The 230,686-nt window shown below is 45.1% G+C and carries 194 protein-coding genes, 5 tRNA genes, 2 other RNA genes, 3 pseudogenes and 2 riboswitches (1 of these 206 cut by a window edge); of the genes and pseudogenes, 142 read left to right on the top strand and 62 right to left on the bottom strand.

Features of this window, described 5'->3' with window-relative positions; genetic code table 11:
• Positions 1-546: the 5' portion of a penicillin-binding protein activator gene (locus tag MU515_RS07435; protein ID WP_260259793.1), read on the bottom strand. It extends 1,281 nt beyond the left edge of the window; the window shows 546 of its 1,827 coding nt (coding positions 1-546); the start codon lies at positions 544-546; its stop codon lies off the left edge, out of view.
• A 63-nt stretch (positions 547-609) separates the two neighbouring features.
• Here MU515_RS07435 and rsmI point away from each other — a divergent pair, with 63 nt between their 5' ends.
• The 16 genes from rsmI (at position 610) to lpxC (ending at position 18,691) form a co-directional block, all read left to right on the top strand.
• Entirely contained in the window at positions 610-1,473 is an 864-nt protein-coding gene (gene rsmI, locus MU515_RS07430) for a 16S rRNA (cytidine(1402)-2'-O)-methyltransferase (protein WP_260259792.1), read from the top strand.
• A 105-nt stretch (positions 1,474-1,578) separates the two neighbouring features.
• Positions 1,579-2,008: RNase P RNA component class A (gene rnpB / locus MU515_RS07425), an RNA gene on the top strand.
• Between the two features lie 186 nt (positions 2,009-2,194).
• Positions 2,195-3,145 carry a 16S rRNA (cytosine(1402)-N(4))-methyltransferase RsmH gene (rsmH, locus tag MU515_RS07420; protein WP_260259791.1) on the top strand — a complete coding sequence of 317 codons (951 nt, stop codon included), beginning with the start codon at positions 2,195-2,197 and terminating at the stop codon, positions 3,143-3,145.
• 6 nt (positions 3,146-3,151) lie between these two features.
• Positions 3,152-3,469: a cell division protein FtsL gene (ftsL, locus tag MU515_RS07415; protein ID WP_285892398.1), complete on the top strand. Its 318-nt coding sequence runs from the start codon at positions 3,152-3,154 to the stop codon at positions 3,467-3,469.
• A complete protein-coding gene (locus tag MU515_RS07410) occupies positions 3,466-5,193 on the top strand; it encodes a penicillin-binding transpeptidase domain-containing protein (protein ID WP_260259790.1) in 1,728 nt (575 codons plus the stop codon). The genes ftsL and MU515_RS07410 overlap by 4 nt, the downstream gene beginning before the upstream one ends.
• Before the next feature lie 12 nt (positions 5,194-5,205).
• Positions 5,206-6,693 (top strand): UDP-N-acetylmuramoyl-L-alanyl-D-glutamate--2,6-diaminopimelate ligase, encoded by a 1,488-nt coding sequence (gene murE / locus MU515_RS07405; RefSeq protein WP_260259789.1) that lies wholly within the window; start codon positions 5,206-5,208, stop codon positions 6,691-6,693.
• Complete coding sequence (locus MU515_RS07400) at positions 6,690-8,048, top strand: UDP-N-acetylmuramoyl-tripeptide--D-alanyl-D-alanine ligase (RefSeq protein ID WP_260259788.1); 1,359 nt, start codon at positions 6,690-6,692, stop codon at positions 8,046-8,048. Before murE ends, MU515_RS07400 begins: the two co-directional genes overlap by 4 nt.
• Entirely contained in the window at positions 8,045-9,127 is a 1,083-nt protein-coding gene (gene mraY / locus MU515_RS07395; RefSeq protein ID WP_260259787.1) for a phospho-N-acetylmuramoyl-pentapeptide-transferase, read from the top strand. The genes MU515_RS07400 and mraY overlap by 4 nt, the downstream gene beginning before the upstream one ends.
• 18 nt (positions 9,128-9,145) lie before the next feature.
• On the top strand, positions 9,146-10,468 hold the full coding sequence (murD, locus tag MU515_RS07390) for a UDP-N-acetylmuramoyl-L-alanine--D-glutamate ligase (RefSeq protein WP_260259933.1): 1,323 nt from the start codon (positions 9,146-9,148) through the stop codon (positions 10,466-10,468).
• Positions 10,469-10,481: 13 nt separating this feature from the next.
• Positions 10,482-11,684 carry a cell division protein FtsW gene (gene ftsW / locus MU515_RS07385; RefSeq protein WP_260259786.1) on the top strand — a complete coding sequence of 401 codons (1,203 nt, stop codon included), beginning with the start codon at positions 10,482-10,484 and terminating at the stop codon, positions 11,682-11,684.
• Positions 11,671-12,732 carry an undecaprenyldiphospho-muramoylpentapeptide beta-N-acetylglucosaminyltransferase gene (gene murG / locus MU515_RS07380; protein ID WP_260259785.1) on the top strand — a complete coding sequence of 354 codons (1,062 nt, stop codon included), beginning with the start codon at positions 11,671-11,673 and terminating at the stop codon, positions 12,730-12,732. Before ftsW ends, murG begins: the two co-directional genes overlap by 14 nt.
• Positions 12,733-12,743: 11 nt before the next feature.
• The gene (gene murC / locus MU515_RS07375) at positions 12,744-14,204 is read left to right on the top strand and encodes a UDP-N-acetylmuramate--L-alanine ligase (protein ID WP_260259784.1); all 1,461 of its coding nucleotides are present in this window, start codon (positions 12,744-12,746) and stop codon (positions 14,202-14,204) included.
• A gap of 172 nt (positions 14,205-14,376) precedes the next feature.
• On the top strand, positions 14,377-15,156 hold the full coding sequence (locus MU515_RS07370) for a cell division protein FtsQ/DivIB (protein WP_260259783.1): 780 nt from the start codon (positions 14,377-14,379) through the stop codon (positions 15,154-15,156).
• The gene (gene ftsA / locus MU515_RS07365; protein WP_260259782.1) at positions 15,149-16,411 is read left to right on the top strand and encodes a cell division protein FtsA; all 1,263 of its coding nucleotides are present in this window, start codon (positions 15,149-15,151) and stop codon (positions 16,409-16,411) included. The genes MU515_RS07370 and ftsA overlap by 8 nt, the downstream gene beginning before the upstream one ends.
• A 30-nt stretch (positions 16,412-16,441) precedes the next feature.
• Positions 16,442-17,677, top strand: coding sequence for a cell division protein FtsZ (gene ftsZ / locus MU515_RS07360; RefSeq protein WP_260259781.1), 1,236 nt, complete (start codon positions 16,442-16,444; stop codon positions 17,675-17,677).
• 96 nt (positions 17,678-17,773) lie between these two features.
• The gene (lpxC, locus tag MU515_RS07355) at positions 17,774-18,691 is read left to right on the top strand and encodes a UDP-3-O-acyl-N-acetylglucosamine deacetylase (protein ID WP_260259780.1); all 918 of its coding nucleotides are present in this window, start codon (positions 17,774-17,776) and stop codon (positions 18,689-18,691) included.
• A gap of 74 nt (positions 18,692-18,765) precedes the next feature.
• On the opposite strand, the gene MU515_RS07350 is transcribed toward lpxC, so the two are convergent.
• The gene (locus tag MU515_RS07350; RefSeq protein WP_260259779.1) at positions 18,766-19,221 is read right to left on the bottom strand and encodes a DUF721 domain-containing protein; all 456 of its coding nucleotides are present in this window, start codon (positions 19,219-19,221) and stop codon (positions 18,766-18,768) included.
• 322 nt (positions 19,222-19,543) lie between these two features.
• Here MU515_RS07350 and secA point away from each other — a divergent pair, with 322 nt between their 5' ends.
• From secA to carB, 5 genes are all read left to right on the top strand, one after another.
• A complete protein-coding gene (gene secA / locus MU515_RS07345) occupies positions 19,544-22,270 on the top strand; it encodes a preprotein translocase subunit SecA (RefSeq protein WP_260259778.1) in 2,727 nt (908 codons plus the stop codon).
• Positions 22,271-22,446: 176 nt separating this feature from the next.
• A complete protein-coding gene (mutT, locus tag MU515_RS07340) occupies positions 22,447-22,845 on the top strand; it encodes an 8-oxo-dGTP diphosphatase MutT (protein WP_260259777.1) in 399 nt (132 codons plus the stop codon).
• 127 nt (positions 22,846-22,972) lie between these two features.
• The gene (dapB, locus tag MU515_RS07335; protein ID WP_260259776.1) at positions 22,973-23,782 is read left to right on the top strand and encodes a 4-hydroxy-tetrahydrodipicolinate reductase; all 810 of its coding nucleotides are present in this window, start codon (positions 22,973-22,975) and stop codon (positions 23,780-23,782) included.
• Positions 23,783-24,262: 480 nt separating this feature from the next.
• A complete protein-coding gene (carA, locus tag MU515_RS07330) occupies positions 24,263-25,402 on the top strand; it encodes a glutamine-hydrolyzing carbamoyl-phosphate synthase small subunit (RefSeq protein ID WP_260259775.1) in 1,140 nt (379 codons plus the stop codon).
• A 16-nt stretch (positions 25,403-25,418) separates the two neighbouring features.
• Positions 25,419-28,649, top strand: coding sequence for a carbamoyl-phosphate synthase large subunit (carB, locus tag MU515_RS07325; protein ID WP_260259774.1), 3,231 nt, complete (start codon positions 25,419-25,421; stop codon positions 28,647-28,649).
• 68 nt (positions 28,650-28,717) lie between these two features.
• Here the strand turns inward: carB and gbpA are convergent, their stop codons facing one another.
• Positions 28,718-30,178: an N-acetylglucosamine-binding protein GbpA gene (gene gbpA / locus MU515_RS07320; protein ID WP_260259773.1), complete on the bottom strand. Its 1,461-nt coding sequence runs from the start codon at positions 30,176-30,178 to the stop codon at positions 28,718-28,720.
• Between the two features lie 91 nt (positions 30,179-30,269).
• Positions 30,270-30,359: riboswitch (cyclic di-GMP riboswitch) on the bottom strand.
• A 250-nt stretch (positions 30,360-30,609) separates the two neighbouring features.
• Complete coding sequence (gene grcA / locus MU515_RS07315; RefSeq protein WP_260259772.1) at positions 30,610-30,987, bottom strand: autonomous glycyl radical cofactor GrcA; 378 nt, start codon at positions 30,985-30,987, stop codon at positions 30,610-30,612.
• 336 nt (positions 30,988-31,323) lie between these two features.
• Here grcA and nfo point away from each other — a divergent pair, with 336 nt between their 5' ends.
• The 3 genes from nfo to MU515_RS07300 all read left to right on the top strand — a co-directional run bounded on the left by nfo (position 31,324) and on the right by MU515_RS07300 (position 33,700).
• Complete coding sequence (nfo, locus tag MU515_RS07310) at positions 31,324-32,199, top strand: deoxyribonuclease IV (protein ID WP_260259771.1); 876 nt, start codon at positions 31,324-31,326, stop codon at positions 32,197-32,199.
• Between the two features lie 80 nt (positions 32,200-32,279).
• Positions 32,280-32,963, top strand: a complete 684-nt coding sequence (gene ung, locus MU515_RS07305; RefSeq protein ID WP_260259770.1) for a uracil-DNA glycosylase — start codon at positions 32,280-32,282, stop codon at positions 32,961-32,963.
• Positions 32,964-33,145: 182 nt separating this feature from the next.
• Positions 33,146-33,700 (top strand): hemerythrin domain-containing protein, encoded by a 555-nt coding sequence (locus MU515_RS07300; protein ID WP_260259769.1) that lies wholly within the window; start codon positions 33,146-33,148, stop codon positions 33,698-33,700.
• A 49-nt stretch (positions 33,701-33,749) separates the two neighbouring features.
• On the opposite strand, the gene MU515_RS07295 is transcribed toward MU515_RS07300, so the two are convergent.
• Positions 33,750-33,932 (bottom strand): DUF3545 family protein, encoded by a 183-nt coding sequence (locus MU515_RS07295; RefSeq protein ID WP_260259768.1) that lies wholly within the window; start codon positions 33,930-33,932, stop codon positions 33,750-33,752.
• A gap of 692 nt (positions 33,933-34,624) precedes the next feature.
• Between MU515_RS07295 and MU515_RS07290 the strand changes: the two genes are divergently transcribed.
• From MU515_RS07290 to deoD, 9 genes are all read left to right on the top strand, one after another.
• Positions 34,625-36,139: an alanine/glycine:cation symporter family protein gene (locus tag MU515_RS07290; protein ID WP_260259932.1), complete on the top strand. Its 1,515-nt coding sequence runs from the start codon at positions 34,625-34,627 to the stop codon at positions 36,137-36,139.
• 106 nt (positions 36,140-36,245) lie between these two features.
• Positions 36,246-37,019 carry a peroxide stress protein YaaA gene (gene yaaA / locus MU515_RS07285; protein WP_260259767.1) on the top strand — a complete coding sequence of 258 codons (774 nt, stop codon included), beginning with the start codon at positions 36,246-36,248 and terminating at the stop codon, positions 37,017-37,019.
• A 10-nt stretch (positions 37,020-37,029) separates the two neighbouring features.
• Positions 37,030-37,167 carry a DUF5363 family protein gene (locus tag MU515_RS07280; RefSeq protein WP_260259766.1) on the top strand — a complete coding sequence of 46 codons (138 nt, stop codon included), beginning with the start codon at positions 37,030-37,032 and terminating at the stop codon, positions 37,165-37,167.
• A 14-nt stretch (positions 37,168-37,181) separates the two neighbouring features.
• Positions 37,182-37,955: a TatD family hydrolase gene (locus tag MU515_RS07275; protein WP_260259765.1), complete on the top strand. Its 774-nt coding sequence runs from the start codon at positions 37,182-37,184 to the stop codon at positions 37,953-37,955.
• A 205-nt stretch (positions 37,956-38,160) separates the two neighbouring features.
• Complete coding sequence (locus MU515_RS07270) at positions 38,161-39,444, top strand: NupC/NupG family nucleoside CNT transporter (protein ID WP_260259764.1); 1,284 nt, start codon at positions 38,161-38,163, stop codon at positions 39,442-39,444.
• A gap of 536 nt (positions 39,445-39,980) precedes the next feature.
• Positions 39,981-40,757, top strand: coding sequence for a deoxyribose-phosphate aldolase (deoC, locus tag MU515_RS07265; protein WP_260259763.1), 777 nt, complete (start codon positions 39,981-39,983; stop codon positions 40,755-40,757).
• Between the two features lie 151 nt (positions 40,758-40,908).
• Complete coding sequence (deoA, locus tag MU515_RS07260) at positions 40,909-42,237, top strand: thymidine phosphorylase (RefSeq protein WP_260259762.1); 1,329 nt, start codon at positions 40,909-40,911, stop codon at positions 42,235-42,237.
• A 64-nt stretch (positions 42,238-42,301) separates the two neighbouring features.
• Positions 42,302-43,522 carry a phosphopentomutase gene (locus tag MU515_RS07255; RefSeq protein ID WP_260259761.1) on the top strand — a complete coding sequence of 407 codons (1,221 nt, stop codon included), beginning with the start codon at positions 42,302-42,304 and terminating at the stop codon, positions 43,520-43,522.
• A 68-nt stretch (positions 43,523-43,590) separates the two neighbouring features.
• Entirely contained in the window at positions 43,591-44,310 is a 720-nt protein-coding gene (gene deoD, locus MU515_RS07250) for a purine-nucleoside phosphorylase (RefSeq protein ID WP_260259760.1), read from the top strand.
• 94 nt (positions 44,311-44,404) lie between these two features.
• Here deoD and MU515_RS07245 read toward each other — a convergent pair whose 3' ends face one another.
• A complete protein-coding gene (locus MU515_RS07245; protein WP_260259759.1) occupies positions 44,405-45,013 on the bottom strand; it encodes a YtjB family periplasmic protein in 609 nt (202 codons plus the stop codon).
• Between the two features lie 130 nt (positions 45,014-45,143).
• Between MU515_RS07245 and serB the strand changes: the two genes are divergently transcribed.
• On the top strand, positions 45,144-46,124 hold the full coding sequence (gene serB, locus MU515_RS07240; RefSeq protein ID WP_260259758.1) for a phosphoserine phosphatase: 981 nt from the start codon (positions 45,144-45,146) through the stop codon (positions 46,122-46,124).
• 65 nt (positions 46,125-46,189) lie between these two features.
• Here serB and MU515_RS07235 read toward each other — a convergent pair whose 3' ends face one another.
• Positions 46,190-48,535, bottom strand: coding sequence for a PilZ domain-containing protein (locus MU515_RS07235; RefSeq protein WP_260259757.1), 2,346 nt, complete (start codon positions 48,533-48,535; stop codon positions 46,190-46,192).
• Positions 48,536-48,669: 134 nt separating this feature from the next.
• Here MU515_RS07235 and radA point away from each other — a divergent pair, with 134 nt between their 5' ends.
• The 5 genes from radA to fusA all read left to right on the top strand — a co-directional run bounded on the left by radA (position 48,670) and on the right by fusA (position 56,185).
• Positions 48,670-50,049, top strand: coding sequence for a DNA repair protein RadA (radA, locus tag MU515_RS07230; RefSeq protein ID WP_260259756.1), 1,380 nt, complete (start codon positions 48,670-48,672; stop codon positions 50,047-50,049).
• 127 nt (positions 50,050-50,176) lie between these two features.
• Positions 50,177-51,778, top strand: a complete 1,602-nt coding sequence (locus MU515_RS07225) for a sensor domain-containing diguanylate cyclase (protein ID WP_260259755.1) — start codon at positions 50,177-50,179, stop codon at positions 51,776-51,778.
• A gap of 338 nt (positions 51,779-52,116) precedes the next feature.
• Positions 52,117-52,998, top strand: coding sequence for a hypothetical protein (locus tag MU515_RS07220; protein ID WP_260259754.1), 882 nt, complete (start codon positions 52,117-52,119; stop codon positions 52,996-52,998).
• Between the two features lie 2 nt (positions 52,999-53,000).
• Complete coding sequence (locus MU515_RS07215; protein WP_260259753.1) at positions 53,001-53,903, top strand: HAD family hydrolase; 903 nt, start codon at positions 53,001-53,003, stop codon at positions 53,901-53,903.
• A gap of 191 nt (positions 53,904-54,094) precedes the next feature.
• A complete protein-coding gene (gene fusA, locus MU515_RS07210) occupies positions 54,095-56,185 on the top strand; it encodes an elongation factor G (protein ID WP_260259752.1) in 2,091 nt (696 codons plus the stop codon).
• A gap of 103 nt (positions 56,186-56,288) precedes the next feature.
• Here the strand turns inward: fusA and MU515_RS07205 are convergent, their stop codons facing one another.
• Together MU515_RS07205 and MU515_RS07200 are read right to left on the bottom strand one after the other, a co-directional pair.
• Complete coding sequence (locus MU515_RS07205; protein WP_260259751.1) at positions 56,289-57,185, bottom strand: LysR substrate-binding domain-containing protein; 897 nt, start codon at positions 57,183-57,185, stop codon at positions 56,289-56,291.
• 336 nt (positions 57,186-57,521) lie between these two features.
• On the bottom strand, positions 57,522-59,207 hold the full coding sequence (locus tag MU515_RS07200; protein ID WP_260259750.1) for an AMP-binding protein: 1,686 nt from the start codon (positions 59,205-59,207) through the stop codon (positions 57,522-57,524).
• 765 nt (positions 59,208-59,972) lie between these two features.
• On the opposite strand from MU515_RS07200, the gene MU515_RS07195 reads away from it, so the two are divergent.
• From MU515_RS07195 to MU515_RS07130, 14 genes are read left to right on the top strand one after another with little or no spacing between them, the layout of a single operon-like run.
• Positions 59,973-60,179, top strand: a complete 207-nt coding sequence (locus MU515_RS07195) for a Flp family type IVb pilin (RefSeq protein ID WP_260259749.1) — start codon at positions 59,973-59,975, stop codon at positions 60,177-60,179.
• 13 nt (positions 60,180-60,192) lie between these two features.
• A complete protein-coding gene (locus MU515_RS07190; protein WP_260259748.1) occupies positions 60,193-60,615 on the top strand; it encodes an A24 family peptidase in 423 nt (140 codons plus the stop codon).
• An 8-nt stretch (positions 60,616-60,623) separates the two neighbouring features.
• A complete protein-coding gene (gene cpaB, locus MU515_RS07185; RefSeq protein WP_260259747.1) occupies positions 60,624-61,427 on the top strand; it encodes a Flp pilus assembly protein CpaB in 804 nt (267 codons plus the stop codon).
• A 19-nt stretch (positions 61,428-61,446) separates the two neighbouring features.
• Positions 61,447-62,766 (top strand): type II and III secretion system protein family protein, encoded by a 1,320-nt coding sequence (locus tag MU515_RS07180; RefSeq protein WP_260259746.1) that lies wholly within the window; start codon positions 61,447-61,449, stop codon positions 62,764-62,766.
• Positions 62,763-63,281, top strand: a complete 519-nt coding sequence (locus tag MU515_RS07175) for a hypothetical protein (protein WP_260259745.1) — start codon at positions 62,763-62,765, stop codon at positions 63,279-63,281. The genes MU515_RS07180 and MU515_RS07175 overlap by 4 nt, the downstream gene beginning before the upstream one ends.
• Positions 63,282-63,294: 13 nt before the next feature.
• Entirely contained in the window at positions 63,295-64,530 is a 1,236-nt protein-coding gene (locus MU515_RS07170; RefSeq protein ID WP_260259744.1) for a CpaE/TadZ family protein, read from the top strand.
• 3 nt (positions 64,531-64,533) lie between these two features.
• On the top strand, positions 64,534-65,817 hold the full coding sequence (locus tag MU515_RS07165; protein ID WP_260259743.1) for a TadA family conjugal transfer-associated ATPase: 1,284 nt from the start codon (positions 64,534-64,536) through the stop codon (positions 65,815-65,817).
• Positions 65,814-66,734: a type II secretion system F family protein gene (locus MU515_RS07160; protein ID WP_260259742.1), complete on the top strand. Its 921-nt coding sequence runs from the start codon at positions 65,814-65,816 to the stop codon at positions 66,732-66,734. Before MU515_RS07165 ends, MU515_RS07160 begins: the two co-directional genes overlap by 4 nt.
• Positions 66,734-67,639, top strand: a complete 906-nt coding sequence (locus MU515_RS07155) for a type II secretion system F family protein (RefSeq protein WP_260259741.1) — start codon at positions 66,734-66,736, stop codon at positions 67,637-67,639. The genes MU515_RS07160 and MU515_RS07155 overlap by 1 nt, the downstream gene beginning before the upstream one ends.
• Positions 67,640-67,651: 12 nt before the next feature.
• Positions 67,652-68,452 carry a secretion protein gene (locus tag MU515_RS07150; RefSeq protein ID WP_260259740.1) on the top strand — a complete coding sequence of 267 codons (801 nt, stop codon included), beginning with the start codon at positions 67,652-67,654 and terminating at the stop codon, positions 68,450-68,452.
• A gap of 10 nt (positions 68,453-68,462) precedes the next feature.
• Positions 68,463-68,948, top strand: a complete 486-nt coding sequence (locus tag MU515_RS07145; RefSeq protein WP_260259739.1) for a TadE/TadG family type IV pilus assembly protein — start codon at positions 68,463-68,465, stop codon at positions 68,946-68,948.
• Positions 68,938-69,474: a tight adherence pilus pseudopilin TadF gene (tadF, locus tag MU515_RS07140; protein ID WP_260259738.1), complete on the top strand. Its 537-nt coding sequence runs from the start codon at positions 68,938-68,940 to the stop codon at positions 69,472-69,474. Before MU515_RS07145 ends, tadF begins: the two co-directional genes overlap by 11 nt.
• Before the next feature lie 3 nt (positions 69,475-69,477).
• Complete coding sequence (locus tag MU515_RS07135; RefSeq protein ID WP_260259737.1) at positions 69,478-70,749, top strand: TadE/TadG family type IV pilus assembly protein; 1,272 nt, start codon at positions 69,478-69,480, stop codon at positions 70,747-70,749.
• 25 nt (positions 70,750-70,774) lie between these two features.
• Positions 70,775-71,419 (top strand): OmpA family protein, encoded by a 645-nt coding sequence (locus tag MU515_RS07130; RefSeq protein ID WP_260259736.1) that lies wholly within the window; start codon positions 70,775-70,777, stop codon positions 71,417-71,419.
• A gap of 69 nt (positions 71,420-71,488) precedes the next feature.
• Here the strand turns inward: MU515_RS07130 and chrA are convergent, their stop codons facing one another.
• Positions 71,489-72,631, bottom strand: coding sequence for a chromate efflux transporter (chrA, locus tag MU515_RS07125; protein WP_260259735.1), 1,143 nt, complete (start codon positions 72,629-72,631; stop codon positions 71,489-71,491).
• A gap of 103 nt (positions 72,632-72,734) precedes the next feature.
• On the opposite strand from chrA, the gene MU515_RS07120 reads away from it, so the two are divergent.
• Positions 72,735-73,658, top strand: a complete 924-nt coding sequence (locus MU515_RS07120; RefSeq protein WP_260259734.1) for a LysR family transcriptional regulator — start codon at positions 72,735-72,737, stop codon at positions 73,656-73,658.
• On the opposite strand, the gene MU515_RS07115 is transcribed toward MU515_RS07120, so the two are convergent.
• Complete coding sequence (locus MU515_RS07115; protein WP_260259733.1) at positions 73,647-74,207, bottom strand: gamma-glutamylcyclotransferase family protein; 561 nt, start codon at positions 74,205-74,207, stop codon at positions 73,647-73,649. The genes MU515_RS07120 and MU515_RS07115 overlap by 12 nt on opposite strands.
• Before the next feature lie 264 nt (positions 74,208-74,471).
• On the opposite strand from MU515_RS07115, the gene MU515_RS07110 reads away from it, so the two are divergent.
• On the top strand, positions 74,472-75,656 hold the full coding sequence (locus MU515_RS07110; protein ID WP_260259732.1) for an NnrS family protein: 1,185 nt from the start codon (positions 74,472-74,474) through the stop codon (positions 75,654-75,656).
• Positions 75,657-75,729: 73 nt separating this feature from the next.
• Here the strand turns inward: MU515_RS07110 and mltC are convergent, their stop codons facing one another.
• From mltC to MU515_RS07085, 5 genes are all read right to left on the bottom strand, one after another.
• Complete coding sequence (mltC, locus tag MU515_RS07105) at positions 75,730-76,833, bottom strand: membrane-bound lytic murein transglycosylase MltC (RefSeq protein ID WP_260259731.1); 1,104 nt, start codon at positions 76,831-76,833, stop codon at positions 75,730-75,732.
• A gap of 146 nt (positions 76,834-76,979) precedes the next feature.
• Complete coding sequence (gene dapD / locus MU515_RS07100) at positions 76,980-78,011, bottom strand: 2,3,4,5-tetrahydropyridine-2,6-dicarboxylate N-succinyltransferase (protein WP_260259730.1); 1,032 nt, start codon at positions 78,009-78,011, stop codon at positions 76,980-76,982.
• Positions 78,012-78,265: 254 nt separating this feature from the next.
• The gene (locus MU515_RS07095) at positions 78,266-79,258 is read right to left on the bottom strand and encodes a GGGtGRT protein (protein WP_260259729.1); all 993 of its coding nucleotides are present in this window, start codon (positions 79,256-79,258) and stop codon (positions 78,266-78,268) included.
• A gap of 14 nt (positions 79,259-79,272) precedes the next feature.
• Positions 79,273-79,965, bottom strand: coding sequence for an iron-sulfur cluster assembly scaffold protein (locus MU515_RS07090; protein WP_260259931.1), 693 nt, complete (start codon positions 79,963-79,965; stop codon positions 79,273-79,275).
• Positions 79,966-80,136: 171 nt separating this feature from the next.
• A riboswitch (Fluoride riboswitch) is annotated at positions 80,137-80,210 on the bottom strand.
• A 299-nt stretch (positions 80,211-80,509) separates the two neighbouring features.
• Positions 80,510-81,118 (bottom strand): peroxiredoxin C, encoded by a 609-nt coding sequence (locus MU515_RS07085; protein ID WP_260259728.1) that lies wholly within the window; start codon positions 81,116-81,118, stop codon positions 80,510-80,512.
• Positions 81,119-81,296: 178 nt separating this feature from the next.
• Between MU515_RS07085 and MU515_RS07080 the strand changes: the two genes are divergently transcribed.
• From MU515_RS07080 to aceA, 3 genes are all read left to right on the top strand, one after another.
• A complete protein-coding gene (locus MU515_RS07080; RefSeq protein ID WP_260259727.1) occupies positions 81,297-82,202 on the top strand; it encodes a hydrogen peroxide-inducible genes activator in 906 nt (301 codons plus the stop codon).
• A 582-nt stretch (positions 82,203-82,784) separates the two neighbouring features.
• Positions 82,785-84,419, top strand: coding sequence for a malate synthase A (gene aceB / locus MU515_RS07075; RefSeq protein ID WP_260259726.1), 1,635 nt, complete (start codon positions 82,785-82,787; stop codon positions 84,417-84,419).
• Between the two features lie 110 nt (positions 84,420-84,529).
• Positions 84,530-85,840: an isocitrate lyase gene (gene aceA, locus MU515_RS07070; protein ID WP_260259725.1), complete on the top strand. Its 1,311-nt coding sequence runs from the start codon at positions 84,530-84,532 to the stop codon at positions 85,838-85,840.
• Between the two features lie 135 nt (positions 85,841-85,975).
• On the opposite strand, the gene MU515_RS07065 is transcribed toward aceA, so the two are convergent.
• From MU515_RS07065 to MU515_RS07055, 3 genes are all read right to left on the bottom strand, one after another.
• A complete protein-coding gene (locus tag MU515_RS07065) occupies positions 85,976-87,919 on the bottom strand; it encodes a HAMP domain-containing methyl-accepting chemotaxis protein (RefSeq protein WP_260259724.1) in 1,944 nt (647 codons plus the stop codon).
• Positions 87,920-88,134: 215 nt separating this feature from the next.
• Positions 88,135-88,575: a CBS domain-containing protein gene (locus MU515_RS07060; protein ID WP_260259723.1), complete on the bottom strand. Its 441-nt coding sequence runs from the start codon at positions 88,573-88,575 to the stop codon at positions 88,135-88,137.
• Between the two features lie 247 nt (positions 88,576-88,822).
• A complete protein-coding gene (locus MU515_RS07055) occupies positions 88,823-90,763 on the bottom strand; it encodes a HAMP domain-containing methyl-accepting chemotaxis protein (protein ID WP_260259722.1) in 1,941 nt (646 codons plus the stop codon).
• Positions 90,764-91,038: 275 nt separating this feature from the next.
• Here MU515_RS07055 and queA point away from each other — a divergent pair, with 275 nt between their 5' ends.
• The 9 genes from queA (at position 91,039) to MU515_RS07010 (ending at position 99,287) form a co-directional block, all read left to right on the top strand.
• The gene (gene queA / locus MU515_RS07050) at positions 91,039-92,091 is read left to right on the top strand and encodes a tRNA preQ1(34) S-adenosylmethionine ribosyltransferase-isomerase QueA (protein WP_260259721.1); all 1,053 of its coding nucleotides are present in this window, start codon (positions 91,039-91,041) and stop codon (positions 92,089-92,091) included.
• Positions 92,092-92,299: 208 nt separating this feature from the next.
• Entirely contained in the window at positions 92,300-93,448 is a 1,149-nt protein-coding gene (tgt, locus tag MU515_RS07045) for a tRNA guanosine(34) transglycosylase Tgt (RefSeq protein ID WP_260259720.1), read from the top strand.
• A 176-nt stretch (positions 93,449-93,624) separates the two neighbouring features.
• Positions 93,625-93,954: a preprotein translocase subunit YajC gene (gene yajC / locus MU515_RS07040; protein ID WP_260259719.1), complete on the top strand. Its 330-nt coding sequence runs from the start codon at positions 93,625-93,627 to the stop codon at positions 93,952-93,954.
• Positions 93,955-93,975: 21 nt separating this feature from the next.
• Entirely contained in the window at positions 93,976-95,832 is a 1,857-nt protein-coding gene (secD, locus tag MU515_RS07035) for a protein translocase subunit SecD (RefSeq protein ID WP_260259718.1), read from the top strand.
• A gap of 14 nt (positions 95,833-95,846) precedes the next feature.
• A complete protein-coding gene (secF, locus tag MU515_RS07030) occupies positions 95,847-96,794 on the top strand; it encodes a protein translocase subunit SecF (protein WP_260259717.1) in 948 nt (315 codons plus the stop codon).
• Between the two features lie 79 nt (positions 96,795-96,873).
• Positions 96,874-97,404, top strand: a complete 531-nt coding sequence (locus MU515_RS07025; protein WP_260259716.1) for a hypothetical protein — start codon at positions 96,874-96,876, stop codon at positions 97,402-97,404.
• Positions 97,405-97,461: 57 nt separating this feature from the next.
• Positions 97,462-97,794, top strand: coding sequence for a DUF1904 domain-containing protein (locus MU515_RS07020; RefSeq protein ID WP_260259715.1), 333 nt, complete (start codon positions 97,462-97,464; stop codon positions 97,792-97,794).
• A gap of 28 nt (positions 97,795-97,822) precedes the next feature.
• Complete coding sequence (mepA, locus tag MU515_RS07015; RefSeq protein ID WP_260259714.1) at positions 97,823-98,677, top strand: penicillin-insensitive murein endopeptidase; 855 nt, start codon at positions 97,823-97,825, stop codon at positions 98,675-98,677.
• Between the two features lie 295 nt (positions 98,678-98,972).
• The gene (locus MU515_RS07010) at positions 98,973-99,287 is read left to right on the top strand and encodes a hypothetical protein (RefSeq protein ID WP_260259713.1); all 315 of its coding nucleotides are present in this window, start codon (positions 98,973-98,975) and stop codon (positions 99,285-99,287) included.
• Between the two features lie 59 nt (positions 99,288-99,346).
• Here MU515_RS07010 and MU515_RS07005 read toward each other — a convergent pair whose 3' ends face one another.
• The 4 genes from MU515_RS07005 to rdgC form a co-directional block, all read right to left on the bottom strand.
• Positions 99,347-99,601, bottom strand: a complete 255-nt coding sequence (locus MU515_RS07005; protein ID WP_260259712.1) for a YfhL family 4Fe-4S dicluster ferredoxin — start codon at positions 99,599-99,601, stop codon at positions 99,347-99,349.
• A 2-nt stretch (positions 99,602-99,603) separates the two neighbouring features.
• Positions 99,604-101,004 carry a prephenate-dependent tRNA uridine(34) hydroxylase TrhP gene (gene trhP / locus MU515_RS07000; protein ID WP_260259711.1) on the bottom strand — a complete coding sequence of 467 codons (1,401 nt, stop codon included), beginning with the start codon at positions 101,002-101,004 and terminating at the stop codon, positions 99,604-99,606.
• A gap of 234 nt (positions 101,005-101,238) precedes the next feature.
• Entirely contained in the window at positions 101,239-101,655 is a 417-nt protein-coding gene (locus MU515_RS06995; protein ID WP_260259710.1) for a DUF3010 family protein, read from the bottom strand.
• 80 nt (positions 101,656-101,735) lie between these two features.
• Complete coding sequence (rdgC, locus tag MU515_RS06990) at positions 101,736-102,650, bottom strand: recombination-associated protein RdgC (protein ID WP_260259709.1); 915 nt, start codon at positions 102,648-102,650, stop codon at positions 101,736-101,738.
• Between the two features lie 314 nt (positions 102,651-102,964).
• On the opposite strand from rdgC, the gene phoB reads away from it, so the two are divergent.
• From phoB to MU515_RS06975, 3 genes are read left to right on the top strand one after another with little or no spacing between them, the layout of a single operon-like run.
• Complete coding sequence (gene phoB / locus MU515_RS06985) at positions 102,965-103,654, top strand: phosphate regulon transcriptional regulator PhoB (protein WP_260259708.1); 690 nt, start codon at positions 102,965-102,967, stop codon at positions 103,652-103,654.
• Positions 103,655-103,684: 30 nt separating this feature from the next.
• Positions 103,685-104,980 carry a phosphate regulon sensor histidine kinase PhoR gene (gene phoR / locus MU515_RS06980; protein ID WP_260259707.1) on the top strand — a complete coding sequence of 432 codons (1,296 nt, stop codon included), beginning with the start codon at positions 103,685-103,687 and terminating at the stop codon, positions 104,978-104,980.
• 11 nt (positions 104,981-104,991) lie between these two features.
• Positions 104,992-105,951: a PstS family phosphate ABC transporter substrate-binding protein gene (locus tag MU515_RS06975; RefSeq protein ID WP_260259706.1), complete on the top strand. Its 960-nt coding sequence runs from the start codon at positions 104,992-104,994 to the stop codon at positions 105,949-105,951.
• Positions 105,952-106,006: 55 nt separating this feature from the next.
• Here MU515_RS06975 and ppx read toward each other — a convergent pair whose 3' ends face one another.
• Both ppx and ppk1 read right to left on the bottom strand, forming a co-directional pair.
• Positions 106,007-107,509 (bottom strand): exopolyphosphatase, encoded by a 1,503-nt coding sequence (gene ppx, locus MU515_RS06970; RefSeq protein WP_260259705.1) that lies wholly within the window; start codon positions 107,507-107,509, stop codon positions 106,007-106,009.
• Positions 107,484-109,577, bottom strand: a complete 2,094-nt coding sequence (gene ppk1, locus MU515_RS06965) for a polyphosphate kinase 1 (protein WP_260259704.1) — start codon at positions 109,575-109,577, stop codon at positions 107,484-107,486. Before ppk1 ends, ppx begins: the two co-directional genes overlap by 26 nt.
• A 251-nt stretch (positions 109,578-109,828) precedes the next feature.
• On the opposite strand from ppk1, the gene MU515_RS06960 reads away from it, so the two are divergent.
• The 4 genes from MU515_RS06960 to phoU all read left to right on the top strand — a co-directional run bounded on the left by MU515_RS06960 (position 109,829) and on the right by phoU (position 115,429).
• Positions 109,829-112,015: an ABC transporter permease subunit gene (locus MU515_RS06960; RefSeq protein ID WP_260259703.1), complete on the top strand. Its 2,187-nt coding sequence runs from the start codon at positions 109,829-109,831 to the stop codon at positions 112,013-112,015.
• Positions 112,016-112,046: 31 nt separating this feature from the next.
• Positions 112,047-113,693, top strand: a complete 1,647-nt coding sequence (pstA, locus tag MU515_RS06955; RefSeq protein WP_260259702.1) for a phosphate ABC transporter permease PstA — start codon at positions 112,047-112,049, stop codon at positions 113,691-113,693.
• Complete coding sequence (gene pstB, locus MU515_RS06950; RefSeq protein ID WP_260259701.1) at positions 113,693-114,511, top strand: phosphate ABC transporter ATP-binding protein PstB; 819 nt, start codon at positions 113,693-113,695, stop codon at positions 114,509-114,511. Before pstA ends, pstB begins: the two co-directional genes overlap by 1 nt.
• Before the next feature lie 219 nt (positions 114,512-114,730).
• Positions 114,731-115,429, top strand: a complete 699-nt coding sequence (gene phoU, locus MU515_RS06945) for a phosphate signaling complex protein PhoU (protein ID WP_260259700.1) — start codon at positions 114,731-114,733, stop codon at positions 115,427-115,429.
• 10 nt (positions 115,430-115,439) lie between these two features.
• Here phoU and MU515_RS06940 read toward each other — a convergent pair whose 3' ends face one another.
• The 5 genes from MU515_RS06940 to MU515_RS06920 form a co-directional block, all read right to left on the bottom strand.
• Complete coding sequence (locus tag MU515_RS06940; RefSeq protein ID WP_260259699.1) at positions 115,440-116,195, bottom strand: copper homeostasis protein CutC; 756 nt, start codon at positions 116,193-116,195, stop codon at positions 115,440-115,442.
• A 189-nt stretch (positions 116,196-116,384) separates the two neighbouring features.
• Positions 116,385-116,469 (bottom strand) — tRNA-Tyr (locus MU515_RS06935).
• Between the two features lie 100 nt (positions 116,470-116,569).
• Positions 116,570-116,654 (bottom strand) — tRNA-Tyr (locus MU515_RS06930).
• A gap of 99 nt (positions 116,655-116,753) precedes the next feature.
• Positions 116,754-116,838: transfer RNA gene (locus MU515_RS06925), tRNA-Tyr, on the bottom strand.
• Positions 116,839-116,939: 101 nt separating this feature from the next.
• Positions 116,940-117,024, bottom strand: a tRNA-Tyr gene (locus MU515_RS06920).
• Between the two features lie 270 nt (positions 117,025-117,294).
• Between MU515_RS06920 and MU515_RS06915 the strand changes: the two genes are divergently transcribed.
• Positions 117,295-118,356, top strand: coding sequence for an efflux RND transporter periplasmic adaptor subunit (locus MU515_RS06915; RefSeq protein WP_260259698.1), 1,062 nt, complete (start codon positions 117,295-117,297; stop codon positions 118,354-118,356).
• Positions 118,356-121,478 (top strand): vibriobactin export RND transporter permease subunit VexH, encoded by a 3,123-nt coding sequence (gene vexH / locus MU515_RS06910; RefSeq protein WP_260259697.1) that lies wholly within the window; start codon positions 118,356-118,358, stop codon positions 121,476-121,478. The genes MU515_RS06915 and vexH overlap by 1 nt, the downstream gene beginning before the upstream one ends.
• Positions 121,479-121,575: 97 nt before the next feature.
• On the opposite strand, the gene MU515_RS06905 is transcribed toward vexH, so the two are convergent.
• Entirely contained in the window at positions 121,576-121,872 is a 297-nt protein-coding gene (locus MU515_RS06905) for a YebG family protein (RefSeq protein ID WP_260259696.1), read from the bottom strand.
• A 121-nt stretch (positions 121,873-121,993) separates the two neighbouring features.
• The gene (locus tag MU515_RS06900; RefSeq protein ID WP_260259695.1) at positions 121,994-122,896 is read right to left on the bottom strand and encodes a LysR substrate-binding domain-containing protein; all 903 of its coding nucleotides are present in this window, start codon (positions 122,894-122,896) and stop codon (positions 121,994-121,996) included.
• A gap of 120 nt (positions 122,897-123,016) precedes the next feature.
• Between MU515_RS06900 and MU515_RS06895 the strand changes: the two genes are divergently transcribed.
• The 4 genes from MU515_RS06895 to recD all read left to right on the top strand — a co-directional run bounded on the left by MU515_RS06895 (position 123,017) and on the right by recD (position 133,536).
• On the top strand, positions 123,017-124,009 hold the full coding sequence (locus MU515_RS06895) for a TDT family transporter (RefSeq protein ID WP_260259694.1): 993 nt from the start codon (positions 123,017-123,019) through the stop codon (positions 124,007-124,009).
• 65 nt (positions 124,010-124,074) lie between these two features.
• Complete coding sequence (gene recC, locus MU515_RS06890) at positions 124,075-127,536, top strand: exodeoxyribonuclease V subunit gamma (RefSeq protein ID WP_260259693.1); 3,462 nt, start codon at positions 124,075-124,077, stop codon at positions 127,534-127,536.
• A gap of 247 nt (positions 127,537-127,783) precedes the next feature.
• Complete coding sequence (gene recB / locus MU515_RS06885) at positions 127,784-131,425, top strand: exodeoxyribonuclease V subunit beta (RefSeq protein ID WP_432816136.1); 3,642 nt, start codon at positions 127,784-127,786, stop codon at positions 131,423-131,425.
• Positions 131,422-133,536: an exodeoxyribonuclease V subunit alpha gene (gene recD, locus MU515_RS06880; protein ID WP_260259692.1), complete on the top strand. Its 2,115-nt coding sequence runs from the start codon at positions 131,422-131,424 to the stop codon at positions 133,534-133,536. Before recB ends, recD begins: the two co-directional genes overlap by 4 nt.
• A gap of 41 nt (positions 133,537-133,577) precedes the next feature.
• On the opposite strand, the gene MU515_RS06875 is transcribed toward recD, so the two are convergent.
• Both MU515_RS06875 and argA read right to left on the bottom strand, forming a co-directional pair.
• A complete protein-coding gene (locus MU515_RS06875) occupies positions 133,578-133,757 on the bottom strand; it encodes a hypothetical protein (RefSeq protein WP_260259691.1) in 180 nt (59 codons plus the stop codon).
• A 197-nt stretch (positions 133,758-133,954) separates the two neighbouring features.
• Positions 133,955-135,301 (bottom strand): amino-acid N-acetyltransferase, encoded by a 1,347-nt coding sequence (gene argA, locus MU515_RS06870; protein ID WP_260259690.1) that lies wholly within the window; start codon positions 135,299-135,301, stop codon positions 133,955-133,957.
• Positions 135,302-135,461: 160 nt separating this feature from the next.
• Here argA and MU515_RS06865 point away from each other — a divergent pair, with 160 nt between their 5' ends.
• The 11 genes from MU515_RS06865 (at position 135,462) to der (ending at position 147,178) form a co-directional block, all read left to right on the top strand.
• Entirely contained in the window at positions 135,462-135,890 is a 429-nt protein-coding gene (locus tag MU515_RS06865) for a DUF2850 domain-containing protein (protein ID WP_260259929.1), read from the top strand.
• A gap of 92 nt (positions 135,891-135,982) precedes the next feature.
• Entirely contained in the window at positions 135,983-137,083 is a 1,101-nt protein-coding gene (gene mltA / locus MU515_RS06860) for a murein transglycosylase A (protein WP_260259689.1), read from the top strand.
• A gap of 85 nt (positions 137,084-137,168) precedes the next feature.
• On the top strand, positions 137,169-137,978 hold the full coding sequence (gene tcdA, locus MU515_RS06855) for a tRNA cyclic N6-threonylcarbamoyladenosine(37) synthase TcdA (RefSeq protein ID WP_260259688.1): 810 nt from the start codon (positions 137,169-137,171) through the stop codon (positions 137,976-137,978).
• A gap of 18 nt (positions 137,979-137,996) precedes the next feature.
• The gene (gene csdE / locus MU515_RS06850) at positions 137,997-138,425 is read left to right on the top strand and encodes a cysteine desulfurase sulfur acceptor subunit CsdE (protein ID WP_260259687.1); all 429 of its coding nucleotides are present in this window, start codon (positions 137,997-137,999) and stop codon (positions 138,423-138,425) included.
• A gap of 259 nt (positions 138,426-138,684) precedes the next feature.
• A complete protein-coding gene (gene rlmN, locus MU515_RS06845) occupies positions 138,685-139,809 on the top strand; it encodes a dual-specificity RNA methyltransferase RlmN (RefSeq protein WP_260259686.1) in 1,125 nt (374 codons plus the stop codon).
• A 397-nt stretch (positions 139,810-140,206) separates the two neighbouring features.
• Positions 140,207-141,184 carry a cytoskeleton protein RodZ gene (gene rodZ / locus MU515_RS06840; protein WP_260259685.1) on the top strand — a complete coding sequence of 326 codons (978 nt, stop codon included), beginning with the start codon at positions 140,207-140,209 and terminating at the stop codon, positions 141,182-141,184.
• Positions 141,185-141,192: 8 nt separating this feature from the next.
• Positions 141,193-142,311: a flavodoxin-dependent (E)-4-hydroxy-3-methylbut-2-enyl-diphosphate synthase gene (gene ispG, locus MU515_RS06835; protein ID WP_260259684.1), complete on the top strand. Its 1,119-nt coding sequence runs from the start codon at positions 141,193-141,195 to the stop codon at positions 142,309-142,311.
• Between the two features lie 70 nt (positions 142,312-142,381).
• Positions 142,382-143,650: a histidine--tRNA ligase gene (gene hisS / locus MU515_RS06830; RefSeq protein WP_260259683.1), complete on the top strand. Its 1,269-nt coding sequence runs from the start codon at positions 142,382-142,384 to the stop codon at positions 143,648-143,650.
• Between the two features lie 64 nt (positions 143,651-143,714).
• Positions 143,715-144,329: a YfgM family protein gene (locus tag MU515_RS06825; protein ID WP_260259928.1), complete on the top strand. Its 615-nt coding sequence runs from the start codon at positions 143,715-143,717 to the stop codon at positions 144,327-144,329.
• A gap of 11 nt (positions 144,330-144,340) precedes the next feature.
• Positions 144,341-145,501 (top strand): outer membrane protein assembly factor BamB, encoded by a 1,161-nt coding sequence (gene bamB / locus MU515_RS06820; protein WP_260259682.1) that lies wholly within the window; start codon positions 144,341-144,343, stop codon positions 145,499-145,501.
• 192 nt (positions 145,502-145,693) lie between these two features.
• Complete coding sequence (gene der, locus MU515_RS06815; protein WP_260259681.1) at positions 145,694-147,178, top strand: ribosome biogenesis GTPase Der; 1,485 nt, start codon at positions 145,694-145,696, stop codon at positions 147,176-147,178.
• A 58-nt stretch (positions 147,179-147,236) separates the two neighbouring features.
• On the opposite strand, the gene fadE is transcribed toward der, so the two are convergent.
• On the bottom strand, positions 147,237-149,684 hold the full coding sequence (fadE, locus tag MU515_RS06810) for an acyl-CoA dehydrogenase FadE (protein WP_260259680.1): 2,448 nt from the start codon (positions 149,682-149,684) through the stop codon (positions 147,237-147,239).
• A 349-nt stretch (positions 149,685-150,033) separates the two neighbouring features.
• Here fadE and lpcA point away from each other — a divergent pair, with 349 nt between their 5' ends.
• From lpcA to MU515_RS06795, 3 genes are all read left to right on the top strand, one after another.
• Positions 150,034-150,612: a D-sedoheptulose 7-phosphate isomerase gene (lpcA, locus tag MU515_RS06805; RefSeq protein WP_260259679.1), complete on the top strand. Its 579-nt coding sequence runs from the start codon at positions 150,034-150,036 to the stop codon at positions 150,610-150,612.
• A 90-nt stretch (positions 150,613-150,702) separates the two neighbouring features.
• Positions 150,703-151,548, top strand: coding sequence for a class II glutamine amidotransferase (locus tag MU515_RS06800; protein WP_260259678.1), 846 nt, complete (start codon positions 150,703-150,705; stop codon positions 151,546-151,548).
• A gap of 118 nt (positions 151,549-151,666) precedes the next feature.
• Positions 151,667-153,064: a serine hydrolase domain-containing protein gene (locus MU515_RS06795; protein WP_260259677.1), complete on the top strand. Its 1,398-nt coding sequence runs from the start codon at positions 151,667-151,669 to the stop codon at positions 153,062-153,064.
• A 102-nt stretch (positions 153,065-153,166) separates the two neighbouring features.
• Here the strand turns inward: MU515_RS06795 and MU515_RS06790 are convergent, their stop codons facing one another.
• Positions 153,167-154,882, bottom strand: a complete 1,716-nt coding sequence (locus MU515_RS06790; protein WP_260259676.1) for a proline--tRNA ligase — start codon at positions 154,880-154,882, stop codon at positions 153,167-153,169.
• Positions 154,883-154,993: 111 nt separating this feature from the next.
• Complete coding sequence (gene tsaA, locus MU515_RS06785; protein ID WP_260259675.1) at positions 154,994-155,689, bottom strand: tRNA (N6-threonylcarbamoyladenosine(37)-N6)-methyltransferase TrmO; 696 nt, start codon at positions 155,687-155,689, stop codon at positions 154,994-154,996.
• A gap of 122 nt (positions 155,690-155,811) precedes the next feature.
• On the opposite strand from tsaA, the gene MU515_RS06780 reads away from it, so the two are divergent.
• The 4 genes from MU515_RS06780 to MU515_RS06765 all read left to right on the top strand — a co-directional run bounded on the left by MU515_RS06780 (position 155,812) and on the right by MU515_RS06765 (position 159,232).
• Complete coding sequence (locus MU515_RS06780; RefSeq protein WP_260259674.1) at positions 155,812-156,072, top strand: type B 50S ribosomal protein L31; 261 nt, start codon at positions 155,812-155,814, stop codon at positions 156,070-156,072.
• Positions 156,072-156,197, top strand: coding sequence for a type B 50S ribosomal protein L36 (gene ykgO, locus MU515_RS06775; RefSeq protein WP_070968538.1), 126 nt, complete (start codon positions 156,072-156,074; stop codon positions 156,195-156,197). The genes MU515_RS06780 and ykgO overlap by 1 nt, the downstream gene beginning before the upstream one ends.
• Positions 156,198-156,446: 249 nt before the next feature.
• Positions 156,447-158,033 carry an AbgT family transporter gene (locus tag MU515_RS06770; RefSeq protein ID WP_260259673.1) on the top strand — a complete coding sequence of 529 codons (1,587 nt, stop codon included), beginning with the start codon at positions 156,447-156,449 and terminating at the stop codon, positions 158,031-158,033.
• 140 nt (positions 158,034-158,173) lie between these two features.
• Entirely contained in the window at positions 158,174-159,232 is a 1,059-nt protein-coding gene (locus MU515_RS06765) for a S66 family peptidase (protein ID WP_260259672.1), read from the top strand.
• An 83-nt stretch (positions 159,233-159,315) separates the two neighbouring features.
• Here MU515_RS06765 and MU515_RS06760 read toward each other — a convergent pair whose 3' ends face one another.
• Positions 159,316-160,869, bottom strand: coding sequence for an alanine/glycine:cation symporter family protein (locus tag MU515_RS06760; protein WP_260259671.1), 1,554 nt, complete (start codon positions 160,867-160,869; stop codon positions 159,316-159,318).
• 444 nt (positions 160,870-161,313) lie between these two features.
• On the opposite strand from MU515_RS06760, the gene MU515_RS06755 reads away from it, so the two are divergent.
• From MU515_RS06755 to MU515_RS06685, 15 genes are all read left to right on the top strand, one after another.
• The gene (locus tag MU515_RS06755; RefSeq protein ID WP_260259670.1) at positions 161,314-162,582 is read left to right on the top strand and encodes an O-acetylhomoserine aminocarboxypropyltransferase/cysteine synthase family protein; all 1,269 of its coding nucleotides are present in this window, start codon (positions 161,314-161,316) and stop codon (positions 162,580-162,582) included.
• Positions 162,583-162,797: 215 nt separating this feature from the next.
• Positions 162,798-163,172, top strand: coding sequence for a Fe-S cluster assembly scaffold SufA (sufA, locus tag MU515_RS06750; protein WP_260259669.1), 375 nt, complete (start codon positions 162,798-162,800; stop codon positions 163,170-163,172).
• A 60-nt stretch (positions 163,173-163,232) separates the two neighbouring features.
• Positions 163,233-164,714: a Fe-S cluster assembly protein SufB gene (gene sufB / locus MU515_RS06745; protein WP_260259668.1), complete on the top strand. Its 1,482-nt coding sequence runs from the start codon at positions 163,233-163,235 to the stop codon at positions 164,712-164,714.
• 4 nt (positions 164,715-164,718) lie between these two features.
• Complete coding sequence (gene sufC, locus MU515_RS06740; protein WP_260259667.1) at positions 164,719-165,465, top strand: Fe-S cluster assembly ATPase SufC; 747 nt, start codon at positions 164,719-164,721, stop codon at positions 165,463-165,465.
• Positions 165,440-166,711: a Fe-S cluster assembly protein SufD gene (sufD, locus tag MU515_RS06735; protein WP_260259666.1), complete on the top strand. Its 1,272-nt coding sequence runs from the start codon at positions 165,440-165,442 to the stop codon at positions 166,709-166,711. Before sufC ends, sufD begins: the two co-directional genes overlap by 26 nt.
• Entirely contained in the window at positions 166,708-167,931 is a 1,224-nt protein-coding gene (sufS, locus tag MU515_RS06730; protein ID WP_260259665.1) for a cysteine desulfurase SufS, read from the top strand. The genes sufD and sufS overlap by 4 nt, the downstream gene beginning before the upstream one ends.
• 27 nt (positions 167,932-167,958) lie before the next feature.
• A complete protein-coding gene (gene sufE, locus MU515_RS06725; protein ID WP_260259664.1) occupies positions 167,959-168,366 on the top strand; it encodes a cysteine desulfuration protein SufE in 408 nt (135 codons plus the stop codon).
• Between the two features lie 220 nt (positions 168,367-168,586).
• On the top strand, positions 168,587-169,474 hold the full coding sequence (locus MU515_RS06720) for a metal ABC transporter substrate-binding protein (protein ID WP_279256978.1): 888 nt from the start codon (positions 168,587-168,589) through the stop codon (positions 169,472-169,474).
• Positions 169,471-170,358: a metal ABC transporter ATP-binding protein gene (locus MU515_RS06715; protein ID WP_260259663.1), complete on the top strand. Its 888-nt coding sequence runs from the start codon at positions 169,471-169,473 to the stop codon at positions 170,356-170,358. The genes MU515_RS06720 and MU515_RS06715 overlap by 4 nt, the downstream gene beginning before the upstream one ends.
• Positions 170,351-171,232, top strand: a complete 882-nt coding sequence (locus MU515_RS06710; RefSeq protein WP_260259662.1) for a metal ABC transporter permease — start codon at positions 170,351-170,353, stop codon at positions 171,230-171,232. The genes MU515_RS06715 and MU515_RS06710 overlap by 8 nt, the downstream gene beginning before the upstream one ends.
• Complete coding sequence (locus MU515_RS06705; protein WP_260259661.1) at positions 171,225-172,067, top strand: metal ABC transporter permease; 843 nt, start codon at positions 171,225-171,227, stop codon at positions 172,065-172,067. The genes MU515_RS06710 and MU515_RS06705 overlap by 8 nt, the downstream gene beginning before the upstream one ends.
• A gap of 201 nt (positions 172,068-172,268) precedes the next feature.
• On the top strand, positions 172,269-172,484 hold the full coding sequence (locus MU515_RS06700; protein WP_260259660.1) for a DUF4177 domain-containing protein: 216 nt from the start codon (positions 172,269-172,271) through the stop codon (positions 172,482-172,484).
• An 8-nt stretch (positions 172,485-172,492) separates the two neighbouring features.
• The gene (yidD, locus tag MU515_RS06695) at positions 172,493-172,708 is read left to right on the top strand and encodes a membrane protein insertion efficiency factor YidD (RefSeq protein WP_260259926.1); all 216 of its coding nucleotides are present in this window, start codon (positions 172,493-172,495) and stop codon (positions 172,706-172,708) included.
• Complete coding sequence (locus MU515_RS06690) at positions 172,708-173,124, top strand: hypothetical protein (protein ID WP_260259925.1); 417 nt, start codon at positions 172,708-172,710, stop codon at positions 173,122-173,124. The genes yidD and MU515_RS06690 overlap by 1 nt, the downstream gene beginning before the upstream one ends.
• 234 nt (positions 173,125-173,358) lie before the next feature.
• Positions 173,359-174,867, top strand: coding sequence for a PTS transporter subunit EIIC (locus MU515_RS06685; RefSeq protein ID WP_260259659.1), 1,509 nt, complete (start codon positions 173,359-173,361; stop codon positions 174,865-174,867).
• 54 nt (positions 174,868-174,921) lie between these two features.
• Here the strand turns inward: MU515_RS06685 and MU515_RS06680 are convergent, their stop codons facing one another.
• Positions 174,922-175,215, bottom strand: a complete 294-nt coding sequence (locus tag MU515_RS06680; protein WP_260259658.1) for a hypothetical protein — start codon at positions 175,213-175,215, stop codon at positions 174,922-174,924.
• Between the two features lie 506 nt (positions 175,216-175,721).
• On the opposite strand from MU515_RS06680, the gene MU515_RS06675 reads away from it, so the two are divergent.
• The 6 genes from MU515_RS06675 (at position 175,722) to MU515_RS06650 (ending at position 180,269) form a co-directional block, all read left to right on the top strand.
• Positions 175,722-176,588, top strand: coding sequence for a hypothetical protein (locus MU515_RS06675; RefSeq protein WP_260259657.1), 867 nt, complete (start codon positions 175,722-175,724; stop codon positions 176,586-176,588).
• Between the two features lie 101 nt (positions 176,589-176,689).
• Entirely contained in the window at positions 176,690-176,896 is a 207-nt protein-coding gene (locus MU515_RS06670) for a helix-turn-helix transcriptional regulator (protein ID WP_260259656.1), read from the top strand.
• A gap of 86 nt (positions 176,897-176,982) precedes the next feature.
• Entirely contained in the window at positions 176,983-177,465 is a 483-nt protein-coding gene (locus MU515_RS06665; RefSeq protein WP_260259655.1) for a helix-turn-helix domain-containing protein, read from the top strand.
• Positions 177,462-178,562: a tyrosine-type recombinase/integrase gene (locus MU515_RS06660; protein WP_260259654.1), complete on the top strand. Its 1,101-nt coding sequence runs from the start codon at positions 177,462-177,464 to the stop codon at positions 178,560-178,562. The genes MU515_RS06665 and MU515_RS06660 overlap by 4 nt, the downstream gene beginning before the upstream one ends.
• A gap of 165 nt (positions 178,563-178,727) precedes the next feature.
• Positions 178,728-179,300, top strand: a complete 573-nt coding sequence (locus tag MU515_RS06655; protein ID WP_140080344.1) for a recombinase family protein — start codon at positions 178,728-178,730, stop codon at positions 179,298-179,300.
• Between the two features lie 192 nt (positions 179,301-179,492).
• Positions 179,493-180,269, top strand: coding sequence for an 8-oxoguanine DNA glycosylase (locus tag MU515_RS06650; protein ID WP_260259653.1), 777 nt, complete (start codon positions 179,493-179,495; stop codon positions 180,267-180,269).
• Between the two features lies 1 nt (position 180,270).
• Here the strand turns inward: MU515_RS06650 and MU515_RS06645 are convergent, their stop codons facing one another.
• Together MU515_RS06645 and MU515_RS06640 are read right to left on the bottom strand one after the other, a co-directional pair.
• Positions 180,271-180,864 (bottom strand): 7-cyano-7-deazaguanine synthase, encoded by a 594-nt coding sequence (locus tag MU515_RS06645; protein ID WP_053321219.1) that lies wholly within the window; start codon positions 180,862-180,864, stop codon positions 180,271-180,273.
• A complete protein-coding gene (locus tag MU515_RS06640; RefSeq protein ID WP_260259652.1) occupies positions 180,857-182,098 on the bottom strand; it encodes a nucleoside 2-deoxyribosyltransferase in 1,242 nt (413 codons plus the stop codon). The genes MU515_RS06645 and MU515_RS06640 overlap by 8 nt, the downstream gene beginning before the upstream one ends.
• Before the next feature lie 519 nt (positions 182,099-182,617).
• Between MU515_RS06640 and MU515_RS06635 the strand changes: the two genes are divergently transcribed.
• Positions 182,618-183,007 carry a (deoxy)nucleoside triphosphate pyrophosphohydrolase gene (locus tag MU515_RS06635; RefSeq protein WP_260259651.1) on the top strand — a complete coding sequence of 130 codons (390 nt, stop codon included), beginning with the start codon at positions 182,618-182,620 and terminating at the stop codon, positions 183,005-183,007.
• 2 nt (positions 183,008-183,009) lie between these two features.
• Positions 183,010-185,904, top strand: a complete 2,895-nt coding sequence (locus tag MU515_RS06630; RefSeq protein WP_260259650.1) for a DEAD/DEAH box helicase — start codon at positions 183,010-183,012, stop codon at positions 185,902-185,904.
• Positions 185,905-185,987: 83 nt separating this feature from the next.
• Here the strand turns inward: MU515_RS06630 and MU515_RS06625 are convergent, their stop codons facing one another.
• The 3 genes from MU515_RS06625 to smpB form a co-directional block, all read right to left on the bottom strand.
• A complete protein-coding gene (locus MU515_RS06625) occupies positions 185,988-187,229 on the bottom strand; it encodes an integrase domain-containing protein (protein ID WP_260259649.1) in 1,242 nt (413 codons plus the stop codon).
• 165 nt (positions 187,230-187,394) lie between these two features.
• Positions 187,395-187,762, bottom strand: a transfer-messenger RNA (tmRNA) gene (ssrA, locus tag MU515_RS06620).
• Between the two features lie 66 nt (positions 187,763-187,828).
• Entirely contained in the window at positions 187,829-188,314 is a 486-nt protein-coding gene (gene smpB, locus MU515_RS06615; protein WP_260259648.1) for an SsrA-binding protein SmpB, read from the bottom strand.
• A 118-nt stretch (positions 188,315-188,432) separates the two neighbouring features.
• Between smpB and MU515_RS06610 the strand changes: the two genes are divergently transcribed.
• Together MU515_RS06610 and MU515_RS06605 are read left to right on the top strand one after the other, a co-directional pair.
• Positions 188,433-188,876: an SRPBCC family protein gene (locus MU515_RS06610; RefSeq protein ID WP_260259647.1), complete on the top strand. Its 444-nt coding sequence runs from the start codon at positions 188,433-188,435 to the stop codon at positions 188,874-188,876.
• Positions 188,866-189,174 carry an RnfH family protein gene (locus tag MU515_RS06605; protein WP_260259646.1) on the top strand — a complete coding sequence of 103 codons (309 nt, stop codon included), beginning with the start codon at positions 188,866-188,868 and terminating at the stop codon, positions 189,172-189,174. The genes MU515_RS06610 and MU515_RS06605 overlap by 11 nt, the downstream gene beginning before the upstream one ends.
• Positions 189,175-189,252: 78 nt before the next feature.
• Here MU515_RS06605 and bamE read toward each other — a convergent pair whose 3' ends face one another.
• From bamE to MU515_RS06590, 3 genes are all read right to left on the bottom strand, one after another.
• Entirely contained in the window at positions 189,253-189,612 is a 360-nt protein-coding gene (bamE, locus tag MU515_RS06600) for an outer membrane protein assembly factor BamE (protein ID WP_260259645.1), read from the bottom strand.
• A gap of 167 nt (positions 189,613-189,779) precedes the next feature.
• Positions 189,780-191,444 carry a DNA repair protein RecN gene (gene recN, locus MU515_RS06595; protein WP_260259644.1) on the bottom strand — a complete coding sequence of 555 codons (1,665 nt, stop codon included), beginning with the start codon at positions 191,442-191,444 and terminating at the stop codon, positions 189,780-189,782.
• Between the two features lie 197 nt (positions 191,445-191,641).
• Positions 191,642-192,505, bottom strand: a complete 864-nt coding sequence (locus tag MU515_RS06590) for a LysR family transcriptional regulator (RefSeq protein WP_260259643.1) — start codon at positions 192,503-192,505, stop codon at positions 191,642-191,644.
• Positions 192,506-192,621: 116 nt separating this feature from the next.
• Here MU515_RS06590 and MU515_RS06585 point away from each other — a divergent pair, with 116 nt between their 5' ends.
• Complete coding sequence (locus MU515_RS06585) at positions 192,622-193,008, top strand: YybH family protein (RefSeq protein ID WP_260259642.1); 387 nt, start codon at positions 192,622-192,624, stop codon at positions 193,006-193,008.
• A 69-nt stretch (positions 193,009-193,077) separates the two neighbouring features.
• Here the strand turns inward: MU515_RS06585 and nadK are convergent, their stop codons facing one another.
• On the bottom strand, positions 193,078-193,962 hold the full coding sequence (gene nadK / locus MU515_RS06580; protein ID WP_260259641.1) for an NAD(+) kinase: 885 nt from the start codon (positions 193,960-193,962) through the stop codon (positions 193,078-193,080).
• Between the two features lie 144 nt (positions 193,963-194,106).
• On the opposite strand from nadK, the gene grpE reads away from it, so the two are divergent.
• The 4 genes from grpE (at position 194,107) to dnaJ (ending at position 200,013) form a co-directional block, all read left to right on the top strand.
• Positions 194,107-194,712, top strand: a complete 606-nt coding sequence (gene grpE, locus MU515_RS06575) for a nucleotide exchange factor GrpE (protein WP_260259640.1) — start codon at positions 194,107-194,109, stop codon at positions 194,710-194,712.
• Positions 194,713-195,107: 395 nt separating this feature from the next.
• On the top strand, positions 195,108-196,385 hold the full coding sequence (locus MU515_RS06570) for a dicarboxylate/amino acid:cation symporter (RefSeq protein WP_260259639.1): 1,278 nt from the start codon (positions 195,108-195,110) through the stop codon (positions 196,383-196,385).
• A gap of 314 nt (positions 196,386-196,699) precedes the next feature.
• The gene (gene dnaK / locus MU515_RS06565; protein ID WP_260259638.1) at positions 196,700-198,616 is read left to right on the top strand and encodes a molecular chaperone DnaK; all 1,917 of its coding nucleotides are present in this window, start codon (positions 196,700-196,702) and stop codon (positions 198,614-198,616) included.
• Positions 198,617-198,861: 245 nt separating this feature from the next.
• A complete protein-coding gene (dnaJ, locus tag MU515_RS06560) occupies positions 198,862-200,013 on the top strand; it encodes a molecular chaperone DnaJ (RefSeq protein WP_260259637.1) in 1,152 nt (383 codons plus the stop codon).
• 56 nt (positions 200,014-200,069) lie between these two features.
• On the opposite strand, the gene MU515_RS06555 is transcribed toward dnaJ, so the two are convergent.
• Complete coding sequence (locus MU515_RS06555) at positions 200,070-200,501, bottom strand: type IV pilin protein (protein ID WP_260259636.1); 432 nt, start codon at positions 200,499-200,501, stop codon at positions 200,070-200,072.
• 102 nt (positions 200,502-200,603) lie between these two features.
• On the opposite strand from MU515_RS06555, the gene MU515_RS06550 reads away from it, so the two are divergent.
• The 7 genes from MU515_RS06550 to tadA all read left to right on the top strand — a co-directional run bounded on the left by MU515_RS06550 (position 200,604) and on the right by tadA (position 207,448).
• Positions 200,604-201,110: a pilus assembly FimT family protein gene (locus tag MU515_RS06550; protein WP_260259635.1), complete on the top strand. Its 507-nt coding sequence runs from the start codon at positions 200,604-200,606 to the stop codon at positions 201,108-201,110.
• The gene (locus MU515_RS06545) at positions 201,097-201,702 is read left to right on the top strand and encodes a PulJ/GspJ family protein (RefSeq protein WP_260259634.1); all 606 of its coding nucleotides are present in this window, start codon (positions 201,097-201,099) and stop codon (positions 201,700-201,702) included. The genes MU515_RS06550 and MU515_RS06545 overlap by 14 nt, the downstream gene beginning before the upstream one ends.
• Complete coding sequence (locus MU515_RS06540) at positions 201,699-202,937, top strand: hypothetical protein (protein WP_260259633.1); 1,239 nt, start codon at positions 201,699-201,701, stop codon at positions 202,935-202,937. The genes MU515_RS06545 and MU515_RS06540 overlap by 4 nt, the downstream gene beginning before the upstream one ends.
• A complete protein-coding gene (locus tag MU515_RS06535; RefSeq protein WP_260259632.1) occupies positions 202,927-203,379 on the top strand; it encodes a prepilin-type N-terminal cleavage/methylation domain-containing protein in 453 nt (150 codons plus the stop codon). The genes MU515_RS06540 and MU515_RS06535 overlap by 11 nt, the downstream gene beginning before the upstream one ends.
• 338 nt (positions 203,380-203,717) lie before the next feature.
• Positions 203,718-205,277 (top strand): AbgT family transporter, encoded by a 1,560-nt coding sequence (locus MU515_RS06530; RefSeq protein WP_260259631.1) that lies wholly within the window; start codon positions 203,718-203,720, stop codon positions 205,275-205,277.
• A gap of 284 nt (positions 205,278-205,561) precedes the next feature.
• The gene (locus MU515_RS06525; protein WP_260259630.1) at positions 205,562-206,851 is read left to right on the top strand and encodes a hemolysin family protein; all 1,290 of its coding nucleotides are present in this window, start codon (positions 205,562-205,564) and stop codon (positions 206,849-206,851) included.
• Positions 206,852-206,911: 60 nt separating this feature from the next.
• On the top strand, positions 206,912-207,448 hold the full coding sequence (gene tadA / locus MU515_RS06520; protein ID WP_432816135.1) for a tRNA adenosine(34) deaminase TadA: 537 nt from the start codon (positions 206,912-206,914) through the stop codon (positions 207,446-207,448).
• A gap of 50 nt (positions 207,449-207,498) precedes the next feature.
• On the opposite strand, the gene MU515_RS06515 is transcribed toward tadA, so the two are convergent.
• Together MU515_RS06515 and mltF are read right to left on the bottom strand one after the other, a co-directional pair.
• Positions 207,499-207,633, bottom strand: coding sequence for a hypothetical protein (locus MU515_RS06515; protein ID WP_260259629.1), 135 nt, complete (start codon positions 207,631-207,633; stop codon positions 207,499-207,501).
• Between the two features lie 173 nt (positions 207,634-207,806).
• Positions 207,807-209,345 (bottom strand): membrane-bound lytic murein transglycosylase MltF, encoded by a 1,539-nt coding sequence (gene mltF / locus MU515_RS06510; protein WP_260259628.1) that lies wholly within the window; start codon positions 209,343-209,345, stop codon positions 207,807-207,809.
• A gap of 328 nt (positions 209,346-209,673) precedes the next feature.
• Between mltF and purL the strand changes: the two genes are divergently transcribed.
• Positions 209,674-213,570 carry a phosphoribosylformylglycinamidine synthase gene (purL, locus tag MU515_RS06505; protein ID WP_260259627.1) on the top strand — a complete coding sequence of 1,299 codons (3,897 nt, stop codon included), beginning with the start codon at positions 209,674-209,676 and terminating at the stop codon, positions 213,568-213,570.
• 171 nt (positions 213,571-213,741) lie between these two features.
• On the opposite strand, the gene MU515_RS06500 is transcribed toward purL, so the two are convergent.
• A complete protein-coding gene (locus tag MU515_RS06500) occupies positions 213,742-214,983 on the bottom strand; it encodes a uracil-xanthine permease family protein (protein WP_260259626.1) in 1,242 nt (413 codons plus the stop codon).
• A gap of 335 nt (positions 214,984-215,318) precedes the next feature.
• Between MU515_RS06500 and MU515_RS06495 the strand changes: the two genes are divergently transcribed.
• The 3 genes from MU515_RS06495 to ybaK all read left to right on the top strand — a co-directional run bounded on the left by MU515_RS06495 (position 215,319) and on the right by ybaK (position 219,221).
• The gene (locus tag MU515_RS06495) at positions 215,319-216,554 is read left to right on the top strand and encodes a DUF2066 domain-containing protein (protein ID WP_260259625.1); all 1,236 of its coding nucleotides are present in this window, start codon (positions 215,319-215,321) and stop codon (positions 216,552-216,554) included.
• A 378-nt stretch (positions 216,555-216,932) separates the two neighbouring features.
• Positions 216,933-218,609, top strand: a complete 1,677-nt coding sequence (gene ushA, locus MU515_RS06490) for a bifunctional UDP-sugar hydrolase/5'-nucleotidase UshA (RefSeq protein WP_260259624.1) — start codon at positions 216,933-216,935, stop codon at positions 218,607-218,609.
• Positions 218,610-218,747: 138 nt separating this feature from the next.
• Positions 218,748-219,221 (top strand): Cys-tRNA(Pro) deacylase, encoded by a 474-nt coding sequence (ybaK, locus tag MU515_RS06485; protein WP_260259623.1) that lies wholly within the window; start codon positions 218,748-218,750, stop codon positions 219,219-219,221.
• Between the two features lie 84 nt (positions 219,222-219,305).
• On the opposite strand, the pseudogene MU515_RS06480 reads toward ybaK, so the two are convergent.
• Positions 219,306-221,951, bottom strand: a pseudogene (locus MU515_RS06480) (chitinase C-terminal domain-containing protein); the annotation flags it as partial.
• A gap of 374 nt (positions 221,952-222,325) precedes the next feature.
• On the opposite strand from MU515_RS06480, the pseudogene MU515_RS06475 reads away from it, so the two are divergent.
• Positions 222,326-222,550 (top strand): annotated as a pseudogene (locus MU515_RS06475) (DUF3622 domain-containing protein); the annotation flags it as partial.
• Between the two features lie 67 nt (positions 222,551-222,617).
• Here the strand turns inward: MU515_RS06475 and MU515_RS06470 are convergent.
• The 4 genes from MU515_RS06470 to purM form a co-directional block, all read right to left on the bottom strand.
• Positions 222,618-222,809: a DUF4250 domain-containing protein gene (locus MU515_RS06470; protein WP_260259621.1), complete on the bottom strand. Its 192-nt coding sequence runs from the start codon at positions 222,807-222,809 to the stop codon at positions 222,618-222,620.
• Positions 222,809-223,015 (bottom strand): YaeP family protein, encoded by a 207-nt coding sequence (locus tag MU515_RS06465; RefSeq protein ID WP_260259620.1) that lies wholly within the window; start codon positions 223,013-223,015, stop codon positions 222,809-222,811. The genes MU515_RS06470 and MU515_RS06465 overlap by 1 nt, the downstream gene beginning before the upstream one ends.
• A gap of 194 nt (positions 223,016-223,209) precedes the next feature.
• Positions 223,210-223,848 carry a phosphoribosylglycinamide formyltransferase gene (purN, locus tag MU515_RS06460; protein WP_260259619.1) on the bottom strand — a complete coding sequence of 213 codons (639 nt, stop codon included), beginning with the start codon at positions 223,846-223,848 and terminating at the stop codon, positions 223,210-223,212.
• A 2-nt stretch (positions 223,849-223,850) separates the two neighbouring features.
• Positions 223,851-224,891: a phosphoribosylformylglycinamidine cyclo-ligase gene (gene purM, locus MU515_RS06455; protein WP_260259618.1), complete on the bottom strand. Its 1,041-nt coding sequence runs from the start codon at positions 224,889-224,891 to the stop codon at positions 223,851-223,853.
• Between the two features lie 307 nt (positions 224,892-225,198).
• Here purM and upp point away from each other — a divergent pair, with 307 nt between their 5' ends.
• On the top strand, positions 225,199-225,825 hold the full coding sequence (gene upp, locus MU515_RS06450; protein ID WP_005599329.1) for a uracil phosphoribosyltransferase: 627 nt from the start codon (positions 225,199-225,201) through the stop codon (positions 225,823-225,825).
• Between the two features lie 64 nt (positions 225,826-225,889).
• Here upp and rluF read toward each other — a convergent pair whose 3' ends face one another.
• Positions 225,890-226,951 (bottom strand): 23S rRNA pseudouridine(2604) synthase RluF, encoded by a 1,062-nt coding sequence (gene rluF / locus MU515_RS06445; protein ID WP_260259617.1) that lies wholly within the window; start codon positions 226,949-226,951, stop codon positions 225,890-225,892.
• Positions 226,952-227,086: 135 nt separating this feature from the next.
• The gene (gene smrA, locus MU515_RS06440) at positions 227,087-227,668 is read right to left on the bottom strand and encodes a DNA endonuclease SmrA (protein ID WP_260259616.1); all 582 of its coding nucleotides are present in this window, start codon (positions 227,666-227,668) and stop codon (positions 227,087-227,089) included.
• Between the two features lie 514 nt (positions 227,669-228,182).
• On the opposite strand from smrA, the gene MU515_RS06435 reads away from it, so the two are divergent.
• Positions 228,183-228,259, top strand: a tRNA-Pro gene (locus MU515_RS06435).
• A gap of 232 nt (positions 228,260-228,491) precedes the next feature.
• On the opposite strand, the gene MU515_RS06430 is transcribed toward MU515_RS06435, so the two are convergent.
• The 3 genes and pseudogenes from MU515_RS06430 to MU515_RS06420 form a co-directional block, all read right to left on the bottom strand.
• The gene (locus tag MU515_RS06430) at positions 228,492-228,725 is read right to left on the bottom strand and encodes a hypothetical protein (protein ID WP_279256976.1); all 234 of its coding nucleotides are present in this window, start codon (positions 228,723-228,725) and stop codon (positions 228,492-228,494) included.
• Positions 228,726-228,822: 97 nt separating this feature from the next.
• On the bottom strand, positions 228,823-229,692 hold the full coding sequence (locus MU515_RS06425) for a TraB/GumN family protein (RefSeq protein WP_260259614.1): 870 nt from the start codon (positions 229,690-229,692) through the stop codon (positions 228,823-228,825).
• A 244-nt stretch (positions 229,693-229,936) separates the two neighbouring features.
• A pseudogene (locus tag MU515_RS06420) lies at positions 229,937-230,566 on the bottom strand (oligopeptide:H+ symporter); the annotation flags it as partial.
• Between the last annotated feature and the right edge of the window lie 120 nt (positions 230,567-230,686).

Genomic DNA, 230,686 nt, shown 5'->3' with positions numbered 1-230,686 from the left:
CCAAATCGCTTCTGCAATGAAAGCTTGTTGGGCGCGAGACTCATACTCTGCCAATTTAGATAGCTCACGTGCGGCTTCAAAGTAATTTTGCTGCTCACCAAATAAGTCAGCTTTTAGCTGATGGTATTCACGCCACTGCTCATCAACCAATCGCCAAGATGGGCGGAAGTTTAGCAGTTCCAGCGCTTGCTGGTATTGCTCTTGGTCTGTCAGCAGTGTTGCGCGCGCAAGTTGCCACTCCGCTTGCTGCTTATCGGTTAAAGATTGGCGAGACAGACGCTTGATAAGCAATTCAGCTTGCTGGGTGTCATTGGCTTTTACCGCTGCTTTAAGCGCCATGATCAACCAGTCGTTTTGAATACTGCCTTCGCTGCTGTCTGCACGCATCAGGTAGTTAGTCGCTGGTTGAACAGGATCGAGCGTGATATCGACATAATTGTTGTTTGACGTCGATGAAGTAGACGAACACGCCGCTAATGTCACTGCAAGGGCTACAGGAGTGAGTAAGCGTGATACACTTAATCGCTTTTGGTTATTCTTGGCCATGAGTTCTTCGTTAATTCCGTATAAAATTGTGTCTATATTAATCGTTGAAGTGATGCTAAACAAATGACAGATAACAAAACCTTACCTGCACAGATCCCAACTCTCTATATTGTACCGACTCCGATCGGTAATTTGGGTGATATTACCCAACGCGCGATTGAAGTGCTATCAAGTGTCGATCTGATTGCTGCAGAAGATACCCGTCATACGGGTAAATTGTTGTCTCATTTTGGCATTACCACCAAAACCTATCCGCTCCATGATCACAATGAGCAACAAAAAGCACAAGTATTAGTTGAGAAATTACTTTCAGGGCAGTCTATTGCACTTGTATCGGACGCTGGTACACCGCTAATTAGTGACCCAGGTTACCATCTTGTTTCTCAGTGTCGTCAAGCGGGCGTTAAAGTTGTTCCTCTTCCTGGTGCATGTGCGGTGATTACTGCGCTCAGTGCATCCGGTTTGCCATCTGATCGCTTCAGTTTTGAAGGTTTCTTACCACCTAAGAGCAAAGGCCGCAAAGATAAGTTCCTTGAAATCGCGAAAGTGGAACGCACTTGTATCTTTTATGAATCACCACACCGTATTTTAGATTCATTAGCCGATATGCTCGACATTTTAGGTCCGCAGCGTGAAGTAGTGCTTGCTCGCGAGATCACTAAGACATTTGAAACCATCCAAGGTTTGCCTTTGGGTGAGTTGGTGGAGTGGGTTAAGCAAGATGAAAACCAGCAACGCGGTGAAATGGTACTACTGATTCATGGTCATCGTGAAACCGTTGAAGAGAGCTTACCTGAAGAAGCGACCCGTACTCTTGGAATCTTGACCAAAGAGCTGCCATTGAAAAAAGCGGCGGCTTTGGCGGCAGAGATCTACAACTTGAAGAAAAACGCATTGTACAAATGGGGATTAGACAATCTAGATTAATCTCTATGGTCGATTTGTACAAAAACACGGCAGTTGAGCGGCGCATTACATCATATCTGTGATCTCGCTAGACACTGTGAGGCAATCCCTATACAATCCGCCCTCGGAGTTGACTGGGTAGTCGCTGCTTTGTTGATGTCCTTCGGGAGACTGACGCTGAAGTCCTTTGGGAGACTGGCGTTGACGTCCTTCGGGAGACTGACAAAGGGGAGGAAAGTCCGGGCTCCAAAGAGCAGGGTGCCAGGTAACGCCTGGGGGGCGCAAGCCTACGACAAGTGCAGCAGAGAGAAGACCGCCGATGGCCCGCAAGGGATCAGGTAAGGGTGAAAGGGTGCGGTAAGAGCGCACCGGACGACTAGCAATAGTTCGTTGCAGGGTAAACTCCACCCGGAGCAAGACCAAATAGGCCTCCACATTGCGTTGCTCGCGTAAGGAGGCGGGTAGGTTGCTTGAGCCAGTGAGCGATTGCTGGCCTAGACGAATGGCTACTGCCGCGCAAGCGGAACAGAACCCGGCTTATACGTCGACTCCACCTATTCGAGACCCACCATAATCCTACGGTTATGGTGGGTTTTTTGCTTTTTATTGACGAAAACAATAACTCAAGCGATAAACTTAGCGCAATGTCACGTGATGCATGCGTTCAAGGGTGGCGATAAGCGACTAAATCAGTACACTGAAGAGTTAAAGCGCGTCAATGCGACGGCGAGAAGAGATAACTATGACAGAAGCATTTAAACACGTATCGGTATTGTTGCATGAGTCCATTGATGGCCTAGCGATTAAACCTGACGGTATTTACATTGATGGTACTTTTGGCCGCGGCGGTCATAGCCGTACCATTTTATCTCAGCTAGGTGAAAATGGCCGCTTATACAGCATCGACCGTGACCCTCAAGCCATCGCAGAAGCAAATAAAATCGACGATCCTCGTTTTACTATTATTCATGGCCCTTTCTCTGGCATGGCTGAATACGCTAAGGACTATAACTTAGTGGGTAAGGTAGACGGCGTTCTACTTGATCTCGGTGTCTCTTCTCCGCAACTTGATGATGCTGAGCGTGGCTTTAGCTTTATGAAAGATGGCCCGTTAGATATGCGTATGGACCCAACGTCCGGGATTCCTGTGTCTCAGTGGCTGATGGAAGCTGACCTTGATGATATTACCTGGGTAATCCGCGAGTTTGGTGAAGACAAACATGCCCGTCGTATCGCGAAGGGGATCGTGGCTTATCGTGAAAACGAAGAGAACGAACCATTAACTCGTACTGGCCAGCTGGCAAAACTAATCTCAGATGTTGCGCCAAAAAGCTTTAAAGAGAAAAAGCACCCTGCGACTCGCGCTTTCCAAGCATTTCGAATTTACATTAATAGTGAGTTAGAAGAGATTGATACCGCTCTTAAAGGCGCGGCAAGTATTCTTGCGCCAGAAGGCCGTTTATCTGTTATCAGCTTCCACTCGCTAGAAGACCGTATGGTGAAACGCTTTATTCGCAAAGAGAGCAAAGGCCCAGAAGTGCCACATGGCATTCCATTGACTGAAGCTCAGATCAAAGAGCTTGGTAGCGCGAATATGAAGCCAATCGGCAAAGCGATTAAGCCAAGTAAGCAAGAAGTCGAGCACAACACTCGTTCACGCAGCTCTGTATTGCGTATTGCCGAAAAGCTGTAATTCATCATGTCAAAAGCCACTCCTAACCTAGCTAAAATCATCGCGGTCGACTTGCTCACTGTTGGCAAGTTACCGCTGTTCATGCTGATGGTTATTTTTGCTAGCGCTATGGGAGTGGTATTTACTACCCATCACACCAGACAAGCCATTTCAGATAAAGATCAAGCTCTCGTCGAGCGTGAGCGTCTCGACAACGAGTGGCGCAACTTGTTGTTAGAAGAAACAGCATTGGCTGAGCACAGCCGCGTACAAGAGTTTGCCAAGCAAGAACTGGAAATGAAGCGCCCTGATGCTGATAAAGAAGTGGTGATTGATTTACCATGAGTTCAACCAAAGCTAAGCCTGCTGCTAAACAGACCCAGCCTGAGCCGCCACAACTGATTCGTTGGCGCTTTTATCTTATTATTTTCTTTGTCTTTCTCATCTTTGCCGCGTTAGTTGCGCGTATTGGCTATATCCAAATTATCGAACCCGATAATTTAATCAAACAAGGCGATATGCGTTCGATTCGCGCCAAAACACTACACTCTGCTCGCGGTATTATCTCAGACCGTAATGGTGAAGCGTTGGCCGTGAGTGTGCCAGTTGAAGCGGTTTGGGCCGATCCTGCCACCATCTTCAAAAAAGGTGGCCTAGAGGATGTGGACCGTTGGCATGCGCTTGCTGATGTACTCGGTCTAGAACGCCAAGGGTTGATAGATAAGATCAACGCCAATAAAAAGCGTCGCTTTATCTATCTCCAGCGACAAGTTAGCCCAGCAATGGCCAATTACATTCGTGAGCTTAAGCTTGCTGGGGTTGGTCTAAAAGCGGAATCTCGTCGTTACTATCCAGCCGGTGAAGTTAGTGCCCACTTAGTTGGGGTGACAGGTATTGACGGCCACGGCTTAGAAGGGGTCGAGCGCAGTTACGACAAATGGTTAACTGGTGAAGCGGGCAAACGCATTATTCGTAAAGACCGCTATGGCCGCGTAGTAGAAAACATTTCCTTAGAAGAGCGTGAAGAGGGTAAGCCATTAGAGCTTACGGTCGATCAGCGCCTTCAAGCGATCGCGTATCGCGCGATTAAGCAGGCGGTGGCCGATTATCGTGCCACGTCAGGTTCTGCGGTTATTTTAGATGTAAAAACTGGCGCCGTGTTAGCCATGGTGAACGCACCTTCTTATAACCCGAATAACCGCTCCGATTTGCAATCAGCGAAAATGCGTAACCGCGTTATTACCGATGCGTTTGAGCCGGGCTCAACCATTAAGCCGTTTGTGGTACTTGCCGCACTAGAAAATGGCACTGCGGATGAAAACACCATCATCGATACAGGCCACGGCATTATGCAGGTTGGCGGCAGCCGCGTGCGCGATGTCTCTAAAGTTGGTAAAGCTGACCTAACCACCATTTTGAAAAAATCGAGTAACATTGGTGTGGCTAAGTTGGCACTTGATATGCCATTAGAAGCGCTGTTGGGTATGTATAGCTCGGTCGGTTTTGGTGAAGTGTCAGGCTTAAACTTAGTCGGTGAAACTCAAGGTATTTTCCCTAATCGCCGTCGCTGGTCGAAGTTTGAAATTGCGACACTCTCTTTTGGTTATGGCTTAACCATTACACCGCTGCAGTTAGCTCATGCTTACGCGACGTTAGGAAACTACGGTAAGTATCAGCCAGTTCATATCATTGAAAACAACCAGCAAGATTTTTCTCGCCAAGTGATTGATGAGCATAATGCTCGAGTGGTACTTGGTATGCTAGAAACGGTGACTCAGCCTGGAGGTACAGCCACTAAAGCTGCTGTGCCGGGTTATCGCGTGGCCGCTAAAACGGGTACATCACGTAAAGCCGTTGCGGGTGGCTATGGCGATCAATATTTTGCCTATACAGCCGGTGTTGCGCCAGCCAGTGACCCACGGGTTGCTTTAGTTGTCGTGGTGAATGAACCCCAAGGCGATAATTACTACGGCGGTTCTGTAGCAGGCCCTGTCTTCTCTGAAATTATGAAGAGTAGCTTGCAGATCCTTAATGTGGCACCGGACGAAAACAGATTTAATCAGGAATAGTGAGAGTTAGGAATGTCGAAAAGACTCACTCTATCAGAACTACTTGCGCCATGGCTTGAGCCTTCATTTGAGCTGCAAGGTTCGAAAATTCAAGTTCACTCGCTAGAGTTGGATAGCCGTAAAGTCGGCAATGGAACCACATTTGTGGCGATTAAAGGCCATGCGGTTGATGGCAGGAAATTTATTCCTTCCGCGGTTAAGCAAGGTGCGAATGCCGTCATTGCCGAAGCGTGTGACCAGAAACCCCATGGTTTAGTCGAGATTATTGATGGCGTAATGGTGGTTTACCTCGCTGATTTGAGTGCTATTTTGTCTCAGTTAGCTGGTCGCTTATACGCAGGACACAACAACCAACTGATTGGCGTCACTGGCACCAATGGTAAAACTACCATCACTCAATTGATTGCGCAGTGGTTAGATCTCGTAGGCCAACGTGCAGCCGTAATGGGCACAACTGGTAATGGTTTTCTTGATAATTTGCAGCCAGCGGCTAATACCACGGGTAATGCTGTTGAAGTGCAAAGTTCGATTGCACAATTAGCCGCGCAAGGGGCGGATTACACCGCTCTGGAAGTATCCTCTCATGGCCTTGTTCAAGGTCGTGTAAAAGCGCTGCCGTTTGTCGCAGGCGTATTTACCAACTTAAGTCGTGACCACTTAGATTACCATGGCACGATGGAAGAATATGGCGAAGCGAAATTCTCCCTATTTAGTCAACACCAATGCCAGCAAGCGATCATCAACGTGGATGACCAAGTGGGTCATGGTTGGATGGCTCGACTCGACAATGCGATAGCGGTTTCTCTAAAATCGACTGAGTTTGAGCGCGCGGTGTGGGCAAGCCAAGTGGAATACTCAGAGTCCGGCATTGATATCCAATTTGATGGCAGTTTTGGCTCGGGTGAGCTGCGCATTCCTTTGATTGGTGAATTTAATGCCAGCAACGCGTTACTTGCATTCGCGACTTTGCTGGCATTAGGCATTGATAAGCAACAGTTGATTGAAACGGCAACACAGCTTGTCCCGGTATTAGGTCGAATGGAGCTATTTGCTAACCAAGCTCAAGCGAAAGTGGTTGTGGATTACGCCCATACGCCAGATGCGCTAGAAAAAGCATTAATGGCACTGCGTGTTCACTGCCAAGGAAAGCTTTGGGCCATCTTTGGTTGCGGTGGCGATCGTGATGCGGGCAAACGTCCTATGATGGCTGAGATTGGCGAACGATTAGCTGATCATGTCATTCTCGCAGATGACAATCCTCGTAGTGAATCACCGCAAGAGATCATTCAAGATATGCTGGCGGGTATGCAATCGCCTCAGAATGCGATTGTTGAACATGAACGCTTCAAAGCACTTCAATACGCACTAGATAATGCATCACCGCAAGACATCATCTTACTGGCTGGCAAAGGCCATGAAGATTACCAAGTGTTAGCCACTGAGACGGTGCATTACTCGGATCGTGAATCAGCGCAGCAGTTACTAGGATTATCAGCATGATCTCATTTAGCTTGAAACTAATTTGCCCAGTGATTGATGCTGAGCTTGTTGGCAACGATTGCCAAATTGAGTTGGTATCGACCGATACACGTCAGATTGAATCCGGTTCGCTGTTTGTGGCGTTAATTGGTGAACGCTTTGACGCGCACGATTTTGTTCAACAAGCCGTTGATGCTGGTGCGTCAGCAGTATTAGTCAGCCGTCGTTTAGATATCGATATCCCTCAGCTGGTAGTTGCGGATACGCGTATTGCGCTTGGCCAAATTGGTGCGTATGTACACCAACAAGCGGCGACCCCAACGGTCGCGATTACCGGTAGCTGTGGTAAAACGACGGTTAAAGAGATGGTAGCCAGCATTATGGCTCAGCAAGGCCAAGTGTTGTTTACCGCAGGTAACTTCAATAACGATATTGGCGTACCTTTAACGTTACTTCGATCAACTGCGCAAGATGATTTCGCGGTGATTGAGCTTGGCGCAAACCATATTGGTGAAATCGCTTATACCTCAGAATTAGTTAAGCCAGATGTAGCAATGGTGAACAATGTTGCTGCAGCGCACTTAGAAGGTTTTGGTTCGATTGATGGCGTTAAACAAGCTAAAGGCGAAATCTACCAAGGTCTTAAATCGGGTGGCGTGGCAATTGTTAATTTAGATAGCCATGGCGGTGATTACTGGCAGCAAGCATTGGCAGATAAACAGGTAAAAACGTTCTCGATTACTGATCGCAGTGCTGATTACTACGCTGACAATATTAGCCTAAATGAGTTAGGTGAAGCGTCATTTAACCTGCATTCACCACTTGGTTCTAAATCAATTCACCTCGGCATTATTGGTCAGCATAACGTGGCGAATGCTTTAGCAGCGACGGCGCTTGCTGTTGAACTGGGTGCAAATTTAGACCTGATTGCATCAGGTCTCGCGAACCCAAGCCAAGCGAAAGGTCGCGTAGAGGCGATTGAACTTAGCGATAAAATAAAACTGATCGATGATAGCTATAATGCGAGTGTGCCTGCCATGAAGGCAGCGGCTGACCTATTAGCTGGATTTAGCGGCATTCATTGGCTCATTTTGGGTAACATGGCAGAGTTAGGCGAGGAAAGTCTTGCACTTCACCGCCAAGTCGGGGAACATGCAGCCCCATTTAATTTTGAGTATGTGTTGACCTACGGCGAAGATACCAAAGCGATTAGCGAGGTTTGCCAAGGCATTCACTTTGATACTCACGACACTATGATTGAGTTTATTAAGCAGCGTATTTCGCAACATTCTGAGCCTCAAACTCTATTGGTTAAAGGCGCAAATAGTGCGGGCATGAGCAAGATCGCCGCTGCTTTGAAGGAGATGTATTCATGATCATTTGGCTTGCAGAGCTGCTACAGCCATATTTCTCATTCTTCCGTTTGTTTGAATACCTATCGTTCCGCGCGATTGTTAGCGTATTGACCGCGCTAGGTATCTCACTATGGATGGGGCCACGTATGATTCGTCGTTTGCAGATGCTGCAAATCGGTCAGGTGGTACGTAATGAGGGGCCAGAGTCGCACTTTAGCAAACGTGGTACGCCGACGATGGGCGGTATCATGATCCTCTCTTCTATTATCATCACTGTACTACTGTGGTCAGATTTATCTAATCCATACGTGTGGGCGGTCATTTTTGTACTCGGTGGCTACGGCGCAGTGGGCTTTGTGGATGACTACCGTAAGGTAGTACGTAAAAATACCGATGGTTTGATTGCACGCTGGAAGTACTTCTGGCAATCAGCAATTGCGCTAGTTGTCGCGTTTGCACTTTACGCACACGGTAAAGACACCGCGGCTACGCAGCTAGTTGTGCCTTTCTTCAAAGAAGTGATGCCGCAATTGGGCTTGATGTACATTGTGCTGACTTACTTTGTTATCGTTGGTACCAGTAACGCCGTTAACTTAACGGATGGCCTAGACGGTCTAGCGATCATGCCGACAGTGCTGGTTGCAGCAGGTTTTGCTGCGATTGCTTGGGCTACGGGCAACGTAAACTTCGCGAATTACCTACATATTCCTCATATACCGTATGCGTCAGAGCTGGTGGTGGTGTGTACCGCAATTGTTGGTGCGGGCTTAGGTTTCTTATGGTTTAACACTTACCCTGCGCAAGTCTTTATGGGTGATGTGGGTTCACTAGCACTAGGCGGTGCATTAGGTACTATCGCGGTATTGGTTCGCCAAGAATTTGTATTGGTGATTATGGGCGGTGTGTTTGTAATGGAAACATTGTCGGTAATTCTTCAGGTTGGTTCATACAAATTGCGTGGTCAACGTATCTTCCGTATGGCACCAATTCACCATCACTACGAGTTAAAAGGTTGGCCAGAACCTCGCGTGATTGTTCGCTTCTGGATTATCTCAATTGTATTGGTACTGATTGGTCTAGCGACTTTGAAAGTACGTTAAGGAAAACACACCATGTCCATGCAGCATTGGCAGGGGATAAATAAGGTTGTTGTAGTAGGGCTCGGTATTACCGGGCTCTCTGTTGTTAAGCACCTATCACGTTTACCTCTAGAGCTTGAAGTTAAAGTTATTGATACCCGTGAAACTCCGCCGGGACGCGAACAGTTACCAGACGCTGTTGAACTGCATACTGGCAGTTGGCAAATGGATTGGTTGCTGAATGCCGATCTTGTCGTAGCGAATCCGGGTATTGCTTTAGCTACGCCTGAAATACAGCAAGTGCTTGCCGCTGATATTCCAGTCGTAGGTGATATTGAGCTGTTTGCATGGCATGTTGATAAACCCGTGATTGCGATTACCGGATCGAACGGTAAAAGCACCGTGACTGATTTAACGGGTGTGGTTGCCAAAGCGGCGGGTGTAAATGTTGGAGTCGGTGGCAATATTGGCGTGCCTGCGCTGGATTTATTTGAGCAGCCAGCCGATCTTTATGTTCTTGAGCTTTCGAGCTTCCAACTTGAAACAACCTCAAGCCTTGCCCCTGTTGCCGCAACGTTCCTCAACCTATCTGAAGACCACATGGATCGCTACCAAGGCATGGAAGATTACCGCCAAGCTAAGCTGCGCATCTTTGAACATGCAAAAGTGTGTGTGGTAAATGCGGACGACAAACCCACTTACCCAGATAATAATGATGCGAACATAGTGACGTTTGCGTTGGAAAACCAAGCCGACGCCTCAGTTGTAATTGAAGCTGGCTCTGAGTGGTTAAGCTACCAAGGCCAAGCCATTATGCCAGTGGCAGAGTTGAGCTTAGTCGGCCGCCACAACGTGGCTAATGCGCTTGTTGTGATTGCTTTGCTGACAGAGGCTGGGGTAGATGTAAAATCTGGCCTTGACGCGATGAAGTCTTACAGCGGGCTGACACACAGGTGCCAAGTGGTTGCCGATAATCAAGGTATTAAGTGGGTCAATGATTCTAAGGCAACTAATGTGGCGAGTACTCTTGCTGCACTGTCTGGTTTGTCGCTCGCGGGCAAGCTTTATTTGTTGGTTGGCGGTAACGGAAAAGGCGCTGATTTTTCAGAATTAGCCCCGGCACTTAACAGTTTAAATGTTCAGTTATGTTGTTTTGGTGCAGATGGCGATAAATTTGTTGCTTTGCATTCGTCAGCAAAACAGTTCGATACAATGGACGAAATTATGGCTTGGTTAGCGCCACAGCTTGAGCAAGGAGATATGGTAATGCTTTCTCCTGCCTGTGCGAGCTTTGACCAATACAGTAACTTTATGGCTAGAGGGGATGCATTTACCCAGCTAGCTCAGAAATACGCACAATAAAATACATTCAATAATGTCGCTGCAAGGTACAATTTCAAACGTCAAAACATGGTTTACCCAATCGGCTCCACAAGCTCTATTTGATAGGCAGTTGGTGTGGATTTCGCTCGGCCTAATGTTGACGGGATTAGTGATGGTAACCTCGGCGTCATTTCCAATCAGCTCGCGTTTGACGGGGCAGCCTTTCCACTTCATGTTCCGTCATGCTGTGTTCCTGTTTTTAGCCTTGTCTACCGCGGCTGTTATATTGCAAATTCCACTCAAGCGCTGGCTACAATACAGCTCTTGGTTACTCGGCTTGTCGATATTCCTTCTGGTTGTGGTATTAGTGGCCGGTAAATCGGTAAACGGCGCCTCACGTTGGATTCCTCTTGGCCTGTTTAACTTACAGCCAGCAGAGGTAGCCAAGCTCTCCTTGTTTATCTTTATGTCCGGCTATCTGGTCCGAAAACAAGATGAAGTAAGGGCGACTTTTTTTGGCGGTTTCTTTAAGCCCATCTTGGTGTTTGGCACATTGGCGGTATTACTGTTGTTCCAGCCTGACTTGGGTACTGTGATCGTCATGTTGGTCACCCTGTTTGGCATGTTGTTTATTGCCGGCGCTAAGCTGACCCAGTTTCTCGCCTTAGTAGTGGTCGGGATTGGTGCTGTCATTGGTTTGATTTTGGCAGAGCCTTATCGTATCAAGCGTGTTACTTCATTCTTAGACCCGTGGGAAAACCCGTTCGGCAGTGGCTATCAGTTAACTCAGTCATTAATGGCCTTTGGTCGAGGCGATTGGTTTGGTCAGGGCTTAGGCAATTCAATTCAGAAACTGGCCTATTTGCCAGAAGCACATACCGACTTTGTATTTGCGGTATTGGCCGAAGAGCTCGGTTTTGTTGGCGTGGTTTTAGTGTTAATGCTGATTTTCAGCTTGGTACTAAAAGCGGTATTTATTGGCCGACGTGCGTTTGAGAGTGACGAATTCTTTGGCGGTTATCTCGCTTTTGGTATTGGCATTTGGTTTGCCTTCCAAACATTGGTAAATGTGGGCGCTGCTGCGGGTATCGTGCCGACAAAAGGTTTAACACTGCCGCTGATCAGTTATGGTGGTTCGAGCTTAATTGTTATGTCAGTGGCGGTATCGATTCTGTTAAGGATTGATCACGAATGCCGCATTAAATCTACGCAACAACAAGCTGAAAAAGAAAAAGTAGTCGATGAAAAAGAATAAAAGATTGATGGTTATGGCGGGTGGCACTGGAGGACATGTATTCCCAGGTCTCGCCGTTGCAAAACAACTTCAGCAACAAGGTTGGGAGATTCGCTGGTTAGGTACTGCGGATCGTATGGAAGCGGATTTAGTGCCAAAACATGGTATTGAAATCGACTTCATCAAAGTAAAAGGCTTACGTGGACAAGGTATTGTTCGCCTTTTAAAAGCGCCTTTTCAGATTCTTAATGCGATTAAACAAGCTCGCGCTCACATGAAAGCATGGCAGCCTGATGCAGTGCTTGGTATGGGCGGTTATGTCAGTGGCCCTGGTGGTATTGCTGCTTGGTTGTTGGGCATCCCTGTTGTTTTGCATGAGCAAAACGCCGTTGCGGGTTTGACTAATCAATGGTTATCAAAAATCGCAAAGAAAGTCTTTCAAGCATTCCCGGGCGCTTTCCCGACAGCTCAAGTGGTCGGTAACCCTGTTCGAGAAGATGTAGTAGCTATCGATGCTCCAGATGCTCGTTTTGCTGAGCGTAATGGCCCGATACGCATTCTTGTGATGGGTGGTAGTCAAGGCGCACGTATCCTTAACCAAACCATGCCTCAAGTAATGGCTAAATTAGGTGAAGGCTATCAAATTCGCCATCAAGCGGGAAAAAATAGCCAACAAGAAGTCGAAAACGCCTATCAAGATCAACATGTTGCACAAGCAGAGACAGTAGAATTTATCGACGATGTAGCACAAGCCTACCAATGGGCAGATTTATTGGTCTGCCGCTCCGGTGCATTAACTGTATCGGAAGTCTCAGCCGCTGGGGTTGGGGCCATCTTTATTCCATTTATGCACAAAGACAGACAGCAAGCGCTGAATGCCGACCATTTGGTTGAATGCGGCGCTGCAAAAATGATAGAGCAGCCAGAGCTAACAGTTGAAAAGCTAGTAGAACAGATTCAAACATTGGATCGTTCACAATTACTAGCGATGGCTAATAACGCAAGAAGTGCTGCCAAGTTAGACGCAGATAAAGTCGTCGCTGAAGCGATCGTTGCGCTAACCAAATAACGAGATACACAATGACAATTCAACATACTCAAGACTTAGCGCAAATTCGCGCTATGGTGCCAGAAATGCGCCGTGTTAAATGCATCCACTTTATTGGTATTGGTGGCGCAGGCATGAGCGGGATTGCCGAGGTATTGCTTAATGAAGGCTACCAAATTACCGGTTCTGATATCGCTGAAAACCCAGTCACTGAACGCTTGACGCAAAAAGGCGCTCAAGTCTTTATTGGTCACCAAGCAAGTAATGTTGCTCAAGCGAGTGTCGTCGTGGTTTCGACGGCTATCAACGAAGAAAATCCAGAAATTATCGCCGCTCGTGAAGCTCGTATTCCTGTGGTTCGCCGCGCAGAAATGCTTGCTGAACTGATGCGTTTCCGTCATGGCATCGCTGTGGCTGGTACGCACGGTAAAACAACCACAACCGCTCTTGTAACTCAGATTTATTCTGAAGCTGGCCTAGATCCAACATTTGTAAATGGTGGTTTAGTAAAAAGCGCGGGTACAAACGCACGTTTAGGCTCAAGCCGAATTCTAATCGCTGAAGCCGATGAAAGTGATGCTTCATTCTTGCATCTACAGCCTATGGTTAGCATCGTGACCAACATCGAAGCGGATCATATGGATACGTACGGTGGTGATTTCGAAACCCTTAAACAAACCTTTATCGATTTTCTACATAACTTGCCATTCTACGGCCAAGCTATTGTGTGCATTGATGATCCTGTGGTTCGCGAGTTAATCCCTCGTATAAGCCGCCAAGTAATCACTTATGGTTTCGCGGAAGATGCAGACGTTCGTATTGAAAATTACCGCCAAGACGGCCAACAAGGTAAATTTACCGTGGTTCGCCAAGGTCGCGCTGATCTAGAAATTACCTTGAACATTCCTGGTCGTCATAATGCACTTAACGCATCAGCGGCAATTGCTGTGGCGACAGAAGATGATATTTCAGATGAAGCGATCCTAAGCGCGATGGCTGGTACACAAGGTACAGGCCGCCGCTTTGATCACTTAGGTGAATTTGAAACAGGTAATGGTATTGCAATGCTGGTGGATGATTATGGTCATCACCCAACAGAAGTTGATGTCACCATTCAAGCAGCGCGCAGTGGTTGGGAAGAAAAACGCTTAGTCATGATCTTCCAGCCGCATCGCTATAGCCGTACACGCGATTTGTATGATGATTTCGCTAATGTGCTTGAGCAAGTTGATGTACTGATCATGCTTGATGTTTATGCGGCAGGTGAGAAGCCAATTGCGGGTGCGGATGGACGTTCACTTTGTCGAACGATTCGTAGCCGTGGCAAAATCGATCCGATTTTCGTGCCTGATACGCAGAGCTTACCTTCTGTTTTAGCCAATGTATTGCAAGATGGCGATCTGGTTCTAACCCAAGGTGCGGGCGACGTAGGGAAAGTAGCGAAGCAGCTGGCGAGTTTCGAATTGAGCATTGAGAAGATGTCAGCGGAATAATCAGTTTTTGAAGATTTAGCGCATTTCTTACGTTTAAAGCATAGTTTTCTTACTTTCAAGGTTTGATACTTTGAATCACCCCAGTATAATCCGAGGGTTAAAGTAAGAGTTTTGGCCTCTATACCAAGAGATAGGGATAAACATTGCGAGCTAATGGCAAGGACAACGGACTTTGATAATAAGTAGCTTTAACGAAGGCCGTTCTTTTTTCGAAATCCCACAAATCAAGAAACATGCTGTCGGCGCTAGTTTTCTTATGGTGGTGATAGTCCTAATTGGTTATGTACTTTACTCCACCGTCTCTTGGATGTGGGATGACCAACGTCTTCCCCTGTCTAAACTGGTACTGCAAGGTGATCTGGAATATGTCTCGGCACTCGATGTGCAACGAGCTTTTTCCCAACTAGATTATGTTGGAACATTCATGTCACAGGATGTGGATGTTCTGCAAGATATGATTGAATCGATCCCTTGGGTTTCCAATGCTGCTATTCGTAAGCAGTGGCCAGATACCATAAAAGTCTTTATTACTGAGCATCACGCGATAGCTATTTGGAATGGTAATGCCATGCTAAATGAAAGCGGTCATGTATTTAATGGTGATATCGGTAAGCTAAAAGGCGACCACGTCAAATTGTACGGCCCGGAAGGGACGAGTGAAGAAGTACTTCAGGTTTGGCAAAAGGTGAGCAATCAATTTCAATCGTTAGGATTGACGATTACTTCACTGGTGTTGAATGAGCGCCGTGCATGGCAAATCATACTCGACAACGGTATCCGGCTAGAATTAGGCAAAGAGTCCTTAGAAGAACGCATTGAGCGATTCATCTATCTTTACAATAATTTGGGTAGCGAGGCACAAAAAGTCAGCTACATTGACCTCAGGTATGATACGGGAGCCGCAGTTGGTTGGTTCCCTGAAGAGTTAGAACAAGAGACTACAGATGACTAAGACCGCTGATGACAACATTATTGTTGGTCTTGATATAGGCACTGCAACCGTATCTGCTCTGGTAGGTGAGGTATTGCCTGATGGTCAAATCAATATTATCGGTGCAGGCACAAGCCCTTCACGAGGCATGGATAAAGGCGGCGTTAACGATCTTGAATCGGTAGTAAAGTCTGTCCAACGTGCGATTGACCAAGCGGAATTGATGGCGGAATGCCAAATTCGCAATGTATTTATTTCTCTATCGGGTCGTCATATTGCGAGCCGTATAGAAAAAGGGATGGGAACCATTTCGGATGAAGAGGTCTCTCAAGAAGATATGGATCGTGCGATTCATACTGCCAAGTCGATTAAAATTGGTGAAGAACAGCGTATTTTGCATGTGATTCCTCAAGAATTTACTATTGACTACCAAGAGGGTATTAAAAACCCACTCGGTTTATCAGGTGTGCGCATGGAAGTCAGCGTGCATCTTATTTCTTGTCATAGCGATATGGCACGAAACATTATTAAGGCGGTTGAGCGTTGTGGCTTAACGGTCGAACATTTGGTTTATTCTGGCTTAGCAGCAAGCAATGCCGTGATCACAGAAGATGAACGTGAGCTCGGTGTTTGTGTGGTCGATATTGGTGCCGGCACGATGGATGTTTCTATCTGGACTGGTGGCGCACTTCGTCACACTGAAGTATTTGCTTATGCGGGAAATGCAGTAACCAGTGATATTGCTTTTGCATTTGGTACTCCGGTAAACGATGCTGAAGAAATAAAAGTAAAATATGGCTGCGCTCTTAGTGAGCTAGTCAGCAAGGATGACACGGTTAATGTCCCAAGTGTAGGCGGGCGTCCATCAAGAAGTTTACAAAGACAAACTTTGTCTGAAGTGATTGAGCCGCGATATACTGAATTAATGGGTCTCGTTAACCAAACTATCGATACTGTTCAAGAAAAGCTGCGTGAAGAAGGCATTAAGCATCATCTTGCAGCCGGTGTGGTACTGACAGGTGGCGCATCGCAAATTGAAGGTTTGGTAGAATGTGCGGAGCGTGTATTCCGCAACCAAGTTAGAGTTGGCAAGCCTCTTGAGGTAAGCGGCTTAACAGATTACGTAAAAGAGCCGTATCATTCTACGGCAGTTGGTTTACTTCATTACGCAAGAGACAGTCAAATTAATGACGACACTGAGTACAGCGAGCCAAAGCGCCAACCAGTGACATCGCTATTTGGTCGCTTTCGTAATTGGATACAAAAAGAGTTTTAACCTGAGCAGCAGGAAAAACGGAGATAACACATGTTTGAACCGATGATGGAAATGTCTGACGACGCGGTAATTAAGGTCGTTGGTGTTGGTGGCGGCGGCGGTAATGCCGTTGAGCACATGGTACGCGAATCCATTGAAGGTGTGGAATTCATCAGTATCAATACTGATGCGCAAGCACTGCGTAAGACAAGCGTCAACAGCGTCATCCAAATTGGCGGTGATATGACAAAAGGTCTAGGTGCAGGTGCAAATCCTCAAGTAGGACGTGACGCTGCTCTCGAAGATCGAGATAGAATTAAAGAAGAACTCGCTGGTGCCGATATGGTATTTATCGCAGCGGGTATGGGTGGCGGTACTGGTACTGGTGCAGCCCCTGTTATTGCTGAAGTGGCAAAAGAGCTAGGTATTCTTACTGTAGCTGTTGTAACTAAGCCATTTAGCTTTGAAGGTAAAAAGCGTCTAGCGTTTGCGGAGCAAGGTATTGAAGAGTTATCAAAGCATGTTGACTCTCTAATCACTATCCCGAACGAGAAGCTACTAAAAGTACTAGGTCGCGGTATCACTTTGTTAGAAGCCTTTGCAAGTGCGAACGATGTACTTAAGAACGCAGTTCAAGGTATTGCAGAGCTAATCACGCGCCCAGGCATGATCAACGTCGACTTCGCGGACGTACGCACCGTAATGTCGGAGATGGGTCACGCAATGATGGGTAGCGGTGTTGCAAAAGGTGAAGACCGTGCAGAAGAAGCGGCAGAGATGGCTATCTCAAGCCCACTTCTAGAAGACATCGACCTAGCAGGTGCTCGTGGTGTGCTTGTAAACATCACTGCGGGTATGGACATGCGTCTAGATGAGTTCGAAACCGTAGGTAACACAGTGAAAGCCTTCGCTTCGGATAACGCAACAGTGGTTATCGGTACTTCTCTAGACCCAGACATGGCTGATGAAATCCGCGTAACAGTAGTTGCAACTGGCATCGGCAATGAGAAAAAACCTGACATTACTTTAGTAGCAGGCGGTAAAGCAAAAGTTGCACCTGTGGCTCAACCTCAGTCACAACCAGCAGCACAGCAACCAGCAGCGGTGAAAGTAGAAGAGAAACCGGCACAAACATTGCAAGAGAAACCTCAAGTGGCTTCTCAGCCGGCAACTTCTTCGTCAGCAAGCACAGCAAGCACAGCAGGCAATAGCCAAAGTGCGGCGCCAAAAGTAGAAAAAGACGGGTACTTAGATATCCCAGCGTTTCTACGTCGTCAAGCTGACTAATTGCGTCAAAATTTGACATGGTTCTAAAATGTGGTACGATTCGCGGCCGATGAAGTCATCGACCGTGATTTGTAGCACTAATACTGAGGCAAGTAGATGATCAGACAACGTACTCTGAAAGAAATAGTGAAAACGACGGGTGTAGGCCTACACTCTGGTCGTAAAGTAACTTTGACTCTTCGCCCAGCTGCCGCAAATACAGGTGTTATTTACCGTCGTACTGACCTAAATCCACCTGTCGACTTTCCGGCGGATCCTGAATCAGTGCGCGATACAATGCTTTGTACTGCGTTGGTTAACGACCAAGGTGTCAGAATTTCAACTGTAGAGCACTTAAATGCAGCTCTAGCAGGTATGGGTATCGACAACGTAATCGTTGAAGTTGATGCACCTGAAATTCCAATCATGGATGGCAGTGCAAGCCCATTCGTTTACTTGCTACAACAAGCAGGTATCGAAGAGCAAAACGCAGCGAAACGTTTTATCCGTATTAAGAAACCTGTTCGTTTTGAAGACGAAGATAAATGGGCAGAATTTGTACCATTTAACGGTTTCCGTATGGACTTTGAAATTGACTTCAGTCACCCAGCGATCGAATCAGATGAGCAACGCATGCTGTTTGATTTCTCTTCGCAAGGTTTTGTAAAAGAGATCTCTCGTGCTCGTACCTTTGGCTTCATGCGCGACATCGAGTATCTTCAGTCTCAAAACCTATGTTTAGGTGGTAGCTTTGACTGTGCAATCGTACTGGATGATTACCGAATCCTTAACGAAGAAGGCCTTCGTTTTGATAATGAATTCGTAACTCATAAAGTACTAGATGCAATTGGTGACTTGTACATGTGTGGTCACCCAATTATCGGTGAATTCCGAGCATACAAATCTGGCCATGGACTAAACAACCAGCTTCTTCGCGCAGTACTTGCTGACCAAGAAGCATGGGAATGGGTTACGTTCGAAGAAGAAGAAACGTCTCCGGTGGCGTTTGCCGATCCCAGTCTCGTGATGGCTTAAGTATCGAATAGAATCAAAAAAACCAGACTTAACGTCTGGTTTTTTTATGTCTGAATTTTGCTGATACTGAAAAACTATTCTTTATTCGCCAGTTTCGCTAGGCTTTCCAAACGCGCTTTCACTTTTGGTGATGCACCTGACGCAATCATCTTTAAATAATCCGCTGCCGTCTCTGAAATAGGGTCGCGCTTTTTAGCTTCGGCTTGTCGAGGGTTGGTTTTTACTTTGTACAACTCAGGATTGATCTGTACGTCGATAGCAATCAGCCCTGCAAATCCGTTGGATCTCAGTTGGTTGAGAATATTCAATCGATCATAATTGAGCGTCATTTTGATCGCTGCACTGGCGACTTCGAGTACTAATTGACCATCACGAACGTTTGCCGCACGGCAATGGTTGACCGCTGACTTAGGTAAGATCTCTTTTAAGATCTTATTGATCGTCATGATTTCTTGAGCGTGTTGCTGCAGCTTTGAAAAATGGGATTCGGCGATGATATCGTTGCCCAAAGTGGGGCGATGATCTCTCATAATTGTGCCTAGTATTGAATGCTTAGCCCTATTTTAGTCAATGCCGTTACTAAGTGATAGAGGCAAATACGGATAAACTTACGCCAATCAATGACGAAAAATCACAAGTGCTTCAAACAAATCACTTATAGATTGGTCGTTAGTGATAAAATTCCTTAAACTATTTGCCACTTAAACTAGCTACAGCCTTGAAAATCTAAGTTCTCACCACAATATCTTGGGATAAATGATTTATCTCAGTATTCTTAGTTCAAAACTGATAGAGACTGAAGGCATTAAGAATTGATCGTGCCCGATCGAATGATAGAGAGATTCATATAAAATGATAACTAAGCTACTGACAAAGGTAATTGGCAGTCGCAACGATCGTACTTTGCGTCGCCTTAGAAAAATTGTAAAAGAAATTAATAATTACGAACCAACGTTTGAAGCGCTTTCAGATGAAGAGTTGAAAGCAAAAACGGTGGAATTCCGTCAGCGCCTAGAGCAGGGTGAAACACTAGATAAACTCCTACCAGAAGCATTTGCAACTGTACGTGAAGCATCAAAACGTGTGTACGGTATGCGTCACTTTGACGTTCAGCTTATTGGTGGTATGGTTCTAAACGCAGGCCAAATTGCAGAGATGCGTACTGGTGAAGGTAAAACGCTAACAGCAACGTTGCCTGCATACCTGAACGCACTTCCAGGTAAAGGTGTTCACATCGTAACGGTGAACGACTACCTTGCTTCTCGTGACGCGGAAACAAACCGCCCACTATTCGAATTCCTAGGTATGACGGTTGGTGTTAACGTACCAAACATGCCTCCTCAAGCTAAGAAAGATGCTTACCAAGCAGATATTCTATACGGCACCAACAACGAATTTGGCTTCGATTATCTACGTGACAACATGGCTTTCCGTGAAGAAGACCGCGTTCAACGCGCTCGTTTCTTTGCTGTAGTCGATGAAGTTGACTCAATCTTAATCGATGAAGCGCGTACGCCACTTATCATCTCTGGTCCTGCAGAAGATAGTTCAGAGCTTTATGTTCGTATCAATACATTGATTCCTCATCTAGAGAAGCAAGAACAAGAAGACTCTGAAGAGTACCGCGGTGACGGTCACTACACAGTTGATGAGAAATCTAAGCAAGTTTACCTAACTGAAACAGGCCAAGAGTTTGTTGAAGAACTGATGGTTAAGAATGGCCTAATGGAAGAGGGTGACACACTTTACTCTCCAACGAACATTAGCCTACTGCACCATGTAAACGCAGCGCTTCGTGCTCACGTTCTGTTTGAAATTAACGTTGATTACATCGTTAATGAAGAAGGTGAAGTTGTCATCGTTGATGAGCATACTGGCCGTACAATGCCGGGTCGTCGTTGGTCTGAAGGTCTTCACCAAGCGGTTGAAGCGAAAGAAGGCGTTAAGATCCAAAACGAAAACCAAACACTGGCATCGATTACTTTCCAGAACTTCTTCCGTCTTTACGAAAAACTGTCTGGTATGACAGGTACTGCGGATACAGAAGCATTCGAATTCCAATCTATTTACGGTCTAGAAACGGTTGTTATCCCAACGAACAAACCGATGATTCGTGATGATATGGCGGATGTTGTCTACCGTACTGAAGCTGAAAAATTTGATGCAATCATTGAAGATATCAAAGAGCGCGTAGCAAAGGGTCAGCCTTCATTGGTTGGTACTGTATCGATTGAAAAATCAGAGCTACTATCAAACGCACTGAAGAAAGCTAAGATTAAGCACAACGTACTTAACGCCAAGTTCCACGAAAAAGAAGCGGAAATTGTTGCGGAAGCGGGTACACCAGGTGCAGTGACTATCGCAACTAACATGGCCGGTCGTGGTACCGATATCGTGTTAGGTGGTAGTTGGCAAGCTCAGGTTGAAAAACTGAATGACCCATCTCAAGCACAGATTGATCAGATCAAAGCAGAATGGAAAGTGGTTCATGACCAAGTTCTAGAAGCGGGTGGCCTACATATTATTGGTACTGAGCGTCACGAATCACGTCGTATCGATAACCAGCTACGTGGTCGTTCTGGTCGTCAAGGTGATGCAGGTTCTTCACGCTTCTACCTATCAATGGAAGATTCACTACTGCGTATTTTCACTTCTGACCGTATGGCAAGCATTATCCAAAGTGGTATGGATGAAGGTGAAGCGATTGAGTCGAAGATGTTGTCTCGTTCAATTGAAAAAGCACAGCGTAAAGTGGAAGGTCGTAACTTCGATATCCGTAAACAGCTGCTTGAGTACGATGACGTAGCTAACGATCAACGTAAAGTCGTTTACGAATTGCGTGATGAGTTAATGGTTGCTGAAGACATCAGTGAAATGATCGAGCAAAACCGTGCTGACGTAATCAACGCATTGGTAGATGAGTACATCCCACCACAATCTCTAGAAGAAATGTGGGACGTAGAAGGTCTACAAGATCGCCTGAAAAACGATTTCGATTTAGATGCACCAGTGAAGCAATGGCTTGAAGAAGATGACAAGCTATATGAAGAAGCACTGCGTGAGAAGATCCTTGAAACAGCCATCGCAGTTTACAAAGAGAAAGAAGATATCGTAGGTGAGCAAGTGCTACGTAACTTCGAGAAATCAGTAATGCTGCAAACGCTAGATACGCTTTGGAAAGAGCACCTAGCAGCGATGGATCATTTGCGTCAAGGTATCCACCTACGTGGCTACGCTCAGAAGAACCCGAAACAAGAGTACAAACGTGAGTCGTTTGAATTGTTTGAAGGTCTACTAGAAGCACTGAAATCTGACGTTATCATGCTACTTTCACGTGTTCGTGTTCAGCAGCAAGAAGAAGTTGAGCGTATGGAAGCACAGCGCCGTGCACAAGCAGAAGAAGCGGCTCGTCGTGCACAAGCACAACATGCATCTGCAGAAAATCAGCTAGCTGATGGCGAAGAGCAACCACAAGGTCCACAAACGGTAGTGCGTGAAGAGCGTAAAGTTGGCCGTAATGAGCCATGTCCATGTGGTAGTGGAAAAAAATATAAGCAGTGTCACGGCAAAATTGACTGATGCGTCGTTGTAAAGGCTGATAACTGTGTCGGCAATGCTCATTTACACTAGTAAATTCCGCGTCGCCTCCTTGTTCTCAACCATTACAACTTAGCCTCAAATTACAATTGAGAATATGAAGAGTCGCTTAGGCGGCTCTTTTTTTAACTATATAAAAGCGATAGGGAAAGAGAGTGATGAAACGTATTCATATCGTAGCTGCGATTATCTTTAACCAAGATAAGTCTGAGATTTTTATTACCAAGCGTCCGGATGATAAGCACAAAGGCGGCTTTTGGGAGTTTCCTGGCGGTAAAGTAGAAGCAGGTGAGAGTATTGAGCAGGCGATGATTCGTGAACTCAATGAAGAAATTGGTATTACGGTGACGGAACAATCACTGTTTGAACATCTCGAATATGATTACCCGGATAAATCGCTCAAATTCGATTTTATCTCGGTAACCGCATTTGATGGTAAGCCCTATGGGCGTGAAGGCCAGCAAGGAGAGTGGGTAAAGATCGAACAGCTTTCGGGTTATCAATTCCCAGAAGCGAACGTGCCAATTCTAGAGCGTGTGATCCAGCAGTTTGCGTAAATAATGTTGATCTATGTCTCAAAATGCTAGCCTCAACAACGGTTTATTGGTAACTTAGAGGCATAAGATCTTTTTGACTGAGTGAAGATCATTCACTTATGACAGTAAATAACGGAGAAATCGCGCAATGGTAAGAATTGCAATCGCAGGAGCGGCAGGCCGAATGGGCCGAAACCTAGTCAAAGCGACCTACCTAAATTCTGATTCACAAGTTGGCGCAGGATCTGAACGACCAGAATCTTCATTGATCGGTGTCGATGTTGGTGAACTGTGCGGCGAAGGCAAGTTTGATGTGTTCTTAAGTGACGACTTAGCCAAAGAAATTGACAACTTTGATGTCATTATCGACTTTACTGCCCCTGCAAGTACCTTAGCTAATCTTGAACTGTGTAAAGCTCACGGTAAAAGCATTGTGATAGGGACTACCGGATTTACTGATCAAGAACGCGCACAAATCGATGAGATTGCTCAGCAAGTTCCTGTTGTGATGGCGCCAAACTATTCTGTTGGCGTTAACCTAGTGTTCAAACTGCTAGAAAAAGCCGCCAAAGTGATGGGTGACTACTGTGATATCGAAATTGTAGAAGCGCACCATCGTCATAAAGTGGATGCACCATCAGGTACGGCGATTGGTATGGGTGAAGCGATTGCTGGCGCGATGGGTAATGAGCTTAACGACGTGGCGGTATACGCTCGTGAGGGTATTACTGGCGAGCGCACTAAAGATGAGATCGGCTTCGCGACGATTCGAGCGGGCGATATCGTAGGTGAGCATACCGCAATGTTTGCTGACATCGGCGAACGCGTTGAGATCACTCACAAAGCCACCGATAGAATGACCTTTGCTAACGGTGCCGTCAAAGCTGCGGTGTGGTTAAACAGTAAAGACCCAGGGTTTTATACCATGACCGATGTGCTCGGACTAAACGACCTTTAATACATATTTATGCGTCAGCCAAGGCTGGCGCTTTTTGTATCTGTCAAATATGGGTTAGATAATAATCCCGCACTTATGCGTGACTTTAGTTGTTTTTAATGGGTGTTTGTTTGGTGTTTTGCTTGTTTTTGTTTTTAAGTGGTCAAAAATAACAATCTTCTGCGCTTGCTGAACGTTTGCTTTTTGTTGTTCATAAAAATGGCATGTAATTGGTGTCGATATTGATTGGATTTAATTAAATTATCTTCAATTGGAGTTTTTGAACTGTGTAAAGTTGTGTTTTTGGCCTTTCTGATGTGCTTTTTTAATTTAATCTCTATAAATTCAGTTTATTTTCTAATGTTTGTTGACACATGTCACAAGCCTAATTAAAATACCGCCAATTTGTCTAAATATACCAAAAACGCTTTTTTATGGCGAAATGGAAGGCAAAGTTGCAAATTAAATTATTATTTATGCATTTTTATTCTGGAGGTTGTCTTGAGTAAATTAGCACTGTTAGTCCTAGAAGATGGGACAGTGTTCCGCGGTGTTTCCATTGGCGCAGATGGTTCATCCGTTGGTGAAGTCGTTTTCAATACCTCGATGACGGGGTACCAAGAAATCCTTACTGATCCTTCCTATTCACAGCAAATCGTTACTCTTACTTATCCTCACATTGGCAATACCGGAACCAATTCCGAAGACGAAGAATCTTCTTCAATTCATGCACAAGGCCTTGTGATTCGCGATCTCCCTCTTATCGCTTCTAACTTCCGTAATGAACAATCCCTTTCTGATTACCTCAAGTCGCAAAACATCGTCGGCATTGCAGACATCGATACTCGTAAACTAACTCGTATTTTGCGCGAAAAAGGCGCACAAAACGGTTGTATCGTTGCAGGCAACAACTTAGACGAAGCGTTAGCACTGGCTAAAGCGAAAGAATTCCCTGGCTTGAAAGGTATGGATCTTGCGAAAGAAGTTACAACAAAAGAGACGTATCAATGGAAACAAGGTTCGTGGACGCTTGAGGGTGGACTTCCTGAAGCGCAAGCAGACAGCGAATTGCCGTATCACGTCGTTGCCTACGACTTCGGTGCAAAACGCAACATCTTGCGTATGCTTGTTGACCGAGGCTGCCGCCTAACAGTTGTTCCTGCTGAAACTTCAGCAGAAGAAGTGCTAGCACTTAACCCAGATGGCGTGTTCTTATCAAACGGCCCTGGTGATCCAGAACCGTGTACTTACGCAATTGAAGCGACCAAAGTATTCCTTGAAAAAGGTCTACCAATCTTTGGTATCTGTCTAGGTCACCAAATTCTGGCTCTAGCATCTGGCGCGCAAACGGTGAAAATGAAGTTTGGTCACCACGGTGCAAACCACCCTGTAAAAGACCTAGACCGCAACGTAGTGATGATTACTTCACAAAACCACGGCTTTGCTGCGGATGAGAAGACACTACCAGAAAATCTACGTGCAACTCACGTATCACTGTTTGATGGCTCTCTACAAGGTATCCACCGTACAGATAAGCCAGCATTCAGCTTCCAAGGTCACCCAGAAGCAAGCCCAGGTCCACACGACGCGGCACCGCTATTTGACCACTTTATCGAACTAATTAAACAACACAGCGCTTAATTCGGAGTAGTAGATAATGCCAAAACGTACTGACATTCAAAGTATTCTAATTCTTGGTGCTGGTCCGATTGTTATCGGTCAGGCATGTGAGTTTGACTACTCTGGTGCACAAGCATGTAAAGCACTGCGTGAAGAGGGTTACCGAGTTATCCTTGTGAACTCAAACCCAGCGACAATCATGACTGACCCAGAGATGGCTGATGCAACTTACATCGAGCCAATCCAATGGGAAGTTGTGCGCAAGATTATTGAAAAAGAGCGCCCAGATGCGGTACTACCGACAATGGGTGGTCAAACCGCGCTTAACTGTGCTCTAGACCTTGAAAAGCACGGCGTGCTTGAAGAGTTCGGCGTTGAGATGATTGGTGCGACAGCAGACGCTATCGATAAAGCAGAAGACCGTTCTCGCTTCGATAAAGCGATGAAGTCTATCGGCCTTGAGTGTCCACGTGCAGATACTGCAAAAACCATGGAAGAGGCATACAAAGTTCTCGATATGGTTGGCTTCCCATGTATCATTCGTCCATCGTTCACTATGGGTGGTACTGGTGGTGGTATCGCTTATAACAAAGAAGAGTTCGAAGAGATTTGTCGTCGCGGTCTAGACCTTTCGCCAACTAACGAACTTCTAATCGATGAATCACTTATCGGTTGGAAAGAGTACGAGATGGAAGTGGTTCGCGACAAAGCGGACAATTGTATCATCGTATGTGCGATTGAAAACTTCGACCCAATGGGTATCCACACCGGTGACTCAATTACAGTTGCACCAGCTCAAACGCTAACAGACAAAGAATACCAGCTGATGCGTAATGCATCGCTAGCGGTACTGCGTGAAATCGGCGTAGAAACGGGCGGCTCAAACGTACAGTTTGGTATCAACCCGAAAGATGGCCGTATGGTTATCATCGAGATGAACCCACGTGTATCTCGTTCTTCTGCTCTAGCATCTAAAGCAACAGGTTTCCCAATCGCTAAGATTGCTGCGAAACTGGCAGTTGGCTTCACTCTAGATGAGCTACAAAACGACATCACAGGTGGTGCAACTCCAGCATCATTCGAACCAACAATCGACTACGTAGTGACTAAGATTCCTCGCTTTAACTTCGAGAAATTTGCTGGTGCAAACGACCGTCTAACCACGCAGATGAAATCTGTTGGTGAGGTAATGGCGATTGGTCGTAACCAACAAGAATCACTACAAAAAGCACTTCGCGGCCTAGAAGTTGGCGTGAACGGCTTTGATGAAATGGTTGACCTAGATGCGCCTGACGCACTAACTAAGATTCGTCACGAACTTAAAGAAGCTGGCGCAGAGCGTATTTGGTACATCGCAGATGCATTCCGTGCAGGTATGTCAGTTGATGGTGTATTTAACCTAACGCAAATCGACCGTTGGTTCCTAGTTCAAATTGAAGAACTGGTTAACCTAGAGAACGAAGTAAAAGCAGGCGGTTTCGCTGGTCTTACTCAAGATGTTCTTCGCAAGATGAAGCGTAAGGGCTTCTCTGACGCGCGTCTATCTACACTGCTAGGTGTGTCTGAAAGCGAAATTCGTCGTCTACGCGACCAATACGATATTCACCCAGTGTACAAGCGTGTTGATACGTGTGCGGCTGAGTTCTCTTCTGATACGGCTTACATGTACTCATCTTACGATGAAGAATGTGAAGCGCAGCCTACAGACAAAGACAAGATCATGGTTCTTGGCGGTGGTCCAAACCGTATCGGTCAAGGTATCGAGTTTGACTACTGTTGTGTACACGCATCACTAGCACTACGTGAAGATGGCTTTGAAACTATCATGGTTAACTGTAACCCTGAGACAGTTTCTACTGACTACGACACATCAGACCGTCTGTACTTTGAACCAGTAACTCTGGAAGACGTACTTTCAATCGTACGTGTTGAGAAGCCAAAAGGCGTTATCGTTCAGTACGGTGGTCAAACGCCACTGAAACTGGCTCGCGCACTTGAAGCGGCTGGCGTGCCAATCATTGGTACTAGCCCTGATGCAATCGACCGTGCAGAAGACCGTGAGCGTTTCCAAGTTGCTGTTGACCGCCTAGGTCTTCTACAACCAGAAAACGCGACAGTAACGACACTTGACCAAGCGGTAGAGAAATCTCGCGAAATCGGCTTCCCTCTAGTTGTTCGCCCATCATACGTACTGGGTGGTCGTGCGATGGAAATCGTATACGACGAGCAAGACCTACGTCGCTACTTCAACGAAGCAGTAAGCGTATCGAACGAATCTCCAGTGCTTCTAGATAGCTTCCTAGATGACGCAGTAGAAGTCGATATCGATGCAATCTGCGATGGTGAGCGCGTAGTGATTGGCGGTATCATGGAGCATATCGAGCAAGCGGGTGTTCACTCAGGTGACTCAGCATGTTCTCTGCCTGCTTACACGCTAAGCCAGGAAATCCAAGACGTAATGCGTGAGCAAGTTGAAAAGCTAGCATTCGAACTGGGTGTACGCGGTCTAATGAACACGCAGTTTGCGGTTAAAGACAACAAGGTTTACCTAATCGAAGTTAACCCACGTGCTGCGCGTACAGTTCCATTTGTATCGAAAGCGACAGGCGCACCACTAGCGAAAATCGCTGCGCGTGTAATGGCGGGTCAATCTCTAGAGTCACAAGGCTTTACCAAAGAGATTATTCCTCCTTACTACTCAGTGAAAGAAGTGGTTCTTCCGTTCAACAAGTTCCCTGGTGTTGACCCACTGTTAGGCCCAGAAATGCGTTCAACAGGTGAGGTGATGGGTGTTGGTGCAACATTCGCTGAAGCTTACGCAAAAGCAGAGCTAGGTTGTGGCAAGGTTTACCCAGAAGGTGGCCGCGCACTACTGTCTGTACGCGAAGGTGATAAGCAGCGTGTTGTTGACCTAGCGTCTAAGCTAACTAAGCTTGGTTACCAACTAGATGCAACGCACGGTACTGCGGTTATCCTAGGTGAAGCGGGTATTAACCCTCGTCTAGTGAACAAAGTACACGAAGGTCGTCCACACATTCTTGACCGCATCAAGAACAACGAATACACCTACATTGTGAACACGGCTGCTGGCCGCCAAGCGATTGAAGATTCGAAAGTTCTACGTCGCGGCGCACTAGCAGAGAAAGTGAACTACACCACAACGCTAAACGCAGCGTTCGCAACGTGTATGTCTCACACTGCAGACGCATGTGCATCAGTTACTTCAGTGCAAGAGCTGCACGCGAAAGTGAAGCAAAACGAAGCATAAGCTAAGCGCTCAATCAAAAACAAAGCCCGCTCAAATGAGCGGGCTTTTTAGTATCTAAAAGGTTGGCGTTAGTTTATTTTGTCCCAAGCCATTGACCAATGAGAGCCTACGCCGGGTTCAAATTGATTCGCACTGTCACTCCATTGCACGCAGTAACCAGAGTAAGGGAACGCCTTACATTGGTACACTGAGCCATCGGCGGCAAGTACCTTAGTACCTTCGCTGTAGTTATCTAAGCTAGCAGGGAATACAAAGTCGTAGTCATCCGCTGGTGGTGGGGTTTGCTGCTTAATCAAGTGGAAATCGTAATTCTGCTGATCAATCAAATTACCTGATTTGTCTTTGATTCGACTAACCAGAATGTGGTGGCCTTGCTCTGATTTACTTAGCGTCAAGCTCAACGGTAGGTATTGGCCATCGACAAGCTCTCCAGACCAACTTGCAAGCGGCTCACGGCCATGGTTATACACGGTCAATTCTGCTTGCTGATCGCCAACTACGGTCAATGTTAACGCCAGTTCAGTCGGTTGCTGGTCAATAACGTACTCTGCTTCTAGACCATCGATGGTTAACGAATAATCTGGGGCAGGAATATCAATATCGTAACCAATTTCAATGCTCTTTAAGCCGCTATTGGCTTTTACATGTAAGGGGTTATTGCCGTAAACAGGGGTGAACTTGCCATCGCTGTATTGACCCGCTTGCACCAGTGTTTGCTGCTGATTGATTTTGCTCGCTAGAGCGTGCGACCAGTTTTTAGCTTGGGTTAGCTGAGTCGAATCAATGGTTAGCTCGGTGCGATAATTAAGGTTTTCACCCGATTGATCAAATACGCGAGTATAAACAGTGTCACCAATGTTCAAACCCATGCTCGGTGAAATCTGACCGACTTGGTTCCAATCTGGTAATACAGGGCCTTGGCCATCAAACTGAACATCAATCACGTTATAGAAAGAAGCGGCAGTATCACCCACATCCCAAACGGCAAGGATCACTTGGTAACCTTCACGTTCTGGCACCTGACACTGGTGACTAACCTGTTTTGGCGGTTGAACCATGTTGCCATCAATTACGCAGAATGGGTTGAGATCAAATGAGTCGCGGGTCAGTAAAGCATTTGGATTCCAATCTGCTTTAGTGATGTAGTATTTCCAATCTTTGGTTACGTGGTTAGCGGTAAATGTCCACTCGAACGTTTGGCTGCCAGATTGTATCGGTCTTTTAACCCAGCGATCAGAGGTCTGTTCATCTAGTGCAGCTGCAAGTGCCGTTTGAGCACTGGCAATCTTGCCATCCACAGGGCCTGTTTCAGGGAAACCGTCAGGGCCTTCGACACTTTGTGGTTCATATTGAATCGCGCCACAGTGACTGTTTTTTTCATTAGTGTCTGAGGTCGGGAATTTACACAAAGCAGCGCGGCCTGCTGCGATACCATCCTGATATTCTGAAACGTAGCCATGGGCCATTACGCCACCACTGATGGTTGCTAAGGCAAGGGCAATTAGCGTTTTGTTTGGTTGAGTTCTCATCACATATTCCTTTTTATTTGCCGGCAGTGCCGGTACGAGACTGACAATTGAATGCCACACCTCGGCAGGTATAGGTCACTCGATGGAAAAGAGAGGCAGCTCCGCTATCATGGATGTTGAATACATCGTTAGATCGGTGGCTTTGCGTCCCATTTTTTCAAATGGTTTGCCGAAAGTGTGATTGAGCAGGCGGAATTTAGCTTAGTTTGGCGCTAGGCAGATATCAGTTTGATTGAGATGTGGAATAAAACTCTCAGTCTGACATTGGGCTAACAAATGATTGTTACTAATTATATTTTCAACAATATGTTAGCTAGGGATTTGATAGGGTTTTATGATGGTTTGCGATGGCGTTTAGGTCGCAGGCAAGAAAAAAGCAGGCACATGGCCTGCTTTTAAAATCAGTAATTTCTGCCCTAAGGGCGAGGAAATTATAGAGACTCTGTAAAAGTACGAGCGATAACGTCGCGTTGTTGCTCTGGAGTTAGAGAGTTGAAACGTACAGCGTAACCAGATACACGGATAGTTAGCTGAGGGTAGTTCTCTGGGTGTGCAACTGCGTCTTCAAGAGTTTCACGTTTTAGAACGTTTACGTTTAGGTGTTGGCCACCTTCAATGCGTGGTGCAGTTTCGATTGCTACTTCACGGCTCTCGTACTCACCTAGTTCGTTGATTGCAACAACTTGGTCTGCTTCATAGCCAGAAGTTGCCGCAACACAACGTGCTTCGTTCTTCTCGCTGTCTAGAAGCCAGATTGAGTTAAGTAGATCGTCGTTAGCTGCTTTAGTAATCTGAATACCTTGGATCATCACTATCTCCTAAGCCACATTTTCTGTGGTGTTATTGGTGTTAATTTTCAATATTTTGTTGAGCTGAGTATTATATAGCTAATATCCATGATTATAATATTGATTTAAGTCAAAAAACAACCAAAAACCTCATTTTTATGATGGTGATTTTGTTGAGTTAAATCAATAAAACCTTTTAAAACATGATGATTACAATATATTTTAATATATAAAAAATAGTTAAATGACCTGTTTTGTTGTAATTTTACTACAAGATGTCGAATTTATAGCCATCATAAAGAGCTAAATGCTTGTAATATGGTAGCAAGACTGAAAGAACAAAGTGATTAAAGAACAATGAAAAAAAATGTCGGAAATAAGTATATTGGTGCCCATGTTTCAGCCGCTGGTGGTGTCGATCAAGCGCCGATGAGAGCGAGAGATATTGGTGCAAATGCGTTTGCACTGTTCACTAAGAATCAGCGCCAATGGGTAGCAAAGCCATTAGAAGCAAAAACCATTAGTGCATTTAAAGCTAACTGTAAAATGCTTGGCTTTAGCGCTGAACACATTCTGCCGCACGATTCTTACTTAATTAACTTAGGTGCGCCTGAGCAAGAGAAGCTGGAAAAATCGCGCGCAGCCTTCATTGATGAGATGGAGCGTTGTAATCAATTAGGCTTAACATTGCTTAACTTTCATCCCGGTAGCCACCTTAAAAAGATCAGCGAGCAAGAATGTTTAGCGAAAATTGCTGAGTCGATTAACTTAGCGCATCAAGCGGTACCTAATGTGATTGCTGTGATTGAGAATACGGCAGGGCAAGGGACCAACCTTGGTTGGCGTTTTGAGCACATTGCAGAGATCATTGAGCAAGTAGAGGACAAATCGCGTGTTGGTGTTTGTATTGATACCTGCCATACGTTTGTTGCAGGGTACGATTTGCGCACATTCGAAGCGTGTGAGGCCACATTTGCTGAATTTGATCGCGTAGTCGGGATGGAGTATCTCAAAGCGATGCACATCAATGATTCTAAAATCGAACTTGGCGGCAAAGTAGATCGCCACCACGCTCTAGGTAAAGGTGAGATTGGTTGGAGCTGTTTTGAATATATCGCTCAAGATGCACGTTTCGATGGCATCCCTCTTATATTAGAGACAATTGAGCCAGAGTTATGGCCGCAAGAAATTGAGTTCATTCGAAGTGCTCATCTTCAGTCACTAGACAACTAACCTTCTCTCTATATATAGAGGGCAGTTTTTGCGACAATGTGCGACAGCGGAATATTGCCCTTAATATAGAGGAACTACTCATGGCCGAATCTTTGAGTTGGCAGACCATTATCGATCACGAGAAACAGCAAGAGTATATGCAGCAAACTCTCGCCTATGTTGCGCAGCAGCGAGAGCTAGGAAAAGTGGTTTACCCACCGGAGCAAGATGTATTCAGTGCTTTTGCGGCGACTGAATTTGAGCAAGTAAAAGTGGTGATTTTAGGTCAAGACCCTTATCACGGTCCGAATCAAGCTCATGGTCTGTGTTTCTCTGTTTTACCGGGAGTAAAAACGCCACCTTCTCTAGTTAATATGTATAAAGAGCTCGCTCAAGATATCGAGGGTTTTGATATCCCATCGCATGGCTACCTGCAATCTTGGGCTGAGCAGGGTGTCTTGCTATTAAATACAGTATTAACTGTGGAGCAAGGCCAAGCCCATTCTCATGCGAAAACAACCGGTTGGGAGAAGCTTACTGACAAAGTGATAGCTGAGATTAATCAGCATCGCTCTGGTGTGGTGTTTTTGCTTTGGGGCGCGCATGCACAGAAGAAAGGCCAGTTCATTGATCGTGAAAAACACTATGTCTTAGAGGCGCCACACCCTTCGCCACTGTCAGCACGCAGAGGTTTTTTCGGTTGCCAACACTTCTCGAAAACCAATCAAATCTTAGCTGAGCAAGATCTCACCGCTATTGATTGGCGATTGCCGTTTTTGGTTTAGCTATTGATGCAAAGCTAACGCATTCGCTATATAGAAGAGGCACATAGAGTGCCTCTTTTTGTTGAAAGTCGACTTAATGGCATTGATATAAATATCTTTGCAGTTTTTTTTGAACACTATTCAAACCTAGATTTCTGAATTGTTATACTCTTACAAAGATTGTGTGTTTAAGGAGAGACGCTATGATGCTTGAACAAATCAAGCGTGAACATGGTTATATTGTTCGTCTGCTATCTATATTGGCAAATAAAGTCGAGTTGCTTAAGCAAGAAAAGTCCGTTAACTATAGCTTAATCAAAGAGATAGTTGATTACCTGTCTGAGCATGCAGAGAAAGAGCATCATCCGAAAGAGGATATTCTTTATCACTATTACCTAGAGCATTACGGTAATAAGCAAGAGATGGAGAACCTTGAGTTTGAGCACAAATTACTGGAGTGCAAAACTCATGCTTTTCTGAATATCGTGGATATGATCTTGCAGGATGCGGTTGTACCACACCATATGTTTCTTGAGCAGCTAGAGCAGTTTATGAGCTCTCAGCGTCAACATTTGGATTTGGAAGAGAAGAGCATTTTACCGATGATCCATCAGCGCTTTTCGGTTCAAGATTGGCAAGCGGTTGAGCAGCTCTATACTGGGACGAACGAAGATGACCCAGTATTTGGAGAAACGATCGCTGAGCGGTACTCTCAATTGGCCGAGCGAGTTCGCCAAACCGAGCTAGAGTGCGTGTAGCTCAGAACGGAATGATAGAAAATAAAAAAGAGGCATTAAGCCTCTTTTTTTAGAAATCTAAATCATCAAAGTTGTCTAAGCCGATGTCCATGTCTCTTAGCTCTTTTTCGAGTCGGCGACGATCTTTTATCGCTTCAATTTCACGCCATTTACGTTTTACAGGCTTGGAGCGAGATGCGCGTCCGCGCGGTAAGTCCATATCCAAGAACTCTTCAAAGTTTAAGCCTTCCATAAGCAACCTCGTTTACTTTGTTGTTTGAAGATTAAATACCATTGAGCCGCAAGGCTATCTATGATTGATTTCTCATTTGTTGCGATTTGATGAATTTTTCATTGTGTTTTGTGCATAACAACACTGTTTATGAATGATGTGTTGTATAAAAAATGAGCGCTTGTCATCACTTAATCGATTAATTTTGACTATTTTTGATGTTAATTGGCTGTTCCAAATTGCATAAACAATGGTGTGTATCCTTTGCCTCAGGGATAGGCTGGATAATCGCATCAATAATGCGCATAAATGAGTGACCGGTTTTGGTGGTAAAACCAGTAGGCATAAGGAATCGCCCAGATTTTATGGGATGTTGTTTTTTAATTTGAACCAAGATCGCGCTTGTTGTTAATATTTGATGTTAATGTGCTTTATTTGTGTTTGATGTGTGATGGTTTGTGTTAATCGATAGTGATTTTATAGTGAAAAATAACAATCAATAGCAATTGAATGCATATTGATTTTTGCTATTCTTCACTGCATTATCCGCCCGTCAAAAAAACGCTGATACGTAAAATGGAAGCATGAAGCGAAATTTACATATCTGAGCTGCGAAAAATAAAACCTAAACACTAAGCAATCTTGACACTTAGTCGAGCAGCTAGATGGATGGCATGGATGCAGTGATTGGTGAAACTCACTACGAGGATGTTATGACAGACTTAATCAATTTAATGAACGGATTACTATGGGGTTCTGTTCTTGTTTATCTTTTGGTCGGTGTGGGCGTGTACTTTACAATCCGACTTGGTTTTATTCAGTTCCGCCACTTTGGCCACATGTTCTCAGTATTGAAGAACAGTCGTAAAGCTGACACTGCTGGTATCTCTTCTTTCCAAGCGCTTTGTACTAGTCTTGCAGCTCGTGTCGGTACGGGTAACATGGCCGGTGTTGCCGTTGCACTGACCGCTGGTGGCCCTGGTGCTATTTTCTGGATGTGGTTAATCGCCATGCTAGGTATGGCGACGTCGTTCGCAGAAAGTACGCTAGCGCAGTTATACAAAACCAAAGACGATGACGGTAACTACCGTGGTGGTCCAGCATACTACATGGAAAAAGGCCTAGGTATGCGCTGGATGGGTGTACTGTTCTCAGTATTCCTAATCATTGCTTTCGGTCTTGTCTTCAACGCGGTACAAGCGAACTCTATCGCTAATGCGGTTATTTCAGCATTCGAGCTACCAAAAACACAAATTCACATTGCCGTTCCTGCGTTCTTAAGGTCACTAATGGACAGCACGGATTCAGGTAACATTGTTATCATCAAAGAGTCATTGATGATTGGCTGTGGCGTGATGATGCTTGCAGCGGTTGTTATCTTCGGTGGTATCAAACGTATTGCTAAAGTTGCTGAGCTTATCGTTCCGCTAATGGCACTGGCTTACCTTGCGCTTGCTCTGTTTGTTATGTTTGCAAACATTGAGAAACTACCAGCGGTTATCTCGCTGATCGTTAAGAGTGCATTTGGTCTGCAAGAAGCAGCATCAGGTGGTCTAGGTTACGCTATTGCGCAAGCGATGATTAACGGTATTAAACGAGGTCTGTTCTCGAACGAGGCAGGTATGGGTTCTGCGCCAAACGCAGCAGCATCAGCGACACCGTATCCACCACACCCAGCATCACAAGGTTACGTGCAGATGCTAGGCGTATTTATGGATACTATCGTTATCTGTTCGGCGACGGTTGCTATCATCCTAATGTCTGGTGAATATGTACCACACGGTGAAGTAACGGGTATTGAACTGACTCAAGCAGCACTAAGCTCACAAGTTGGTGGCTGGGGTGGTATCTTTGTTGCGGTAGCGATTTTCTTCTTCGCCTTTACCTCAATCATTGCAAACTACTCTTACGCAGAAACAAACCTGATTTTCCTAGAGCATAACCATAAAGCAGGTCTTGGCCTATTCCGTATATTCGTACTAGGTATGGTTGTGTTTGGTGCGGTTGCTTCTCTACCGGTTGTTTGGGCACTAGCAGACGTATCTATGGGTCTAATGGCGATTGTGAACTTGATTGCGATTCTATTGCTATCTGGCATCGTGATTAAGCTAGCGAAAGATTACAACCAGCAGTTAGATGCAGGCAAAGTCCCTACGTTTGATTCAAATGATTACCCAGAGCTTAAGTCTCAGCTTGAAGAGGGTATCTGGGACCAAAACAAAAAATAGCTAATCGCTGACAGCTATTAATACGATTCGAAAAGCCATGCAGACAATGCATGGCTTTTTTTGTACCCTAAACTGAATAAAAACAGAAAACCTATAGAGTAAAGTCATGTTAATTGTCGTATCACCAGCCAAGACGCTCGATTATGAATCGCCCCTTGCGACAGAAAAGTTCACTCAGCCGGAGTTAGTTGAATACTCTAAACAGCTGATTGAAGTGTGCCGCAAACTCACTCCTGCCGATGTCGCAAGCCTAATGAAGGTGAGTGATAAAATCGCTGATCTGAATGTGGGCCGCTTTCAAGAGTGGAGCGAAACGTTTACTCCCGATAACGCGCGCCAAGCCATCTTGGCTTTTAAAGGCGATGTGTATACCGGCTTAGATGCCGCTACGTTATCGGATGATGATTTTGCCTATGCTCAGCAGCACTTACGTATGTTGTCAGGCTTATATGGCTTGCTAAAGCCATTAGACCTAATGCAGCCGTATCGATTGGAGATGGGCACTAAGCTTGCCAATGACAAAGGTACTAACCTTTACCAGTTCTGGGGTAATGTCATCACTGATAAGCTAAATCAAGCGATCATTGAGCAAGGTGATAATGTATTAATCAACTTAGCTTCAAACGAATACTTTAAAGCGGTGAAGCCAAAGAACCTTGATGCGCAAGTAATTACGCCGATCTTCAAAGATTGTAAGAATGGCACGTATAAGGTCATCAGCTTCTACGCCAAGAAAGCGCGTGGCATGATGGCACGCTATATTATTGAGAATCGCATTGAAAGCGTGGCGGATCTGACCAAGTTTGATGTGGCGGGTTATTACTTTGTAGAAGAAGAGTCGTCACCGACAGAGCTGGTATTTAAGCGCGAAGAACAGTAGAGGTTAAGGTATGTGGCAGGCAGTAAAGCGTTGGGTTGCAAAGTATGATGCTTGGTGTCGTTCGATGGGACTGACGCCGGAGCAAAAGCGCAGCTGCGTGCCTTACCGTAAAGACCCAAGCTACGACTCCAACTCCAATACGCATTAGCTAAGTTGGTGCTAATGCGTCTTTTCGATACTCATTGCCATTTCGACTTCAGCCCCTTTCGTGATGATTTCTCTAACCAACTGGCTGAGGCCAATCAAGCCGGGGTTGAACGTTTCCTTATTCCCGCGATTGGCTCAAGTAATTGGTCGCAACTGCAACAGCTAGCGCTTGATAACCCACAGATCTACATCGCTTTAGGTTTCCACCCCTATTTTTTAGACGCACAGGCACAATCTCAGTTAGAGCAGCTCGATGCTTTACTTGCGGCTAAGCCTTTTGGCTGTGTGGCTGTGGGGGAGTGCGGCTTAGATGGAATGGTTGATATCGGAACGGCATTACAAGAAAAGCTGTTTATAGAGCAGATAAAGCTCGCCAACCAGCATCGTTTACCTCTAGTGCTGCATACACGTAAAACGCACAATCGTTTGTTACAGTTGTTAAAGCAGCAAGGGCATCACACTGGGGGAATCTTACATGGATTTTCTGGCAGTTATCAGCAGGCGAAACAGTTTGTTGATTTGGGCTTTTATATAGGTGTAGGTGGGGTGATTACTTACCCAAGAGCCAATAAAACTCGCCAAGCGGTAGCCAAGCTTCCTTTAGACAGTTTAGTTCTCGAAACTGATGCTCCAGATATGCCTTTAATGGGATATCAAGGCCAAATTAACCACCCTAAACGTTTGCCTTTGATTTTGGATATTTTGGCGCAATTGCAGAATAATGATGCGCAAACGATTGCGGAGATCGTTTGGCGAAATGGCAATTTGGCGCTGAATATTTGTGAATGAAATCGAAGTATGTTGTATCGATTATGATTACGGTGATTAAAATTAGTGATAGTCATCACATTAATGGGTGAATGGTAACTGAATCTTATAAGAAAGTGTGAGGGGCGCATTACTTTAACATAGGTGGGATGAGTATAATTGCCCCCGCTTTTTGAGCTCCATTTTGTAACACGCCAACAAATAACTTATAAGGAAGTCATAAACTATGAGCCTGTTTATGAGCCTAGTCGGTATGGTAGTGCTTCTTGCTATTGCATTTGCATTTTCCAACAACCGCAAAGCTATCAACTTTAGAACTGTGGGTGGCGCATTCGCTATCCAATTCGTATTAGGTGCATTTGTACTTTACGTACCTTGGGGCCGTGATCTATTGAACGGTTTCTCACAAGGTGTATCTAACGTTATCAACTACGGTAACGATGGTTCATCTTTCCTATTCGGTGGTCTTGTTTCTGACAAGATGTTCGAAGTGTTCGGTGGCGGTGGTTTCATCTTCGCTTTCCGCGTTCTTCCTACACTGATCTTCTTCTCTGCACTTATCTCTGTACTTTACTACATTGGTGTAATGCAGTGGGTTATCAAGATCCTTGGTGGCGCGCTACAAAAAGCACTAGGTACTTCTCGTGCGGAATCAATGTCTGCAGCTGCGAACATTTTCGTAGGCCAAACAGAAGCGCCTCTAGTTGTTCGTCCGTTTGTTCCTAAAATGACTCAGTCTGAACTATTCGCAGTAATGTGTGGTGGTCTTGCGTCTGTAGCTGGTGGTGTACTAGCAGGTTACGCATCTATGGGTGTACCTCTAGAGTACCTTGTAGCAGCATCATTCATGGCAGCTCCGGGTGGTCTACTATTCGCTAAAATTCTTCACCCAGAGACAGATCAGCCTCACGAAGATTTCAGCGAAGCGATGGACGGTGGCGACGACAAACCTGCTAACGTTATCGACGCAGCAGCAGGCGGCGCAGCATCTGGTCTACAACTAGCACTAAACGTTGGTGCAATGCTAATCGCATTCGTAGGTCTAATCGCTCTTATCAACGGTATGCTAGGTGGCATCGGTGGTTGGTTCGGTATGCCTGAACTAACACTAGAGCTAATCCTAGGTTACGCGTTCTCTCCACTAGCATTCCTAATCGGTGTTCCATGGGACGAAGCAATCGTTGCGGGTTCATTCATCGGTCAGAAACTAGTAATCAATGAATTCGTTGCATACTTGAACTTCACACCTTACCTAGGTGAAACAGCTCAAGTCGTTGCTGAAACAGGCAAAGTAATGTCTGACAAGACAACAGCAATCATTTCGTTCGCTCTATGTGGTTTCGCAAACCTTTCTTCTATCGCGATTCTACTAGGTGGTCTAGGTAGCCTTGCTCCAAACCGCCGCAGCGACATTGCTCGCATGGGTATTAAAGCAGTACTTGCTGGTACATTGTCTAACCTAATGGCTGCGACAATTGCTGGTTTCTGCCTAAGCCTTGCAGCATTCTAAATTAAAGCTGGTATTTAATTTATAGACGCCGTATTACCTTATGCCCTGTAGCAAGAAATTGCTGCGGGGCATTTTTCGTTTTGGGCGGGCAAAAATGAATTTGATGTGATTGGATATCCGTGACCATTGAATAAAAGCCACCCAAAGTTTTTTGAGATACAAACCGTTTGCGCTTTACGTGGCACTACAGTTTTGCGGTGAATCTCTATAATGTAGTAATCATAGGATTGTGATTGAGGCGAGTTCTTAATCACTTAATGAATACTTCACTCCTAGTGAGCAAATGATTTGCCGCTAAGAGCACATCCCACAAGCCTTTTCGCTTGGGATATGATATTAAAGACACCGCAATCATAGATTGTTGTGCCATAGGCCAAACTGGTACTGTGCGGTGACAAGGATAGCAATTGGGGGCAAATTCGCTGTTTGCCACCGAGTCTTCAAGGAACCAAGTCCGTTCATTAATAGCTGGATTCTCAACCTATACTATTGGGAAGAGTGGCAGCCACATTTTTGAATATTGATCGGAGATAGAAATGAGCGATTTAAAAGCAGCAGCGCTACGTGCACTAAAACTAATGGATCTTACAACGCTAAATGACGACGACACGGATGCAAAAGTGATCTCACTATGTCATGACGCGAAATCAGCAGTAGGCAACACAGCTGCAATCTGTATTTACCCTCGCTTTATTCCTATTGCTAAGAAGACACTTCGTGAGCAAGGTACACCTGAAGTTCGTATCGCGACAGTAACAAACTTCCCACACGGTAACGACGACATCGAGATCGCTGTTGCTGAAACTAAAGCTGCAGTCGCGTACGGCGCAGACGAAGTAGACGTAGTTTTCCCATACCGCGCTCTAATGGCAGGTGATGAGAAAGTTGGCTTCGAGCTAGTGAAGCAGTGTAAAGAAGCGTGTGGCGATATCCTACTGAAAGTGATCATCGAAACAGGTGAACTAAAAGAAGAAGCGCTAATCAAGAAAGCATCTCAAATCTGTATTGAAGCAGGTGCGGACTTCATTAAAACTTCAACTGGTAAAGTGCCAGTAAACGCGACGCCAGAATACGCGCGAATGATGCTAGAAGTGATTCGTGATATGGGCGTAGCAGAAACTGTAGGTTTCAAACCAGCTGGTGGCGTGCGCACTGCAGAAGACGCAGCAGCATACCTAGCAATGGCTGATGAAATCTTAGGTGACAACTGGGTTGATGCTCGTCACTACCGCTTCGGTGCATCAAGCCTGCTGACGAACCTTCTTAATACATTAGAAGTGACAGACGAAACAGCTGATCCAACAGCTTACTAATTACTCGTTATATTTGGCTTGTGGCCTAGCCGCTACGCCAAATATTTAGAGTAAAACTAACAACAAAGTCTGTTTGGTGGAGCAGTTATTCGCTGCTCCACATTACCTCTTTACCTTACAACCATTGCTAGCTTTAGCATGGGAGGATCTAATGTACTTACCTCAAGAAATCATTCGTAAAAAACGCGACGGCGAAGTGCTGAGCGCAGAAGAAATCAACTTTTTCATCCAAGGTGTTGCAAACAACACTGTTTCTGAAGGCCAAATTGCCGCCTTCGCAATGACTATCTTTTTCAATGAAATGACGATGCCTGAGCGTATTGCACTAACATGTGCAATGCGTGACTCTGGCATGGTTATCGATTGGAGCCACATGAACTTCGGTGGCCCTATTGTCGACAAACACTCAACAGGCGGTGTGGGCGACGTTACCTCACTAATGCTTGGCCCTATGGTGGCAGCATGTGGTGGCTTCGTACCAATGATTTCTGGCCGTGGTCTTGGCCATACTGGTGGCACGCTAGACAAACTAGAAGCGATTCCAGGTTACAACATTACCCCTACTAACGAAGTGTTTGGCCAAGTAACGAAAGACGCAGGTGTTGCGATTATCGGTCAAACTGGCGACTTAGCGCCGGCAGATAAGCGTGTATACGCGACCCGTGATATCACCGCGACAGTCGACAACATCTCTTTGATCACTGCGTCTATTCTTTCGAAGAAACTCGCAGCGGGTCTTGAATCTCTAGTGATGGATGTGAAAGTAGGTTCCGGCGCATTTATGCCAACTTACGAAGCATCAGAAGAGCTAGCAAAATCTATCGTAGCAGTAGCGAATGGTGCTGGCACTAAGACGACAGCCATCCTTACTGATATGAACCAAGTATTGGCGTCATCAGCGGGTAACGCAGTTGAAGTACGAGAAGCGGTTCAGTTCCTTACTGGTGAATACCGCAATCCACGTCTACTGGAAGTGACGTTAGCGTCGTGTGCTGAAATGCTTGTACTCGCTAAGCTAGCGCAAGACACTGAAGAAGCGAACGCGAAGCTAATGGAAGTGCTAGACAACGGTAAAGCAGCAGAGTGCTTCGGTAAGATGGTTGCAGGTCTTGGTGGCCCAGCTGACTTCATGGAAAACTACGATAACTACCTAGAAAAAGCAGACATTATTAAGCCAGTGTACGCTGAGCAAGAAGGTGTGGTTTCTGCAATGGATACTCGCGCAATTGGTATGGCAGTCGTATCTATGGGTGGCGGTCGCCGCGTAGCAACCGACAGCATCGATTATGCGGTAGGTTTTGATCAGTTTATTCGCCTTGGTGAAACTGCGGACGCAAACAAGCCTCTAGCGATGATTCACGCACGCAGCGAAGAGCAATGGCAAGAAGCGGCGAAAGCACTGAAAGCGGCGATTGTTATCGGTGGTGAATACACGCCAACGCCAAACGTATACCGCCAGATTCGCGCTGAAGACGTATAACGCATTACATTAAAGGCCTACTCACCCATAACAACAGTACTAGAGTGGGCCTAAGGAAGAAGCAATGAAAAGAGCATTTATTTTAGTACTAGACTCATTTGGTATTGGCGCAACAGCGGATGCAGATAAGTTTGGTGATGTAGGTTCAGATACCCTAGGCCATATTGCCGAGCAGTGTGATCAAGGCCTTGCTGATAACGATCAACGTAGTGGTGCATTAAAGCTACCAAACCTAACTAAGCTGGGTTTGGCTATGGCGCACAAAGAGTCTACCGGTCAGTTCGCATTAGGTCTAAACCCGGATTCTGAAGTGATTGGCGCTTATGGCCACGCGGCTGAGCTATCTTCAGGTAAAGATACTCCGTCTGGTCACTGGGAAATCGCTGGTGTGCCAGTTCTGTTTGATTGGGGCTACTTTACTGATAAAGAAAACAGCTTCCCGAAAGAGCTGACCGATCGCATCCTAGAGCGCGCTGGTCTTGATGGTTTCCTTGGCAACTGCCACTCATCAGGTACTGAGATCCTAGATAATCTAGGTGAAGAACATATGAAAACTGGCTTGCCAATTTTCTACACGTCAGCAGACTCAGTATTCCAGATTGCCTGCCACGAAGAGACATTTGGTTTAGAGCGTCTACTAGAGCTATGCCAAATCGCACGTGAAGAGCTTGAAGATTACAACATTGGCCGTGTTATCGCGCGTCCATTTGTTGGTGCAGGTAAAGGTCAGTTTGAACGTACCGGCAACCGTCGTGACCTTTCTGTTGAGCCGCCAGCGGCAACTGTGTTGCAAAAACTGGTTGATGAAAAGCAGGGTGAAGTGGTTTCGATCGGTAAGATCTCTGACATCTACGCAGGTTGTGGTATCAGCAAAAAAGTGAAAGCGACAGGTATTCCTGCGCTGTTTGAAGCGACGCTTGAGCAAATCAAAGTAGCAGGCGACAACACCATCGTATTCACTAACTTTGTAGACTTCGACTCAGCTTACGGCCACCGCCGTGATGTAGCAGGTTATGCTGCCGCACTTGAGTATTTTGATGGCCGTATCAATGAAGTACTTGAGCTAATGGAAGAAGACGATGTGTTGATTCTAACTGCTGACCACGGCTGTGACCCAACATGGCAAGGTACAGACCATACTCGTGAGCATATTCCTGTGCTTGTTTACGGTCACAAAGTACCAGCAGGTTCGTTAGGTCGTCGTGATACGTTTGCCGATATCGGTCAATCGCTAGCAGGTTATTTTGATACATCAGCGATGGAATACGGCGAAAGCTTCCTGTAAATTAATACTCTAATTAGGCGTCTTATAAGACGCCTTTTTTCGGCCTAACTTTTAGAAAGGAAAATGGTATGGCAACTCCACATATTAATGCTGAAATGGGCGATTTCGCTGATGTAGTTCTAATGCCGGGTGACCCGCTACGCGCAAAATACATTGCAGAAACATTTCTAGATGACGTGGTTCAAGTGTGTGATGTTCGTAATATGTTCGGTTACACAGGTACTTACAAAGGTCGTAAGATTTCAGTGATGGGTCACGGTATGGGTATCCCATCGTGCTCTATCTACGTAACTGAACTTATTAAAGATTTTGGTGTTAAGAAAGTTATCCGTGTGGGTAGCTGTGGCGCAGTAAGCGAAGACATTAAAGTTCGTGATGTTGTGATTGGCATGGGCGCGTGTACGGATTCAAAAGTAAACCGCATTCGCTTTAAAGGCCATGACTTTGCAGCGATTGCTGACTACAAAATGGTTCGCGCAGCAGAACAAGCAGCAAAAGCACGCGGTATTGATGTGAAAGTAGGTAACTTATTCTCTGCTGAATTGTTCTACACGCCAGATCCTGAAATGTTCGATGTAATGGACAAATACGGCATCGTTGGTGTTGAGATGGAAGCTGCGGGTATCTATGGCGTGGCTGCTGAATACGGTGCAAAAGCTCTGAGTATCTGTACTGTGTCTGACCACATCAAAACAGGTGAACAAACCACATCAGATGAGCGCGCGACCACCTTCAATGAAATGATGCTTATCGCGCTAGATTCTGTACTACTGGGTGATGAAGAGTAATCTGTTCTCATCATAAGTAGATATTTTTATATAGTAAAAGCCCCGCACATTAAGTGCGGGGCTTTTTTGATCTGTTCGGTTTAATGGTGACAGCTTATTGCGCCATCTCTTTTAACAGCAGGTTTTCGCCTTTACTCTTAGGCTTGCGACGAATCACAAACGCCAGCAATAGCCCTGCGATAAAACTCATGCCAACCATGCCATACATGTAACGATCACTCTTACGATAGTAGTGATCAGAGAACGCAGTTAAACGCCCTGTCTCAAAGGTCAGGCGAATAAAGCCAACAATAGCGTTATCATGCATGACGGGCTCAACTAGCTGCTGACGGCCAATACGTGCGGTTTCAAGAGGGGTGTCTAAGCCTAGAATTTCACGTACAGATTTTGCTTTTTCGCTCGATGCTAAACGAATTCCTTCAGCGTCATAAATGGTGGCATCAAACACCAGTTCGTCGGTGGAAAGTTGGTTAGTCAGTTTGAGTAAGCGCTCTTGATCTTGGTTTGCAATCATATCACCAGCGGAAAGCGAGGCTTGAGAGATCAGCATCTTACTCAGCACTTCTAACTGATTAGCTTGGATTTGCTCATTACCTTTGGTGATCTTAACGCTGTTGACCGCAATGATGGCGCCGCCAGCGATGAGTAGTAAGATCGCCAGGATTCGCATCGCCATGCGGAATGAAAACAGTGAAGAGTCCATATATTACCTACCGTACTTTCTCTTAAATAGAGAATAAAAAGACATTTTAGACTACGGTAAGCATATTGAGACTTGCGCTACCAAATTGCAATAGGGTAACGTGATAGCAATAATCAAAGGAATTCTAGACATGGATATGTTTAATACACTTTCAATTCAACGTCATACCACGCTACTTAACCGCTTACCTGAAACTCGTCTCTCGACCAACTTGCATCGCAGTAAGGCTCAATGGATTGTATTTGGTGATTACCTAAGCCCACGTCATTTTGATGATATCGATTTTTTTGTTGGCGAGTTCACACCAATTTTAGATACCTGGAAAGTAGGCGGCTATGAAGTAGCTTTAATGGCAGGAGAGCTGACTCCGCAACATGAAGAGATTCTGCAAGCGTTGGAGCTAGATTACGCTCGTCTGCAAGATGTCCCTGATGTAACTAAGCCTGGTCTGATTGTTTTTGATATGGACTCTACTGCTATCCAGATTGAGTGTATCGATGAGATTGCCAAGCTAGCCGGTGTGGGTGAGGAAGTGTCTGAAGTGACTGAGCGTGCTATGCAAGGTGAGTTAGATTTTGAGCAAAGCCTTCGTCAACGAGTCGGCAAGTTAGAAGGGGCGGATGAGTCTATTTTGAGTGAAGTGCGCAGCCAATTGCCCTTGATGCCAGATCTGCCTCAGCTGATTGCAACACTGCAAAAATTTGGTTGGAAGACGGCGATTGCCTCTGGCGGCTTTACCTATTTCTCCGACCATTTAAAGGATATGCTGAACCTAGATTTTGCTCAATCCAACCAGCTCGAGATTATCGATGGCAAGCTAACGGGTAAAGTTCTGGGTGATGTTGTTTCAGCTGAAACGAAAGCTGAGATTTTGTTGCAACTCGCAGAGCAATATCAAATTGAAGCGCACAATACAGTTGCCGTAGGCGATGGTGCCAATGATTTGGTGATGATGAATGCCGCTGGTTTAGGCATTGCTTATCACGCAAAACCAAAAGTCGAACAACAAGCGCAAACTGCGGTGCGTTATTCGAGGCTAGGAGGGGTCATGTGTATCCTATCAGGCTATTTGGTTAAGCTGCAGAAGGTCAGCTTTAAGCCTCTACCTTAAGGTATTAAAGAGAAAGCGAGCTATTTAGCTCGCTTTTCTATTTCTCGACTATTTATGACGATGGCTTATTGGGTTAACTCGAGTCGAATGAGTACCTCTTCAGTAATGTCGATGATTTCACCGTAGCCGACGATATTACAAATCTCTTTTTCTAACGTTCTCGCCTGATGCAAGCTGATATGGCTTAGCTCTTCAATGTCTTTTCTTAGTAGCTCGGTTAATGGGTCAAATACGGGTGCGCCGCAAATACGCAGTGCGTAGAATTCACCCATGGTTAGAGTCTTCTTGATGAACTGAATTCGCTCTTGGGTCGATTCAAAGTCACAGGCAAGTTTGGTTTCGAGTGATTGAATTCGCGTGCCGAATTTCAGAGTAGAGACATATAACTCATGAAACTGCGGTTTAACGCCTTCAATTCGCTTCATCGGCTCAGCCAGCAGAGTTGAAGTTCTTCCTTTGTAGACTGGATCTAATGAAAACTTGTGGTTCTGGCCAAGCTTGGCAAAGATAGCTAAATGCGGAAGAAGAGGGTATTTAACACCAATGACTTTGGGTTTTAGGCTACCGCCTTTCTTCTCAATAAACAGCGGTGTGCTGACTATCTTATCCAGTAAGATATTGTGCAGCCCTTCGAGCATCTCTTGGCTTGGTAGCATTTCTGGCTTCGCGACTAACTTAGCTTGGTTGTGCTCAATGAGTCGGCCAAAAAAGGCCATGGTTTTACGGTTCTTATTGTTGTTCTCCATCACCATCTGTACCCGTTTGCCCCCAGGGCTAATTCGGATGACTCGGTATGGAACAGCATTAAGAGGTAAAGACTTATCGTAAAGTTGCAGTTCGCTGAAGTTCACTTCACACATATCATCGGCTTTAACATCCAGTGGCGAGGTCAGCGCTAAATAGAGGCCTTGCCTCGATATATCGAGTGTTACGCCGGATGCTTGTTGCCCCGGCACGGAAACAATCAGAGGTGAGCGGAACTGATATCTTGGCTCTTTACGACGGCTTTGCGCATCAAAGTACAAGCTTAAAGGTGTATGCGGAGCATTGCGTTTGTGGCGAAAACGGTTCAAAGAGCTGCTTGGTAAGCGAGGCTTTTCGCTGAGTAGATAATCTTTACCCGTACTAGAGTCTGAGATTTCCTGCAAAATGCCAAAATGCGTCAGGCCGGGAATCAGTTCACGAGATTCTGGTGGAAGGTCATCAAGCTGCTCGCGTTCGTCATCAGAGAGTTCAAACACTGAAAGGCGGAAGGCTCGCCAGCTGCTTTTTTTCGCTCCAACATGCCAGAATAAATGGCGCTGCTCTCGATTGGCTTCCGGCATCATCATGGAAAAGTAGATCTCTTTGCCCATGTGATCGTGTTTAAACGAGTAAAGAACATTACTACACCCTCGCATGCCGGGCTTAGTCAAATACTCCATTCGCTCTTTACTGAATAAATTACCGAGCGTTAACTGGTTGCGTTCATCATTCCAATATTGCCAGACGGGTTGATTGTTTTCTGTCATCAACACCAGTTTGAGCTCGTTACCACTAAAAAACAGCGGTAAGTTGCAAGAGTGCTTGAGGTAGTTATGTTCATAACCGCGGGTTCGGGTACGGATGACTCGGTCTTGATTATCGTGTCGTGCTTTTTGTGAGTCGTTTTCTAAGCGGTTGCTGATGATTTCTTCAAGAACAGAGCTGTCGCCAATATTGACCGTTCTTAAAAAACGCACCGCATCATTTTCATAAGACTCATCGATACCGACAATGCGAAATTGAATCGGCTTGTCGATATTAAGAATAGAGAGTGATTTAGCTAACTCAACAAAGGTAATGTCGATAGCCTCACCGAGTTTGTAATCAAATGCAGAGGGGACTTTAAACTTGGCGCCAGAAGGGGAGATATCTACCGTAACCCCATGTACCAATTGGTCATTGGATAATGATATTTCAATTTGTGTGGCAATTTTGAGGCGGTTTTCTTTGCGCTTTAGGTCATAGCCCATCACTAAAGGTTCAGCGCTAAAGGCGGTGCTGGTAGGGTTGGTTAGGTCACTTCCTTGAGGTTTGCCTAACTGATTCATCACCTTGAAGCTATTGCGAGTGTTGGATAACGCTTCATACACCCCTTCGGTATAGCCGCCAAATTTACGTACATTTTTGTGGTAGATATTAAATGCAACATCGTCGAGCCAGTGAGTAATACCGTCCAATTCATATTCACGACACTCTCCTTGGACACGGCCGCGTAAATCAATCGAGCGGAAACAAGGACTCATCACTCGTTTCAATTCAATCTTGACTAAAATTCGGGACGAAGGAGGCTGCCCATCTGTCATTTGAGATAGAAGGTATTCGAAATCATCCGTTCCATAGACTGGGATGAGTCGTTCTGCGATAGAGAGAATTTCCGACTGCTGCATGTTTTTTTGTAAGAGTGTCCTTGTGAATTAGATATCGGCCTTGATTAATAGATCTTTAGTGATATGTTACGGCGAATCAAGCCTATAAGGTGACTTAATAAGTTGCCGATATCACAAAAAAACACTGAGGTTATATGGCTAAAGCAAAACGCGCTTATGTTTGTAACGACTGCGGTGCTGACTTTCCTCGTTGGCAAGGGCAGTGTAACGCATGTGGTGCATGGAATACGATTTCAGAAGTTCGTCTTGCGGCATCGCCCACAGTAGCACGCAATGAGCGCTTGTCTGGTTACGCTGGTTCTGGTAGCGAAAGCGCAGTTCAGACGTTATCTGAAATTGATTTACAAGAAGTACCTAGGTTTACCAGCGGCTTTAAAGAGCTCGATCGTGTGCTTGGGGGCGGCATTGTACCCGGCGCGGCGATATTGATTGGTGGTAACCCTGGGGCGGGTAAATCAACCTTGCTGTTGCAGACCATGTGTTTGCTGTCATCGCAAATGCCAACCTTGTATGTCACGGGTGAAGAATCTTTGCAGCAAGTCGCGATGCGCGCCTCGCGTCTTGGCTTGCCAAAAGACCACCTTAAAATGCTTTCTGAAACGAATGTTGATCGAATCTGCCAAGTTGCAGAAAAAGAGCAGCCTAAAATCATGGTTATCGACTCGATTCAGGTGATGCACGTAGCAGATGTTCAATCTTCCCCAGGTAGCGTTGCTCAGGTTCGTGAATCAGCAACAGCATTAACCCGTTACGCGAAGCAAAATAATGTCGCGGTCTTTATTGTTGGCCACGTAACTAAAGATGGTACTTTGGCGGGGCCAAAAGTACTTGAACATATCATCGACTGTTCAGTGCTACTTGATGGCGGTACAGATAGCCGATTTAGAACCCTACGCAGCCACAAAAACCGCTTTGGCGCGGTAAATGAGCTCGGTGTTTTTGCTATGACGGGCCAGGGGTTAAAAGAGGTCAGTAACCCATCGGCGATCTTCTTATCGCGTGGAGAAGAAGAAACCTCTGGCAGTTCAGTAATGGTGGTGTGGGAAGGTACTCGTCCATTATTGGTCGAAATTCAAGCGTTGGTGGATTACTCGCAATTGGCGAATCCACGTCGCGTTGCGGTTGGCCTAGAGCAAAACCGTCTATCTCTACTTTTAGCGGTATTACATAAACACGGTGGTCTGCAAATGGCTGACCAAGATGTGTTTGTGAATGTGGTTGGTGGCGTGAAGGTAACTGAAACCAGTGCCGACTTAGCATTAGTGATGGCGCTACTATCAAGCTTTAGAGACCGCCCATTACCAAAAGATGTGGTCGTGTTTGGTGAAGTTGGCTTAGCAGGAGAGATTCGCCCCGTTCCGAGTGGCCAAGAGCGACTCAATGAAGCGTTCAAACATGGCTTCAAAAAGGCGATTGTTCCGGCAGCGAATATGCCGAAAGGTGGTATCCCTGGAATGCAGATTCATGGCGTGAAAAAGCTGTCGGAAGCGATTGAAGCGTTTGATGAGCTGTGAGTTAACGCTAATAAATTAGGATGTTACATAATTTAGTCAAATAATTTGAAGCAAAGTCAACATTTAAACGTAATGTGTAGCATAATTAGACGCTATTTCTAAATGACGTACCATAAATGGATTGATGATGTTTTTGAGAATGTGTGCCTTAATTGTCGGTTTGATATTGACGCCCGTTGCTTTGGCGCACACTGGCTCATCCACCCTAGCGCAGAATATCAATTGGTACAAAGGTAGTGCATGGCCTAATGACATTCCTTATAAGAAATATATCTCGGATTTAGAATCGGTCGAATCATTCGGTTTGACCGGAGGTGAGTACGTAAGTGTTGTTACCTTTTATGTTGATATATATGGAAAGTATGTTGTTGATTTCAGTAATTCTGCGCTAATTGGAGAGTTTAAACACCACCTATTCACTAGTGATTCTAGACTAGTAGCAATGATTCAAGGTGGTCTTTCCCACTCAGAACAGACGGAGTTTTTTCTTCGTAACGGACGAACACTCGAGCTATCCCCTGGTCATTATACATTAGTCAGTTATCAAAACTCTCAGTTTAATATAGCCCCTCCAACCCCTTTTATTATGAGTAAGCAGCAGTATGTACAAGAAATCCGAATGGGGAATACAGTCACATTGCTCGGTTTAGGTATCTTTTCCAGCCTGTTTATTTATTACATTGTGTTATCTATAGTCCGCTCAAGTTTAGTTGAGTTTACTTACGCTTTATTCATACTCGGTAACTTGCTGTTTAACGGAACATCATTACTGGTCATCAAACAGATTTTTGGTTTTGATTGGTTTTGGGGGGCAAGTTGGCCGATTTTCTTTTCAAACATAGCTTATGTTTTCTTTGTAACTAGCCTCCTCGGTATTTCAAAAAAGAGCAGCTTCCCGCTTTGGTTTATTCGAAATGGGATTTTTATAGTTTTCTTGGTTTTCTTGTTCTCCGCTCCATTTATTCCCCATTGGCAAAATGAAATGAATCGTGTTGCCGTAGGCATTTTTATGGCATTTGGTTTAGTCGCTGGAGTATGGATGAGCTTTAAAGGGAGTATGATTGCCCGTTTGTACCTACTAGCTAATATTGGATTTGTCGTGTTAGGCGCTATTGCCATATCTCAGGAAGAAATATCAGGCTTACAAACTATTTATATGTCTCACATTGGGTTGATAGCTGTGGCAATAGAAGTCTTGTTGCTGTCAAGTGTAGTTGCTTATCAAATGGTATTACTCGAAGGGGAAAAAACTCAAGCTTTAAACCAAGCTAAGCGAATGCTAAAAATTGCCCAGACAGATTCTCTAACGGGCTTACCAAATCGTTATGCAATGGATAAACACCTTCTAGAAGTCAATGATGAAGAAGCATTTATCTTCATCGACCTCGATGGTCTAAAGTATTGCAATGACACATTTGGACATGACGTTGGGGACAAGTTTCTACTTATGTTTAGTCGTAGAACAATGGATTCTTTACCTACATCTGCTTGCCTCTATCGTATTTCTGGCGATGAATTTGGAATCATTATTTCGAACACAGAACTGCAAGTCCTTATGGATGAATTGAGCAAAATAGAAAATGAAATGAGGGGGCAATTTAGTCGTTCAGTTGGGGTTAGTTTTGGTGTGGCAAAGTTTAAACATCATACGAAGCATCAAGCTGCATTGAGAGCTGCAGACGAAGATATGTATGTCCACAAAAAAAGGAAGAAAGCGCTTTTAGCGTAAAATGGTTATGAGATTAAAATTACTATTACTAGTTATCGCGACGTTAATCGTCCCTCTTGTTGCGGCTTACTTTAAATACCCAGAGACCCATATACCGCCTCATTTTTTAGAGTTTCCCCCACAATTCGTTACTGACGAACCCCAATTTAATCTGATTTACTTTTTACTTATGTTGGTTGCGGTTGTTTGGGCATTATGTGTGCTGTTTGTGCCTACGCTTGTTGGCTTTAAACCTAGCGGGAAGAAACCTGTTAAACCACCGAAAGCGCATTTCCCTTGGTGGTTTTATGCAGGCGGTGCTGTGATGGGCTTCTTTTGGTGGTTGATGTGGAGCCGAGATGCTAGCTACATCCCCTTTATTTACTATGCGTTTACTCCGTTGTGGTTGGGGGTTTATCTTCTTTTTAGATGGCATTGTGTATCAGAGAAATGGTGGACGCTCTTTGTTTGCAACTAAGCCTTGGCTATTGTTGTTTAGTGGCATTGTTTCATTCTTCGGTTGGATGTATTTCGAATATTATGACTACTTTGTTTTGGAAAACTGGTACTACCCAAATGCTAATCAAACCAGTTTGTCACGCACGACCATCGTGGTTATTTTCTGCTTAACCTACACTACGGTGACACCTGCCATTATGCAGTGGTATACCTTGCTAAATACGTTGCCTATTTTGAAAGTAAAGTATCAACAAGGACCTCGCTGGAACCTTTCTGCAAATGCGCTGATATATGGAGGCTTAGGCTTAATCTTTGCGATGGTATTTTTCCCTAAATTGCTGTTTTGGGCTGTATGGGTTGGGCCAATGGCGGTTATGACCGGAGTGTTGCAAAAACAAGGTATCTGGAATCCGTTTGCTGGCATTATTAAAAATGGTAATTGGACCGCAGCTGCCGTGGTGGGGTTAGCTTCTTTGTGCAACGGTTTTTTCTGGGAAATGTGGAATTATGGCAGTGCTCACCCAGACCCTAGTTTAATTACCAATCCTAATTATTGGGTTTATGACATTCCTTACGTTAATCTAAACTTTATCCATTTACCGACAGAGATGCCGTTGTTGGGGTATATGGGGTATGTGCCTTTTGGTATTTTGGTTTGGCAAGTATTGATCTGGAGTGGTCGTCTATTTGGAGTAGAGACAGATCTTCGCGATATCACCGATTGGGACTATGGTGTTCATAACACTGAAGAGACTTATACGCCTCAACATGGTGAGGGTTAACTATGTCAGCACTTACTTTATGGAAAAACTCCCCGTTTGCAAAACAACTAGAGCTGAGTTTGTCTGAGTGGGTTAATCCTCACTCTGCCTCCTATTTACCCCCGGAAGAGCGAGTAGCGGTATTCGATTTGGATGGAACTCTGTGGTGCGAAAAACCTGAATTTGCTGAGTTCGCTTTTTGGCGCAGTGAGTTGCAACAAGCCTTAACTCAATCTCATCATAACCATCACGCGGCAATACTAAATGTGCTGCAAGATATAGAGGAAGATCTCTATGTACTCGCGGCAAAGTTCGCTCATCTGTATCGAAACGTGCATCAAGGAACTAGTTCTGAACAATATCAACAAAGGGTGCGCAATTGGTTATCCTCAATACTTCACCCAAGGTTTCATCAGCCATACGAAAAACTAACGTACACACCTATGAAGCAAGTCATTGAGCTGTTGCAACAACATGGATTCCGTTGCTTGATTGATTCGGGAAGTACGGATGATTTTGTTCGGGCGTTTGGTGAGGAGTTATTGGGTATAAAGCCTGAAGATGTGCTGGGTTCGCAGTTGAACTTACACGACGTAAGCCAATCAATGGTGTTGAATATTGGCCATCAAAAGGTAAAGCAGTTGCAGCAGTTGACCACAATAAAACCAATTTTGGCGGTGGGGAATACGTTTAGTGATGTTGAGTTGATTAAGTGGGCTAAACAGCGAGAAGGTTCATTGACTGCTTTTGTTTCTCATGACGATGATGCTCGTGAATACCGCTATCACTTTGGTCCGATACTTGATATTGAGTTGAAAACTGCACTTAGAAACACGCATCAGATCTCAATCAAACAGCATTGGGAGCAAGTTTTTTCTTTTCAAGAGATATTGGTGGGTAAACAAATCGAAACCTTTGCCGTATAATGTTGGCCAATTTGTTGGTGTTGGAATTTAACGGGACAATTTGCTTATATCGCTAGGTATTACCTATCCTATTACTGAAGAATATTCACCTCTAACATATTTTTTAAATACAACAGCACGCAAGGGTATCAGTCTTGACAGATTGTGATATACTCTGCGCGCACTTTATACCTTATTAACAGAGTAAGACAATGACTGATTTATCAAAATACAGAAACATTGGTATTTTTGCTCACGTAGACGCGGGTAAAACTACCTCTACAGAGCGTATCCTTAAGCTAACTGGTAAAATCCACAAGATGGGTGACACGCACGACGGCGAATCAACTACTGACTTCATGGAGCAGGAAGCTGAGCGTGGTATTACAATCCAGTCTGCTGCTACTACTTGTTTCTGGAACGATCACCGCCTAAACATCATCGATACTCCTGGACACGTTGACTTCACAATCGAAGTTTACCGTTCTCTAAAAGTACTTGATGGTGGTATCGGTGTATTCTGTGGTTCTGGTGGTGTTGAACCTCAGTCTGAAACTAACTGGCGTTACGCTGACGAATCAAAAGTATCTCGTCTAATCTTCGTTAACAAACTAGACCGTATGGGCGCTGACTTCTACAAAGTTTGTGACCAAGTACAAAACGTTCTAGGTGCGACTCCTCTAGTGATGACTCTACCTATCGGTATCGAAGATGACTTCACTGGTGTTGTAGACGTACTAAGCCAAAAAGCTTACGTTTGGGACGAAACTGGTCTTCCAGAAAACTACGAAATCCAAGATATTCCAGCTGATCTAGTAGAGAAAGCTGCTGAATACCGTGAGATGCTAATCGAAACTGCTCTAGAGCAAGACGAAGACCTAATGATGGCTTACCTAGAAGAAGGTGAAGAACCATCAATGGAAGAGATCAAGCGTTGTATCCGTAAAGGTACTCGTGATCTAGCATTCTTCCCAACTTACTGTGGTTCTGCATACAAGAACAAAGGTATCCAACTTGTTCTTGACGCAGTAGTAGACTACCTACCGTCTCCAACAGAAGTTGATCCACAGCCAATCACAGATAAAGATACAGGTGAAGCAACTGGTGAAGTTGCAACAGTATCTGCTGATGAATCACTAAAAGCGCTTGCGTTCAAGATCATGGACGACCGCTTCGGTGCACTAACGTTCATCCGTATCTACGCTGGTAAGATGAAGAAGGGTGACACTATCCTTAACTCAGCTACTGGTAAGACTGAGCGTATCGGCCGTATGGTTGAGATGCACGCAAACGACCGTAACGAGATCGATTCAGCACAAGCTGGTGACATCATCGCTGTTGTTGGTATGAAGAACGTTCAAACTGGTCACACTCTATGTGATCCTAAGAACGAAGTTACTCTTGAGCCAATGATCTTCCCAGAACCAGTAATCTCTATCGCTGTTAAGCCTAAAGATAAAGGCGGTTCTGAGAAAATGGGTATCGCGATCGGTAAAATGGTTGCAGAAGATCCATCTTTCCAAGTTGAGACTGATGAAGATTCAGGTGAAACTATCCTGAAAGGTATGGGTGAACTTCACCTAGACATCAAGGTAGACATCCTTAAGCGTACTTACGGCGTTGAGCTAGAAGTAGGTGCTCCACAGGTAGCTTACCGTGAAACTATCACTCAACCAGTTGAAGATAGCTACACGCACAAGAAACAGTCTGGTGGTTCTGGTCAGTTCGCGAAAATCGACTACCGTATCAAACCAGGTGAGCCAAACTCAGGCTTCACGTTCTCTTCAACAGTTGTTGGTGGTAACGTACCTAAAGAATTCTGGCCTGCAGTTGAGAAAGGCTTTGGCGGCATGATGGAAACTGGTGTTCTAGCTGGCTTCCCTACTCTAGACGTAGAAGTTGAACTATTCGACGGCGGTTTCCACGCAGTTGACTCTTCAGCTATCGCTTACGAAATCGCTGCTAAAGGCGCATTCCGTCAGTCTATGCCTAAAGCTGGCGCGCAACTTCTTGAGCCAATCATGAAAGTTGACGTGTTCACTCCAGACGATCACGTTGGTGACGTAATCGGTGACCTTAACCGTCGTCGTGGTATGATCAAAGACCAACAAGCTGGTACTACTGGCGTACGTATCAAGGGTGATGTACCTCTATCAGAAATGTTCGGTTACATCGGTTCTCTACGTACAATGACTTCTGGTCGTGGTCAGTTCTCTATGGAGTTCTCACACTACGCACCATGTCCTTCAAACGTAGCTGACCAAGTTATCGCTGAAGTTAAAGAGCGTAACGAGAAGAAGTAATTCTTTAAGTTAAATCTTTAAGATAAAAGCCTCGCTTATGCGGGGCTTTTTTGTATCTGCGTAACCTATTAGGTAGTGATGTAGGGAGACTTCGATAAGGAGGCTAAGAGTCTTTCATTTCTTGCTTTAACCAGTCTGTAAATGCCTGAATTCGCTCTCTTCTTGGTGATTCTGTTGCGGTAAATAGATTAAATTGCACTCCAGGCGTTAGGCCTAAATCGAATGGCTTAACCAACATTCCTCTTTCCACAAAATCACTGGCTAAACAGTCACTGGCTAAGCAGACGCCATGGCCGGCAATAACAGCACTCATGGCCAAATCAAAGGTACTGACTTCCATCCACTGCACTGCATTTTTGTTCATCGCTAGTTGTTGTGATTCAAACCATTGGCTCCACTGAAAGCTTGAAGAATCGTAATGAATTAGCCAGCAATCCAATAGCTGTTTAGGGTGTGCAAACTGCATCGATTTGGCTAACTCAGGCGAGCAAAAAGGGTAGATGGGCTCATGCATTAACAGCTCTTTGTGCAATACACTTTCATCGACCTCTTTCTCTCCTTGCCAGATAGCGACATCCACTTCGCCATGTTCCAAATCGAGCGAGTGGCAACTGGTAATGATACGAATAGGAATATCAGGGTAGGCAACTGAAAACTTCCATAACCTTGGCATTAACCAGCGAGAGGAAAACGAAGGCGGCGCATTGACTTTCAGTAGCCCTTCAATCGGTTCATTCTGAATGATATTGAGGCCACTCACTATTTGGTTAAAGCCTTTGGATACGTGGCAAAGCAGCGTTTCACCACGCTGGGTGAGTTCCATATTACGACCTTTACGGACGAACAATTTGCAGCTCAGTTCATCTTCGAGACGTCGAATGGTTTGGCTAACGGCTGCTTGGCTAACAAACAACTCGTCTGCTGCTTTGCTGTAGCTTTTGAGCCTAGCTGCAGCTTCAAAGTAGCGCAGCCCTGCAAGATGTCTTAATCGCTTATCCATAAGCTCAACTTATATTCCTTGTTAGAAATGGTTGTTCGGTTTTTGAACAGCATGTTTCCATAATACAGAGAAAGATGAGGAGGCGCACTATGGTGATCAGTTTCAAATGGAATATAGATTTAGAGTTTAACTTCAAGAAAATAAATAAGAAGTGGACGTTGACGAGCCTAAATACTAGTAGAAACAGCCTCTCAACGAAGGAGTTAAGTGCTCACCTTCAACAGGATATTGGCGTGTTGGATAGTGTCTCAAATCGTCGTGTACATATGGATTATCTATAATAAGGTGTTATTAAAAAGGAGCGCAATGCGCTCCTTTTAGATTGATGATGGGTGTTTATTCTTCCCAGACGACCAATTGATCTTTCGGCCAGTTGTGACCGATGTCGTGGTATTTCTGTTCAAGAATATGGCGTTTGATTTTTAACGTAGGAGTAAGAATACCGTTTTCGATACTCCATGGCTCTTTGATCATCAACACGCCTTTGATCTGCTCGTGAGACTCAAGCTGTGCGTTCATCTTCGCTACCACTTTTTTGGTGGTTCTTGCATAACGTTCCCGATCGAAGTTGGGGAAGTCGTGGGGAACAACCAATAGGATAGGTGCCGGTAGGCCTAAGCCAATCAAACACATCATCTCGACTCGGCTGTACTCAAACAGTTTTTTCTCGATTGGCACAGGCGCGACAAATTTCCCTTTGGCGGTTTTAAAGTTGTCTTTTTTACGCCCTTGAATAGTGAGGTAGCCATCCACATCTAACGAGCCAACATCGCCTGTATGCAGCCAACCGTCGGAATTAAATGACTCTTGCGTAGCGATATCATTTTTGTAGTAGCCAGAAAATAGACCTTGGCCACGTACTAAAATCTCATCATCTTCCGCTATCTTGAGTTCGATCCCGGGGCCTGCATTACCTACAGAGCCTATCTTGTCAGCGCGGAAAGGGTAGTTGAGTGTGCTATAGGCGAATGACTCTGTCATGCCCCAAGCTTCGGTGATATTTAGCCCTACACTGCGGTACCACTCTAGCAGCGCCGGTGATACCGGAGCGCTACCACAACCAAGCACTCTCGCTTGATCTAGGCCGAGGCCATCGGCTAATTTTTTCTTAATCAGAGAATTAACAAATGGGATTTTGAGCAGGAAGTTGAGTTTTTTCTGTGGCAACTTGTCTTGAATACGCTGCTGGAACAAAGTCCATAAACGAGGAACTGAGATGAACAGCGTTGGGCGCTGCATTTTTACGTCTTCAATAAAGGTATCTAATGACTCAGGGAAGGCTGTCTGAACGCCACCCATAATCGATGAGCCAAAGATATACACTCGCTCAGTGATATGCGCTAAAGGCAGGTAAGAGAACAATCGATCTTGTTTCTCGATGCCGATATGATTGATCAGCTGTTGTACTGACCAAGCAAATGCGCCATATGTCAGCATGGCGCCTTTTGGCAGACCAGAGGTGCCTGAGGTGTATACGATAGACATCAGCTTATCATCGTAGTGTTGTGGGCGCTCTTCACTTGGGTCTGAATGCTCAACTAATGGCGTGAATTGGTGCTGACAGTTTGGTGCCGTGTCATAAGGTAGCGAAATACTCACTAGACCATCGAGTTTGTCTATCACCTCTTGAGTGGCCTTTGGATCATCCAACTTGCCGCCGATGATCGCTTTACTCTCACTGTGGGTGACACAGTATTCTATTGTGTCTGCGCCAGCGGTAGGGAAAATAGGTACGCTAATATAATCCCCTAGCATCATGGCTAAATCGCAAATAAACCATTCTGCGCAGTTCTTTGATACCAACGCTATTCGGTCCCCTGGCTGTAAACCTAATCCACGTAGCGCAGTGACGAGGCTCAATGCTTTATCAGCAACTTCAGCGTAGCTGTATTCAATGAACTCACGATTAATGATCTGCTTTAGATAAATTTCGTCTGGGCGTTCCTCTGCCCATTTCAAAATCATTTCATTAGCGGGAGGAAGAGTGCACTTTGCGTTACTCAACTCGTTCGGCTGAATCATTGTCTAACTCCATGTTATTGGCAAAGATTCCCTTCTAGATACCCACGAGCATGCTTCAACAAGCAAATTGGTTGGTGGAGAGCTTTCGTTAACCAGTGCGCACGAGTAACAGTTTGAAGGTAATTATTATTGTTAATGTAATGTTAACTTTAGCATGAAAATCTCAAGTGTGGAAAGTCCTCGAAATCACGAACTTCACTTTCAAACGGAAGAGAAATTTGCATGTAAGGTCAGAGCGTTCCTGCGAGGTGTGCTTTAAACACACAATAACCACTGCATAGGTTGAGGCTGCACTGGTTGAGGTAGTAATGAACCATAATATTGAGCACAGATAGATGTTGAACAATAAGTCAGCAGGCATGCCAAGAGTTTTAAGTGAAAGCTGTTAGTGAAGTTAGCTATTAACGTATCCAGACCTAATTATTGTTAACAGAAACTCTAATCATAATAATACGGCCGACAATTGTCAGATATTTAGGGGTAGAGATTACAACTAAAGGGTTAATTTATCTGATAAATTCATCTATATCTCATTTTGTTATATCTATAGGCATAAAAAATATATACAACAAAATGACGGGAAAATCGTCGAAATATTGACGTAACTCGTTATTAATAAAAGTATTACTATTTGTTTCTTTCAATTTTCAATTAGGAATTCATTTTCATACTCATATTGCTAAAAAGGATCTTGCTGACTAGTTTTACTATGAATCTATTGAAATAGATCACATCGATATAAGGTTGTAGTAAAAGGAGAGAGTTATGATCTTACGTAAATATGTTGAGTTACAAAATCTTGCGCATAGTTTTATCAAAGAGAAAGAAGGTGTTACCGCGATTGAGTATGCATTAGTTGGTGTAGCGATCGCAGCTATTGTAGCTGCGGTATTTGGTAGTGACACTACAACGGGTCTAGGATTAGCACTATCGAATGCTATGGCCAATATTGTTTCGAATGTACAACCGTAGGTTTCTGTATTAAGTGACTGTATTTATTAGCACGGTTTTTATACTAACTCTTTTAGTTTGTTATTTTGACTGGCGCTATAGGATAATACCTAATTGGCTGTGTTTGTTAATATTAGTGCTTTCAATTTCTTCCCTTATGATAACAAAAAATCCATTTGAATGGTTGAGCTTTGTTATTTTGTTACCAGTCTCTTTATTGGTTTGGAAGGTTGGAATCTGGGGAGCAGGAGACAGTAAACTCCTGCTCGCATTTTTTCCTATGATTGATAGTCAATATTACCTTAGTACAATGATTTATATTGGTTTTGCTGGTTTTGTTACTGTAATTGTATTTTTAATATCAAAAAAAATTAGTGATAAAAATAAATTCAATTCAGTACCTTATGGAATACCGATTGCCTTGAGCTGCTTTATTACCTCAGTAGGCTCTATTTAGGAGGTCGTATGAAATTGAAAATTCTTGTTCCAATAGCATTGGTTTGTATTGGTGCGGGTTTATATGGATTGTCGAGCAACTATTTTGCCAAGAACAATCAAAATGTGGCAATACCGGATACACCAGAGCAAGATAGCGCACTTGCCTCTGTGTATGTGGTTAAGTCTCCCATTAAACGGGGAGAACTCATTTCCAAATCAAGTCTTGAAGTAAAGCGAGTACCAGAAGAACAAGCTTTGAAAATGGGGATTGATACCGCTCAACCGCTCACTCTTCCTGCTGGTGGTGTTGCGATTCAGGATATGGCTGAAGGGGAAACATTATCTCCAGCAACGATGCTCTCGCCTGATGAATTGGGTTATATCGACACGGTATTAGCGCCCAATCGAGTCCCTTATGCCATCAAGGTCAACGACACTGATATTGTCGGAGGACTTATCACTCATGGCACTATGGTTGATGTGGTTGCACTCTCTTCTGAGCAACAAAATTTAGCCAATGATGAAACTGTTTCAGGCTATCAATCCGTCTCTATTTCCCCGGTGCTCATCGCGGTCAAGGTACTTAAAGTGAGCAAAGAAACTAAAGAAGAAACTCGAGACCAAGACGCGGCAACGACCGTGACGCTCATCTTAGAGTTATCACAGCGCCAAGTTGCCAAATTGGCTATCGCTAAGAATATTACTCAGCTTGAAGTGCATAAGTCGCTTGGATTACAGGAAGCGTCAGAGCTACAAGCTAACTCAGGTGATGTACTGCCTGACTATCGAGCAATTGTCGAATTCCGTGCCAATGAGGTAACGGTTAAATAACAAGAACAATGGAGGAGACATGAGAAAAGGATATCTAATACTGCTATGCCTTCTACTAGTCCCCATTAGCATTTCAGTACACGCCGCCCGCATAGTTAACCTTTCCGAAGGTGATGCGCAAGCCATTGAAACTCAGTCAGAGATTGGTTCTGTTTTTATCTCCGACCCAGAGATTGCCGATTATCAAGTAATCGACAAAAACAAAGTGGTTTTCTTTGGACGTAAAATCGGTAATGCCTCATTTATGGTGTTTGATAAGGAAGGCAATACCTTGATCTCCCGTAAATTAGTGGTCAATAAAAGCTTGGTGCACATCCAACAGCAAATCCAGCTGAGATACCCCAAGAGTGACGTCAGCATATATAACTTAGGTGAGCAGGCGGTGCTTAGCGGTACGGTCTCGTCAGACGAAATTCGTGAGCAGATTTATCGTTTAGCGGGTGAGCTGCTAGGTAAAGACGTTGAAATTACCAATGTTAACTGGGATCTCGGTGATCAAATGTATGAGATGCAGTTCATGCGCCGTTACCGCTTCCAAGGTTTAGTGAATAACATTGATGTGGTAACCACTAAGCAAGTTAACGTCAAATTGACCATAGCGGAAGTCACTCATAGTTTCCTCGAAGAATTCGGTATTCAAATTGGTACGACTTCGCCCGGCGTTTTCGTTGACCAGATTACCAATTTTAGTGCCAGTGATATTGTCTCCGTGATTACCGCGATTGGCGATGATAACGTCGGCCAAGTGCTCGCCGAGCCCAATCTGTCGGTGATCTCTGGTGAGACAGCTAGCTTTCTGGCTGGTGGTGAGATTCCGGTTGTGACAGTGATTGATGGTTCAACAGACGTTGAATATCGCGAATATGGTGTCCGACTAGAGTTGATGGCCAAAGTGCTTAGCGATGAAAAAATCAAGCTGTCTATGATGCCTGAGGTCAGTGCATTAGATAACCAATATGAGAACGACAATTACGACTTGCCAGCATTAAGAACCCGTAGAGCCAGAACCACCGTTGAACTGGGAGATGGTCAAAGTTTCATTCTAGGTGGGTTACTGAGCACAGAAGACCGAGAGACACTGCGTCGTATTCCTTACATTGGCGATATTCCTGTACTGGGAGCTCTATTTAGAAATACCGCTACAGAGCGAACCAAAACAGAGCTTGTTATTGTGGCGACGGTCAATCTGGTTCAGCCGATTCACCCGTCTCAAGTGCAATTGCCAACCATGCAAAGAACCTCGAATTTAGAACGTTTCTTTAAGATTGGTGAGGGCTATCCAAAGGCAGCAGAAACCAAGGTTAATGAGGTGTTGTCGACAGGAGGGTTTAAGCAATGAAATCACTAATTAAACCATGTTTAACCTGTTTGGTGGTATTAGGTTCGCTGGTGGGTTGTGCTGAAACCATTCAAGAGCGAGACGGTGCACACCTGCATATTGTACCTATCACCAATACGTATCATTTAACCATTAAGCCCAAAAAGGAGCGCCATGCTTGGGAGCTGCTATATGAATATGTAGAGCAACAATGGAACGTGATTGCAAATGAGAAAATTGCCATTGAGTGGTCGAGTAAGGCAGGTAAACGTATGGCGGATAAGCTGAGCAAACAGCTGCAAAAGGATGGGATTAGTGCCGACATGATTGTTATCACTCAATCTGAAGCTAAGCAAGAGAGTCACTTTGATATCTCGGTCAGTACAGTGAAATACAAAGTGGTTACGGAGCTGTGCGACTACACCACAATTGGTCAGTTTGGCAGTTATCACGATGGATGTTTCGCAGAGAATGCTCGTTGGCAGAGTATGGTCCATCCAGAAAAAATGTTGCTTGGTCAAGAGCTAGAAAAATAAAGAGGGAGCGGCGATGTTTGATTTAGTCGATATCTTAAAAAGCCGTGAGGATGGTGCTGCGGGTGAGGCTCGTAACATTAACTCGATTGCTTTCGTGCAAACGGATGAATGCAAAAAATTGATCAGTGAGGCGTATCGATTTGAAGGCTTAGAGCAGCCGGAATTCAATACTCTTTCCGATGATAAAGTTTCAGAGAATACGCGCTCTGAGTCAATTGAAGTGATTATCCTAGAGCTAAACAAAAGTGAGGATATTGCTCAAGATGCCGAGCGTTTGAGCCACCTCATGCCCAACAGTGCTTCCGTAGTGGTGATTGGCAGCGAAGATTGTATTTCGACCATTCGAAAACTCAAAGCCTTGGGTATTTACTACTTGTTCTGGCCGATTAATAAGAATGAGTTAATCGACTTTGTTCTTAGCGTCAATGACAACCGATTAGGCAATCGAGGGTTAAGCAAAAAACGTCGAGCAAAACAGGTTAGCTTTGTTGGCTGTAAAGGTGGAGTGGGGACAACGCTACTGTGCGCTGAAATGAGTCGAGTGCTATCAGACAAGCGCAATGCCTCTTGTGTAGTGGTGGATAACTGCTATCAAGGCGGTAACCTCGACATCATGCTCGGGATTGAAAAATTTGAGAAGCGTGAAATTCGTTCCGGCTCTCTTGCCTCTAACTTGGATTTTTCATCGTCTCAAAGCTTGCTCAAAAAGCAGAATAAGAATTTGTCTGTACTCTCTTTAACCTCGCAAGATATTGAAAACGTAGACCTTAAAGATTACACCAAAAACGTCGCTGCGTTTGTCTCGGAAGAGGTGAACTTTGTGTTAGAAGATCTCTCTTCTACTGCTGAAATGGTTTTTTCGTCTAAAGAGCTAGTGGAGATTTCTGATTGCATCATTTTGGTTATTTCCCCCACTATTTCCTCTCTACGTGAAGCGGCTCGTCAGTACAAAGAGATCAAAGAGCTGTCCGAAACCAAGTCATCACCGGTGCGCATTATTGTCGTGCTGAATTACTCACTGCCGGATTCTTGCGCCACGGTGAGCCGCGATGAGGTTGAAGAATTTTTACGCCGACCCGTTGATATCATTGTGCCGTACATGAAAAAGCTTGATGCACACATTCTCGATAAAAAACGCATTACCGATTATCGAGGCCAACCAGCGAAGGCGATGGAAAATCTCGCGGCGCTTATCTTTGGTGAAGAGATGAAAAACAACTCACCATTCCCATTTGGTTGGGGAGGCTAACCTATGCAAGGTGCCAGAGAGATATACAAAGATCTACGCGGAAAAATATTTGATGCTCTCGATCCTGAGGTGATTAATCGCCTTAACGCTCAGCAGCTCTCTGAACAGTTGGCTCAAGCATTAACTATGCTGATTGATAAAGAGCAGTTGCCGGTACCTACCGTATTGCGCAATGACTTTGTTAAGAATTTAGTTGATGAACTACAAGGTTTAGGGCCGCTGCAACCCTTGATGGATGATGAATCCATCACCGATATCATGATCAATGGTCATGAGCATGTCTTTATTGAACGTAACGGTTTGGTTGAGCCGGCGGATGTAACATTTGTTGATGGCCAACAGTTACTTGAAATTGCTAAACGTATTGCCGGGCGCGTTGGTCGCCGCGTAGATGAATCTCAACCCATGTGTGATGCCCGCTTACCTGATGGTAGCCGGGTCAATATTGTTATTCCTCCTATTGCCATTGATGGCACTTCTATCTCGATTCGTAAATTTAAAAAACAAGCGATCGATTTAAATAAGTTGGTTGAGTTTGGCGCTATGAGCCCGGAAATGGCGCAGATGATGATGATCGCTTCCCGTTGTCGCCTCAACATTTTGATCTCTGGTGGTACTGGTTCAGGTAAAACCACCATGCTCAATGCACTCTCGCAATACATTTCGGAGAAAGAACGGATTGTCACTATTGAGGATGCGGCCGAGTTGCGTCTATTGCAGCCTCACGTTGTTCGTTTAGAAACTCGCACTGCTGGTATTGAAAATACGGGCGCAGTGCACCAGCGAGATTTGGTGATTAATGCCTTACGTATGCGTCCTGACCGCATCATTGTTGGTGAGTGTCGTGGTGGTGAAGCTTTTGAGATGCTGCAGGCAATGAATACGGGTCATGATGGCTCCATGTCAACGCTGCACGCCAACACGCCAAGAGATGCGCTCGCAAGGGTAGAAGCTATGGTGATGATGGCGACCAATAATTTACCGCTGGATGCAATTCGACGCACCATTGTGAGTGCTATCGATATCATTATCCAAATCAGCCGCTTACATGACGGTAGCCGTAAAGTGATGAGCATTACCGAGGTGATTGGTATTGAGGGCAACAGTGTTGTATTGGAAGAGATATTCCGCTTTCAACCGGAGTTAAGTGAAGCCAATACTGAGCAAGTGCGTGGTAACTATGTGACTGCGGGCTTGATGAAGCGCTCTGTTCTGGTCGAAAAAGCACGCTTCTTCGGTTTAGAAGCACAATTAGATTCTCTATTTCAAATAGGGAGGCAGCAATGATCTATTTTGTCCTGCTCGGGTTTGGAGTGCTAGTACTGTTGGTATGGGCATTCGAGCCTAAGAAAAAGCACACTTATCTGGAAGAGTTCAACCGCACTGTACTGGTGAGCAATATGTCCAGTGAGAGCGGCCAAGCGGTAGACTTGAAGTCGCTATCCGACAGAACCTATGGGCAAATGATCAGCGAGAAGTGGGTCAATGTTCAAAAGCAATTGGGTCGTTTCTCCTACTTTAAGATTCTCTTAGCGATAGCAGTATTCGGTTTTCTTGCACTTGAAATCAACGACAGGTTCATCCGTGGTAACGTTTTTATTGTTGTCGCGATTGTTGAAGTGATAGGAATGACTATTGGCTATTTATGGCTGCAAAAGCGTGAAGAGAAAATGTTTGAAGAGTCTTTTCCTGATGCGCTTAACATGCTTTCAAGCGCCGTGTCTTCGGGGGAAAGTATCATGCATGCCATCATGTATGTGGGTAAATCTCTCGATGGCGATGTCGGTGCCGAGTTTAAGCTCATGGGTGAGCGTTTACAGCTTGGTGAGAGTGCTGATGATGTGCTGCGTAAATCTTGCCGACGTTTTCCTTATCCATCATTTCAATTTTTCGTTATTACCTTGCGCGCTAATATGCACCGTGGTGGTCAGCTAAAAGATGTGATCACTCGCTTAAATCGATTGATGTTTGATGCGCGCTCAATTGAGAAGAAAAAATTCGCATTGACTGCAGAGGCTCGTATGTCGGCCAAAATAGTGGCGGCAATCCCGTTTATTTTCTTACTCATTATGCAAGCGATGAGCCCAGACAACTATGAGTTCGTGATGTTTCACGAAGAGGGGCGTCCGATTCTTTATTACATGTTGATCAGTGAAGCCATCGGGATAGCCATCGTTTGGGGCTTGATGAAAGGGGTGCGCTGATGGAAACGGTTATTGCTTTTTTCTCAACCACCACAGGGCAAGTGATTCTCGCTGCTTGGTTTGTGGTGCTCGGCGTTTGTGTGGTGTTTTACAGTTTGTATTTAAGGGCGATTCGTCAAAATCGCTTTGCAAAATATGGTTTGAATTACAGTAAAAAACAGCGTGCGCAGAGCTTCCTTGAATACGTCAATAAGATGATTGGTAGCTTCGTTTCCATGTCTGAAACGGACGTCCAACAAAAGCTGATAGCAGCGGGTTTTTATGACGCCAAATTCTCTAAATGGCTATTCCCAATCAAGTACGGCGCATTGGTTATTGGTGCTGGTTTGATTGTGTTCTATGGCATACAAATTGTTTTACCAATAACCCAAGTATTGCTCTACACCTCTCTTTGGGTAGTGCTGTGTTTGCTTGGGCCAGATTGGTACTTGGCGATGCGCAGAAAAGCGCTGCAGCGCAAACTCTCGGACCGTTTGCCGTATCTACTTGATTTAATGGGAGTGTGTGTACAAACCGGTATGACCATCGAATCCTCCATGGGTTATTTAACCAAAGAGATGAGCGGCTTTGATCGTGACATTGCTTATATGCTGAATAAAACCAATGAGCGAGCAAAGTTGGTTGGTTTAGATCAATCGTTAGAAGAGTTGTATGACCGCGTACCAACGCCTGAGATTCGTAGTTTTGTCATGACCTTGAGTCAGAGTTTGCAATACGGCTCATCGATTTACAGCGTTTTGACCACGTTAGCGATGGATATTCGTGAAATCCAAATGCTCGGTATAGAGGAAAAAATAGGTAAGTTGTCAGCCAAGATGTCTATTCCGCTGATACTACTCATCATGTTACCTATCGTTATTTTGATTACTGCACCAGGCATCATGAGAATGATGGCCGGTTCATAAGGAAGGTGAACAATGGTCCAAAAAATCGTACTGTTATCGTTATTGTTTAGTGCACTTGTTGGGTGTAGCTCTACGCCGTCGAGCGTGGCTAAACAAGCGCAATCTGCTAGCTTTTCTGCCAAGGAAACGGTTTTGGCTCAGGCGGGTGATCAGGCGAAGCTGATTAGCTACTACAAAGAGCATTTAAAGCAAAACGAAGATGAGCGTATACGAGTCAAATTGGTTGAAGCGTATTTAGACAGTGATGATTTGGACTCTGCGGATTTTTACTATCAGACCTTATCCAAAAATTCTCAGTTTTCACCCAACGGACTATACTTAAAAGCACAGATCGAATTTGCGAAAGGCAACATGGATAAAACTATTGTTGCTGGTTTGGAAGCGTTAGAGGCTAGAGAAAATTACCCAGAGGTAGAAAACCTGTTGGGGATGGCTTATGCGTCTCAGAGAGATATCAATAATGCCTGGCGATACTTCTATCTAGCGCGAAAACACCTTTTCGATGATGTCACCATCAAGAACAACCTCGCCGTTATTGACCTCCTGTTACAAGACTATGGCCTTGCGATATCGCGATTGGAGCCTATTTACCAATCGGGAAATCGTGACACCACCATAGTCTCTAATCTTGCCTTGGCTTATGCAAAGTCGGGTGACTTTGAGCGTTTCAAATCGCTGTTTGTTTCCCGCTATACCGCTCAAGAAATCGAAGAGCTCTATATTGGCTTAAGGTTAGTGTCCGTGACACCTGCAGATGAGTTGCTTGCATCCTCTCCGACACCATCTACCGAGGTTAAGGGTTTAACCCCTTAAGGAGACAAGGATGAAAAAAAAGGAAAAGGGTGTAGTAAGTGTTGAATTGGCGCTCGGCTTCTTTGCGTTTTGGTTGATGGTTGCGGCTTGGGCGGAATTAAGCTTTATGTCTTATGTTTCCGCGGTCAACGATCTTGCCGTTGCAGAAGCATCGCGAACGGCGAAAAAAGACACGCAAGATTACATTGATCATTTTTATGATCGACTGGACGAGAGCGACAGTTTGTGGAGTGGATTAGTCGATAAAAGCAAATTTAAAGCGTCGGTTCGTTACGTTTCAAATATGAATGCGCTCAGTCAAGTTAACGCGATTTGTGAGCCTGCGGATGGGGTGCAAACCACAGAGTGTGGCACACCGGAAAATTCGGCAATTGCCATTTACTATATCAGTTACGACTTTAGCGGAATTTTTAGTTACTTCTTCGATCAAGACACCATCTTTGGTCGGGAAGTTATCGTGGTACAAGAGTATGAAAGAGATCAATTTGAAATCTAATCAGACCGGCGTATTCACGATTGAATTTGCAATTGTGGGATTACTGCTTGGTGTGTTGATTATGTTCACAGGTGATGTGCTAGTGAAGCTATCGATGAAAGGTAAATTAGACCGTTTGTCATACTCCGCAGCCAGCTTAGTGAAAGAGCGAACCCAACTATATGGAGAGGATTATGTCACAACAGGAGCTGATGCTGATGTTGTGTTTACAGTGATTAGTCGCTCATTAGAACGGACGACCAGTCAATATGAATTAGAACGCTTTGGCATGGTGATAGAAGAACAAACATATGCCGCAGACTCAACGCCCAATGCTTTACGCACAATGAACAGGGGCGGGAGAGACTGCAATCTTGATGAAACGCTAGGTGAAATTGAAAACGGCCTGACAGTAGAGACGTCTTGGGGGCGTCAGACCACCCTTTATCGAGTAACGTTATGTTACTTCACTGATAACCTTGTTGAAGATCTATTGGATAACGGCTTTAACATTGTTTCATCTAGCTCTGTCATCATAGGAAGGTGAGTTATGAAGTCTCCTATCTCTAAACAGAAAGGCCATGCTGCTATTTTGTTTACCATTATGATCCCCGGATTGTTTGGCTTGTTCAGCTTGGCGACTGATGGCGCAAGGATGATGCAAGACAAAGCCAGATTAGAAGATGGGCTCGAAGTGGCGAGTCTAGCCGTCGCGGCGCACAACGACGACAACGTTGATGACGGCTCGGGCAGCGGTAGCGCGGTCAATCAAGCGATTGCCAGTGCTTATATTGCTCAATATATGTCAGACATGAACTCTGTCGATAGCTTGTCGATTCAGAAGCTCAGCTGTGATCAAATCCCTGATTGTGTTAGCGGCCTTGCCGCAGGCGAACCTCGTTTCTTCGAGTTCCGAGTTGCGGCGACAACCGCGCACGATACTTGGTTCTCTGGTGACCTAAAATCTTTTGATGAAAACTACACGGTATCTGGGCAATCTAACGCACGTAAGTATCAAAACAGTGCGGTAGATGTTGTGTTTGTTTCGGACTTTTCAGGTTCCATGGGTGACCCTTGGTCTGGTGGCTCTCAAGACAAATACGAAGATTTAGTTGATGTTATTGAAACCGTGACAGATGAATTGCAAAAGTTTAATGATTTGGTCAACGCTGACGACAATACTGTAGCTTTTGTTGGTTTTAACAATTATGTACGTTTGATTGATGGTAATGGATCAGGTGCAACATGCTTTGTCGATCAACTGGAGTATAACCGCCGGGGCAATATAGGTTATCGAAGAACAGTGAATCGCGTATTCATTGAAAAGCAAGGCTGCGTGACGTCGGGTACCTATAACGCGGTCATCGAAGATATTTTGCCAACCACCAACTTTACTTCATTCAATAACAAGATTGATGATTTCTCACCAGCTGGTTACACCTCGTCAGCTCAAGGTCTGATTCGGGGCGCGCAACTGGCTAACCTAGGCACTAATCCACGCCGCTTGGTGGTTATTTTGTCTGATGGTAATGACTTAGGTTCAACCAATGGCGTTAACAATAGCACCATTTCCTCAACGTTGTACGGTAGCTCTTATAACTTGTGCGACAAGATTCGTGATGATCTTGATGCCCAAACTGCCGCAAATGGCGATCCGGTGACGTCGAAAATTGCGGTGATTGGTTTCGACTACAACGTATCAGGCAACACCGCACTGCAAGATTGTGCGGGCGTAGATAACGTATTCGAAGCCCAGAACAAGTCCGAAATACTCAATAAGATTTTAGAGCTGATCAGTGAAGAAATTGGGCATCTAAAATGATCGATAATTGCTAAGGAGAGGCCACATGCATAGAGCCATACTCACCACACTAATTGCTATTTTAAGTAGTCCTGTCTCAAATGCTGTGGCCGGAGAAGGTCAAGAGATACTGCGTTATTGCGCAAAACCAGATTTAAACTACCAACAAGACTTACAGTTCGGTCAAGCAACCGAAGTGATGCTCAATCAAGGGCCATTTATGTTGTTACAAGGTGAAAGTGATTTTGTTGTGACGGATCAGATGATTCGCCAAGAGCTGCTTAATGCGGGGATTGATCCTGATTGTGCAGAGTACTTGATGTCGAAAAGCAACACTGAGGCTTACGATTCTGGTGAGCTGGTGGCGCGGGTTTACTTTGCTTTCGATAAATCGCAACTGACCAAAGAATCAAAGTACGTACTGGATACCATGGTGGAAAAACTGGGGCAGAGTAAACAAGCGCTCACGTTAGAAGGCCACACCGACCATGTCGGGACGCATGAATACAACTTCGCGCTGGGTTTACGCCGAGCCAATAGTGTTAACGGCTATTTAGTCAGTAAGCAGATGCCCAAAGACTCGCTTACTGTGGTGTCGAAAGGGGAGACGATTCCAATTAAAACCAACGCGACAGCAGAGGGAAGGAAAGCCAATCGACGAGTGGATATCGTTGCGAGTGACTCGCAATAAAACCAAAGCCGCTGTTCGTTCAGCGGCTTTTTCTTTGTGTCGTTATTTTTATTTACACCAGTGTGAAAACTACACTAGAGCGGAAATAACACCAACGCTAATAAAGGTTAGCACCATCCAAATAATCGGCAGTTTGAGAGTTTTTAGTAGATAAAAGCCAACGATGACTAAGGCAATATCTAGCGGGCTCATCACTGCGCTGGTAAATACTGGCTGATACAGCGCTGAAACCAGTAAACCAACCACAGCGGCGTTCACACCACTTACCGCGCCAGCGACTTTGGGATTTTGCGCCAGCGATTGCCAGTTCTTTAGCACGCCAAGTAACAACAAGAACCCCGGTACAAACACTGCGATGGTGGCGACTAACGCACCTACAATCGGCGCGTTTGGTTGAAGCTCATAGCCAATGTAAGTGGCAAAGGTAAACATTGGCCCCGGTACAGCTTGCGCTGCGGCATAGCCAGTTAAGAAAGCATCTTGGCTAAGTTGATCGCCAACGATGTTTTGCAGTAAAGGTAGCACCACATGACCACCGCCAAACACTAAGCTACCCGCTTGGAAGAAGTCGTTAAATAGACCAAGCATCGGAGTGAAATGGGCGACAAAAGGTAAACCAATAATCAAAACCGCAAAGATAGCCAATGGTGCGAAGCTCGGTTTGAACGGCTTAGGTTCTGCCGGTGTTTCGCCTTTTAAGTATTTGGCACCGATGAGCGCAGCAATGATGAGTACCACCATTTGGGTCGCAATACTTGGCATAGTGAGCAGGGCGATGGCAGTGACCACGCAAAGTGTTGTTGCTAGCGTGTTCTTGCAGAAGTTCTTGTACATGCCCCAAGCGGCATCAGCAACGACGACCACGGCCAGCAATTTAAGCCCATGGACAATACTTTGGAATGCGCCCGTCTCAGTGACATGGCTACTCACAACCGCAAGCAATACCATGATGAGTACCGAAGGAAGAGTAAAGCCAATAAACGCAGCGCACGCACCAAGCAAACCCCCGCGTTTATAGCCAAGAGCAAAGCCAACTTGGCTAGAGCCAGGGCCTGGCAAAAATTGGCTTAACGCGACAATTTGCGCGTAGTCGCTGTCACTCAGCCACTTCAGTTTTTCGACGAAGGTTTGGCGAAAGTAACCAATGTGCGCAGCAGGGCCGCCGAAGCTTATCCAGCCAAGCCAAAAGAAGGTTTTAAAAATGGTAAACATGGAAGTGAATCCTGCGAATTTAAACTGATCTTACTGTATGAAATGTACTATGATGATTCAAATTGATAGTTTTAATTCTATATATGAATCAAACGGGATAGTGATGGCAGTATCAGATGATATTCAGTGGCGAAACATCGACCTCAACCTACTGGTGACTTTTTCTTATCTCTACCGTTATCGCAGCGTGAGCTTGGCTGCGGAAAAGAGTTTTGTTAGCCAATCGGCAATGAGCCATAGCTTAGCGCGTTTACGAACATTACTTGATGACGCTTTGTTTGAGCGCAAAGGCCATAAGATGGAACCGACGGATCATGCCCATCATATTGCGCCAATCGTGCATCGGTTATTGGACTCCATCACCCATGAACTGCTGACCAAGTCGGTGTTTACCCCAGAAGATTACAATGGTGTGTGTCGGATTGGTTTAACCGATTACGCTGAGTTTATTTTCGCCCCTGTGATTTACGATGCGATACGTGAGCAAGCGCCCAATGCTCAAATCAGTTTTATCAACGTCAATCGCGCTAACTATGTGGCATTGGTCGAAAGCGAAAAACTCGACCTTGTGATCGGCAGTATGCCGGTACTCGATGATAACTTTGATAGCCATTACCTTTATACTGAAAAGCATGTCTGTTTGGCCGATAAGCATAAACTGGCTTTGAATGGAGATCTTGATAAACAGACCTTTGCTAGCATTGAACATGCCTTGGTTAGTCCTGATGGTAGCTTGGCGACTCAAGTGGATAAAAAGCTCGCTGAACATGGCTTAGCACGCAGAGTTACTGTGGCATCGCGTAACTTTTTGACCATTCGTAGTTTATTGAAGCAGCGCCGCTTAATTGCCATCGTGCCGGAAAAAATGGCGATGGCACAGGGGTTTGACGACCAGCTTACCACCTTTAAACCGCCTGTTCCGGTAGCCGACTTTGATATCGCAATGCTGTGGCACACTCGATTATCGGATAGCGAAAAAGGTCAGTGGTTACGAGCGCTAGTCGAGCGGGCGATTTTAAGCCAATAGACGTTTAAGCAAGGTATCGATTAGTTGTTGGTGATTGGTTGTTACGCCCGCCAAATTGCCATATTTAGGCTGATGGCGATCATTTTCTTGAGCATGGTGCCAGCCAATGGTGTGTTCAACAAACTGCTGAGCGAATGCTTCTGATACTTCTAAGCAACCGACCATTACCGTATCCACATAGGTTTGCATGATCGGGCTATTCGCACAGGGTGGCTCTGGTTGCTCAGTGACATACACCCAAATATTGTCACTTTGATTTAAAGGCTGCTCGGTATCGATCTGGTTGATAGGCAGTGAAATGCGTTGGTAGCCTCGCTCACGACGGTCAAACTCTGCAATGGCTTGATCGCCAACTTGCAGCAGCACACCATTTACCAATCCCTCTCCTTGGGTCACCACCAAAGGCGCTAATACGTAACTGTCATCCACTTTACTCCAATGACGGCATAACCCATGAACAACCGCCGGTGTCGCTTGAGATGTTTGGCCTGTCAATTGGCGCGATGCTGAGTTCATTAAACTGCCATAACCAAAAATGTAATCAGCCATAGATGAGGTTTCCAAATCAAGAAAATAGTGAATGTCTACCATACCGATTTTTGGCTGGTGGACTAAAGACAAAAACCATTGTTCTCATAGCCAATAGTTATATGGGTCATTATGACCTTTTAGTGTCTTTTGTTGTTGTTTTGTATGAGTCAAAAAGACTCTCATGTCGTTTGGTTTTCTATTTAACTGTATGAAAATAAAGTAAATTGAATTTGGTATGAATCATGCAATAGAGAGGCAAATGATTTGTATTGGATTGTTAGTTTGCTAAATATCACTGATAAACGAGTAGAAGAAAAGATCCCTGCCGTATTGAGATTGGGTTTTCGTCCATTTTTCTTCCTTGGCGTTTTATACGCTTTTATTGCCATCCCTGTTTGGGTGTGGATGTTTCGTACAGGCCAACCGGCCGCATTGTCAGTTCCGGCACTTTGGTGGCATGTGCATGAGATGTTGTTTGGTTTTGCAATGGCAATTGTAGTTGGTTTTGTGCTTACCGCAGTACAAAACTGGACAGGCATAAATGGCACAAAGAGTTACCGTTTATTAGCCATAGTGGCGCTTTGGATGATACCTCGCTTGCTCTTCTGGAGCCCTGCACCACTGTGGCTAATCTCTATTATTGATGCCCTGTTTTTGGCGTTTGCTGCTTATGAAGTAGCTTGGCGAGTGATGCAAGTGAAAGGGTGGCGTAATTTGTTTTTCGTGCCTTTGTTTGTGTTGGCTATCGTGGCTAATTTTGCCAGCTATGCTTGCGTAAAAGGTATGCCGCCATTTTCCGCTTCAGCAGTATGGCAAGCCATGTTGTGGTGGTTCACTCTACTACTGTCAGTAATGGGCGGACGGGTTATTCCTTTCTTCACTGCTCGTCGTTTTAACACCGATAAGCCTCAGCCGTTAGTGTGGCTAGAGTGGGCTGCAAATCTCCCGCTGCTTGGGTTATTCATATTAAGCTTCTTCCCACTGGCTATGGCGCAGGTAGGGCAGTGGCTAATGGTTGTTGCGGGTGTTGCTCACGGGATTAAAATATTGCGTTGGAAGCCATGGCAAACCTTGGCTGAGCCTTTAGTTTGGTCGCTGCATCTAACCTACATGTGCATCCCGCTGAGCTTATTGGCTCGTGGTTTGTGGCCAAATGCGTTTGCCCAGCACAACATGATTCACTTGTTCGCCATTGGCGCTTTAGCTGGGTTGATTCTTGCGATGATCGCGCGTGTTACCATGGGGCACACAGGTCGAGAAATCTATAAAGGGCCAAAAATGGGATGGGCATTTGCTGCAATTGTACTTGCTGCTTTAGTGCGCGGTTTTGGCGTCGCCTTGTTCCCAAGCTACATGTTGGAAATGATTGATGTGAGTGCTCTGCTTTGGACTTTCGCTTTCGGCATGTTCTTAGTGAAGTTTGGTCATATGTTACTGACACCAAGAGTCGATGGTCATCCGGGCTAAGCGATCACAACGGGTTACAATGAACAAATAGCAAAAGGCTTGGTGGTGACCAAGCCTTTTTCATGTGTGTGATTTATATGTTGCCTTGATTAAAATCTTTCTGGAAATAGAGCACCTTCTGCAAGTAGCGCCTTGCTTCTGCTTTTGGATGTTGCGTAGTCAAGGTGTCATAAACTTGCTTTGGCGTGGCGTTATTGAGCTTTACCATGGCGCGTTTTCGGTCGCTATCAAAGGCGGACAACACACCGCCTGTGCCGCCGTTATACGCTGAAATCATACTAAAGTGGAGCGAGGTTGGGTGCTGCACCTCTTTCAAATAACGGTTCTTCAAAATATAAAAGTAGGCCGCGCCAGTATCGATATTACTCGCTGGGTCAAATAAGTACTCTTTGGTCGGAATACCCGGTTTGTTTTTTACTAGATTGAACACGTCCGCGCCGGCTGTTTTTGGGATCACCTGCATCAAACCATAAGCGCCAGCATGGCTAACGGCGTAAGGGTTAAAGCTACTTTCTGTCTTGATGATTGAGTAAATCAAATCTTCCGATAAGCCATAGCGTTTTGCAGCATCACGAATTAGCCCTGCGTATTGATACTCACGCTGCTCTAGGTGATTTTCTACCATAGATATTTCAACATAGTAGGCCGTGCCTTGTTTAATGGCTTTATCTTGTAAGGCGTGTTCAATTAAATAGTTAGCGTAGCGATTGGCGCGCCACTCCCACTCAATCGGTTTGCCTTCATGGTCGATCACTTGGCCAAGTAAGAATGGTTGGCCGCGCAAGATGGCTTGTTTATCACTAAACAGTTCTGCATGGGCCGGATCAGCGGGCATCAGCAAAGTTTGAACAATGGCTTTTTGCAGCTTCTGTTTTGATTGATATTGAGAAATCGTTGAAACGTAAATCTTGCCTTTATCGAAGTCGATGTGCGCACGAGTGTTATAACCATCAAGGTATTTCACATAGCGATGTTTACCCGCCGCGACAAAATCATCTTCTCCCCAACGCTGCTTAGCGAGTTTAGCGACGTAAGCCAATAGCTGATTAACACTTTGTTGTTGGTTGGGCTGCGAAACGCTTGGTGGCGTTTCTGATGGACAATAACAGGTTTCAGGACGAGGCGAGAGTTCGCATCCGGCCAGTAAAGCGAGTAGTAAATAACTGAGTTTTTTCATTATGGTCAACGAGTCACGTATAGCACAGTGATATTAATCAGTCCGTCAAACAGGGGATAATTATTAGTTTTTGTCGAGATAATAAAAATCCCTCTCAGAGACTGAGAGGGATTGAATAGGGTAGTGACTAGATTGGCAACGAGCGATTAGTTGTTTTTGTGTAGCTCGCTGTTCAGTTCAACCGCCGATTTGTTTGCTAGACATTCAATTTGACCAGTCACAGAGTTGCGACGGAATAGTAGGTCAGAAACACCCGCAAGATCGCGAGCTTTAGCGATTTCAACTTCTTGACCTGTAGAGTCAAGCATGCGCACTTTAGAACCAGCCGTTACGTATAGGCCAGATTCAACCGTACAACGATCGCCTAGTGGGAAGCCAAGACCTGCGTTTGCGCCTAGAAGTGAGTTTTCACCAATAGAAACCACAACTTTACCACCGCCAGATAGTGTACCCATGATAGATGCGCCGCCGCCGATGTCCGAGCCATTGCCTACCACAACACCTGCAGAGATACGGCCTTCAACCATGCTTACGCCTGTTGTACCTGCGTTGAAGTTGATGAAGCCTTCATGCATAACGGTTGTGCCTTCGCCCACGTGTGCGCCAAGACGAACACGAGATGTATCTGCGATACGAACGCCAGCAGGAACCACGTAATCAACCATTTTAGGGAACTTGTCCACGCAATCGACAGAAAGAGCACGACCCGCTAGGCGAGCTTCAATTTGACGATCCGCTAGTTCAGGAAGATCGATCGGGCCTTCGTTAGTCCATGCAATGTTGTGCAGTAGCCCGAAGATGCCGTCTAATACCGTACCGTGTGGTTGAACTAGGCGGTTAGAGATAAGTTGCAGTTTTAGGAAGCCTTCAGCAACAGACTGTGGCTGCTCATCAGTCGCTAGAATAACCAAAACCAGTGGTTGCTCTGATTGCGCTGCTTTTGCTGCAAAAGATGCGTTAGCCGCATCGCCGTTTGCTTCAAATGCCGTCGCAAGCTCTGCGCTTTGCGCTGCTGAGATCTCAATAGCTTGGTTGCCTTGCTCGTAACCGGCTACCGCTGCAACAGCGTTTACTAGTGCGTCGCTAGGGTTAAGAACTGGGTTAGGGAAAAATGCTTCAATGATTTTGCCGTCACGATTCTTTGTCGCCGCACCGAAACCAAGTGAAAAGAAAGCCATAGTCAATCTCCGTATGTTGAGTCTTTTGATTCTCGCCGATTCAATGGCAAGAAATTGGAATTAATTGCTAGCCATCATAAATAGACCGCTTGAGACTTTAAAGCTCAATTTTAGATAAAGTCTGTAGACGGATACGTTTTGTCCGATTAGAGATGTTTTTATCTGACAGGATATTTCGTGGTACAGGACGAATCGAAGAGTAGAGCCATTTTTTATGGCTTTACTCTTCACCAAACCGCCGGTTTAAACGATAGTTACGCCGCTTTCGCCTCCCTTTGAGCCACCGCGACGGCCAACGCAACGGTTGCACCAACCATAGGGTTATTCCCCATACCAATAAAACCCATCATAGCAACGTGGGCAGGCACAGAAGAGCTGCCAGCAAATTGCGCATCGGCGTGCATTCGGCCAAGGGTATCGGTCATGCCGTAAGAGGCAGGGCCTGCGGCCACATTATCAGGATGAAGAGTTCTGCCTGTTCCGCCGCCAGAAGCTACCGAGAAGTAAGGTAGCCCTAAACGGTTTCGCTCTGCTTTATAGATACCCGCCACAGGGTGTTGGAAGCGAGTAGGGTTAGTCGAATTACCAGTAATACTGACATCGACTTGCTCTTTATGCATGATGGCAACCCCTTCACGCACATCATCTGCGCCATAGCAGAGGATGTCACTTCGTGGCCCCTGAGAAAATTGGCGACGTTCTACTTCGTGTAGCTCGCCGGTTTGATAATCGTATTGAGTTCGCACATAGGTAAAACCATTGATGCGGGAAATCAAATACGCGGCATCTTTGCCCAAACCATTGAGAATTACTTTGAGTGGAGAGTGACGGCTTTTGTTTACGTTAAGTGCAATCTTAATTGCGCCTTCAGCTGCGGCAAAAGATTCATGGCCCGCTAAAAAGGCAAAACACTGACTTTGTTCATTTAGAAGACGAGCCGCGAGTGCGCCATGGCCTAAACCCACTTGACGTTGATGGGCGACGCTGCCGGGTTTAGTGACTGCTTGCAAACCTTCGCCGATAATCAGTGCTGCTTGCTCGGCTGTGGTTGCGCCTCGGTAGATAGCGAGAGCTGCGCCCAAAGTATAAGCCTCAGCTGCACTTTCAAATGCGATAGGTTGAGTGTCGAGCACAAGAGCCTGTGCATCGATATGGTGAGATAGGCAGTACTGGCGCGCTTGCTCAAGTGAGGAAAGTTGCATTTCGTTGAGTAGCTCAGTGATTGCAGGGTTGTATTGAGTGTTCATGGCGAGTCTCCTAACTAAGCTTGGCGAGGGTTAATTGTGGTCACGGCTTCATCAAAACGGCCATAACAGCCAGTAGCAGCGATTGCTGCTTGATCGGAGGGCGTACCTTCGTTGATGGCTTTCATTAACTTGCCAAGGTTTAGGTATTGATAACCGATAACCTCGCGGTTTTCATCGAGGGCAAGTTGAGTGACATAACCCTCTGCCAACTCCATATAGCGAACCCCCTTAGCTTTAGTTGCATAACTGGTGCCCACTTGGCTGCGCTGAGTTTGGCCTAAGTCTTCCAGTGCTGCGCCAATTTCCAAACCTCCTTCAGAGAAAGCAGATTGGCTGCGGCCGTATACGAACTGAAGGAAAATTTCGCGCATTGCGACATTGATGGCATCGCAGACAAGATCAGTGTTGAGTGCTTCGAGGATGGTTTTTCCGGTTAGGATTTCAGCCGCCATGGCTGCTGATTGGGTCATACCTGAGCAACCAATCGTTTCAATCAAGGCTTCTTCAATGATGCCCTGTTTTACATTCAAAGTGAGCTTAGCTGCGCCTTGCTGCGGAGCGCAGGCGCCAACCCCATGGCTTAGGCCGGATATGGCGATCACATCTTTTGGGTTAACCATTGCACCTTCAATTGGAATCGGTGCAGATGCGTGCAGTTGGCCCCGTTGAATTGGGCACATGGATTGAACTTCGTGTGAATATTGCATGATGTTTTCCCAGTGTTTATCTGCTAATCGAGCATGTAAATGGCTGATTGAGATAGATTTTGTTATGAGAAAACAGGCAGGGTTGGAAAGAGTTAGCTTGCTCACTACAGAACTCATAACGCATCGATAGTTATAATTTGATGCGTTTATCCAACAGGCGAACCTGTTTTCGTTTCTGTAGGAGTCATCAGCATGTTGCGGTTTTAACGCTATCGTTAAGGTGGAACCCCATCACCATGGCGACATCATAGCGCCAAAAAAGTGTGATCGACAACAAGCTTTTTAGACCGTGTAGCACTAAAAAAACGGCTCTCTATATGGATATGAATATATCGAGGTAAATAGTTCGACAAGTTTAGGCGAAGGTAAATAGCGGACATAAAAAAGCCCGATGCAATGCATCGGGCTTTTAATTGAGACTTTACTTCTATACCCGAGGGTATAACTGATTGGCGCTGCGCTTTTCGCGCTTATATATGCTTTATTATCTCTTTTTGAGATTATCCAACCATCTGCTCGTTGAGCGCGAGCAGTGTAAGCAAAATTACTTGCTTAGGTCTTCTGAGTGCTCAGATAGGAACGCTGCTACACCTTTTGGTGATGCATCCATACCTGCTTTACCTTCTTCCCATTGCGCTGGGCAAACTTCACCGTTTTTCTGGTGGAAGTTTAGAGCGTCAACCATGCGTAGCATTTCGTCGATGTTACGGCCTAGTGGTAGGTCGTTAACAACTTGGTGACGTACAAGGCCGTCTTCGTCGATTAGGAAAGAACCACGGAAAGCAACGCCAGCTTCTGGGTGCTCTACATCGTACGCTTTGCAGATTTCGTGCTTAACGTCAGCGATTAGTGGGTACTTAACTTGACCGATACCGCCATCTTCGATAGCAGTGTTACGCCATGCGTTGTGTGAGAACTGAGAATCGATTGAAACGCCGATTACTTCAACGCCTTTCGCTTTGAAATCTTCAAAACGGTTGTCGAATGCGATTAGCTCAGATGGGCAAACGAAAGTGAAATCTAGTGGGTAGAAGAAAACAACCGCTTTCTTACCTTTAGTGAATTCTGCAAAGTTGAAGTTATCAACGATTTCGCCGTTACCAAGAACAGCTGCAGCAGTAAAATCTGGGGCTTGACGACCAACTAGTACCATTTTTTTGCTCCTAAATATTTTTTAGTTCCAAACCGTTACAGTAGTGATTCGGTTCGGTCCGTGTTTGAACGAGACAAACTATAGTACAGACTGTACTATGGAAAAAAGCGAATTAAATAGATTGAGCTAATCGAAAAATACGATGAAAAGTTCAATGTAATCTCACAGTAGTAAAAAAATGAATAAATGGCCTAGTCTCAAACAATTACATTACCTTGTTACCTTGCATGAAACCCGTCATTTTAGCGATGCTGCAGAGCGCTGTTTCGTTAGTCAGTCGACACTCAGTAAAGGCATTCAAAACCTCGAAGAGCTGATTGGTTGCCCGCTCTATGAAAAGAAAGATAAAAAGAGTCCACTTGTCTTTACTCAAGCAGGAGAGCTGATTGTTCAGCAAGGACGAGATCTATTAGCGAAAGGGCAAGACTTAGTTGAGCTTGGCCGTTTATGCCAAGGCGGAGAAATGGAAGGCCAGCTTAGAGTCGGCTGTATCCCGACCATTGCACCCTTCTTACTGTGTGATTTGGTGCAAGAGGTCAATCAGCGTTTTCCTAGCTTAAATATGTTGCTGCGTGAAGATACCACAACCAATTTGTTGGCTGCGCTGCGCCATGGCGAGTTGGATGTGTTGATTCTTGCTTTGCCTGTAGAGATTGATGGCATGGAAAGCCGCATTGTAGGCAATGACCCATTCCGTATGATCATTAGCCGCAATCAAGCGGATGCGATTAAGACACCAATTAAATATGACGACTTACCGGATGAGTCGGTTTTCTTATTAGAGAAAGAACATTGCTTAACGGAACACGCAGTATCGGCTTGTCAGCTAACCGATAAAGAGAAGATAAATCCATTCTCGGCGACAAGTCTACATACTCTAGTGCAGATGGTGGCCAATGGCTTAGGTACAACCTTTATTCCTCAAATGGCCATCGACCATGGTTTGATTGAGAACCAAAATTTAGTCGTAGTGGATGCCCCTGGGCAGCAAGCTCACCGTCATATTGGTTTGGTTTGGCGACCAAGCTCTTCTCGTGTAAATACGTTTAATCAACTGGCGGATGTGGTTTCTGAACTGCTTTAGCCATTAGTATTAGCCAAAAAACTGAGCTGTTACCCATAAAGCGCACTGATATAAGTGCGCTTTTTAGTATTTAATTCTGCTGGTAAGATTTAACTTGTAAAATTTTACAAGAAATTATTTTTGAAGCTTTCATTAAATTGTGAAATTTCACAATGTTAATTTTACACTTTTATATCTCTCCTCTGTTTAAAACTATATAGCTAGCATTTCATATATTGCTGATTTATTTAGATAAAATCACTGCTCTAATAATTCAAACGTTTGTTTTAATCTTATAAACAGCTCGAATTTTACTGAAAATTAATTACGTAATAACTTACATCATCCTTCACTGAAACAACCGTTTAGCCCTCACCGCATAAAACTTCAAACTTCGCTTTTGGGGTTTTCCTATAAATCGCCTTGGTATAAGTTAATTAAAGGCTCAGTAAGACCTATGTCTAGATTGAAATATCAATCTAACTGACGGAAAGTGAAGTCATCGAGCAAACAAATAACGAATAAATGGAAAGCAAAAATTGCTTGCAATGTTGTTTAATAGTTACAAATGTAATTTGAACTACGGATTTAAAGGAAGAAATCATGCTTGCGCTAGACCCAGAAAAAACAACAAAAACCGAAGCTCAAGAAACCTTATCCCTGTTATCAACAGTGGGTAGTGTTTCTCCTCAGCATCAAGAAATTTTCCCGACGGAAGCCCAAACTTTCTTATCGCTGTTGTGCCACAAGTTTGCACCTCAAGTAGAGCAACTGCTGCAGGCCCGCGAGACAAAACAAACTCAAATTGATGCGGGTGAGCTACCGGACTTTCTGCCAGAGACTCAAGACATTCGAGAAGGCAGTTGGAAGATCTTAGGGATTCCGCAAGATCTGCAAGATCGCCGAGTGGAAATTACGGGGCCAACTGACCGTAAAATGGTGATTAATGCATTGAACGCGAATGTGAAAGTGTTCATGGCAGACTTTGAAGACTCGATGTCTCCTGCGTGGGAGAAGGTACTCGATGGTCAAGTAAACCTGCGTGATGCGGTGAATAACACCATTAGCTACACCAATCCAACGAATGGCAAGCAGTATCAATTGTCTGAAGATCCGGCGGTGTTGATCTGCCGCGTACGTGGCCTACATCTCAAAGAGAAACACGTCACTTTTAATGGTGAGGTTATCCCTGGCGCGCTGTTTGATTTCGCACTCTATTTCTATAACAACCACCAAGCCTTGCTGAAAAAAGGCAGTGGTCCGTATTTCTATCTGCCTAAGTTGCAATCTCATCATGAAGCAAAGTGGTGGAGTGACGTTTTCCATTTCACTGAAGAGTATTTTGGCCTCAATACCGGCACGATCAAAGCGACGGTGTTGATTGAAACACTACCCGCCGTGTTTGAAATGGATGAGATTTTGTTCTCACTCAAAGAGCACATTGTTGGCCTTAACTGTGGCCGCTGGGATTACATCTTTAGCTACATCAAAACATTGAAAAGACACCCCGATCGCGTGCTGCCGGATCGACAGGTGGTGACAATGGATAAGCCTTTCCTAAATGCTTACTCGCGTTTATTGGTAAGGACTTGTCATAAACGTGGTGCGTTTGCGATGGGGGGAATGGCCGCCTTTATCCCAGCCAAAGACGCCACTGAAAACCAAAAAGTGTTGGATAAAATCCAAACTGATAAATCACTGGAAGCAAACAACGGCCATGATGGCACATGGGTAGCGCACCCAGGGCTTGCGGATACCGCCATGGAGGTGTTCAGCCAAGTGCTTGGTGAGCGAACCAATCAGCTAGAAGTAAGCCGAAATCAAGATGCACCAATTTCAGCGCAAGATCTGCTTGAACCGTGTTCGGGGGAACGCACAGAGCAAGGTATGCGACACAATATTCGTGTTGCGCTGCAATACATTGAGGCTTGGATTTCTGGCAATGGCTGTGTGCCGATTTATGGCCTGATGGAAGATGCTGCGACAGCGGAAATCTCTCGCGCATCAATTTGGCAATGGATTCAACACGGCAAAGATCTCGATAACGGCCAGACAGTGACCAAAGCACTATTTGAGCAATATCTGGCGGAAGAGATTGAAGTCGTCAAACAAGAAATCGGTGAGCAGCGTTATCGAGCAGGGCGCTTTACGGAAGCGGCGGACTTGATGGCTAAGCTGACCACCAGTGATGAATTAACCAATTTCTTAACCGTTCCGGGTTATGACTACTTGGATTGATTCGCACTAAATACATTTAAACCTACCAATACGTGAAGGAATGCTAGCGGATAAGGATGTACCGCTCTGCACATAACAGCGCACTGCGCAATGATAAGAGGGATAGACCAATGACACTAACTCGACGCCAACAAATCGAAGCTCTTGAAAAAGACTGGGCAACTAATCCACGTTGGAAAAACGTAAAACGTCCGTACACGGCCGAAGAAGTCGTGCAACTACGCGGCTCAATTACGCCAGCCAATACCATTGCTCAGCGTGGTGCTGATAAGTTGTGGTCACTGGTCAACGGTGATGCGAAAAAAGGCTATGTGAACTGTTTGGGTGCGCTAACAGGCGGTCAAGCAGTGCAGCAAGCGAAAGCGGGTATCGAAGCGATTTATCTATCAGGTTGGCAGGTAGCTGCGGATAACAACACAGCTTCAACCATGTACCCAGACCAATCTCTATACCCAGTTGATTCTGTGCCATCGGTAGTAAAACGCATCAATAACTCGTTCCGCCGCGCTGACCAAATTCAGTGGTCAAATGGCAAAACTCCCCAAGACGAGGGTGGCGTGGATTACTTCCTACCGATTGTTGCCGATGCGGAAGCTGGCTTTGGCGGCGTACTAAATGCGTATGAACTGATGAAGTCTATGATTGAAGCGGGCGCTGCAGGGGTTCACTTTGAAGACCAATTAGCGTCAGTGAAGAAATGTGGTCACATGGGCGGTAAGGTTCTTGTTCCCACTCAAGAGGCAGTGCAAAAGCTGGTGGCGGCTCGCTTGGCGGCGGATGTAGCAGGTACAACGACCTTGGTGATTGCTCGTACTGATGCTAATGCGGCAGATTTGATGACATCCGATTGCGACCCATACGATAAAGACTTTATTGAAGGTGAGCGCACTTGTGAAGGCTTCTACAAGGTTCGAGCTGGTATCGATCAAGCAATCGCTCGCGGCCTTGCTTATGCGCCATACGCCGATTTAATCTGGTGTGAAACCGCGACGCCTTGTTTGGAAGAAGCGCGCAAATTCGCGGAAGCGATTCATGCAGAATACCCAGATCAGCTACTGGCCTACAACTGTTCGCCTTCGTTCAACTGGGAAAAGAACCTAGACTCAGAGACGATTGCCAAGTTCCAGCAAGAACTGTCGGATATGGGCTACAAATACCAGTTCATTACGCTAGCGGGCATTCATAACATGTGGTTCAACATGTTCGAACTGGCGCACTCTTATGCACAAGGCGAAGGTATGCGTCATTACGTAGAGAAGGTTCAGCGCCCTGAGTTTGAAGCCGCAGAGAAGGGTTACACCTTCGTTGCGCACCAGCAAGAGGTGGGGACTGGCTATTTCGATAAGATGACTAATGTCATTCAGGGAGGCAACTCGTCAGTGACGGCGCTGTCAGGCTCTACTGAAGAAGACCAGTTCTAACCGGTTGAGTTGATGTTCGGAATGAGTACCAAGCGAGTGTTTAGCGCTTGGTACTTTTATTAAGGATACGATTTTAAGGCATAACGTTGATGTTCTTTGAGCGGCGCAAGCCGCTCTTTTTTGTCCTAAATCCTGTTATGCGAGCTTAAAGAACGCCAGCAAATCTTTCTGCTTAGCAGCCAGTGATGATAGCTCTTCACTCGCTTTCTTGCTTTGCTCAATACCTGCGACGTTTTGGTTAACGATATCAAAGGTCATCGAGACGTTTTGCGAAATATCCTGAGTCACCCCAGATTGCTCTTCAGACGCAGTCGCGACTTGAGTATTCATATCCGAGATAAGAGAGACCGACTCAGAGATAGAGGCAAAAGCCGAGCGTAGCGCTTCACTGTAACGACGAGAATCTTCCGCCAATAACATGTTCGACTGCATAAATTCATTGGCATCTTTCGCCTGAGCTTGCAGACGAGAAATGATCTCTTGAATATCCACTGTCGATTTTTGCGTTTTCGCCGCAAGTGAACGAACTTCATCGGCAACCACCGCAAAGCCTCGGCCTTGCTCGCCTGCACGCGCAGCTTCAATCGCGGCGTTAAGTGCGAGTAAGTTGGTCTGCTCTGAAATGGAGTTAATCACTTCGACCACGCTACCAATCTCAACAGAGTACTCTTGTAGTTGGTTAACGATCTTCGAGGTTTCATCGATAGAGTTTTCTACTTTACGTGAAATCTCGTCTGAAGAATCAAGCGATACACTGCCTTCCCCAACCGTGGTTGTTGCCGAAGATGCTGCATTTTCCGCATTGGAGGCATTCATACTCACTTCACTCGCGGTACTAGACAGCTCATTGATCGCTGTTGCAATTTGCTCAACTTGACTAAGCTCTTTTTGCGCGTTGTTTTCGGTTTCACTCATGACGGCGGTCAGCTCTACCGACGCTGAAGACACGCTGTCTGATATTTGATGGAAGCCATCGATAATACGCTGTAGCTCTTGGCGCATCTGCAAAATATTGGCGTAAATGCCAGTTTCTTTACCTGTGACAGGAATCTGTTTTGAAAGATCCCCTGAGGCAACTTCTGCGACAATTTGTTGAATGTCACTCGGCTCGCCACCCACCACTTTTAATACATTCTTGTAGATGCTAGACGCAATACCAAGGCCTAAAATCACCGCAAAAATCGAGATGATGGTTAAGGTAGTTTGTGCATTCGAGAAACGATCTACCATCTCGGGACCCACTTGGTCTTGGCGGTCTTTGGTTGAAAGTTTTAATTCTTCGATGGTTTGTGCTGCGGATGCACCGACAACATCAAGTGTGTTGGTAATGATGTCATTGCGCGCATTAATCGTCTCAACCACCTGAGTAAAGGTTGCTTGATAGGTCGTAAAAGCTTTTGTGAAGGCATCAAAGTGTTTTACTTGGGCGGACGAAAATAGCAAGTCATCGACGGTTGTCGCTAACTGAGTCACCTTTTCGAACTCTTGCAATGCACGCTGAGCATCTTGATTGGCATTGGTGGTTAAAAATTTGGATGCGTATAGGCGAGACAGAAGCAAGTGTTGCTGCAAATCGCCGGCGGCAACCGCGACTGGCATATCATTTTCTTGCGCTGCTTGGTTCATGATGCTGCTGACCGCTTTGCGCATCTCTAATCCCGCAGGGTCAAGTTGCCGCGTAACAAGCTCATTACGCTGATCAACTAATACCACTACTTTGTCAAAACCTTGTCGATATTGAACAAGTTGAGATTGGATACTTTCAAAGTCACTACGGTGCGCATCATCAACATGAGAGTTGATCACCTCTTCAACGAGAGAGACTGCTGTATCGATGCGTTGATTTAACTCAGTAATGTTTGATGAGTCGTGATCCTTGATGTATTTAAGAGCGGAAAGTCGAGCTTCCAGAATGTTTGCTTGAACTCGTCCTGTTGAGACACTGGTTAAGGCTAAACCACGGTAGGTATTAAACCCATTACTCGATTGATAGAAACGGTAAGAGGCCACCACTGCAATAACCAAAATTAAGGCGAGAACAACGCCAAAACCCATGGTTAATAATTTTTTTAAACTCATACAAGTTCCTATGTGAGTCTGACTTTTGTAGGAACTGACGTCTGTGCAACTTTATTCTAATAGTAAGGGTTAGTATAAAATCTTATCGATATAATACTAAATAATTAATTGGGGTTATTTTTGTAAGGTGTGACTAGTGTGTGTGGTTGGATATAAAGTGACCTCTGTTGAGGGCGCAACCCTCAACAGGAATGAGATTTTTAGCCCAAATATGCTTATTCGACTTCTTCTGGCTCAACTTCTTCTTGCAACTCTAGCAAGTTGATGGCTATCGAAACAAAGTCACTGTCGGTAATGATGCCGACCAACTGACCTTTATCCACCACCGGTAAACAGCCCACTTTGTGCTTTTGCATGTAGATAGCGGCTTCTTTAAGTCCGGCTCTTGGTTCAACCGACATAACGCTAGTATGCATTACTTGATGCAGCGGGGTACTTAAGGTGAAAGATTGATTCTCAGGAATGGCTTGCAAGCTGGATTCTTGCGCTGCCAATACATCTCGCTGGGAAACGATACCGAGCAACTTGCGGTCGGCGTCGATAATGGGCACGTGACGAATATCGAGCGCTTCCATAGTGTGCTTGGCATCTTCAAGTAGATGAGAGCGTAACAGTGTGTGTGGGTTACGGGTCATCATGTCTTCAATCTTTATCATGGTAACCTCCATTTCATTGTAATTATTGCTCGTCGATCAAAACGAACTCCTTACTAATTACTATAGGAATAAATGGCACTACTTTTTGGGATACGCCCCCGCTTTCTAGGCAAAATTTTACCAATTTAGACAGTAAACAATTCCTGACATTGGCAAGCGAAATGTTTGCCAGGTTAGGCACTGCTTGGCTTATCGTTATAAACAAAAACACCCGCCGAAGCGGGTGTGAGTAGAAGAGGGTATTGGCTTACAGTTTAAAGAAACCAAGTAGGTGTTTTTGCTCTGCGGCAAGGCTTGAAAGCTCTTCACTTGCTTTTTGGCTCTCTTCAACGCCGGTTACGTTTTGGTTCACGATGTCGAAGGTCAGCGATACGTTTTCAGAGATATCTTGAGTTACGCTTGATTGCTCTTCTGACGCGGTCGCAACGTGAGTATTCATATCTGAGATTTGCGTTACTGACGCTGCAATTGATACAAAAGATTCACCAAGCTGTTGGCTGATTTCACGGGAATCTTCAACCAACGTCATGTTGGTGGACATGTACTTGTTCGCTTCTTCTGCTTGAGTTTGCAGACGCGAAATGATCTCTTGAATATCGACAGTTGATTGTTGCGTCTTAGCTGCTAGTGAGCGTACTTCATCGGCCACGACTGCAAAACCACGACCTTGTTCACCTGCGCGGGCAGCTTCGATTGCCGCGTTCAAAGCAAGTAGGTTAGTTTGCTCTGAAATCGTGTTGATGACCTCTACTACAGTACCAATCTCAATTGAGTATTCTTGCAATTGGTTAACGATACGAGTGGTCTCTTCAATCGAGTGTTCAACTTTACGTGATACATCGTCAGAAGCGCGAAGTGCGGCTTGACCTGTTTCAACGTTATCTGTCGCGCCAGAGGCTGCGTGTTCAGCCGTTGATGCGTTTTGGCTTACTTCAGAAGCGGTGCTTGAAAGCTCGTTAATCGCAGTCGCAATTTGTTCCACTTGGCTTAGCTCTTGTTGAGCATTGGCTTCGGTTTGCGTCATTACCGCAGCAAGCTCTACCGATGCTGAAGAGACACTGTCTGAGATGTTATGGAAACCATGGATAATACGGCGCAGTTCAGAGCGCATCTCAAGGATGTTCGCGTAGATACCCGTCTCGTTGCCTGTGGTCTCTATCTCACTTGAAAGGTCACCCTTAGACACTTGCTGAACCAAGTTTTGAATGTCTGTCGGTTCACCGCCTACAACACGGTTGATGTTGCGGTAGATGAAGTAAGCGACACTCAGCGCGATAATGGTTGCGATGATAGAGAGTAGGGTAATGATGGTTTCTGCACTGTTAAGTGAGTTAACCATGTTGGGGCCAACAGTATCTTGCTCTTGCTTAGTTGCGAGCTTGATGCTCTCAATCGTATCGGCAGATTGGTCGCCCAATACATCGAGTTTGTTAGCAATGATCTGATTGCGCTGGTTGATGGTATCGACAATGCCATCAAATGCTTGGGTGTAGCTTTGGAATGAGATTTCAAACAGGTTGAACTGCTGGCTTTGAGTATTGGTGTGAACGGTGTTTTCCAACGCTTGGGCGCGGTTTGCGATCACTTTGAACTCTTGTTTAGCAAGCTGTGCATCTTGTGGGTCATTGTTGATCAAAAACTTCACAGCGTAGAGGCGAGCCATCAGTACGCTCTCTTGCAGCTCACCAGCATATAGGCCAACTTCTGAATCACCTGAGTTATGCGAGGCTAACATCAGTTGCGAGAGAACCTGCTGCATCTTAGCGCCACTAGGGTCAAGTTGGTCGTGAACCAAAGCGTTACGCTGCTTAATTAGTGATACCACGCGGTTGAACTCCGCTTGGTATTGGGTCATTTGCTTTTCGATAGCATTGAACTCACTCACGTGAGCATCTTTCAGCGCTAAATGGGTTGTTTCGTCGATCAGATTCAGCGTCGATTTGATACGTTGATCAAATTCCACTAGGCTCTGCGGGTCTTGGGTTTTGATGTACTTGTTGACGGCTAGGCGGGACTCAAGCAAGTTGGCCTGAATACGGCCACTGTTAACACTAGCAAGAGCAAGGTTTCTGTAGGTGTTAAACCCTTGATTTGTATCGCTAAAGCGAAATACAGAAATCGCTGAAGTGATAAGAAGTAATAAAATAATGCTCCCGAACCCATAAGTGAGTTGCTGTTTTAGTGTCATCTTTTCCACCTAAATAAATCGTTGACTACAAGAATGATGAATGCCGCTGTTATCGTTATTTTTGTTGTGTTGAAATATTTTCTTACAAAATAAATGAGATCTCTATCAAATTTATAAAATTAAATTTTGCTTTAGGTGTAAATATATAATTCCAGATAATGAGCAAAGTTTGATTACAGTTTCTTTCCTTGCCTTTAACTCGCCCGCGCATATACTAGTCGGCTGCGAAAAACCGTAGCTTTTTCTCCCTGATTAACCCGATTAAGACGAACAACATGCAAGTATCTGATTTTCACTTTGATCTGCCTGATGAGCTGATTGCTCGTTACCCGCAACCAGAACGCACCGCTAGCCGTTTATTGCAACTTGATGGCAATACAGGTTCGCTGGTGGATGGAACATTTACCGATGTGTTGGATAACATTGAAGCTGGTGATTTGGTGGTGTTTAACAACACTCGCGTGATCCCTGCTCGTATGTTTGGTCGCAAGGAATCAGGTGGCAAGTTAGAAGTACTTGTAGAGAGAATGCTCGACGAAAGCAGCATTTTGGCGCACGTTCGCTGCTCAAAGTCACCAAAACCGGGTACGACCATTATTGTTGGTGACAATGATGAATACGCGGCTGAAATGGTGGCACGTCACGATGCGCTGTTTGAACTGAAATTTAACTCAGATAAAACCGTGCTAGAAATTCTTGAGCAGATTGGCCACATGCCGTTGCCGCCTTATATTGATCGTCCTGATGAAGATGCCGATAAAGAGCGCTACCAAACGGTTTACAACCAAAAGCCGGGTGCCGTTGCTGCGCCAACCGCAGGTTTGCACTTTGATGATGTTTTGATTGATAAGATCAAAGCAAAAGGCGCGGAACTGGCGTATGTTACTTTGCACGTGGGTGCGGGTACATTCCAGCCAGTGAAAGTGGACAATATTAATGACCACCACATGCATGCTGAATATGTTGAAGTACCGCAAGAAGTGGTTGATGCAATCAATGCCACTAAAGCGCGTGGCGGTAAAATTGTAGCAGTAGGTACAACTTCTGTTCGTTCTCTAGAGAGCGCAGCACAAGATGCACTGAAGAAAGGGACAGAGCTAGCGCCATTTTTTGGTGATACTGAAATCTTTATCTTCCCTGGCTACCAATACCAATTAGTGGATTGCTTAATTACTAACTTCCACTTGCCAGAATCAACACTCATTATGTTAGTTAGCGCATTTGCTGGCTACGACAATACGATGAACGCGTATAAACACGCAGTAGAAAACAATTACCGTTTCTTCTCGTATGGTGATTCGATGTTCATCAAAAAGAAAACCGCATAATTGAAATAGATAGTTTACGAGTGCTAGCAGTAGGCTAGGAAGAGTTTAAAAGGCTCATCTCGCAAGGAAGGCGACCGCTCCTATACCTGCCATGTTTGGCGCTGCAATCTTTGATTGCTGCACTAATCAATGAGGGTAGTGAGCATGGACAATAAACCGCCATGCTTTGAATAATAAGTCAGACTGTTTCTCTGACACCGGAGGCTTCGTGAAGTTAAAATTTGATCTTAAAAAGACCGATGGCGTTGCACGTCGTGGTCAACTAACGTTTGAGCGCGGTACTGTTCAAACTCCAGCATTCATGCCAGTAGGTACTTACGGTACGGTTAAAGGCATGACTCCAGAAGAAGTTAAAGGCACTGGTGCTGAAATTCTTCTAGGTAACACATTCCACCTATGGCTTCGTCCTGGTCAAGAAGTGATGAAAATGCACGGCGACCTGCACGATTTTATGAACTGGCAAGGTCCTATCCTGACTGATTCAGGCGGTTTCCAAGTATTCAGCCTAGGTAAAATGCGTAAAATCACTGAGCAAGGTGTTCACTTCCGTAACCCGGTAAACGGTGACAAGATTTTCATGGACGCAGAAAAGTCGATGGAAATCCAAAAAGACCTTGGCTCTGACATCGTCATGATTTTCGATGAATGTACACCATACCCAGCGACTCACGCAGAAGCGAAAAAGTCGATGGAAATGTCTCTACGTTGGGCACAGCGTTCACGTGACCACTTCGATAAGCTAGAAAACCCGAACAACCTATTTGGTATCGTTCAAGGTGGTGTTTACGAAGACCTACGTGATGTATCTGTAAAAGGCCTAACTGAAATCGGTTTTGATGGTTACGCAGTAGGCGGCCTAGCAGTAGGTGAGCCGAAAGAAGACATGCACCGCATGCTAGAGCACACGTGCCCTCAACTTCCTGAAGACAAACCTCGTTACTTAATGGGTGTTGGCAAACCGGAAGATTTGGTAGAAGGTGTACGTCGCGGTATCGACATGTTTGACTGTGTAATGCCAACGCGTAACGCACGTAATGCTCACCTGTTTGTGACTGGTGGTGTGATCAAGATCCGTAATGCGAAATATAAAACGGATACAACACCATTAGATCCGCACTGTGACTGTTACACTTGTCAGAACTACTCTAAGTCTTATTTACATCACTTAGAGCGTTGTAATGAAATTTTGGGTGCACGTCTAAACACCATCCATAACCTTCGTTACTACCAACGCCTAATGGAAAGCATTCGTAAGGCGATTGATGAAGATCGTTTCGATGCATTTGTGCAAGAGTTCTACGCGCGTCGTGACCGCGAAGTGCCGCCATTGCAAAAAGAACTGCAAAAAGAGCAGTAATAGTTAACCAGTAATTTAAAAGCCTTTGACCGCCGTGTCAGAGGCTTTTGCTAATAAATTAAGCGAAAGTCAGATATTTTTGAGAGTGCGATCTCTATTAGGAGCGCCAACCCTTGAAAATAAAAGGCTAAAGCCCAATTTGTTGGATAATCAAAAAAATAATAGAGGATGTTTTAATGTTTATTTCTCAAGCTCACGCAGCAGCTGAAGGTGCACCAGCAGGTGGCGGTTTCCAAATGATTATCATGCTTGCGATGTTCGCAGTGATTTTCTACTTCATGATTTACCGTCCACAGTCTAAGCGTGTTAAAGAACACAAGAGCCTAATGGCTTCTATGGGTAAAGGTGATGAAGTTCTTACTGGCGGTGGTCTAGTAGGTAAAATCACTAAGATCTCTGAAGACAACGATTACATCACTATCGAGCTAAACGCAAACAACGAAGTGGTTATCAAGAAAGACTTCGTAACTGCAGTGCTACCAAAAGGTACGCTTAAGTCTCTATAAAACAGCTAAAGGATCCTCGCTGTGCTAAACCGTTATCCTTTGTGGAAGTACCTAATGGTGATGTTTGCCATCGCCATTGCTGCTTTATACGCACTTCCCAACTTATACGGTGAAGATCCGGCAATTCAAGTTACAGGGGCGCGTGGCGCCTCTGTAGATATGGCTACGCTGGATTCTGTCACTCAAGCTCTCGATAAGCAGAGCCTCTCCTACAAAACCATTGCTCTCGAAAATGGTTCTATTCTTGTTCGTTTCAACGACACCGACACTCAGCTGAGTGCGCGTGACGTAGTCAGTGAAGCACTAGGTAAAGACAAAATTGTTGCGCTTAACCTTGCTGCATCAACGCCTGATTGGCTAGAAGCTATTGGCGCGTCGCCAATGAAGCTGGGTCTTGACCTACGTGGTGGTGTTCACTTCTTGATGGAAGTGGATATGGATGCCGCGATGGACAAACTGGTTGGTCAACAAGAAGAAGGTTTTAGAACTGAACTTCGTGAAGAGAAAATTCGCTACCGTTCGATTCGTCCATCAGGTAAAGAAGCCGTTGAGATTGTTCTACGTAATGAACAACAACTGGTTGATTCCAAGCGTCTGCTAGAGAAAAATCACCCAGATATGGTCTTCACTGAATCTACGGCGAATGGTCGTTTCGCATTAGTTGCGACATTCTCTGAGCAACGTCTTACTGAAATTCGTAACTACGCTGTAGAGCAAAACATCACCATCCTTCGTAACCGTGTTAACGAACTGGGTGTTGCTGAGCCGTTGGTTCAGCGCCAAGGTGCTGCTCGTATCGTAGTTGAGCTACCAGGTGTTCAAGACACTGCTCGCGCGAAAGAAATTCTAGGTGCTACAGCAACGCTAGAGTTCCGTGAAGTTGACTCAAAAGCTGACCTAGCAGCAGCGGCTCGTGGCCGTGCGCCAGCGGGTAGCGAAATCAAGCTAGACCGTGATGGTCGCCCAGTTGTGCTTAAGAAGCGCGTTATTCTTGGTGGTCAAAGCATCACGGATGCAAGTTCAAGCGTTGATGAATATGGTCGTCCGCAAGTTAACATCTCACTAGACAGTGAAGGTGGTAACAAGATGTCTGCGTTCTCTAAGAAAAACATCGGTAAGCTAATGGCGACGGTGTTTGCAGAGTACAAAGACAGTGGTCGTCGCACGCCAGAAGGCAAAGTGATTCTTGATAAGCATGAAGAAGTGATCAACCAAGCAACGATTCAATCAGCGCTTGGCCGTAACTTCCGCATTACAGGTATCGACTCTGCTGCTGAAGCGCACAACCTAGCTCTACTACTACGTGCTGGTGCTCTTATCGCACCTATCTCTATCGTTGAAGAACGTACCATTGGTCCATCAATGGGTCAGCAAAACATCGATATGGGTATCCAAGCATGTATCTGGGGCATGGTTGCGGTAATGCTATTTACGCTAGTTTACTACCGTAAATTCGGCATCATCGCCAACATGGCGCTCATGGCGAACCTTATTCTTATTATTGGTGTGATGTCGATGATTCCAGGCGCAACAATGACGCTCCCTGGTATTGCCGGTATCGTATTAACCGTAGGTATGGCCGTCGATGCCAACGTACTGATCTTTGAGCGTATCCGTGAAGAGCTACGCGAAGGGCGTTCCCCTCAACAAGCGATTCACCAAGGCTACGCTAATGCGTTCAGTACCATCGCCGATGCGAACATTACCACGCTTATCACTGCAATCATTCTGTTTGCGGTAGGTACGGGTGCAATTAAAGGTTTCGCGGTAACACTATCTATCGGTATTTTGACCTCTATGTTTACAGCTATCGTGGGTACCCGTTGTGTGGTTAACCTACTGTACGGCGGTAAGCGCGTAGATAAACTGTCGATCTAAGGCTAGGAATTAATATGTTTCAGATTCTAAAAGCAGAAAGTACGATCGACTTTTTACGTTGGTCTAAATTCGCCTTTGTGTTCTCTTTGCTAATGATTGGCGCGTCTATCTTTACTCTTTCAACCAAATGGTTGAACTGGGGTCTAGATTTTACTGGCGGTACGCTAATCGAAGTTGGCTTTGAGCAACCTGCAAACCTTGAAGAAATTCGTACAGCACTGCAAGCGGAAGGTTTCGGTGATGCAACGGTACAAAACTTCGGTAGTGCACGTGAGGTAATGGTTCGTCTACGTCCGCGTGATGACATGTCAGGTGAGACACTAGGTAACCAAATCATTAACGCAATTAAACAAGGTACGGGTGAATCGGTAGAGATGCGCCGTATTGAGTTTGTTGGTCCGAACGTGGGTGATGAGCTAACAGAAGCGGGTGGTCTCGCGATCCTTGTTTCTCTTATTTGTATCCTGATTTACGTATCGGTTCGATTTGAATGGCGTTTGGCTGCGGGTGCGGTTATGGCACTGGCGCACGATATCATCATTACCTTGGGCGTGTTCTCGATCATGCAGATCGAGGTAGACCTAACCATCGTAGCAGCATTGCTTACGGTAGTCGGTTACTCGCTCAACGATACCATCGTTGTATTTGACCGGATTCGTGAAAACTTCCGTCGTATGCGTAAAGGTGAACCAGCTGAAGTGATCAACAGCGCGGTAACTCAAACATTGAGCCGTACATTGATTACCTCTGGTACAACGTTATTCGTGGTTATTGCATTGTTCACTCAAGGTGGTGCAATGATTCACGGCTTCGCAACGGCACTTCTACTTGGTATCACGGTTGGTACTTACTCGTCTATCTACGTAGCTTCGGCTCTAGCTTGGCGTCTAGGTATTACTAAAGAACACTTGATGCCACCGCAAGTAGAAAAAGAAGGTGCAGAGTTCGACGAAATGCCATAAGGCCTTGTTTAAAGGCAATGGCTAGAAACTCGTATTAAGCCGCTGCTCGTCAGCGGCTTTGTTCTATCTGGAAGGTGATATGCGAACACGATTGTTGTCGTTAATGTGGTTAAGCCTTGTTTCTCACTCGGCTTTTGCGGCAAATTCATTGGCCGTTTTGACGCCTAAAACGGTATTAGAATCGAGCCATCAAGCAGAGTTCTATGTTTGTGAAGAAGCGCCAAAGGTTTGGTGTAATGATGATTGGCGCTACTACCGTGTCAGCTTCTTTGCTCAAATTCAACCGGAACTAAAGCCCACTCAGTTACAGCTTCTTGCGCCATTTTCTTCTCATGATTATTCCCAAGTTCAACTCAATTTGCGCCGCGATGGTTTTCAACTATTGCGCGTTGCACAAGGCGATAATGTGTTTGATGTCGAGCAGCAAATCGCAGGTGCTGAAAACGACGCTCAGCTCGCTGAAGTTGATAAAGCCTTAGTGCTGTTTCTTAATCGTACGCTTCGAGAAGACAACGTTGAGCAAGTTTGGCGTAATGAAACTTGGCAGGCGCGATTGCTCAAACAGAACGATATGATTGAACTGCACTTAAGCGATCAAGAGAATAAGTAACCTTATACCCACTTATGTTGGTATGATGAATAAACACTAATAATAAGGAATCGAGCAATGCCACATTTACGTTTTAGAGCTGTAGAACCACAAACGGTACAAACCCTATCAAAGCCGTTAATCGATGAGCTGCAACCTTACATGGATTGCCCTCGTGAAGATTTCACCTTTGAGTATGTATACACTACTTTTTATCATGAAAGCGAAGTGAGCGCGGCGTACCCATTTGTTGAAGTACTCTGGTTTGATCGCGGCCAAGAGAAGCAAGATGCTGTGGCTCGCATTATTACTAAGCAAGTACGCGAAGTGATTGGTCAAGATGTGGATGTAGCCGTTATCTTTACCGCACTGAACGCGAGCGGTTACTACGATAATGGCGAGCATTACTAAAGAGTCGATTTGAAATAGGGAAGGGCGAATGAAAGTACCATGGATAGGTTTGATTTTAGGCATGTGTTCATTGGCAGCAAATGCTTCTCCTTGGGAAAGTTTTACTCGCCCTTCTGTCGCACCATCTGAATCTATTGGTAGTTACGCCAATGGTTGTCTCATTGGTGCAGAAGCCTTGCCTTTGAATGGGCATGGTTATCAGGTTCTTCGCAGCCAAAATAAGCGCTATTTTGGCCATCCCGATACGGTGAGCTTTATTGAGCGTCTTGCTAAGCAAGCTCGTAAAGATTTACGCACGCACATCCTAATTGGCGATATGTCATTGCCGCAAGGTGGTCGTTTTTCTTCTGGTCACTCTAGCCATCAAACTGGCCTTGATGTAGACATCTGGTTTCGTCTTGCCGACAGCAAGCTCTCACAAAACGCTCTAAGCCTACCTAAGCCACAAACCTTAGTTAATATGTCCGAGTACACTCTGAGTGATAACAACTGGGGCAACCGTCATTTCCGATTGATAAAGATGGCAGCACAAGATGATCAAGTTGCGCGCATCTTTGTTCACCCAGTGATCAAAGAAAAGCTGTGTTCTACGGAAGGGGCTGAGCGTGATTGGTTGCGTAAAGTACGCCCTTGGTGGGGCCACAACTACCATATGCATGTTCGTTTGCTGTGCCCGCAAGGTGATAACAGCTGTATCAACCAAGCGCCGCCGCCAAAAGGCGATGGCTGTGGCAAAGAGGTGGCGAGCTGGCGACCAAAGCCGGAAGTAAAAGAGCTCCGAGCTGGTAAAAAAGAGACCGAGAAAAAGCAAGCGAAGGTCACTAAGCCGAAACCGAAAAAAATACTGCCGAAACAGTGCGCTGCAATTATCTCTTCTTTGTAATCTTATAAATCCTTCTCTTGGCAGAGTTCAATCCTGACATTTCTCGGTGGAGAATCTGCCAATTGTTGCCTAGATTTAAACTGACTAATGAAATGATATGTATCTAGATGCGTTTGAATTAGGGACTGATTCAAACGCAATGGTTTATGAATATTGGTTGGTGTATAGATACATATGTAGCGAAAAGCAGGATTAACGATAGGCATTTGAACAGCGAATTTAGATGTCAGAGTTATTGAGCTTTAAATAGGATGCTCGGCTTACGTCCTATTGAGATAAGAACAAGGACACTCCCATGAGTATGGTTTGTGCAAAAGACTTTGCCGAGTGGTTGAAACAGAGGTTTGCTCATAGCGTAGAGTCGGTAACGATCTCGCGTGAAGAGGTAAATCATCTGACAGGTAGGCAGAGATTTGACCCTGGGTTTGTGAATGATGTGCACTATGAATTGATGCAGCATGGCCTTGCGTTTGTGACCGATATGTCGCGTGAAACCTTTTACCTAATCCCTATTGGCAAAGCGGTAAACTGGCGTGAGCAGCTTGAATATCAATTTGAAAAAGAGTTGTACTGCAACATCTTCCCAATCGTCAAATCGAAATCTGGTTAATCCCCCCTCGCAGTGGATAGAAAAAAGGCTCATCGTTTGATGAGCCTTTTCGTATCTAATTACGCTAAACCTTGGATGATGACGAACTTTTCAAGCAGTTCCTCATCGGTTTCTACGCTATCTGGGTCGGTAATGATGCACTTAGTAATCGGGCATACCGACTGACAAGTTGGCTTTTCATAGTGGCCTTTACACTCTGTACACAGTAGCGGGTCGATTTCAAAAATCTCCGCACCCATAGTAATCGCGCCGTTTGGACACTCTGGGTCACACATGTCACAGTTGATGCACTTGTCGGTAATTAGCAGAGCCATGATTACTTACCAGTAGGGTTACGAGTATCCTGACCAGAGTTTAGGTTACGCATAAGTAGGCCGTATTCTAGGTCCATATCCTGTGGAACTGGAATAAATACAAAGTGGCCATTGCCTTTCGCATCTTCAATTGCTTCAGACTTACGGTTTTCCATCGCTTCTAGAGTAAAGATCACGTTACCTTTTGGTGTCATTAGCTCAAGGCTATCACCGATAACGAATTTGTTCTTCACTTCTACTTCTGCAAGGTCGCCGCGACGTTTACCAGTGAATTCGCCTACGAACTGCTGTGCGTCAGAGACAGAGTAGCCGTAGTCGTAGTTTTGGTATGAGTCGTGAGTGTGGCGACGTAGGAAGCCTTCGGTGTAGCCACGGTGCGCTAGGCTTTCCAGCGTAGTCATTAGGCTCTCATCAAATGGCTTGCCTGCAACGGCATCATCAATCGCTTTACGGTAAACCTGAGCAGTACGAGCACAGTAGTAGAAAGACTTAGTACGGCCTTCAATCTTCAGTGAGTGTACACCCATCTTAGTTAGGCGCTCTACGTGTTGGATAGCACGTAGGTCTTTCGAGTTCATGATGTAAGTGCCGTGCTCGTCTTCAAACGCAGCCATTTTTTCTTCTGGGCGGTGCGCTTCTGAAAGTAGAACGACTTCATCAGTTGGTTTGCCGCGACCAATGGTTGTTTCAGGACGCTCGTCCTGTACTTCAACCGCTTGTGCTTGTGTTGGGGCAAACTTCTCAACGATATCGCCCGTGTCGTTTTCTTTGCCTTCTTCAACTTTGTACTCCCAACGACATGCGTTAGTACATGTACCTTGGTTAGGGTCACGTTTGTTGATGTAGCCAGACAGTAGGCAACGACCAGAGTAAGCCATGCACAGTGCGCCATGAACGAATACTTCAAGTTCCGTTTCAGGACAGTGCTGACGAATTTCTTCGATCTCTTCTAGTGATAGCTCACGAGAAACAATCACACGCTCAACGCCGTTAGCCGCCCAGAATTTAACGGTTGCCCAGTTTACCGCGTTCGCTTGAACCGATAGGTGAATTGGCATTTCAGGGAAGGCTTCACGAACCATCATGATTAGACCTGGGTCAGACATGATCAGTGCGTCTGGGCCCATTTCAACCACTGGTTTTAGGTCGCGGATGAAGGTTTTTAGCTTCGAGTTGTGCGGTTGGATGTTACAAACCACGTACAGTTTTTTACCTAGCGCGTGCGCTTCATCGATACCGATTTGTAGGTTTTCGTGGTTAAACTCGTTGTTACGTACACGTAAGCTGTAGCGAGGCTGGCCTGCATATACTGCATCTGCGCCGTAGGCAAATGCGTAACGCATGTTTTTAAGGCTGCCTGCCGGTGACAGTAGCTCAGGAACGAATACTTTATCTGTTGTCATTGCTCAAATTCTCTATTGTCTGATCTCAAGTCAGGCTAATCCCACCTTATGGAATTAGGGGCGCAAATTTTACGCCAAAATGTGACGCAAGTACACAACAGCAACCACATCATTTCTCTGGTCATTTTAATCGTGCGATTTTTGAGTGATTTAGTGGTACTTACAGACATAAAAAAATCCCTACTCGGTTGAGTAGGGATTCATTTTTAATGCACTAGCGGATTGGCTGGCGAGTTATGAACACGCGTATGCAATCGTGAATGCTTGCTCTTGGAACTGTTTAAGACCTGTGTCTTTAAACTTAATTGGTAGCGGGTTGCGCTTTAGTCGTTCTTTGATTTCAGTCGATGGAACAACGCTAACGTTCAGTCCTTCGATAAGCTGAATCGCCGCTTCAAGTTTGAAGCCGTTGCCGCCGCCCGCGAATTTACCTTTGGTTTGACGCTGTTTAATCACTACTTTTTCAATTTTGTAGTCTTCAACTAGCTTGGCAAAGGCAAATTGGAAGTCGCGCATGTTTTGGGTGTCATTCGCGTCGCTGATTGAAACCTTAGACACTCGGCAATCTTGAATGCTGAACACGCCACTTGATGCGTCAAGTAAGCAGATCACTGCATCGTTACCTTTAATTTCTACACCACAAATTTTCATATCGTTACCTAACAGATTTAAGAGCAAATAGTATGGCTTGTTTGCTCTGTGAATGAAACACTCAGTTTTGTGCTAATCACTTAAGCGTTCGGGTGAGGTAGTCCACCAAGCGCTTCGTATAGATTAGGTAAGAAAGCACCAAGTTCGCCGCACATTAGTGAAAAATCAGCGTCAAATCGAGCCGCTTGGTCTTCACGAGGAATGTCGTCGTTTTGATCTTTTAGCTCATCAGAGAATTTCAGGCGCTTGACGCTGCCATCATCTGCCAAGATAAACTCGATACGCTCTTGCCAATCGAGTGCCAGCTTAGTGACTAGCTTGTCTGCTTCAATGTGGCTACGGATCTCGTCAGCAGTCAGCTCTTGCTTCTTACAACGGATCACGCCGCCTTCTTCCAATACTGATTTTAGCTCAGCTTCATCACCCATGGTGAAGCCAACTGGTGTGTCACCCGTTTTCACCCACTCTGTAAGCGTCGTTTCGACCGCTTTTTCTGGAATGGCAGGAACAACAGGTAGGCTACCCATAGTCTTACGTAGCAGAGCCAGTACATCTTCGGCTTTCTTGTAGCTGCTCGCATCAACTAAGATGAAGCCTTCTTTTGGCAAAATAAGTACAAACGTGTGGTTGCTGCGGCTAAATGCGCGTGGCAGCAGATCCATCACGATGTCGTCTTTCAGGTTATCTTTTTCTTTTTTCTTCAGTGGGCGACCTTCTTGCGCTTCCATCGCGTCCACTTTGGCCGCCAGTGACTCTTTAATCACTGAAGCTGGCAGCATTTTTTCTTCTTTCTTAGCACAAATCAGAATGCGGTTTTCAGACACGTGCGTCATCATATCGCCGTGGCGGCCCATAGCCGTAACCCAGCCAAATTTTTGTTTGTCTTGGCTACCACAAGGGGTAAAACGAAACTCTTCTAGTTGCTTTTCAAGCTGGTCTGCTTTGAACTCGATATCGCGGTTGAAGCGATATACCAGACAGTTTTTAAACCACATATTCTTTCTCTATTTCTGGCGCTGATTTGATTGGGTTGCCATGATAGGCAATTTTGAATTGATTGCCTATTGCAAGTTTTGATTCTGCCACGCAGGCAGCAGGCCGTGAATGAAACCATTGCATATCGCTGACTTATTTGACGCTACAACCAAATAGAAATGAGCGCTAGTCAATGTATTGATGAAGAAAGTTATATGAATATTTGTTTTCAAAGGTCACAAAAGTGTCATAATTGCTAGTAATAATGCTTATGCATCGAGAGGCGCTGTGCCTCTTAAAATTAACAAGCTCAATAACATAAGGTTATTCAATTATGTCTAGAAGGATTCTAGTGGTTGAAGACGAAGCGCCAATTCGCGAAATGCTTTGCTTTGTACTTGAACAAAAGGGTTACCAAGCGGTAGAAGCAGAAGACTACGACACTGCGGTAACTAAACTAGCTGAACCCTTCCCTGATCTAGTGCTACTGGATTGGATGTTACCTGGCGGAAGCGGCATCAACTTCATTAAACATATGAAACGTGAAGAGCTCACGCGCAATATTCCTGTTGTGATGCTAACAGCGCGTGGCGAAGAAGAAGACAAGGTTCGTGGCTTAGAAGTGGGTGCGGATGATTACATCACCAAGCCATTCTCTCCTAAAGAACTAGTCGCGCGTCTTAAAGCGGTGATTCGTCGTGTTACGCCAACCGCTCTTGAAGACGTAATTGATGTCCAAGGTCTAAAATTAGATCCTGTTTCTCACCGTGTGACGGCGAATGATCAGCCGTTAGACATGGGGCCAACAGAGTTCAAAATGCTGCACTTCTTCATGACTCACCAAGAGCGTGTCTACAGCCGTGAGCAATTATTGAATAACGTCTGGGGTACTAACGTTTATGTAGAAGACCGCACGGTGGATGTTCATATTCGACGCCTACGTAAAGCGCTTGAAGCGGCGGGTCACGATAAGCTGATTCAAACAGTGCGTGGCGCAGGCTACCGTTTCTCTGCGAAAGCATAATTGTAAGCGATATTGAACACGGAGAATTAAGTGGTCGAAAGGTTAACGTGGAAAAAGCTGGTCTGGGAATTGGCTTTTTTCTACACCCCTTGGGTGATCGTTGGATGGATATTCGGATACATGCCGTGGCTATTGTTGATAGCCACGGCTTTGCAGCTTGTATGGCATCTGCATAACCAAATGCGTCTTTCCGCATGGTTGTGGGATGAAAAGCGTTTAACACCGCCATCCGGCACTGGCAATTGGGAACATCTGTTTAACGGTATTTATCGCCTGCAGCAGCGCCAACGTAAAAAGCGCAAAGAGTTGACCAACTTGATTCGTCGTTTCCGCAACGGTGCAGAATCTTTGCCCGATGCGGTCGTGGTTTTTCGTAGCGAAGGTAACATTGTTTGGTGCAACAAACTTGCTCAACACTTACTTGGCTTTCGCTGGCCTGATGACTCGGGTCAACCTGTCTCGAACCTTATTCGTACCCCTGATTTCATTAAGTACCTCAACAAACAGAACTTCGATGAACCTCTAGAGATGCGTTCACCGCTTAATGTTGAGCGCATGCTTGAACTGCGTATCGTGCCGTACACCGAAGGTGAGCACCTAATGGTAGTGCGTGATGTGACTCAGCTTAAACAGCTTGAGGGTATGCGTCGTAACTTCTTTGCTAATGTTTCTCATGAGCTGCGTACGCCAATGACGGTGTTGCAAGGCTACCTCGAAATGACCGAAGATCCAGACATGGTGGTTGGCCCAATGTGGCCGAAAGCGCATGGGGTAATGACTGAGCAGCTCAACCGTATGAACAGCTTGGTGAACCAGCTACTGACTCTGTCTAAGATTGAAGCCGCGCCAATGCACGAGCTTGATGAAGTGGTCAATGTGCCAGCCATGCTAGAAGTGCTAGAGAAAGAGGCGGCAAGTTTAAGTGGTGGTAAGCACCATTTAGACTTCAACGTGGATGAAAAGCTGCGAGTGTTGGCTGATGAAGATCAACTGCGCAGCGCGATTTCTAACTTGGTTTACAATGCCGTGAAGTACACTCCAGAAGGGGCGGATATTCATGTGCGCTGGTTTAATACCGCTCAAGGTGCGTGTCTAGAAGTAGAAGACAGTGGCGATGGTATTGAACCGCAGCACTTACACCGTTTGACCGAGCGCTTCTATCGAGTGGATAAAGCACGCTCCCGAGATACCGGAGGCAGTGGTTTAGGTTTGGCGATCGTAAAACACGCGCTAACCCACCATGACTCTCACTTAGAAATCTCGAGTGAAGTTGGCGTCGGTAGTAGGTTCTCATTCATTCTCCCTGCACGTTTGGTGGTGAGATAATGAAAGGTCGCATGGCGAAGTTAAAAGTCATTCTCTCAACGCTGATCGCGGTTAGTTCAACTTCGGCGATGGCTGAACATTTGCAAGATTACCAAAAGGTGCCGGGCATCAGTGGTGTTTTGACCAGTGTTGGCTCTGATACTTTAGCGGGCATGACTACGCTTTGGGTTGAAGAGTTTAAGCAGCTTTACCCAAGTGTGAATGGCCAAGTACAAGCCTCTGGCTCTTCGACTGCGCCTCCTGCGCTGACTGAGCGTACCGCTCAATTTGGCCCAATGAGCCGTCCGATGCGTAATCGAGAAATCGAAGCATTTGAACGTGAGCATGGTTATAAGCCCACAGCACTTCGCGTAGCGATTGATGCGATTGGGATTTTTGTTCACCGCGATAACCCAGTGGAAGGGCTTAACTTCCAACAGCTCGATAGCATTTACTCAGCCACGTTGCGCTGTGGCGGTGATGGTATTATCACCACTTGGGCATCGCTGGGTTTAGATTACCAATGGGCGCAGCGCAGCATTCAAATGTTTGGCCGCAACTCGGTATCGGGTACCTATGGTTACTTTAAGAAGAATGCGCTTTGCGGCGGTGATTTCAGAAGTAGCGTCAATGAGCAGCCGGGCTCGGCCTCGGTGGTTCAGTCCGTCGCCTCGGCCATCAATACCATAGGTTACTCGGGGGTAGGGTACAAGGTGTCGGGTGTCAAACGCCTGCCGATTGCTAAGCAGGGCAATCATTATGTGGATGCGACCCGAGAAAATATCCTCTCAGGTGAGTACCCACTATCACGCTACCTCTATGTTTATTTGAATAAACACCCAAGCAAGCCTTTATCTCCTATCGAGCGAGAGTTTGTACGCTATATCTATTCTAAACAAGGGCAACAGCTGGTGGAGAAAGATGGCTATGTTTCTATTTCACCTGAAATCGCTGAACAAGAGTTAAAAAAAGTCGGTATCAATCTGCATTGATACCGACTCGTTTGCTTAGTTTTCTTTAGTGGCTCAAATAGCCGCTTAAACTTCTCTATTTAAAGCTCAATTCCCATTCTGCTTTTTTCCAATACGCTTGCTCGGTAATTAAATCCGCCAGCAGTAGCTTATTGTTTTCAAGCCAATCCACTTCATCACAAGTAAGTACCCACTTATCGTCTTTAACTTTTAGGTGCAGAGGTGGAAGCGGATCTTCACTGCGCTGGCCATTAACTAAAATCGCTAAACGTAGCACCTTAATCAGACCGAGAATGTGCTTTTTCTTGTACAGGGCAAATTCCTCAAGCTCTTCCAATTTAAGCGATTTACGCTGGAAGCGAGCTAAGGTAGAGAGAATTCGCTGCTGCTCTAAGTTGAAGCCCGGCATACTGGTATGGCGAAGTATATAGCCTGAGTGACGGTGGAAAGCACGCAAGCTAATACTGAGTCCAACTTCATGCAGTAGCGCACTCCAATCGAGCAGGTCAAACAGCTCAGAGTGCTCTTCAATATCGAGCTTGTGGTGGATTTGTTGTAAGAACTCTCCCGCTTGACCTTTAACACGCGCCGCATGCTCTAAATCAACCAGATGCTTTTTGGCCAGATTCTCTGTGGTGCGCATGCGAATGTCACTGCGTTTAAAACGCTCCTCCATTTCATACAGCAAGCCTTCACGCAATGCGCCTTCTGAGTAGTGAAGTTCACGGATTTTTAGATCGAGGAATAGGGCATACATGATAGCCACACCAGCAGCGAACACAGGTTTGCGCTCGTTGGTTAGCCCTTCCAATTCGATGTCGTCAATTTTGTCCCATTGGCACAATTGATCAATCAGTTTGAGCAGGCGCTTGGTGTTGATAATACCGTCGGTGTAGCCTTGGCCTATCAATACCTCACGAATGGCTTTTACCGTGCCTGATGAGCCAAAGGCGATCGACCAGCCTTTTTTGCGGTAGCGATGCGCTAGTGATTCCAGTTTTTGCTCCGCTGCGAGCACGGCATTATTGAAATTGCGGTTAGAGAGTTTGCCGTTAGCGAAATATTGCTTGGTAAAGCTGACGCACCCCATGCGTTTGCTGTTGACCAAACTTGGTTCAAACCCTGTACCAAAGATGATTTCAGTACTTCCGCCGCCAATATCGACAATCAGTTTAGAGTCGGTTTGCGGTTGAGTATGCGAGACGCCTTGATAGATAAGACGCGCTTCTTCAACTCCGGGGATAATTTCAATCGGGAAGGGCAGCACTTCGCGAGCGCGTTGCAAAAAGATATGAGCGTTGTTAGCAAGCCTTAAAGTGTGGGTTGCAGCAATGCGCACATTGCTAGGGTGAAACCCTTTTAAGCGTTCAGCGAATAAGGCCAAACACTCTAAGCCACGCTCCATAGAGGCGTTATCGAGATTATTTTGTGCGTCTAAGCCATCCGCGAGGCGGACTCTTTGTTTATGACGACTGACGAGTTGCAAGTCTTGGTCGACGACTTTCGCCACCACCATATGAAAACTGTTTGAGCCAAGATCGATGGCCGCTACATTACGAACTTCCGGAGTTTGAGTCATTTTTCTTTTTGCTCCGCTTTTCTACGTTTTTTAAATAGTCATAGATAGCCAATTGAGAGCGCACTTTGCGGCGGTTACCTCGCGCGACATAGCGATTGCTCATCTCTTTATCTATCCATCTCGCTTTAACCGTATCAGTAAAGTGAATATTCACTATGTCTATAATACGCTGTTTTAAAACGGGATCACGGACGGGGGTCGCAACTTCAATACGATGGTCGATATTTCTGGTCATCCAATCCGCAGAGGAAATATACACTTGAGGGTCACCGTCATTGTGCGTAATCAGTACGCGAGGGTGCTCTAAAAAGCGATCAACAATACTGATGATTTTAATATTGTCACTCACCCCTTCCACGCCGGGAACCAGAGCACACATCCCGCGGATAACCATTTTGATCACCACACCCGATGCGCTCGCGCCATACAATTTATTAATCAGCCCTTTATCAACCAAGTTATTCACTTTTAACGTAATTGCCGCTTTTTTACCTGCTTTTGCATTGGCGATTTCAGTATCAATTAAACGGTATAGTTGTTTACGTGAGTTACGCGGTGAAACAATCAAATGGTCAAACTTCACTGGGCGATAAGGGTTTTCGATGTAGCCAAATACATTGCGCACTTCATTAGTGATTTCTGGGTCGGCAGTCAGCATGGAAAAGTCGGTATAGATACGGGCGGTTTTCTCATGGAAGTTACCAGTACCGATATGGGCATAGCGAACGATTTCTTCGTTTTCTCGGCGGCTAATCAGCAATAGTTTAGAGTGTATTTTTAGCCCCGGCGTGCCAAATATCACATGTACGCCTGCTTCAGTGAGTACCCGCGCCCACTCAATGTTGGCCTCTTCATCAAAGCGTGCTTGCAGCTCAACGACGACGGTGACTTGCTTGCCGTTATGGACTGCATCAATCAGAGAGTTCATCAAACGGGAGTCTTTCGCCACGCGATACACGTTGATTTTAATGTTGAGGACTTTTGGGTCAAACGAGGCTTGGCGCACCAGTTCACTGACGTGCTCGAAGGTATGGTATGGATAGTAAAGTAAGATGTCTTTGTTGCGAATGGCGTCGAAATTGTTGTCAAAACCCTCGAAGTCCGAACAACGCATCGGTGGTAGAGGGCGATGTTCTAAGTAGTCTCGCCCGACATTAGGAAAGCCAATAAAGTCTTTAAAGTTATGATAACGGCCACCGGGAATGAGGTTGTCGTAGTTAGAGATCTTGAGCTGTTCACATAAGAAGTTCAGCATGCTTTCAGGCATATCGCGCTCATAGACAAAGCGTACTGGCATGGCGGTTAAACGCTGGCTTACCCCTTCTGACATCTGCTCTAACAGGCTGTGCTCAACCTCATGGCTTAAGTCATATTCCGCATCGCGGGTCATTTTCATCGCATAACCGGCGATGTTCTCGTAATCAAAAAAGCCGCGAAACAGCTCATCTAAGCAGTAACGAATGATGTTATCGAGCAAGATAATGGTTTTACGGCGTTTGCCTTTTTGTTCGGGCACCATGACAAAGCGCGGTAAGTGATCGGTTGGGATCTCTAGCAGGGCATATTGAGTGCTTTCTGCTTGTTTGAGTTCGACGACAATGTAAGCGTATTCATCTTTTAGGAACTGCAAAAGCTCAATTTCATCATTGAGTAGCATTGGGGTCATGTGGGGCAATACTTGGCGACGGAAGTATTTTTGAATCCACTTTTGTTGAAACTCGTTGAGTTGATGTTCATTGACAAGAAAGATGTGGCGTCTTGCCATTTCGCGGATAAGTTCTTGGTATAGCTCATCAAATCTTTCGTTGAGTTTTAACGCTTTAGACTGCATTTTTGACAGTAGATGCTTGGAATTACTACTTCCGCCACGTTCTTGGCTAATCAAAATACGGCGTTTTACATCGGCAAAACGTACCTTGTAAAACTCGTCAAGGTTGTTGGAAAAAATGCCTAAAAATCGCACCCGCTCAATTAGGGGGACGGTTTTATCTGCGGCTTCTTGCAGCACTCTTTCATTAAACGACAGCCAACTTAATTCTTTTTCTATGTATAGTTTTTCTGAACTCATTCCCTTAGTTCCTTTTGCTTACATTTCAAGCATAGGTCAGAGAATGAAAACTAAGGCATGTGTGTGAAGCTTTTATTGCACAAATTTGAATCAAATTAAGTAATTGGTTGGAGATCGAGGCGTGATCTTGCGGCAAAGATAATTCATTATTTTCAGATGTTTATTTGTATCTGTAATATAATTGTCATCTAAGAGAAATATTATATCCTCGGGCATTAATAGGGTCTTTGACCCACAGGTAGTGAGATAAGATGGCAAAGGCCGAATTTTCATTGAGAGAAAGAGACCGTAAACGATTGATCAAAGATCGTTTGGTTCGGCTAGCAGTATCTACAGGCGGTGTCGGAGTTTTAGCGGCATTGGTGCTGATCTTTGTGTATCTCGCTTTCATGGTTTTGCCACTTTTCTCCGATGCAAAGATGACGCCCAACGTCGCCAATCAAACCATTACCACGCAAAACGCCGTTGCTGCTGGTATTGATGATTATGGCGAACATGCCTTTGTGGTTTCACAGCAAGGCCAAGTGGATTTTTGGCCACTTACGTCTAAAGCCGATACGCCTAAACTTTCCGTTTACTTTGGCCAAGACTACTCGTTATTCGCCCGTACACCGAGTGCGGTCGGCTGGTATGGCTTTGCTTCTGCTCGTGGTGATGTGGCTTTATTCCGCCCAGAAATGACCAGCGTGGTTAAAGATGATGGCCGCTTGTTTAGCCCTGATGTTGAGCGTTGGTCATCATCCATCAGTCTTATCTATCCGAATGTATCGCTAAATCAATTCAGTATTGCAGTTGAAGGTGGAGCGACGTTGGCGGGTTACTACAACGATGGTCGAGTACGTGTTCGTTGGCAGGATGAAGAGAGCATCATCCATAGTTTTGTATTCAAGTCGCCTTTTATGCAGTTGGATCAGTTGTTACTGACGCCTAATGGTCGAACGCTCTATATTCGCAGTAGTTCTGATCTGGTGATTGCAGAGAAGCAAGCGGATCAGTTTGTCGTGCGACAAATTGTCGACTTGAGCCAAGGTAAAGCCAAGCATGCGGTGAGTGATATCGATCTTCTGTCCGGTGCCTACTCGCTGTTAGTGACGCACAATGATGGCCTTGTTTCTCAGTGGTTTGATGTACTCAAAGATGGCGAACGTAAACTGACTCATATCCGTGAGTTTAAGTTGGCTTCAGAGCTGCAATTTTTACTGCCTGATACTTATCGTAAAGGCTTTTACAGTTTCTATATCAATGGCACGGTACAAAGCCATTACACCACCAGTGAAAAGTTGGTGATGTTTAATCGCGCCTACACAAAAGCGCCGCAAATGGCGGCTATGTCGAGCAATGAACAGTATCTACTGGCCTTGTCTGGCGATCAGCTCAGCGTGGCGCACATTGATAACCCATACCCAGAAATTTCACTGTCATCTTTGTGGCAAAAGGTGTGGTATGAGAGCTACCCTGAGCCAGAGTTTGTTTGGCAAAGTACCTCGGCTAGTGATGAGTTTGAAGCCAAATTCAGCTTAATTCCAATTGCATTTGGCACGTTAAAAGCAGCGGCATTTGCCATGTTGTTTGCCATTCCTGTTGCGGTGCTTGGGGCAATTTATACCGCGTATTTCATGACGCCAAAGATGCGCCGAGTTGTAAAACCTTCGATCGAGTTGATGGAGGCGTTGCCGACGGTCATTATTGGTTTCTTAGCTGGTTTATGGTTTGCACCGATTGTTGAAACCCACCTTGCTGCGGTCTGTGCGTTGATTGTTTTCTTGCCATTATCAACCGTATTGATTGGTGGCATTTGGCATTTGATTCCAGAGATCATTACTCGCAAGTTGCCCAATGGTTGGCACGCTGCCATTCTCATGCCGGCGCTGGTGGTGGTTACGGCAGTACTGTTAAATCAAAGTGGCAATATTGAAAGTTGGCTATTTAATGGTGATGTACGCGTTTTCCTAGCGCAGCAAGGAATTGATTTTGACCAGCGTAATGCGTTGGTGGTTGGCTTTGCCATGGGCTTTGCGGTGATTCCAACCATTTTTACCATTGCCGAAGATGCAATATTTTCAGTGCCAAAGCACTTATCCGATGGTTCTTTAGCGCTAGGTGCTACGCCATGGCAGACGCTTATTTACGTGGTGTTGCTAACAGCAAGCCCAGGTATCTTTTCGGCGATTATGATGGGCTTAGGCCGAGCTGTGGGCGAGACCATGATCGTACTGATGGCAACGGGTAACACGCCAATCATGGATTGGAATATTCTAGAAGGGATGCGCACGCTTTCAGCAACGATTGCAGTAGAGATGCCAGAGTCAGAAGTGGGCAGCTCACACTATCGAATTCTATTTTTAGCCGCATTGATTTTGCTGGTGTTCACTTTTGCGGTGAACTCGCTAGCGGAATGGGTAAGACAACGATTAAGAGAAAAATACCGTGCATTGTAGTGGTTTGAACAGCGAACAAGGTTGGGTTTAAGTGTTTAAGTGGCTTAAATCTGGTGCACCTTGGATTTGGTTAACAGGCGGAGCGGTGAGCATTAGTTTGCTTTCAGTGCTCGGCTTGCTACTGCTTATTGGTTGGAAAGGGCTCTCTTATTTTTGGCCTGCGCCGTTATACCAATGGCAAACCGAGCAAGGCGAAACCTTAATTGGTCAGCTCTATGCCGAAGAGTATGTTCCTATTAGCCACCTGCGAGAAATGGAGATCGACCTGCCTGCGCAAGTTGAAGAGAAGGGGCTGGTGAAACGTATCAGTATTAAAGTCGCCAATCGCGATTTGTACCCAGCCGATTTTGTTTCGATTCTAGAGATCGATCTTCTACAGCGCTCTAAACCACAAGGGTGGGCAGTGATTGAGCGAACTCGCAGTGGTGATTTTTACGGCCTACCTATCGCTTATCAAAGTGCCGATGGCTCACTGGTTAAAGACTTTCAGCCTGCGCTTACCCAAGGCTTGGATTACAGCAATCAGGTACGTAAACAAGTTGACCGCATTATTAGCAATGAACTGCGTGAAATTAATGCACAAGTAAATCAACTGCGCCGTGAAAAGCGTAAGCGTGAGCTTAACGATGAACTTGATGAAGCGTTTTTAACTCAGTATCAAGCTCAGTCAAAACTCTATAGTCAGCAGTTAGTTGAGTCTGAAGCTAAACTGGATCAACTGCGGAGTAAGTTGGTCAATCAAGGTTTAATTGTACAGGACATGTCAGGCCAACAGGTGCTGATTCCCCTTAGCCGCATGTTGGATATTTGGTATCCAAACCATATGTCACCGGTTGAGAAATTTGCCCATTGGGCGAAACAAGCGTGGAAGTTTCTCTCTGAAGACCCGCGAGAGTCGAATTCAGAGGGCGGTGTATTCCCCGCGATGTTTGGTACTGTGCTGTTAGTACTCATTATGTCGATTATCGTGATGCCACTTGGCGTTATTGCGGCTATCTACTTACACGAGTACGCCAAGAATAATGCGTTTACGCGCATCATTCGTGTGGCGGTGATTAACCTCGCCGGTGTCCCTTCGATTGTTTACGGGGTATTTGGCTTAGGTTTCTTCGTTTACACCTTAGGTGGCTCAATTGACTCACTGTTCTACGCAGAACAACTGCCGGCACCAACCTTTGGTACACCGGGGCTATTATGGTCAGCATTAACTCTTGCGGTATTAACTTTACCGGTTGTGATAGTAGCAACAGAAGAGGGTTTAACCCGTATACCTAGCTCAGTGCGACATGGCTCTTTGGCGCTAGGCGCAACTCAGTTTGAAACCATGTGGCGCATTGTTTTGCCTATGGCAAGCCCTGCGATTATTACCGGGCTAATCTTAGCGGTGGCACGCGCCGCAGGTGAGGTTGCCCCTTTGATGCTGGTGGGCGCAGTGAAATTAGCTTCTAGCCTACCAGTGGATAGCCAATTCCCGTTCTTGCATTTAGAGCGTAAGTTCATGCATTTAGGTTTTCATATCTATGATGTTGGCTTCCAAACCACTAATATTGAGAGTGCAAGGCCACTGGTTTACGCCACCTCATTCTTGCTAGTGACAGTGATCATTGGCCTTAACTTAACCGCAATTAGCATTCGAAATAACTTGCGTGAAAAATACCGAACTTTAGGGCAGGACTAATGTTTTCAGTCAATCAAGCCTTGGGCTACCAAGCGCCACTCGATGTAAACAACCTCAGTGATGAGCAAACTGCCATCGCGATAGAGGGGCTGAACTTGTTCTATCAAAGCAGCCAAGCGCTGAGTGATATTTCAATGCGTATTCCGAAAGGGCAGGTGACCGCCTTTATCGGCCCATCGGGTTGTGGTAAATCGACACTATTGCGCTGTATTAATCGCATGAACGATTTGGTAGAAGGGTGTCAGGTTACCGGAAAAGTAAAACTGCATGGTAAAAACGTGTATCAGGCAGACGTTGATGTCGCGACGCTGCGTCGCCGCGTAGGCATGGTATTCCAACGTCCTAACCCATTCCCTAAATCGATATACGAGAACGTAGTCTACGGCCTGCGTTTACAAGGTATAAAAAATAGCCGACAACTCGATGATGCAGTAGAGCGCTCACTGCGCGCTGCCGCACTGTGGGATGAAGTAAAAGATCGCCTGCATGAGAATGCATTTGGGTTGTCAGGCGGTCAGCAGCAGCGTTTGGTTATTGCCCGTGCCATCGCGATTGAGCCAGAAGTGCTATTGTTAGATGAGCCAACATCAGCTTTGGACCCAATTTCGACCTTAACCATCGAAGAGCTGATCAATGAGCTAAAAACCAAATACACCGTCGTGATCGTTACCCACAACATGCAACAAGCCGCGAGGGTAAGTGACCACACCGCCTTTATTCACATGGGGAAATTGATCGAGTACTCAGATACGGACTCTATTTTTACTTCGCCATTGAAAAAGCAGACGGAAGACTACATTACTGGTAGATACGGTTAAACTTGCTCGTCATATTTGGCGCTGTAACTTCGTTATCTGCGTAAATTCCCCCCAATCACATAGACAAGCTATGCTCATGGGGCTGAATTGACTGGATGCCTTGTTACAAGCACCAACTATTTAGAGCGAATAGCACGCCATATTTGGCGTTGTAACTTGGTTATCTGCGCAAAAAGCACCAATTTTTAAGTTTTATTCAAAAGGAGCTACACCCATTCCATGAACTTCGGACGTCACATTTCAGGTCAATTTAATGTCGAGCTAGAATCGATTCGTACCCACGTATTAACCATGGGTGGCTTAGTCGAGCAGCAGCTCTCTTTTGCTATGCAGGCATTGCATAAAGAGGATGTTGAGCTAGCGAGAAAAGTGGTACGTGACGATCACAAAGTGAATGCGATGGAAGTCTCTATTGATGAAGCGTGTACTCGCATCATTGCTAAGCGCCAACCAACCGCTAAAGATCTCCGTTTGATTATGGCAATCATCAAGACCATTACCGATCTTGAACGTATCGGGGATGTCGCGACAAAGATTGCGGAGGTGGCGATTGAAAGCCCTTCATCTAAAGAGCGTCGATTCCAAGTCTCTTTAGAGCCACTATGTCGCCAAGCCGTGAACATGTTGCACCAAGTGCTTGATGCTTATGCGCGTATGGATGTGGATGCTGCTGCTGATGTTTATAAGCTTGATGATAAGTTAGATGCAGAATACGAAGCGGTCATTCGTCAGTTGATGACTTACATGATGGAAGACCCAAAGAACATTCCTCATATCCTGCAAGTGATGTGGTCAGCGCGTGCGATAGAGCGCGTGGGTGACCGCTGCCAAAACATTTGCGAATACATCATCTACTTTGTCAAAGGTAAAGACATTCGTCACCTTGGTGAGCAAAGCATTGATGATGCACTGCGTTAATATTTCGCCATTAAGCTTTAAGTTCTTCTAGAGCCGTTACCACAGCAGCGATTTTGTTGCTGTCGGTAATAGGAATCAAGTAATCATCAACGTCACTGCTTCCCATTTTTACGTCATCGCTGGCTAGTTCCATTAAACTTGGTCGAGTCGATTTGCCTGACAAGTGCACTTGTTTTACGCCGGTGCTTTGGCAAATGTATGCGACGTTATCAGCCGTTAGCCCTGCGCCTGCCATGATGGCAATGCGGTTACCTGCGTAATCGACCATCTGTTTCAGAACGTCTACTCCTTGCTCTACATTCGCTGCAAGGCCTGAGGTTAAAATGCGTTCACACCCAAGCTCAGCGGCATAATCAATGGCTTGGCAAAAATCTTGGCTTTGGTCTATTGCACGATGGAAAGTAATACCTAACCCATGACTATGAGCTTTGTCTGCCAGTTGTTTAGCTTGCTCAAGATGGATGTTTCCTTGTGGCGTTAATACACCAATAACCACGCCTTGTAGCCCCGCATGAGCAGCTGCTTCAATATCAAGTAGCATGGCATCAATATCTTGTTGTTCAAAAATAAAATCCCCTTGGCGAGGTCGAATCATCGCATATACAGGTACGCGAGAAAGCTTGGCAGCCTGCTGCATAAACCCGAAGCTAGGCGTTAGGCCGCCTAAGGCGAGAGATGAACAAAGCTCAATACGAGTTGCGCCGCCCGCAATCGCTTGGTGAAGAGATTCTAAATGATCGATACAAACTTCGACTTGGTAAGTCATAGCAAATACTCATTGGATAAACTAAAGCTATTTTAGCGGGAATTGCTTGGCAGGATAGAGGTAAAGTTTAGCGGTTTGATTTCCGCAATTGGCTGACAAAGAACCAGCAAGAAATGAGATAGTTTCGTGTCTTTCAAATGCAAAAAAGCCAGCTCAATGAGCTGGCTTTCGTCTTTCACAGAAAGAATATGGTGGAGGGGGACGGATTCGAACCATCGAAGGCAGTGCCATCTGATTTACAGTCAGGTCCCTTTGGCCACTCGGGAACCCCTCCAGGGTGTTTTCTATTCTTTAACGGAATAGCTTAAATGATGATTTCCCAACACATCAAGCAAGTGTTTCCCATGTTCAAAGGATAAACATAAGAAGAAATATGGTGGAGGGGGACGGATTCGAACCATCGAAGGCAGTGCCGGCAGATTTACAGTCTGCTCCCTTTGGCCACTCGGGAACCCCTCCAGGGTGTTTTCTATTCTTTAACGGAATAGCTTAAATGATGATTTCCCAACACATCAAGCAAGGTTTCTCATGTTCAAAGGATAAACATAAGAAGAAATATGGTGGAGGGGGACGGATTCGAACCATCGAAGGCAGTGCCATCTGATTTACAGTCAGGTCCCTTTGGCCACTCGGGAACCCCTCCAGGGTGTTTTCTATTCTTTTAACGGAATAGCTTAAATGATGATTTCCCAACACATCAAGCAAGTGTTTCCCATGTTCAAAGGATAAACATAAGAAGAAATATGGTGGAGGGGGACGGATTCGAACCATCGAAGGCAGTGCCGGCAGATTTACAGTCTGCTCCCTTTGGCCACTCGGGAACCCCTCCAGGGTATTTTTATACTTAAGTAATGATTTCCCAACTCATCCCTCAAGTGCGGAGCGCATCATAGCAAACTCATAAACACTGTAAAGACTTTTTCTGCCAATTTTGAGTTGAATGGTGCCTTTTTGGGCAAAGAGGCTCGTAAAAAGGTTTTTTAGCGCTTTTTCGTCGTCGTAATTTACGTTCAGTGCGTCACTATTTACATTCCTTGACGTTTCTGTGGGAATTTTACGAGTACAATATAACCAGTTAATTTTGCAAGATATTATAACCATGAAAAAAACTCTGATTTTGAGCCTGTTGTCTGTGTCAATTATGGCTGCTTCGCCAGCGGTTCTAGCCAAAAAGCCATTTGGCCCACAAGCCGTGACTGTGGTTACCGAGCAAGTTCAAACCCACCAAGTTTCCCAATCTCTTTCTTTGATCGGTAAGCTCGAAGCCGCTCAATCAGTAATGGTCTCGCCAGAAACAACCGGCAAAGTTGAAAAGATCGCTGTGACGGCGAATCAGCAGGTTAAGCAAGGTCAGCTACTTATTAAGCTTAATGATGACAAAGCACGCGCTGCGGTAAAAGAAGCTAAAGCCTATTTAACGGATGAACAACGTAAGCTGAAAGAGTTTCAGCGCTTGGTTAAACGCAATGCCATCACACAAACAGAAATTGATGCGCAAAAGGCCAGTGTTGAAATTGCACAAGCTCGCCTTGATGCGGCCAATGCTGATCTAAAAGATCTGCACATTAGCGCGCCATTTGCCGGAACGGTCGGCTTTATCGATTTTAGTCGCGGTAAAATGGTCACAGCGGGCAGCGAACTCGTCTCTTTAGATGATTTATCGGTGATGCAGTTAGATTTGCAAGTGCCAGAGCGTTACCTAGCTAAGCTATCAACTGGCATGGTTGTTACCGCAAGTACCGAAGCTTGGGGTGAGACCATCTTTAGTGGTGAAGTCGTCGGAATTGATTCTCGTATCAACCAAGAAACGCTCAACCTACGCGTGCGTATTCACTTCTCTAATACTGAGAACAAACTGAAACCGGGCATGCTGGTTTCTTCCAATATGGACTTCCCAGCCATTAATGCTCCAATTATCCCTGTGCAGGCGCTTGAGTACTCAGGTACTAAACGTTACGTCTACGTTGTGGGTGAAGAACAGGTCGCGAAACGCACCGAAGTATTGCTTGGCGCTCGTGTGGAAAACCAAGTGGTGATCACCAAAGGGTTAGAGATTGGTGACAGCATTGTTGTTCAAGGCATCGTTAACATGCGTGACGGGGCTAAAGTGGTTGAGCAAGGTAGCCAGCCAGCGCAGCCTAACAAGAAAGGTGACAAGTAATGTGGTTGTCTGATGTTTCCGTAAAACGTCCGGTAGCGGCTTTAGTATTAAGCCTTTTACTGTGTGTTTTCGGTATTGTTTCTTTTTCTAAATTGGCCGTGCGTGAAATGCCGGACATTGAGAATCCAGTTGTCTCAATCAGTACTCGCTATGAAGGGGCATCCGCTACCATCATTGAAAGCCAGATAACCTCAGTACTTGAAGACCAGTTGTCCGGTATCAGTGGTATTGATGAAATCTCTTCCACTACGCGAAACAGTATGTCGCGCATCACGATTACTTTTGAGTTGGGTTATGACCTCAACACAGGTGTTAGTGATGTTCGTGATGCAGTCGCTCGTGCGCAGCGCTCATTGCCTGATGAAGCGGACGATCCTGTGGTGTATAAAAATAATGGCTCAGGTGAAGCCTCGTTATACATCAACTTAAGCTCGTCAGAGATGGATCGCACTCAGTTAACAGACTACGTTGAACGCGTGCTGATGGACCGTTTCAGCTTATTAACGGGGGTTAGCTCGGTTGATATCTCCGGTGGTCTGTACAAAGTTATGTACGTGAAGCTAAAACCTGAGCTAATGGCAGGGCGCGGCGTGACGACTTCTGACATCACCACAGCTTTACGTAATGAAAACTTGGAAAGCCCAGGTGGTGAAGTCCGTAACGATCAGATCGTGATGTCAGTGAGAACGGCGCGTACTTACCAACAAGCGCAAGATTTTGAGTACCTAGTGGTTAAGCGCGCAAGCGACAATACACCGGTTTACTTAAAAGAAGTGGCTGAAGTTTACATTGGCGCGGAAAACGAAAACTCGACCTTCAAAAGTGATGGTGTGGTTAACGTTAGTTTAGGCATTGTTCCGCAGTCTGATGCGAACCCGCTTGAAGTTGCTCAGCTTGTGCATGCGGAAGTTGAGAAGGTTCAGCAGTTCTTGCCTGATGGTACTCGCTTAGCGGTAGATTATGATTCAACCGTGTTCATTGAACGCTCGATTTCAGAAGTGTACAGCACGCTGTTTATCACTGGTGGCTTGGTAATCTTAGTCTTGTATGTGTTCATTGGTCAGGCGCGTGCGACACTGATTCCTGCGGTAACCGTACCTGTTTCGCTAATTTCATCGTTTATTGCTGCTTACTACTTTGGCTTTTCAATCAACCTTATCACGCTGATGGCATTGATTTTGTCTATCGGCTTGGTTGTGGATGATGCGATCGTGGTGGTGGAAAACATCTTCCACCATATTGAACGTGGTGAAAAACCATTGCTAGCGGCTTATAAAGGAACGCGCGAAGTAGGCTTTGCTGTTATCGCGACGACGCTTGTGTTGGTAATGGTGTTCCTGCCTATCTCCTTTATGGATGGCATGGTAGGTCTGCTGTTTACTGAGTTCTCGGTACTGCTGGCAATGTCAGTGATCTTCTCTTCACTGATAGCCCTAACATTGACGCCTGTTCTTGGCAGTAAAATTTTAAAAGCGAACGTGAAACCGAGTCGCTTTAACCTGATGGTTGACCGTCTGTTCTCTCGTTTAGAGGGGGGCTACCGTAAAGTGCTACAAATGGCGCTAAACCTAAAATGGGCAGCACCTTTGGTGATCATGGCTTGTTTGGGTGGTAGTTACGGTTTGATGCAACAAGTGCCAGCGCAGCTGACACCAAGCGAAGACCGCGGCGTGATCTTTGCGTTTGTACGTGGTGCGGATGCAACCAGTTACAACCGTATGTCGGCAAACATGGAGATTGTTGAAGATCGCCTTATGCCGTTATTGGGTCAAGGCTTCTTGAAATCGTTCAGTATTCAGTCGCCTGCTTTTGGCGGTATGGCTGGAGACCAAACGGGCTTCGTGATCATGATTTTAGAAGATTGGAACGATCGCGATGTCACCGCGCAGCAGGCGCTAGGCCAAGTTCGTAAAGCATTAAGTGGTATGGCGGATGTGAAAGTATTCCCATTCATGCCGGGCTTTAGAGGCGGTTCAAGTGAGCCAGTTCAGTTTGTATTAGGTGGTTCAGATTACCAAGAGCTTAAGCATTGGGCAGAAGAGTTAGAGCTTCTTGCTGAGCAATCGCCATACATGGAAGGCGCGGACATTAACTACTCTGAGCGTACCCCTGAATTATTGGTTACCGTAGACAAACAGCGCGCGGCTGAGTTAGGCATTAGCGTGGCGGATATTTCTGATACGCTTGAAATTATGCTTGGCGGTAAGAGTGAAACAACCTTTGTTGAGCGTGGTGAAGAGTACGACGTGTATCTACGCGGCGATGAAAACAGCTTCAACAATGCGTCTGATCTTAGCCAAATCTACATGCGTACAGCGTCTGGTGAGCTGGTAACCTTAGATGCGGTAACCAAAATTGAAGAAGTAGCAGCCTCGATTCGTCTGTCTCACTACAACAAGCAAAAAGCGGTCACCATCACGGCTAACTTGTCAGATGGTTACACTTTAGGTGAAGCATTGGATTACTTAGACCAACAAGCGATTGAACGTCTACCGGGTGATATTTCGGTCAGCTACTCTGGCGAATCGAAAGATTACAAAGAGAACCAATCGAGCGTAATGGTGGTGTTTGGTTTAGCGCTGCTGGTGGCTTACCTAGTGTTGGCGGCTCAGTTTGAAAGCTTCATTAACCCACTCGTGGTGATGTTCACTGTACCCATGGGGATCTTTGGTGGCTTCCTTGGCTTATTTGTCATGGACCAAGGTTTCAATATCTACAGCCAAATCGGCATGATCATGTTGATCGGTATGGTAACCAAAAACGGTATCTTGATTGTAGAGTTTGCTAACCAGTTACGTGACCGTGGTTTAGAGTTTGAAAAAGCGATTGTTGATGCCTCTGCGCGTCGTCTTCGTCCAATCTTGATGACGGCCTTTACCACTTTGGCTGGCGCGATTCCGCTGATTCTATCGAGCGGTGCGGGTTATGAAAGTCGTGTGGCAGTAGGTACGGTTATCTTCTTTGGTATGGGCTTTGCCACCTTGATTACCCTGTTTGTTATTCCTGCAATGTACCGATTGATTTCGGCAAGCACTCAGGCGCCGGGTCATGTGGAAGCTGAGCTTAACCGCGAACTAAGCCATGACAACAAAGGGCGAACTTCTCACGGTGAGTTGAACTAAAGCTTACTTCTCTAAGGTTGAGATAACTAAGATTGAGATAAATAAAAACCGAGGCTATGGCCTCGGTTTTTTTATTCTCGGTGAGAAGCTAGGCGGGTTACGCTGCGTCTTCTTGTGGCGCGTCTTCAACCGCGGCAACTTTCTTTGCTTTCTTTGGTGCAGGTTTGCGTTTTGCACCTAGTGCGTAAAGCACTTCTTCTTTGTTTTGAGCTAAGAACATCGCTAAGTCTTCTTGCTTAGCTTCATCTTCGATCATTTCACTTTTACCTAGTAGTGCGAAAAGCTCGTCTGCCATATCTAGCATTTTGTCATAAGCGTCAGCTTCCGCTTTAGAGGTAAAAGTCATTTTCTCTTCTCCGTTGCGTTCGACCACGTACTTAACGATTACAGCCATGGTTATTCCTCTAGCTAAGATTAATTACTGGGTGTTTATACAGTTTTTAACCAATTAAGTCTAGGCGGAGCTTGATTTCTGCGACCTGAGTGGCGAGTAAGTAGTCCACCTTTGGTCGGGTTTATCGCGGGTTATCGCTATCCCATTGATGGCAAAACTCAATAAAGTGTTTGAGCAACGGGGTTTGGTATTTCTCTTTATGTACTAACAGCCAAAAGCGTCGCTTCATATCCAGCGGTAGTGGCAGCACTTTTACTCGGCCATCTTTAATCGCCGGTTGTGCCGCCAATTGTGATAGGCAAGCTAGGCCAAGCCCAGCAGAGACACAATTGATAATGGCTTCAGTGGTATTGAGTTGAAACGCTTCTTGCCAGTGTTCAATGCGGGGAGCGACGGCGCGTAAGAAAAACTCACGTGAGCCAGAGCCAGCCTCACGTAAAATCCAGTTGCTGTTTTCAAGATCGCTCAGCGCCACATTGGTTTGATTAACCAAAGGGGAGTCAGCGCTGCAAATTACGCACATTTCATCTTCGCTGAACTGGGTTGAAATCAGCTCAGGGTGTAAAGTTTTCCCTTCTATGAGCGCTAAGTCGAGTTCATAATCGACCAGTTTTTGGCAAATCAGTGCAGAGTTAGAGATGAATAAACTCTGTGCTTGGTGACCAGTTTGAGTGCGAAACTGGCTAAGCATGTAGGGGGCAACTTGGTTGCCTATGGTATCACTCGCGCCAATGCGAAGTTTTCCTGTTAATGTCTGGTCATCTTCAAATAACAGCTCAATATCTTGAGCGCGATGAAGTAGCTCATCAGCCATTGGTAATAGCTTTTGCCCTTCTTGATTGAGAATCAGCCTTTTATTAACTCGATCAAATAATGAGTGGCCTAGCTGCTTTTCAAGCTCAGAGAGTGCCATACTGACCGCTGCTTTGGATAAACACAATGCGTTAGCGGCTTCGGTTAAGGTGTCGAACTGATTGATAGTGGCAAAAACTTTGAGCTGTTTCAGTGAGATGTGCAAAGCCATACTGTGGCTACCATTTATGTTTAGTTTGTCTGAACGAGTGTTCTAAATAATTAGATATAACTAAACATTGTGCAAGCGTAAACTTGCGGTATTGAGACGTGAGCATTGGAGTATCGCAAGATGATTAAAACAGCAAAAGCGAAAGTAATGGGTGCACCGACCCCAATGGCTGGCCTTGCATTAGGTATTGCTAGCTTAGGTTGGAGCTGGGAAAACGCTCTCCCTTTGCATGGCTATGGTCAAACTATCGCTGCGATCATTGCGAGTGTACTGTTGGTTATCTTAGCGGTGAAATTTTTGTTTCATCGTCATTTGCTTGCCGAAGATCTTGCGCACCCAGTCGTGGGTAGTGTGGTTCCAACTTTCGCTATGGGCACTATGATTGTGTCAAATGCCCTAGGCCATTGGAACAGTGTGCTGGGCGATGGCTTGTGGCTATTCGCGGTGGCGCTGCATGTCGTGTTTCTTGCTAGTTTTGTCTACCACCGCGCGCAAGGCTTTGAACTTCATCACTTACTGCCAAGTTGGTTTGTACCTCCGGTAGGCATAGTCGTTGCTGATGTGTCGTTTTCAGGTAACCCGAGTTTAGAAATTGTGGCGCAAGCGACGATAGTGTTTGGCCTTGCCGCGTATGCAGTGATGCTACCGATGATGATGTATCGCTTGGTGTTTAGCCATGAAATTCCTGATGCAGCGAAACCAACCTTTGCGATTATGGCCGCGCCAGCAAGCCTATCGTTAGCGGGTTACCTATCGATAGCTGCTGAACCTTCACCTGTGATTGTCGCTTTGCTATTTGGTATTGCGGTATTGATGACCATGGTGACATACCTAGCATTCGCTAAGCTGCTTCGTTTGCCGTTTAGTGCGGGTTATGCGGCTTTCACCTTCCCTATGGTGATAGGAGCAACCGCGCTGTTTAAATTAAGTGCGTGGTTGGAGTCTGTGCAAATGCCCTCACATTATGTGCAGCAAGTGCATGGTTTAGCTCTGTTTGAATTGGTGATTGCCAGCTTGGTGGTAGGGTATGTTTCATTACGTTACTGGCACTTTTATAAACCGCTTAACACACTCGTACAAAGAAGCGTCAGTTGCTGCAAAAGCGACGGCTAAAGATAAACTCCGACGGGCAGTTATGCTAATCTCGCTTTCATTATCGCGAGTATAGGATCTGCCCGGTGTTCACTGTTTATCATTCAAACCAAGTCGATGTGCTGAAATCGTTACTGGTCGAGTTAGTTCGTATCGATCCATTAAGTAACCCGTTTGAAAAAGAACAAATTTTGGTGCAAAGCCCGGGCATGTCTCAGTGGCTAAAAATGGCTCTCGCGAAAGAGTTTGGCGTTGCTGCAAACCTAGAGTTTCCACTTCCTGCAACCTTCATATGGAACATGTTTACTCAAGTGCTGCCCGATGTTCCACAGCGCAGTGCTTTTAATAAAGAAGCCATGACTTGGAAGCTGATGGACATCTTGCCAGCACTGCTTCCTCAAGCGGAATTTACTCCGCTACAGCGTTATCTAGAAGACGATGCTGACAGCTCTAAGTTATACCAATTGGCAGAAAAGATTGCCGATATCTTCGATGGTTATCTTGTTTATCGACCTGAGTGGATTGCCAGTTGGGAAGCAGGACAAACCGTTGCAGAAATAGAACAAGAGCACCCTTGGCAGCCCATTTTATGGCAAGCGCTGTACGATCACACCTTGGCTCTAGGCCAATCTCCTTACCATCGTGCCAACCTCTATGAACACTTCATTGAAGCGCTAGAGAACTTTCAAGGCACGTTTGAAAATCTGCCAAAGCGCTTATTTGTGTTTGGTATTTCGTCTCTTCCGCCACGTTATATGGATGCCCTCAAGGCTATCGGTGAGCACATCGATGTCCACCTAATGTTTACTAACCCATGTCGTTATTATTGGGGGGAAGTGCGAGATAGAAAGTACCTCGCCAAGTTGGCCGCAAAGCACCGCCAGCATTTGGTGTGGCGTGATGACCACTCAGAGCTAGAAGGTGAAAGTGAACAACTTAAAGGCTCTGTTGAAGAGAACCTTGAAGGCGAGCTGCATACTGATGTAGTGGGGAACAGTTTGTTGGCCTCAATGGGCAAACTTGGTCGAGATAATATGTATTTATTATCGCAACTCGAATCCCATGAGATCGAGGCTTTTGTCGAGGTTGAGCGCGATAGTTTATTGCATCAACTGCAAGCGGATATCCTCAATTTAGAAGAGCATCAAGATGACAAGAAGTTGCTTGATAGTCAGCACAAACGTGCTGTTGCTGCCGATGATAAATCCCTGACCTTGCACGCTTGCCATAGCCCAATGCGTGAAGTTGAAGTACTGCACGATCAGTTATTAGCAATGTTCGACGCTGACCCAACTCTAAAGCCACGAGATATTATTGTTATGGTGGCCGACATCAACGCCTACAGCCCAGCGATTCAGGCGGTATTTGGTAACGCGCCCGGTGAGCGTTATATCCCATACTCCATTTCTGACCGAACCGCAGATCAAGAAAGCCCAATCTTGGCGGCCTTTATGCAGTTGGTGAACATTGCCAATACGCGCTGCTTAGCATCCGAGCTGTTAGAGCTGCTTGAAACTCCGGCGATCTTAGCTCGCTTTGGTCTCAATGAAGATGAATTTATCCAAGCGAAATTATGGGTGGAAGAGGCTGGCATTCGCTGGGGACTTAACCCAACCACGAGTACTGAATTCGGCCTACCAGCGAGTGAGCAAAATACATGGCAATTTGGTATTGAGCGTATGCTGCTTGGTTACGCGATGCCGCAATCTGCAGGGCTGTTTGATGGTCAAACACAAACGCTCGCGCCATACAACGAAGTACAAGGGATGGGCGCGGAACTAGCCGGTAAGCTGGCTCACTTTATTGAAACCATTAGTGATTACCGCACTCGATTATCTCAGACTCAGACGATTGAAAGCTGGCGCGAGACGCTTACTTTATTGCTGGATGACTTCTTTAGCGTTGAATTAGAAGGTGAGGTCGCGCTTAAATCGATTCGCGATACGTTGCAGGCGCTAAAAGAACAATTGTTTGATGCTCAGTTTGAGCAGCCTTTATCCCCAAGCATCATTAGCCAATATCTGCAGAACAAACTGTCTGGTACACGTGTCAGTCAGCGCTTTCTTGCGGGGCAAGTAAACTTCTGTACCTTGATGCCGATGCGCTCGATTCCGTTTCGCGCTGTCTGTTTGCTAGGTATGAACGACGGTGTTTATCCGCGTTCAATGCCACCGGAAGGGTTTGACCTAATGAATGGCCGCGCAAGGCCGGGTGACCGTTCTCGTCGAGATGATGATCGCTACCTATTCTTAGAAGCCATTTTGTCGGCGCAGCAAAACCTTTACATCAGTTATGTAGGGCGTTCAATCCAAGATAATACTGAACGAGTCCCTTCGGTATTGGTATCTGAATTGATGGAATATTGTCATCAAAACTACTGCTTACAAGGGCAGCAACACCTACCGGTGGATGACTCGGGCGAGCAACTGTTGGAGGCGATGCACCACTCTCATTCTATGGTGCCATTTAGCACTTCTGCTTTTGTTGGAAAGCAACCGAGTTACGCTAAAGAGTGGCTGCCAGCGGCGAATCGACAAGGGCAAAAGAGTGGCGAGTTTAATCGCCAATTGACTAATTACCTGACAGATGCGGCATCAACTATCGAGCTAGATTTAGTCGAGCTGCAACGCTTTTGGCGATTGCCAGTGCGTTACTTCTTTAACCGTCGCCTTAAAGTTACCTTTGAACCGCCTTTGCCTATTATGCAAGACGATGAGCCGTTCGTGCTGGATGGGTTAGAAAGCTATCAAATGCGTGATGGTTTACTTGAGCAACTATTGCAATCGGATAGCCCGCCACAACAAGTGGTGGAGCAGTTTGTCGAACTGCAACGCGCGCAGGGTAAGTTACCGGTAGGTGCATTTGGTGAAATCGAATTTGATACCAACCGAGTGCAAGCCGAAGAGCTGGTCAAAGAGCTCAATTTTGTTTGCTCTGCTGCGCAAGATGATATCGAAGTTAAGCTGCACTTTGAAGAGATTGCAGATGGTCATAGCGTAACACTCACTGGGTGGTTAACCGGCCACTATCAATCTGGATTGGTCAGATACCGCAGCGGGAAAATTCGCGCGCAAGACTATTTATCAGCTTGGATTGATCACTTGTCTATGGCAGCAATGGGCCATGCTAACCGTACCCATATGATTGGTTACGACCGTAAAGATGGCGTTGTTCACCTGGTTTATCCAGCCATTACCGACCGCGAAGAGGCCCATTCGATATTGAAAGAACTGGTTCGATTGTTCTTTAGTGGCATGACGGAGCCATTAGCGTATTTCCCTCGAACGTCTCTGGCTTGTGTAGAAGCTGGTTTTTCACGTGGTCAATGGGTGGATGATGAAGAAAAGTCGCTGAAAAAAATGGAGACGACTTTTAATGGCGGCTTCAATAATATGCCACCCGCTGAAGGGGCTGATGCCTATATCTCACGCATTTGGCCACAATGGAATGATGAGTTAGCGGCGAAGGTGCGCACTACGGCTGCGTTGGTGCTACAAACGCCAAGATTACAGGCGCAAGACATTCATGATGCGGATAGTGAGAAGTAAGGAAAGTGGTTGGCCGCCAGAAAATCATTATTAGTGTAGGGCGTTCGCTGTACGGCCATTGGTCAGAGGGACCATTATTCGGTTGGTTGATTGCAAACGTTCTTCGTTTGCTCAACTCGTGACGCGCATACTAGCGGTTGACTGAATGACGTTCCGTGAGTGGGATCTCATTCGATTACTAATCGTCGCGGCTAAATAGATATAAACGCAAAAATCTGATACTGGATCACATTTGGTCTGGAGATAAATGTTCGATAAAGGTCTGATTGATATGACATCTTCGTCAGTTGTTACTGCTCTAAATACAATGACTTTTCCTCTGCATGGGGCTCGATTAATTGAAGCGTCAGCCGGTACAGGTAAAACTTTTACCATCGCGGGTTTGTATTTACGTTTGCTTTTGGGTCATGGCAGTCCAAATACTCGTCATCAAGCGCCTTTGACGGTTGATCAAATCTTGGTGGTGACCTTTACCGAAGCGGCCACTGCTGAGCTTAGAGATCGTATTCGCGCAAGAATTCATGACGCACGTATCGCTTTTGCTCGTGGTCAGAGCGATGATCCTGTCATCAAACCTTTGTTGGAAGAAATCGACGATCATGCGCAGGCGGCCACTATTTTGCTGCAAGCTGAGCGACAAATGGATGAGGCCGCGGTTTATACCATTCACGGTTTTTGTCAGCGTATGCTTACCCAAAATGCTTTTGAGTCTGGCAGTCGCTTTAACAACGAGTTCGTCACGGATGAAAGCCATCTAAAGGCCCAAGTCGTGGCCGATTATTGGCGCCGTAATTTTTACCATTTACCACTCAATTTAGCGGGTGCGGTAAGAAACATCTGGCCATCGCCAAGTGCGTTATTAAAGGATGTACGAGGCTACTTAACAGGTGCGCCATTAACCTTATCGACTCAGGCGATGCAATCTACTTTAGCTGAGCTAAACCAAGCGAATTTAGACACTATTGATCAGCTCAAGCAATGTTGGCGTGACAGCCAAGAGGACTACCTCGCGCTGATTTCAGAGTCTGATGTTAATAAACGCAGCTATACCAAAAAATCGCTTCCGGCATGGTTAGAAAGCGTTAACCAATGGGCTGCTGCGCCAACGGTGGATTATCAGTTTCCAGATAAGTTGGAAAAGTTCGCGCAAAACGTGTTGAACGAAAAGACGCCAAAAGGCCAAGCGCCAACCCATGAGGTATTTGAGGCGATTGAAGCGTTTCTGGCTCAGCCTGTCAGTTTGAAAGCGCCTATGTTGGCCCATGCTATTGAGCAGTGCCGAGCAATGCTTGCGGCAGCGAAGCAGCAAAAACAATGGCTCTCGTTCGATGACTTACTCACCAACCTTTCTGCTGCGATGGATAATGATCAAGACGGCCTTTTAGCAGAGCGCATTCGCCAACTTTACCCAGTGGCGATGATTGATGAGTTTCAAGATACAGACCCGCTGCAATACAGCATTTTTAGCCGTATTTATTTACCGCATCCAGAATGCGGTCTGTTTATGATTGGTGATCCAAAACAGGCGATTTATGGTTTTCGCGGCGCAGACATTTTTACCTATATTAAGGCGAGAAATCAGGTTTCTTCTCACTTTACGCTAGGGACAAACTGGCGTTCTAGTGCCGATATGGTTGCAGCGGTCAATCAAGTGTTTGACCTGCCAGATAGTGCCTTTATCTATGATCAAGACATCCCTTTCTTACCCGTTGATGCCAGCCCTAAGGCCGATTTACGCACTTGGCAGCTCAATGGCGAAGTGCAACCAGCGCTGACTTATTGGTTACAAGAGGCAGAAGAGAAACCTTTGCCGAAAGGGGATTACCATCATGCCATGGCGACGGCTTGCGCGGATAAGATTCACGCTATCTTGACGGCTTCTCAGCAACAACAAGCAGTATTCACTGATGCTAAAGGGCAAAAGCCGATTGAGGCAGGTGATATTGCGGTATTGGTGCGAACGGGAACAGAAGGGCGCATGGTGAAGCAGGCTCTTGCCCAACAAGGCATTGCTAGCGTTTACCTCTCTAACCGCGATAGTGTGTTTGTCTCTACCATTGCGCAAGACATTCAGCGTTTACTGCAAGCGGCATTGACGCCAGAAAATGATCGAGCATTACGGGCAAGCCTTGCTTCTGAACTGTTTGCTCTTGATGCGGGCAGTTTAGATGCGCTCAATAACGATGAAACTGCGTGGGAAAACGCGGTTAACGAGTTCAAAGAATATCGTAAGTTATGGATTCAGCGTGGTGTGTTGCCAATGCTGCGTGCGGTGATGAGTAAGCGTCATGTTGCTGAACGATTATTGGAAGAAGAAAACGGTGAGCGAGCGCTTACCGATCTGATGCACATTGGTGAACAGTTGCAACAAGCAAGTGGTGAGCTAGACAGCGATCATGGCTTACTGCGTTGGCTAGCTCAAGCTATTAGTGATGCTGAAAATGGCCTAGGTGGTAGTGATGACCAGATCCAACGTTTGGAATCTGAGCGTAATTTGGTGCAAATAGTCACCATTCATAAGTCCAAAGGTTTGGAATATGACTTGGTCTTTTTGCCATTTGTGATGAGCTATCGACAAGCTAGCGAAGCCAAGTATTACGATGCTGAACAAGATCAAACCATTCTTGATATTACCGATGATGAAGAAGCGTTAAAGCTTGCAGACAAAGAGCGTTTAGCAGAAGACCTACGTCTGATTTATGTGGCACTGACTCGCGCCGTATATGGTTGTTTCATTGGCGCTGCGCCACTAAGAGATGGACGTTCAACCAAAGAGCCGACAGGTGCTCATAAGAGCGCTATGGGGTACTTGCTACAAAATGGCCAAGAAGGGGGGATCGCTGATCTCGCCAATGCGATTACCAAGCAAACTGAAAATCTAACCTGTGTGGTTGAAGTCGCTCTGCCCGACACTCCAGAAACGCCATACCAAGCAAGCCAAGAGGTGACTGAGTCACTAAACGCACGTGAATTGCAGCAAGAGATTGATCGCAACTGGCGTTTGACCAGTTACTCAGGCTTGGTGAAGCAAGGCTCTCATGGTCATGATGCCTCTAGCGAGTTACTGCGTTTGGATGTGGATTCTTCAGATGAGCATGATGAACAGCAGCTTGAAGAGCCTGAACGTTCGATTTTTAATTTCCCGCGTGGCGCGCGTCCCGGTACTTTCTTACATACCTTGTTTGAAGAAGTGGAGTTTACTCTGCCGGCGACCGATCCAAGTAACCAAGCCATCATTGAAGAATTGATGGAAAGCGAGCAGCTAGAAGCGGAATGGTTACCAGTACTACAACAACTGGTGGACACCGTATTGGCGACGCCATTGGATGGTAAGCAGTTAGTGCTTAATCAAAAGCAACCTGCGCAACGCTTGGTTGAGCTTGAGTTCTTGTTGCCGATTGAAGTGCTTAATGCCACGGCATTGAACCGTATTGTGCAGCGCCATGATCCTTTGTCTGCCAAAGCGGGCGATCTTGGTTTTCATACCGTGCAAGGCATGTTGAAAGGCTTCATCGATTTAGTTTTTGAACATCAAGGCAAATACTACGTACTGGACTGGAAATCAAACCACCTTGGCGATGATGTTAGTGACTATCATGGCGAGGCGTTAAATCAAGCCATGGCAGGGCATCGTTACGATCTGCAATATCAAATTTATGCCCTAGCGCTTCACCGATTTTTGCGCAGCCGCGTAGCAAATTATGATTATCAGCAACACTTTGGCGGCGTTTATTATCTGTTCTTACGGGGTATGGATGGCGAAAGTGGTCATGGCATATTCTCAGCCAAACCGAGCCTAGCGATGCTTGATGAGTTAGACCGTTTGATTGATGGTCAGGAGATTGAAAACCGTGATAATCAACAAGGGCAAATGGAGTTAGGACTATGATGCTAGAAACACTGAAGCGATTAGCCATTAAGGGCTCTATTCGTCAATTAGATTACCAGTTTGCACGCTTTATTCTTTCTCAATCCCAACAGCTCGAGTTGGCTTTTATTGCCGGAGTGGTCAGTAGTGAGCTCGGCAAAGGGCACATTTGCTTACCGATAACAGATGAACAAGGACAAAGTGTCGATTTAGCCGCCAAGCTTGGCTTGTACGGAGAGGCGGCGCTGCAACTCAACCAAGCCTTGCTGGCGATTGATTGGCCTCAATTACTCAAGAGTTCAGCGCTTGTGGCTAACAGTGAGGCCAATAGCCTGCCGTTGGTATTTGATGGGCAAAGGCTTTATCTGCATCGTTACTGGCATTATGAAGTGAGTTTGGCGGCGCGTTTGAATAGCTTTGGGACACCCATGATCCTAAAGCCTACTGATGTCCAAAAGCTTTCTCAATTGCTTGACCATCTATTCGCGCGTAGTTATCACTATTTGTTCTCAGCCTTTGCCAGTATTGGTCTTGAGGCGACCAACCAAGTTCAGCGTCAGCAGATGGTGTGCGATCACCTTGATGTGGTCAACGACAGTCAACTCGATTGGAATGCGATTGATCAAGTGCTACTCAGTGCTACTCGCTCAGAGCAATTACAGCCTTTAGATGAGTTAGTGCCATTAGCCGCATGTGTGAACTGGCAAAAGGTCGCGGCGGCGATAGCGCTAACCAAACGCTTTGCGGTGATCTCTGGTGGCCCTGGGACAGGTAAAACGACCACGGTAACAAAACTGCTTGCAGCTTTGATTGAGCAATCTTCACAATCGAGTGCAACGCCATTAATGAATGTGCCGACCATCAAGCTGGTTGCTCCTACCGGCAAAGCGGCGGCGCGTTTAACCGAATCAATTGGTAAAGCGGTTGACGCTTTACCTGTGAGCCCTGAGCTGAAAGCCGCGATTCCAACTGAATCAAGCACCTTACACCGTTTATTGGGCGCACTGCCAAACAGCGCAGAGTTTAGACACAACAAAGATAACCCTCTGCACTTGGATATCTTAGTGGTGGATGAAGCGTCTATGGTCGATTTGCCTATGATGTTCAAATTGGTCGATGCGCTGCCAACACATGCGCGTTTGATTCTTCTTGGCGATAAAGATCAGTTGGCCTCAGTAGAGGCGGGTGCCGTATTAGGTGATATCTGCTCGTTCCATCAAGATGGCTACAGCCAACCTCAAGGTAAGCTGATTGCTCAGTTAACTGGCTACCAGACGCTAGAGCAGCAAAGCGGAAAAGGCAGCAGCGTGGGCGATGGTTTGTGTATGCTGCAAAAGAGTTATCGCTTTGATGCTCGCTCGGGCATTGGCCAATTGGCAAAAGCGATCAATGCCGGTTCTGCGCATAAAGTTGACCAAGTATGGCAGCGTGGTTTTGAGGATATTGACCACTACCCATTAGATACTCAGCACTATAACCAGCTGATTCAAACGATGGTGACTGAATATAAAGGTTACCTTGACCGAATTGCTAAGCCGCAGCGACAACCAGAGACGGATCAGGTGGAGTCGGTGACCCAAATGGCGAAAGCGGGTTTAGATGCATTTGGTCGTTGTCGTTTGCTGTGCGCCATTCGTGAAGGTGACTTTGGCGTTACTGGATTAAATCAGCGCATTGAAAGAGCGCTCGCTGCACGTAACTTAATTCATACTCAAGATGAGCTTTGGTATCACGGCAGACCTGTGATGGTGACTCGTAACGATCATGCGCTAGGGCTGTACAACGGTGATATCGGATTGTGTATTTTGGATGAGTCTGAATCGCAGCCACGCCTTAAAGTCTTCTTCGAGCTACCCGATGGTAGCGTAAAGTCAGTGTTACCGAGCCGAGTGCCTGAGCATGAAACCGCTTATGCGATGACGATACATAAATCGCAGGGCAGCGAATTTGATTTTACCTTGATGCTTCTACCAAAAGATTTCAGTCCAATTCTAACCCGTGAGCTGATTTATACCGGTATTACGCGAGCGAAAAAGCGTTTGGCTTTGTATGGTCAAATCGATGTGATTAAGCGTGGAATAAGAGTAACGACTGAAAGGGCGAGTGGCTTAGCAGAGAGGTTAAAGGGTTAAAAACCATCCATGGTTACAGCAAAGCAAAGGTGCGGAAAAGGCTAGTTGAATACTGATGTGAATGAGATGCTGCGGATTTTGTATTTGTCTTGATACCCTAAAATGAAGGTCTTTAAGCCTTCTGATACAGGGAAGACACAATGCACATCCAAATTGATTAATAGCTCGTTCTCGGCCATATCCCAAAAACTTTGTACTGAATTACAAATAATGGTTTTCATGACTGTTGCTCTTAGTGACGTTGATATCTACCTCAAGCAATCCGTGCGACCTAGTTTTTACTAGGTGAAGATGAGTCCTATTCGGGCTTTTATGTGAAAGCGGTCGAATTTTATACAACTATTACTGTGAAATAAAGCGAATATTCAAAGTTTTATTCAAATATTATCGATGCCAGATTTTCTGGCATCGATGCTGCTTAACCTTGATTTGTATTCGTCATTAAAATCTTAGAGTTACGCTGATAATTGTATAAATTCTTCTTTTTCATCGGCAATCGATCGACATCCACTTCGCTAAAACCTTGCTCGCGGAACCAGTGCAAACTGTGGGTGGTGAGAACAAAAATCTGTTTAATGCCTTGCTGTTTTGATTGCTGCTTCATGTAGTTGAGCATAACAAGACCACGGTTGCCATCGCGATATTCGGGGTGAATAGCCACACACGCCATTTCAGCCATATGCTCTTCAGGATATGGGTAAAGCGCTGCACACCCAATGATAAGGCCATCTTTTTCTATGATGGTAAATTGGTGGATCTCTTGCTCTAACTGTTCGCGAGAGCGGCGCACCAAAACGCCTTGCTCTTCTAAAGGACGAATAAGATCAAGAATGCCGCCAATGTCATCAATTTGCGCCAAACGAACCCGCTCTGAACTGGCATAAACGATTTGTGTCCCGATACCATCGAGCGAGAATAGCTCTTGCACTAAAGCGCCATCGACTTTATAGCTGATTAAGTGGCTGCGAGGAACGCCCGCTCGACATGCTGTAATGGCAGCGCGTAAAAATCGCAACGTTCCGGAAGAGTTATCGCCGCTTTGGTCAACATCGCTCTCTAGTCGATTGAGGATGCTTTCTGCTTCACGAGGAACCAGCTCTGCAATCTCTTCGCCATTCTCATCAATAATGCCTTGCTCTGAACAAAAGCCAATTAACTTATCCGCTTTGAGGCGAATAGCCACTTGAGTCGCCACTTCTTCCGATAACAAGTTAAATGACTCGCCAGTGACTGAGCTAGCGATTGGCCCGAGTAATACAATAGAGCCTTGGTCAAGCATGCGATTGATGCCTTCAATATCAATCCGACGAATCCGGCCGCTATGACAATAGTCGACCCCATCATCTACACCAAGTGGCTGAGCAATAACAAAATTACCACTTACAACATTTAGCTGCGTGCCGGCCATTGGAGTGTTGCTTAGGCTCATTGAAAGCTGAGCCGTGATGGCAAGCTGTAATTGCCCTGCGGCTTGCATAACTAATGGCAGTGCATGGACGTCGGTAATTCGCACACCTTTGTGGTAAGCAGTTTCGCTTTGGTTGTTGTTTAAGATTGAGTTGATTTGTGGGCGCGCGCCATGCACGAGCACTATCTTTACACCTAAGCTATGAAGCAAGGCCAAGTCACTGATAATATGCTTAAAGTTTTTGTCCGCGACCGCTTCGCCACCCAGCATGATCACCATGGTTTTACCTCGGTGAGCATTAACATAAGGGGCTGATTGACGAAATCCTTTAACTAGCGCGGTACTACGAATTTTCACATCCACGTCCATTTGGTGAATTTATATGTTGTTATAGTGCAAATTTATTCTTTTGTCGGCAAGGTTTTTTTTGAATGGAAGCCCAATAATTTACTTCGCTCGATTGAGCGATATTTGTCAGCATGATATAGAATCACTTTCTATATAGAGATTGTTTGTGATGACCGCTGTAGTGAAAGAAACTCGAAACAACCGCAAATTTTTAGGCACATTTTCATTCAAGAATAAATGGATGGAAGTATTGGTGTGGTTGCTTGCGATTACGGTCAGCGTGCTGGTGGCCTACGGTGCAATGGCACTGCACAAACGATACCTAGAAGTGACTTACCCTAAATCTTTGGTCTATGGTACTTGGGTTGAAAGTGAGGTTGCCCCTTATGCGGCGGAAACTTTTGTCCTTAGTGCTTCTGGCGTAGTTATAGACGGTGGCGTGGTTGATACCGAATTTTCGTTTAACGGCAAAGTTTTAGAATATAAGCACGGCAATCAAACCAAACGTTTTAAATTTCACATGGAAAACTGGAATGAGATGGAGCTTGAAACTGACGCGCTCTATCAACCTATGTTTGTGAAAAAAGTGCAAAAATAGCCCGCCTGATCCTTGAATGACTAATAATGGATTGACGAGTAGAGCTTCTATTGCCATCCTCGTTGCAATGCGTTTAAGGACTCAAGCCCGTAATGAAAAAATACCTCCCTTTAGCAGCCTCTATGCTGCTGTTTGGTTGTGCTCAACCAACTGAGCGCGCCCAGCAATATCTTGATGGCGAATTCAATAATACTCTCAACCGTGTTGAAACGGTCGAGTCACCAGTTTCGCGTGATTTTACGGAATTTCATCGCCAAGCCGAGCAAGTGATAAACAAATCACCTTCAATGGCGAATACTTACCAAGCTTTGTATGAAAAGCTTAATGAGTGGGTACTGCAAAGCGGTGATCCAAGTCAGCTGGCAAGCTTCGGTATTCAAACCGCACAGTTAGGTGGCGGAGACAAGCAAGGTAATGTGTTATTTACGGGGTATTTCTCGCCGGTAATGGAGCTTCGCCATCAGGCAAACGAGGTTTACAAATATCCGGTTTACGCTAAACCAAATTGCGATACTAACTGCCCAACTCGCGCAGAGATTTATGCAGGCGCGTTGGCGGGACAAGGCCTAGAGCTTGGCTATGCACCCAACATGATCGACCCATTTTTAATGGAAGTGCAGGGCAGTGGCTTTGTTCACTTTGAAGATGATGACACCCTTGAGTATTTTGCTTACGGCGGTAAGAACAACAAAGCCTACGTGAGCATTGGCAAAGTATTGATTGAGCGCGGCGAAGTGCCTCGTGAAAAAATGTCGATGAAAGCGATCAAAGATTGGGTCATGGCAAATGATGATGCCACGGTTCGTGAAGTGTTAGAACAAAACCCTTCGTTTGTGTTCTTCTCTCCACAAGCTGATGCGCCAGTCACAGGCTCGGCAGGTATTCCACTATTACCTATGGCATCGGTAGCGGGGGATCGCTCTATCTTCCCAATGGGGACACCTATTTTAGCTGAAGTGCCACTGCTTAACGCGGATGGCTCTTGGAGTGGCGCGCACCAATTACGTTTACTTATCGTGTTAGACACGGGCGGCGCGGTAAAACAGAATCACCTCGACCTTTACCATGGTATGGGGCCAAGAGCGGGCACAGAGGCTGGCCATTACAAACATTTTGGCCGTGTGTGGAAGTTAGGGTTAGAAAACTCAGCGACGCAAGCGCCTTGGGCTATGCCTCCAGAAAAACGTCAATAAACGACGTTGCAGAACCTAGACTTTTCCATAAAGAGTGCGTATAAAACGCACTCTTTGTTTTTGCACCGATTTACGAGCGAGCACTATGCGTGAATTAGATACTCCAGCTTCTGATAACTACAACCAACGTTTTGGTGGCACACGCCGTTTATACGGTAATAGTGAAGTCGAAATTTTGCGTGCTGCGCACGTATGTGTGATTGGTATTGGTGGTGTTGGCTCTTGGGCGGCAGAAGCATTAGCTCGTACCGGTGTGGGTGAACTGACCCTGATCGATATGGATGATGTTTGCGTGACTAACATCAACCGCCAAATTCATGCCATGAGTGGTACGGTTGGTCAAAGCAAAATCGAAGTGATGGCTGAGCGTGTGAAGTTGATTAACCCTGAGTGCAAAGTAAATCTAATCGATGATTTTATTACTCCGGATAATCAGCATGAGTATCTAACCAAAGAGTACGATTACGTGTTGGATGCCATCGACAGTGTGAAAGCGAAAGCTTCGCTGTTGGCCTACTGCCGCAGCAATAAAATCAAAGTGATTACAACTGGTGGCGCAGGCGGCCAGACGGATCCGACCCAAATTAAAGTGGCGGATCTCACTAAGACGATTCAAGATCCACTAGCGAAGAAAATTAAAGATACACTGCGTCGTCATCATAACTTCCCGAAGAATCCACAACGTAAATTTGGTATCGACTGCGTGTTCTCAACTGAGCAGCTTAAGTACCCTCAAGCGGATGGTAGCGTGTGTGGTGTTAAATCCACAGCGGAAGGGCCAAAACGTATGGATTGTGCCAGCGGTTTTGGCGCAGCAACGGTCGTAACGGCCACTTTTGGTTTTGTTGCCGTATCGCGCATTGTTGAAAAGCTGATTCAAAAGTACTCGAAGTAATCATTGTTGGAGCAAGTCATGTCCTCTTTTCCTGAAAATCCATTTGGTAGTCAAATTAGCGCAGCGGATATTGCTGAGACCATGCAAAACTTTAAAGGCTGGGAAGATCGCTACCGTCAAGTGATTCAATGGGGCAAGAAGCTACCTGTAATGCCTGAAGAATTGAAATCACAACAAGTGATGGTTTCGGGCTGTGAAAGCCAAGTATGGTTGGTGAGTGAACAAGTCGAAGGTACATGGTATTTCTGCGCAGATTCGGATGCGCGCATTGTCCGTGGCCTTATTGCTTTGGTAATGGCCGCATTTAACGGCAAAACCAGTGAGCAAATTCAGCAGTTCGATGTGGATGGTTACTTTGACAGCTTAGGCTTAGTGGCGCATTTGAGCCCGTCTCGCGGTAATGGGCTTAAAGCCATCGTTGACCAAATCAAACAAACCGCCGTTTAATTCCTCCGAGGCCTGCAATCATTGTGGGCCTTTATTTTATCTCTTCCGTATTACCTCTGTTATCGTCAAAATCTTCCGCGCATTAAAGGTAAGTCAGCGTGTGAAATGGTGCGAAATTCACTAAAATTCTTATTGTGCAAATTTTAATCATCAAGATATTAATGTCTTAAAAAATACATGGCTTTACACCTCTTGTTGTTGGTGCGTAAAGGCTGTACAATTCGCGCCCTTATTAATGTCCCGTCTTTTGAGAGGCTACATGACCACTGCGAAAATAAATCTACTCGACTTCAATCGCCAAGGAATGCGTAAATTCTTCGCTGAAGAATTGAACGAAAAAGCGTTCCGTGCTGAACAGGTGATGAAGTGGATTTACCATTTCGGTGTTGATGACTTCGATAACATGACCAACATTAACAAGAAGCTACGTGAGAAGCTTAAGCATCGCTGTGAAATCAAAGCGCCAACAGTAGCAGAGGCTCAGCACTCTTCTGATGGCACGATTAAATGGGCGATGAAAGTTGGCGACCAAGACGTAGAAACGGTTTACATCCCAGAAGATGACCGCGCGACTTTGTGTGTCTCTTCTCAGGTAGGTTGTGCATTGGAATGTAAATTCTGCTCAACCGCTCAGCAAGGTTTTAACCGTAACCTAAAAGTATCTGAAATCATCGGTCAGGTATGGCGCGCTGCACGTGAAGTGGGCTTGCAAAAAGAGACAGGCCGTCGCCCAATTACCAACGTGGTAATGATGGGTATGGGTGAGCCATTACTGAACATGAAAAACCTGATCCCAGCGCTTGAGTTGATGCTGGATGATCTTGGTTTTGGTCTATCTAAACGTCGCGTTACGGTATCGACTTCAGGTGTGGTATCTGGCCTTGACCAAATGACAGGTCAAATCGACGTGGCTTTGGCTATTTCTCTGCACGCACCAAACAACAAACTGCGCAGTGAAATCATGCCATTGAATGACCGTTGGGACATTCAAGATTTCCTTGGTTCTGTGCGTCGTTACATTGATTCTTCAAATGCTAACCGCGGTAAAGTAACCGTAGAATACGTTCTACTAGACCATGTGAATGACGACATGGACCATGCCCGTGAGCTTGCAGAATTGCTAAAAGATACGCCATGTAAGATCAACTTGATTCCGTTTAACCCATACCCGGGTTCTCCGTACAAGAAACCAAGTAACTCTCGCATTGACCGTTTCCAAAAAACATTGATGCAATACGACCACACAGTAACCGTGCGTAAAACACGTGGTGATGATATTGATGCGGCGTGTGGCCAATTGGTTGGTGATGTTATCGACCGTACAAAACGTACAGCGACAATTAAAGCTGCCAAAGGCGAAACAATCGACGTAAAAGCGGTTTAAGCCAAAACGAATTTACATAAGCCAGAGCCTAGCTCTGGCTTTTTTGTGGCTAAATGGTGGTTTTTTATCGAACTTTGTCGAAATATCGACCAAGCGAAATGTCAATTTTTAGAAAAACCTTGAGCTGGCTGTAATTTATCTATCTAAGTTGTGTTGTTTCGTGCTTGATATCTATTAGAATTAATAGTTATACCCATAGTTTCAGTCGATTTGACAATTGAACGTGCTGAAATAGGACAAAAGACAATCTGAAAACCTAAATCTTCTGAACTTTCACCTCATGCAGGTGCATTAAATTAGGTAAACGATTGAGAAATTTACTCGCTTTGGCAAAACCAATAACTAACTAAAAATAATAAATAGTGGTTGCCGACGTTAGACACAGAGACAGACAATTATGAACTCGGAACAAGCAGCTCCAGTAAACGAAGATAATGTAGACAGTATTCGCCTTGAAGCAGGAACCATCCTGAAGAATAAACGCGAAGAACTTGGCCTAAGCCAAAAGCAAATTGCCGACCGTCTACGCCTGCGCATTTCTATCATCGAAAATATCGAATTAAACCAGTTTGAATCAGACCAAGTTGCCACGTTTACTCGTGGTTATTTGCGTTCTTACGCTAAAGCGGTTGGTATTGATGAAGAAGTTGTTTTTAGCGCACTGGATGACAGTGGCAGCGCTCAGCAGCAAGAGCAAAAAATGCAAAGTTTCTCGCGCCAAACCAATCGTGAGAAACACGATAGCCGAATCATGCTCATTACTTGGGGTATTGTGGCGGTAATTGTTGGTATTTCATCGGTTTGGTGGTGGCAGAACCAGCAAAAAGACGTGGTTGATCTTGTCGCGCAAGAAGAAGTTATCGACAACGCGCCTGAAGCGCAGTTAGAAACCATTGCTCCTGAGCCAGCAACGCTTGAAGCTGCACAGCCAGAAACTACCGAAGCTGAAGCCGAGATGCTGCAAACTTCAGAAGAATCTGTGCCAAGCGAAGAGTCAGCTGTTGAAGATGCTCAATCTTCAACGCAATCTGTAGGCGAAGAGGCCGCGACCACTGAAGTTGCAAACGCAGCGCCCGCGCCAGAAGCGCAACCTACTGAGTCGGTTGCTCAAGCTGAGCCTCAAGCAGAAGCGGTAAACCCAAATAGCCTAGTGCTAAAATTTAATGGCGATTGCTGGGTTCAAGTGAAAGATGCGACGGGGAAAACCTTAGTATCACGCGTTAAAAACACTGGCGAAGAGCTAAAACTTGAAGGTAAAAAACCTTACAAAGTTATTTTAGGTGCGCCTGAAAACGTTTCTATCACATTAGCAAGTGAACCTGTCGACCTTTCTGGGTATACTGCAGGCAAAGTAGCAAGATTCACTTTACCTTAGAAAATACTATGCAACACGAATCTCCTATCAAACGCCGCCCATCTAAACGTATTTATGTGGGTGACGTGCCTATTGGTGATGGTGCACCGATTGCTGTGCAATCAATGACTAACACCAGAACAACAGACGTAGAAGCGACTGTTGCACAAATTAAATCACTGGAAAATGTGGGCGCAGACATTGTACGTGTTTCTGTTCCTACGATGGATGCCGCAGAAGCATTCCGTGAAATTAAAAAGCAAGTGAACATTCCGCTAGTAGCGGATATTCACTTTGACTACCGAATCGCACTGAAAGTCGCTGAGTACGGCGTGGATTGTTTGCGTATTAACCCGGGCAACATCGGTAACGAAGATCGTATTCGTTCTGTTGTTGACTGCGCGCGCGATAAAAACATCCCAATTCGTATTGGTGTAAACGGCGGTTCGTTAGAAAAAGATATTCAGATGAAATATGGCGAGCCAACAGCAGAGGCGCTGTTGGAGTCAGCAATGCGTCACGTTGATATCCTTGACCGTTTGAACTTTGATCAATTCAAAGTGAGCGTGAAAGCGTCTGACGTATTCCTAGCGGTAGATTCATACCGTTTGCTGGCCAAGAAAATTGAGCAGCCATTACACCTAGGTATCACCGAAGCTGGTGGTGCGCGCGCGGGTTCAGTGAAATCTGCGGTTGGCCTAGGTATGCTGTTAGCAGAAGGTATCGGTGATACTCTGCGTATCTCACTTGCGGCTAATCCAGTGGAAGAAATCAAAGTTGGTTTTGATATTCTAAAGTCACTGCGTATTCGCTCTCGTGGTATTAACTTTATCGCGTGTCCAAGCTGTTCGCGTCAAGAGTTTGATGTCATTAGCACAGTAAACGCATTAGAAGAGCGCCTAGAAGACATCATCACGCCGTTGGATGTATCTATCATCGGTTGTGTTGTGAATGGCCCAGGTGAAGCGGAAGTTTCACACTTAGGTCTTGCGGGCAGTAACCGTAAGAGCGCTTTCTACGAAGACGGTAAGCGTCAGAAAGAGCGTTTAGACAACGATGACTTGGTGGATAAACTCGAAGCCAAAATCCGCGCAAAAGCGGCGGTGATGGACGAGTCAAATCGCATCGACATTAAAATTCAAGAATAGGTCTGACTGAGTCAGGCCTTTACTCATCTCAACGAGTATTACAGTAAGTAACAAGATTACGGTAACTATTGTGGCAAAAACTATTCAAGCAATTCGAGGCATGAACGACTGTCTCCCAACTCAATCACCACTGTGGCAAAAGCTAGAAAACACAGTGAAGAACGTCATTAGCGCGTACGGTTACAACGAAGTACGCATGCCAATCGTTGAGATGACGCATCTATTTAGCCGCGCTATCGGTGAAGTGACTGATGTAGTTGAAAAGGAAATGTACACCTTTGAAGATCGCAACGGTGACAGCCTAACTCTACGTCCTGAAGGCACGGCGGGTTGTGTTCGCTCAGGCATCGAAAATGGTCTGCTATACAACCAAGAACAACGCCTATGGTACATGGGCCCAATGTTCCGTCACGAACGTCCTCAAAAAGGTCGCTACCGTCAGTTCCACCAATGTGGTGTTGAAGTGTTTGGTCTAGATGGTCCAGATGTAGATGCTGAGCTTATCATGATGACTGCACGTCTATGGCGTGAGCTAGGCATCGACAAACATGTTCGTCTAGAACTGAACTCGATCGGTTCTCTAGAAGCGCGTGCAAACTACCGTGAAGCATTGATCGCATTCCTAGAGCAACATATGGATGTTCTTGATGAAGATTGTAAGCGTCGCATGCACACTAACCCTCTGCGTGTTCTAGATACTAAGAACTCAGACGTACAAGCAATTTTAGGTGATGCTCCTCGTCTATCTGATTACCTAGATGATGAGTCAAAGCAACATTTTGCAGGTCTGTGTGAACTTCTTGACGCTGCAGGCATCGAATACACAGTAAACGAGCGTCTTGTTCGTGGCTTGGATTATTACAACCGCACAGTATTTGAGTGGATCACTGAAAGCTTAGGCTCTCAAGGTACAGTATGTGGCGGCGGCCGCTACGATGGCCTTGTAGAACAGCTAGGCGGTAAAGCAACACCAGCAGTTGGTTTTGCGATGGGTTTAGAGCGTCTAGTACTGATGCTAGAAACACTAGAGCTAGACGAAGTTCGTCGCAGTGTAGATGTTTACATGGTTACTGCGGGTGAAGGCACCATGATGGCAGGTATGAAGCTTGCTGAGCAATTGCGTGAGCAAGTTCCGGGTCTTCGAGTAATGACTCACTTTGGTGGTGGTAACTTCAAGAAGCAATTTAAACGTGCAGACAAAGTAGGCGCGGTTGTGGCACTGGTACTAGGTGAAAACGAAGTCGCAGATAACACTGTGGTATTGAAAGACCTAGTTGGTGGTACACAAGATACATTGAGCCAAGCAGACGCAGTAGCGAAATTGGCAGAATTGATTTAATTAAACGAGTTTTAGCAAAGTGGCGCCATTGAACGCCACTTTTGTAATGTTAAGAGGACAGGAAGTGGAACTCTACGATACTGAAGAACAACAAGTAGAAGCGATCAAAGATTGGTGGAAAGAGAACGGCAAAGCCGTCATCTTTGGTGCTGTTATCGGTTTAGGTGGCTTATTCGGTTGGCGTTACTACCAAGATTCAGTTGTTTCTGCTCAAGAGGCGGCATCAGAAAGCTACACTAAAGCGGTTGAGACATTAGCGGCAAGCGGCGCAGATGCAGAAGGCCAAGTGCAAGCGTTTATCGATGCAAATGGTGAAACAGAATACGCTGTACTAGCAGCACTTCAGCTAGCAAAAGTGCAAGTTGAAGCAAACAAGCTAGACGATGCGATTGCACAGCTTGAGTGGGCAAAAACGGCGACTAAAGATCAGGCTCTAAGCGCGATCCTTAACTACCGCCTAGCACGCCTACAGTCTGAGCAAGGTAAATTTGATGCGGCAATCTCTCAACTAGCAAGCATTACAGATGCAAGCTGGGCGGGTCGTGTTGCTGAGCTGAAAGGTGACATCTTACTGCGCAAAGGAGATGCAGACGGTGCATACGCAGCATACACAGAAGCTGAACAAGCGGGTGATGCAAGCCAAGCACTGAAAATGAAACTGGACGATCTAGCCAAGTAAGGGCACTGAGCATGAAGAAAATGCTGAATAAAGCGTTGGTTGCTGCGGTTATGGTTGGCGCTCTTGCCGGTTGTGCAAGTGAAGAAGACACCATCATCATGGCGCCTGTGCCACAAGTAAACAGTGAATTTACCCCAGTAGGTCAATGGAGCACATCTGTTGGCAATGGAGTAGATTTTTACTTCTCTAAGCTTTCACCAGAATATGCTTACGACAAAGTATTTGTGGCAAGTCGAAATGGTCTAGTTCGCGCTCTTAACCCAGAAAATGGCCAAGACCTTTGGACGGTTGATTTAGAGCAAGACGTACCAGCTCGTTTATCTGGCGGTATTACCGCAGGTTACAGCCAGCTATTTATTGGTAGCGAAAACGGTGAAGTGATCGCTCTTAATGAAGAAACGGGTGAGCTAGCATGGCGCGCCCCTGTGCAAGGTGAAGTGCTTGCAGCGCCAGTGGTTGATTCAAACTTAGTTTTGGTTCACACCACAGAGGGTGTATTGGTTGCTTTAGACCAATTGACTGGTGAGCAAAAGTGGGTCATTATCACCGAAGTACCAAGCCTTTCTCTGCGCGGCAACAGTAAGCCAGCTACAGTATCAGGTGGTGTATTTTGGGGTACGGCAAATGGTCGTCTAGCGGCTGCAATTGTCGAGCGTGGTCAGCTAATTTGGCAACAGCCAATTGGTACTCCTCAAGGCGCAACTGAGATTGATCGCTTAGTGGATGTTGATGCTTCTCCAATGATCATGGGTGGTATTCTGTACGCGGTTGGTTTTAACGGCCAACTGACAGCGATTGATTTACGCTCTGGTAAGCCAGCGTGGAAGCGTAGTTACTCATCTTCAACCGATATGGCGAACGATGGTAGCCGTTTATTTGTTGTCACAGACAAAGATCACCTAGTAGCAGTTGATGCGCGCAGTGGTACAGAGCTTTGGAACAACAAGCAGCTTGAGTACCGCTTAGTAACAGCACCGACGATGATTGGTGAATACCTAGTGGTGGGTGATAGCGAAGGTTACCTATACTGGATTGACCGCTTTACTGGTGAGTTTGTTTCTCAACAGCTAGTGGACGATAGCGGCTTGGCTGTACCACCAATCGTGGTTGATGGCGGTTATGTTGTCGTAACACGAAATGGCGATGTAAAGAAACTTACGATCGCACAATAATTTCGTGATATAATTCACATTCGGCTCCTGGCTGTTTTCAGCTAGGAGCCGTTTTATTGCATATACTCTAAATATTTTTACGAATAGAGTATTCAGAATAGGCGCTGTAGTTATAGGTAACTGCTGGATTTAAAACATGAATTTCCAGTCATTACCTATAACTACATAAGAAAAGAAATTGTAGAGGTTATTATGGTACCTGTTGTTGCTCTAGTTGGGCGTCCTAACGTAGGTAAGTCTACGTTGTTTAACCGATTGACTCGTACACGTGACGCGTTGGTTGCGGATTTCCCTGGATTAACTCGTGACCGTAAATACGGCCAAGCGAAACTTGGCGAGCACGAATTTATTGTAATCGATACGGGCGGTATTGATGGCAGTGAGGAAGGTGTAGAAACCAAAATGGCAGAGCAGTCATTAGCGGCAATTGATGAAGCTGATGTTGTGCTATTTATGGTTGATGGCCGCGCGGGTCTAACACCGTCTGATATTGCGATTGCTAACCACCTACGTAAGATTGAAAAACCAGCCATGCTTGTTGTAAACAAGGTGGATGGTATTGATGCTGACGCAGCATCGGCTGACTTCTGGCAGCTAGGCGTAGAAAACATGTACCAAATCGCAGCGGCTCATGGCCGAGGTGTTGGTGCTCTGATTGATCGCGCGCTTAACCCGTTTGCTGAAAAGCTTATGGAAGAGCAGGGCGAGATTGAAGATCTGACTGACCTAGTTGATCAAGAAGAAGAGAAGCTTGATTACAGCGAAGAAGAAGCTGAGCAAGAGTTCAAGCGCCTGCAAGATCAACCAATCAAACTGGCAATCATCGGTCGTCCTAACGTTGGTAAATCGACACTAACTAACCGCATTCTTGGTGAAGAGCGTGTGGTTGTTTACGATATGCCGGGTACAACTCGTGATTCAATCTATATCCCAATGGAACGTGATGAGCGTGAGTACGTACTGATCGATACAGCGGGTGTTCGTCGTCGTAAGCGTATCAACGAAACCGTTGAGAAATTCTCAGTAGTTAAAACACTGAAAGCGATTGAAGATGCGAACGTTGTACTACTTGTTATCGACGCGCGTGAAAACATCTCTGACCAAGACCTTAGCTTACTAGGCTTTGCATTGAACGCTGGTCGTTCAATCGTACTAGCAGTAAACAAGTGGGATGGTTTAGATACTGATGTGAAAGAGCATGTGAAGAAAGAGCTAGACCGTCGCCTAGGCTTCGTTGATTTTGCTCGTATTCACTTTATCTCTGCATTGCACGGTACAGGTGTTGGTCACTTGTTTGAATCCGTTCAAGAAGCGTACAAGTCGGCAACGACTCGTGTAGGTACCTCTGTACTGACTCGCATCATGAAAATGGCAACAGAAGATCACCAGCCGCCGTTGGTTCGTGGCCGTCGTGTTAAGCTGAAATACGCGCACGCGGGTGGTTACAACCCACCAATCGTGGTTATTCACGGTAACCAAGTAAACGAACTACCAGATTCGTACAAACGTTACTTGATGAACTACTATCGTAAGTCGCTAGAGATCATGGGTACGCCAATTCGTATCCAGTTCCAGAACAGTGAAAACCCGTTTGAAGGTAAATCTAACAAAATGACTATGTCTCAAGAGCGTAAACGTAAGCGCTTGATGAGCGCGGTTAAAAACCGTAACAAGTAATTGTTAGAGACAGAATAAAACAAGGGCTGCAATCGCAGCCCTTTTTCTATTTCAGCGTCTATGCCACTTCATCCATGAGAGGCGGCAAGTTAGGCTTTGCAGCCAAATCGCTTGGTTCAAAATCATCAACATTAATGACATACAGACGCTGACGTTCCGCTTCAATCAAAAGGTCGGCTTCAGTTTGGTCAATAATGCCTTTTTCTAGACCAAGCTGAGCAACCTTATCTAACTGTAAGAACGGCTTACGTTGTTCCAGTGCTTTACATATCTTATTGAAGACGGGTTCAGCTTGCACAATAGTATGCAGTGCTTGTTCAATTTTACCTGCAGGGTTGTGCTCACTTGCGATTAAGTATTGGTTGCGGCCTAAACGGTCTCGGGTAGCACTTGGCGTTTGTAGCAGATGCGCCACTTGGCTATCGAGTTTGTCATTTGGCGCTTTACGTACACGGCCAAGTGGCAACAGAACAACACGAAGTAGACGACCAATAATTTTATTCGGGAAGTTAGTCAGAAGTTCATCAATCGCTTGCTCAGTTTGATATAGGCTGTCTTGCATGCCCCAGTGCAACAAAGGTAAATCTTCTTTATGTCGGCCTTCAATATCAAAGCGTTTGAGCGTGGCTGAGCCCAGGTAAAGTTGGCTCAGTACATCACCAAGGCGAGCAGAAATACGCTCTTTACGTTTTAGTGAACCGCCAAGTACTGCCATTGAAATATCTGATAGCAACGCGATGTTGGCGCTATAACGGTTTAATTGCTGATAGTAACGAGCTGTTGCATCACTGACTGGCGTTTCAGAGAAGCGACCATCGCTAAGACCGAGCCATAAGCTGCGCACCAAGTTACTTAAGGTAAACGCGACATGGCCAGAGAGTGCGGCATCAAATTGCTCTAGGGCATCACTGCGTTCTGAGTGGGCGGCTTCCATTTCTTTTAGAACGTAAGGGTGACAACGAATCGCACCTTGACCATAGATGATCATCGAGCGAGTTAGGATGTTTGCACCTTCTACGGTAATCGCAATCGGCGCACCTTGATAACCACGAGCGAGGAAGTTAGCTGGGCCAAGGCAAATACCTTTGCCGCCAACAATATCCATGGCATCGATGATGCTGCGCTGACCGCGGTGCGTACAGTGGTATTTTACAATTGCAGAAATAACCGATGGCTTCTCACCAAGGTCGATACCTGCGACTGTAAGTGCGCTGGCAGCATCCATCACATAAGCATTACCTGCGAGGCGTGCGAGTGGTTCTTCAACGCCTTCCATGTGGCCAATAGGCTGCTTAAATTGACGACGAATACGAGCGTAAGCACCGGTAGCCAGTGCCGCAGTCTTAATGCCGCCGGTTGAGTTAGAAGGTAATGTAATCCCTCGACCTACCGATAAACATTCCACCAACATGCGCCAGCCTTGGCCAGCCATTTCTTTACCACCGATGATGAAATCAATCGGTACGAATAGGTCATTAGCTCGGGTAGGGCCGTTTTGGAATGGGACGTTCAGTGGGAAGTGGCGGTTACCAATCTCCACCCCATCGAGGTCGGTTGGGATGAGAGCACAGGTAATACCGAGATCTTTTTGCTCGCCGAGTAAGCCATCAGGGTCACGCAATTTAAACGCAAGGCCAAGTACCGTCGCAACAGGCGCTAGGGTAATGTAGCGCTTGTTCCATGTTAGGCGCATGCCAAGCACTTGCTCGCCTTGCCACTCGCCATAGCAAACCGTGCCATGGTCTGGTATAGCACCCGCGTCTGAGCCTGCTTCTGGGCTAGTAAGGGCGAAACATGGAATCTCTTTGCCCTCTGCTAAGCGTGGTAAATAATGATCACGTTGCTCTTTGGTGCCGTAATGTTGTAGCAGTTCACCTGGGCCAAGTGAGTTAGGAACCCCTACAGTGGATGAAAGCACGCTTGATACACCAGTGAGTTTCTGTAGAACAAGAGATTGTGCGTAGGCAGAAAATTCTAAGCCGCCGTATTCTTTTTTGATGATCATGGCAAAGAATTTGTGTTGCTTTAGGTACTGCCATACTTCAGGAGGAAGATCGGCCAGCTCATGAGTAACTTGGTAATCGTTAACCATGGCGCACACTTCTTCAACTGGGCCATCAAGAAAAGCTTGTTCTTCTTTGCTAAGAGTCGGCGCTTTAATGTTGTGTAGGGTATGCCAGTTAGGCTTGCCTTTGAACAGCTCTGCTTCCCACCATACTGTACCTGCATCGAGCGCTTCTTTTTCGGTTTGCGACATGGCAGGAAGAACTTTACGAAACGCATTTAATGCCTTGGCGCTGAATAGTGATTGTCGAATAGAAGGGACGACAAACAGTGCGATGGCTAACGCGTAAGTGAGCCAACTGACAGCACCAGCTGTACCAAGCACAGTTAACACAACTAAGGTAACAGAGGTTGCTGTAATGGCCGCGAACAACGACGTTCGGCGGTAGAGGCAAACACACAATACTAGCGTGAAGCCAAGTAGGGAGAGCAAGATGTCCATATTGTTCGTTCCTTTTTAGACGTTTTATTTCTGTTGTTACGTCTGTTTTTACGGGTTTTACTTGTAAGAGGTCTAACCAGTTAAATTATAGTCATTATGTTAACGAGATGTAAAATGGCGATGTGGTTAAAAAGTGATCCATGTAGAGTAAAGAATCTATATTTGTTAGCTGATGCTGATTTTGTGAGCGTGAAAGGCCAATAAACTATGAAATCTTGCCGTGTGACTATCGACAGTAAGAATTGTTCAAGTAAACTCAGAAGAGTCTGAGGCTGTTAAATTAGGCTAACTTTTAACTTAATTGTTAACCTTGAAACAGCGCTCCATTACCGAATAAAAGAGAATGCCTATGTACCAGGATTTGATTAAAAGCGAGCTGACAGAAGCCGCTGACGTACTGAACAAGTTCCTAAGTGATGACCATAACATTGCGCAAATTGAAGCGGCTGCAAAACAGATTGCTGATTCTTTCAAGCAAGGCGGTAAAGTGCTGTCTTGTGGTAACGGTGGTTCGCACTGTGATGCGATGCACTTTGCTGAAGAGCTAACTGGTCGCTACCGTGAGAACCGCCCAGGTTACCCAGGTATCGCGATTTCAGATCCTAGCCATCTGTCGTGTGTAAGTAACGACTTCGGCTACGATTTCGTTTTCTCTCGCTACGTAGAAGCCGTTGGCGCGAAGGGTGATGTACTGTTTGGTCTATCAACGTCTGGTAACTCGGGCAATATCCTAAACGCGATTGATGCGGCGAAAGCGAAAGGCATGAAGACTATCGCGCTAACCGGTAAAGATGGCGGAAAAATGGCTGGTTGTGCAGACATTGAAATTCGAGTGCCTCACTTTGGTTATGCTGACCGTATTCAAGAGATCCACATCAAGATCATCCACATTGTGATCCAATTGGTTGAAAAGGAAATGGAGAAGTAACCTCCGTTTCAAACCACACGGTTTAGGTACGCAGTGATGCTCAATTTGGTAGTGTCACTGCGCATTGATATATAGGGAGTAACATAAGCCATGTGTGAATTGCTCGGCATGAGCGCAAATGTACCTACAGATATTTGCTTCAGTTTTACAGGGCTAATGCAGCGCGGTGGTAACACTGGGCCTCATAGTGACGGCTGGGGCATCACCTTTTACGAAGGCAAAGGCTTTCGTACCTTTAAAGATCCCAACCCAAGTTGTAACTCAAAAATTGCAGAGTTAGTACAAAACTACCCGATTAAAAGTCAGGCGGTGATCAGTCATATTCGTCAGGCTAACCGTGGTGGAGTTAACTTAGAAAACACCCACCCATTTACTCGTGAGTTATGGGGACGCTACTGGACTTTCGCCCACAATGGCCAACTCAGTGATTATCACGATCTAGAAACAGGCCGAATCAGACCGGTAGGGCAAACAGACAGTGAACTGTCATTCTGTTGGATCATGAATCAGCTAGAGCAACGGTATCCGGAGCCACCTCAAGATATGGTGGGGGTATTCCGTTTTGTGGCTGAATGCTGTGACCGACTGAGAGAAAAAGGTGTGTTCAACATGCTGCTTTCCGATGGCGAATACGTCATGACTTATTGCACTAATCACCTCTATTGGATCACTCGACGCGCTCCATTTGGTAAGGCCTCATTGATTGATGAAGATGTGACGATCAACTTCCAAGAAGAAACTACCCCCGATGATGTGGTTTCAGTGATCGCCACTCAACCTTTGACGGATAACGAACAGTGGCACCGAATGAAGCCGGGAGAATTTGGCATTCTTCATTTTGGTGAACTGATTGATGGGAATGCAGATAATCTAAAGGATGTTGCATTTGCACCTAAGAAGGTCGCCAGCCAAGCACCAACAGAACCGTTAGAGTAGATCGCTTAAATCGAGAACTGATACGCAAATCGTTGGTCATATCTGCGAAGTTAATAAAAACCCCATTGATATATAAATAGTATCAATGGGGTTTTTTATTCTTTTAGGTAGGTATTTTATGCGGTATTTATTCTTAGTATTAACCCTATGTTGTTCGAATGTTTGGGCAAATTCGCCAGAAGCGCTATCAAAACTGATTGCGAGTTATAAGTATTCCTCAGATCCAGAGCTGCGTTACTCGTTAGAAGAGCGAATGCAGTATTGGCAGATCCCTAGCGTGAGTGTGAGTACCTTTAAGCAGGGTAAACCTGATTGGCAATATGTTGTTGGTGAGCGTAATAAAGCAGGACAAGCGACGACAGCGGATACTCGTTACCAAGTGGCGTCGATGAGTAAGCCTGTGACCGCTCTCGTTGTTTTAAGAGCAGTAGAGCAAGGGTTGCTTGATTTAAACGCTGAGGTGAAGCCTATGTTGGCGCCTGAGTTTGCACAGTTAGTCGAGTCATCAGTCAGCTTACGTCAGCTTCTCTCTCATCAAGCAGGCTTTAATCATGTGGGTTACGTTGGGGTAGAAAGTGGTCAGTCACTGCCATCACTGGCCTCATTCACCAAAAGCAGTTCTCAATACGGGGTTTTGAAGCAAGAGTTTACCGTTGGTGAGTTTCGTTATTCCAATGGAGGCTACATTGTTATTCAGCACTTGCTAGAGCAAGTCTACAATAAGCCATTTGCTGAAATCGCCGAGCAGGAAGTGTTTAAACCTTTGGGAATGACACACTCGAGTTTCGTCCAACCTGATAAGGCTGATGTCAGTGATGTTTATGCCCATGCTCATAAGTTTGGTGAGTGGGAGCAAGCCGGTTGGCATAAGTACGCCGCTCGATGCGCAGCAGGTTTGTGGACCACTCCGAATGACTTTATGACTATGTTGCTTGCTATTCATCGCGCCTACATCGGCGAAGATGAAACATGGTTAAAACAGCAGACAATCGCAGCCATTAATTTCCCATCCTCGCCATTTATGGGGTTAGGTTTTTTCCGCTCTGATGATGTGCGAGCCAACTACGTTTTTCATGGTGGTGTAAACCACGGCTTTGAATCTCACTTTGTGCTGTATCCAAAGCTTGGTACAGGGGCGGTGGTGATGACTAACGGTCAAAAGGGTGATCAATTGGCGTTAGAGATTCTTCGCTCTATTTCAGTACAAGAAGGCTGGAATCACTATGCTTTAAACCAAACTGAAGTGCTGAAAGTCGATTTACAAGAAATCGAGCCTTTGGTTGGTCGCTATCAATTCGATCCTAACTTCTATGCCGATGTCTTTATTCGTGATGGGCAGCTGTACCTGCAAGGTTATCAGCAAGACGCGTACGCTTTGTATAAAGTGGGTGAAAAGCAATTTAGGCCGTTGGAGTTTCAGTCAAACTTTCGTTTTGAGTTTACCAAGCAAGGCAAAGTAAAGGGGCTGATTCAGGAGTCGAATTTCTTCACTGGTCCAGCGAAAAAGATTCACTAGTGCAACTCCGATTCATGAAGGAATCAAAGCGCTAGGAAATAAAACTTAGGTAATAAAAAGGCTGACACGAGGTCAGCCTTTTTGAGTTTCAAAGTGAGGAAATTAAGCTATTTTTTGCTTAACAAACTCAACGATGTCAGCAATCGCAACACCTTCTTTAGTGCCAGCGCGACGGTCTTTAAACTCCATCTCACCGTTTTCTAGGCTGCGATTACCGATAACGATAGTGTGTGGGATACCGATCAGTTCGTGATCCGCAAACATAACGCCAGGGCGTTCTTTACGATCATCAAATAGCACTTCGATACCAGCGGCAGTCAGTTCAGCGTATAGCTTCCCTGCTGCTTCTTTCACTTCGTCAGATTTAGCCATGTTCATTGGAACGATAGACACTTGGAAAGGTGCAATCGCTGCTGGCCAAATAATACCGTTCTCATCGTGGTTTTGCTCAATCGCAGAAGCCACAACACGAGATACACCGATACCGTAACAACCCATCTCTAGGATAACGTTCTTACCGTCTGGGCCAAGTACGCCACAGTTCATCTTCTCAGAGTAGTTAGTACCTAGTTGGAAGATATGACCAACTTCGATACCGCGTTTTAGAGAAAGTGTACCTTTACCACATGGGCTTAGGTCGCCTTCAACAACGTTACGTAGGTCTTCTACTTGACCTAGTTCAACGTCACGGCCCCAGTTAATGCCAAAGTAGTGCTTGTCATCAACGTTAGCGCCTGCGCCAAAGTCACTCATTACAGCAACTGTGCGGTCAACGATGAACGGCAGTTTAAGACCTACAGGGCCTAGTGAGCCTGGGCCTGCGCCGATAAGTGCGCGAATCTCTTCTTCCGTTGCCATCTCTAGTGGAGAAGCCACTTCTTTAAGGTTTTCAGCTTTTACTTCGTTCAGCTCGTGGTCGCCACGGATGATAAGTGCGATGATCTCTGCGTTTACTTCTTCAGAAGCTTTTACAAATAGCGTCTTAACCGTTTTCTCGATTGGCAGATCAAATTGCTCAACCAGTTCAGCAATAGTTTTCGCGTTTGGCGTATCAACTAGCGTCATCTCGATAGTTGGTTCAGCGCGCTCTGTTGCTGGTGCTAGCGCTTCAGCTTTCTCGATGTTTGCTGCGTAATCTGACTCAGAAGAGAATGCGATTAGGTCTTCGCCGCTTTCTGCTAGTACGTGGAACTCGTGAGAGCCACTACCACCGATAGCGCCGGTATCAGCAAGTACAGGACGGTAATCAAGGCCCATACGATCGAATGCTTTACAGTAAGCTGTGTGCATTGCTTCGTAAGACTTCTCTAGGCCTTCTTTGTCGATGTCGAAGCTGTACGCATCCATCATGCAGAATTCACGTGCGCGCATAACGCCAAAACGTGGGCGACGCTCATCACGGAACTTAGTTTGGATTTGGTACAAGTTAAGCGGAAGCTGTTTGTAAGAGCTCACTTCATTGCGCACAAGGCTAGTGACCACTTCTTCAGCTGTCGGGCTTAGTACAAACGGACGTGTATGGCGGTCAGTAAAGCGAAGTAGCTCAGCACCCATCTTTTCAGATCGACCTGTCTCTTCCCATAGTTCAAACGGCTGAACAACGGGCATCAAAGTTTCAACTGCACCTGCATTGTTGATTTCTTGACGAACGATGTTCTCGACTTTACGCAGTACACGTAGACCGGTAGGTAGCCAGGTGTATAAACCTGAAGCCAGCTTACGGATCATACCTGCACGTAGCATGAGCTGGTGGCTCACTACTTCTGCGTCGTTTGGAGTTTCCTTCAATGTAGAAAGAAGGTAATTACTGGTACGCATTTATTTTATCCGTTTTATGAAAATGAATAACTCAAGCCAGAATGGACAAGAGTTTAAAGATCCCACAATGGGAAAATGTTAGCCGCTTATAATATCAGCCAAATGGCTTTGTCAAAAGCGTTCAATTGCCGTTACCGACACTAAGTTGTCGCGAACGGTGAATTTTACGTTCAAATCGAACAAATTTACCGCATATTCTTTGTTGTCGGGCTTGTTCTTCTTGTAAGCAGGGCGAGGATCTTGAGCCAATACTTGCTCGATCACCGCCAGAACTTGCTCACTATCATTACGTTTATTCAAGGCCTGTATCACTTCAGGAACGAAGGAAACTTGCGCCTTTTCGGGTTCAGCTTCGGCATAGCCTCCGCTTGCATCCATGACAGAATCGGAATAGGGGATATAAGGTTTGATATCAACGATCGGAGTGCCATCGACTAAATCCACACTGCCTAATTCCAAGTAAAACTGCTCTCCTTTTTGGCTTACGCCTCTTAGTTCGACCGCTGACATTCCGATACCATTTGGGCGAAAGGTCGAACGAGAGGCTAATACGCCAACCCTTTCATTACCCCCTAAACGAGGTGGCCTTACTGTCGGCTTCCAACCTGCGTCTAAATTTTGGTCAAATAGAAAGAGTAGCCATACATGGCTAAATTGCTCGATTCCACGAATCGCTTCAGCGCAATTCACTTCTCCTTGCAGTTTTATTTTAGCACTCGCACTAGGCACAAGCCTTGGCTGGCGGGGCACTGCGAACTTTTCTTTGTACGGTGTTTCTATGATGCCAATCGGGCTGATGGAGTACATCTGTTCAATCTCAATTTTTAATCTCAGCTAAAACTATCACAAATTTTGCTTGCAATTCTTGTTGAGAATGATTATTAATTAAAATGTTATAACATAACAATTTAATTAATGAGGATTGATCGATGAAAGCGGGCATTCACCCTGAATATCGAAAAGTGGTATTCCACGACACAAGCGTAGACAAATATTTTGTGATTGGTTCAACGCTACAGACAGACCGCACCATTGAATGGGAAGACGGCAAGACTTACCCGTATTTCACTTTGGATGTGTCGTCAGAGTCTCATCCTTACTATACCGGTAAACAACGCGTGATTCATAAAGAAGGACGTGTCGCAAACTTCAACCGTCGTTTTGGCTCATTTAATAAGGAGGATAAATAGTGAAAGTTGTTAAGTCATTAAAGAGTGCGAAGAATCGTCACCCTGACTGTCAAATCGTTAAGCGTCGTGGTCGCCTATACGTAATTTGTAAATCAAATCCACGTTTTAAAGCCGTACAAAAGTAATCTTCTCCGTTTGCTCACGGTATGCAACTAAAATGTAGGTGAATGAATTAAACTTGTTAATAATTCTGAATTATTAATTCGTGTTGGTTTAACGAGCTATTAAACAAGCTTGTTTTTAGTATATAAAACTACCAATTGAAACGTTTGCTTACATTTCGAATTTTTCATTGTTCCCTCGGTAAAGTAATCTGCCCCAGCTTTTGACATTTTTGTCACAAATGCAATGGAATAAATACAAGGAGGGAACAGATGAGTTCATCTGATTCGATTAAGCAAAACTCGCCGAAAAAACCGTTATTTACACGCTTTCTAGACACGGTCGAGTATTTGGGGAACCTTTTACCCCACCCAATCACACTATTCGCCATTTTCTGTTTGGCAATTCTTATCACTTCTGGCATTGCCGGTTACTTCGAAGTCTCTGTTATGGACCCTCGCCCTGAAGGCGCGAAAGGTCGTGCAGCAGATGGCATGATTCACGTTGTAAGCTTGCTCAATGCGGAAGGTCTTCAGCTTATCGTTACTAACTTAGTGAAAAACTTTGTTGGCTTTGCACCACTTGGCACTGTATTGGTTGCTATGTTAGGTGTCGCGATTGCTGAGCACTCAGGTTTACTATCAGCAGCAATGCGTGGCCTAGTTATGGGCGCATCAAAACGCATGGTGACAGTCACGGTGGTATTTGCAGGTATCATTTCAAATACTGCTTCTGAGTTAGGTTACGTTGTTCTTATTCCACTGGCTGCGATGTTATTCCACTCGCTTGGCCGTCACCCTCTTGCAGGCCTTGCGGCAGCATTTGCTGGTGTATCTGGTGGTTACTCAGCAAACCTTCTGATCGGTACGGTTGACCCACTGCTTTCTGGTATCACAGAAACAGCCGCGCAAATGATTGATCCAACTTACACCGTTGGTCCTGAAGTAAACTGGTACTTCATGTTTGTTTCTACCTTCTTCATTGCGATTACGGGTGCGTTCGTAACTGAGAAAATCGTTGAGCCAAAACTTGGCAAATACAATGATGAAGATGCATCTGAAGATCTGTCTCAAGACTCAATGGGCAAACTGACAGATGTAGAAAAGAAAGGTCTAAAACTAGCAGGTCTTGCCGTTGTTGCTGTTTCAGCACTTCTTGCGTGGACGATTGTTCCTGAAGATGGCGTGCTGCGCTCGGCGACAGGTACGGTTGCTGGTTCACCATTCCTGAAAAGTATCGTTGCTTTTATCTTTGTCTTCTTTGCAATCCCGGGTTTTGTTTACGGTAAAGTCGTAGGCACGATGAAAACCGATCGCGATGTCATTGATGCAATGGCAAAATCGATGTCTTCTATGGGTATGTACATCGTACTTGTGTTCTTCGCAGCTCAGTTCGTTGCTTTCTTTAAGTGGACTAACTTTGGTCAAGTATTCGCAGTTGCGGGTGCAAGCTTCCTACAAGAGATTGGTCTGACAGGTCCAATGCTGTTCTTCGCATTCATTATTATGTGTGGCTTCATTAACTTGATGATCGGTTCAGCGTCAGCGCAGTGGGCGGTAACAGCGCCAATCTTCGTTCCTATGCTAATGCTTGTTGGTTACGCGCCAGAAACGATTCAAGCGGCTTACCGTATCGGTGATTCAACCACTAACATCATTACACCAATGATGAGTTACTTTGGCTTGATCCTAGCGGTTGCAACACGCTACATGAAGAATCTAGGTATCGGTACGCTTATCGCGACCATGCTGCCGTACTCAATCTGCTTCATCGTAGGTTGGAGTATCTTGTTCTACATTTGGGTATTCCTACTAGGTCTACCAGTAGGCCCAGGCGCAGCGACGTACTACACGCCTTAGACATAATCAATTGAACAAAAGCCGAAGCAAATGCTTCGGTTTTTTTTGTGCCTGCGTAATTGCGATGCAATTGAGTGCTTGAATGTTGTGGAATGAATGATTTAGTTTATTGAATTAAAAGGGATAAACGAGGTAATCAAATGAAAGATATTCAGTACCCAGCACCGCTTAAAGCGGGCAGTAAAATCGCGCTAACCGCTTTTTCTTCTGGTATAGCACCAGAGCATCTTGCGCGTTTTCGACTGGTACTCGATTACCTCCATTCATTTGGTTTTATTACTGTGCAAGGGGAGTGCTTTGTCGGCCAACAGAAGCAAGCCAGTGCCTCGGCTGAACAAAGAGCGCACGAGCTAATGGGCTTTTTGCTTGATGACAGCATTGATGCCATCGCACCACCTTGGGGCGGTGAATTAGCCATGGAAGTTCTGCCGCTATTGGATTTTGAAAAACTAAGATCGGTAAAACCCAAATGGATAATTGGCTTCTCAGACATCAGCACCGTCAATGTCGCTTTGACCAGTAAGCTAAACTGGGCAACGCTGCATTGCAGCAATCTAATGGATCAAACAGGGTTCACCAAAGACCCATTAACCCAAGGCACTATCTCTCATTTAATGACGCCGAGTGGTGGTGAGTTTGTCCAACATGCTTCTCAAGCTCATAGCCATCAATGGGCGAATTTTGTGGCGAATCCAAGTGCTGATTTTGAGTTTGATAAGCCGACCAAATGGCAGTGGTTAGTGAAACCATCCGAGCTTAATCAACAATCTTATCCAGATGATGTTATTGAAGGGCGTTTGATTGGAGGATGTTGGGATACGCTACGTTATCTATTTATGACTCCCTATTTAGACCTTGAAAAATTGAATGTTCAGTCTGATGTTCCGCTCATTCTCTATTTAGAGAATGCAGAAATGCTTCCTGTTGAGTTGGCTCGGACGATTTTGAGCATGAAGTTTAAAGGCGTGTTTGATCAAGTTTCTGCTTTAGTGCTGGGGCGCAGTGCTTGTATTGATTCCGACAACTCCAATATGTTGACCTATCATGAAGTGCTCAAGCGACATCTCACTCCACTTGGTATCCCTGTCTTGACCGATGTCGATATTGGTCATGTGCCGCCAAACCTCACCTTGGTTAATGGCGCGTATACACGTATTAGTTTGGCTAATAAGGGTGAGATAATACAGCGGTTGAATTAACGCAAATGAAAAGGGTTAGCGATGCGCTAACCCTTTTTTGCATGTGCCTTATTAAGGCTTACCACTGCTTTTATTAATGGTGACTATTTTAAGTCGGGGGAGGCCTGAGAGACCACTTCAGTTTTATCGTCTGCTTGTGGATCTAACCCAGTCTTGCGGCGGTATTTGTCTTCCCAGTAGGTTGCGCCCTTGATACCAAGTTTCACTGGGTTAAAGGTGTATTCTTCTACGCCTTGTTTTTGTTGTTCTTCGTAATCATTCAGTGCTTTTAAAGCAGGCTTAGACATGAAGAAAATGATTAAGATACCGACGATGTTTAGCCATGCCATTAAGCCAACACCGACATCACCCATTGCCCACGCTAAGTTGGCTGTTTTGACCGTGCCGTAGAACACAGCTGAAATCAGAACCACTTTCAGTAGGAACATCAAGCCACTGACTTTAAAGGTACGACGGATGTAGGCAATGTTGGTTTCGGCAATGTAGTAGTAGGCCAAAATAGTGGTGAAAGCGAAGAAGAATAACGCAACCGCAATAAATGGCTTACCGACACCAGGTAGGGCACTTTCAATCGCCATTTGGGTAAATACCGGGCCATTTGCGCCAATCTCTGCGGGTAGGTTCTGGATCAGGAATGCGCCTTCAGCACCACCATGTACGTTGTAAGCGCCAGTGATAAGGATCATAAATGCCGTCGCTGAACATACTAACAAGGTATCGATATAGATAGAGAATGACTGAACCAAGCCTTGCTGCGCAGGGTGGTCAACACTCGCCGCTGCCGCTGCGTGTGGGCCAGTACCTTGACCTGCCTCGTTAGAGTAAACACCACGTTTTACACCCCACCCAATTGCTGCACCAATACCTGCCATAGGAGTAAATGCATCGCTGATTATCATATTAAAGATGCGCGGTACTTCACCAATGTTGAGTAGAATGATAACGAAGGCGGTAATAATGTAAGCCAATGCCATAAATGGCACAACAATTTGTGTAAAGTGCGCAATACGCTTAACACCGCCAAAGATGATGAAGGCTAAAATGATAGAGACAACCGTGCCGGTGAAAATTTTGGCAAAACTGAATGTGCCGACTGCGGTTTCGATCATTTCACCTGGGCCAAAAGCGGCTTCGACGGCATTACCGATACTGTTAGATTGCACGCCCGGAAGTAAAACACCACAAGCAAAGATCGTCGCGATAGCAAAGATCCATGCGTACCATTTTTGTCCCATCGCTTTTTCAATGTAGTAAGCAGGGCCGCCGCGAAACTCGCCGTTATCTTCTTCTTTGTAGATTTGTGCAAGGGTTGATTCAGCATATGCTGTTGCTGCGCCAAAGAAGGCAACTGTCCACATCCAAAATACTGCGCCAGGGCCACCAAAACCGATAGCTGCAGCAACACCAGCAATGTTACCCGTACCGACACGGCCTGAGAGTGATACCGCTAAAGCTTGGAAGGATGAAATCCCTTTCGATGAGCTTTTACCAGACAGCAGTAAGCGCCACATTTCAGAAAAGTGACGTACTTGAACGAAGCGAGTCATGACCGAATAAAATAAGCCCGCACCTAAACATAGATAGATAAGTACCGGGCTCCAAATGATTCCGTTCAGAAAATCAACTAAAGACTGCATAAGCATTTTCCCTGTTAATGAAGTTATCGTTGGTTTGTTGTGTTTGTGATGTGCTCGAATATTAACCTTTATGTAATGCATTTGTTAAATTAATTGTATGGTTATTGTTATCGGTGTGATTGGAAGCACAAAATGTTGGTCGTGGTGGCTTGTGGGATATGCATATAACGCTATAAGTAAAAATTTGGAGTAGTCATCGGCTATATGAAATAAAAATGGCTGATTAATTGATGTGAGTGACTAAAAATTCAGCGTGATTAATGCTAAATATTGGATGATAGGTAGTGATTCAATTTGTTTCTATGCTGGCTGAAGGCTTGTTTTAGATAAAGTTTCTTTAGTTGCGTTCTAAGTAGCGAAATGTGTTCAGTGCACTGTTCTGATGTTTAAAAGTTGGGCATATTTGAGCGACGAGTTAACACAAATATTAATCACGGATGAATTATGAAAGACGAAACCCTTTCCATACACTTTGGCTACGAGACCGACCCTACCACTAAATCGGTGGCTACACCGATTTATCAGACCGTCGCTTATGAGTTTGATAGTGCGCAGCATGGCGCAGACTTGTTTAACCTCGAAGTCCCGGGAAATATCTATACCCGCATTATGAACCCGACCAACGATGTACTTGAAAAGCGTATGGCTGCGCTAGAAGGAGGGATCGCGGGTTTGGTGGTGAGTGCCGGTAGTGCTGCCATTAACTACGCAATCCTGACTCTTGCTGAGGCAGGGGACAATATTGTTTCAACCCCGCAGCTTTATGGTGGTACTTACACGCTATTTGCTCATATGTTACCGAAGCAGGGGATTGAGGTTCGATTTGCCAAGGATGACAAACCTGAGAGTTTGGCTGAGCTTATTGATGAAAACACCAAAGCGGTGTATTGCGAAAGTATCGGTAACCCAGCGGGTAACATCATAGACCTTCAAGGGGTTGCGGATGTTGCTCATGCTCAAGGTGTGCCAGTGATTGTCGATAATACGGTTGCAACCCCTGCGCTGTGCAAGCCAATCGAATTTGGTGCAGATATTGTGGTTCACTCTTTGACTAAGTATGTCGGCGGTCATGGTACAACGCTTGGCGGTATTATTATTGATTCAGGTAAATTCCCTTGGGCTGAGCACAAAGAGCGATTCCCAGTAATGAACCAGCCTGAGCCGTCTTACCATGGTGTGGTCTACACCGAGGCCTTTGGTGAAGCTGCTTTTATTGGTCGAGCGCGCACCGTGCCATTGCGTAATACGGGTTCTGCTATGTCACCGATGAATGCATTTATGTTGATTCAAGGTTTAGAAACGTTGTCGCTGCGCATGGAGCGTCATACTGAAAACGCGCTAAAAGTGGCGCAATACTTAGAGCAACACGATAAAGTCAGTTGGGTAAGTTATGCAGGTTTACCAAGCTCGCCACATCATGGATTAGCTGAGAAATACATGAAAGGTAAGCCATCAGCGATTCTGTCGTTTGGTCTTAAAGACGGTTATGACGCAGGGGTGCGCTTTTACGATGCGCTGAATATCTTCAAACGCCTGGTTAATATTGGAGACGCTAAATCACTTGCTTGCCACCCAGCCTCAACCACTCATCGCCAGTTGAGTGAAGAAGAGCAAAAACAAGCGGGCGTTGCCCCAGAAATGATTCGCCTATCAGTTGGGATTGAACATATTGATGACATCCTCGCTGATTTAGACCAAGCCCTTCGCGCTTAAATCACATCATGCGCCTTGCCAACAAGGCGCATGATTTTTCTACCTAATTTTACCTATTCAACTCACTTTCTTTCCGACGCCAGATTGGCCATCTCTTAAAGCACATCATTTACCGCGCAAAACCATAGTTCAAACATGGTTGATTAGTTAAATGATAATAACTATCATTCTCGCAGAATTCTCTAATTATAATAGCCCACACAAGGGATTCCATCATGCCTGATGATAACCAAGTTGCCAGTTTTGACCCGACAGAGAGTCAATGGCAAGGACTGCAATTAACTGATAAAGCAGCCACACAAATCGCGAAGCTAATGGCAAAAGATAGCAGCCTGTTAGGTATCCGTTTGGCCATTAAGCCATCGGGTTGCGCAGGGTTCGCGTATGTTCTGTCAATGGCGACTGAAATCGACTCTGATGATTTGGTCTTTACCCATCAAGGAGCAAACCTCTATGTGCCTCTAAAAGCCATGCCTTATTTGGATGGCACAGAGGTCGATTTTGTTTCGCAAGGCCTCAACCAAATGTTTCAGTACAACAATCCAAAAGTACAAAGTGCTTGTGGCTGTGGTGAGAGTTTTAATGTGTAAGTGAAGTTTCAGGGTTACTCATAACTCTGGCTGTGCTCACTTCTCCAAATGGTAAAAGTAATGACACAAAGCAGTATTGAAATTCAGGAAGATGTTCAAGCGTGGGTCGATGACCAAAGTTACAAGGAAGGCTTTTTCACTGAACTCGAAACCGACCGGTTAGATAAAGGTATTAACGAAGAGGTGGTGCGCGCTATCTCTGCTAAACGTAATGAACCCGAGTGGATGCTTGAGTTCCGTTTAAACGCGTTCCGTATTTGGCAAAACATGGAAGAGCCGCATTGGCTTAAAGCGCATTACGATCCGCTGCAATATCAAGATTACAGTTATTACTCTGCGCCAACCTGCGGTAATTGTGATGACAGTTGTTCTGATGACACGCAGCAACAAGAAATCAATGAAGAGTTTCTAACTAAAGAAGTCGAAGCAGCATTTGATCAGCTAGGCGTTCCGGTTAAAGAAGGCAGCGAAGTCGCGGTTGATGCGATTTTTGACTCCGTTTCAGTTAAAACCACTTACAGCGAAAAACTGGCCGAGCAGGGCATTATCTTCTGCTCATTCAGTGAAGCGATTCATAATCACCCTGAGCTAGTAAAACAGTACTTAGGTACAGTGGTTCCACCAGAAGATAACTTTTTTGCCGCGCTGAATGCTGCGGTGGCGTCAGATGGCACTTTTGTCTACATCCCTAAAGGGGTGCGCTGCCCGATGGAGTTGTCGACTTACTTCCGTATTAATGCTTCAAAAACCGGCCAGTTTGAACGAACCATTTTGATTGCCGATGAAGAAAGCTACGTGAGCTACATTGAAGGTTGCTCAGCACCTTCTCATGACAGCTATCAACTGCATGCCGCAGTTGTTGAAGTGATCATCCTAAAAGATGCACAGGTGAAGTATTCAACAGTGCAAAACTGGTTCTCAGGTAAAGATACCGATGGCGGTATTCTTAACTTCGTAACCAAACGTGCGCTTTGTAAAGGCCAAGGTTCAAAAATGTCTTGGACTCAGTCTGAGACAGGATCTGCGATTACATGGAAATACCCAAGTGTGATTTTGCAGGGTGATAACTCCATTGGTGAGTTTTACTCCATCGCGTTAACAGCAGGTAAGCAGCTTGCTGATACGGGTACCAAAATGATTCACATCGGTAAGAACACCAAATCGACCATTATTTCGAAAGGTGTATCTGCGGGTCATAGTGAAAACAGCTATCGTGGTCTAGTTAAGATCTTACCCGGCGCTACCAACGCCAGAAACTTTACCCAGTGTGACTCGATGCTCATCGGGCCGAACTGCGGCGCTCATACCTTCCCGTATGTGGAAGTGAAAAATAATTCAGCACAAGTCGAACATGAAGCGACGACGACCAAAATTGGTGAAGACCAACTGTTTTACTGTTCTCAGCGAGGGATTGCTGAAGAAGACGCCATTTCAATGATTGTAAATGGTTTCTGTAAAGACGTGTTCTCCGAACTGCCACTCGAATTCGCAGTGGAAGCACAAAAATTATTGGCTATCAGTCTAGAACACAGTGTGGGATAACAAGATGTTAACTATTGAAAATTTAAAAGCCCAAATCGAAGACCAACAAATTCTAAATGGCATAGACCTGCAAATTAATCCGGGTGAAATTCATGCGATTATGGGGCCAAATGGCTCAGGGAAAAGTACCCTCGCCAGTACTCTCGCTGGACGTGATGAGTATGAAGTGACTGATGGCAGCGTAACATTTAAAGGTAAAGACCTACTCGACTTAGACCCTGACGAGCGCGCGGGTGAAGGTGTCTTCCTTGCTTTCCAATACCCTGTAGAGATCCCGGGCGTCAGTAATCACCTGTTCTTAAAAGCAGCAGTCAACTCTGTGCGTAAATACCGTGAACAACCTGAGTTAGAGCGCTTTGAACTGGCTGATCTGATCGATGAGAAGATTGAATTGCTCAATATGCCAAAAGATCTATTGTCTCGTTCAGTGAACGTTGGCTTCTCTGGTGGTGAAAAAAAGCGTAACGATATTCTGCAAATGGCGGTGCTTGATCCTGAACTGTGCATTCTTGATGAGACAGATTCAGGCCTTGATATTGATGCGCTGAAAGAAGTCGCTAATGGTGTAAATAGCCTAAAAGATGGCAACCGTTCATTTATTATCGTTACTCACTACCAGCGTATTCTTGATTATATTAAACCGGACTTTGTGCATGTGTTGTACCAAGGCAAGATCATCAAATCTGGTGACTTCTCTATGGTGGCGGAGTTAGAGGAGAAAGGCTATGGCTGGCTTACCGGTGAAGAGTGATTCGCTAGCGCCTCTAACGGGTTTGATTGAAGCGCGTTTATCAAAATTAGCGAAAACGGAAAGCCAACATTGGCAACAAGCCGTTGAATTAGGCTTGCCAAGTAACAAGCATGAAGATTGGAAATACACATCATTAGACAGCTTTAAACAGATTGATTTTTCGAGTCTATCTGCGGCCAATGTGACTGAGCAAGGTATTGACGCAAAACGTTTAGATATCGATGCTCATCTATTAGTGTTTATAGATGGTCAATTTACGCCTGCTTTGAGTGATTACGAGGCGGCGCAAGTGACTCCTCTTGCTAACTACCAAGGCGAACTGCCAGCAGCGATTAGCCCTGAGATATTTTTGCATTTGACCGAAGCGTTTAATCAGTCGGGTGTGGTGATCGAAGTGAATCGTCACACCGCGACCGATAAGCCTTGGTACATTTTAAATATCGAGACGCTAACTCAAGGTGGCATGGCTCAAACTCGCAATCATCTTAAGTTGGGGACAAGTAGCCACGCTTGCGTGATTGAACACTTTGTCACTCTTGATGACACTGCACCTGCGCTTAATCACTATGTGGGTTCTCGCCTTACCATCGATGTAGCAGACAACAGCCAACTTGCTCACTACAAGATTTGCCAAGGCTCGGCCAATAGCCATCACTTTGCTCACAATGATATCCATATTGGTCGTGACGCTGAGGTGGATAGTCAAACCTTTATGTTATCTGGGCAAGTGATTCGTCATCACACGAGTGCGGCACTTAACGGTGAGAACACCGAACTGAATATGAATAGTTTGAGCTTGCCAGTAAGCGATCAAACCTATGATACGCGCACTTACCTTGAGCACAATAAAGGTCATTGCACCAGTGAGCAGCTCCATAAGATCATTGGTCAAGGTCAGTCTAAATCTGTGTTTAACGGCATGATTAAAGTCGCTCAGCATGCATTAAAGACAGACGGCCAAATGGATAACCACAACTTGCTATTGAGTGACCATTGCGAAATCAACAGTAAACCACAGCTGGAGATCTATGCCGATGACGTGAAGTGCAGTCACGGCACGACGACAGGTGCCTTGAGCAAAGAGCAGATCTTTTACCTGCAAGCGCGTGGCATCGGTCAAGAGCAAGCCGAGCAGATGATCACGTTGGCATTCGCTGGTGAAGTGACCGAAGCGATAGAGATCGACCAAATCAAACAGGTAGTGTTTGCTCAGGTTGTCGACAAGTTATCTGGAGCGGGTCAATGAGCTACGCGATAGATAAAATACGAGAAGACTTTCCAACTTTGCATCAAGAGGTCAACAACAAGAATCTTGTTTACCTCGACAGCGCTGCCAGTGCGCAAAAGCCCAAATGTGTCATAGAGCGCACTGACCAATTTTACCTTAAAGACAATGCCGCGGTTCACCGTGGCATTCATCATCTTAGCGCGCAAGCGACAGAGATGATGGAGCAGGTACGAACTCAAGTTCAGCATTTCATCAATGCGAAACAACGTGAAGAGATTGTGTTTGTTCACGGCACTACTCATGCGATTAACCTTGTGGCCAATAGTTATGGTCGACTTGCTTTGTCAGAGGGTGACGAAGTGATCATTACAGAGATGGAGCATCACGCCAACATCGTGCCTTGGCAACTGCTTGCAAAGCAGATTGGCGTAAAAGTAGTGGTGTGGCCTATCGAAGAGGATGGAACGCTTTCGCTTGATAAGTTGAAGAGCTTATTAAACCGTCGAACCAAGTTTGTATCGTTTACTCATGTATCCAATGTTTTGGGCACTTATAACGACGCCAAGAAAATTATCGCACTTGCCAAACAGCAAGGTGCTCGTGTGCTGGTGGATGGCGCACAAGCCATCATGCATTACCAAGTGGATGTGCAAGATTTGGATTGCGACTTCTACGTATTCTCAGCGCATAAACTGTATGCCCCAACGGGCATTGGTGTGTTGTATGGCAAACATGATTTACTTGCCGATATGCCACCGTGGGAAGGCGGCGGTGCCATGATTGAAGAGGTCGATATCTATGGTGAAACAACCTTTAACGCACCGCCTTGGCGCTTTGAAGCGGGTACGCCAAATGTTGCTGGCATCATAGGTTTAGGTAGTGCGATTGAATATATCGATAAGATTGGCCTTGCAGCTATTGCTAGCCACGAATCTCAGCTGATGTCTTACGCACTAGAGCAACTCGCGGCTGTGCCTGATCTTAAAATTTATGGCCCAAAAGATAAGTCGGGTGTGATTGCTTTCAATCTTGCCAATCTGCATGCATTTGATGTGGGTAGCTTTCTCGATAAATACGGAGTTGCTATTCGAACTGGTCACCACTGCGCGATGCCTCTAATGAAGCGCTATCAAGTCTCTGGCATGTGCCGTGCCTCTATCGCAATGTATAACAATAAAGCCGACATAGATGCGTTGGTAACAGGTTTAAAACGCATTCAATTACTGTTAGTCGGCTAACAAAAATAATAATCAAAAGGAATCACTGTGAACCGCGAGCAACTCATTAAAAATTTCGACCGATGCATTGATTGGGAAGATAAGTACCTATACATCATTTCACTCGGTGAAAAACACGCCTTGCTTCCTACCGAGGAGCAGACAAAACAACACGCCATCTATGGTTGCCAAAGTAATGTTTGGATCAAAGTAGAACAAATTGATGATCAAGTTGTGCTAACTGGTAGTAGTGATGCTGCGCTGGTTAAAGGCTTGGTTGCTTTGGTTATTCTACTGCTGAAAGAGCTCACTCCTCAGCAAATTTTAGAGACGGACATTAAAGCGCTGTTTACTCGATTGGGTTTACAGCAGCAACTTACCCCCGCTCGTAACCAAGGCTTGGAGTCTATGGTTCAGAGTATCTATAAACAGGTGAGCGCTTTCTCTCACGCTTAATTTCAGATAATGGATTGCATTGTCACAGCAGAGATCCGCCTCTTATACTTGCTGAGTATAATTGAAATATTAGATTGCAAATGTGGTAAATCCTAATGTCCATAGTGTTGTTGTGGTGATTGAAGATAGCCGCAACAAAGAAAGGGAAAATATTGCTAGACATGCAAATGATAATCGTTATCATTTAGGCTTGAAATCAAACACTATCATAGGGAATGAAATGAAAATGAAATTTAAGGCACCGCTGTTAACCGCATTAGCGTTATGCAGTTTTAGTGTGCCAGCGCTTGCTAAGTTTAAGGTTGTGACCACATTTACCGTTATTCAAGACATCGCCCAAAACGTGGCAGGCGATGCCGCTGAAGTTGTTTCTATTACTAAACCGGGGGCAGAGATCCACGGTTACCAACCTACGCCAAAAGACATTGTTAAAGCGCAAAAAGCAGATTTGGTGGTTTGGAATGGTATGAACCTAGAACTATGGTTCGAGAAGTTCTTTGAAAACGTCAAAGACGTACCATCAATTGTGGTTACCGACGGTATCAAGCCAATTTCTATCTACTCTGGCCCATACACAGGTAAACCAAACCCACACGCGTGGATGTCTGCTTCAAACGCTTTGATTTACGTTGATAACATTCGCGATGCATTGGTTAAGTACGATCCAGAAAATGCGGATGAATACCGTGCTAATGCAAAACAATACAAAGCGCAGATTTTGACTTTGGATTCTAAAAACCGCGCTGCGTTTTCTGATATTTCCGCTGATAGCAAATGGCTTGTGACCAGTGAAGGCGCATTTAGCTACCTTGCACATGATTACGGCTTTAAAGAAGCGTTCTTATGGCCAATGAATGCTGATCAGCAAGGCACACCGCAACAAGTGAAGAACTTGATTGATAAAGTGCGCGAAAACCAAATTCCGGTCGTATTTAGTGAAAGCACGATTTCTCCTAAGCCAGCAAAACAAGTAGCGAAAGAAACCAAGGCTAACTACGGTGGCGTGTTGTATGTTGACTCACTCACTACCGCAGATGGCGCAGTACCCACTTACCTTGATCTTCTTCGTGTAACTACCGAGACGATCGCTGAAGGATTTGCACTATGAATAACGAAGTGAGCATCGTGGCAAACGATGTAAGCGTTGTGTACAGCAATGGCCACAAGGCAATCAATGATGTCTCGTTCTCACTCAATAAGGGCACTATATGTGCCCTAGTTGGGATCAATGGCGGTGGTAAATCGACTCTTTTTAAAGGCATTATGGGGTTGGTTGAGCTGACGTCTGGCTCTATTCAATTGGCGGGCTTAAACGTTAAGCAGGCGCTGAAAAAAAACCTTGTCGCTTATGTTCCACAAACGGAAGATATCGATTGGAGCTTCCCAATTCTCACCCGTGATGTCGTAATGCAAGGGCGTTATGGTTACATGGGATTTCTGCGTCGCCCTAAAAGTGAAGATCACCAAGCCGTCGATGATGCGATGGAAAAAATGGGTATTACACATCTCGCTAGCCGACAAATTGGCGAGCTGTCTGGCGGGCAGAAAAAGCGGGTTTTTCTCGCGCGTGCTTTGGCGCAAAAAAGTAAAATCATTCTTCTCGATGAGCCGTTTACCGGCGTTGATTTCAATACTGAAAACGTCATCATGTCTTTGCTAAAAGAGCTTCAAGAGCAAGGCCATTTAATTCTCGTTTCTACACATAACTTAGGCACTGTGCCTGATTACTGTAACCAAGTGCTTTTCATCAACCGCACCATTATTGCAGCGGGCCCAACCGAAACCACCTTCAACCAAGAAAACCTCCATGCCACCTTTGGCGGCGTTCTTAAGCAGGTTGATATCGATGGCAAAATGCTGCACAAAGACGATGATGAGCGCAATATGCTGATCATTTCCGATCACGATAAGCCGGCTGTTTTCTATGGTAAGTCGAAGTCTGACTCTGTGATTGTGAGTGATAAGAGCTCTGGAGGCTCGCCTCATGCTTAATACGCTTTTGGAGCCACTTGGCTACCAATATATGACCAATGCACTGATTGCTGCGGCTTTAGTGGGCGGGGTTTGTGCATTTCTCTCAGCCTTTCTAGTGTTAAAAGGCTGGTCATTGATGGGCGATGCGTTGTCTCATGCTGTCGTTCCCGGCGTGGCCGGCGCTTACGCTTTAGGGCTGCCTTTCTCGCTCGGTGCTTTTTTCTCTGGCTTTCTCGCTGCGGGCAGTATTTTCTTTATTAAGTCACTCTCCTCATTGCGTGAAGACGCCATTATTGGTTTTGTTTTTACCACGTTCTTTGCAGCCGGTATGTTGATGATTTCACTCAACCCAACCTCGGTTGATGTTCAAACTATCATTTTTGGCAATATCTTAGCGGTCGACTCAAGCGACTTGCAGCAAATGTTGATCATCGGTGGCGTATCTTTAGCTATTCTGCTGTTTCTTTGGAAAGATTTGATGTTGCTGTTTTTTGATGAAAACCAAGCAGCATCGGTCGGGCTTTCTGCGGGAAAATTAAAGATTACCTTCTTTGCTTTATTGAGTGCGTGCACTGTGGCATCGCTACAACTTGTCGGTGCGGTGTTAGTGATTGCGCTGGTGATTATTCCGGGTGCGACGGCTTATCTATTAACCGATAGATTTGGCGTGATGCTGACATTAGCTACCTTTATCGGTGTGATTTCAGCGTTGTTCGGTACTTATTTGAGCTATTTTGTTGATGGCGTAACCGGTGGGTTAATTGTCCTGACTCAAGCGGCCATCTTTACTTTGGCATTCTTGTTTGCACCTAAATATGGCTTACTGAAAACTCGTTATTCAGTCAAAGCGAAACGACAACCTACTGAGCAGTTGAGGGAGCGCGATGTTTGAATATTTTATTGAGCCGCTGAGTTATTCCTTCATGCAAAACGCGCTGTTTGCTGGCGCGGCAGTTGCGATTGTTTGTGCTGTACTCTCTTGTTATATGGTGCTTAAAGGTTGGGCTTTGATGGGCGACGCTGTTTCTCACGCGGTGCTGCCAGGTGTCATCCTAGCTTATGTCCTTGCTCTTCCTCTGAGTGTCGGTGCGTTTATCTCAGGCTTAGGCTGCGCTTTATTGACGGGGTATGTGAAAGACAATAGCCGGATTAAAGAAGACACGGTGATGGGTATTGTGTTTTCGGCTTTGTTTGCACTAGGTATTGTGCTGTTCGCCAAGATAGAAACTGAGCATCACTTAACTCATATCCTATTTGGTAACATGCTTGGCGTGGCGAAAGCGGATATGTGGCAAATTATCATTACGTCAGCGATTGTCACCTTGGTGCTCACCATTAAATACAAAGATTTTATGTTGTATTGTTTTGATAAGAGTCATGCAAAAGTGGCGGGACTGAACGTGCGTTTGCTTCATTACGCACTGCTAACGTTGATGGCTTTAGCCATCGTCGCTTCGATACAAATTGTCGGTGTGATAATGGTTGTAGCGATGCTTATCGGCCCTGGCATTATCGCATTGATGCTAACTAAGCAGTTTGGTTGGATGATGGTAGCCGCTTGCTTGGTGTCACTGTTTAGTACCTTTGCTGGCGTAGTGATCAGTTACCATATAGATGGGGCAACCAGCTCTTGCATTATTCTGGTTCAATCAGCCATTTTTATTACAGTACTAGCCTTAACCAAATGGAAGGGCAGAGTGGTGAATCGGCAGCTAAGCCATTCTTAGATGCGTTGTTGTGATAAAGCCACCGACACAGTTCGGTGGCTTTTTTGTGAGCAATATAAAATGCAAATGACATATCCAGAGTGAAAATGCGCAAATTAGTATAGATATTTGTGGCGCATTAGCTACTTTGGTGCTTAAAGCGTTGTTATTCTACTTGTTTGGGCGTAAATTGCCGTTTTTTAAAATATTATTGGATTGGAAATGTCTAAATTTACACAATACAAAGTAATTCACATCGTTGAAGGTGGCTGTGGCACAATTTTCCTAGGTGCGAGCGGTGTGCCTGTGCAAAAAATGGAAGCTGAGCTAAACCAATACGCTCAAGATGGTTGGCAAGTTGTTTTCCAAGTCGTAGAGCAAAAACGCTTTATGCTATTTTGGAAACGCGAAGCGGTAATTATTACTCTAGGTCGCTAATATTGAAGGTGATCTCGTTGAGTCTGATTCGCCTTTACCAACGTAAGGGCGGATCAAAAAAATTATTGGGCATTGAATGTAACTTTGAGCCGACTTGCTCTGAATATACCAAGCAGTGCATCGAAAAGTATGGTGCGATAAAGGGTTGGAAATTAGGGCTTGCCCGGATCAGACGTTGTAATCAGCCTGATTTAGTCGAAAAAATATATGATGAGGTGCCATGATGGCATTTTTCCCTTCGTTCGATGATCTAGAAGAAAGAGAAGAACAACTTCGCGGTAAAGTTTTCGAGCTGCCTGAAGAGAAACGAAAACTCTTCTACAAGAAGCAAAATAAGCTAATTAAAGACCCAGATACTTACGCGGCTTTGAACTACTTCTTCCTAGGTGGCTTACACCATTTTTACTTGGGGCGTTACGTTACATTTGCGATTGAAATCGTTCTACTCATTATTGCGATTTTGCTGCTTATTTCTGGCAACATGTTTGGCTTAGCTATTCTGTTTGCTGTTGGTCTATACGAGCTACCTCAGTTGTTCTTTTCGCAGAAAATTGCTCGTTTGTATAACTTGAATATGTCATTAGATCTCTACTCTGAGCTTAATGAAGGCTCTATGATTGATACAGAAAGAAAAGCCTAGCTGTTAGGCTTTTTCTGCCTTGAGCCTCAACAGCCATACCTTCCTTTCATTTACTCCTTATATCTACATATCTTATTTTCCTAAATGGTTACAAACCATTGGCAATGTAAGTGGTGACTTACAAACTGCTAGCAATTTGCAACTTTAAGGTGTTCATCGATTGATAAAATTGTTGTCGTGACAAAAGGACAAGCAATTGTCTTGTGTATAACAACAAAATAGATGGACATTATTATGATCGACAGTCTAAAGGGTGGTTTATCAAAACTTTCCTCGATTGGTAAGGCTTTGATGCTACCGATCTCTATCCTACCTGCTGCAGGCCTGTTATTGGCCTTTGGCGCAAAACTCGACATGCCACTCATGATGCGTGCTGGTGGCGTAATTTTTGACAACCTAGCACTACTGTTTGCCGTAGGTGCAGCCGTAGGTCTAACCAAAGAATCCGGTATTGCCGCATTAGCCGCTATTGTGGCAATGGTGGTAATGAATGCCACTATGGGTGTTGCTCTGAACATCACACCTGAGATGGCCATGGGCGGCGGCCGTTACGCGATGGTAATGGGTATCCCAACTCTACAAACGGGCGTATTCGGTGGCTTGATAGCCGGTATACTTGCCGCGAACATGTATCAGAGGTTCTTTGATACTAAATTGCCAGATTTCCTTGGCTTCTTCGCGGGTAAACGTTTTGTCCCTATTATTACTGCATTCTCAGCGTTCCTAATTGGTTTAATTCTTCCTTACATCTGGTCTTACATTCAATCTGGTATCGATGCGCTATCTCACATGGCGAACAGCGGTAACATGTATGTATCGACGTTTATCTATGGCTTCATGGAACGTGCGTTGATCCCTGTTGGTTTGCACCATATCTTCTACAGCCCATACTGGTTCTCATTTGGTGAGTACACAACCGCTGCGGGTACGGTAGTAAATGGCGACCACACGATTTGGTTCAAGATGCTTGAAGATGGCGTGAAGACATTCTCTACCGACGAGTATGTTGATGCAGGTAAGTTCCTATCGGGTAACTTTGCTATCTACATGTTTGCTTTCCCTGCTGCATGTTTGGCGATGTACCACGAAGCGAAAGATAAGAACAAGAAGATTGCCGCAGGTATCTTAGGTTCAGCTGCGTTAACGTCATTCGTAACGGGTATTACAGAGCCGGTAGAGTTTGCATTTATCTTTGTCGCACCGCTGCTATACGTATTCTCAGCAATCATGGCTGGTGTTTCTTACGCAGTGACTTACGCGCTTGATGTACACATAGGTAAGACATTCTCAGCGGGTATTATCGACTTTGTATCGTTTGGTGTTCTTCCTGCGATGGATGGTTTTAAGACTAACTGGGTGAACGTCATCTTATGGGGTTCATGTATGTTTGCGATTTACTACTCAGTGTTCCGCTTCGCGATCCGTAAGTTCGACTTTAAAACTGTTGGTCGTGAAGATACTGAGCGTAAAGAAATTACCCTTGAAAATGATGAGCTGGCAGGTGAAATCACTAAGCTACTAGGTGGTCGTGGCAACATTACGACTGTTGGCGCATGTATCACTCGCTTACGATTAGAAGTGAAAGACCAATCGATTATTGACGAAGATGGCATCAATGCACTCGGTGCAATGGGTGTTATCAGAGTTGGTAAGCATGGCGTACAGGTTATTCTTGGTGCGCGTGCACAGTTCGTCGCAGATATTATGAACGGCGAAGGGGCAGGAACGCCCGCAACAGCGTAATTCAATTTAGTCACCTTTCCCCAATGAAATGAGCTCCAGTAGGAGCTCATTTTTTTACATTAAATCGCGCATCAAAGTTTCGTATTCTTCGTTGGCTTCATTGATGACAGTGGAGAGATCTTTGGCGTCATTGACATCTAAATTAAGATGCCAAGGCAACGTCTTCTCTTTACCGCAAACCTGGGTTTTCTGACCACGAGTCTTGAATGTTAGATCATCAAACTCAGTGGAGTGATGCTCGTGCAACTCAACAATTTCTACATCTAATTGACCGATTGGGTTTACTTCGACATGAGCATGCAAATCAGGGCGGTTAGACAAACGATAGTGTCGATGGATAGTGATCATACTCGCCTCCTAATGAGTGGGTGTAGTACCGCTCATCATTGAGTGTAGATAAGGAAGTTTATATCTAGAGCGAAATAATAATGAAGATTGATCTGGGATAACTATCGCAATTGAATTGAACGGCAGACGTATTCTGAATGGCAATATGGCGCAAACAAAAAGGGCCAACTCTTTCGAGTTGGCCCTTTCCAAACGTTTGGTGGGCTGGCGTAAGTTGATCTTAAATTTTAACTATATGATTTTTAATTGTATTGTTCAGTTTGGTTTTTCACTGTGTACCTTGTCGTGTACCCATGTTTACTTGCCAGTTGCCTAACACTTCTATTTTCTCTCAAAAACATGATGTAAGCATGAAAGGTTGACGAACCTTAAGGATGTTTCTCTTGGTATGTATAATGCGTTCCTATCTCGGTTAAATGGGGTGTTGTGAGTGCCTGACTTGATAAGTCTGAAAATGACTCAAGTGTGTGACTGCCGTTTTGTTAGCTTTATGGAATGTCTTGTTAATGAGTAAGTTATGGAAATTGAAAAGTTGGTTGTCATTGGATGAAGGTGCCAACATGATATCGACGGTTCTTGGTGAGCCTGTAGAAATTAAAGATTTGTATCGTTTTGCTCTCGATGGTCATCTAAACCTATCGGTTAATTTTGTTAACCTCACACCTTTCAAAAAGGTGACAGTTATAAAAGCAGAAGATGTTCAATATAAAACGATAACTTGTAAGCTTGGAAACCCGTCTAAAACTTTAGAAACTAGAGTTCCCTTGGCTGAGCATCGAATATCCAAGTCTCATTGGGTTAAATCTTCATCTAAAGAATGTATAAAGGTGAAGGGGATTTATGAGTTAGCAATGATTGGTGCTGAAAGGAGAGAAATAGAGCAACTAATCTACCCAGAACTAGACTTAAGTATCCCCATATTTTCCGGTTGTTATATCAAAGACAATGAAAATATCTATCAATTGCAATCGTTGTATAAACCTGAAAGTACCAGTGCTCAAATAGCCTACGATGAAGACCCATCAAATTCAAAACCTAGAAGATTACCCCATACAACATCCGCATGTTCTTTAGGTGACTATGAGTGTGATTTGGTTCTTAGAACTAGTGAAGTCACACGATTTATACAAGCATTGCAAGATGAGCCTAGTTCTTCTAAACAAGATGATAAGCCTCTAGGGGCAAGGGAACGTAATACCCTTCTGACTCTAATCGGTGCTCTTTGTAATCAATTGGATATCAACCCGACTACGCGCGGAGTCACTACTTCTATACAGGCTATGACTGAGCTTGTCGGGGCTCCGTTATCTGATGATTCGATTCGCAATATCCTTTCCCAAGTACCTACTGCTTTAGAAAAAAGACAAAAATAGTGAATCCTAATTAGGAATTTGGTTTTCCTAATTAGGATTCGACCTACCTCATATTCCTTAACCTTCTAGCCATGTTCTACAACAGACTAAAAGGTCTAATTATGCCTAATAAAATTTTAAGACTGTCACAGGTGATTGACTACACAGGTATGTCACGCAGCAGTATCTATTTACTAATGTCACAAGGCGGTTTCCCTTTATCTATTTCACTTGGTGCAAGAGCTGTTGGATGGGTAGAAAGTGAAATCCAACTTTGGATTGATGAGCGTATTAAACAAAGCAGAAATAGTGGAGTGGATTATGAATGATGATAAATATTATGATCTTTGTATTGGTTATATACGATGTGTTCAATTCACTTTCGTTTTTTCTCAACTATTGATGGATTATGTTTATGGCTAAGAAGTTAAATCCAAATAAAAGCAAAATACATCGTAGTTATACTATGGAAGAAGTTGCTAATTTGTATTCAATAAATAAAAGAACTGTACGAAATTGGATTCAAGATGGTCTTCCTGTAATTAAAGAAAAAAAGCCTTTTTTAATATTAGGTACAGAGCTAAGAATATTTGTTCGACAAAAGAATAAGTCTCGAAAAAGGAAGTGTAAGCCAAATGAGCTGTATTGCTTTCGCTGTAGAAAAGCTTCGCTGGTGGAAGCAACGTCTATTCATTTTTTGAGAGAGTCTCATGGGACTGGTCGAGTTTTTGGTGCGTGTCTTGAGTGTGGAGTCAAAGTGCATAAATTCTATAGTTTACGGAATGAAGAGGCTTTGAAAGTCGCTCTGTATAAGGAAATTACCGATAGCACAAAAACACATAGTTTAGATGATTGTTCGTCTCTTAAATTTCCACATTGTACAGAGGAAATGAAATGAATAAGAAATGTACAAATAATGTGCGAATTATCAAAGCGTATAGTTTGTTTTTAACAGAAGCGAAAAGGTTAAGTGAACACTCTGTTGATGCTGTATTGAAGTCCATAAATCGATTTGAAGAATATAACCAATTTAAAGATTTTAAACAGTTTCACTATCAACAAGCGGTAGGTTTTAAAAAATACCTATTGAAACAGAAAAATGTAACGACAGGAGAAATCTTAAGTAAAAAGACAATTAGTACATCATTACAACAATTAAAGTCATTCTTTCAATGGCTAGTAATGCAAAACGAATACAAGAATAAAATTCAATATACAGACACTGAATATTTTAATTTGTCAAAAAAAGATGCACGAATAGCAACAGCCAAGCGTAAAAAGGCCGTTCCTAAAATTGAACAAATTATTAGTGTGTTGGAAATAATGCCTTGTATTAGTAGTGTTGAATTACGGGATAGAGCATTAGTTGCATTTACATTGCTAACAGGTGCTCGTGATAGTGCAATTGCATCTATAAAGTTAAAGCATATAGATTTAAATGATAATAGCTTGTTCCAAGATGCAAGTGAGGTAAAAACCAAATTCAGTAAAACATTCACAACATACTTTTTCCCTGTAGGAGATTTGCCATTACAGATTGTTTCCGACTGGGTTGAGTATTTGACTAATGAGCTCGAGTTTGGGTCTGAAGATCCTCTCTTTCCGAAAACAAAAGTTGAGAATGCACCTAGTCGTCAATTTGAAGCTATGGGATTAACGAAAGAGCATTGGACGACAGCTGGACCAATCCGAAGAGTATTCAAACGGGCATTTCGCATGGCAGATTTACCGTACTTTAATCCACATAGTTTCAGAAATACTCTGGTGCAACTGGGTGAAGAGTTATGCCATAGCGCTGAAGAGTTTAAGGCATGGAGTCAAAATCTAGGGCATGAAGGAGTATTAACCACTTTTTATAGCTATGGGGATGTTCCTGATTATAAGCAAGCTGCATTACTTCGTAAGTTAGGAAAGAAAGCTGAGAATGTTGCTCCTGATATGGAAGAACAGTTTAAGCAGTTCATGCAGTTCCAAGCGATGCTGAAAACATCATAGTTATTGTTAATATTATCGAGTAAGTCTGGTATCAAAAAACATTCGTATGTTGATACCAGCTTTTATTTTATTTTTTGGGTATCATCAAACTAGGGTTATTGGTTTATGATGCTAAACGTATATGATACCCCAGTATTTGATACCAAAACTAAGAATGAGTAACCAATGCGTATATTTGCTTATTGTCGTGTTTCTACAACCGAACAATCTACAGAAAACCAAATCATTGCTATTCGCCAGAAAGGGTATGAGGTTTCAGATTCTCGCGCTGTTAGCGAAACTGTTTCTGGTTCAGTTGAAGCTATGAAGCGAGAGAAGTTTCAGCTCTTGATAAACCACCAAATGGAAAGCGGAGATATGCTGGTGGTTTTAAAATTAGACCGTTTAGGGCGAGATAACATCGATGTTCAAAACACTATCAATCTACTTACTGACAAAGGCATGAAAGTTGTCTGTTTAGATTTACCGGTAGCTGACCTATCAAGCGCTGAAGGAAAGCTGATGCTGCAAATGTTTTCGGCTTTTGCTGAGTTTGAACGCAATCGAATTCGAGAGCGTACACGGGAGGGGTTGGAGAGAGCTAAGGTTCAAGGTAAAAAGTTAGGGCGCCCGAGAGCCACAAGTACAACACGAGCTGTTCAAGCTAAGAAAGCTGATGGATTATCACAAATTCAAGTAGCTGCGAGTTTGGGAGTAGGAATCGCCACTGTGAAAAGGCATTGGAACATTATTACCTGAATTTGAGTTTGCGGTTTCCGAAAGCACCTTCCTAGGCTATCAAAGGTGGGCCATGAAAGGGCTTTTTTGAGTAAGTTTATGCAATTAGTCTCATTGTATTAACAACATCCCTTTCATTTCTCGGCCTTGTGATAAACTTAAAATATCCTTGTTAAACTGCAGCTACGCCTGCCTAAGATATTTCTTAAGCGAATGAATCAGACTGTTACCTATTGGGTTGAAAACCAGCAATACTCGATAGACCTGCCAGGGCCCTCTCAGGAAATCTTAAATGGTATAAGTTGGGGATGTTATACCAAACTTTTTACTCCCGCATTTTGGGTATCGCAGTTCCATATGGAAGCTCACTTTAATAAGGATGAAGTCCGTCAACTTTGCCGTGGTGACCTGAAGGAAGAGGTTGTTTTCTGTATGTTAGGTGGCTTTGGGGTAACAGCAGAACTAGCAACAGCCGTCTTTGAAGAGTGTAGAGATTCTAAACTAATTGAAAGATTAGAAACTGATCACTTAGCATGGCAGGCTGTTTTAGAAACTCCTGTCTTTATCAATGAGAAACCTAAACGTTATCGCTATCCTAAGCAAAAAGCTATTTACCTATCTGAAGCCATGAAGCATCTCCGTAGTCGTGATGTTGAGCTTTTTGAAGGCAAGAGTTTGAGGGATGAACTTCTTAAGATAAAGGGTATTGGAGCTAAGACAGCAGGATGGATTGCGCGAAACTATTCTGATGCTGACGACGTAGCAATAATAGACATTCATATTCTAAGAGCGGGGGTTATTTGTGGGATTTTTGATAAATCCCACAAAGTAGAAAGAGATTATTTTGATATGGAAAAGCGTTTTTTGGATTTCTGTAACAGCACAGGAGTTAAGCCGTCTAGCTTTGATTGCTTTCTATGGGATCAAATGAGGCTGTTTGGAAAAACCGCGGTAGACTGTTACAAAGATACAATATCTCAAGCACGTTAGTTTATCTCTCAACACCAAGCTCTAACATCACTTCTGAGTGCTTAATACATCCAGGGCATTGACCGCAGGCTAAATTACTTGTGTGGCAGGAGTGCCCCCAAGATAAAACCTCAAACGGGACCTTTGATTTGTTAATTAAGTCTGCGGTGGTTAAAGATTTAGCTGGTGCTGACACAGATACAGCACCTTCTTGATACGCAACTAGCTTGTTTATGTAATCAAGAAACTTTTCGCTACCATCAAGGTGCCTTTGATCCGTAACCACAGTCCCTATTAAAACATCTTTACACCCGTGCTTTAAGGCAAACATTGATGCGATCGTAATTAACAGCTGGTTTCTATATGGCCAAAATTCAGCATTCTCAGAATGAGACCTGGCACCATCACCGTGCATTAGGCCCGACCCTAAAATGGATAAGTCCATATCGATTACAGCATGCTTTATTCCGAGTAATGAACACACTTGAGCTGCCGCCTTTATCTCTGCTTCGGCGGCTATCTGGCCATAATTAATAGTCAGGCCATACTCAGGATTTTTCCATGCGGCCAATGCAATAGAATCAAGTCCACCTGACAAAAGTAAAACGCTACTCAAAACACTTTTCCATGACTTTCCAGCCTGCTTTGTATATGCCCGCGGCAAAATCATCGGTGACATCGCAATGCGAGCCACTAATCATAGTTAGATTCCTAGGGTCGACATGTTCAGCAATGACCACAACAGGCTTTTCTAAGGCTCTTGCATATCCAATTTCGAATACAGTGCCACAGTCCAATCCATCTAGTATTGCTAGAACAACCCCCGACTCCTCAAGGCCTTTTAGATCTGCTTGAGCTACATCATAAAGTTCGCCTTCACCAACTTCGTGAATGGGTGAAAAAACGGTAAATCCCATGTCTTCAAGAGCATTTTTTGCCTCATCAATTCTCCATTGTTCAGCGGTGTTAAAAAAAGGTCCCGCTAAATAGATCTGTGTTTTAGGAATTGGTTTGAAGGCTGAATTTGGATGAGACTTTTGCGCATTTATAGCTTCAAGTTTTAGCTCCTCATATCTTTGAGGAGCAATTCTGTCTAAACCTGTTTCGACGTACTCCGCGGTTACTCGAGATGCAATCCAGCCAGCTACAAACGGAGATGTTTCTTGTAATAACCACTCATAAGCAAAGGTACTGGTAAAGATATCGCCTGATCCAATTTTGAATACTCGAACAGTTGGAAAAGCATGTACCCATTCACTAGCTTGGCATGTCGAAACTAGTGCCCCTGAAGCGCCACACTTAACAATTACAACTACTACGTTAGGCTGATCTAACAGAAAGTGAGCTATATCCTCGGGATTACTCTTCCCTGACAGTTTTTTTCCTTCAGAGTAAGAAACTACGACTGCAAGTTCATCTGCTGTTGAGCCATTAATTGAAAAGTGAGTTGAATTAATGCCATCTTGAGGATCATAAACGGCTTTACTTGCATTTACTTTCGGTCTGCCTTCTAGCATTCCAAAAACTAAAGCTGACTTGGCTTGAACTGTTTCCTCGTAACTGATGTGTTCATTAGGAATGTTTATGATATTAGGTGCTGAAAGCGGGTGACGGTATCTAAATGAAATATCATCGATTTTAGGTTCAATGGATAAATTAAACTTCAAATATTCAGATAGATCTTTGAATTCATCTGCATAGTTGCCGCAAGCTGTATTTAGATCAACAGCGCAGTCTAAGTTGCTCAATAGTGCAGCTGCTCTGACCCCGCTTCCTCGAAATAGTTGTCTGCGTGGGTAGCAACACTCTTCAAAGTATGCCCCGCCAATGATATTAATATGCTTAGTCATCACACCTAACCATCACGCTACAAGTACCACCATTAATGTAAGTTACTTCTGCAATGTAACTATATCCGTTCTGTATACATGAAATGAGTCTTTGTATCCTTGGGCCTGTGATTGAACCAATTGGACTGCCGTTGTGTATAACGGTTATAACTCTTTGCGAAAGTACCAAAGGTAATAGGTCACCTACATTTAGCTGAGATATCGCAGTTTGAGGTGAGTTTACGTTAGCCGTAAATTGTAGTCTTCGACACTCAAAGTTACTTCCTGAAGGAGAAAATCCTCCACCTGAACCGCCCATATACAAATTCCTTTAAATTGTAAAAAATCAATATGGTATCAGTTGAATTTCAATTCGTTTGCTATTGAGTTCAAATATTTAGTTATAAACAATTGATGATTGCTTCCTGGTGCAAATTTTTTTCATATAGTTAAAGGCTAAGCTCTTCAGTTACAAACTGATTTTTCCCCCAATTTCTTCTAGAATGTCCCTCGACGTTTCTTTTGAAAAAGTAGATTTAAATGAAAAGAATTGAAGTTGTAGCGGCTGTTATTCAGCATGAAGGCAAGACCCTATGCGTGCAGCGAGGGCCTGCAAAGTTTGATTACATTCACCACAAGTTTGAATTTCCTGGTGGGAAAGTTGAACCAGATGAAACTGGTGAGCAAGCAATCATGCGTGAACTTAAAGAAGAGTTGCGTATAGACATCCCAACAGCAGAGTACTTTATGACAGTAGAGCACTCCTATCCTGATTTTCACATCACGATGCACGTATATATTTGCCCTGTGGAAAACCGTGATATCGAGTTGACGGAACACATAGACGCTAAGTGGCTTTCACTAGAAGATCTGCCTGAACTTGATTGGGCTGCAGCTGATGTTCCAATCGTAAACAAGCTTAAGGGGTAGTAATGACTTTTTGTGTAAGTGAGCTATCTGAGGCTTTAACGACAGGGTATTTAGATCATCAGCACATATCAAAACAGACCTTAAAGCCGGAACTGTTGTTTAATGATGGACAAGGGCGAAAAGTACTAACTGAAATTAAAAAACAGCTTACTTACTGTGATCATTTCTGGTTCTCGGTTGCTTTCGTTACGACCAGTGGGCTCGCTTGCATTAAACAAGAACTTCTAGAGCTAGAGAAAAAAGGTATTCAAGGTAAAATCCTGGTATCTCAGTATCTTAACTTTACTCAGCCGGAAGCACTGCGGGAGTTACTCAAGTTCGAGAATATTGAAGCTCGTATCTCCACGGATTCAAATTTTCATGCAAAAGGGTACCTTTTCAGTTATTCAGACATTCATCAGCTTGTAATTGGTAGCAGTAATTTGACTGCTAATGCTGTTACGTCGAACAAAGAATGGAATTTAAAGGTAAGCTCTACAGATAAGGGGGCTATTTATCTTCAGGCATTAGAACAATTTAAACATGAATTTAATGTTGCAACGCCTATTAATGATACTTTTATTCAATCTTATGATGCGATTTATCTCGAGGCAAAAACCTTTGAAAATAAAGTTAAGGCTCTAACTGCTGGAGGGAAGGTCAAGGATATCAAGCCTAACGAAATGCAGCGAGAGGCATTGAAAAGTCTTGATGACTTGCGCTCACGTGGAGAGTGTAAAGCATTGCTTATTTCTGCAACTGGAACTGGAAAAACTTACCTTTCGGCTTTCGACGCTCTTAACGTAAAACCTAAGCGCCTACTGTTTGTTGTCCATCGGGCGAATATTGCTAAAAAAGCGATGCACACGTTTCAGAGCTTATTCCCTAAAGATGTATCGTTTGGGCTATATAGTGGCTCCACGACACAACTAGATGCTGATTTTGTTTTTGCTACAGTACAAACATTATCAAGAGATGAGCATCTTAAGAAGTTCGCGAAAGATAGTTTTGATTACATCGTTATTGATGAAACTCATCGAGCAAGTGCAAATTCTTACCAAAAAGTTCTCGATCACTTTAACTCGTCATTCTTACTTGGGATGACAGCAACTCCAGAGCGTACTGATAGCAACGATGTGTTCAAAATATTCGACCATAACATTGCTTATGAAATCCGCCTTCAACAAGCATTAGAGATGGATATCTTGGTACCATTTCACTACTACGGAGTTACAGACCTAACCGTTGATGGTGAGGTGATTGATGATGCGTCTTCAATCAATCTTTTGACTAAACAGGAACGTGTTAAGCATATTCTTCATTATATTGATCGATATGGTTGTGATAATGGGGAAGTGAGAGGGTTAGTTTTCTGTTCAGAGCTGAATGAGTGTCGCTTTTTAGCTGAGGCATTCAACAATAATGGTTATAGGGCATTGGCTTTGACGGGGGAAGATGGTGAAGCTTCGAGAGACGAGGCAATTGAGCGATTAGAATCATCAGATCAAACAAATAAGTTAGATTATATTTTCTCTGTTGGTATTTTTAATGAAGGTATTGATATCCCGTCAGTCAACCAAGTTGTGATGTTAAGGCCAACAGAGTCATCGATTGTTTTTGTTCAACAGCTCGGTCGAGGGTTGCGTAAAACTGAAAACAAAGAGTACCTTACCGTTATCGACTTTATTGGCAACTACAAGAATAACTTTATGGTTCCAATAGCTCTATATGGTGATCGCTCATACAACAAGGATACATTGCGTAGGTTGGTATCTGGGGATGATTGTTTCCTACCGGGCTCTTCAACCGTTAGTTTTGATAAGATAGCAAAAGAGCGTATATATCAGTCTATTGATATTACCAACCTAAAAGCTAAAAGAGATTTAGTAAAAGACTATAATTTGCTCAAGTTTAAGCTTGGTCATATGCCTATGATGATGGATTTTGTCCACTATGGCAGTCGAGACCCGTTTGGTTATGTGGAATACTCAAAGTCGTATTTCCAATTTGCTCAAGAACAAGAATTACTGCCTGAACTTAGCGAGCTCAAGTTGAAGTTGCTTTCAGCACTTTCTAAAGAGGTCAATAATGCTAAGAGAGTTGAAGAAAGTTTGGTGCTATCGCAGTTGTTGGTGAGTGGTCAATGCTCCGTGAGCGATATCTCGATGCTGACGTTAGAACGTTTCGGTTTTGAATTTAGCTCTGATACTGCCAAATCAGTTGCTCATAACTTGAACTTAAGGTTTGTCACGGAACGTCATGAAGGGAAGAATATTGCTCAAGGCATTAAACTTGGAGTTACATTGGTTGAGTTTGATGGCTCTCAGTTTACGGCTAGTGAGTCTTTCAGTCGTATGCTTGACGATGAAACCTTCAAGAGCTTTTTAACAGATAGTACCGATTACTCTATCTATAGGTATTCAGAAGATTTTAATGCAGATTATTATAATGATGGTTTTCACCTATATCGCAAATACTCGCGTAAAGATGTCTTTAGAATTCTTAAGTGGGAAGAAAATCCAAACCCTCAAAATGTTGGCGGGTATATGGTTAGTAAAGGTAAGGATAATTGCCCTATCTTTGTGAACTACCATAAGGGTGATGATATTGCTGATTCAATCAAATATGAGGACCACTTTATTGATGAATCAACATTTGGTTGGATGTCTAAATCTAAGCGGACACTTAACAGCCCGGAGATTAAGTTATTTGCATCACAAGATTCTCTACCACGTTTACCTTTGTTTATTAAAAAGCATAACGATGAGGGGAATGACTTTTACTATATGGGGGATATGACCCCACAACATGATAGTTTCGAGCAAACTACAATTGATGGTAAATCGGTAGTAAAAATTGTGTTTGATATGGTCCACGAAGTAAGGCGTGATATTTATAGTTATATTGTTGAGGTATAGCTTTCACTACCAAATATGAGGGTATCTCAACGGCGTGGATGACGGCCACCGGCAACGCTATCGCTGGTGGCTTATTATAATTGCTAGATAACGGCCTTTAATGAGAGAGAACCTGTTATCGATAGTTTTCCTTTGGATGCCTCTTCTATATGCCTGCTCCACCAGCACATCATAGGGCGGCGGCGTTCTAGATAGTCAGTACGGTTATATGCACTACGTACTTGATTATCGTCAACATGGGCTAAGGCCGCTTCAATAATATCTCTATCAAAGCCTTGCTCGTTAAGAGTAGTACTAGCCAAAGAGCGTAGGCCATGACTAACAAGTCTTCCAGCAAAACCCATTCGCTTAAGTGCCATATTTGCAGTTTGGCTATTGCATGGTTTTTTAGGATCTCGATCAGAAGGAAAGATGAATTCCCTATGACCGCTGATTGGCTGCATTACTTCAAGTAACTCAAGCATGTGCTCTGTGAGCGGAATACGGTGTTCTTTGCGTTTTTTCATTCGCTCAGCAGGGATTGTCCATACACTCTCATCCCTATCTATCTCTTCCCAGCGAGCGCCAGAGGCTTCACTTGGGCGCGTCATGGTATGAAGCTGCCATTCGATTAAGCATCGCGTCGTGCGCTTAATGCTGGCGTTAGCTATAGCCTCCATAAGCTCCGGTAACTCAGCGGGAGTGAGAGCTGCCATGTTTTCTTTTTTGGGCTTTTTGAAAGCCGCCTTGATACCAGTAAGTGGATTAGCATGAATTAACCCACAGTTAGCCGCATAGTTCATTACTTCATTCAAGCGCTGTGCGAGGCGTTTTACCGTTTCCAGGCTTCCTTTAGCTTCAATAGGCTTTAGCAGCTCTATTACCTGTGGTGCAGTAATCTCTCTTACGGGAACTTCGGATAGCTGGGGAAATATATGCAGTTCAAGAGAGCGCCATATATCTATGGCATAGTCTGCAGTGACATCATCCTTTTTGATTTCAAACCATTTGGTCGTCACATTGAGGAAAGTGTCTTCATGAACTGCTTTTAGCTCTAGCTGGTGGCGCTTTCGTTCTTCTTGAGGGTCAGTGCCTTGAGCCAGAAGTTCTTTGGCTTCCATTGTCGCTTTGCGAGCTTTTGCTAAGGGAAGATCTGGGTATTTTCCTAGGCTCAAATTAGCACGCTTTCGGCTATTGGGGCGATAGTAGTTTAAAATCCAATGCTTGGAGCCGTTCGGTTTCACTCTTAAGCGAAGGCCATCACCATCAAAAAGGTTGTATTCCTTCTCTTGTGGCTTGGCCGCTTTGACTTCCTTGTCGGTCAGTCTAGTTGTAGTTTTTGCCATTATGGGTACACCAAATTAACGAACTTTAGGTAGTGTACCCATGGATGTACCCATAATGCAAAGAAGTCATTGGATGTTAAAAAACACTGATGGAAGCTAAGTAATTGATTTTACGTTGTTGTGGGCATAAAAAAAGACGCCCTAGGACGTCTTAATTCATTGAATTGGTGGAGCTGGCGGGAGTTGAACCCGCGTCCGAAAACCTTTCATCATTGGTACTACATGCTTAGTCGATCTTTAAATTCACCATCCACCTGCGAACCGACACGCTAATGAATGACTATCCTGAATTATAATTCGTCGTTCATCTCTCAGGCGGGAGAATCCGGACTAGCGCGTTTGGGTTTGATCTCTCGTTATTCCCCGTCTTACGTGCGGAAGCTAGGGCGAGAGAGCTCTGAGCAGGTTATTAAGCTGCTAGTGCGTAGTTTTCGTCGTTTGCGACTATTTTTTTGCGGTTTATTAACGAGGCCTACCGCACCTCGGCATGCACCTCAGACTTCTGAATTCCCGTCGAATCCTAAATCAGCCCCAGGGTGTTGAAGCATAGTATCAGAAAAGCCAAGGCTGTCTAGTACTCTGCGTCTAACTGGTTAAGATTAACGCAGCGCGCTCTTCATTACGCGTGCTTTTTCTCTTGCCCAATCTTTTTCTTTTAGATCAGTACGTTTGTCGTGCAGTTTCTTACCTTTTGCGACACCAATTTTCATCTTCACCCAAGAGCGAGACCAATAGAGTGATAGCGCGGCTAGCGTCATACCTTCACGGTTGATGCGGCCAAATAGGTTATCGAGCTCACGACGGCTCATGAGTAGTTTACGCACGCGCGTTGGGTTAGCAACGACGTGGGTTGATGCTTGATTAAGAGGAGTAATAGTCATTCCGCTGACAAAGGCTTCTCCGTCTCGCATAAACACGTAGCTTTCAGCGATATTGGCTTTGCCTTGGCGAAGGGCTTTAACTTCCCAGCCTTGTAGCTCCAAGCCAGCTTCAATTTCATCGTCAATGAAGTATTCGTGGCGAGCTTTTTTGTTAAGCGCGATAGTGTTACTACCCGCTTTTTGTTTCGATTTTTTCTTTGCCATAATGGCTGCATTATACGACCAGTCGAAGGGTTAGCAAATCCCTTTATTTGCGCTAACCGCAAATAAAAGTAAAATTGTAGCTAGCTTGAGTTTCGAGCGAGTTGATCGAGGAGAGAATATGAAGCAAGTCAGTCGTTCTGCATTGGTTTCTTTTAGTGCAGAGCAGATGTTTGATCTGGTGAATGATGTGGCCAGCTACCCAGAGTTTTTACCGGGGTGCTCGGGCTCGCGTGTGATTGAAGCGAGTGAATCTGCCATGGTTGCTTCTGTAGATGTCTCTAAAGCTGGTATTAGTAAAACTTTTACAACGTCAAATGAATTGGTATCAGGTGAAGCGATATTAATGAACTTGGTTGATGGCCCGTTCAAGACTCTTAAAGGCGGCTGGTTTTTCACCGCGCTTGATGAAGGGGCATGTAAGGTTGAACTAAAACTGGAGTTTGAATTCTCAAGTAAGATGATTGAACTTGCGTTTGGTAAGGTTTTCAACGAACTCACTAGCAATATGGTGAATGCGTTTACCAAGCGCGCGAAACAGGTGTACCCGTGTTATGAGTATTGAATCAGACATGATTCATGTTGAAGTAGTTTATGCACTGCCAAATGAGCAGCGTGTATTCACTTTAGTGGTCAATAAGGCGATGACAGTCGAAGAGATCATCGCTCAATCTGGTGTGTTAGAGCTTTATCCTGAGATTGATTTGAAGGTTAACAAAGTGGGCGTGTTTAGCCGTAACGTAAAGTTAAGTGCAACCGTTCGTGATAAAGACCGCGTAGAGATTTATCGCCCATTACTGGCTGATCCAAAAGAGATTCGTCGTAAGCGTGCTGAACAAGCAAAAGAGGCAGGTAAGGGCTAAGGTCTGGCTAGGCTTCAAGTATAGAAAAGTAAAAGGCTCGCAATGCGAGCCTTTTTAATATCTGCGATTTGAGAGCGTTTAGTTGATGCTCTCGAAGAAGTTTTTACTTGCAGGGAAATCACCGCTGACTTCCATCAGTAGCCCTTGGTCGTTGAAATCAACAATTAGGTCTTTCTGTTCAGAGAAGTGATGGCCTTCAGTGTGGTGATAAATGTAATACCAAGTATCTGGGTATCCATTTTCAATCAGCATTGGAGAGCCCAATACGTAGCGTACTTGTTCCTTGCTCATACCAAACTTCAATTGGTTAACCGCTTCTTGCTCAACATAGTTGCCTTGGTTGATATCAATTCGATAAACCAGTCTCTCTAGTAGAGAACAACCTGTCAGCATTGTCATTGCGAGTGGTACAGCGATAAGCCACTTTTTCAATTGCATACTCAAATTCTTGTAACTATCCATTTAATAACTGGGCTGATGATAAACAAGGTTAAGGCTAATGTAAAAAGCTCATCTTGTTTTGAATTGTTTCAGACCGTGATTTTTGAATTTGGTTGCAAAGTCGAGGCAGAAATCTGACAAAAATCGCCTTAATTGCCGTTTTTTTAAGCGGCAATTAAAAGTTCACGCGCATTAGCCAAGGTTGATTCAGTGATTTCACTGCCACCAAGTAAGCGTGCCAGTTCTTCCACTCGCTGCTCAGAAGCTAGCTGATTCATTTGTGTTTCTGTTTTACCCGCTTTGGTTTGTTTGGCCACGAACAGTTGCTGATGACCACATCCAGCCACTTGAGGTAAGTGAGTAACGCAAAGTACTTGAGTTGATTCACCTAACTTGCGCAGCATCTTACCAACGACAGCGGCAGTTGGGCCGCTAATACCGACATCCACCTCATCGAAGATTAAGCTTGGAGTATCTACTTTTTGTGCAGTAATTACTTGGATCGCCAGTGATATACGAGAAAGCTCACCACCGGAGGCCACTTTGGCAATTGGCTGCATTGGCTGACCAGGGTTGGTTGAAACTAAGAAGCACACGCTATCAAGGCCAAGTGGCGATGGGTGCGCGCCTTCTGTTGTTACATCAATACAGAACTTGGCTTTTTCCATGCTGAGTTCGTGCATGCTGGCTGAAATAAGTTTGTTGAGTTCTTTGGCGTAACGAGCGCGAGATTTATGTAGCTTCTCTGCACTGCTTTGGAAAGCTTGATACTTGTTTTCTACATCTTGCGCTAACTCGTCCAGCTTTTCATCAGAGCAATCGAGCTGCTCAATTTGTGCTAACAAATCTTGGTGATGTTGGTATAGCTCATCAGGTAGTACATGATGTTTACGAGAAATCGACATTACTTTAGAGAAGCGTTCTTCAACAAATGCCATGCGCGCAGGATCAACATCGATACTATCGAGATAATGGCGCAGTTCGCAGTTAGCTTCCTCAATTTGAATGATGGCTTCAGCTAACATATTCGGTAGCTCAGCTAACTTTTCGTCTAGCTCAGCAAGCTGAATTAAGGAGTTATTGGCTGATTGCAAAATACCAAGCGCATTAACTTCTTCGCCTTCGTAAATAAGTTCGATGGCTTGCTGACAGGAGGAAGCAAGTTCTCCACTGTTTGAAAGTCGTTTGTGTTCTTGTTCGAGTTGTTCATATTCTTCCTCGCCAAGAGAGAGTTCATTAAGCTCTTTGATTTGGTACTCAAGTAATTGCTTTTGCGCTTGGTTTTGTGCGCTGTTTTCACGCAACTGCTTTAAATGGTTATCCGCTTGACGCCAATTTTGATATGCGTTACGGGTCGATTTAAGTAAGTTTAAATGGCCTGCATATTGGTCAAGCATTGCCAATTGGTAGTCGCTCTTCATCAACTGGTGATGGGCATGTTGACCATGAATGTTGATAAGCAATTGCCCAAGGTTTTTTAACTGAGAAAGAGGGACTGGGCTGCCATTAATGAAGGCGCGCGAACGGCCTTCTTTGGTGATGGTTCGGCGCAATATACAGTCATTGCCATCGAGCAAGTCGTTATCTTCTAACCAGCGAGTGGCGTGCAGATTGTTATCGAGTGCAAAAGCGGCACTGACTTCGGTTTTCTCTTCACCTTGACGCACCATGTTTGCTTCAGCTCGACCGCCAAGGCAAAGGCCTAGTGCATCAATAGCAATGGATTTACCTGCACCTGTTTCACCGGTGATGGTGGTCATCCCCTTTGAAAGTTCAAGCTGCAAAGATTTAACGATAGCGAAATTATTCACACTCAAATGAGCCAGCATTTTTAGATACCTGTTGAAATGAACAATACTGTATAAGAAAACAGTATATACTGTTTCTTTATACAGTAAAGAGGCTGAATGAAATTTGTGAGCGAAGTAGAGTTAATCTAACGAGGCTTGTCATTGATTCACGCGCTAGTGGGTGTGTAAGAGACTGGTATTTTATTTAAATCATTTGCTTATGGCTTGTTAACTTTCTATTGAGTTAAGCGCTTTTCTAACATTTCGATACAGTAACTCACTGCAATTGGGGCTGCTTGAGTAAACGAGGTGAGTGCATAAACGGTATTACTCGGTAGATGAAAGTTTGGCGTTAAGTTGACGAGATGCTGGGTGTCAGTTTGAGCCGCGAAGCAAAAGTCAGGGATGATTCCAATTCCCGCACCTGATTTGATTAATGCTAAAGCGCTATGAAAAGAGTTAGTCATGCAAGTGGCATAGCTAGTGAAGGTGCGGCTTTCACCTTTCTGGTTGGTTAGAAGGTGTGGATATTGTTTACCCTGCCATGCGTTGGCAATGTAAGGCAAAGCCTCTATTGGTTTGCCTTTCATTTCAGCGGTTCCACACAGTATGTCGCGAAAATGGCCGATACGCTTTTGCTTTAAGTTACTATCGGGTGAGTTGCCCACTCGGATCGCTAGATCAATATCGTGCGCCATAAAATCGAGATGCTGGTCATCATTAATAAGTTCAGGACGCAGTTTAGGATAACGCTGAATAAGCTCAGCGATTACAGGAGTGATCAGGGTGTCCATGAGCGCATGAGGGGCAGTAATACGAATTCGACCCGATGGCTCACTTTGCTGGTTAATGGCACTTTGCCACGCTTGCTCCGCGACGAGATTGATGTTTTTACAGCTAGCGTAAAATTGCTCGCCCAGTTCCGTTAGGCTTTGGCGGCGTGTAGTACGTTTGAGTAGTGTCGCGCCTAATTGTTGCTCTAAGGCTTTGAGATGTTGGCTTACCACTGATTTAGAGAGGTCAAGTTTGTCTGCGGCTGCGGAAACTGAGCCTTGTTCAACAATGTGCGCGAAGATAGACATTTGTCTTAAGCGGTTCATAACGACTCTTTATTGTTTGATTTGGTTAAACAGTGATTTCTATTGTCTTTGTATTTCATTCTAATCAGATTTTGTAATCTGTGCTTGTCGAAAATACTGAGTGAAGAGAAATGATTATGTCAGTGAACAACGTTGAACAAACAGTGCTAGAAGCGTGCAAGCAGGGTATTGAAGCATGGAAGGCGGCTTTTAACAGCCAAGATGCTCAAGGCTGCGCAGCTCAGTATCAAGCGGATTGTGTGATGCACGCTCGCCCATTTGGCGTGTTTGAAGGCCGCGAAGCAATCCAAGCCTTTTGGCAAGATATCATGGACAAAGGCTTTAAAGACGTTGAGTACAGCGATGTAGAGTGGCAAGCGCTAGGTGAAGACTCATATATTTTATCCGCTAAATGGACGATGAATCAGGCATTTGGAGTGGTTCACAAAGAAGTTTGGCAAGTACAGCAAGATGGCAAGGCCCGCTTAGTGAGTGATGATTTTGAAGTGCAAGGCGAGCGATAAACTTTAGACATGAAAAAGGCTGATGATATTTCATCAGCCTTTGTTGTATTTACACTTGGTTTATACGGATTAAAACAGCTTGCTCGACCATCCGAGCTTATTTCGAAGTACGTGATAGTAGCTGTAATCTTTTGGATGAATGAGCTTGAGTACATTTGGGCTTTGGTAAATATGAATTTCATCACCGGGAGATACAGGCAAAGAAACTTGGCCATCACAGCTCACTTCTTGAGTGCCGCGGTTATCAGGTGAGATAATCAATTTGATGTGGCGCTTGCTATCGACCACTAATGGTCGGCTTGATAGGGTATGAGGGAACATAGGCACGAGAGAAATCGCGTTGAGGCTCGGTGACAGAATTGGGCCACCGCCAGATAGTGAGTATGCCGTAGAACCGGTTGGTGTTGAGATAATCAAACCGTCAGATCGCTGGGAGAAGGCAAAGCTATCATCAATGTACACTTCGAACTCAATCATATGAGCCACTTGTCCCGGGTGAAGTACCGCTTCATTGAGTGCAGTATTGTGGCTCTTGATTTGTTTGTGGCGATGAATTTCAGCTTCAAGTAAGAAACGTTCTTCTTCAATAAACTCGCCCGCTAATACATCTTTTAGCGATGTTTGGAAATCGTCAGGGTCAAGGTCGGTTAAAAAGCCGAGGTTGCCACGGTTAACCCCAATTACGGAAATATCAAAGCGCGATAGCACGCGAGCAGCGCCAAGCATATTGCCGTCACCACCAACAACGATGGCAAGATCAGCGATTTTTCCGAGTTGAATCAAGCTCGCAAAGTGCTCTTCAGGCACATCACTGAGAATTTCGCTCAATCTATCATCAATGAATACTTGATAACCTTGTTCTGTTAACCATAGGTACAGCTCTTTATGTGTTTGAATTGCTTGCTGATCTCTGGGTTTTCCAATGATGGCGATCACTTCAAAAGGTTTTTTCATGAGTTTTCCGACCGAAATAGGCTTGATTCGACAATCTTCGTCCCCATAATAATGGCAAGTTAGCTAAATATGCGAATTTTTGTGTATCTTAAGGCGATAATCGTGACGCATTAGGTGCATATACCGTTGAATTCTGGAGATATCATGAGCAACGAAGAAAAAAACATCCAAGAAGAAGAGCTGCAACAGCAAGCTGACGCAACAGAAACTGACGTAGAAGCGGTAGGTTCTGAAGCGGATATCGAATGGAATGAAGAGACTGAACAAGATGAGCAAGAAGCTAAGATTGCTCAACTAGAAGCAGCGCTTCTTTCTAGTGAAGCAAAAGTAAAAGATCAGCAAGATGATGTTCTACGTGCGAAAGCTGAAGTAGAAAACATGCGTCGTCGTACTGAGCAAGAAATTGATAAAGCGCGTAAATACGCTTTAAACAAGTTTGCTGAAGAGTTGCTACCAGTTATTGATAACCTAGAGCGTGCTATTCAAGCAGCGGATACTGAAAATGAAGCGGTTAAACCAATTCTTGAAGGTGTTGAGCTGACTCATAAAACGTTCGTGGACACGGTGGCTAAGTTTGGTCTGAAAGAGATCAACCCTGAAGGTGAAGCATTCAACCCTGAGTTCCATCAGGCGATGTCTATTCAAGAAAGCCCAGACCATGAATCAAACACAGTTATGTTCGTAATGCAGAAAGGCTACGAGCTAAACGGTCGTGTTGTTCGTCCTGCAATGGTGATGGTGGCTAAATAAGCCAACTAACATTAATTGATAGAAACGCCCTTAGTTATGCTAAGGGCGTTTTTTTTGCGTATTGATCTGGTAGGAGTAGCGGTAATTTTGGGCGTTTAATTGAATAAGCCCAAATCAGAAGCGATCCCTAGGAGTAGGGCAATTGTTTATCTACTAAACACTTAGCGGACTTAATGTTGTATTAGCGAATGATGAAATGCACAATTTTTGAACGTTTATGCTGTTTTATGTGACAAGTTTGCTATATGTTGCTGGTTTGTTTTTGTTAACAATTTTGTAAATTAAATCTTCCTTTTGTTACTTTGATGTGTATTATCTGCGTCATTCACCGCATTTATGAGTGAATTAAATAATAAAAATATTAATTGCACACACAACATCTCGGGAGATTTATAATGGATAAATCGCTTTCTAGTAAGATTTTTATCGGCCTATTTTCGGGTTTATTGCTCGGTACGGCCATTCAGTACTTATTTAGCGGTATTGCGATTTTTGATACCTATTTGCTTGGTGCCGCAGAAGGCATTGGTGGCATGTTTGTATCTTTGATTAAACTGCTCGTTGTTCCTTTGGTTTACGTTTCTATTGTTTGTGGAATCGTCGAGCTGAAAGACATTCGTTCATTTGGTCGTTTAGGCGGTAAAACTTTTACGTTATACATTTTTAATACCGTTATCGCGATCATTGCTGCCCTTACTGTCGCTATGATTGTTCAGCCAGGCGCGGGTGCGAATCTAGCAGGCACTATTTCTGATTCAGTTGCACTTAAATCAACTGAGACTCCTGATATCTTCTCGATGGTTGTAAACATTGTTCCAAGCAACCCTGTGCAAGCATTTGCTAACGGCGACATGCTACAAATCATCTTTATGGCTATTTTGACAGGTCTAGCCATTCAAGCACTTGATGCGAAAGGTGGCCCAGCCATTCGTACCTTCAAAGTTGCCAATGACATTATGATGAAGCTGATTGGCCTTGTAATGAGCCTTGCGCCTTACGGTGTATTTGCTCTTATGATTCAATTGGGTGCAACGCTTAATGCAGCGACGCTAGCATCGGTAGCCGGTTATGTTGCTCTGGTTGTTGCTATGCTCGTGCTGTGGATCTTCGTGGTTTACCCAGTGGCGGTGCAGTTATTTACTGGCATCTCAGCGCGTGAGTTTTCACGTAAAACTCGTGAGCAAGTTCTGTTCTCACTATCAACAGCAAGCTCAAACGCGACTATTCCTGTAACAATGCGCACTTTGACTGATAAAATTGGTGTATCTAAATCGGTCGCTGGTTTTGGTGTCCCTCTAGGTGCAACTATGAATATGGCTGGTGCGTCAATCTACATTGCGATTGCTGCGGTATTCTGTGCTAATGCATTTGGTCAACCAATCGCAGTCTCTGATCTTGTGACGCTTGGCTTTACTGTTCTGCTTCTTTCTATTGGTGCTGGTGGTGTGCCTGGCGGTGGTGTAGTTATGGTCGGTGTTATCTTGCACCAACTAGGTTTGCCACCAGAAGGTCTAGCAATTGTTGCAGCGGTAGACCGTATCAATGATATGTTCTGTACTTCATCAAACGTAGTAGGTGATACCGCAGTTAACACGATCGTTGCAAAATCAGAAGGCGCTATCGGTGTTGAAGGCGAAGAGGTAACGGTTCAACCGGCACAAGCGAACGCTTAACGGAAGTTTATTTAGCATTCAAAGCGAGGCATTAGGCCTCGCTTTTTTGTGCTTCAAATTTGAGATAAAGAGTTCAGCTTTTCAGAGCTTGTTGAAAGTGATTCGCAATCCGGTCGCCACGTGAGTAAATAACCAAATTAAATTGGATTTTTTTTAGTGGTGACCCTTGAAAAGTATTTTGCAGCCCTTATCTAAGGGGCATAGAGAAGCAAACATAATTATTTTTGTTTGTGAGCAAGGGTTGAATCCCTATTCTCCATCCCCACATAGGGGATATAGCAAAACGAAAATAGAATTTATTCGGAGATAGCCTGATGGGTAAAATCATTGGTATTGACTTAGGTACTACTAACTCTTGTGTTGCTGTTTTAGATGGCGACAAACCACGCGTAATTGAAAACGCGGAAGGTGAGCGTACAACGGCATCAGTAATCGCGTATACAGATGGTGAGACTCTAGTTGGTCAACCTGCAAAACGTCAAGCGGTTACAAACCCAACTAACACGCTATTTGCAATTAAGCGTCTTATCGGTCGTCGTTTCGAAGACGAAGAAGTACAACGTGACATCGAAATCATGCCTTTCAACATCGTGAAAGCTGACAACGGTGATGCTTGGGTTGAAGCGCAAGGCCAAAAAATGGCTGCTCCTCAGGTTTCTGCAGAAGTACTTAAGAAAATGAAGAAAACTGCTGAAGACTTCCTAGGTGAGGAAGTAACTGGCGCAGTTATCACAGTTCCTGCTTACTTTAACGATGCACAGCGTCAAGCAACTAAAGATGCTGGCCGTATCGCAGGTCTAGAAGTTAAACGTATCATCAACGAACCAACTGCGGCAGCGCTTGCATACGGTCTTGATAAGAAAGGCGGCGACCGCACTATCGCAGTTTACGACCTTGGTGGTGGTACATTCGATATCTCTATCATCGAAATCGATGAAGTTGAAGGCGAGAAGACTTTCGAAGTTCTAGCAACTAACGGTGACACTCACCTTGGTGGTGAAGATTTCGATACGCGTCTAATCAACTACCTAGTTGGTGAGTTCGAGAAAGAGCAAGGTATCAACCTTAAGAACGATCCTCTAGCAATGCAGCGTGTTAAAGAAGCCGCTGAAAAAGCGAAGATCGAACTGTCTTCAGCTCAACAGACTGACGTAAACCTACCTTACGTAACTGCTGATGCAACTGGTCCTAAGCACATGAACGTTAAAGTAACGCGTGCGAAACTAGAATCTCTAGTTGAAGACCTAGTTCAACGTTCTCTTGAGCCGCTAAAAGTTGCTCTAGCTGACGCTGACCTATCAGTAAGCGACATCAACGACGTAATCCTAGTTGGTGGTCAAACACGTATGCCAATGGTTCAAGCTAAAGTTGCTGAATTCTTCGGTAAAGAAGCTCGTCGCGATGTAAACCCTGATGAAGCAGTAGCAATGGGTGCTGCAGTTCAAGGTGGTGTACTAGCGGGTGATGTGAAAGACGTACTTCTACTAGACGTTACTCCTCTGTCTCTAGGTATCGAGACTATGGGCGGCGTAATGACTAAGCTAGTTGAGAAGAACACCACTATCCCAACAAAAGCGAACCAAGTTTTCTCTACTGCAGAAGATAACCAAAGCGCGGTAACTATCCACGTACTTCAAGGTGAGCGTAAGCAAGCGTCTTACAACAAGTCTCTAGGTCAATTCAACCTAGAAGGCATCCAAGCTGCACCACGTGGTATGCCACAAATCGAAGTAACATTCGACCTAGATGCTGACGGTATCCTACACGTATCTGCTAAAGACAAGCAGACAGGCAAAGAACAGAAGATCACTATCCAAGCTTCTGGCGGCCTAAGCGATGAAGATATCGAGAAAATGGTTCAAGAAGCAGAAGCTAACAAAGAAGCGGACAAGAAGTTCGAAGAGCTAGCAACTGCACGTAACCAAGCTGACCAAATGATTCACGGTACTCAAAAGCAAGTTGAAGAAGCAGGTGACGCTCTTCCAGCTGACGAGAAAGAGAAGATTGAAGCAGCAATTAAAGAACTTGAAGAAGCGAAGAAAGGCGACGACAAAGAAGCTATCGACGCGAAAGTTCAAGCGCTAATGGCAGCCGCTCAAAAACTAATGGAAATCGCTCAACAGCAAGCTCAAGCTCAACAAGCTGAAGGCGCTGACGCTGGTCAACAACAGTCTCAAGACGACGACGTTGTAGATGCTGAGTTTGAAGAAGTTAAAGACGACAAAAAATAATTCTCTAAGTTAGGAGAGCGCAGGCTCTCCTATTAAAGAGGATAAGTTTTTGTAAGAGAACTTAATGCGGGCGTCGGAGGTAACTCTAACGCCCGTATGTTTGTAAGTAGAAGCTGTCTTTCTAGCTAAATACTTTGCGTAGCTTAAGTATGAATATTGAGCGAAAGCTTTTAGCTAGAACGATATAGAAACACCAAGCGGTGCTGATAATGGCCCGTTTGCAGTAATAAATTGGTGACTAAAGCATGTCAAAACGTGATTTTTACGAAGTATTAGGCGTTAGCCGTGATGCATCAGAGCGCGATATCAAAAAAGCGTACAAGCGCCTTGCAATGAAATTCCACCCAGACCGTAATCAGGGTGACGACACAGCAGCTGAAAAGTTTAAAGAAGTAAAAGAAGCGTACGAAATTCTTCTCGACCCGCAGAAGAAAGCGGCGTATGACCAGTACGGTCACGCAGCATTCGAACAAGGTGGCGGCGGCTTCGGCGGTGGCGGCTTTGGTGGCGGCGGTGCTGATTTCGGTGACATCTTCGGTGATGTATTTGGTGATATTTTCGGTGGCGGTCGTCGTGGTGGCGGTGGTGGTCACCGTGCACAGCGTGGCGCAGACCTACGTTACAACATGGAACTGACGCTAGAAGAAGCGGTTCGTGGTGTAGAAAAAGAAATTGAAGTACCAACGCTGGTTCATTGTGATACTTGTGATGGTAGCGGCGCGAAAAAAGGCACATCCGCAGATACGTGTGGCACTTGTCATGGCCACGGCCAAGTTCAAATGCGTCAAGGTTTCTTTGCGGTTCAACAGACGTGTCCTACCTGTCATGGTTCAGGTAAGATCATCAAAGAGAAGTGTGGTTCATGCCACGGTCAAGGCCGTAAGCAAAAGACTAAGACTCTTAACGTTAAGATCCCAGCAGGCGTTGATACTGGCGATCGCATTCGTCTATCTGGCGAAGGTGAAGCGGGAGAAATGGGCGCACCAGCAGGTGACTTATATGTTCAAGTTCACGTGAAAGAGCACCATATCTTTGAGCGCGAAGGTAACAACCTGTACTGCGAAGTCCCAGTAAGCTTTGCAATGGCGGCACTGGGTGGTGAAGTTGAAGTACCAACACTAGATGGCCGTGTTAACCTAAAAGTACCGACAGAAACGCAAACAGGCCGTATGTTCCGTATGCGTGGTAAAGGTGTGAAGGGTGTTCGTGGTGGCGGCATCGGTGACTTGATTGTTAAGCTAGTCGTCGAAACACCTGTTAACCTAAGCTCTCGTCAAAAAGAACTTCTAAAAGAGTTTGAAGAGTCTTGTGGCGGTGAAGCTGCAACTAAGCATAAGCCAAAATCAGAAGGTTTCTTCAACGGTGTGAAGAAATTTTTCGATGATTTGACCAGCTAAATCTGCGAACTAGAAATACGAAAGCCAGCTTACCTAAGCTGGCTTTTTTGTTTGAGTTAGTCCCAACAGGCGATTGGCTGACCTTTTCCCGTTTGTTTGAGGGTCAAGACGTCTTGACTCGACCCTAGACATGTATCTTTCTCTTGCTTATTGAGCGGATCCGCCGAGATGGTGTAGTTATCTTTGTTCGCAGCAATGGTTATTGAGTAATTGTTGCTATCAGATTCGCAAATACCGCAACTACCCCCTGCCATGACCGAATTCGCAGCGCTAACGTAGCTACCGTCATAGCCATTTTCAAGATAGAGCTGAATTTTACTCAAGTCGCTCAGTGCGACACTGCGGTTTGCTTTTACCACATGGCTGAGATAGCTCGGATAGGCGAACGTAACGATAATTCCCACAATAATGACCACCGCCAATAGTTCGAGCAGTGTCATTGCTTTCAGTCTTTTTTTTCTTTGTTTACACATGATTATCAGAGACATGACGAGTTGTTCCTTGTTCTCGATTGGCTCATTTTTAATAGCTGTTAGCATGATTGCAAGCGGAATGGTGTTCGCAATGGAAATTGCAGAGGAAATTGGGAAATGACTCGCGGGTTCACATTACTAGAGTTTGTCATCACACTGATGTTTTTGGTGGTGATGTTGCTGGTTGCGGTACCGAGTTTTCAATCAGTGATGGAAACAATCAGGATGCAGCGTTTAGCCAGTGAGTTGAACGGCTTTTTAATTCAAGGCAAGTCTGAAGCGGTAGCTCGAAATAAAAAGCTATATGCACATTTTTCTTTCCCACAGTCAGTTCCTGCGCCAGATGGCCAATGGTATATGGAGCTTACCGACAGTAGCGGTGCTTCAGGGCAGAGTATTCTTTATCTCGATGGTTCAGGTTTTGGACAAATCGATTTCGAACACAATTTCCCTTCGCAATATATTGCTTTCGATCCTGTTAGAGGGCGGCCTAATGGCGGGACAATGCTATTTAATCCCAAAGGTAATTCAACCAATCAGCTCAGCGTTACTATTGCGAACCCTCCTGGGCGAATAAAAGTATGTGGCACAACCATAGGAGTATATGGCTATGAGAAGTGCTAATAGGAAATCTGCGGGGTTCTCCTTAATTGAATTCTTAGTGGCCGCTGGCTTGGGAGGAGTCTCTTTAGCTTTGATTGGCAGTGTGTTCATTTCAGCGCAGAGAGTCGCGCAAGAAAAAAGCCAACAGCTTAATCTTTTGCAGTCTTTGACCAGTACGTTTCAAACCGTTGAAGAGGATATTCAAAGAGCTGGATATGATGGTGGTCTAGGTGCAGTACTAAAGCTATCGGCTGCGGCTGATGTGATTCAGGTCAGTGGGGCGAGTGAATTTGGTATGGCTTACTATCGGGATGAAGTGGGACTGACCGATTTTCGTAATGTGCGCTATCGATTGAGTGACAACAAGCTGCAAGTATGCGAACAAAGTTCTACGAGCAAAAATACACTGTTAACCTTGAATAGTGTCGGCAATTGCCGCTCCCTATTGGATGATGGTGTTGTTGATGTCACCTCATTTGCTATCTCTTCGACGCCACTCTCTAGTGCGTCTACCGACTCTTCACTTTGGCACCTATTTATTATTGCGGCGACTAAAGACGGTCAGCATTCGCAAACACTTAAAGTGGATATTAAACAAAGGAACTGGCAATGAAGCAAAAAGGTGCAATGACTTTGCTGACAACCGCGTTATTGCTATCGGTTACGTTGTTGTTGGTACTCGGCAGTTACAAAACGACTTTCCATCAAATCAAAGTCGCTCAAAATGAGTTACGTTCGCGCACAGCGCACTGGTCGGGAGAAGGGGCGTTGGAGTGTTTTTTCGCCTTTTTGAAAACGGGCAATGTACTCGTGTCTGATTTAGCGAAAGGGAGCTCTCACGCTAATTACGCCACTTTGCAAAGCCTTTGTTTAGACTCTTCATCTTCAGCCGTGTTGTTTGCTGAACCTACATCGGCAGATGTTTACCGTTTAGTGTATCAAGTGGATGACGTTGATATTGTTAACAAGTCGGTTCAACTTGCCTCGAGTGGCGGGAATGGAGCAATCATAGCAACGGGCTATTTTGTCATAAATGGTGGCGTGGAAATTTGGCCGGATGTGACGGGCAATTTAATTAACGGAGACCAAGAGTGCGTCGCGATCACTTATGCTGATGAGATTGAATACATCCATTCTGGCGGTGCCGAAAAGCTTGAGACTTTGCAGGATCAGCCAAAGATGAAAAATCCAGTCGCAGGTGCAAAGTGCCATTCATCCACGGCAACGTCATTGAGTACGACTAAGTCTACCAGTGAGGATAAAGATAAGAGTTTCTTTAAAAATGACTTTGTTAAAGATACCTCGATAGACCCATTTGAAAGCTTCTTCCAACAGCCAAGAAGTGCGATAGACACAGTGAAAAACGATTACTCAGTGATACAAGGTGTCCCGGTTAATTGTGACCAAAAAATAGCGAACGAATTTGCTAGCACTGATATGGTTTGGGTTGAAGGCGACTGCGATCTTGGCGATGGTCATGATCTTACAGGTTTACCTGCAACTCCACGTACTTTGGTTATAGAGAATGGTTTGTTTGGAGTCTATTCTGCAGTTAAGTTTTATGGCGCTATCTATCACTTAAATACAGAGCCTGCGACAACAGATTTTTCTGCTCGTTGGGCGAATATGGAGTCTGGCCCGTATCTAGGGCCTGCTAACCCAAAAGACGTTGCCCATTATCAGGGTGGTGCTTTTGAATCAACGGGTGCTTTGATCATCGATGTTCCGTATAAAAAAAGCTACTTCAACAATTCAATGAAGTTCATTTTTGACCCAGATGCAAAAGGTGGCGGCGGCAGTAATATCTATAGGTACAGTTGGCGAAAAGGATCCTGGAATGATCTCTAAACAACGTGGTTTTAGCCTTTTTGAAGTCATGATTTCTTTCGCCATTATTGGTTTGGCGAGCCTCGGCTTGATTAAGCTGCAAGCGACAGTAGAACAGAAAGCAGACTATGCGATGCAAAGTATCGAGGCACTGCATTATGCAGAGCGGCAGATGGAGCTGTATCGCACTCGCGTGGAGGATGTCAGTGGTGCTTCGGGATTGATTGCCTTTGATCAGCTTGGTAATACAGCTCACTGTGGCGCGGGTATGGCAGATATGGTGAGTAGTGGTTACAACTTGGTATGCAAGGTTGATGATGTTACCGGAGGTCTCTCTGGTGATTTAAAAGAGCTCACGGTCACGGTATGGTGGGAGAAGCGTGTAGCCGATAGCGCCGAGCATGCCCCTTCGTATGCGGTTTCTTTAACTTCTTATGTCTCAAAGTACAGTGAGTTTGATTAACGTAAAATACGTTTCTTTAACGCATCATGACTTGTGAGGTGATCTTCGTTCATTTCTTATCTTTTTTACTATCAAATTAGTCAGTGATTATCCACTTTATTGCTTTCTAGCACGTCAAAGTTTCAAATTGGTTTCAATGATGTATTCGCATTGTGTTCGGTTTTGTTTGTTATTTGTTATCGCAATATTCTAAATTTGCAAAATATGTCTCCAAATATGCAAATTCCGACGGAATTATGTGCTTTTGTAAGTAAGATTTAATAAAATGCTCTACTGAGTAACGACCCCTATAATTATATAAATAGGTCACAAGCAACAACATCACAGACGGAATTACCATGAGTAATCAAGCAATCAACAAAGCACCAGAGCCTAAGCCGAGTGGCATGGATCGCTTTTTAAACTTTATCGAACGCGCAGGCAACAAAATTCCAGACCCAGCAATTCTATTTTTCTGGGCTCTAGTTATTACTTGGGTAGCATCAGCACTTTTATCAAACGTATCGTTTGAACTTATTAACCCACGTTCAGGTGATGCCCTAGTTATCAATAACCTTCTAACTGGCGAGGCATTAGCAAGCTTCCTAGCAAACATGGTGAAAACATTCACTGGCTTTGCTCCTCTAGGTATCGTGCTAGTGGCTATGCTAGGTGTGGGTGTGGCTGATTCATCTGGCTTCATCACGACTGGCCTGAAGAAGATGTTGAACTTCACGCCAGCAAAACTTCTAACACCAATGCTAATCTTGGTTGCTATCGTTTCGCACACAGCTGCGGATGCTGGCTACGTATTGGTTATTCCACTAGGTGGTATCATCTTCCACGCAGCAGGCCGTCACCCTCTAGCGGGTATTGCAGCAGCATTTGCTGGTGTATCAGGTGGTTTCTCTGCGAACTTCATCCCATCAGGTATCGATCCACTACTAGCAGGCTTTACGCAAACAGCGGCTAACGTGCTAGATCCTGAGTATGTGATTAACCCTCTAGCGAACATATACTTCACTGGTCTATCTTCAATCATCATCGTTGCGATTGGTTGGTATGTAACAGAGAAGATTATCGAACCTCGTCTAGAGAAGACGCCTATCGATGAAGATGCAGAAAAAGCACCGGATCTAGGTTCTTTCACTGAGCTAGAATCTAAAGCATTCCGCTACGCTGGTTTCGCTATGCTTGCAGGTATTGGTCTGCTAGTTGCAGCACTATGGCCTGAAAACTCAGCGCTACGTTCTCCAGAAGGTGAGCTAACAGCATTCTCTGCGCCGATCATGAAGTCTATCGTGCCACTGATTTTCATCCTGTTTATCATCCCTGGTTACGTTTACGGTAAAGTTTCTGGTACGTTCAAAACCAGTAACGACATCATTAAAGCGATGGCAGACACTATGTCTACTATGGGCGCTTACATCGTAATGTCGTTCTTCTGTGCTCAGTTCCTATCTGCATTTGCTCAATCAAACATCGGTACGATGCTTGCACTTTACGGTGCAGAAGGCCTTAAAGCGATGAACCTGCCAGGTCAAGCGACTATCGTTGGTATGATTCTGCTAACAGCAGCCGTGAACCTACTGATCGGTTCTGCATCAGCGAAATGGGCTCTGATTGGTCCAATCCTTGTTCCAATGCTAATGGCAGTTGGTATCTCTCCTGAGCTATCACAAGCGGCTTACCGTGTAGGTGACTCTGTATCGAACATCATTTCACCTCTGATGGTATTCTTCCCGCTAGTGGTTGTTTACTGTCAACGTTACGTGAAGTCGACAGGTATCGGTACGCTAGCATCGCTAATGATGCCATTCTCTATCGCGATGCTAATTGGTTGGTCAATCTTCCTAATCGCTTACTGGATGATTGGTATTCCTCTAGGTATTCAAGCGCCATACACTTACACAATGTAAAATATCGTCATATTTGGCACTGTAGCGGCGTTAACTGCATCAATTCAGCCTAATCACATAGTACAGCTATGCTCATAGGGCTGAATTGATTTGTTGCCTTACTACAGCACCAACTATTTAGATATTTGTCAGCGTCATATTTGGTCCTTTAGCCGTGTTATTGGCTCCGGGACAATAGACTTTAGAGAGCTAGCCATTAGGTTAGCTCTTTTTTTGTTTATTATTTTCTCATTCACAGCTATATTCGCGCTCAGCACATGTGTGCTGTTACGAGAAATGAATTAATGAAAGTGCTCTTATTGGTTGGCTTGATTGTTTTGAATGGCCTATTTGCGATGTCTGAAATCGCGTTGGTGGCAGCGAAAACTAGTCGGCTAAAACGTCTGGCTGAAAAGCATCGTTCAGCACAGATTGCGCTTCAACTTAAAGATGATCCCACCCGATTCTTATCCACCATCCAAATTGGTATTACCGTTATTGGTCTTTTGAGCGGTATCGTTGGTGAAGCGACCTTATCAGGTCCTCTAGCTCAAAGCTTAATGGCGAGTGGTATGGATGCTGGCAGTGCTGAACTACTCTCAACGCTGATTGTCGTTATTGGTATTACTTACTTTGCCATTGTTGTTGGCGAGCTAGTGCCGAAACGCTTCGCTCAGTCTCGCGCTGAAAGCATCGCGGTATTGGTAGCGATGCCGATTTACTGGTTATCACGTATCACACGACCATTCGTTATGGCGCTATCGGTTTCGACCGAAGGTTTGCTTAAACTGCTTGGGCAGAGCAATCAAGATGACCAAGTGACCGAGGATGATATTCACGCCATCGTAAAAGAGGGCTCTGAGTCTGGCGCGATTGAACGCGGTGAGCAAGAGATGATCCGTAATATCCTGCAGCTTGATGATCGCCTTGTGAGCTCATTGATGACGCCGCGCAGAGATATAGATTGCCTTGATATTGACCAGCCGATAGAGAGCATCCAAAAGCAAATTCGCGCGACTAAGCACAGCGTTTTCCCGTTGTGTCGTGGCGGTTTAGATAAAGTAATGGGTACCGTGTCATCTAAAGCTCTGCTGAGCTATGGCAGCCAATTAACGGTCCAATCTGTTGTGGGAATGGCTAAACAGCCTGTCTATGTGCCTGAATCGATGAAAGGGTTAAAGCTACTGACTCACTTTAAACAGTCCGGTTCTGAAATGGCGTTTATTGTCGATGAGTATGGTGATATTCAAGGTTTAGTTACCCACTACGATATTCTGGAAGCGATCGCAGGTGAGCTGTCGACTGACAAACAAGATCTGTGGTCAGAGGTTCAGGAGGATGGCTCATTTGTTATGGATGCGCTGATCCCTATTAGTGAGTTGAAAAACCGCTTGGACCTTTCAGATATTGAGGGTGAAGAAGAAGGCTTCCAAACACTTAATGGTATGCTCACTTGGCGTTTGGGGCGCTTACCAAACCAAGGCGAAGTGATCGAATATCAACAATGGCAATTTGTGGTGTTACAAGCCGACAGTAATCGGATTATCGAACTTCAAGTGTCAGAACTTGCTTCGCTGCCAGAGCAACAAAGTTAGCCTCTGAGAGCAAGATTCGGTATGCTTTCCAGCCTATCTTAATACAATCAGGAGTCTCCTTTGTCTAAACCTCAGTTCACCCAGCAAGATGAACTTTTTATGCGCCGAGCGATGGCGCTTGCTGAACAAGCCGAGCAAGAAGGGGAGGTGCCTGTAGGCGCAGTATTAGTGAAAGATGGTGAAATTATCGCTGAGGGTTGGAACCAATCCATTGGCGCTCACGATGCCACGGCCCATGCCGAAGTTCAAACGCTGCGCAAAGCTGGCAAAGCATTAGAGAACTACCGCCTGCTTGATACAACGTTGTACGTTACGCTAGAGCCCTGCCCAATGTGTGCAGGCGCTCTTTTGCATAGTCGTGTAAAACGAATCGTTTTTGGCGCTCCGGATTTAAAAGCGGGGGCGGCAGGCACGGTATTGAATTTGTTTGAACATCAAGCAGCGTATCATTACGCGACTATTGAGCAAGGATTGCTGGAAGAAGAATGTCGAGCTCAACTACAGGCTTTCTTTCGTCGACGTCGTAAAGAGATAAAAGCGCAGCGGTTAGAGCAAAAGCAGCAAGAGGCAGATAAGCCATCTTTAGAACAGGATTAAACAGGAATTCAGTTAGCAAACATTAGTAATCATGTTTGCTAACTTTCTCACTAGTCGCTAATTAACAGCATAAATGCACGGTGGCGAGCGATAACTTTTTTCTTGTTATTACTTAGCCTACGTTTACGTCGGTTAGCTGCAACAGTTTTATTAAGGCGTTTTGACTGCATTCTACGTCTGCTCATAAAACAACCTCCTGCTTATTTTAATGTTACTTGTATTTCCCGCTTTAAAGTGACGCTTATGTGCGTTTTCATCTAAAAGTGGGCCACAGAGTATCTATGATCTCTAGCTCAAAATTCAAGGGGTAACTCATCAAAAAATGAGTTACCCCTTGTTGTATTGATCTAAGTAAAGTTTATTGGCTAGTTGAAGCGGCGCTGACCTCAGTTGCTTGCGCCGAAGACTGGCTGGATACCGCTCCAGACAATAGCCCAGGGTCTACTTCAATTACCGTCAATTCGTTGATATCCACATCCCCTTCATCAGGTGCCTGTTGTTCAACATGACCAATAATGCTTTGGTAATAGCGGCGAATATTCTCAACGTATTTTCTAGCCTCATCACCACGCGCATAACCATAACGAGTTTGGCTATGGTACTTGGCTTGGCGAAGCAGAGGTAAGCGGTCTTTCACATCAGACCAAGCGTCAGGGTTACCACCTTGGCGTTTCGTCAAACGACGAGCATCCATCACATGGCCGAAGCCCACATTGTATGAAGCAAGTGCAAACCAGATCTTTTCATGCTCATCAATGGAATCAGGGATTCGAGCGACCATACGACGTAAATATTCCACACCACCACGTACCGATTGTTCAGGGTCAAGACGATTAGAGACTTTAACGATTTTAGCCGTCGGTAACGTCAACATCATCATGCCGCGCACACCGGTTGGCGAGCGAGCATTTGGGTTCCAATGGGATTCTTGATATGCCAGTGCAGCAATCAAACGCCAATCGAACTCTTCAGAATACTTTTGGAACAGAGGCTGCCACTTAGGTAACTTAGAATCTAAAGCGCGAATAAAGGCACGCGTATCGACGTAATCAAAGCTATTGATATGACCGATGTACTTCTCTTCCAATGCCGCCAATTGGCCCGATTGTTTTAAGTTACCGAAGAACTCAATCAGCAAAGCGTACAAACTCTCATCCTCAGACTGACGCAAAAACCATGAGATCGGTTGGTCTTCGGTCAAATCAAAGGCAGTGGCGACTTCAGGGTAGATGCGCTGTGACAGAGAAATCTCGACTGAATCGGCGATAGTAAATGGAATTTCACCTTTAGACACCGCTTTGAGTAGGTCGTTAACATCGGCATCAGGATCGATGGTGAATTCAAATTCTGGGTGCTCTTGTTTGATGGCCGATAGGGTCTTGTTAAAGTGAGAATCGCCAACGATAGTGACAACTGGTAGGCCATCGTTCTTTTCAATCAGCTCCGCTTGTTTTTTCAGTAACAAGCTCAGTTTACGTGGACGCCAAGCGCCTGTTTTGTACACCAGTTGTTGGCTGACGTAATAGTAAGCTGGACCTGCTCTAAAGCGTTCTAGTCGCTCGGGTGATTGAGTCAGGCTCGCTGCAATAAGATCGATTTCGCCATTCTCCAACGCAGGGTAGAGATTGGAAATGCGATAAGCGGGTTTCATTTCAAGGCGAACGCCTAGCTCATCGGCGAACTGGCGAGCAATTTCGTAGTCAAGGCCAGTAGGGCCATCAGGACCTATATAGTAAGAGAGCTGGTTATTGAGCGTGCCAACACGAAGCACGCCACGTTCACGAATTTGATCTAAGGTGCTCTTAGGCTCGGATTCAATCTGACAGCCTGAAAGCAGTACGGCTGTAAAACAAAGTAAAACAAAAGACTTTGCTCGGGACAAAATGTGTCTATTCATCGATAGGTTTCTCATATATGCGTAGAGCCTTTATATCAAAGTAATCAGACAAGGCAAGAATCTGGCGAAACTATCGAGATAGCTGTGGTCTTTTTGAGCAACTTTGCTGTAATTCAAAATTGACGAAAAAAATTAAGCAAACGTTTGCTTTTGGTGTTACATCACAAAATTAATTGCTATATAATGCGCCCGCATAGGAGAGGTGGGATCGGCATAGGTTTGCGAAACCTTCGGGATGTATTTTCGGGAATAGCTTCGAAGAAAACAGTTTAACCCACTGAATTTATTCCAATATCACCTTAACCTATTGCATAAGAGACCTAAGCACATGAGAATTTTTCGTGGCTCCCCAGCTCTATCTGAATTTCGTGTAAACAAGCTTTTAGAGCTTTGTCGTGAACTTGGCCTGCCTGTTACTGGCATCTACGCTGAATTTGCGCACTTTGCTGACCTAACAGCAGATCTAGATGATCAAGAAGTTGAGAAACTAGAAAAGCTCCTAACTTATGGTCCTACTATTGAGGAACACGCACCAGAAGGTCTTCTTCTACTTGCGACTCCACGTCCGGGCACTATCTCGCCTTGGTCTTCAAAATCAACTGATATCGCAAATAACTGTGGTCTAGACAAGATTGCACGTCTTGAGCGCGGTACCGCTTACTACATCGAATCATCGGCAGAGCTTTCTGAGCTTCAACTGGTTGAGTTAAAAGCTATCCTGCACGATCGCATGATGGAAGTTATCTTCACTGATTTCGAATCAGCAGCAGCGCTTTTCCAAGTGGCAGAGCCAGCACCAGTTGCTGACGTTGACCTACTAAAAGGCGGTCGTGCTGCGCTTGAAAACGCAAACGTTACCCTAGGTCTTGCACTGGCTGATGATGAAATCGAATATCTATACGATGCGTTCGTAAACAAGCTAGACCGCAACCCAACTGACATCGAACTAATGATGTTTGCACAGGCGAACTCTGAACACTGTCGTCACAAAATCTTTAATGCAGATTGGACTATCGATGGCGTTAAGCAAGAGAAGTCTCTGTTCAAGATGATCAAGAACACATTCGAAACAACGCCAGAAAACGTACTGTCTGCATACAAAGATAACGCAGCAGTAATGGTAGGTTCTGATGTGGGTCGTTTCTTCCCGAACCCAGAAACTCGCCAGTACGGTTACAACCAAGAGAAAGCGCACATCCTAATGAAGGTGGAAACGCACAACCACCCAACGGCTATCTCTCCATGGCCGGGCGCTTCTACTGGTTCTGGTGGTGAAATCCGTGACGAAGGCGCAACCGGTATCGGTGGCAAGCCAAAAGCAGGTCTGGTTGGCTTCACAACGTCTAACCTACGTATTCCTGGCTTTGAACAGCCATGGGAAACAGACTTCGGTAAGCCAGGTCGCATTGTTAACGCACTAGACATCATGCTAGAAGGCCCTCTAGGCGGTGCGGCATTTAACAACGAATTTGGTCGTCCAAACCTTCTTGGTTACTTCCGTACTTACGAAGAAAAAGTAAACTCTCACGCAGGTGAAGAGGTTCGTGGTTACCACAAGCCAATCATGATTGCTGGTGGTATGGGTAACATCCGTGACGAGCACGTTCAGAAGAAAGAGATCCCTGTAGGTGCAAGCCTAATCGTACTGGGTGGCCCTGCGATGAACATCGGTCTTGGTGGCGGTGCAGCATCTTCAATGGCGTCTGGTCAATCAGCAGAAGACCTAGATTTCGCATCTGTACAGCGTGAAAACCCAGAGATGGAACGCCGCTGTCAGGAAGTTATCGACCGTTGTTGGCAGCTTGGTGACGAGAACCCAATCGCATTCATCCACGATGTGGGCGCGGGCGGTATCTCTAACGCACTTCCAGAGCTTGTAGACGATGGCGAACGTGGTGGTATTTTCCAGCTACGTGACGTACCAAACGATGAGCCGGGCATGAGCCCACTTGAGATCTGGTGTAACGAATCTCAAGAGCGTTATGTAATGGCAGTTGCGCCAGAGAATATGGACGTATTCGATGCAATCTGTAAGCGTGAGCGCGCACCATACGCAGTAGTAGGTGTTGCAACAGAAGAGCGTGAACTGAAACTTGAAGATTCACACTTCGACAATACGCCAATCGACATGCCAATGGATGTGCTTCTAGGTAAGACGCCGAAGATGCACCGTGATGCGAAAACGCTGAAAGCGAACAACCCTGCAGTGAACCGTGACGGTATTGAGCTAAACGAAGCCGTGGATCGCGTTCTACGTCTTCCTACTGTTGCAGAGAAAACATTCCTTATTACGATCGGTGACCGCTCGGTAACTGGCCTTGTAGCGCGTGACCAGATGGTTGGCCCATGGCAGGTTCCTGTAGCTAACTGCGCAGTAACAGCAGCAAGCTACGACACGTACCACGGTGAAGCCATGTCTATGGGTGAGCGTACACCAGTTGCTCTACTAGACTTCGGTGCTTCAGCTCGTCTAGCGGTTGGTGAGGCAATCACCAACATCGCAGCGACTAACATCGGTGATATCAAACACATTAAACTGTCTGCAAACTGGATGTCTCCAGCAGGTCACCCAGGTGAAGATGCTGGTCTTTACGAAGCGGTGAAAGCCGTTGGTGAAGAGTTATGTCCTGCACTTGGTCTGACTATCCCAGTTGGTAAAGACTCAATGTCGATGAAGACTAAGTGGGAAGAGAACGGCGAGCAGAAAGAAGTAACGTCTCCACTGTCTCTCATCATCACGGCATTTGCACGTGTTGAAGATGTTCGTAAGACAATCACGCCTCAGCTCCGCACTGACAAAGGTGATACTTCGCTAGTTCTTATCGACCTAGGTAACGGTCAAAACCGTCTAGGTGCAACAGCACTAGCACAGGTTTACAAGCAGCTTGGTGATAAGCCAGCAGACGTAGACAACGCAGCACAGCTAAAAGGCTTCTACGAAGCGGTTCAGGCACTTGTTGCGAACGACCAAGTAGTGGCTTACCACGATAAGGGTGACGGTGGTCTATTCGTTACTCTTGCAGAGATGGCATTCGCAGGTCACTGTGGTGTGAAAGCAGATGTTGCAGCACTAGGTGATGATACTCTAGCGGCGCTATTCAACGAAGAGCTTGGCGCGGTTATTCAAGTACGTGATGAAGACTTAGATGTTGTTCTTTCAACGCTAGCGTCATTTGGTCTTGAAGCGTGCTCACATGTTCTTGGTAGCGTAAATGCTTCTGATGAGCTGGTGATCACGTCGGCTGCTACGGAAGTGCTATCACGTAACCGTACTGAACTACGTACTATCTGGGCTGAGACAACGCATAAGATGCAAGGCCTACGTGATAACCCAGCGTGTGCAGACCAAGAGCATGAAGCGAAGAAAGACAACTCTGACCCTGGTCTGAACGTGAAGCTGAGCTTTGATGTGAACGAAGATATCGCAGCGCCATACATCGCGAAAGGTGCTAAGCCTAAGATGGCAATCCTACGTGAGCAAGGTGTTAACTCTCACGTTGAGATGGCAGCAGCTTTTGACCGTGCTGGTTTTGAAGCAACCGATATTCACATGAGCGATATCCTAACGGGTCAAGCAGCACTAGAAGAGTACCAAGGCCTTGTGGCTTGCGGTGGCTTCTCATACGGTGACGTACTGGGTGCGGGTGAAGGTTGGGCTAAATCTATCCTGTTCAATGAGCAAGCTCGCAACCAATTTGAAGGCTTCTTCCAGCGTGAAGATACTTTCTCTCTAGGTGTGTGTAACGGCTGTCAGATGCTGTCTAACTTGAAAGAGCTAATCCCAGGTGCAGACCTGTGGCCACGCTTTGTTCGTAACGAATCTGAGCGTTTTGAAGCTCGTTTCAGCCTAGTTGAAGTTCAGAAGTCTGATTCAGTGTTCTTCGATGGTATGGCTGGCTCTCGTATGCCAATCGCAGTATCTCACGGCGAAGGCCGAGTAGAAGTACGTGGTGCTGACCACCTAGCAGCGATTGAAGCGTCAGGTACCGTTGCAGTGCGCTATGTGGACAACCACGGTAACGCGACACAACTATACCCGAACAACCCGAACGGTTCGCCAAACGCAATCACAGGTCTTACAACGCAAGATGGCCGCGTAACTATTATGATGCCGCACCCTGAGCGTGTATTCCGCACAGTCGCGAACTCATGGTCTCCTGAAGGCTGGGGTGAGAACGGCGCTTGGATGCGTATGTTCCAAAACGCACGTAAGAACATTGGCTAATTAAGCCCTTACGCTTACAGCAAAGCCGCTCTTAGATAGAGCGGCTTTTTTATTACCTAACGTTTATTAGGCGTTTGAACAGTAGGGTGAAGGTCTATACGCAGACAAAAAAGACCAGCTTTCGCTGGTCTTTCCGTTAAACATTTAGTTAAGTAGTAGCTTGGTGGACGCTTATTTTTCGTCTTCCATTTGAGCGTTATCCACTACGTGGTTTTCACCAAGGTCACGAGGAAGCACAAGGTTAAGTAGAATTGCTACGATACCACATAGGCTTACACCTTGAAGGCTGAATTCACCTACACCAAATGCCATGCCGCCAATACCAAATACTAGGGTAATCGCCACAATTACAAGGTTACGCGACTGGTGTAGATCAACGTTGTTTTTAATTAGGGTATTTAGACCAACAGTTGCGATAGAGCCGAATAGCAGAATCATGATACCGCCCATAACAGGCATAGGGATGGTTTGTAGTACAGCACCTAACTTACCCACTAGCGCAAGTACGATAGCCGTAACAGCTGCCCAAGTCATGATTTTAGGGTTAAACGCTTTAGTTAACATTACCGCACCTGTTACTTCTGAGTAAGTGGTGTTTGGCGGCGCGCCAACCATAGATGCAGCAATGGTTGCTACCCCGTCACCTGTGATTGTGCGGTGCAGGCCTGGCTTCTTGATGTAGTTTTTACCAGTCACGTTTGAAATGGCAAGCATGTCACCAACGTGTTCAACGGCAGGTGCAATTGCAACTGGGATCATGAATAGGATCGCGTTGATGTTGAATTCTGGGAAGGTGAAGTTTGGAAGCGCTAACCAAGCGGCTTCATGTACAGGCGTAAAGTCAACAATGCCGTAAAACAAACTCAGGCTATAACCGACGATGATACCGCCAAGAATTGGCATGAGTTTTAGGAAGCCACGAGTAAACACGCTAATGAAAATAGTGGTCAGTAGCGATGCGCTTGAGATAACCATTGCGGCATTTGCGTCAATCACTTGTGCGCCATCCACTTTACCTAGCGCCATGCTCACTGCTGTCGGAGCTAGGCCAAGACCAATTACCATAATCACTGGGCCAACAACCACAGGTGGAAGCAATCTATGGATAATTTCAACGCCACGAACTTTAATCAGTGCACCCATTGCCACGTATACACAACCTGCAACCATAAGGCCGCCCATTGTGGCTGGTACGCCCCATGTTTGGACGCCATATAAAATTGGAGCAATAAAAGCAAAAGAAGAAGCAAGGAAGATAGGAACAGAACGGCGGGTGATGATTTGGAAAATGAGGGTACCGATACCAGCACCGAAGAGAGCAACACTTGGGTCTAGTCCCGTGAGGAGAGGTACTAGCACCAGAGCACCAAATGCAACGAATAGCATTTGTGCGCCTTGAATGGCATTTTTCATATTATTATTCCTGTATGTGGCGTTTAAAAAGAATCAAAAACGCAGATATTTCTGATCCAAAAACAAAATTCGCGGGATTTTATCACCGTCGCAAACGATTTCAATCTGAACTAGATCAAAAGATTACAAATTAACCACTCAAAAAGGTTTCAAAAATGTCAATAACATGCTGTGCGCCCCAAAGTGATTTTTTATGCGAATGGGTTGATATAAGGCGTAGCGATTGCGTTGTGGTGTGCACATTTTGGTAAACAAGCTTGACGGCTTGTATTGCTCGAATATGGGAAGTTGCTTATCATCGTCGCTGTAATCGTGAAACTGATTCTAGGAAAAATATGCGTCATTTAGTTTTATTCGCATTGGGTTTGATTAGCGCGCCTGCGTTAGCGCTCGTCAATGTTGATTTGTACCAAACCGAAGTTGTACTGGATCAGAGCATCGAGAAACCTGACGCGCAAGCCCGTGTCGAGGGTATGAAAGAAGTGATCGTGAGAGCCTCTGGCGATCAAACGGCAACAAATAATAGTGTGGTAAAAAAAGCACTTGGCCAAAGTGCGCAATATCTATCGCAAATCAGTTATGGCCAGCAGGGTGAGCAGCAAACTCGGCAAATGGTCTTTAACTCTTCGCAAATTCAATCGCTACTTAATCAAGCCCAGCTAGCAACGTGGCCATCAGAGCGCGCCAACGTACTGGTTTGGTTGATTGAAGAAGCGCAATCTGACCGCAGCATCGCGTGGCAATATTCTGATTCCGCTTTATTGACTCAAATGAAGGATGAAGCGCAAAGCCGAGGCTTACCACTTACAGTGCCTGTGGGCGATTTTGCTGATGTGACAGGTGTGAACATTGCTGACTTTTGGGGCGGCTTTGCTCGACCAGTCGGTGAGGCAAGTGAACGTTATCCAGCAGATGCAGTGTTAGTGATTCGTGCTCGTGGCAATGATCTACGTTGGACGCTTTATGACCAAAAGCCAGCAACGATTGGTATCACGCGCCAAGCGCCTTTAACTGGTTCACATAATGGTGCTAACTCAGCAGAAAAAATGATTAATGACATCAGTGACTACTACGCTAAAAACAGTGCAGTGGTAGTCAGTTCGGAATCATCTGAGTCAGTGAAAGTTCGCTTTACTTCCTTGGATAACGCAACAGACTTCTTTATTGTTGAACGTAAGTTAAAGCTGCTTAGTTCGGTGGCATCGGTGGATATCCTCGATATTCGTGGTGCAGAGGTGACTTTCAAGGTGCATCTGCTCAGCTCAAAAGAAGCGTTTGAGCAAGCAGTAGCAAGATTAGATGAAACCACACCCATGCCGGCACAATATGACGATAAGAAAGTAGTAGAGCCAATGCCGGTTGAAGTGCCAGTCAATACCACGGCTGAAACCACTGAAGGCGCGATTATCGTTAATGACCCACAACCAATCGCAGAGCCTGAAGTCATCATGGGCGAACCGACGCTAGTGTTTGAATGGCAAAGCCAAGCTTATACTCCAGAGCCTCAAGAAACAGTTGAGACTCAACTAGAGGTCAGTGAGCCAGACACCGACACAAATACTGAGTTTTAAAGTACCGAGCTTTAAAGTAAAGAGAATCAGGTCTAGCAATGCTAGGCCTTTCTTTTATCTACTGTGATCATTTCCGCCATTCTCATCAAAACTACCGCTGAATTTGTAAAACTGTCGTTTGGTTAAAGCGTAAACGATTGCTTGTGATCGCTTGTTGAAACGAATGCAACGCTGTCTACTTGTTACACTTTCAATGACTTAATAAGGTGATCGCATCTACATAAATATGAAATGCAAATGTCAGATGTGAAAGGTTAATTTAAACTACATCAAGTTTTGTCGCTTTCAGAGTACATAAAACAACCAATGCTAAGTTGGTGATTCATAACTGATAGTGGCAAAGTGGCAGTGGATAAAATTATTTCTAAAGGTATGACAATGAAGCAACGCCTTATGGTAAAAGCAGCACTGAGTGCAGCAATTCTTGCAACTCTATCTGGCTGTGGTGAAGACGCGAAAGCAAATGCTCCTCAACATGAGTGGGACAAAGATACAACTTACAAGCTAACGGTTCTGCATACGAATGACCACCACGGTCGTTTCTGGCAAAACAAATACGGCGAGTATGGTATGGCTGCTCGTAAGACACTTATCGACCAACTACGTACTGAAATCCGTGCACAGGGTGGCAGCGTATTGCTTCTATCTGGTGGTGACATCAACACAGGTGTTCCAGAGTCAGACCTACAAGATGCTGAACCTGACTTTAAAGGTATGAGCAAAATTGGTTACGATGCGATGGCGCTAGGTAACCATGAATTTGATAACCCATTAGAAGTGCTATTCCAACAGAAAGAGTGGGCGAACTTCCCAATGCTTTCTGCAAACATCTACGATAAGAAGACTGGCGAACGTATGTTCCAGCCTTACGCGATGTTTAACAAGCAAGGTATCAAGATTGCAGTTATCGGTCTAACGACCGAAGATACGCAAAAAATTGGTAACCCAGAGTTCATCGGTGGCATCGATTTCCGCGATCCTAAAGAAGAAGCGAAAGCGCTGATTGCTGAACTTGAGAAAACTGAAAAACCAGATCTTATTTTCGCAGTTACTCACATGGGTCACTATGAAGATGGTAAGCGTGGCGTAAACGCACCGGGTGACGTAGCACTAGCTCGCTACCTAGATGAAGGCTCTCTAGACATGATCGTTGGTGGTCACTCTCAAGAGCCAGTATGTATGGAAGCGCCAAATGTTGTGACTAAGAACTTCCAACCTTCTGACGAATGTAAGCCAGATCTACAAAATGGTACTTACATCGTGCAAGCGCACGAGTGGGGTAAATACGTAGGCCGCGCTGATTACGAGTTCCGTAACGGTGAGCTACAGATGGTAAGCTACGATCTGATTCCAGTTAACTTGAAGAAGAAAGTTAAGATCGATGGCGAGAAGAAACGTGTTCTTATTGAAGACGAAATCGCAGAAGATGCAGCAATGCTAGAGTTCTTGCGTCCGTACCAAGAAAAAGGCCAAGCACAGCTAGACGTTAAGATCGCTGAAACTAACGGTAAACTGGAAGGTGACCGTAATGTCGTTCGTTTCCAGCAAACTAACCTAGGTCGTCTTATTGCAGCGGCTCACATGGAGCGTGCGAAAGCAGACTTCGGTGTGATGAACTCAGGTGGTGTACGTGCTTCAATTGAAGGTGGTGACGTAACGTACAAAGATGTACTGACAGTTCAGCCATTTGGCAACATCCTGACTTACACGGATATGACGGGTAAAGAAGTTCTTGATTACCTAAACGTAGTGGCAACTAAACCAATCGATTCTGGTGCATACGCGCAATTTGCTGGCATTTCGATGACTGTTGAAAACGGCCAAGTATCTGACGTTAAGATTGGTGATAAAGCGCTAGACCCAGCAGCAACTTACCGCTTTACTGTTCCAAGCTTTAACGCAGCTGGTGGTGACGGTTACCCTAAACTGTCTGATCACGCAGGTTACGTGAACACAGGTTTTGTTGATGCTGAAGTATTGAAAGAGTTCTTAGAAGCAAACAGCCCAATCGACGTGAACGCGTTTGAATCAAAAGGCGAGATGGTTTACAAGTAAACCATTGACTCGAAAGAGTAGATAGCTTTTACTAAACGGCGCTTATACAGCGCCGTTTTTTTATGTTCACCAAGTAGGATAGTCCATTACGATGACCGTATTGATAGTGGCTTACCCTGATTGGTGTAAGGAACAATCATGACACCAGCAATCAACGTTGCGAAAAAGAAAAAAATTTCCCACACCGTACATCAATATCAGCATGATCCTAGAGCGGAAAGTTTTGGTTTGGAGGCGGTAGAAGCCTTGGGTAACGATCCGAAGCAAGTGTTTAAGACGTTATTGTTTTGCCTAAATGGTGAAGCGAAAAACTTAGCGGTTGCGGTGATTCCAGTCGAGCAAAAGTTGAATCTTAAACTGGCGGCAAAAGCGGCTAAGGCTAAAAAGGCTGAAATGGCCGATCCAGAAATCGCACAAAAAACCACAGGCTATGTCGTTGGGGGCATTAGCCCACTAGGGCAAAAGAAAGTATTGCCGACGTTTGTCCATTCAAGTGCATTAGAGCAGAACACCATGTTTGTGAGCGCAGGTCGTCGGGGGCTAGAAATCGAGTTAGCGCCGAAAGACTTGGCCGCTCTCACTCGTGGGCAGTTTATCGATTTATGCTTGTAGAATAAGCGTATTGATATGAAGAAGGCAGACGTTAAGTCTGCCTTCTTGCTTTTTGGTACTTGGTTTTTGAAGCTCAGATTAAGGTAGCGGTGCTACCGGTAAATCAGGTTGTTCAAACTTAAATGCATACTCGCTTGTGCCTACTTTAACTGTGTAGTTACTTGGGCCTGAGATCGGCAAGTAATACACCATGTCGAGAACATAGCTTTCGCCAGGGGCTAGGCTTGTCCAAGTTGGAAGAGAGAATGCCACGCGGTGCATCACACCATCTAAACCACCTATATTGTTCGCTCTAGTATGACCAGAAGCGATCACTTTAAGACCTGCGCCAGACTGATCTTTGGCATTGTCAGGTGACGATACTGGAATATCGAACTGGAACTCAGTACCGCCAGGTAGGGTAGAGGTCGTATTGTTAGTAAAGGTGATTTTTGGATTGATTGGGTAGTTTTGATCGCCCACCTTAAAGCCGCTGATGTCTACGCTAATGTCGATGGTTTGCCCCGGTAATGCCGTGTGTGCCACTTTGTTACCGTAAGGCGCTGCTGACAAGAATTTATCGTAGATGGCTTTTGTCATGGTGTTACCCATGTGATACTCGCCATTACCTGTCATACATGCTGCTTCTGTAAGGTCGATGCCCGCGCGATTACCGTTGGCATCAAATTGATAGCAGTTGTAATCCCCTGCCAACTCCCAGAACATGATGCCACCAATCTCGTTGTCGGCAACATAGTTCGCTTTAACATTGATTGAGGCTTTGTCTTCAATGGAGAGGAACACGCTCTTTTCAACGTTCCATAGCCATGGTGCAACGGCAATGTCATCGTAGAAGCGTGAGTACGTACCTACTAAGGCATGTAATGGGTTATTCACCGGGTCTAAGCCATAAGCCACGCTGTAACTACCGTAAACGCCGTTTGCAAGGTTAAGTGCGTGCCACATTGGGTTAGATCCTGCGCCCATTTCATTACCGGCTGCATCTTTATCATGCCAAAGGTTATCGATGCCAAGAGCGCCATTACCACATTTGTTCTTCTCACCTTCACCAGTACCCGGAGGACACTCTGCTTGGTTTGGTAGAGGAGCACGACCCCATAGGCCATTTTCACCACCGGTTACACCTTGCCAACCACGGGTATAGTAAGGCACACCAATGTTGATTCGACCTGCTGGCATAGAACCGCGGAAGTATTTGTACGCCCAATCTGTATTGAGGTAACCAATACCGCCATAAGCGGCTGTGTTGTACACGTTCCACATTGCTAGCTCGGAATCTTTACCTGTGTCATACAGCGCAGCATTGTGACCTACGTGTTCGTTCCATGCACCATGTAAGTCGTAGGTCATGATGTTCACGTAATCGAGATACTTGGTTACTGCCATGGTTTCCATACCGCGCAGTAGGTACGCTGAGGATGGCGCCGCGATGGTTAGCATGTAGTGATGACCATCTTGCTGACTGGCAATATCGAGTTTCTCACGTAGGACACGCATCAACTCATGATAAGACGCCATCAAGTATGGACGACGAGGTTCAGCGAACGCTTTGTCATCTGGGTTACCAGCTCCTGCCATGCTCGTTGGGTACTCATAGTCGATGTCCAAACCATCAAACTTATACTGACGCATCATAGCAACGGCAGAATCTGCAAAGGTCTGAATACCTGCGTGGTTAATAGAGCCATCTGCATTGGTTGTCATAGTGTAGAAACCACCATCAGCGATGCGAGTACCATCTGGGCCAAAGTGACCGCCGGTTTCCGCCCAACCACCAATCGAAATTAGCGTTTTAACACCATGCTTAGCCTTCGCAGTTGCTAGCGCACCAAAGTGACCTTTGAAACCTAAAGCTGGGTCAATTTCTACGCCCGGCCATTCAAGGCCAACCGCAGGGTTGGTTGGATCAGTAACATCACCAACATTCACTTTGCCATCAGAGCCAATGCTGACGAACGCGTAGTTAATATGAGTGAGTTGCTCCCAAGGGATATCATTTACTAGATATGAAGTTTGTGGGTCATCGCCCGCGCGCCAACTAGTGAAGTAACCAATAACACGACGAGGGTGGTCTGCGCCCATCAATTCACGACCGTTTTCATCGTAGATAGTACAATAAGGCACATTGGTGCCAGGAGTCTGGAATAGGCCATCCGGACGACAACTTTGTACGATGGGACCATCATTGACTGAAACTAAAGAGGCTGCTGAATCGGTCGCAGCGCCTTCATTGTCGGTTGCTCTTGCAACAAAACTGATAGTACCCGCTTGAGTCGGAGTGTAGCTCGCTTGGTATGGTGGAGCGGTTAGGGTTGCGATGACTACACCATTTGCTAGGAACTCAACTTGAGTGATTTGACCATCTTGGTCAGTGGCATTCGAACTGAGCACGACTGGGTCACCAAGGCTGATTGCATTCGCAGAGGTTGCGATGTCAACCTCAGGAGGGAGGTTTGAGCCAGTGCTCGAACAGCTATCCACAAAGCTCCACTCTTGATGTGGACCAGAATGAGTCGCTGGGTTATTTCCCTGAGTCCACCAATTGGCTTGGTAGGCGTTATTGGCCTCTTGAACTTGAGAGCCAGAGGTATAAGCTTTAGCGCTATCCCATACTTCAATATTGGTACAGTCGATAGCGGCATTGACGTTGATGGCATATAAGCTAGCTGCACTACATGTCCCTAAAGTGAGTGCTTTCCTTAGCCAAGCCTTTGTAATTATGTGATTCATTGGTTCTTCCTTAATTTACAATTACTAAATTGCGTATGCAGTTGAACAACAAAACAACAGATTTTTTCTGTTGCAAAGCAACTATAGATTAAGGGCTAGGAGATGGCGGGAAGTGTTGTAAATTTACGTGCTACTTCGCATTGAACATGGCGTTTATGTAAGTAGCAAACAACTCATTTGCTGTTTTCATTCAAGTTTGTTTTTACCGATAAAAAACTTGGCATGAAACTTTTTGGGCTCGAAATCGCAAATAAATGCAGCGAAGATTGATTGATTGTGCTCTAATACCGCGCGACCCAGGGATGAGCGGCCATATCGTCGATCAATTAGACGAGCACAACAAGGTGTCCCTGAACCATTCTTAGGAATTAAACATGTCAAAAAGTAAAAAATTTGCCATCCGCTTAAGCGAAAAACGCAATGGCTGGTGTGCAGAAATTACTCGTCAAGTTACGTCACGCAAGACAGTAGTTTCAAAACGCGAAACAGGTTTTGAAACAGAACAAGAAGCTAATGCGTGGGCAGAAAAAGAGCTAGCAGGTTTTATCAAAAACCAAACAGAGCGTAATGCTCGTAAAGCGCAGCAGCGCAAATCTCGTTCTGCAGAGTAATAAAAAACCGCTCATCGAGCGGTTTTTTTGTATCTGTCGTTAGCGGGTTGATTGCTTAGCGGAATTGTCCTGCTTCAGGCAAAAACTCAAACCCAGCTTTTGCTAGTTTCTTCTCCAAAGCATCACGGCTGATGTCAAAGAAGTTAACTAGTTTATCTAAATCGCCACCAAAATCGTCGCGTAGCTTCATGTTAACAATGCTCATCAACATGATTGGGTCCATAGTGTCGAAATTGGCCAGATTCATTACTTGTCCTCGAAGTCCGAGATAAGTAGGTTTGCTGCTGCAAATGCTGCGCGCTCACGTACTTGCTTTTCTAGACCAGTGTTGCTTGCGATTTCGTTTAGAGCACGCACAGCACAAGAGATTGCTTGAGGAACGTAGGCTTGATCGCCACTGCCAATTTGAGCGTATAGCTCGCGAACTAAATCGCAACAATCGTAAACTTTCATGGGTTCAACTCGTGGTTAATGATAATTGCTCTCAATATACACATAGCGCTGTGCAGATTCAAAGCTGTAATTTGTTTTAAAACAATAATCCGACTGCGCTGATGGCTTTATAACCATTCACACAATTAAGTCGGTACTAAAACAAAAAAAGGTGAGCTAATCGGCTCACCTTTTTGGAGATTGTATCGAAGCAATTAGTCTTGAGCGTAGCCATGAATACCTAAGAGCTGCTCATCTAAATAGGCTTTGCCACTGCGCATTTCTAAGCGGCCATCAACAAACCATTTCGCTACCATAGGGTAAATGCGGTGCTCTTGGTTTTGTACGCGTTCTGTCAGCGTCTCTATTGTATCTTCATCAAAGATAGGCACTTTTGCTTGTAGAATTACTGGTCCGCCATCTAGTTGCTCGGTGACGAAATGCACGCTAGTCCCATGCTCTTCATCGCCAGCGTGGATCGCACGTTGGTAAGTATTCAAGCCTGGATATTTCGGCAATAGAGAAGGGTGGATGTTGATCATACGGCCCATATAGTGTCGTACAAACTCACCACTCAAAATACGCATGTAACCAGCTAGGATGATCAAATCTGGTTTGAATTCATCCATTTGGCGCATTAGCTCATGGTCAAACGCATCGCGAGTATCGAAGTCTTTCGGATTAAGGGAGATACCAGCCGCACCCGCCTTTTTAGCGCGCTCAAGTGCGTAAGCCTCGGCTTTATTAGAGAAGACAGCCGTAACGCGACCATTGGTGATATTACTTTCACACGCATCAATGATGGCTTGCAGGTTGGTTCCGTTTCCCGAAACTAAAACAACGATACTCTTCATGCTTAATTGATCTCTACTTGTTCTTCGCCTGCTTGCGCTGGAGCAATGCTACCGATAACCCATGCCTTCTCGCCTTCTTCTTGTAGCAATGCTACAGCGGCTTCAGCTTGGTTTTGTGGTAGCGCAACGATAAGGCCAACACCACAGTTAAATGTGCGGTACATTTCGTGAGTGGTTACGTTGCCTTTTTCTTGTAGCCAGTTAAAGATTACAGGCCATTCCCAGCTGTTACCGTCGATAACCGCTTTTGTGCCTTCAGGAAGAACGCGAGGAATGTTTTCCCAGAAGCCACCGCCAGTAATGTGAGAAATCGCGTGGATGTCGTGCTTCTCAATCATTTTTAGTGCTGACTTGATGTAGATTTTTGTCGGCTCTAGAAGGTGCTCGCCAATAGTGCGGCCTGCTAGCTCTTCGTTTTTGTCTGCGCCTGAAACTTCAAGAATCTTACGAACTAAAGAATAACCGTTTGAGTGAGGACCGCTTGAACCTACCGCGATAAGAGCGTCGCCAGCGGCAACTTTAGTGCCGTCGATAACATCTTCTTTTTCAACAACACCAACACAGAAGCCTGCTACATCGTAATCTTCACCTTCGTACATGCCTGGCATTTCAGCAGTTTCACCACCGATTAGTGCACAGCCTGCTTGAACACAGCCTTCTGCAATACCAGAAACAACGTCAGCTGCGGTATCAACGTCTAGTTTGCCTGTTGCGTAGTAGTCTAAGAAAAACAGTGGCTCAGCACCTTGAACGATAAGGTCGTTCACACACATAGCAACAAGATCGATACCGATAGTGTCATGTTTGTTCATATCCAACGCTAAACGTAGTTTTGTACCTACGCCGTCAGTACCAGAAACAAGAACAGGTTGTTTGTATTTTGTTGGCAGTTCACACAGTGCGCCAAAGCCACCAATACCACCCATTACTTCTGGGCGACGAGTACGCTTTACAGCACCTTTAATACGGTCAACAAGTGCGTTACCTGCATCAATATCAACGCCAGCATCTTTATAGCTTAGAGAAGTGTTATTGCCACTCACGGGAAGTCCTCGGATTAATAAGTTGGATATGAGAAATCGGCGCTATTCTAACAGTGGATAAACCGCAATAGCAAACGTTTGCGCGAGTTTTTTACATGTGAAATGGTGTCGCCATTTTGGTTTATGCTTTTGAGCCTTGGTAGGATTTAAAATAGGGGCTAACAGCTATCGTTTTGAAAAACTGTGATTTAGTAAAAAAATCAGTCGAAAAGACTAATCCTAGCCCTATTAAATCAAGAAATAGAGAACGAAATCGTTTATAATCTGACGGTTTATTTAAAATATGCCACATAAGCCGGAGATGGAAATGAAAGTTGTTGAAGTAAAACACCCTCTTGTAAAACACAAAATTGGTCTAATGAGAGAAGGTGATATCAGCACTAAGCGCTTCCGTGAGTTAGCTACTGAAGTAGGTAGCCTACTAACTTACGAAGCAACTGCAGACTTTGAAACTGAGAAAGTAACCATTGATGGCTGGAACGGTCCAGTTGAAGTTGACCAAATCAAAGGTAAGAAAGTAACGGTAGTGCCAATTCTTCGTGCTGGTCTAGGCATGATGGATGGTGTTCTAGAGCATATGCCAAGTGCTCGTATCAGCGTGGTAGGTATCTACCGTGATGAAGAAACACTTGAGCCAGTGCCATACTTTAACAAGCTTGCATCAAACATCGATGAGCGTATTGCTCTAGTTGTTGACCCAATGCTTGCAACGGGTGGTTCAATGATTGCAACTATCGATCTTCTTAAAGAGAAAGGTTGTCAGGCGATCAAGGTGCTTGTACTTGTTGCGGCGCCAGAAGGTATTGAAGCCCTAGAAAAAGCACACCCAGATGTTGAGCTTTACACGGCAGCTATCGATGAGAAGCTAAACGATAAAGGTTACATTGTTCCTGGTCTTGGTGACGCAGGCGATAAGATCTTCGGTACTAAATAGTATTGAAATGAATAAATAAGAAGGGAGCCAATGGCTCCCTTTTTTAATGTTTGTGCAGTAAGCGTTATTTTTTAAGGCTTAGTGTTCCACCCACTCTTGGTTTTGAACCTTGAGTGCTATTGCTTTTTGATTGACCTTGTTGGCTCTTTGGCTTGTGGAAAGGCTTGCTAGCGCCACTCTTATCGTTCTTGCGATCTTTGTTACGGTCACTAAAACGATCACCATTGCGGCCTTTCTTCGAATTTGGCGCATGGCGGTATTCATCGGCATTGCGGCCTTTGAAAGTACGCTGTTTTTGGTTACGGCGTGCGGTTGAATCTTGGTTCTCTTCACGGCTATCAAACAGCTTAGCATCGGTAGCTTTACGAATTCGCTTACCTGCCGCGTCAGTTTTCGATGCTTCTTCAGTACTGCTTGAACCTTCACACATCGCAAGGATTTCGTTGATCTCTTGATCAGACAGGTAGCGCCAGCGACCATTTGGAATACCATCTAAGTTGATGTTCATAATGCGTACACGGCGAAGTTTAAATACTTCATAGCCCAGAGCTTCACACATGCGTCGAATCTGACGGTTTAGACCTTGAGTAAGCACGATACGGAAAGAAAACTTGGTTTCTTTCGATACTTTACACGGCAAAGTGACCGTATCTAGGATAGGCACCCCCGAGCTCATCTTTTTGATGAAATCGTCAGTGATAGGCTTATCTACACGAACAACATATTCTTTTTCGTGGTTGTTTCCAGCGCGAAGAATTTTGTTAACGATGTCGCCATCGTTAGTTAGGAAGATAAGGCCATCAGAGGGTTTATCGAGGCGTCCAATAGGGAAGATACGTGATTTATGACCAATAAAGTCAACAATGTTACCCGGAATATCACGTTCAGTAGTACAAGTAATGCCCGTTGGTTTGTTCAGTGCGATGTAGATTGGCTTTTCTTTTGATTTAACCGGATTACCATCGATGCAAACATCATCGCCAGGTAATACCTTAGTGCCCATTTCTGGCACTTTGCCATTAATCGTTACGCGGCCTTGATCGATCAGTTTGTCGGCTTCGCGACGTGAGCAAAAACCTGTTTCGCTAATGTATTTGTTTAATCGCTTTGCATTATCTTGTGTCATGATTTTCTCTTAACGTTTCCCAACGGCTTAGTTGAAATGGCGCCTTTCTTGGCACCATTGATGTTTGGGCGAGGAGTTTAACAGCTCAATTCGACTTATACCAACCACAAAATAAGGGTAGGTATGGCGTTTACTTTAGCTCATGCGTTTTTGGTGACGCTCGCGGTTTTCCAATTTCTTTTCACTGCTTTTTCTTAGCATGACGTAAACGGCACCAGTGCCGCCGTGAAAGCGTTGTGCGCTATGTACGCATTGCACGTCTTTAATTTGCTGTAACCACTGGGCTAAGTAGCTTTTCATTAGTGCTGGTGGATTAGAGCGTTCGCCACGGCCATGTACGATGACGACAGTTCGAATGTCCATCTGAATGCACTGTTTCAGAAATTGCACCACTTCATCGCGAGCTTGTTTTAATGTTTTGCGGTGTAAATCCAGACGGGCTTGAATAGGGTACTTACCAAGGCGTAATTTACGATAAACCCCTTCTTGCACACCGTCACGCTTAAACTCAATCATGTCTTCTGGCTTAATCATTGGAGCATGGTCAATGGAAAGGTATTCAGGGTCATCTTCTGTCAGCCAAATAGCGGCTTCTCGCTTAGCCATTTGCGCGTCGCTGACTTGGTGCTGTTTTTTTAGTTCAGCGGTATCGTTGTGAAGAGGCTTTACATCGCCCATCATTTGCTGGAATAGAGCAAAATCGTCGTCTTGAGACATAACGGCATCTCATGGAGTGGATTCAATACGCTAATTATACCGCTAGAGCACTAGCATTGATCAATAAAAAACCGAAGTAGATAAGTTATCTACTTCGGTGCAAAGCGTAAGGCTGTAAAGCTATGCTAAGCGATCTAGTGAGGAGATTTGTCAATCATCACCTTGCTATAGAAGAAATCGCCGAATCACAACATCAAAAGCGAACTGCTAACGATATTGCGTAAGATCTGTGCCTGTGACTAAAGCATTACTCGACCAACACAGTATCTTTATTTCCTCCAAAGTTCCGAAGACACACTCTAAGTTAATGATTGGATAAAAAATGACACTGATCTGGATCAATTGTATTTTTTTGGTTATAAACTTGTTTGTATGAGTGCGGTTTTGATCACGTTTTGTCGTCACTTGTTGATGTTTTAGGCAGTCAGTTTGATTTTGAGGAAAATCACTTGCGTTAGAGGTGAGAATCCGTAATATACGCTTCCGTTGACGGGCAATAGTCCAAACAACATCTCGGTGAATAGCGCAGCTTGGTAGCGCATCTGGTTTGGGACCAGAGGGTCGGGGGTTCGAATCCCTCTTCACCGACCACATTAAAGAAAGCCGCAATAGAAATATTGCGGCTTTTTTGCATCTGCGGTTTGATGAATTGCTTGTGCACTATGGTCGGGGTCTGGAACGCCAGTCCGATCGAATTCCTCTTCGCCGACCATATTAAGAAAAAGGCTCTGCAGAAATGCAGAGCCTTTTTCGTTTGTTTGAAGAGAACATATAGTCGGGGGCTGGAGCGCCAGTCCGATCGAATTCCTCTTCACCGACCACATTAAAGAAAGCCGCAATAGAAATATTGCGGCTTTTTTGCATCTGCGGTTTGATGAATTGCTTGTGCACTATGGTCGGGGTCTGGAACGCCAGTCCGATCGAATTCCTCTTCACCGACCATATTAAAGAAAGCCGCAATAGAAATATTGCGGCTTTTTTGCATCTGTGGTTTGGTGAATTGCTTGCGCACTATGGTCGGGTGCTGGAGCGCCAGTCCGATCGAATTCCTCTTCACCGACCATTTTAAAGAAAGCCGCAATAGAAATATTGCGGCTTTTTTGCATCTGCGGTTTGGTGAATTGCTTGCGCACTATGGTCGGGGACTTATGGCTTTAGAGCTTAAAGTCGCAATTGGCGGGTTTGCTGTGTGAGCGCTGAGTAACTTTAAAGCCTTGTTTTTTCATTAAACCAATGAGGTTATGCTCGCCAACTAAATGCAAAGCGCCAACCACCACTAAATAGTTGCCCTCTTTTTTAGTTAATAGGCTTTGCTCTGAGAGCTGCGTTGCCCAGGCGCGGTTGCGATCAATGAGTAACACTTTTTCCATTTGAGCGGACATCTCACTCTTCTCCGCCAGCTCAATTATTTTGTCTGCATCGCCATTTTGCCAACTTTTGACTAAGCAGCGATTGTTATCCTCTGCATAGTCAAATTGGTCTAAACCACTGGTGAGCAGTTCCTCACCATCGTTAGGTAATTGAGCAAACAGATCAATTTGGAACTGCAAACTCTCTAAGCTCAGGACAGGTTTCTGCGTTGTTCCCGCCTGGTTGAGTAGCCAAATATCGACGCCTTTATCTGCCTGATAGCCTAAGTATTCAAACTGTTTCATTTGAATAGCTACGGCAGCTATCCAAGGGGGGCTTTGTAACAGTTGCTGCCCATTCAGCCCCAATAGATTGGCGATTCCGGTTAGTTCTTTTTGTTGGTTTGAGTTAAGAACGTCCGCACTAATAGTGGTGACAGGCGGGTATTGTATGTTGTTGGTATTGCGAATATCAGTTTCAACAATTAAGCCGTCGGAGTGTTTAAAGAACGTCGTCACGTCACTAGGCAGTGGGTACATGCTGTCGTCACCAACATGCAATGAACCTAAGATAAGATAGTTAAGCTTGCCTTTACTTGCTTGCCAATACAGCGGCTCTGCTGATGATGCGAAAGAGAGTAAGCCTAAGATGAGTAATATCATCAATCTTTGCATAGGGATTCCTGCGTTAATAAGGTGAGTAAACCAGTAAATTGAGTCGTGCTATAAGCATGATTCTATTCGCTCAAAAGTAAAATACTTCGCAACGAAATGTGATTTGTCTCGAATTGATTCATGACGGAAATTAAGCCCTTCGAATGACAAACTAATTTCTCGTTGTGAAATAACTCGCAATTTGTTTAAGGAAGATAAAAAAATACCCAGCCGAGGCTGGGTATTGGAATGAACAAGAGAGTGTTTACGCTAGCTGCGCTTGTTGCTCTTCAATTTGTTCTTCAGTGCTGATTGGTGTTTCTGCGCCATGCATCCAACGAACCAGAGTATTTGAGAACATTAGCAGCAACACGCCTGATACGGTGGCACTCACGGCAATACCACCAAAGATAGACATTGCACCAAGCTCACCCACATGAGAGCCAATGTAGCCCGCTACGTAGTTAGCGATGGCATTGAAACCAAACCATGCGCCCATCATTAATGATGCAAGGCGAAGTGGTGCCAGTTTTGTTACCAGTGATAGGCCGATTGGTGATAGACATAGTTCACCCAGCGTGTGGAAGAAGAATGCGCCCACAAGCCATAGCATTGATGTTTTCACGCTAGTATCACCACCTTGCTCCATCACAGCACCGACCATACACAAGAAGCCAAGTGCTAAAAAGAATAGGGCCAGAGCGAATTTCACTGGAGAGTTAGGTTCACGTTTACCGAGTTTCACCCAGAAGGCAGCAAGCAAAGGTGCCAAAGTAATGATGAAGAACGGGTTAAGTGATTGGAACCATGCTGCTGGCACTTCGAAACTGCCAATCATACGATCTGTGTATTGTTGAGTGTAGATATTCATCAGACCGCCAGCTTGTTCAAAACCAAGGGTGGGATCGAACTTTAACCACTGAAAATAAAAGACTTTATTTTATTGGGAACTTTTCAAGGTAATCACGATCTGATCATGAAGTTAAAAATATGAGAAACTCGTGCATGATTATCA

The organism is Vibrio intestinalis (assembly GCF_025195085.2).
Taxonomy (GTDB): Bacteria; Pseudomonadota; Gammaproteobacteria; order Enterobacterales; family Vibrionaceae; genus Vibrio; species Vibrio intestinalis.
The sequence above is the reverse complement of the archived record's forward strand: the minus strand, read 5'-3'. Positions and strand labels throughout refer to the sequence as shown.

Excerpts from the sequence above, each read along its gene's own strand:
- rsmI (WP_260259792.1), top strand. The coding sequence starts at position 610 with ATGACAGATAACAAAACCTTACCTGCACAGATCCCAACTCTCTATATT.
- rsmH (WP_260259791.1), top strand. The coding sequence starts at position 2,195 with ATGACAGAAGCATTTAAACACGTATCGGTATTGTTGCATGAGTCCATT.
- ftsL (WP_285892398.1), top strand. The coding sequence starts at position 3,152 with ATGTCAAAAGCCACTCCTAACCTAGCTAAAATCATCGCGGTCGACTTG.
- MU515_RS07410 (WP_260259790.1), top strand. The coding sequence starts at position 3,466 with ATGAGTTCAACCAAAGCTAAGCCTGCTGCTAAACAGACCCAGCCTGAG.
- murE (WP_260259789.1), top strand. The coding sequence starts at position 5,206 with ATGTCGAAAAGACTCACTCTATCAGAACTACTTGCGCCATGGCTTGAG.
- MU515_RS07400 (WP_260259788.1), top strand. The coding sequence starts at position 6,690 with ATGATCTCATTTAGCTTGAAACTAATTTGCCCAGTGATTGATGCTGAG.
- mraY (WP_260259787.1), top strand. The coding sequence starts at position 8,045 with ATGATCATTTGGCTTGCAGAGCTGCTACAGCCATATTTCTCATTCTTC.
- murD (WP_260259933.1), top strand. The coding sequence starts at position 9,146 with ATGCAGCATTGGCAGGGGATAAATAAGGTTGTTGTAGTAGGGCTCGGT.
- ftsW (WP_260259786.1), top strand. The coding sequence starts at position 10,482 with ATGTCGCTGCAAGGTACAATTTCAAACGTCAAAACATGGTTTACCCAA.
- murG (WP_260259785.1), top strand. The coding sequence starts at position 11,671 with ATGAAAAAGAATAAAAGATTGATGGTTATGGCGGGTGGCACTGGAGGA.
- murC (WP_260259784.1), top strand. The coding sequence starts at position 12,744 with ATGACAATTCAACATACTCAAGACTTAGCGCAAATTCGCGCTATGGTG.
- ftsA (WP_260259782.1), top strand. The coding sequence starts at position 15,149 with ATGACTAAGACCGCTGATGACAACATTATTGTTGGTCTTGATATAGGC.
- ftsZ (WP_260259781.1), top strand. The coding sequence starts at position 16,442 with ATGTTTGAACCGATGATGGAAATGTCTGACGACGCGGTAATTAAGGTC.
- lpxC (WP_260259780.1), top strand. The coding sequence starts at position 17,774 with ATGATCAGACAACGTACTCTGAAAGAAATAGTGAAAACGACGGGTGTA.
- MU515_RS07350 (WP_260259779.1), bottom strand. The coding sequence starts at position 19,221 with ATGAGAGATCATCGCCCCACTTTGGGCAACGATATCATCGCCGAATCC.
- secA (WP_260259778.1), top strand. The coding sequence starts at position 19,544 with ATGATAACTAAGCTACTGACAAAGGTAATTGGCAGTCGCAACGATCGT.
- mutT (WP_260259777.1), top strand. The coding sequence starts at position 22,447 with ATGAAACGTATTCATATCGTAGCTGCGATTATCTTTAACCAAGATAAG.
- dapB (WP_260259776.1), top strand. The coding sequence starts at position 22,973 with ATGGTAAGAATTGCAATCGCAGGAGCGGCAGGCCGAATGGGCCGAAAC.
- carB (WP_260259774.1), top strand. The coding sequence starts at position 25,419 with ATGCCAAAACGTACTGACATTCAAAGTATTCTAATTCTTGGTGCTGGT.
- gbpA (WP_260259773.1), bottom strand. The coding sequence starts at position 30,178 with ATGAGAACTCAACCAAACAAAACGCTAATTGCCCTTGCCTTAGCAACC.
- grcA (WP_260259772.1), bottom strand. The coding sequence starts at position 30,987 with ATGATCCAAGGTATTCAGATTACTAAAGCAGCTAACGACGATCTACTT.
- nfo (WP_260259771.1), top strand. The coding sequence starts at position 31,324 with ATGAAAAAAAATGTCGGAAATAAGTATATTGGTGCCCATGTTTCAGCC.
- ung (WP_260259770.1), top strand. The coding sequence starts at position 32,280 with ATGGCCGAATCTTTGAGTTGGCAGACCATTATCGATCACGAGAAACAG.
- MU515_RS07300 (WP_260259769.1), top strand. The coding sequence starts at position 33,146 with ATGATGCTTGAACAAATCAAGCGTGAACATGGTTATATTGTTCGTCTG.
- MU515_RS07295 (WP_260259768.1), bottom strand. The coding sequence starts at position 33,932 with ATGGAAGGCTTAAACTTTGAAGAGTTCTTGGATATGGACTTACCGCGC.
- MU515_RS07290 (WP_260259932.1), top strand. The coding sequence starts at position 34,625 with ATGACAGACTTAATCAATTTAATGAACGGATTACTATGGGGTTCTGTT.
- yaaA (WP_260259767.1), top strand. The coding sequence starts at position 36,246 with ATGTTAATTGTCGTATCACCAGCCAAGACGCTCGATTATGAATCGCCC.
- MU515_RS07280 (WP_260259766.1), top strand. The coding sequence starts at position 37,030 with ATGTGGCAGGCAGTAAAGCGTTGGGTTGCAAAGTATGATGCTTGGTGT.
- MU515_RS07275 (WP_260259765.1), top strand. The coding sequence starts at position 37,182 with ATGCGTCTTTTCGATACTCATTGCCATTTCGACTTCAGCCCCTTTCGT.
- MU515_RS07270 (WP_260259764.1), top strand. The coding sequence starts at position 38,161 with ATGAGCCTGTTTATGAGCCTAGTCGGTATGGTAGTGCTTCTTGCTATT.
- deoC (WP_260259763.1), top strand. The coding sequence starts at position 39,981 with ATGAGCGATTTAAAAGCAGCAGCGCTACGTGCACTAAAACTAATGGAT.
- deoA (WP_260259762.1), top strand. The coding sequence starts at position 40,909 with ATGTACTTACCTCAAGAAATCATTCGTAAAAAACGCGACGGCGAAGTG.
- MU515_RS07255 (WP_260259761.1), top strand. The coding sequence starts at position 42,302 with ATGAAAAGAGCATTTATTTTAGTACTAGACTCATTTGGTATTGGCGCA.
- deoD (WP_260259760.1), top strand. The coding sequence starts at position 43,591 with ATGGCAACTCCACATATTAATGCTGAAATGGGCGATTTCGCTGATGTA.
- MU515_RS07245 (WP_260259759.1), bottom strand. The coding sequence starts at position 45,013 with ATGGACTCTTCACTGTTTTCATTCCGCATGGCGATGCGAATCCTGGCG.
- serB (WP_260259758.1), top strand. The coding sequence starts at position 45,144 with ATGGATATGTTTAATACACTTTCAATTCAACGTCATACCACGCTACTT.
- MU515_RS07235 (WP_260259757.1), bottom strand. The coding sequence starts at position 48,535 with ATGCAGCAGTCGGAAATTCTCTCTATCGCAGAACGACTCATCCCAGTC.
- radA (WP_260259756.1), top strand. The coding sequence starts at position 48,670 with ATGGCTAAAGCAAAACGCGCTTATGTTTGTAACGACTGCGGTGCTGAC.
- MU515_RS07225 (WP_260259755.1), top strand. The coding sequence starts at position 50,177 with ATGTTTTTGAGAATGTGTGCCTTAATTGTCGGTTTGATATTGACGCCC.
- MU515_RS07220 (WP_260259754.1), top strand. The coding sequence starts at position 52,117 with ATGCTAGCTACATCCCCTTTATTTACTATGCGTTTACTCCGTTGTGGT.
- MU515_RS07215 (WP_260259753.1), top strand. The coding sequence starts at position 53,001 with ATGTCAGCACTTACTTTATGGAAAAACTCCCCGTTTGCAAAACAACTA.
- fusA (WP_260259752.1), top strand. The coding sequence starts at position 54,095 with ATGACTGATTTATCAAAATACAGAAACATTGGTATTTTTGCTCACGTA.
- MU515_RS07205 (WP_260259751.1), bottom strand. The coding sequence starts at position 57,185 with ATGGATAAGCGATTAAGACATCTTGCAGGGCTGCGCTACTTTGAAGCT.
- MU515_RS07200 (WP_260259750.1), bottom strand. The coding sequence starts at position 59,207 with ATGATTCAGCCGAACGAGTTGAGTAACGCAAAGTGCACTCTTCCTCCC.
- MU515_RS07195 (WP_260259749.1), top strand. The coding sequence starts at position 59,973 with ATGATCTTACGTAAATATGTTGAGTTACAAAATCTTGCGCATAGTTTT.
- cpaB (WP_260259747.1), top strand. The coding sequence starts at position 60,624 with ATGAAATTGAAAATTCTTGTTCCAATAGCATTGGTTTGTATTGGTGCG.
- MU515_RS07180 (WP_260259746.1), top strand. The coding sequence starts at position 61,447 with ATGAGAAAAGGATATCTAATACTGCTATGCCTTCTACTAGTCCCCATT.
- MU515_RS07175 (WP_260259745.1), top strand. The coding sequence starts at position 62,763 with ATGAAATCACTAATTAAACCATGTTTAACCTGTTTGGTGGTATTAGGT.
- MU515_RS07170 (WP_260259744.1), top strand. The coding sequence starts at position 63,295 with ATGTTTGATTTAGTCGATATCTTAAAAAGCCGTGAGGATGGTGCTGCG.
- MU515_RS07165 (WP_260259743.1), top strand. The coding sequence starts at position 64,534 with ATGCAAGGTGCCAGAGAGATATACAAAGATCTACGCGGAAAAATATTT.
- MU515_RS07160 (WP_260259742.1), top strand. The coding sequence starts at position 65,814 with ATGATCTATTTTGTCCTGCTCGGGTTTGGAGTGCTAGTACTGTTGGTA.
- MU515_RS07155 (WP_260259741.1), top strand. The coding sequence starts at position 66,734 with ATGGAAACGGTTATTGCTTTTTTCTCAACCACCACAGGGCAAGTGATT.
- MU515_RS07150 (WP_260259740.1), top strand. The coding sequence starts at position 67,652 with ATGGTCCAAAAAATCGTACTGTTATCGTTATTGTTTAGTGCACTTGTT.
- MU515_RS07145 (WP_260259739.1), top strand. The coding sequence starts at position 68,463 with ATGAAAAAAAAGGAAAAGGGTGTAGTAAGTGTTGAATTGGCGCTCGGC.
- MU515_RS07135 (WP_260259737.1), top strand. The coding sequence starts at position 69,478 with ATGAAGTCTCCTATCTCTAAACAGAAAGGCCATGCTGCTATTTTGTTT.
- MU515_RS07130 (WP_260259736.1), top strand. The coding sequence starts at position 70,775 with ATGCATAGAGCCATACTCACCACACTAATTGCTATTTTAAGTAGTCCT.
- chrA (WP_260259735.1), bottom strand. The coding sequence starts at position 72,631 with ATGTTTACCATTTTTAAAACCTTCTTTTGGCTTGGCTGGATAAGCTTC.
- MU515_RS07120 (WP_260259734.1), top strand. The coding sequence starts at position 72,735 with ATGGCAGTATCAGATGATATTCAGTGGCGAAACATCGACCTCAACCTA.
- MU515_RS07115 (WP_260259733.1), bottom strand. The coding sequence starts at position 74,207 with ATGGCTGATTACATTTTTGGTTATGGCAGTTTAATGAACTCAGCATCG.
- mltC (WP_260259731.1), bottom strand. The coding sequence starts at position 76,833 with ATGAAAAAACTCAGTTATTTACTACTCGCTTTACTGGCCGGATGCGAA.
- dapD (WP_260259730.1), bottom strand. The coding sequence starts at position 78,011 with ATGGCTTTCTTTTCACTTGGTTTCGGTGCGGCGACAAAGAATCGTGAC.
- MU515_RS07095 (WP_260259729.1), bottom strand. The coding sequence starts at position 79,258 with ATGAACACTCAATACAACCCTGCAATCACTGAGCTACTCAACGAAATG.
- MU515_RS07090 (WP_260259931.1), bottom strand. The coding sequence starts at position 79,965 with ATGCAATATTCACACGAAGTTCAATCCATGTGCCCAATTCAACGGGGC.
- MU515_RS07085 (WP_260259728.1), bottom strand. The coding sequence starts at position 81,118 with ATGGTACTAGTTGGTCGTCAAGCCCCAGATTTTACTGCTGCAGCTGTT.
- MU515_RS07080 (WP_260259727.1), top strand. The coding sequence starts at position 81,297 with ATGAATAAATGGCCTAGTCTCAAACAATTACATTACCTTGTTACCTTG.
- aceB (WP_260259726.1), top strand. The coding sequence starts at position 82,785 with ATGCTTGCGCTAGACCCAGAAAAAACAACAAAAACCGAAGCTCAAGAA.
- aceA (WP_260259725.1), top strand. The coding sequence starts at position 84,530 with ATGACACTAACTCGACGCCAACAAATCGAAGCTCTTGAAAAAGACTGG.
- MU515_RS07065 (WP_260259724.1), bottom strand. The coding sequence starts at position 87,919 with ATGAGTTTAAAAAAATTATTAACCATGGGTTTTGGCGTTGTTCTCGCC.
- MU515_RS07060 (WP_260259723.1), bottom strand. The coding sequence starts at position 88,575 with ATGATAAAGATTGAAGACATGATGACCCGTAACCCACACACACTGTTA.
- MU515_RS07055 (WP_260259722.1), bottom strand. The coding sequence starts at position 90,763 with ATGACACTAAAACAGCAACTCACTTATGGGTTCGGGAGCATTATTTTA.
- queA (WP_260259721.1), top strand. The coding sequence starts at position 91,039 with ATGCAAGTATCTGATTTTCACTTTGATCTGCCTGATGAGCTGATTGCT.
- yajC (WP_260259719.1), top strand. The coding sequence starts at position 93,625 with ATGTTTATTTCTCAAGCTCACGCAGCAGCTGAAGGTGCACCAGCAGGT.
- secF (WP_260259717.1), top strand. The coding sequence starts at position 95,847 with ATGTTTCAGATTCTAAAAGCAGAAAGTACGATCGACTTTTTACGTTGG.
- MU515_RS07025 (WP_260259716.1), top strand. The coding sequence starts at position 96,874 with ATGCGAACACGATTGTTGTCGTTAATGTGGTTAAGCCTTGTTTCTCAC.
- MU515_RS07020 (WP_260259715.1), top strand. The coding sequence starts at position 97,462 with ATGCCACATTTACGTTTTAGAGCTGTAGAACCACAAACGGTACAAACC.
- mepA (WP_260259714.1), top strand. The coding sequence starts at position 97,823 with ATGAAAGTACCATGGATAGGTTTGATTTTAGGCATGTGTTCATTGGCA.
- MU515_RS07010 (WP_260259713.1), top strand. The coding sequence starts at position 98,973 with ATGAGTATGGTTTGTGCAAAAGACTTTGCCGAGTGGTTGAAACAGAGG.
- MU515_RS07005 (WP_260259712.1), bottom strand. The coding sequence starts at position 99,601 with ATGGCTCTGCTAATTACCGACAAGTGCATCAACTGTGACATGTGTGAC.
- trhP (WP_260259711.1), bottom strand. The coding sequence starts at position 101,004 with ATGACAACAGATAAAGTATTCGTTCCTGAGCTACTGTCACCGGCAGGC.
- MU515_RS06995 (WP_260259710.1), bottom strand. The coding sequence starts at position 101,655 with ATGAAAATTTGTGGTGTAGAAATTAAAGGTAACGATGCAGTGATCTGC.
- rdgC (WP_260259709.1), bottom strand. The coding sequence starts at position 102,650 with ATGTGGTTTAAAAACTGTCTGGTATATCGCTTCAACCGCGATATCGAG.
- phoB (WP_260259708.1), top strand. The coding sequence starts at position 102,965 with ATGTCTAGAAGGATTCTAGTGGTTGAAGACGAAGCGCCAATTCGCGAA.
- MU515_RS06975 (WP_260259706.1), top strand. The coding sequence starts at position 104,992 with ATGGCGAAGTTAAAAGTCATTCTCTCAACGCTGATCGCGGTTAGTTCA.
- ppx (WP_260259705.1), bottom strand. The coding sequence starts at position 107,509 with ATGACTCAAACTCCGGAAGTTCGTAATGTAGCGGCCATCGATCTTGGC.
- ppk1 (WP_260259704.1), bottom strand. The coding sequence starts at position 109,577 with ATGAGTTCAGAAAAACTATACATAGAAAAAGAATTAAGTTGGCTGTCG.
- MU515_RS06960 (WP_260259703.1), top strand. The coding sequence starts at position 109,829 with ATGGCAAAGGCCGAATTTTCATTGAGAGAAAGAGACCGTAAACGATTG.
- pstB (WP_260259701.1), top strand. The coding sequence starts at position 113,693 with ATGTTTTCAGTCAATCAAGCCTTGGGCTACCAAGCGCCACTCGATGTA.
- phoU (WP_260259700.1), top strand. The coding sequence starts at position 114,731 with ATGAACTTCGGACGTCACATTTCAGGTCAATTTAATGTCGAGCTAGAA.
- MU515_RS06940 (WP_260259699.1), bottom strand. The coding sequence starts at position 116,195 with ATGACTTACCAAGTCGAAGTTTGTATCGATCATTTAGAATCTCTTCAC.
- MU515_RS06915 (WP_260259698.1), top strand. The coding sequence starts at position 117,295 with ATGAAAAAAACTCTGATTTTGAGCCTGTTGTCTGTGTCAATTATGGCT.
- vexH (WP_260259697.1), top strand. The coding sequence starts at position 118,356 with ATGTGGTTGTCTGATGTTTCCGTAAAACGTCCGGTAGCGGCTTTAGTA.
- MU515_RS06905 (WP_260259696.1), bottom strand. The coding sequence starts at position 121,872 with ATGGCTGTAATCGTTAAGTACGTGGTCGAACGCAACGGAGAAGAGAAA.
- MU515_RS06900 (WP_260259695.1), bottom strand. The coding sequence starts at position 122,896 with ATGGCTTTGCACATCTCACTGAAACAGCTCAAAGTTTTTGCCACTATC.
- MU515_RS06895 (WP_260259694.1), top strand. The coding sequence starts at position 123,017 with ATGATTAAAACAGCAAAAGCGAAAGTAATGGGTGCACCGACCCCAATG.
- recB (WP_432816136.1), top strand. The coding sequence starts at position 127,784 with ATGTTCGATAAAGGTCTGATTGATATGACATCTTCGTCAGTTGTTACT.
- recD (WP_260259692.1), top strand. The coding sequence starts at position 131,422 with ATGATGCTAGAAACACTGAAGCGATTAGCCATTAAGGGCTCTATTCGT.
- MU515_RS06875 (WP_260259691.1), bottom strand. The coding sequence starts at position 133,757 with ATGAAAACCATTATTTGTAATTCAGTACAAAGTTTTTGGGATATGGCC.
- MU515_RS06865 (WP_260259929.1), top strand. The coding sequence starts at position 135,462 with ATGACCGCTGTAGTGAAAGAAACTCGAAACAACCGCAAATTTTTAGGC.
- mltA (WP_260259689.1), top strand. The coding sequence starts at position 135,983 with ATGAAAAAATACCTCCCTTTAGCAGCCTCTATGCTGCTGTTTGGTTGT.
- tcdA (WP_260259688.1), top strand. The coding sequence starts at position 137,169 with ATGCGTGAATTAGATACTCCAGCTTCTGATAACTACAACCAACGTTTT.
- csdE (WP_260259687.1), top strand. The coding sequence starts at position 137,997 with ATGTCCTCTTTTCCTGAAAATCCATTTGGTAGTCAAATTAGCGCAGCG.
- rlmN (WP_260259686.1), top strand. The coding sequence starts at position 138,685 with ATGACCACTGCGAAAATAAATCTACTCGACTTCAATCGCCAAGGAATG.
- rodZ (WP_260259685.1), top strand. The coding sequence starts at position 140,207 with ATGAACTCGGAACAAGCAGCTCCAGTAAACGAAGATAATGTAGACAGT.
- ispG (WP_260259684.1), top strand. The coding sequence starts at position 141,193 with ATGCAACACGAATCTCCTATCAAACGCCGCCCATCTAAACGTATTTAT.
- bamB (WP_260259682.1), top strand. The coding sequence starts at position 144,341 with ATGAAGAAAATGCTGAATAAAGCGTTGGTTGCTGCGGTTATGGTTGGC.
- der (WP_260259681.1), top strand. The coding sequence starts at position 145,694 with ATGGTACCTGTTGTTGCTCTAGTTGGGCGTCCTAACGTAGGTAAGTCT.
- fadE (WP_260259680.1), bottom strand. The coding sequence starts at position 149,684 with ATGGACATCTTGCTCTCCCTACTTGGCTTCACGCTAGTATTGTGTGTT.
- lpcA (WP_260259679.1), top strand. The coding sequence starts at position 150,034 with ATGTACCAGGATTTGATTAAAAGCGAGCTGACAGAAGCCGCTGACGTA.
- MU515_RS06800 (WP_260259678.1), top strand. The coding sequence starts at position 150,703 with ATGTGTGAATTGCTCGGCATGAGCGCAAATGTACCTACAGATATTTGC.
- MU515_RS06795 (WP_260259677.1), top strand. The coding sequence starts at position 151,667 with ATGCGGTATTTATTCTTAGTATTAACCCTATGTTGTTCGAATGTTTGG.
- MU515_RS06790 (WP_260259676.1), bottom strand. The coding sequence starts at position 154,882 with ATGCGTACCAGTAATTACCTTCTTTCTACATTGAAGGAAACTCCAAAC.
- tsaA (WP_260259675.1), bottom strand. The coding sequence starts at position 155,689 with ATGTACTCCATCAGCCCGATTGGCATCATAGAAACACCGTACAAAGAA.
- MU515_RS06780 (WP_260259674.1), top strand. The coding sequence starts at position 155,812 with ATGAAAGCGGGCATTCACCCTGAATATCGAAAAGTGGTATTCCACGAC.
- MU515_RS06770 (WP_260259673.1), top strand. The coding sequence starts at position 156,447 with ATGAGTTCATCTGATTCGATTAAGCAAAACTCGCCGAAAAAACCGTTA.
- MU515_RS06765 (WP_260259672.1), top strand. The coding sequence starts at position 158,174 with ATGAAAGATATTCAGTACCCAGCACCGCTTAAAGCGGGCAGTAAAATC.
- MU515_RS06760 (WP_260259671.1), bottom strand. The coding sequence starts at position 160,869 with ATGCAGTCTTTAGTTGATTTTCTGAACGGAATCATTTGGAGCCCGGTA.
- MU515_RS06755 (WP_260259670.1), top strand. The coding sequence starts at position 161,314 with ATGAAAGACGAAACCCTTTCCATACACTTTGGCTACGAGACCGACCCT.
- sufA (WP_260259669.1), top strand. The coding sequence starts at position 162,798 with ATGCCTGATGATAACCAAGTTGCCAGTTTTGACCCGACAGAGAGTCAA.
- sufB (WP_260259668.1), top strand. The coding sequence starts at position 163,233 with ATGACACAAAGCAGTATTGAAATTCAGGAAGATGTTCAAGCGTGGGTC.
- sufC (WP_260259667.1), top strand. The coding sequence starts at position 164,719 with ATGTTAACTATTGAAAATTTAAAAGCCCAAATCGAAGACCAACAAATT.
- sufD (WP_260259666.1), top strand. The coding sequence starts at position 165,440 with ATGGCTGGCTTACCGGTGAAGAGTGATTCGCTAGCGCCTCTAACGGGT.
- sufS (WP_260259665.1), top strand. The coding sequence starts at position 166,708 with ATGAGCTACGCGATAGATAAAATACGAGAAGACTTTCCAACTTTGCAT.
- MU515_RS06720 (WP_279256978.1), top strand. The coding sequence starts at position 168,587 with ATGAAAATGAAATTTAAGGCACCGCTGTTAACCGCATTAGCGTTATGC.
- MU515_RS06715 (WP_260259663.1), top strand. The coding sequence starts at position 169,471 with ATGAATAACGAAGTGAGCATCGTGGCAAACGATGTAAGCGTTGTGTAC.
- MU515_RS06710 (WP_260259662.1), top strand. The coding sequence starts at position 170,351 with ATGCTTAATACGCTTTTGGAGCCACTTGGCTACCAATATATGACCAAT.
- MU515_RS06705 (WP_260259661.1), top strand. The coding sequence starts at position 171,225 with ATGTTTGAATATTTTATTGAGCCGCTGAGTTATTCCTTCATGCAAAAC.
- MU515_RS06700 (WP_260259660.1), top strand. The coding sequence starts at position 172,269 with ATGTCTAAATTTACACAATACAAAGTAATTCACATCGTTGAAGGTGGC.
- MU515_RS06690 (WP_260259925.1), top strand. The coding sequence starts at position 172,708 with ATGGCATTTTTCCCTTCGTTCGATGATCTAGAAGAAAGAGAAGAACAA.
- MU515_RS06685 (WP_260259659.1), top strand. The coding sequence starts at position 173,359 with ATGATCGACAGTCTAAAGGGTGGTTTATCAAAACTTTCCTCGATTGGT.
- MU515_RS06680 (WP_260259658.1), bottom strand. The coding sequence starts at position 175,215 with ATGATCACTATCCATCGACACTATCGTTTGTCTAACCGCCCTGATTTG.
- MU515_RS06675 (WP_260259657.1), top strand. The coding sequence starts at position 175,722 with ATGAGTAAGTTATGGAAATTGAAAAGTTGGTTGTCATTGGATGAAGGT.
- MU515_RS06670 (WP_260259656.1), top strand. The coding sequence starts at position 176,690 with ATGCCTAATAAAATTTTAAGACTGTCACAGGTGATTGACTACACAGGT.
- MU515_RS06665 (WP_260259655.1), top strand. The coding sequence starts at position 176,983 with ATGGCTAAGAAGTTAAATCCAAATAAAAGCAAAATACATCGTAGTTAT.
- MU515_RS06660 (WP_260259654.1), top strand. The coding sequence starts at position 177,462 with ATGAATAAGAAATGTACAAATAATGTGCGAATTATCAAAGCGTATAGT.
- MU515_RS06655 (WP_140080344.1), top strand. The coding sequence starts at position 178,728 with ATGCGTATATTTGCTTATTGTCGTGTTTCTACAACCGAACAATCTACA.
- MU515_RS06650 (WP_260259653.1), top strand. The coding sequence starts at position 179,493 with ATGAATCAGACTGTTACCTATTGGGTTGAAAACCAGCAATACTCGATA.
- MU515_RS06640 (WP_260259652.1), bottom strand. The coding sequence starts at position 182,098 with ATGACTAAGCATATTAATATCATTGGCGGGGCATACTTTGAAGAGTGT.
- MU515_RS06635 (WP_260259651.1), top strand. The coding sequence starts at position 182,618 with ATGAAAAGAATTGAAGTTGTAGCGGCTGTTATTCAGCATGAAGGCAAG.
- MU515_RS06630 (WP_260259650.1), top strand. The coding sequence starts at position 183,010 with ATGACTTTTTGTGTAAGTGAGCTATCTGAGGCTTTAACGACAGGGTAT.
- MU515_RS06625 (WP_260259649.1), bottom strand. The coding sequence starts at position 187,229 with ATGGCAAAAACTACAACTAGACTGACCGACAAGGAAGTCAAAGCGGCC.
- smpB (WP_260259648.1), bottom strand. The coding sequence starts at position 188,314 with ATGGCAAAGAAAAAATCGAAACAAAAAGCGGGTAGTAACACTATCGCG.
- MU515_RS06610 (WP_260259647.1), top strand. The coding sequence starts at position 188,433 with ATGAAGCAAGTCAGTCGTTCTGCATTGGTTTCTTTTAGTGCAGAGCAG.
- MU515_RS06605 (WP_260259646.1), top strand. The coding sequence starts at position 188,866 with ATGAGTATTGAATCAGACATGATTCATGTTGAAGTAGTTTATGCACTG.
- bamE (WP_260259645.1), bottom strand. The coding sequence starts at position 189,612 with ATGCAATTGAAAAAGTGGCTTATCGCTGTACCACTCGCAATGACAATG.
- recN (WP_260259644.1), bottom strand. The coding sequence starts at position 191,444 with ATGCTGGCTCATTTGAGTGTGAATAATTTCGCTATCGTTAAATCTTTG.
- MU515_RS06590 (WP_260259643.1), bottom strand. The coding sequence starts at position 192,505 with ATGAACCGCTTAAGACAAATGTCTATCTTCGCGCACATTGTTGAACAA.
- MU515_RS06585 (WP_260259642.1), top strand. The coding sequence starts at position 192,622 with ATGTCAGTGAACAACGTTGAACAAACAGTGCTAGAAGCGTGCAAGCAG.
- nadK (WP_260259641.1), bottom strand. The coding sequence starts at position 193,962 with ATGAAAAAACCTTTTGAAGTGATCGCCATCATTGGAAAACCCAGAGAT.
- grpE (WP_260259640.1), top strand. The coding sequence starts at position 194,107 with ATGAGCAACGAAGAAAAAAACATCCAAGAAGAAGAGCTGCAACAGCAA.
- MU515_RS06570 (WP_260259639.1), top strand. The coding sequence starts at position 195,108 with ATGGATAAATCGCTTTCTAGTAAGATTTTTATCGGCCTATTTTCGGGT.
- dnaK (WP_260259638.1), top strand. The coding sequence starts at position 196,700 with ATGGGTAAAATCATTGGTATTGACTTAGGTACTACTAACTCTTGTGTT.
- dnaJ (WP_260259637.1), top strand. The coding sequence starts at position 198,862 with ATGTCAAAACGTGATTTTTACGAAGTATTAGGCGTTAGCCGTGATGCA.
- MU515_RS06555 (WP_260259636.1), bottom strand. The coding sequence starts at position 200,501 with ATGTCTCTGATAATCATGTGTAAACAAAGAAAAAAAAGACTGAAAGCA.
- MU515_RS06550 (WP_260259635.1), top strand. The coding sequence starts at position 200,604 with ATGACTCGCGGGTTCACATTACTAGAGTTTGTCATCACACTGATGTTT.
- MU515_RS06545 (WP_260259634.1), top strand. The coding sequence starts at position 201,097 with ATGAGAAGTGCTAATAGGAAATCTGCGGGGTTCTCCTTAATTGAATTC.
- MU515_RS06540 (WP_260259633.1), top strand. The coding sequence starts at position 201,699 with ATGAAGCAAAAAGGTGCAATGACTTTGCTGACAACCGCGTTATTGCTA.
- MU515_RS06535 (WP_260259632.1), top strand. The coding sequence starts at position 202,927 with ATGATCTCTAAACAACGTGGTTTTAGCCTTTTTGAAGTCATGATTTCT.
- MU515_RS06530 (WP_260259631.1), top strand. The coding sequence starts at position 203,718 with ATGAGTAATCAAGCAATCAACAAAGCACCAGAGCCTAAGCCGAGTGGC.
- MU515_RS06525 (WP_260259630.1), top strand. The coding sequence starts at position 205,562 with ATGAAAGTGCTCTTATTGGTTGGCTTGATTGTTTTGAATGGCCTATTT.
- MU515_RS06515 (WP_260259629.1), bottom strand. The coding sequence starts at position 207,633 with ATGAGCAGACGTAGAATGCAGTCAAAACGCCTTAATAAAACTGTTGCA.
- mltF (WP_260259628.1), bottom strand. The coding sequence starts at position 209,345 with ATGAATAGACACATTTTGTCCCGAGCAAAGTCTTTTGTTTTACTTTGT.
- purL (WP_260259627.1), top strand. The coding sequence starts at position 209,674 with ATGAGAATTTTTCGTGGCTCCCCAGCTCTATCTGAATTTCGTGTAAAC.
- MU515_RS06500 (WP_260259626.1), bottom strand. The coding sequence starts at position 214,983 with ATGAAAAATGCCATTCAAGGCGCACAAATGCTATTCGTTGCATTTGGT.
- MU515_RS06495 (WP_260259625.1), top strand. The coding sequence starts at position 215,319 with ATGCGTCATTTAGTTTTATTCGCATTGGGTTTGATTAGCGCGCCTGCG.
- ushA (WP_260259624.1), top strand. The coding sequence starts at position 216,933 with ATGAAGCAACGCCTTATGGTAAAAGCAGCACTGAGTGCAGCAATTCTT.
- ybaK (WP_260259623.1), top strand. The coding sequence starts at position 218,748 with ATGACACCAGCAATCAACGTTGCGAAAAAGAAAAAAATTTCCCACACC.
- MU515_RS06470 (WP_260259621.1), bottom strand. The coding sequence starts at position 222,809 with ATGAATCTGGCCAATTTCGACACTATGGACCCAATCATGTTGATGAGC.
- MU515_RS06465 (WP_260259620.1), bottom strand. The coding sequence starts at position 223,015 with ATGAAAGTTTACGATTGTTGCGATTTAGTTCGCGAGCTATACGCTCAA.
- purN (WP_260259619.1), bottom strand. The coding sequence starts at position 223,848 with ATGAAGAGTATCGTTGTTTTAGTTTCGGGAAACGGAACCAACCTGCAA.
- upp (WP_005599329.1), top strand. The coding sequence starts at position 225,199 with ATGAAAGTTGTTGAAGTAAAACACCCTCTTGTAAAACACAAAATTGGT.
- rluF (WP_260259617.1), bottom strand. The coding sequence starts at position 226,951 with ATGACACAAGATAATGCAAAGCGATTAAACAAATACATTAGCGAAACA.
- smrA (WP_260259616.1), bottom strand. The coding sequence starts at position 227,668 with ATGTCTCAAGACGACGATTTTGCTCTATTCCAGCAAATGATGGGCGAT.
- MU515_RS06425 (WP_260259614.1), bottom strand. The coding sequence starts at position 229,692 with ATGCAAAGATTGATGATATTACTCATCTTAGGCTTACTCTCTTTCGCA.